At 35.9% G+C, this 230686-nt stretch carries 227 protein-coding genes, 13 tRNA genes and 5 pseudogenes (2 of these 245 only partly in view); 162 read left to right on the forward strand and 83 right to left on the reverse strand.

From position 1 onward, the window contains the following. A pseudogene (locus tag CCON33237_RS00275) lies at positions 1–386 on the forward strand (transposase) (it extends 171 nt beyond the left edge of the window). A 54-nt stretch (positions 387–440) separates the two neighbouring features. Here the strand turns inward: CCON33237_RS00275 and CCON33237_RS00280 are convergent. Beyond that, positions 441–1064: a tetratricopeptide repeat protein gene (locus tag CCON33237_RS00280; protein ID WP_054195890.1), complete on the reverse strand. Its 624-nt coding sequence runs from the start codon at positions 1062–1064 to the stop codon at positions 441–443. A gap of 650 nt (positions 1065–1714) precedes the next feature. On the opposite strand from CCON33237_RS00280, the gene CCON33237_RS09715 reads away from it, so the two are divergent. The 7 genes and pseudogenes from CCON33237_RS09715 (at position 1715) to CCON33237_RS00305 (ending at position 7401) form a co-directional block, all read left to right on the forward strand. Beyond that, positions 1715–1882, forward strand: a complete 168-nt coding sequence (locus CCON33237_RS09715; RefSeq protein WP_199906615.1) for a hypothetical protein — start codon at positions 1715–1717, stop codon at positions 1880–1882. Positions 1883–1893: 11 nt separating this feature from the next. Further along, entirely contained in the window at positions 1894–2544 is a 651-nt protein-coding gene (locus CCON33237_RS00285) for a DUF4391 domain-containing protein (RefSeq protein WP_054195891.1), read from the forward strand. Positions 2545–2682: 138 nt separating this feature from the next. Beyond that, positions 2683–2981: pseudogene (locus tag CCON33237_RS09785) on the forward strand (restriction endonuclease). Positions 2982–3620: 639 nt separating this feature from the next. Then, positions 3621–3923 carry a hypothetical protein gene (locus CCON33237_RS00290; protein ID WP_054195892.1) on the forward strand — a complete coding sequence of 101 codons (303 nt, stop codon included), beginning with the start codon at positions 3621–3623 and terminating at the stop codon, positions 3921–3923. Next, the gene (locus CCON33237_RS00295) at positions 3901–4446 is read left to right on the forward strand and encodes a hypothetical protein (protein ID WP_054195893.1); all 546 of its coding nucleotides are present in this window, start codon (positions 3901–3903) and stop codon (positions 4444–4446) included. Before CCON33237_RS00290 ends, CCON33237_RS00295 begins: the two co-directional genes overlap by 23 nt. Before the next feature lie 152 nt (positions 4447–4598). Further along, complete coding sequence (mobC, locus tag CCON33237_RS00300) at positions 4599–4961, forward strand: plasmid mobilization relaxosome protein MobC (protein WP_054195894.1); 363 nt, start codon at positions 4599–4601, stop codon at positions 4959–4961. Then, a complete protein-coding gene (locus CCON33237_RS00305) occupies positions 4951–7401 on the forward strand; it encodes a hypothetical protein (protein ID WP_054195895.1) in 2451 nt (816 codons plus the stop codon). The genes mobC and CCON33237_RS00305 overlap by 11 nt, the downstream gene beginning before the upstream one ends. A 42-nt stretch (positions 7402–7443) precedes the next feature. Here CCON33237_RS00305 and CCON33237_RS00310 read toward each other — a convergent pair whose 3' ends face one another. The 3 genes and pseudogenes from CCON33237_RS00310 to CCON33237_RS00315 form a co-directional block, all read right to left on the reverse strand. Continuing rightward, entirely contained in the window at positions 7444–8658 is a 1215-nt protein-coding gene (locus CCON33237_RS00310) for an ATP-binding protein (RefSeq protein WP_054195896.1), read from the reverse strand. A gap of 302 nt (positions 8659–8960) precedes the next feature. Continuing rightward, positions 8961–9259, reverse strand: a pseudogene (locus CCON33237_RS09725) (restriction endonuclease). Between the two features lie 138 nt (positions 9260–9397). Next, a complete protein-coding gene (locus CCON33237_RS00315) occupies positions 9398–9967 on the reverse strand; it encodes a DUF4391 domain-containing protein (protein ID WP_081004415.1) in 570 nt (189 codons plus the stop codon). A 298-nt stretch (positions 9968–10265) separates the two neighbouring features. Between CCON33237_RS00315 and CCON33237_RS00320 the strand changes: the two genes are divergently transcribed. Continuing rightward, positions 10266–10862 carry a hypothetical protein gene (locus CCON33237_RS00320; protein WP_054195898.1) on the forward strand — a complete coding sequence of 199 codons (597 nt, stop codon included), beginning with the start codon at positions 10266–10268 and terminating at the stop codon, positions 10860–10862. Positions 10863–10864: 2 nt separating this feature from the next. Here CCON33237_RS00320 and CCON33237_RS00325 read toward each other — a convergent pair whose 3' ends face one another. Further along, positions 10865–12013, reverse strand: a complete 1149-nt coding sequence (locus CCON33237_RS00325; RefSeq protein WP_054195899.1) for a hypothetical protein — start codon at positions 12011–12013, stop codon at positions 10865–10867. Between the two features lie 297 nt (positions 12014–12310). Here CCON33237_RS00325 and CCON33237_RS09605 point away from each other — a divergent pair, with 297 nt between their 5' ends. From CCON33237_RS09605 to CCON33237_RS00365, 9 genes are all read left to right on the forward strand, one after another. Then, entirely contained in the window at positions 12311–12478 is a 168-nt protein-coding gene (locus tag CCON33237_RS09605) for a hypothetical protein (RefSeq protein WP_169748866.1), read from the forward strand. 9 nt (positions 12479–12487) lie between these two features. Continuing rightward, on the forward strand, positions 12488–13198 hold the full coding sequence (locus CCON33237_RS00335; RefSeq protein ID WP_054195901.1) for a disulfide bond formation protein B: 711 nt from the start codon (positions 12488–12490) through the stop codon (positions 13196–13198). Positions 13199–13208: 10 nt separating this feature from the next. Beyond that, positions 13209–14102, forward strand: coding sequence for a hypothetical protein (locus CCON33237_RS00340; protein ID WP_054195902.1), 894 nt, complete (start codon positions 13209–13211; stop codon positions 14100–14102). 22 nt (positions 14103–14124) lie between these two features. Beyond that, complete coding sequence (locus tag CCON33237_RS09790; protein WP_236842012.1) at positions 14125–15333, forward strand: molybdopterin-dependent oxidoreductase; 1209 nt, start codon at positions 14125–14127, stop codon at positions 15331–15333. An 87-nt stretch (positions 15334–15420) separates the two neighbouring features. Next, positions 15421–16416 (forward strand): molybdopterin dinucleotide binding domain-containing protein, encoded by a 996-nt coding sequence (locus CCON33237_RS09795; RefSeq protein WP_257719893.1) that lies wholly within the window; start codon positions 15421–15423, stop codon positions 16414–16416. Positions 16417–16427: 11 nt separating this feature from the next. Further along, positions 16428–16979: a 4Fe-4S dicluster domain-containing protein gene (locus CCON33237_RS00350; RefSeq protein ID WP_012140509.1), complete on the forward strand. Its 552-nt coding sequence runs from the start codon at positions 16428–16430 to the stop codon at positions 16977–16979. 10 nt (positions 16980–16989) lie between these two features. Beyond that, positions 16990–17628, forward strand: a complete 639-nt coding sequence (locus CCON33237_RS00355) for a TorD/DmsD family molecular chaperone (protein WP_054195903.1) — start codon at positions 16990–16992, stop codon at positions 17626–17628. Positions 17629–17638: 10 nt separating this feature from the next. Next, the gene (gene nrfD / locus CCON33237_RS00360; RefSeq protein WP_054195904.1) at positions 17639–18526 is read left to right on the forward strand and encodes an NrfD/PsrC family molybdoenzyme membrane anchor subunit; all 888 of its coding nucleotides are present in this window, start codon (positions 17639–17641) and stop codon (positions 18524–18526) included. A 113-nt stretch (positions 18527–18639) separates the two neighbouring features. After that, positions 18640–21348, forward strand: coding sequence for an ATP-dependent DNA helicase (locus CCON33237_RS00365; protein ID WP_054195905.1), 2709 nt, complete (start codon positions 18640–18642; stop codon positions 21346–21348). A gap of 25 nt (positions 21349–21373) precedes the next feature. Here CCON33237_RS00365 and CCON33237_RS00370 read toward each other — a convergent pair whose 3' ends face one another. The 5 genes from CCON33237_RS00370 to CCON33237_RS00385 form a co-directional block, all read right to left on the reverse strand. Continuing rightward, positions 21374–22261: a hypothetical protein gene (locus CCON33237_RS00370; RefSeq protein WP_054195906.1), complete on the reverse strand. Its 888-nt coding sequence runs from the start codon at positions 22259–22261 to the stop codon at positions 21374–21376. Between the two features lie 8 nt (positions 22262–22269). Further along, positions 22270–23025: a disulfide bond formation protein B gene (locus CCON33237_RS00375; protein WP_054195907.1), complete on the reverse strand. Its 756-nt coding sequence runs from the start codon at positions 23023–23025 to the stop codon at positions 22270–22272. Between the two features lie 9 nt (positions 23026–23034). Further along, on the reverse strand, positions 23035–23202 hold the full coding sequence (locus tag CCON33237_RS09515; RefSeq protein ID WP_155463265.1) for a hypothetical protein: 168 nt from the start codon (positions 23200–23202) through the stop codon (positions 23035–23037). A gap of 346 nt (positions 23203–23548) precedes the next feature. Next, positions 23549–24745 carry an ATP-binding protein gene (locus CCON33237_RS00380; RefSeq protein WP_054195908.1) on the reverse strand — a complete coding sequence of 399 codons (1197 nt, stop codon included), beginning with the start codon at positions 24743–24745 and terminating at the stop codon, positions 23549–23551. Positions 24746–24987: 242 nt separating this feature from the next. Next, the gene (locus tag CCON33237_RS00385) at positions 24988–27024 is read right to left on the reverse strand and encodes a DUF6538 domain-containing protein (RefSeq protein ID WP_234402301.1); all 2037 of its coding nucleotides are present in this window, start codon (positions 27022–27024) and stop codon (positions 24988–24990) included. A 689-nt stretch (positions 27025–27713) separates the two neighbouring features. Here CCON33237_RS00385 and CCON33237_RS09520 point away from each other — a divergent pair. The 22 genes and pseudogenes from CCON33237_RS09520 to CCON33237_RS10045 all read left to right on the forward strand — a co-directional run. Then, positions 27714–27956, forward strand: a complete 243-nt coding sequence (locus tag CCON33237_RS09520; protein WP_141089910.1) for a hypothetical protein — start codon at positions 27714–27716, stop codon at positions 27954–27956. Then, a complete protein-coding gene (locus CCON33237_RS00395) occupies positions 27949–28437 on the forward strand; it encodes a hypothetical protein (protein ID WP_054195910.1) in 489 nt (162 codons plus the stop codon). Before CCON33237_RS09520 ends, CCON33237_RS00395 begins: the two co-directional genes overlap by 8 nt. Continuing rightward, positions 28427–28861, forward strand: a complete 435-nt coding sequence (locus CCON33237_RS00400; RefSeq protein WP_054195911.1) for a hypothetical protein — start codon at positions 28427–28429, stop codon at positions 28859–28861. Before CCON33237_RS00395 ends, CCON33237_RS00400 begins: the two co-directional genes overlap by 11 nt. 154 nt (positions 28862–29015) lie before the next feature. Next, a complete protein-coding gene (locus tag CCON33237_RS00405; RefSeq protein WP_054195912.1) occupies positions 29016–29225 on the forward strand; it encodes a hypothetical protein in 210 nt (69 codons plus the stop codon). Then, positions 29215–29499: a hypothetical protein gene (locus tag CCON33237_RS00410; protein WP_054195913.1), complete on the forward strand. Its 285-nt coding sequence runs from the start codon at positions 29215–29217 to the stop codon at positions 29497–29499. Before CCON33237_RS00405 ends, CCON33237_RS00410 begins: the two co-directional genes overlap by 11 nt. An 18-nt stretch (positions 29500–29517) precedes the next feature. Then, positions 29518–29640 carry a hypothetical protein gene (locus CCON33237_RS10000; protein ID WP_257719889.1) on the forward strand — a complete coding sequence of 41 codons (123 nt, stop codon included), beginning with the start codon at positions 29518–29520 and terminating at the stop codon, positions 29638–29640. 112 nt (positions 29641–29752) lie between these two features. Continuing rightward, positions 29753–30220 (forward strand): type VI secretion system lipoprotein TssJ, encoded by a 468-nt coding sequence (gene tssJ / locus CCON33237_RS00415; RefSeq protein WP_054195914.1) that lies wholly within the window; start codon positions 29753–29755, stop codon positions 30218–30220. A gap of 1 nt (position 30221) precedes the next feature. Continuing rightward, positions 30222–31616, forward strand: a complete 1395-nt coding sequence (tssK, locus tag CCON33237_RS00420) for a type VI secretion system baseplate subunit TssK (RefSeq protein ID WP_054195915.1) — start codon at positions 30222–30224, stop codon at positions 31614–31616. Between the two features lie 8 nt (positions 31617–31624). Continuing rightward, the gene (gene icmH, locus CCON33237_RS00425; RefSeq protein WP_054195916.1) at positions 31625–32389 is read left to right on the forward strand and encodes a type IVB secretion system protein IcmH/DotU; all 765 of its coding nucleotides are present in this window, start codon (positions 31625–31627) and stop codon (positions 32387–32389) included. Beyond that, positions 32390–33664 (forward strand): type VI secretion system domain-containing protein, encoded by a 1275-nt coding sequence (locus tag CCON33237_RS00430; RefSeq protein WP_054195917.1) that lies wholly within the window; start codon positions 32390–32392, stop codon positions 33662–33664. It abuts the gene before it with no gap. A 78-nt stretch (positions 33665–33742) separates the two neighbouring features. Continuing rightward, the gene (tssB, locus tag CCON33237_RS00435) at positions 33743–34228 is read left to right on the forward strand and encodes a type VI secretion system contractile sheath small subunit (protein WP_054195918.1); all 486 of its coding nucleotides are present in this window, start codon (positions 33743–33745) and stop codon (positions 34226–34228) included. A 2-nt stretch (positions 34229–34230) separates the two neighbouring features. After that, entirely contained in the window at positions 34231–35679 is a 1449-nt protein-coding gene (tssC, locus tag CCON33237_RS00440; RefSeq protein ID WP_054195919.1) for a type VI secretion system contractile sheath large subunit, read from the forward strand. A gap of 7 nt (positions 35680–35686) precedes the next feature. After that, positions 35687–36076: a GPW/gp25 family protein gene (locus tag CCON33237_RS00445; RefSeq protein ID WP_054195920.1), complete on the forward strand. Its 390-nt coding sequence runs from the start codon at positions 35687–35689 to the stop codon at positions 36074–36076. Continuing rightward, on the forward strand, positions 36076–37794 hold the full coding sequence (gene tssF / locus CCON33237_RS00450; protein WP_054195921.1) for a type VI secretion system baseplate subunit TssF: 1719 nt from the start codon (positions 36076–36078) through the stop codon (positions 37792–37794). Before CCON33237_RS00445 ends, tssF begins: the two co-directional genes overlap by 1 nt. Further along, complete coding sequence (locus CCON33237_RS00455) at positions 37791–38687, forward strand: type VI secretion system baseplate subunit TssG (RefSeq protein WP_054195922.1); 897 nt, start codon at positions 37791–37793, stop codon at positions 38685–38687. The genes tssF and CCON33237_RS00455 overlap by 4 nt, the downstream gene beginning before the upstream one ends. Positions 38688–38765: 78 nt before the next feature. Next, positions 38766–42254 carry a type VI secretion system membrane subunit TssM gene (tssM, locus tag CCON33237_RS00460; protein ID WP_054195923.1) on the forward strand — a complete coding sequence of 1163 codons (3489 nt, stop codon included), beginning with the start codon at positions 38766–38768 and terminating at the stop codon, positions 42252–42254. A gap of 9 nt (positions 42255–42263) precedes the next feature. Continuing rightward, the gene (locus CCON33237_RS00465) at positions 42264–43184 is read left to right on the forward strand and encodes a hypothetical protein (RefSeq protein ID WP_054195924.1); all 921 of its coding nucleotides are present in this window, start codon (positions 42264–42266) and stop codon (positions 43182–43184) included. 65 nt (positions 43185–43249) lie between these two features. Then, entirely contained in the window at positions 43250–43771 is a 522-nt protein-coding gene (locus CCON33237_RS00470; protein WP_054195925.1) for an Hcp family type VI secretion system effector, read from the forward strand. A gap of 182 nt (positions 43772–43953) precedes the next feature. After that, entirely contained in the window at positions 43954–44424 is a 471-nt protein-coding gene (locus tag CCON33237_RS00475) for a hypothetical protein (protein WP_054195926.1), read from the forward strand. Then, complete coding sequence (locus tag CCON33237_RS00480; protein WP_141090217.1) at positions 44424–44774, forward strand: hypothetical protein; 351 nt, start codon at positions 44424–44426, stop codon at positions 44772–44774. Before CCON33237_RS00475 ends, CCON33237_RS00480 begins: the two co-directional genes overlap by 1 nt. A 3-nt stretch (positions 44775–44777) precedes the next feature. Continuing rightward, positions 44778–47282 (forward strand): type VI secretion system Vgr family protein, encoded by a 2505-nt coding sequence (locus CCON33237_RS09395; protein ID WP_169748867.1) that lies wholly within the window; start codon positions 44778–44780, stop codon positions 47280–47282. 235 nt (positions 47283–47517) lie between these two features. Next, positions 47518–47805: pseudogene (locus CCON33237_RS10045) on the forward strand (hypothetical protein); the annotation flags it as partial. Here CCON33237_RS10045 and CCON33237_RS09800 read toward each other — a convergent pair. After that, positions 47748–48083 (reverse strand): hypothetical protein, encoded by a 336-nt coding sequence (locus CCON33237_RS09800; protein ID WP_236842014.1) that lies wholly within the window; start codon positions 48081–48083, stop codon positions 47748–47750. The pseudogene CCON33237_RS10045 and the gene CCON33237_RS09800 overlap by 58 nt on opposite strands. Before the next feature lie 274 nt (positions 48084–48357). On the opposite strand from CCON33237_RS09800, the gene CCON33237_RS00490 reads away from it, so the two are divergent. Together CCON33237_RS00490 and CCON33237_RS00495 are read left to right on the forward strand one after the other, a co-directional pair. Then, a complete protein-coding gene (locus tag CCON33237_RS00490; protein ID WP_103583865.1) occupies positions 48358–50163 on the forward strand; it encodes an autotransporter outer membrane beta-barrel domain-containing protein in 1806 nt (601 codons plus the stop codon). A 389-nt stretch (positions 50164–50552) separates the two neighbouring features. Next, positions 50553–54314 carry a beta strand repeat-containing protein gene (locus CCON33237_RS00495; protein WP_054195929.1) on the forward strand — a complete coding sequence of 1254 codons (3762 nt, stop codon included), beginning with the start codon at positions 50553–50555 and terminating at the stop codon, positions 54312–54314. Positions 54315–54659: 345 nt separating this feature from the next. On the opposite strand, the gene CCON33237_RS10030 is transcribed toward CCON33237_RS00495, so the two are convergent. The 3 genes from CCON33237_RS10030 to CCON33237_RS00505 all read right to left on the reverse strand — a co-directional run bounded on the left by CCON33237_RS10030 (position 54660) and on the right by CCON33237_RS00505 (position 57538). Beyond that, positions 54660–54896, reverse strand: coding sequence for an ABC transporter substrate-binding protein (locus CCON33237_RS10030; RefSeq protein ID WP_335337331.1), 237 nt, complete (start codon positions 54894–54896; stop codon positions 54660–54662). Between the two features lie 49 nt (positions 54897–54945). After that, positions 54946–55527: an ABC transporter substrate-binding protein gene (locus tag CCON33237_RS10035; protein ID WP_335337332.1), complete on the reverse strand. Its 582-nt coding sequence runs from the start codon at positions 55525–55527 to the stop codon at positions 54946–54948. 175 nt (positions 55528–55702) lie between these two features. Beyond that, the gene (locus CCON33237_RS00505; protein ID WP_054195930.1) at positions 55703–57538 is read right to left on the reverse strand and encodes an aryl-sulfate sulfotransferase; all 1836 of its coding nucleotides are present in this window, start codon (positions 57536–57538) and stop codon (positions 55703–55705) included. Between the two features lie 277 nt (positions 57539–57815). Between CCON33237_RS00505 and CCON33237_RS00510 the strand changes: the two genes are divergently transcribed. From CCON33237_RS00510 to CCON33237_RS00540, 7 genes are all read left to right on the forward strand, one after another. Continuing rightward, a complete protein-coding gene (locus tag CCON33237_RS00510; protein ID WP_054195931.1) occupies positions 57816–58562 on the forward strand; it encodes a carboxymuconolactone decarboxylase family protein in 747 nt (248 codons plus the stop codon). Positions 58563–58677: 115 nt separating this feature from the next. After that, entirely contained in the window at positions 58678–59334 is a 657-nt protein-coding gene (locus CCON33237_RS00515) for a thiol:disulfide interchange protein DsbA/DsbL (protein ID WP_054195932.1), read from the forward strand. An 8-nt stretch (positions 59335–59342) separates the two neighbouring features. Beyond that, positions 59343–59963 carry a protein-disulfide oxidoreductase DsbI gene (gene dsbI, locus CCON33237_RS00520; protein ID WP_054195933.1) on the forward strand — a complete coding sequence of 207 codons (621 nt, stop codon included), beginning with the start codon at positions 59343–59345 and terminating at the stop codon, positions 59961–59963. A 46-nt stretch (positions 59964–60009) separates the two neighbouring features. Continuing rightward, complete coding sequence (locus CCON33237_RS00525) at positions 60010–61659, forward strand: sensor histidine kinase (protein WP_054195934.1); 1650 nt, start codon at positions 60010–60012, stop codon at positions 61657–61659. A 1-nt stretch (position 61660) separates the two neighbouring features. Next, the gene (locus CCON33237_RS00530; RefSeq protein ID WP_021090255.1) at positions 61661–62341 is read left to right on the forward strand and encodes a response regulator transcription factor; all 681 of its coding nucleotides are present in this window, start codon (positions 61661–61663) and stop codon (positions 62339–62341) included. Positions 62342–62431: 90 nt separating this feature from the next. Beyond that, a complete protein-coding gene (locus tag CCON33237_RS00535) occupies positions 62432–63001 on the forward strand; it encodes a hypothetical protein (RefSeq protein WP_054195935.1) in 570 nt (189 codons plus the stop codon). 92 nt (positions 63002–63093) lie between these two features. Next, on the forward strand, positions 63094–63828 hold the full coding sequence (locus CCON33237_RS00540) for a hydroxymethylpyrimidine/phosphomethylpyrimidine kinase (protein ID WP_054195936.1): 735 nt from the start codon (positions 63094–63096) through the stop codon (positions 63826–63828). A gap of 3 nt (positions 63829–63831) precedes the next feature. Here the strand turns inward: CCON33237_RS00540 and CCON33237_RS00545 are convergent, their stop codons facing one another. From CCON33237_RS00545 to purM, 3 genes are read right to left on the reverse strand one after another with little or no spacing between them, the layout of a single operon-like run. Continuing rightward, on the reverse strand, positions 63832–64254 hold the full coding sequence (locus tag CCON33237_RS00545; RefSeq protein WP_054195937.1) for an RDD family protein: 423 nt from the start codon (positions 64252–64254) through the stop codon (positions 63832–63834). 1 nt (position 64255) lies between these two features. Beyond that, a complete protein-coding gene (locus tag CCON33237_RS00550; RefSeq protein ID WP_054195938.1) occupies positions 64256–64513 on the reverse strand; it encodes a hypothetical protein in 258 nt (85 codons plus the stop codon). Next, positions 64513–65496 carry a phosphoribosylformylglycinamidine cyclo-ligase gene (gene purM, locus CCON33237_RS00555; protein ID WP_054195939.1) on the reverse strand — a complete coding sequence of 328 codons (984 nt, stop codon included), beginning with the start codon at positions 65494–65496 and terminating at the stop codon, positions 64513–64515. The genes CCON33237_RS00550 and purM overlap by 1 nt, the downstream gene beginning before the upstream one ends. Before the next feature lie 80 nt (positions 65497–65576). Between purM and coaE the strand changes: the two genes are divergently transcribed. Together coaE and dapF are read left to right on the forward strand one after the other, a co-directional pair. Further along, positions 65577–66173: a dephospho-CoA kinase gene (gene coaE / locus CCON33237_RS00560; protein ID WP_054195940.1), complete on the forward strand. Its 597-nt coding sequence runs from the start codon at positions 65577–65579 to the stop codon at positions 66171–66173. Positions 66174–66220: 47 nt separating this feature from the next. Continuing rightward, a complete protein-coding gene (gene dapF, locus CCON33237_RS00565; protein ID WP_054195941.1) occupies positions 66221–66964 on the forward strand; it encodes a diaminopimelate epimerase in 744 nt (247 codons plus the stop codon). Between the two features lie 228 nt (positions 66965–67192). Here the strand turns inward: dapF and rplT are convergent, their stop codons facing one another. Together rplT and rpmI are read right to left on the reverse strand one after the other, a co-directional pair. Next, positions 67193–67549, reverse strand: coding sequence for a 50S ribosomal protein L20 (gene rplT, locus CCON33237_RS00570; protein ID WP_054195942.1), 357 nt, complete (start codon positions 67547–67549; stop codon positions 67193–67195). Between the two features lie 99 nt (positions 67550–67648). Next, on the reverse strand, positions 67649–67840 hold the full coding sequence (gene rpmI, locus CCON33237_RS00575; protein ID WP_054195943.1) for a 50S ribosomal protein L35: 192 nt from the start codon (positions 67838–67840) through the stop codon (positions 67649–67651). 202 nt (positions 67841–68042) lie between these two features. Here rpmI and CCON33237_RS00580 point away from each other — a divergent pair, with 202 nt between their 5' ends. The 25 genes from CCON33237_RS00580 (at position 68043) to CCON33237_RS00705 (ending at position 95207) form a co-directional block, all read left to right on the forward strand. Beyond that, the gene (locus CCON33237_RS00580) at positions 68043–69539 is read left to right on the forward strand and encodes a C69 family dipeptidase (protein WP_054195944.1); all 1497 of its coding nucleotides are present in this window, start codon (positions 68043–68045) and stop codon (positions 69537–69539) included. A gap of 536 nt (positions 69540–70075) precedes the next feature. After that, entirely contained in the window at positions 70076–72349 is a 2274-nt protein-coding gene (metE, locus tag CCON33237_RS00585) for a 5-methyltetrahydropteroyltriglutamate--homocysteine S-methyltransferase (protein ID WP_054195945.1), read from the forward strand. Between the two features lie 66 nt (positions 72350–72415). Continuing rightward, on the forward strand, positions 72416–73303 hold the full coding sequence (locus CCON33237_RS00590; protein WP_054195946.1) for a DNA-binding protein: 888 nt from the start codon (positions 72416–72418) through the stop codon (positions 73301–73303). A gap of 111 nt (positions 73304–73414) precedes the next feature. Then, positions 73415–74785, forward strand: a complete 1371-nt coding sequence (locus tag CCON33237_RS00595; RefSeq protein WP_054195947.1) for a mannose-1-phosphate guanylyltransferase/mannose-6-phosphate isomerase — start codon at positions 73415–73417, stop codon at positions 74783–74785. A gap of 3 nt (positions 74786–74788) precedes the next feature. Beyond that, positions 74789–75931, forward strand: coding sequence for a GDP-mannose 4,6-dehydratase (gene gmd, locus CCON33237_RS00600; protein WP_054195948.1), 1143 nt, complete (start codon positions 74789–74791; stop codon positions 75929–75931). A 3-nt stretch (positions 75932–75934) separates the two neighbouring features. Next, on the forward strand, positions 75935–76996 hold the full coding sequence (locus CCON33237_RS00605; RefSeq protein WP_054195949.1) for a GDP-L-fucose synthase family protein: 1062 nt from the start codon (positions 75935–75937) through the stop codon (positions 76994–76996). Further along, positions 76993–77763 carry a glucose-1-phosphate cytidylyltransferase gene (rfbF, locus tag CCON33237_RS00610; RefSeq protein WP_054197360.1) on the forward strand — a complete coding sequence of 257 codons (771 nt, stop codon included), beginning with the start codon at positions 76993–76995 and terminating at the stop codon, positions 77761–77763. Before CCON33237_RS00605 ends, rfbF begins: the two co-directional genes overlap by 4 nt. Further along, the gene (rfbG, locus tag CCON33237_RS00615) at positions 77745–78863 is read left to right on the forward strand and encodes a CDP-glucose 4,6-dehydratase (RefSeq protein WP_234402300.1); all 1119 of its coding nucleotides are present in this window, start codon (positions 77745–77747) and stop codon (positions 78861–78863) included. The genes rfbF and rfbG overlap by 19 nt, the downstream gene beginning before the upstream one ends. Beyond that, complete coding sequence (locus CCON33237_RS00620) at positions 78860–79729, forward strand: NAD-dependent epimerase/dehydratase (RefSeq protein WP_054195950.1); 870 nt, start codon at positions 78860–78862, stop codon at positions 79727–79729. The genes rfbG and CCON33237_RS00620 overlap by 4 nt, the downstream gene beginning before the upstream one ends. A 1-nt stretch (position 79730) precedes the next feature. Next, positions 79731–81074 (forward strand): lipopolysaccharide biosynthesis protein RfbH, encoded by a 1344-nt coding sequence (rfbH, locus tag CCON33237_RS00625; protein ID WP_054195951.1) that lies wholly within the window; start codon positions 79731–79733, stop codon positions 81072–81074. Continuing rightward, positions 81071–82087, forward strand: coding sequence for a GDP-mannose 4,6-dehydratase (locus CCON33237_RS00630; protein WP_054195952.1), 1017 nt, complete (start codon positions 81071–81073; stop codon positions 82085–82087). Before rfbH ends, CCON33237_RS00630 begins: the two co-directional genes overlap by 4 nt. Continuing rightward, positions 82087–83028: a glycosyltransferase family 2 protein gene (locus CCON33237_RS00635; RefSeq protein ID WP_159070948.1), complete on the forward strand. Its 942-nt coding sequence runs from the start codon at positions 82087–82089 to the stop codon at positions 83026–83028. Before CCON33237_RS00630 ends, CCON33237_RS00635 begins: the two co-directional genes overlap by 1 nt. Further along, positions 83028–84164: a glycosyltransferase family 2 protein gene (locus CCON33237_RS00640; RefSeq protein ID WP_054195954.1), complete on the forward strand. Its 1137-nt coding sequence runs from the start codon at positions 83028–83030 to the stop codon at positions 84162–84164. The genes CCON33237_RS00635 and CCON33237_RS00640 overlap by 1 nt, the downstream gene beginning before the upstream one ends. Positions 84165–84166: 2 nt before the next feature. Beyond that, on the forward strand, positions 84167–85420 hold the full coding sequence (locus CCON33237_RS00645) for an oligosaccharide flippase family protein (RefSeq protein ID WP_054195955.1): 1254 nt from the start codon (positions 84167–84169) through the stop codon (positions 85418–85420). After that, positions 85413–86699: a hypothetical protein gene (locus CCON33237_RS00650; RefSeq protein WP_054195956.1), complete on the forward strand. Its 1287-nt coding sequence runs from the start codon at positions 85413–85415 to the stop codon at positions 86697–86699. Before CCON33237_RS00645 ends, CCON33237_RS00650 begins: the two co-directional genes overlap by 8 nt. Next, the gene (locus CCON33237_RS00655) at positions 86696–87721 is read left to right on the forward strand and encodes a glycosyltransferase family 2 protein (RefSeq protein WP_081004417.1); all 1026 of its coding nucleotides are present in this window, start codon (positions 86696–86698) and stop codon (positions 87719–87721) included. The genes CCON33237_RS00650 and CCON33237_RS00655 overlap by 4 nt, the downstream gene beginning before the upstream one ends. Beyond that, on the forward strand, positions 87708–88619 hold the full coding sequence (locus CCON33237_RS00660; protein WP_054195958.1) for a glycosyltransferase: 912 nt from the start codon (positions 87708–87710) through the stop codon (positions 88617–88619). Before CCON33237_RS00655 ends, CCON33237_RS00660 begins: the two co-directional genes overlap by 14 nt. After that, the gene (locus tag CCON33237_RS00665) at positions 88616–89716 is read left to right on the forward strand and encodes a DegT/DnrJ/EryC1/StrS family aminotransferase (protein WP_054195959.1); all 1101 of its coding nucleotides are present in this window, start codon (positions 88616–88618) and stop codon (positions 89714–89716) included. The genes CCON33237_RS00660 and CCON33237_RS00665 overlap by 4 nt, the downstream gene beginning before the upstream one ends. 33 nt (positions 89717–89749) lie before the next feature. Beyond that, a complete protein-coding gene (locus CCON33237_RS00670) occupies positions 89750–90160 on the forward strand; it encodes a class I SAM-dependent methyltransferase (protein ID WP_054195960.1) in 411 nt (136 codons plus the stop codon). Positions 90161–90228: 68 nt separating this feature from the next. Beyond that, positions 90229–90495 carry a hypothetical protein gene (locus CCON33237_RS00675; protein WP_054195961.1) on the forward strand — a complete coding sequence of 89 codons (267 nt, stop codon included), beginning with the start codon at positions 90229–90231 and terminating at the stop codon, positions 90493–90495. Then, positions 90492–91634, forward strand: coding sequence for a glycosyltransferase family 4 protein (locus CCON33237_RS00680; protein WP_054195962.1), 1143 nt, complete (start codon positions 90492–90494; stop codon positions 91632–91634). Before CCON33237_RS00675 ends, CCON33237_RS00680 begins: the two co-directional genes overlap by 4 nt. Positions 91635–91663: 29 nt before the next feature. Continuing rightward, positions 91664–92416, forward strand: coding sequence for a glycosyltransferase (locus tag CCON33237_RS00685; RefSeq protein WP_054195963.1), 753 nt, complete (start codon positions 91664–91666; stop codon positions 92414–92416). 10 nt (positions 92417–92426) lie between these two features. Continuing rightward, the gene (locus tag CCON33237_RS00690) at positions 92427–93407 is read left to right on the forward strand and encodes a glycosyltransferase family 2 protein (protein ID WP_054195964.1); all 981 of its coding nucleotides are present in this window, start codon (positions 92427–92429) and stop codon (positions 93405–93407) included. A gap of 21 nt (positions 93408–93428) precedes the next feature. After that, complete coding sequence (locus CCON33237_RS00695) at positions 93429–94559, forward strand: glycosyltransferase family 4 protein (RefSeq protein WP_054195965.1); 1131 nt, start codon at positions 93429–93431, stop codon at positions 94557–94559. A gap of 572 nt (positions 94560–95131) precedes the next feature. Next, positions 95132–95207: transfer RNA gene (locus CCON33237_RS00705), tRNA-Val, on the forward strand. A gap of 75 nt (positions 95208–95282) precedes the next feature. On the opposite strand, the gene CCON33237_RS00710 is transcribed toward CCON33237_RS00705, so the two are convergent. The 3 genes from CCON33237_RS00710 to CCON33237_RS00720 all read right to left on the reverse strand — a co-directional run bounded on the left by CCON33237_RS00710 (position 95283) and on the right by CCON33237_RS00720 (position 99037). Further along, positions 95283–96701 (reverse strand): alanine/glycine:cation symporter family protein, encoded by a 1419-nt coding sequence (locus CCON33237_RS00710; protein WP_054195966.1) that lies wholly within the window; start codon positions 96699–96701, stop codon positions 95283–95285. Positions 96702–97314: 613 nt separating this feature from the next. Beyond that, positions 97315–98481 (reverse strand): replication-associated recombination protein A, encoded by a 1167-nt coding sequence (locus CCON33237_RS00715; protein WP_234402297.1) that lies wholly within the window; start codon positions 98479–98481, stop codon positions 97315–97317. Positions 98482–98509: 28 nt separating this feature from the next. Continuing rightward, positions 98510–99037, reverse strand: a complete 528-nt coding sequence (locus tag CCON33237_RS00720) for a pyridoxamine 5'-phosphate oxidase family protein (protein ID WP_054195968.1) — start codon at positions 99035–99037, stop codon at positions 98510–98512. Between the two features lie 80 nt (positions 99038–99117). Between CCON33237_RS00720 and CCON33237_RS00725 the strand changes: the two genes are divergently transcribed. After that, positions 99118–99411: a hypothetical protein gene (locus CCON33237_RS00725; RefSeq protein ID WP_054195969.1), complete on the forward strand. Its 294-nt coding sequence runs from the start codon at positions 99118–99120 to the stop codon at positions 99409–99411. Position 99412: 1 nt separating this feature from the next. Here the strand turns inward: CCON33237_RS00725 and ung are convergent, their stop codons facing one another. Then, positions 99413–100105 carry a uracil-DNA glycosylase gene (ung, locus tag CCON33237_RS00730; RefSeq protein ID WP_054195970.1) on the reverse strand — a complete coding sequence of 231 codons (693 nt, stop codon included), beginning with the start codon at positions 100103–100105 and terminating at the stop codon, positions 99413–99415. Between the two features lie 62 nt (positions 100106–100167). On the opposite strand from ung, the gene CCON33237_RS00735 reads away from it, so the two are divergent. From CCON33237_RS00735 to infC, 3 genes are all read left to right on the forward strand, one after another. Then, positions 100168–100734, forward strand: a complete 567-nt coding sequence (locus CCON33237_RS00735; protein WP_054195971.1) for a YbaK/EbsC family protein — start codon at positions 100168–100170, stop codon at positions 100732–100734. Positions 100735–101084: 350 nt separating this feature from the next. Next, entirely contained in the window at positions 101085–102905 is a 1821-nt protein-coding gene (thrS, locus tag CCON33237_RS00740) for a threonine--tRNA ligase (protein WP_054195972.1), read from the forward strand. Further along, positions 102902–103420, forward strand: a complete 519-nt coding sequence (gene infC, locus CCON33237_RS00745; RefSeq protein WP_054195973.1) for a translation initiation factor IF-3 — start codon at positions 102902–102904, stop codon at positions 103418–103420. The genes thrS and infC overlap by 4 nt, the downstream gene beginning before the upstream one ends. Positions 103421–104231: 811 nt before the next feature. Here the strand turns inward: infC and gdhA are convergent. Together gdhA and CCON33237_RS00755 are read right to left on the reverse strand one after the other, a co-directional pair. Continuing rightward, positions 104232–105590, reverse strand: a complete 1359-nt coding sequence (gene gdhA, locus CCON33237_RS00750) for an NADP-specific glutamate dehydrogenase (RefSeq protein ID WP_054195974.1) — start codon at positions 105588–105590, stop codon at positions 104232–104234. Positions 105591–105786: 196 nt separating this feature from the next. Beyond that, on the reverse strand, positions 105787–106371 hold the full coding sequence (locus CCON33237_RS00755) for an SMI1/KNR4 family protein (RefSeq protein WP_054195975.1): 585 nt from the start codon (positions 106369–106371) through the stop codon (positions 105787–105789). A gap of 270 nt (positions 106372–106641) precedes the next feature. On the opposite strand from CCON33237_RS00755, the gene CCON33237_RS10200 reads away from it, so the two are divergent. Next, entirely contained in the window at positions 106642–106896 is a 255-nt protein-coding gene (locus tag CCON33237_RS10200) for a hypothetical protein (RefSeq protein ID WP_439098279.1), read from the forward strand. Between the two features lie 269 nt (positions 106897–107165). Here CCON33237_RS10200 and CCON33237_RS00765 read toward each other — a convergent pair whose 3' ends face one another. The 6 genes from CCON33237_RS00765 to glmM form a co-directional block, all read right to left on the reverse strand. Further along, a complete protein-coding gene (locus CCON33237_RS00765; protein ID WP_054195976.1) occupies positions 107166–108605 on the reverse strand; it encodes an acetyl-CoA carboxylase subunit A in 1440 nt (479 codons plus the stop codon). Between the two features lie 116 nt (positions 108606–108721). Further along, positions 108722–109267, reverse strand: coding sequence for a hypothetical protein (locus CCON33237_RS00770; RefSeq protein WP_054195977.1), 546 nt, complete (start codon positions 109265–109267; stop codon positions 108722–108724). 9 nt (positions 109268–109276) lie between these two features. Next, a complete protein-coding gene (locus tag CCON33237_RS00775) occupies positions 109277–109711 on the reverse strand; it encodes a CopD family protein (protein ID WP_054195978.1) in 435 nt (144 codons plus the stop codon). A gap of 9 nt (positions 109712–109720) precedes the next feature. Further along, positions 109721–110083, reverse strand: coding sequence for an NINE protein (locus CCON33237_RS00780; protein ID WP_054195979.1), 363 nt, complete (start codon positions 110081–110083; stop codon positions 109721–109723). Then, on the reverse strand, positions 110073–110525 hold the full coding sequence (gene lspA / locus CCON33237_RS00785) for a signal peptidase II (RefSeq protein ID WP_054195980.1): 453 nt from the start codon (positions 110523–110525) through the stop codon (positions 110073–110075). The genes CCON33237_RS00780 and lspA overlap by 11 nt, the downstream gene beginning before the upstream one ends. Beyond that, positions 110518–111858: a phosphoglucosamine mutase gene (glmM, locus tag CCON33237_RS00790; protein ID WP_054195981.1), complete on the reverse strand. Its 1341-nt coding sequence runs from the start codon at positions 111856–111858 to the stop codon at positions 110518–110520. The genes lspA and glmM overlap by 8 nt, the downstream gene beginning before the upstream one ends. 157 nt (positions 111859–112015) lie before the next feature. On the opposite strand from glmM, the gene rpsT reads away from it, so the two are divergent. The 4 genes and pseudogenes from rpsT to CCON33237_RS09405 all read left to right on the forward strand — a co-directional run. Then, the gene (rpsT, locus tag CCON33237_RS00795) at positions 112016–112285 is read left to right on the forward strand and encodes a 30S ribosomal protein S20 (protein ID WP_004317319.1); all 270 of its coding nucleotides are present in this window, start codon (positions 112016–112018) and stop codon (positions 112283–112285) included. A gap of 14 nt (positions 112286–112299) precedes the next feature. Further along, positions 112300–113367 carry a peptide chain release factor 1 gene (prfA, locus tag CCON33237_RS00800; protein WP_054195982.1) on the forward strand — a complete coding sequence of 356 codons (1068 nt, stop codon included), beginning with the start codon at positions 112300–112302 and terminating at the stop codon, positions 113365–113367. Positions 113368–113710: 343 nt separating this feature from the next. Continuing rightward, positions 113711–114130 (forward strand): TOBE domain-containing protein, encoded by a 420-nt coding sequence (locus tag CCON33237_RS00805; protein ID WP_054195983.1) that lies wholly within the window; start codon positions 113711–113713, stop codon positions 114128–114130. Positions 114131–114312: 182 nt separating this feature from the next. Continuing rightward, positions 114313–114527 (forward strand): annotated as a pseudogene (locus tag CCON33237_RS09405) (FAD-binding protein); the annotation flags it as partial. 27 nt (positions 114528–114554) lie between these two features. On the opposite strand, the gene CCON33237_RS00810 reads toward CCON33237_RS09405, so the two are convergent. Together CCON33237_RS00810 and CCON33237_RS00815 are read right to left on the reverse strand one after the other, a co-directional pair. Beyond that, on the reverse strand, positions 114555–114782 hold the full coding sequence (locus CCON33237_RS00810) for a replication/maintenance protein RepL (protein WP_054195984.1): 228 nt from the start codon (positions 114780–114782) through the stop codon (positions 114555–114557). Between the two features lies 1 nt (position 114783). Next, positions 114784–115149: a diacylglycerol kinase gene (locus tag CCON33237_RS00815; protein ID WP_054195985.1), complete on the reverse strand. Its 366-nt coding sequence runs from the start codon at positions 115147–115149 to the stop codon at positions 114784–114786. A 53-nt stretch (positions 115150–115202) separates the two neighbouring features. Here CCON33237_RS00815 and CCON33237_RS00820 point away from each other — a divergent pair, with 53 nt between their 5' ends. Further along, on the forward strand, positions 115203–115961 hold the full coding sequence (locus CCON33237_RS00820; protein ID WP_054195986.1) for an exodeoxyribonuclease III: 759 nt from the start codon (positions 115203–115205) through the stop codon (positions 115959–115961). Positions 115962–115964: 3 nt separating this feature from the next. Here CCON33237_RS00820 and CCON33237_RS00825 read toward each other — a convergent pair whose 3' ends face one another. Both CCON33237_RS00825 and CCON33237_RS00830 read right to left on the reverse strand, forming a co-directional pair. Next, positions 115965–118385, reverse strand: coding sequence for a bifunctional diguanylate cyclase/phosphodiesterase (locus CCON33237_RS00825; protein WP_054195987.1), 2421 nt, complete (start codon positions 118383–118385; stop codon positions 115965–115967). Then, positions 118375–119247: a cytochrome-c peroxidase gene (locus CCON33237_RS00830; RefSeq protein ID WP_054195988.1), complete on the reverse strand. Its 873-nt coding sequence runs from the start codon at positions 119245–119247 to the stop codon at positions 118375–118377. The genes CCON33237_RS00825 and CCON33237_RS00830 overlap by 11 nt, the downstream gene beginning before the upstream one ends. 140 nt (positions 119248–119387) lie before the next feature. On the opposite strand from CCON33237_RS00830, the gene CCON33237_RS00835 reads away from it, so the two are divergent. Continuing rightward, complete coding sequence (locus tag CCON33237_RS00835) at positions 119388–119834, forward strand: type II secretion system protein (protein ID WP_054195989.1); 447 nt, start codon at positions 119388–119390, stop codon at positions 119832–119834. 248 nt (positions 119835–120082) lie between these two features. Continuing rightward, positions 120083–121414, forward strand: a complete 1332-nt coding sequence (locus CCON33237_RS00840) for an MATE family efflux transporter (RefSeq protein WP_054195990.1) — start codon at positions 120083–120085, stop codon at positions 121412–121414. Here the strand turns inward: CCON33237_RS00840 and CCON33237_RS00845 are convergent. The 4 genes from CCON33237_RS00845 to CCON33237_RS00860 are packed head-to-tail and all read right to left on the reverse strand — an operon-like array spanning position 121395 to position 125372. Next, a complete protein-coding gene (locus CCON33237_RS00845) occupies positions 121395–122201 on the reverse strand; it encodes a metal ABC transporter permease (protein ID WP_054195991.1) in 807 nt (268 codons plus the stop codon). The two genes, CCON33237_RS00840 and CCON33237_RS00845, sit on opposite strands and share 20 nt — an antisense overlap. 1 nt (position 122202) lies before the next feature. After that, on the reverse strand, positions 122203–122988 hold the full coding sequence (locus CCON33237_RS00850) for a metal ABC transporter ATP-binding protein (RefSeq protein WP_054195992.1): 786 nt from the start codon (positions 122986–122988) through the stop codon (positions 122203–122205). Then, on the reverse strand, positions 122985–124490 hold the full coding sequence (locus CCON33237_RS00855) for a nickel/cobalt transporter (RefSeq protein WP_054195993.1): 1506 nt from the start codon (positions 124488–124490) through the stop codon (positions 122985–122987). The genes CCON33237_RS00850 and CCON33237_RS00855 overlap by 4 nt, the downstream gene beginning before the upstream one ends. Positions 124491–124493: 3 nt before the next feature. After that, on the reverse strand, positions 124494–125372 hold the full coding sequence (locus tag CCON33237_RS00860; protein WP_054195994.1) for a metal ABC transporter solute-binding protein, Zn/Mn family: 879 nt from the start codon (positions 125370–125372) through the stop codon (positions 124494–124496). Positions 125373–125519: 147 nt separating this feature from the next. On the opposite strand from CCON33237_RS00860, the gene CCON33237_RS00865 reads away from it, so the two are divergent. Next, complete coding sequence (locus tag CCON33237_RS00865; RefSeq protein WP_054197362.1) at positions 125520–125879, forward strand: Fur family transcriptional regulator; 360 nt, start codon at positions 125520–125522, stop codon at positions 125877–125879. Here the strand turns inward: CCON33237_RS00865 and CCON33237_RS00870 are convergent. After that, positions 125870–126262, reverse strand: a complete 393-nt coding sequence (locus tag CCON33237_RS00870) for an acyl-CoA thioesterase (RefSeq protein WP_054195995.1) — start codon at positions 126260–126262, stop codon at positions 125870–125872. The two genes, CCON33237_RS00865 and CCON33237_RS00870, sit on opposite strands and share 10 nt — an antisense overlap. Before the next feature lie 46 nt (positions 126263–126308). Between CCON33237_RS00870 and CCON33237_RS00875 the strand changes: the two genes are divergently transcribed. After that, complete coding sequence (locus tag CCON33237_RS00875; protein WP_054195996.1) at positions 126309–127034, forward strand: class I SAM-dependent DNA methyltransferase; 726 nt, start codon at positions 126309–126311, stop codon at positions 127032–127034. Here the strand turns inward: CCON33237_RS00875 and CCON33237_RS00880 are convergent. Both CCON33237_RS00880 and CCON33237_RS00885 read right to left on the reverse strand, forming a co-directional pair. Continuing rightward, positions 127031–127912, reverse strand: a complete 882-nt coding sequence (locus CCON33237_RS00880; protein WP_054195997.1) for a DMT family transporter — start codon at positions 127910–127912, stop codon at positions 127031–127033. The genes CCON33237_RS00875 and CCON33237_RS00880 overlap by 4 nt on opposite strands. Continuing rightward, complete coding sequence (locus CCON33237_RS00885; RefSeq protein ID WP_054195998.1) at positions 127909–128658, reverse strand: DUF4197 domain-containing protein; 750 nt, start codon at positions 128656–128658, stop codon at positions 127909–127911. The genes CCON33237_RS00880 and CCON33237_RS00885 overlap by 4 nt, the downstream gene beginning before the upstream one ends. Before the next feature lie 109 nt (positions 128659–128767). On the opposite strand from CCON33237_RS00885, the gene CCON33237_RS00890 reads away from it, so the two are divergent. Further along, positions 128768–129328 (forward strand): manganese efflux pump MntP, encoded by a 561-nt coding sequence (locus tag CCON33237_RS00890; protein WP_054195999.1) that lies wholly within the window; start codon positions 128768–128770, stop codon positions 129326–129328. A gap of 83 nt (positions 129329–129411) precedes the next feature. Here the strand turns inward: CCON33237_RS00890 and CCON33237_RS00895 are convergent. Then, positions 129412–129486 (reverse strand) — tRNA-Glu (locus CCON33237_RS00895). Positions 129487–129554: 68 nt separating this feature from the next. Here CCON33237_RS00895 and CCON33237_RS00900 point away from each other — a divergent pair. The 5 genes from CCON33237_RS00900 to CCON33237_RS00920 are packed head-to-tail and all read left to right on the forward strand — an operon-like array spanning position 129555 to position 135521. Then, complete coding sequence (locus tag CCON33237_RS00900; RefSeq protein ID WP_054196000.1) at positions 129555–130025, forward strand: hypothetical protein; 471 nt, start codon at positions 129555–129557, stop codon at positions 130023–130025. Beyond that, on the forward strand, positions 130022–130873 hold the full coding sequence (gene nfo, locus CCON33237_RS00905; protein ID WP_054196001.1) for a deoxyribonuclease IV: 852 nt from the start codon (positions 130022–130024) through the stop codon (positions 130871–130873). Before CCON33237_RS00900 ends, nfo begins: the two co-directional genes overlap by 4 nt. After that, entirely contained in the window at positions 130870–132099 is a 1230-nt protein-coding gene (locus CCON33237_RS00910; RefSeq protein WP_054196002.1) for an OmpP1/FadL family transporter, read from the forward strand. The genes nfo and CCON33237_RS00910 overlap by 4 nt, the downstream gene beginning before the upstream one ends. A gap of 12 nt (positions 132100–132111) precedes the next feature. Further along, positions 132112–133788 carry a fatty acid--CoA ligase gene (locus tag CCON33237_RS00915; protein ID WP_054196003.1) on the forward strand — a complete coding sequence of 559 codons (1677 nt, stop codon included), beginning with the start codon at positions 132112–132114 and terminating at the stop codon, positions 133786–133788. Further along, positions 133788–135521: an ATP-binding protein gene (locus CCON33237_RS00920; RefSeq protein ID WP_054196004.1), complete on the forward strand. Its 1734-nt coding sequence runs from the start codon at positions 133788–133790 to the stop codon at positions 135519–135521. The genes CCON33237_RS00915 and CCON33237_RS00920 overlap by 1 nt, the downstream gene beginning before the upstream one ends. A gap of 317 nt (positions 135522–135838) precedes the next feature. Here CCON33237_RS00920 and CCON33237_RS09530 read toward each other — a convergent pair whose 3' ends face one another. The 3 genes from CCON33237_RS09530 to folE all read right to left on the reverse strand — a co-directional run bounded on the left by CCON33237_RS09530 (position 135839) and on the right by folE (position 138103). Beyond that, on the reverse strand, positions 135839–136006 hold the full coding sequence (locus CCON33237_RS09530) for a hypothetical protein (protein ID WP_155463271.1): 168 nt from the start codon (positions 136004–136006) through the stop codon (positions 135839–135841). Positions 136007–136226: 220 nt separating this feature from the next. Next, a complete protein-coding gene (gene fliI, locus CCON33237_RS00925) occupies positions 136227–137534 on the reverse strand; it encodes a flagellar protein export ATPase FliI (RefSeq protein ID WP_054196005.1) in 1308 nt (435 codons plus the stop codon). Then, on the reverse strand, positions 137531–138103 hold the full coding sequence (gene folE, locus CCON33237_RS00930) for a GTP cyclohydrolase I FolE (protein WP_054196006.1): 573 nt from the start codon (positions 138101–138103) through the stop codon (positions 137531–137533). Before folE ends, fliI begins: the two co-directional genes overlap by 4 nt. 137 nt (positions 138104–138240) lie before the next feature. Between folE and tig the strand changes: the two genes are divergently transcribed. From tig to CCON33237_RS01030, 20 genes are all read left to right on the forward strand, one after another. After that, positions 138241–139572, forward strand: a complete 1332-nt coding sequence (gene tig, locus CCON33237_RS00935; RefSeq protein ID WP_054196007.1) for a trigger factor — start codon at positions 138241–138243, stop codon at positions 139570–139572. Further along, the gene (clpP, locus tag CCON33237_RS00940) at positions 139572–140162 is read left to right on the forward strand and encodes an ATP-dependent Clp endopeptidase proteolytic subunit ClpP (protein ID WP_054196008.1); all 591 of its coding nucleotides are present in this window, start codon (positions 139572–139574) and stop codon (positions 140160–140162) included. The genes tig and clpP overlap by 1 nt, the downstream gene beginning before the upstream one ends. 8 nt (positions 140163–140170) lie before the next feature. Then, entirely contained in the window at positions 140171–141193 is a 1023-nt protein-coding gene (locus CCON33237_RS00945) for a GGDEF domain-containing protein (protein WP_054196009.1), read from the forward strand. A gap of 14 nt (positions 141194–141207) precedes the next feature. Then, the gene (gene def, locus CCON33237_RS00950; protein WP_054196010.1) at positions 141208–141726 is read left to right on the forward strand and encodes a peptide deformylase; all 519 of its coding nucleotides are present in this window, start codon (positions 141208–141210) and stop codon (positions 141724–141726) included. Next, positions 141723–143228 carry a YifB family Mg chelatase-like AAA ATPase gene (locus CCON33237_RS00955; RefSeq protein ID WP_054196011.1) on the forward strand — a complete coding sequence of 502 codons (1506 nt, stop codon included), beginning with the start codon at positions 141723–141725 and terminating at the stop codon, positions 143226–143228. The genes def and CCON33237_RS00955 overlap by 4 nt, the downstream gene beginning before the upstream one ends. Positions 143229–143230: 2 nt before the next feature. Continuing rightward, positions 143231–144634, forward strand: coding sequence for a bifunctional ADP-dependent NAD(P)H-hydrate dehydratase/NAD(P)H-hydrate epimerase (locus CCON33237_RS00960; RefSeq protein WP_054196012.1), 1404 nt, complete (start codon positions 143231–143233; stop codon positions 144632–144634). Next, the gene (gene purN / locus CCON33237_RS00965; protein ID WP_054196013.1) at positions 144616–145203 is read left to right on the forward strand and encodes a phosphoribosylglycinamide formyltransferase; all 588 of its coding nucleotides are present in this window, start codon (positions 144616–144618) and stop codon (positions 145201–145203) included. The genes CCON33237_RS00960 and purN overlap by 19 nt, the downstream gene beginning before the upstream one ends. After that, complete coding sequence (locus tag CCON33237_RS00970; RefSeq protein ID WP_054196014.1) at positions 145196–145924, forward strand: TerC family protein; 729 nt, start codon at positions 145196–145198, stop codon at positions 145922–145924. The genes purN and CCON33237_RS00970 overlap by 8 nt, the downstream gene beginning before the upstream one ends. Positions 145925–145939: 15 nt before the next feature. Then, positions 145940–146320 carry a VOC family protein gene (locus CCON33237_RS00975; RefSeq protein ID WP_054196015.1) on the forward strand — a complete coding sequence of 127 codons (381 nt, stop codon included), beginning with the start codon at positions 145940–145942 and terminating at the stop codon, positions 146318–146320. 161 nt (positions 146321–146481) lie between these two features. After that, positions 146482–146559 (forward strand) — tRNA-Pro (locus tag CCON33237_RS00980). A 9-nt stretch (positions 146560–146568) separates the two neighbouring features. Next, positions 146569–146645, forward strand: a tRNA-His gene (locus tag CCON33237_RS00985). A 6-nt stretch (positions 146646–146651) separates the two neighbouring features. Continuing rightward, positions 146652–146728, forward strand: a tRNA-Arg gene (locus CCON33237_RS00990). A gap of 15 nt (positions 146729–146743) precedes the next feature. Further along, a tRNA-Arg gene (locus CCON33237_RS00995) sits at positions 146744–146820 on the forward strand. 15 nt (positions 146821–146835) lie between these two features. Continuing rightward, positions 146836–146920: transfer RNA gene (locus CCON33237_RS01000), tRNA-Leu, on the forward strand. Positions 146921–147049: 129 nt separating this feature from the next. Continuing rightward, a tRNA-Lys gene (locus CCON33237_RS01005) sits at positions 147050–147125 on the forward strand. A gap of 13 nt (positions 147126–147138) precedes the next feature. Next, positions 147139–147214: transfer RNA gene (locus tag CCON33237_RS01010), tRNA-Glu, on the forward strand. A gap of 18 nt (positions 147215–147232) precedes the next feature. Beyond that, positions 147233–147308, forward strand: a tRNA-Val gene (locus CCON33237_RS01015). A gap of 8 nt (positions 147309–147316) precedes the next feature. After that, a tRNA-Asp gene (locus CCON33237_RS01020) sits at positions 147317–147393 on the forward strand. A gap of 114 nt (positions 147394–147507) precedes the next feature. Beyond that, positions 147508–147583: transfer RNA gene (locus tag CCON33237_RS01025), tRNA-Lys, on the forward strand. An 8-nt stretch (positions 147584–147591) separates the two neighbouring features. After that, positions 147592–147666 (forward strand) — tRNA-Glu (locus CCON33237_RS01030). A gap of 500 nt (positions 147667–148166) precedes the next feature. On the opposite strand, the gene CCON33237_RS01035 is transcribed toward CCON33237_RS01030, so the two are convergent. The 26 genes from CCON33237_RS01035 to rpsU form a co-directional block, all read right to left on the reverse strand. Beyond that, a complete protein-coding gene (locus CCON33237_RS01035; RefSeq protein ID WP_054197363.1) occupies positions 148167–150542 on the reverse strand; it encodes a tetratricopeptide repeat protein in 2376 nt (791 codons plus the stop codon). A gap of 22 nt (positions 150543–150564) precedes the next feature. Further along, a complete protein-coding gene (nuoN, locus tag CCON33237_RS01040; protein ID WP_054196016.1) occupies positions 150565–152055 on the reverse strand; it encodes an NADH-quinone oxidoreductase subunit NuoN in 1491 nt (496 codons plus the stop codon). After that, the gene (locus CCON33237_RS01045; protein ID WP_054196017.1) at positions 152052–153563 is read right to left on the reverse strand and encodes an NADH-quinone oxidoreductase subunit M; all 1512 of its coding nucleotides are present in this window, start codon (positions 153561–153563) and stop codon (positions 152052–152054) included. The genes nuoN and CCON33237_RS01045 overlap by 4 nt, the downstream gene beginning before the upstream one ends. Then, complete coding sequence (nuoL, locus tag CCON33237_RS01050; RefSeq protein WP_054196018.1) at positions 153563–155401, reverse strand: NADH-quinone oxidoreductase subunit L; 1839 nt, start codon at positions 155399–155401, stop codon at positions 153563–153565. Before nuoL ends, CCON33237_RS01045 begins: the two co-directional genes overlap by 1 nt. A 3-nt stretch (positions 155402–155404) precedes the next feature. Next, entirely contained in the window at positions 155405–155707 is a 303-nt protein-coding gene (gene nuoK / locus CCON33237_RS01055) for an NADH-quinone oxidoreductase subunit NuoK (protein WP_004317991.1), read from the reverse strand. Beyond that, positions 155704–156240: an NADH-quinone oxidoreductase subunit J gene (locus CCON33237_RS01060; protein WP_054196019.1), complete on the reverse strand. Its 537-nt coding sequence runs from the start codon at positions 156238–156240 to the stop codon at positions 155704–155706. The genes nuoK and CCON33237_RS01060 overlap by 4 nt, the downstream gene beginning before the upstream one ends. Next, a complete protein-coding gene (gene nuoI, locus CCON33237_RS01065) occupies positions 156233–156871 on the reverse strand; it encodes an NADH-quinone oxidoreductase subunit NuoI (protein WP_054196020.1) in 639 nt (212 codons plus the stop codon). Before nuoI ends, CCON33237_RS01060 begins: the two co-directional genes overlap by 8 nt. Positions 156872–156879: 8 nt before the next feature. Beyond that, positions 156880–157875 (reverse strand): NADH-quinone oxidoreductase subunit NuoH, encoded by a 996-nt coding sequence (gene nuoH / locus CCON33237_RS01070; protein ID WP_054196021.1) that lies wholly within the window; start codon positions 157873–157875, stop codon positions 156880–156882. Continuing rightward, positions 157868–160168 carry an NADH-quinone oxidoreductase subunit G gene (locus CCON33237_RS01075; protein WP_054196022.1) on the reverse strand — a complete coding sequence of 767 codons (2301 nt, stop codon included), beginning with the start codon at positions 160166–160168 and terminating at the stop codon, positions 157868–157870. Before CCON33237_RS01075 ends, nuoH begins: the two co-directional genes overlap by 8 nt. Continuing rightward, a complete protein-coding gene (locus CCON33237_RS01080) occupies positions 160165–160875 on the reverse strand; it encodes a hypothetical protein (protein WP_054196023.1) in 711 nt (236 codons plus the stop codon). The genes CCON33237_RS01075 and CCON33237_RS01080 overlap by 4 nt, the downstream gene beginning before the upstream one ends. Next, positions 160872–161102, reverse strand: a complete 231-nt coding sequence (locus tag CCON33237_RS01085) for an NADH-ubiquinone oxidoreductase subunit E family protein (RefSeq protein WP_054196024.1) — start codon at positions 161100–161102, stop codon at positions 160872–160874. Before CCON33237_RS01085 ends, CCON33237_RS01080 begins: the two co-directional genes overlap by 4 nt. Beyond that, a complete protein-coding gene (gene nuoD, locus CCON33237_RS01090) occupies positions 161099–162328 on the reverse strand; it encodes an NADH dehydrogenase (quinone) subunit D (protein ID WP_054196025.1) in 1230 nt (409 codons plus the stop codon). Before nuoD ends, CCON33237_RS01085 begins: the two co-directional genes overlap by 4 nt. Beyond that, positions 162325–163083: an NADH-quinone oxidoreductase subunit C gene (locus tag CCON33237_RS01095; protein WP_054196026.1), complete on the reverse strand. Its 759-nt coding sequence runs from the start codon at positions 163081–163083 to the stop codon at positions 162325–162327. Before CCON33237_RS01095 ends, nuoD begins: the two co-directional genes overlap by 4 nt. Next, positions 163080–163592, reverse strand: coding sequence for a NuoB/complex I 20 kDa subunit family protein (locus CCON33237_RS01100; RefSeq protein ID WP_012001120.1), 513 nt, complete (start codon positions 163590–163592; stop codon positions 163080–163082). Before CCON33237_RS01100 ends, CCON33237_RS01095 begins: the two co-directional genes overlap by 4 nt. Next, positions 163574–163963 carry an NAD(P)H-quinone oxidoreductase subunit 3 gene (locus CCON33237_RS01105; RefSeq protein ID WP_021090439.1) on the reverse strand — a complete coding sequence of 130 codons (390 nt, stop codon included), beginning with the start codon at positions 163961–163963 and terminating at the stop codon, positions 163574–163576. The genes CCON33237_RS01100 and CCON33237_RS01105 overlap by 19 nt, the downstream gene beginning before the upstream one ends. Positions 163964–164068: 105 nt before the next feature. Beyond that, the gene (locus tag CCON33237_RS01110; protein ID WP_054196027.1) at positions 164069–165703 is read right to left on the reverse strand and encodes a cyclic peptide export ABC transporter; all 1635 of its coding nucleotides are present in this window, start codon (positions 165701–165703) and stop codon (positions 164069–164071) included. Continuing rightward, on the reverse strand, positions 165703–167067 hold the full coding sequence (locus tag CCON33237_RS01115) for a coproporphyrinogen III oxidase family protein (RefSeq protein WP_054196028.1): 1365 nt from the start codon (positions 167065–167067) through the stop codon (positions 165703–165705). Before CCON33237_RS01115 ends, CCON33237_RS01110 begins: the two co-directional genes overlap by 1 nt. Positions 167068–167242: 175 nt before the next feature. Continuing rightward, complete coding sequence (locus CCON33237_RS01120; RefSeq protein WP_054196029.1) at positions 167243–168205, reverse strand: hypothetical protein; 963 nt, start codon at positions 168203–168205, stop codon at positions 167243–167245. Positions 168206–168258: 53 nt separating this feature from the next. Next, the gene (locus CCON33237_RS01125; RefSeq protein ID WP_054197364.1) at positions 168259–169050 is read right to left on the reverse strand and encodes a DUF2314 domain-containing protein; all 792 of its coding nucleotides are present in this window, start codon (positions 169048–169050) and stop codon (positions 168259–168261) included. A gap of 337 nt (positions 169051–169387) precedes the next feature. Beyond that, positions 169388–169885, reverse strand: coding sequence for a YajQ family cyclic di-GMP-binding protein (locus CCON33237_RS01130; RefSeq protein ID WP_054196030.1), 498 nt, complete (start codon positions 169883–169885; stop codon positions 169388–169390). 16 nt (positions 169886–169901) lie between these two features. Then, positions 169902–170660: a hypothetical protein gene (locus CCON33237_RS01135; protein ID WP_054196031.1), complete on the reverse strand. Its 759-nt coding sequence runs from the start codon at positions 170658–170660 to the stop codon at positions 169902–169904. After that, entirely contained in the window at positions 170660–171595 is a 936-nt protein-coding gene (locus tag CCON33237_RS01140; RefSeq protein WP_054196032.1) for a D-2-hydroxyacid dehydrogenase, read from the reverse strand. The genes CCON33237_RS01135 and CCON33237_RS01140 overlap by 1 nt, the downstream gene beginning before the upstream one ends. A gap of 2 nt (positions 171596–171597) precedes the next feature. After that, on the reverse strand, positions 171598–172779 hold the full coding sequence (locus tag CCON33237_RS01145; protein WP_054196033.1) for a glutathionylspermidine synthase family protein: 1182 nt from the start codon (positions 172777–172779) through the stop codon (positions 171598–171600). A 3-nt stretch (positions 172780–172782) separates the two neighbouring features. Further along, on the reverse strand, positions 172783–173400 hold the full coding sequence (locus CCON33237_RS01150) for a UPF0323 family lipoprotein (RefSeq protein ID WP_054196034.1): 618 nt from the start codon (positions 173398–173400) through the stop codon (positions 172783–172785). Continuing rightward, positions 173397–174029 (reverse strand): hypothetical protein, encoded by a 633-nt coding sequence (locus CCON33237_RS01155; protein WP_054196035.1) that lies wholly within the window; start codon positions 174027–174029, stop codon positions 173397–173399. Before CCON33237_RS01155 ends, CCON33237_RS01150 begins: the two co-directional genes overlap by 4 nt. Positions 174030–174132: 103 nt before the next feature. Continuing rightward, positions 174133–174345, reverse strand: a complete 213-nt coding sequence (gene rpsU, locus CCON33237_RS01160; protein ID WP_009294994.1) for a 30S ribosomal protein S21 — start codon at positions 174343–174345, stop codon at positions 174133–174135. A 138-nt stretch (positions 174346–174483) separates the two neighbouring features. Between rpsU and ccoG the strand changes: the two genes are divergently transcribed. The 16 genes from ccoG to CCON33237_RS01235 all read left to right on the forward strand — a co-directional run bounded on the left by ccoG (position 174484) and on the right by CCON33237_RS01235 (position 197522). Then, positions 174484–175809, forward strand: coding sequence for a cytochrome c oxidase accessory protein CcoG (ccoG, locus tag CCON33237_RS01165; RefSeq protein WP_054196036.1), 1326 nt, complete (start codon positions 174484–174486; stop codon positions 175807–175809). 133 nt (positions 175810–175942) lie between these two features. Next, the gene (locus CCON33237_RS01170; RefSeq protein WP_236842023.1) at positions 175943–176467 is read left to right on the forward strand and encodes a TetR/AcrR family transcriptional regulator C-terminal domain-containing protein; all 525 of its coding nucleotides are present in this window, start codon (positions 175943–175945) and stop codon (positions 176465–176467) included. A 108-nt stretch (positions 176468–176575) separates the two neighbouring features. Further along, complete coding sequence (locus tag CCON33237_RS01175; RefSeq protein WP_054196037.1) at positions 176576–177736, forward strand: efflux RND transporter periplasmic adaptor subunit; 1161 nt, start codon at positions 176576–176578, stop codon at positions 177734–177736. A gap of 10 nt (positions 177737–177746) precedes the next feature. Continuing rightward, a complete protein-coding gene (locus CCON33237_RS01180; protein WP_054196038.1) occupies positions 177747–180872 on the forward strand; it encodes an efflux RND transporter permease subunit in 3126 nt (1041 codons plus the stop codon). After that, positions 180862–182244 carry an efflux transporter outer membrane subunit gene (locus tag CCON33237_RS01185; protein WP_054196039.1) on the forward strand — a complete coding sequence of 461 codons (1383 nt, stop codon included), beginning with the start codon at positions 180862–180864 and terminating at the stop codon, positions 182242–182244. Before CCON33237_RS01180 ends, CCON33237_RS01185 begins: the two co-directional genes overlap by 11 nt. 17 nt (positions 182245–182261) lie before the next feature. Next, positions 182262–182489 (forward strand): hypothetical protein, encoded by a 228-nt coding sequence (locus tag CCON33237_RS01190; RefSeq protein ID WP_021090435.1) that lies wholly within the window; start codon positions 182262–182264, stop codon positions 182487–182489. A 27-nt stretch (positions 182490–182516) separates the two neighbouring features. Next, the gene (locus tag CCON33237_RS01195) at positions 182517–183212 is read left to right on the forward strand and encodes a tRNA 2-selenouridine synthase (protein WP_236842015.1); all 696 of its coding nucleotides are present in this window, start codon (positions 182517–182519) and stop codon (positions 183210–183212) included. Beyond that, positions 183213–183350 carry a diadenosine tetraphosphate hydrolase gene (locus CCON33237_RS09410; RefSeq protein ID WP_081004419.1) on the forward strand — a complete coding sequence of 46 codons (138 nt, stop codon included), beginning with the start codon at positions 183213–183215 and terminating at the stop codon, positions 183348–183350. Between the two features lie 147 nt (positions 183351–183497). Continuing rightward, positions 183498–184100: a hypothetical protein gene (locus tag CCON33237_RS09415; protein WP_054196041.1), complete on the forward strand. Its 603-nt coding sequence runs from the start codon at positions 183498–183500 to the stop codon at positions 184098–184100. Next, on the forward strand, positions 184101–187646 hold the full coding sequence (locus CCON33237_RS01205; RefSeq protein ID WP_054196042.1) for an Mbeg1-like protein: 3546 nt from the start codon (positions 184101–184103) through the stop codon (positions 187644–187646). It abuts the gene before it with no gap. Positions 187647–187670: 24 nt separating this feature from the next. After that, positions 187671–191342: a hypothetical protein gene (locus CCON33237_RS09610; protein WP_054196043.1), complete on the forward strand. Its 3672-nt coding sequence runs from the start codon at positions 187671–187673 to the stop codon at positions 191340–191342. A 3-nt stretch (positions 191343–191345) separates the two neighbouring features. Then, positions 191346–192704, forward strand: coding sequence for a hypothetical protein (locus CCON33237_RS01215; RefSeq protein WP_054196044.1), 1359 nt, complete (start codon positions 191346–191348; stop codon positions 192702–192704). 18 nt (positions 192705–192722) lie between these two features. Beyond that, complete coding sequence (locus tag CCON33237_RS01220) at positions 192723–193547, forward strand: hypothetical protein (RefSeq protein ID WP_054196045.1); 825 nt, start codon at positions 192723–192725, stop codon at positions 193545–193547. Between the two features lie 3 nt (positions 193548–193550). Beyond that, a complete protein-coding gene (locus CCON33237_RS01225; RefSeq protein WP_054196046.1) occupies positions 193551–194906 on the forward strand; it encodes a hypothetical protein in 1356 nt (451 codons plus the stop codon). A gap of 414 nt (positions 194907–195320) precedes the next feature. Continuing rightward, the gene (locus CCON33237_RS01230; protein ID WP_054196047.1) at positions 195321–196511 is read left to right on the forward strand and encodes a NifS family cysteine desulfurase; all 1191 of its coding nucleotides are present in this window, start codon (positions 195321–195323) and stop codon (positions 196509–196511) included. Positions 196512–196529: 18 nt separating this feature from the next. After that, a complete protein-coding gene (locus tag CCON33237_RS01235) occupies positions 196530–197522 on the forward strand; it encodes an iron-sulfur cluster assembly scaffold protein NifU (protein WP_054196048.1) in 993 nt (330 codons plus the stop codon). 30 nt (positions 197523–197552) lie between these two features. Here CCON33237_RS01235 and miaA read toward each other — a convergent pair whose 3' ends face one another. Then, positions 197553–198428 (reverse strand): tRNA (adenosine(37)-N6)-dimethylallyltransferase MiaA, encoded by an 876-nt coding sequence (miaA, locus tag CCON33237_RS01240; RefSeq protein ID WP_054196049.1) that lies wholly within the window; start codon positions 198426–198428, stop codon positions 197553–197555. A gap of 2 nt (positions 198429–198430) precedes the next feature. Further along, the gene (locus tag CCON33237_RS01245) at positions 198431–199645 is read right to left on the reverse strand and encodes an FAD-dependent oxidoreductase (RefSeq protein WP_054196050.1); all 1215 of its coding nucleotides are present in this window, start codon (positions 199643–199645) and stop codon (positions 198431–198433) included. 105 nt (positions 199646–199750) lie between these two features. On the opposite strand from CCON33237_RS01245, the gene mqnP reads away from it, so the two are divergent. The 24 genes from mqnP to CCON33237_RS01365 all read left to right on the forward strand — a co-directional run bounded on the left by mqnP (position 199751) and on the right by CCON33237_RS01365 (position 216775). After that, positions 199751–200611, forward strand: coding sequence for a menaquinone biosynthesis prenyltransferase MqnP (gene mqnP / locus CCON33237_RS01250; protein ID WP_081004459.1), 861 nt, complete (start codon positions 199751–199753; stop codon positions 200609–200611). Further along, positions 200608–201129, forward strand: coding sequence for a hypothetical protein (locus tag CCON33237_RS01255; RefSeq protein ID WP_054196052.1), 522 nt, complete (start codon positions 200608–200610; stop codon positions 201127–201129). Before mqnP ends, CCON33237_RS01255 begins: the two co-directional genes overlap by 4 nt. Positions 201130–201138: 9 nt before the next feature. Beyond that, the gene (locus CCON33237_RS01260) at positions 201139–201645 is read left to right on the forward strand and encodes a DUF6115 domain-containing protein (protein WP_021091068.1); all 507 of its coding nucleotides are present in this window, start codon (positions 201139–201141) and stop codon (positions 201643–201645) included. A gap of 138 nt (positions 201646–201783) precedes the next feature. Further along, entirely contained in the window at positions 201784–202752 is a 969-nt protein-coding gene (gene moaA / locus CCON33237_RS01265; RefSeq protein ID WP_054196053.1) for a GTP 3',8-cyclase MoaA, read from the forward strand. Further along, a complete protein-coding gene (locus CCON33237_RS01270) occupies positions 202752–203507 on the forward strand; it encodes a 7-carboxy-7-deazaguanine synthase QueE (protein WP_054196054.1) in 756 nt (251 codons plus the stop codon). The genes moaA and CCON33237_RS01270 overlap by 1 nt, the downstream gene beginning before the upstream one ends. Continuing rightward, positions 203507–204088, forward strand: a complete 582-nt coding sequence (locus CCON33237_RS01275; protein ID WP_054196055.1) for a 6-pyruvoyl trahydropterin synthase family protein — start codon at positions 203507–203509, stop codon at positions 204086–204088. Before CCON33237_RS01270 ends, CCON33237_RS01275 begins: the two co-directional genes overlap by 1 nt. Then, positions 204088–204291 carry a hypothetical protein gene (locus CCON33237_RS01280; protein WP_021090529.1) on the forward strand — a complete coding sequence of 68 codons (204 nt, stop codon included), beginning with the start codon at positions 204088–204090 and terminating at the stop codon, positions 204289–204291. Before CCON33237_RS01275 ends, CCON33237_RS01280 begins: the two co-directional genes overlap by 1 nt. Further along, a complete protein-coding gene (locus tag CCON33237_RS01285; RefSeq protein WP_054196056.1) occupies positions 204288–204689 on the forward strand; it encodes a hypothetical protein in 402 nt (133 codons plus the stop codon). The genes CCON33237_RS01280 and CCON33237_RS01285 overlap by 4 nt, the downstream gene beginning before the upstream one ends. Then, positions 204690–205346 carry a 16S rRNA (uracil(1498)-N(3))-methyltransferase gene (locus tag CCON33237_RS01290; protein ID WP_054196057.1) on the forward strand — a complete coding sequence of 219 codons (657 nt, stop codon included), beginning with the start codon at positions 204690–204692 and terminating at the stop codon, positions 205344–205346. An 83-nt stretch (positions 205347–205429) separates the two neighbouring features. Continuing rightward, positions 205430–205630, forward strand: a complete 201-nt coding sequence (gene rpmE, locus CCON33237_RS01295) for a 50S ribosomal protein L31 (RefSeq protein ID WP_002942443.1) — start codon at positions 205430–205432, stop codon at positions 205628–205630. A gap of 3 nt (positions 205631–205633) precedes the next feature. Continuing rightward, positions 205634–206449: a 16S rRNA (cytidine(1402)-2'-O)-methyltransferase gene (gene rsmI / locus CCON33237_RS01300; RefSeq protein ID WP_054196058.1), complete on the forward strand. Its 816-nt coding sequence runs from the start codon at positions 205634–205636 to the stop codon at positions 206447–206449. 110 nt (positions 206450–206559) lie between these two features. Next, positions 206560–207240 carry a 23S rRNA (guanosine(2251)-2'-O)-methyltransferase RlmB gene (gene rlmB, locus CCON33237_RS01305; RefSeq protein ID WP_054196059.1) on the forward strand — a complete coding sequence of 227 codons (681 nt, stop codon included), beginning with the start codon at positions 206560–206562 and terminating at the stop codon, positions 207238–207240. Then, on the forward strand, positions 207233–208174 hold the full coding sequence (locus tag CCON33237_RS01310; protein ID WP_054196060.1) for a phosphatidylglycerophosphate synthase: 942 nt from the start codon (positions 207233–207235) through the stop codon (positions 208172–208174). Before rlmB ends, CCON33237_RS01310 begins: the two co-directional genes overlap by 8 nt. Continuing rightward, positions 208168–208950: a hypothetical protein gene (locus tag CCON33237_RS01315; RefSeq protein ID WP_054196061.1), complete on the forward strand. Its 783-nt coding sequence runs from the start codon at positions 208168–208170 to the stop codon at positions 208948–208950. Before CCON33237_RS01310 ends, CCON33237_RS01315 begins: the two co-directional genes overlap by 7 nt. Positions 208951–208959: 9 nt before the next feature. Further along, positions 208960–210168 (forward strand): LL-diaminopimelate aminotransferase, encoded by a 1209-nt coding sequence (locus CCON33237_RS01320; RefSeq protein ID WP_054196062.1) that lies wholly within the window; start codon positions 208960–208962, stop codon positions 210166–210168. Then, positions 210165–211427, forward strand: a complete 1263-nt coding sequence (locus CCON33237_RS01325) for a homoserine dehydrogenase (protein WP_054196063.1) — start codon at positions 210165–210167, stop codon at positions 211425–211427. The genes CCON33237_RS01320 and CCON33237_RS01325 overlap by 4 nt, the downstream gene beginning before the upstream one ends. A 1-nt stretch (position 211428) precedes the next feature. Further along, positions 211429–211770 (forward strand): YraN family protein, encoded by a 342-nt coding sequence (locus CCON33237_RS01330; protein ID WP_054196064.1) that lies wholly within the window; start codon positions 211429–211431, stop codon positions 211768–211770. 72 nt (positions 211771–211842) lie between these two features. Further along, positions 211843–212157 (forward strand): thioredoxin, encoded by a 315-nt coding sequence (gene trxA, locus CCON33237_RS01335; RefSeq protein WP_054196065.1) that lies wholly within the window; start codon positions 211843–211845, stop codon positions 212155–212157. Then, a complete protein-coding gene (locus CCON33237_RS01340) occupies positions 212157–212603 on the forward strand; it encodes a hypothetical protein (RefSeq protein WP_054196066.1) in 447 nt (148 codons plus the stop codon). Before trxA ends, CCON33237_RS01340 begins: the two co-directional genes overlap by 1 nt. Before the next feature lie 9 nt (positions 212604–212612). Beyond that, positions 212613–213551, forward strand: a complete 939-nt coding sequence (locus tag CCON33237_RS01345) for an NAD(P)/FAD-dependent oxidoreductase (protein WP_054196067.1) — start codon at positions 212613–212615, stop codon at positions 213549–213551. A gap of 146 nt (positions 213552–213697) precedes the next feature. Next, positions 213698–214468, forward strand: a complete 771-nt coding sequence (dapB, locus tag CCON33237_RS01350; RefSeq protein ID WP_054196068.1) for a 4-hydroxy-tetrahydrodipicolinate reductase — start codon at positions 213698–213700, stop codon at positions 214466–214468. After that, positions 214461–214769: a DUF2314 domain-containing protein gene (locus CCON33237_RS01355; protein ID WP_054196069.1), complete on the forward strand. Its 309-nt coding sequence runs from the start codon at positions 214461–214463 to the stop codon at positions 214767–214769. The genes dapB and CCON33237_RS01355 overlap by 8 nt, the downstream gene beginning before the upstream one ends. A gap of 9 nt (positions 214770–214778) precedes the next feature. Then, positions 214779–216116: an amidophosphoribosyltransferase gene (gene purF / locus CCON33237_RS01360; protein WP_054196070.1), complete on the forward strand. Its 1338-nt coding sequence runs from the start codon at positions 214779–214781 to the stop codon at positions 216114–216116. Next, a complete protein-coding gene (locus tag CCON33237_RS01365) occupies positions 216113–216775 on the forward strand; it encodes a DUF8095 domain-containing protein (protein WP_054196071.1) in 663 nt (220 codons plus the stop codon). The genes purF and CCON33237_RS01365 overlap by 4 nt, the downstream gene beginning before the upstream one ends. 120 nt (positions 216776–216895) lie before the next feature. On the opposite strand, the gene CCON33237_RS01370 is transcribed toward CCON33237_RS01365, so the two are convergent. The 8 genes from CCON33237_RS01370 to CCON33237_RS01405 all read right to left on the reverse strand — a co-directional run bounded on the left by CCON33237_RS01370 (position 216896) and on the right by CCON33237_RS01405 (position 222207). Further along, on the reverse strand, positions 216896–217447 hold the full coding sequence (locus CCON33237_RS01370; RefSeq protein ID WP_054196072.1) for a DUF2393 family protein: 552 nt from the start codon (positions 217445–217447) through the stop codon (positions 216896–216898). After that, positions 217447–217977, reverse strand: a complete 531-nt coding sequence (locus CCON33237_RS01375) for a DUF2393 family protein (protein WP_054196073.1) — start codon at positions 217975–217977, stop codon at positions 217447–217449. Before CCON33237_RS01375 ends, CCON33237_RS01370 begins: the two co-directional genes overlap by 1 nt. Then, positions 217967–218701 carry a bifunctional phosphoribosyl-AMP cyclohydrolase/phosphoribosyl-ATP diphosphatase HisIE gene (gene hisIE, locus CCON33237_RS01380; RefSeq protein ID WP_054196074.1) on the reverse strand — a complete coding sequence of 245 codons (735 nt, stop codon included), beginning with the start codon at positions 218699–218701 and terminating at the stop codon, positions 217967–217969. Before hisIE ends, CCON33237_RS01375 begins: the two co-directional genes overlap by 11 nt. A 2-nt stretch (positions 218702–218703) precedes the next feature. After that, positions 218704–219822, reverse strand: coding sequence for a prohibitin family protein (locus CCON33237_RS01385; RefSeq protein ID WP_021090685.1), 1119 nt, complete (start codon positions 219820–219822; stop codon positions 218704–218706). Positions 219823–219839: 17 nt separating this feature from the next. Then, on the reverse strand, positions 219840–220754 hold the full coding sequence (locus CCON33237_RS01390; RefSeq protein ID WP_054196075.1) for a branched-chain amino acid transaminase: 915 nt from the start codon (positions 220752–220754) through the stop codon (positions 219840–219842). Positions 220755–220858: 104 nt separating this feature from the next. Further along, on the reverse strand, positions 220859–221500 hold the full coding sequence (locus CCON33237_RS01395; protein WP_054196076.1) for a thiol:disulfide interchange protein DsbA/DsbL: 642 nt from the start codon (positions 221498–221500) through the stop codon (positions 220859–220861). Between the two features lie 9 nt (positions 221501–221509). Beyond that, positions 221510–222007, reverse strand: a complete 498-nt coding sequence (bcp, locus tag CCON33237_RS01400; RefSeq protein WP_054196077.1) for a thioredoxin-dependent thiol peroxidase — start codon at positions 222005–222007, stop codon at positions 221510–221512. Then, entirely contained in the window at positions 222004–222207 is a 204-nt protein-coding gene (locus CCON33237_RS01405; protein ID WP_021090801.1) for a tautomerase family protein, read from the reverse strand. The genes bcp and CCON33237_RS01405 overlap by 4 nt, the downstream gene beginning before the upstream one ends. A 115-nt stretch (positions 222208–222322) precedes the next feature. Between CCON33237_RS01405 and CCON33237_RS01410 the strand changes: the two genes are divergently transcribed. Next, positions 222323–222727 carry a hypothetical protein gene (locus CCON33237_RS01410; protein ID WP_054196078.1) on the forward strand — a complete coding sequence of 135 codons (405 nt, stop codon included), beginning with the start codon at positions 222323–222325 and terminating at the stop codon, positions 222725–222727. Here the strand turns inward: CCON33237_RS01410 and CCON33237_RS01415 are convergent. Next, positions 222724–226044 (reverse strand): DUF748 domain-containing protein, encoded by a 3321-nt coding sequence (locus CCON33237_RS01415; protein WP_054197365.1) that lies wholly within the window; start codon positions 226042–226044, stop codon positions 222724–222726. The two genes, CCON33237_RS01410 and CCON33237_RS01415, sit on opposite strands and share 4 nt — an antisense overlap. A gap of 175 nt (positions 226045–226219) precedes the next feature. Here CCON33237_RS01415 and CCON33237_RS01420 point away from each other — a divergent pair, with 175 nt between their 5' ends. The 5 genes in view from CCON33237_RS01420 to CCON33237_RS01440 are tightly spaced (at most 27 nt apart) and all read left to right on the forward strand, a layout consistent with a single transcriptional unit that may run on beyond the window. After that, the gene (locus tag CCON33237_RS01420; RefSeq protein WP_054196079.1) at positions 226220–227752 is read left to right on the forward strand and encodes an ABC transporter substrate-binding protein; all 1533 of its coding nucleotides are present in this window, start codon (positions 226220–226222) and stop codon (positions 227750–227752) included. A gap of 27 nt (positions 227753–227779) precedes the next feature. After that, complete coding sequence (locus tag CCON33237_RS01425) at positions 227780–228703, forward strand: ABC transporter permease (RefSeq protein ID WP_234402268.1); 924 nt, start codon at positions 227780–227782, stop codon at positions 228701–228703. Further along, positions 228700–229500, forward strand: coding sequence for an ABC transporter permease (locus tag CCON33237_RS01430; protein WP_021084103.1), 801 nt, complete (start codon positions 228700–228702; stop codon positions 229498–229500). The genes CCON33237_RS01425 and CCON33237_RS01430 overlap by 4 nt, the downstream gene beginning before the upstream one ends. After that, complete coding sequence (locus CCON33237_RS01435; RefSeq protein ID WP_054196081.1) at positions 229497–230177, forward strand: ATP-binding cassette domain-containing protein; 681 nt, start codon at positions 229497–229499, stop codon at positions 230175–230177. The genes CCON33237_RS01430 and CCON33237_RS01435 overlap by 4 nt, the downstream gene beginning before the upstream one ends. Continuing rightward, positions 230174–230686 carry the 5' portion of an ATP-binding cassette domain-containing protein gene (locus CCON33237_RS01440; RefSeq protein WP_054196082.1) on the forward strand. Its footprint extends 237 nt past the window's final position, so only the first 513 of its 750 coding nucleotides appear in the window; the start codon lies at positions 230174–230176; the stop codon falls past the right edge of the window. Before CCON33237_RS01435 ends, CCON33237_RS01440 begins: the two co-directional genes overlap by 4 nt.

A 230686-nucleotide genomic window follows, 5' to 3' on the forward strand; every position in this document is an offset into this window, starting at 1 on the left:
AGGGTGCAAAAAATAAGTAAATTTAGCGGTGAGATTGAAATAGACGAAGGCTACTTCAGGACTAAAAGAGCAAGAGACAAGAGAGGTAGAGGAATGGCAAATAAAACACCAGTGTTTGGTATGCTTAAAAGAGATGGTAAGGTCTATTCTGGGATAGTTAAAAATTGCCCTACAAATGAACTAATGCCTATACTGTCGGAGTTCAGTGATCTTGATACTCTACTATATTATTCTGATTGTTGGAAGGCTTATGACGGATTAGTAAATTATGAAGCAAAGACTCGTTATTTAAAGGTATAAGTAAAGATAATTTTTTACTTCACCTTAAAAAAGCGAATTGTGAATTTAGATAGCATACTAAAACTACACAGGAAAACTTATATTAGAATCTATTGAAATTGATAAGAGAGAATCTACTTAACTTGTCTTGAGCCTAAATTTTAATAGCCTTTTTCATTTAGCCTTCTGTAATCATCACATCCCAACTGAAGTCCTAAATCACAAGCCTTCCCGTAATATTGTTTTGCAATGGAAAAATCTTGTTTTACGCCTCGACCGTTGTTGTATGAAACCCCTAAGTTATAGCAACCCTTAGCATTTCCACTATCACAATCTTTTTTAAACAGTTCAACAGCTTTTTGGTAATTTTGTTTTACACCTCGACCGTTTACATATGAAACCCCTAAGTTATAGCAACCCATAGCCTCTCCACTATCACAAGCTTTTTGATAAAGCTGGGCTGCTTTTTGGTAATCTTGTTTTACACCTTGACCGTTTTGGTATGAAACCCCTAAGTTAGAGCAACCCATAGCCTCTCCACTATCACAAGCTTTTTGATAAAGCTGGGCTGCTTTTTGGTAATCTTGATTTACACCTTGACCGTTTTCGTATAAAAACCCTAAGTTAGAGCAACCCCTAACCTCTCCACTATCACAAGCTTTTTTAAACAGTTCAACAGCTTTTTGGTAGTCGCCTTTCTCGTAAGCTTCTATTCCCGATTCAATAAGATCTTTGGAAAACCCAATAGAAAATAAAACTACAAGTAAAACTAAAATTCTTTTCATTTTTTACCTCTTTAATTTAACCTAATAGACGATATTCTGTCTTTTTTAAACTTAAATTATTATTAATTATCTATTTATTTTTTGTGATAAAATAGCATATATAGATTTACCTGCCATTTCCTATACTTTTTCTAAAAATAAACTCTGGTTTTAGTTCATATTTATTGCGTTTATTTATGAGAAGCGTGGCAAATTTTACTTATAAATCCATAATATTTTATTGCATTATCGTTGGTTAAAAAAGTAATAGTGTAACCTTTGCAAATTAAATCTCTTATGTTTTCTCAGCCGATGGTCTTATTTTTCTATATACGTCTATCAAGAATTAAAAAACAGTTAGACTTAGTAGATGAGTATCATTTTATTTTTACCTCTCCTAAATGACTACATGCCGTTGTTTCAGCCACAAATGAGCTACCCAAAGGCGTTATTTTTATACTTAAAAATGTAAACAACAGCGTTAATATCGACAATAGAAATAGAATTCACCCTTTTATATGGTATATATAGGAACCGATGGCAACATTACCTGCGATTATCTTGAGCCAAAAAACATATTAGACAACTTAAGGCTTCTTTGCAGAGGGAAGAAAGAGCCTATCTCGCCTTTATGTCAGAAATTTAACCACGAAACCAACGACGGAAAAGATATGAGTAAAATGTCAAAGCTATTAAGCGAAGCAATTAGCTCCATTATCAATAAAAAAGAAGAAAGCGATATCGATAGTTTGTTTTCAGCCGGCGGTACTTCTGCCTTGATGTCTGCTATATCAAAGTTAGATGATTTTGAACTAATCTGCTTTTTGGTTATAAAATGACGGAGCTATCCATGGCTATAGAGTTACCAAAAAGCACGGAATTTAACAAAAAAATAAAAATCCCAAAACAGAAATTTTATGAAAATTTAGAGATATCGCCTTCTTTGAAAAAAATATTTATAGAGCAAGTAGATAAAATTATTTGGAGCAATAAAATCGCGTCCTCAACTACCAACCTTGCAGGTGGTGATCTTGTAAAAGAGATCGAAGTGTTTGAGGTATCTTTAAAGAGCCCAAGCCTAGATGATGAGCTATTGCGCCATATAGATAGAGCGGTGCCGTATCATATAGTTTTTATCTTAGAGTACCAAGACAGATATAAAGTTTGCATTAGCTACAAAGAGACCGCTATATCTGGAAATATGGCTTTCAAAGTAAATTCGTACTACTATACCGACTGGCAGAACAAGCAAGATTTGCATTTAAAGCTAGAAAGCTTAAATCTTGACACAGCCTATGAAAATTTTATTCGTCAAATAGCTGGCGATAAATTACAAAATTTGATTTTAGGCGAAAGCCTTAAAGAGTCTGTAGCTAGGTTGGAGCAAAAGGAGCTTTTACAAAGGCAAATTTTAGCGTTAGAGTCTAAAATTCTCAAAGAAAAGCAGCTACTCTTAAGAATGATGAAAAGCGACGGCGATTATACAGCATATTACCTATAATGCGCTAGATGAAAAATACGATACTGCTGTTTTTACGGATCCTACGATAAAAGGTCAGCTTGACAAAAATGCGGTTAAAACAAAAAATATCTTTACGATCATGTCGTGTATGATTCTTCAAATGAGAAGAATTTTGCAATGGAACTAGATACAAGCAAGGACGTTGCCGTTTATGTTAAGCTTCCAAGTGGCTTTTATATAAGCACGCCTGTGAAAAATACAATCCCGACTGGGCGATCGCGTTTTATGAGGGTGATATCAAGCACATTTATTTTGTTGCGGAGACTAAAGGGTCTATGAACTCTATGCAGCTTCGCCAAGTCGAAGAGTCCAAAATTCACTGCGCAAAGGAGCATTTTAAGGCTATAAGCAATGATAGCGTAGTTTATGACGTAGTGGATAGCTATAAATCGCTACTGGATAAAGTTATGAAGTAATATTATCAAAGAGCTATACCATAATTTAAATTTAGAAGAGCTTTTTGCAACGCACCTAAACCGTTGCTGTCTTGCTCTTCTTTTTTTGCATTGAAATATTAACTATAATAGATAAGGTCAAAAAGTTATAGCAATATAAAAGTAATTTCTTTATAAAAATATCTTTGTGTGTGAATCAAATTTTTAACATGACCACTTCAACGCCTATAAAAATATATGCATTAAGCTATTTATAAGTATTTTTTTGATATGTAAGGTCACATAGTCAACTAATCAACAAACCACTTGGTATATCGTGCTTCTAAAACAAAAATCAACAATTATTGACCACTTAAACAATCTAGCCATCAAAATATCTTATAATATACACAAATTTAAAAATAAAATATTTTTAACCAAAGGAGGTTAAGATGATTAAAGCCAGTTAAAAGCAGAAGCTCTATTTTAAGTATTTAAAAGAGAGCTTCTGCGATAGGTTATTAGCATTCCTATTGTAATCGTTCTCTACTTTTAAACTACTTAAATAAAAACCTTATCAACAACTACCATATCAAAATAAAAGGCACACTATAGGTATGTCCATTTGGTGAGATGGCTATTACTGTCTCTTGATTTTTTAAATGGCAAAAAGGAGAAAAAATGCCAAATAAAAAAATAATTTTAAATGATTTAAAAATCATTAGAAGAAACAAGAAAAAAGAGGAGATTAAACAAGCTTGTATTGAAGTCTTGTTCGCAGAAAAAGCAACATTCAAAGAATGCAAGTTACTAATCGAAAATCATTATAGCGTAAAGCTATCAAATAAAGAGTTTTCCAAATGGAGGAAAGAGTATGAGGCAACAAATACCAATCAACCCTCTGATGCAGATCAAATTTCTGAGGTTAAAGAAGATAAAAAAGAAGATGAGGAGCTAAGCAATGGCACTAACAATCAAGAGTAGCGATACAGCAGTTGCGACAAATGCCGTAATTGCTCTACAAGAACATATTGAAATGGGCAATAAGGTTAGTGAAAATATTAGAAATAATATTGAGCTTTTTAATAAAACTGCGGATAGTTTTAATGGAGGTTTTAAAGAAAAAACAGATCTAATAGAGCAAGTAGGTGCTGAACTTATAAATGCAACAAAAGAGATTCAAGACAACTTTCAAAAAACTCTAAAAAGTGCAGATAAAACTATATCGAAGATCAACTCATCTTTTAGCTCTTTGATGAAGAATATAATATCTATATTAATTGCCTTTGTATTTATAGAAGTGATCTTCTTTTTTGGCTACTTGTTTTATGATAGCCATAAGACAAATGAAGCCAAATCTGCACTACAAAGCAAGCTAGATAAGGCACTTTATAACATATCTAATCTTCAAGGCTTTATTATCCATATCTACAACCAAGATGGTCAAAAAGCTAGTGAAGATTTTACTAAATGGCTAAACAAAAATGGTGACGGTAATGTTCAGTAGTAAGCAAATTTTTCTAATAGCAAGACACATACAATGTATGACACTTCGTTTTCATACCTTGTATAATCTTGCTCTGCCGAGGGCTACAATGCGAGATATAAGAAGCTTTAAAACGCTTTATCTCGCTATCACATTTTATGAAAGGATATCATATGTCAAAAAATGTCAAGGATAAGGTGCTCTCCGCAAGGATCACTTATCAACAATACGATAAGTTATCTAAAATAGCTCTAGAGTTAGATATGTCAAAATCAGAAATCATTTCCTATCTTATAGATAATGGCACTGTAAATTCTGAATCCATAAAAAAGAAAGAGTTATATCCAACAATCATTACATATTTTGCTAGACCTTTTAATAACATCAATCAAATAGCAAAGAAACTAAATATAGCTTATAAGACTAGTGGCAATATAGATTTAAAAACGATACTGCAGACACAAGAAGAGTTGTACAAAGTTCAATCAGTGCTAACTGAAATTTTAAGCCTAATAAAGAGTAGCTATGATAGTTAAGATCTCAAAGGGAGAAAAAGGCATAGCTGATTATCTAAAAACTGGCAAGAAAAGAGATTCGAAGCTAACTAGAGATGAAAAAGATGATAGATTGCCACTGGCTGGAAATTTAGATCTTATCGAGATGTCTGAAAAGCACCAGAGCAAGAAAAAGAATAAGAAACATAACTACTATCATATATCCTTGTCATTTACTTCAGAGGAGTGGAGCAGACTATATGAAAGTGGCAATATAGATGAGCTTATAATGGATTTTTTGAGGCTAACTTTCCCAAATCACGACATAGATGAGCTACTTTTTTATGCTGAAGCTCATCTGCCTATAATCAAAGAAGAGCCATATATTCCTCGCCCAGAAGGGGCACTAGAAAATAGAACATTAAACAAGAAACATAAAAATGGTGAACCACTAAAAAGAGAGCCTCATGTTCATCTAATAGTCTCTTTTGAAAATATGAAATTTACTCATAGTGTAAAAACCGGTGGAGTTATATATACAAAAGGTGTAGCCAAGCAACAAATAAAAGCTGTTATGGCTAAATCAGCAGAGAAATTTAAAAGAGTAGTTAATGACATCTTATCTAACAAGTATGGATTAAATAATATAGAGCCTTTAAGTATGGATGAAGACCAACTAAAAAAACAATATGAAAGCTTTAAAAGTGCAGCACAAAAGGTTAAGAAAGGCAAAGAAAAAGATACACAGATGAAGATAGAAACAAATGTAGTGATCGAGCCAAAAGCTAATACAAAAGAGCAGGATATAAGTGTTGAAGAGCTGCTAGCTGATGCTAGAAATTCTACAGCTGATTATCTATTAAGAATGATAGAAGAAGATGAGAGTTTCAAAAAAGACTATTATGATAGAGCAAAGAGGCTTAACGCAATGGATATAAGAGAATTTTTGCCTATGATCAATGCAAAATTTAACATTACCGCAAAACCTAAAATAGTAAATGACAAATATAAAGTAAGTGTAGATGAGTTTAAGGGAACTTATAATCTAACTGATCTAATGTGTAAGATAGTCTATAATGGCAGAAAAGGAGCATTATTTCACGTGGTTAATGAGCTAGAGCAAATGCTTATAGAGCTTCAATCCAATAAAAATGAGCCAAAGATAACATTAAGTGTAAGTAGTGACTTTGGCACGCCAAATAAAGACCCAAAAACTCAAGTGTTAAATAGCTGGGAAACGATACAAATAGAGCCATACAATCTAAAATCAATACTTAAAAACTATTCAGCTATATCAGTGGCAGGTTTTAAAGATAAAGGCAAAGAAGCTAGCAGTATTGACAGCATAACTCCTACGCTTATATATGATATAGATAGCTCTAAATTTACTGCAAATGATGCTCAAAATTTACTAAAAAGTAAAGGAATAAAAGGCTTCATATACCCAACCACCTATCAAGCGCCAGACACAAAAGTAGAGAAATTTAAACTCATTATACCCACAACAGATGCTCCAAGCTTAAATGAATATGATGAATACATAAAAGAGATAACAAGAGAGCTTGGGTTATATGACATAGTAAATAACTCCAGCTTGCATCCTAGTAAATTTCACTACACTCCAGTGCCAGGATCTGAAGTTATAAGCATTGGTGGAAAAACTTTTGATAATACAAGAGCCATTGAAGATGCCAGCCTAAAAACAGACATTAATAATATGGATATTAAAGCCATATATGAAGATTTACAAAATCTAAGAAAATATGAGCTTGGTCATGAGCCAAAAGATACCAACTCACATATTAAAAGAGCAAGCTATCAAGCTATATCATCAAAGATTCCAATAAAAGAGTTAATAGAATACTTTGACGAGAGCACTATGGTTAAAAAATATAAAGATCATCAAATACTTTCTGGCAATAGCGGTAGATATCTATACCTACCAGAAGAAAACACAGCCTACTCTTTTAACCAAAATAGACACTATACTCCATATATCTACATTAGAGATAAATTTGATGAAGCAGCTAGAAAGATAAAAACTGGGTTTTTAAATGATGACGTTATTAAAAAGATAGGGCTTAAACAAAATGAATATGAAGGCTTCGTAAAAGGCATCGATTACCATCTAGATATAAATAGATACTATTTAGCTTTTATAAATAGAACCGAAAACTTTAAAAAATATCTATCAGATATAGTTCGAATTAACTACCAAGGCCTAATTTATAATATAAAAACCTATATGAAAGATTGGCAAGATATGCAAGGTTTTAATAAGCTAAAGGAGCGTTATAAAACAGATAAGATATCTCTAGCAAATGATCATATATCATTTGGCTCACTAAAAATAATAAAGCAAGAGCTATATAATCAAGGACTTGATAAGGACTTTGGGGTGGAGCAATCAACACAACAATCAAATGAGATAGAGGGCAAAGAGCAAAATGTAAAGTCAGGATATGATGGTTTGAGAAGGTAGATTATCGTAAGCTGTTATAGAAGCCAAATTATTAGCCATCTCTCACCCCATAAATCCAAACGGCAATGCAAACATATCATCATCTAGCTTCATAGCCGTATCTCCAGTATAAAAAACTATGCCCTTATAAAATTTACTTTGTAAATTTTCTTTTAAGTGGTAGATATGCTTAAAGTCATCTTTGCTGATAGTTTTTGAGGATTTGACCTCTATGGCTATGAGCCTGCCTGATATCTCAAGGATAAAGTCTATCTCTTTTTGATCGCTCGTTCTATAGTAGTATATATTTGCTCTTTTTTTGCTACTTGTATTTGCCTTTAGTAGTTCATCAAATACAAATGTCTCATATATAGCACCTTTATATGGAGAATTCGCAAGCTCTTGCGCTGAAGAAATTTGAAGAAGATGTGCCAGCACCCCTGTGTCGGTGGCAAAAATTTTAGGAGTTTTTATAAGTCTTTTTAGGGCGTTGTTAAAATAGGGCTGAAGCTTTTGGATCTGGTATGTATGCTCAAGTACGCTAAAGTAGCCATCAAATGTCTTATTATCAAGCCCGGACTCTAGACATAGCTCATTTTTGTTAAAGATGTTACCACTTCTTAGCATACATAGGCGGTACATAGTGATAAATTTATCCAAGTTTCTGATGTTTCCTATCTCTTTGGCGTCTGATTCTATATATGTTCTTATATATGAGCTAAACCAGAGATATTTTGATTTCTCGGAGTTTATCTTTGTGATCTCTGGATAACCACCATTTATAATCTTTTCAGATAAGCCCTCATTATCATACTTCTTTAGCGAAAGATGGCTTATATCGCCACTTAAAATATCTATCAAATTTTCATCGCTATGACTTAGCTCTTTTTGAGAAAGTGGATATAGCTCTACTATGCCTATCCTACCAGCCAAAGAGTCCGAGATATCTTTAAAGCCCTTTAAATTTGCAGAACCGGTTAATACAAACTGCCCATTTGTTCTATCTTTATCTATAAATTCTTTTATGGCTAGAAGCAATATTGGCACTCTTTGTATCTCATCTATCACGATAGGCTTATTACAGTGCTCTATAAAGCCTTTGGGATCGTTTCTTGCGGATTCATATATGTTTATGTCGTCAAGCGTTATGTAGTTTGGTATATCTAAATTTAAAGCAAGGGTTGATTTGCCTACCTGCCTGGCTCCGCTTATCAAAAGCACTGGAAAGCTTTTCATATACTCTTTTATCTCATTGGCTATGGCTCGTTTGATATACATAGTATTTTATCCTTAAATATTTAGGAGTATAATACTATAATATATAAAATTTTACAAGGATGGTTTGGCTAAGATAATTGTATATTTAAATTTAATTCGTACTAAAACTAGTAAGATTAAATCAGCTACTGTAATTTTTTATTACACTGAGTATTTATTAGTAAAGCTTTAAGCAATATCACCTCAGATTTTCATATTGACAAATGGCAGTCAAATTTTTCCTCAAAAAGAGCAACGTAATAACCATTTTTGGCGTATTACACAGACTCTTTTATGCTGCGATCTAACTTCTCAATAAATTTTTACCTCATAACTTTATCCAATAGCGATTTATAGCTATCCACTACGTCATAAACTACGCTATCATTGCTTATAGCCTTAAAATGCTCCTTTGCGCAGTGAATTTTGGACTCTTCGACTTGGCGAAGCTGCATAGAGTTCATAGACCCTTTAGTCTCCGCAACAAAATAAATGTGCTTGATATCACCCTCATAAAACGCGATCGCCCAGTCGGGATTGTATTTTTCACAGGCGTGCTTATATAAAAGCCACTTGGAAGCTTAACATAAACGGCAACGTCCTTGCTTGTATCTAGTTCCATTGCAAAATTCTTCTCATTTGAAGAATCATACACGACATGATCGTAAAGATATTTTTTGTTTTAACCGCATTTTTGTCAAGCTGACCTTTTATCGTAGGATCCGTAAAAACAGCAGTATCGTATTTTTCATCTAGCGCATTATAGGTAATATGCTGTATAATCGCCGTCGCTTTTCATCATTCTTAAGAGTAGCTGCTTTTCTTTGAGAATTTTAGACTCTAACGCTAAAATTTGCCTTTGTAAAAGCTCCTTTTGCTCCAACCTAGCTACAGACTCTTTAAGGCTTTCGCCTAAAATCAAATTTTGTAATTTATCGCCAGCTATTTGACGAATAAAATTTTCATAGGCTGTGTCAAGATTTAAGCTTTCTAGCTTTAAATGCAAATCTTGCTTGTTCTGCCAGTCGGTATAGTAGTACGAATTTACTTTGAAAGCCATATTTCCAGATATAGCGGTCTCTTTGTAGCTAATGCAAACTTTATATCTGTCTTGGTACTCTAAGATAAAAACTATATGATACGGCACCGCTCTATCTATATGGCGCAATAGCTCATCATCTAGGCTTGGGCTCTTTAAAGATACCTCAAACACTTCGATCTCTTTTACAAGATCACCACCTGCAAGGTTGGTAGTTGAGGACGCGATTTTATTGCTCCAAATAATTTTATCTACTTGCTCTATAAATATTTTTTTCAAAGAAGGCGATATCTCTAAATTCTAAGTTCTATCTTACATGTTTTATAATCCATATTAGCAAGATTAATTTTAACTTTTTTATCCACAGTGAACAATTCTCTTATTAATTATAAGGTAACTAATAAATCGTGTGGTTTCTAATATACTAAAATAGACTCAAAGGTCGTTATAGCACTCAAAAAAGGATAAAGAATATAGAATAAGTTTTAGAAAATCTGATTAAAATTTTAAAGATCAATAAGATAAATTATCATAGAATAGTGAAATATCGTTTTGGATAAGTTCGAGATGATATTTAATAGGAAACAATATGAAATTTAAAGATTTTAAAGAAAAAAACAGTAGCAACTATGACTTTTTCACAGCTGATGAGATGAGCTATAAAGAATTTGTACAATTAAGCTTTAAAGAGTTTTTAACTAGCGATAGCGGCTCAAAGTGGCAGCTTGACATAGATGATAAAAGGTTTAACTCGTTTCCAAATTTCACCCAAAAACATCAAATTTGCATATCGAATTTAGACTATGAAGATAATGTTTTTCAGTTTAGAATTTGCTCTGAAAACAACGTATCAAGCCTTGGCTACCGCATGTTTACGAGCTTTGATAGCATACATAAAGACTTTGTCACAGACGATATCAAGTACTCTGATGAAGTTATGATGGACCTAAAGCTTGGCGAGCTTAAAGAGTTTCCTTGCATATCAAAATGCGGCTGGTGGATCAAAGATATCTGGCGAGATATGTATCCTATCTTAGACGAGACTAACAGCGAGGAATTTGTAGCTGGCATTATAAAAAACGAATTTACCAAAAAGATGACCGAGATAAATGAGTGCCTAAAAAACGCTCAAGATGGCGGAAAGCTTGACGAAATTATTGCTAAACTAAAAGATAAAATCAACTAAATTTAGAAATTTCCACCCACAGCACAAGAGCTAGCTGGATATGAAGTAAGTCCGTAGTCAGCCGACTCTACGTTATAAAAGTCCAAATTTGCACTTCGTGAGATGATATATTCAAAGCCTTTTTGATTTAGCTCGATCAAAATTTCAAGCTCCGTATCTCTTTTGCAGACTATGCTTTCAAAAAAGTGAGAGAAGAAAGAAATTTTGGTATTTTCCTTTTGCATTGAGTGATTTAGCATGAGCTCCATGTTGCTAAAAATTTTAAAGATAGTTTGATTTGTCTCAAATTTACCAAATCTAGCATAATAATTTTGCAAATTTGCGTCATTTAGTACGATGTTTTTGGTGCAGTTTTTAGTGATCTGCTCGTAAATAAGACCAAAAAGCTCAATAGAGGCATTTTGATTATCCATCACTCTATTTTCGTGATTTGTGACTACTACAAAGCCATCTTTTATCTCGTATTTTTCATTTTTATAATAAAAGCTAACATTTGCCACCTCTTGCTCAAAGCGCTTTTTATAAGCAAAAGAGAGATAGTTTAAAACGCCCATTTTATCGATAATAGCTGAGCTTCTTACGCCACCATCTAGCTCGTGCTGCATGAAGTATCTTATGAAGCTACCTTGCTCTATATCAAAGCTATTTAAATACTCGATCTTATCAAGATAGATGCAGCGGTAAAGCTTTACAAATTCTGGATTTAGCCTAACATTTATCTCATCTTGTAGCTCGCCATATTTGTCGGTTTGCTCTGCATCTATAAATTCGATTATATTCATCTGCTTTTCGATCTTGTCTTTAACAAAGATTGAAATTTTCACGTCCTGCATCTCATAAAAGCACTTTATCGTATCGGTGGCACTTTTTGTGATATCTGTTTTAAATTTCTTAGCAAGCTCTGCTTTTTTAAGGGTAAGTGAAAAGTTGCCATTTTTTAGTTTATTTTGTGAGTACAAAAGATAGAGTAGCTGCTCATAGACCATGAGATGTGAGTAGGTTAAAAATGTATTATCCACCACGATGACGTAGTAGCAACGTGTTATAGAGTACCTTTTATTATTTTGCAAAAATTCATCATAAATTTTTAATTTGCTTGGGGATTTACATACCTTAAAAACATCATATGATTCCAAAAATATATTTTCCATTACCGCCCCTTTTTACCTTATGCAAAAATATTACATAACTATTCTTTAAGCTAATTTGAATTTACAAACTAATTAATAAAAATAATTCTATAAAAATTAATATTAATTTAATTAAATATAGATTAATTATATAAAATATTTTTGTATAAATATATTTTTATTTACAAATTTTTATTTTATAAAGTAGAAATTAGCTATAAAAATATATTTTTTAAACTAAATTTAATAAATATAGTTATATTATTTTTCTCAGATAAGCATGCTTAGATTTTAAAATTTACAAATTGGGAGCTCAAAATGGAATTTCTAATTTTGACGCTATTTCTGATCAGTGGTCTTATCTTATATATAAAGCCGCAGATGAAAAAAATAGCAACGTCCTGCTTGGCTTTGGGGTGCGTAATACTGGTTGCACTAGAGTTTTACGTAAATTTATGGGTAGTCTTGCCAATAGGCAACTTTTAGGAGGGCAAGATGCAAACGAAACAAAATGAAATCCCAGCAAACGAACAAGGCTTTTTCAACCTTATGTCACTAGCCATCACCGCTCTTGTGGCACTTCCAGTTGGTATCGCCTGCTTGGTGCTTGGCTTTGGACTAGGTGATAACCCTTGCATAATGTGCTGGGCCGAGAGGATCACGATGATAGCTATCAGCCTAATAGCACTTTTCATCATCAGGTACGGACTAAAGCCTGGCTATCTGGCAGCACTTTTACTAATGGCTTGCTGGGGCATATTTAACGGCTTTATCCACTACAGCCTAGATGGAACATTTGGTGGCTATCTTGACATCAAACAAGGTTTTGGCCTTGAAATTTTAGGTGCCCACACTCAGTTTTGGGTTATGGTTGTTGATTTTTGTGTGATCATATTTTTGGCTCTTATATTTTTGTTTAGCAAAAACTTAGGCCTTATAATGCAAAAAAGCTCAAATGGCGAATACGGCGACTTTCTAAGCTGCTTGCCACTTGGCAAATTTGCAAATTTGGTCTTTATCGTGATCATACTTGCAAACTGCGTTCAAGCCTTTATAGCTTCTGGTCCACCACCATATCTAGGATCTAGCACACCACCTAGAATGAGCATCGATCCTTCAAAATGGTTCTGGGAAAAAGACCACTGGGATAGCTCACTTGACTTTAGATTTGACTGGAACCCTGAGCTTCCAGACCTAGTAAAGTAAGGAGTAAAAGATGAAAAAGATAATATTTTTTATCGCATTAGTAAGCCTTGCTTTTGGTTTTAGCTTTGACATGGATAGCAAAAATGGAGCTATCCAAAACATAAAAGAGCTAGGTCTTAAAGATACGCTCACTCTAAATTTGCAAAATGATAATGCAATAACTGGAGCTGACTACGATGAAGGCAAAAAGCAGTTCGCTCTTGTCTCAAACGACAATGAATTTTACATCGCAGATGAGAATTTAAAGCCTCTAAGTTATGCTAAGCACGACCGACATTTTATAATGGAGATGGAAGCAACAGTCGGAGCTACTTGGTACAAAAAAGAGCTTGGCATGATAAGTTACAACAAGACTTTTGTCTTCTATGAGCCAGCTAGTAACCTTAGTAAAGATGAGCAAAATAGCCAGTGGAGGCACCTATTGGCTGGATATGACGCGTGGAAGCTAAATGACCTTGGTAACAAGGGCAGATTTTCTACCATTAGATCAAAACAGCAGTACATCTTAGGCTGGGACTACCTAGAAAGTGAGAATAAATTTTTCACAGCTAGCGTGCCAAATGACGTTAGAGACTACTGGAGTGTCGCTATATTTGACGGCGACGATAAGATGATCTTAGAAGAATTTGTACCAAAAGCTGGAGCAAATTTACAGCTAAAAGAGGGTAGAAATTTAAACAATTACTACATTACTGGCATCGACGTAGAGCCCGATGCGCTCTATCTTTTAAGCAAAAATTTCTCAACTATTTTAAAGTTAAATTTGACCACCAAAGAGATAGACGAGGCATTTAGTTTTAGTGGGGTAAACAACCCAAGAGCATTAGCGATCAAAGATAATAAATTTTACATCTTCTCACGAGAAGACAAAGAGAATAAAGTTTTTATCTTTGAGATGAAATAGCCATCAAATTTAAGGAGAAAACATGCAAAGACGTTCTTTCCTAAAAGGCACCGGAGCAGCTCTAGCAGCAGCTGGAACAGCTCCTAGTCTATTTGGTATGGAGCAATTTGAGGTGGATTTTAACCCAAAATCCTATAAGAACGAGGAAAATGTAGAGTACCACTACCTAACCTGTCCCAGAAACTGCCGTGACGCCTGTTCGATGATCGCTGAGATCAAAGACGGCAAAATGGTAAGCATAAAGGGCGATCCAAAACACCCTCTAACGCAAGGCACAGTCTGCGTCAAGGGTCACACCTACGCCATGCACCTATATAACGCCGACCGTATCATGCACCCTATGAAAAGAGTCGGCAAAAAGGGCGAAGGAAAATGGGAAAAGATAAGCTGGGATCAAGCCCTAAAAGAGATAGCTGCAAAGCTAACTGAGATAAAAGAGAAATTTGGCGGCGAGGCTTTGACTGAGTTTGTCTACTCTGGCAACGAAGGACATATCTCGAAAACTATCGCACCGGGAAATTTCTTTGAAAAATATGGAGCCACAAGGCTTGTTAGAAACCCTTGTGACTGGCCAAGATACGCGGGTACTCCTAGCGTTATAGGTACTGACTTCTCAAAAGATGCACTTGAGATCGATGAGAGTGATATGTACATTAGCTGGGGATCAAACGAAGCTTACACAGCCGTACACTGGATAAGATTTGCTCACCGCGTTAAAAAAAGAGGCGGAAAGATCATCGTTATAAATACGATAAGAATTCCTCTTGCAAACCAAGCTGATATGTTTATCCAGCTAAAACCATCTAGTGACCCTGCATTTTGTCTAGCGGTCTGTAAATTTTTAATAGAAGAAGATCTATATGATCATGAATTTGTAGAAAAATACACAACAGGCTTTGAAGATCTAGTGCACGAGTGCTCACTCTATACCTATGGCGAGCTATCTGAGATGTGCGGAGCAAGTGTGGATCAGATAAAAGTCTTTGCTAGAGAGTACGCTCACGCAAAAGCACCAGCTATCATGCACGGCGACGGCGGACAAAGACACTTTAACGGAGCAAGACTTGTTCGTGCGGTTACATTTTTACCAGTTTTAACTGGCGCCTTGACAAAGCTTGGTGGCGGACTATTTTGGGCATATGTGCATGTAAAAGGCTGCTTTAATTTCGACAACTGTATGCCAGACCTATCTCCAAAAGATAAAGATGGCAAAAAGATAGAAAGACAGTAAGTAAGCTATATAGAATTTGGTAAAGGCATACAAAAAGAAAATCCAACATATCTTGACAAGCCTATAAACACGGTCATTAGAGCATGTATCAACTACAACTCAAATTTAATGGTAACAGCGCCAAATACAAATTTGATCAAAAAACGCATAATGGACGATGACTTCTTCTTAGTTGTCCTTGATCCATATGATATCGATACTTGCGACTATGCTGACTATGTGCTACCTGGTGTTACATTTATGGAGAGTGAGGATATCCAAAACGACCAAATTTCTGGATATGTTTGTTACAACGCTCAAAGTGTAAAACCTCTTGGCGAAGCTAAGACAAATTTAGAGTTCTTCAACGCTCTTGCAAAAGCGATGGGCTATACAGAAGAGTGCTTTAACTGGGATAGCGAAACAGTTTGCAGACGCTTTTTGGATACAGAATTTGCCAAAAAACAAAACATCACCTATGAAAAACTAAAATCAGTCGGCTGGATCAAGCCATTTAGAACGCCTGAAACGATGAAAGATCAGTTCCCGTACTACCCTTATACACCAAAAGACAAACTAATATTTGGTACAAAGAGTGGAAAATGCGAGCTTTACTCACAAACCTTTAAAGACGCAGGATATCATCCAGTAATAGACCTTGAAACTGACTGGGACTACTATGAAAAGAGCAATAAATTTGGAAAAGACTATCTCAAAAAATATCCGCTTTATTTCATGACGCCAGGTACTCAGCTCCAAGACAACTCAAACTGGGGCAATATGCCTTATATCCTAAAAAGGGTTATCGTTAAAGGCAATGCTGAGTTATTTATGACACGTGAAGATATGGAGGCTCGCGGTATCAAAAACGGAGACACAGTTGAGGCAACAAATGAAAAGGGAACAGCCGTCTTTACAGCAGTCGAGACAAATCAAATGAACCCAGGCATAGTCTATGCGTGGAACAACATCTGGGTAAAAGTGACTAAATCAAGAACTGGGGCAAATATACTTTGCTCTGATGGCGTTAGTGACCTAGGAAATGGCTCAACCTATACAGCTAGCTTTTGTGAAGTAAAAAAAGCAGCTAAACAAGAGATGTAAAGGGGTCTAAGATGAAAAGAAAACAAGGTTTTTTATTTGATTATAACTTTTGTATAGGCTGCAAGGCTTGTGAAATTTCATGTCAAGTCTATCACAACCAAGATCCAGATATCAACTGGAGACATGTTGATGGCCTTATGATACACGAAGATGGCATAGAAAAAGAGATCTTTATAACTCACTCTTGCCATCACTGCGATGAGCCAGCCTGTATGGATGTCTGCCCAGTTGGAGCATATATCAAGCTAGAAAATGGTGTCGTACAGCCACTTCATGATAAGTGCATAGGCTGTGGATACTGCTTGATGGCTTGCCCTTATGGCTCTATCACAAAAGGCAAGGACGGTAAAGCTCAAAAGTGCAATCTCTGCGCTGAAAAACTTGAGCGTGGCGAAGAGCCAGCTTGTGTAGCAGGCTGTCCGTGTGGAGTACTAAAACTGGTTGATAGCAACGTCAGCGACAGCGCTGGTATGCAAAAAGAGATGCCAGGCTTTAAGCACTTCTTTACCAAGCCAAACATCCGCTTTTATCCAAGAATGAAGCGAAACGAATTCATACACTAAAGAGTAAAAGATGGGTAAGATCAAAGAAAAGCTTAGCGTTAGCCTTAGTGTTGAAGACTTTTTAAGGCGATTTTTCTTAGTAGAGCTTAGAGAGCAAAATTTAGATGAGCTCATAAGCCTAAGCCTTAATTTTAGTGATAAATTTAAAAATCACAACTTCATACTTTGGCTAAATAAGTGCAAAGATGATCTAAATTTGCTAGACGAGCTAAGATATGAATTTAACAGGCTTTTTGTAGGGCCAAGACACCCAAAAGCTGAGCCATATGAGTCGGTTTATTTTGATTATAAAACGATGTTTGGCGAGAAGACTATGCAGGTGCGAAGCTTTTATGAAAGCTCTGGACTAAAGCTTAGTAAAGAGCAGTTTGATAAATTTCCAGATGACTTCATCGGATACGAGCTGCAATACCTTTACTTTCTAAGTTTCAATGCCTTACAAGCAGACGAAAAAGAGAAAATGGATGAAATTTTACATAAAAAATATGACTTCATCCGCACTCATCCGTTTGAGTGGTTTTATAAATTTAGCTCTCGCTGTAAGGAAGCTACAAATTTAGAAGCTTATGTGAGCTTTGCTGATTTTTTAAATTTATATCTTGAAAACGAGATAGAGCAATCAAGAGCTCTTCTAACTTTTAAGAGTTAAAGGATAGATAATGGAACAAACAACTTGGGGATGGCTCATAGTCATCTATCTATTTTTGGGCGGTTTAGGCGCCGGGGCATTTTTGTGCTCGGCTTTGGCTTATAAGGGCTTTTTGGGCTCGTTAAACGAGAGATTTTATAAATTCGGCTTTCTGCTAGCACCCGTTGCGGTAATAATAGGAACTGCGCTTTTGCTATTTGACTTGGCACCGAGCGCTGCTATAAATCCTATTAAAATTTTACAGCTCTATACGCGCCCGGTTTCGATGATGAGCATAGGTACGTATCTACTTACGTTTTTCATCATAGTCAGCGTTTTGGTGCTTTTGCAGATCAAAAAGAGCGGTAAAATTTGCGACATGATGCTCACGCTCGGAGCCATTCTGGCGCTTGGAGTGATGGGATATACGGGGCTACTACTTTACGTCGTAAAGGCGATTCCGCTTTGGGCTAGCGTGTGGCTGCCGATTTTATTTACGATCTCTGCGATTTCTACGGGGCTTAGTGCAAATGCCGCCGCTACGCTAAATGCGGGGTACGGGCTAAGCCACTGCGCGCATAAATTTCACGTCGTTTTAGTCGCACTTGAGATTGTTGCGGTGCTAGCGCTATTTGCTAGCGTGAGAAGCGAGGCTGCGGGCATGGCTAGCGTGACTAAGATAGTTAGCGGCCCGCTTGCGCCGATGTTTTGGATAGGCTTTGTCGTATTTGGGCTTGCTTTGCCGCTGCTAGGCGGAAGCAAATTTATGCTTCGCAGCTGCAGCGTGAATGCAGACGGCAGCGTCTGCGCGCACGGCAGCGAGGAGGTAAAAAGCTGCGTTTATAACGAATATGGCGTACTTGTGGGCGGCTTCTGCCTAAGGGCGTTTATCGTGCTCGGCGCGGTATATATATTTTAGTTTCTCCCTTTTTCTGATACTTGGGTCGGATGAAAGTCCGACCTATTAAAATATCTTAAAAATATTTTTAAAAGATTCGATAAAATACGTAAATACTTTATTTAGGAATAAACATGGATTTTGAGGACCAAATATTAAGAACTTGTGAAAATATAGATAAAAATCTTGCGAACAACAAATTGTGTGACGAGCGAGGATTTGTTAGCCAAGCTATCTTATCTCAGCTTAGAAATTTAGTAGAGTATATTTTTCAAAAAATTCACTCTAGTGAAGAAAAAATAGATACCAATGAGTATCAGCAGACAATTAATGAAAATGCTATTAAATATATCAAATCAAAGGGCGGAAATTTTACTTTTTTAATTCGTTTCCATAATTTTTTAGATAAATCTGTCTCGCATTACACACTTAGTGAAAATTCATCCGAACGTTTAATGCTTAAGTATTTTATGTATTTGGTCGAGTGTAAAAATTTTTTAAGAGAGCGATACAATATTGAAGTACTTAGAAATCTTGACAAATTCCCGCTTAATTTAGATAAGAAATTTATGGAATACTATGAAAAAATTGTAGAAAAGATAGAAAATAAAAATGTTTTAAGTAATTCCGGCAAAGAAAGCAATGCTTACTATGTGACAAAGGTAAAGCCCTTTATAGTAAAAGAACAAATTTATTATGAGGTAACATTTGTTAATGCTGTTGATACTTTTAGCAAATTTGATAAACTAATTGCATTTTGTAAATTTAGAATTTTTGATAATTATACTGTCAATTTATGGATTCGTAATGAAAATATAGAAATTCTAAACAAATCACTACAGGTAAAAATCATTGACAGTTGGGAAGTTTCTATTAGACCAGCTGAACTGCAAAATTTTGGTAAGATTTTTGAATGTAGTCAAAAAATAAATAGAACAAGCGAATATAAAGAATTAATGCAATTTTTGACACGTAAGAAAATTAGCCTAGTCGATTTGATTGATAGTTATGATTACCAAGATATAAAAAGAAACATTATTTCTAAAGGACAAGTTTCGCATATTTTTGATATTTTAGATAAGGCAAAGGCAGTTACCAAAGATGGTAGAAATACAATTAGGTATTTACTGCACAACTTACGTAATCAAGTAATAAAAAAGCAACTTCCAAATAATGAAGATAGATGCCTATCAGATTTAAAGCTAAATTCAAAATGCCTTCCATTTGAGGAAATGCCGTTTGCTACATCTTTAATAAATCACAATCCTAGCTTTTATGATTTGTTAGAATGTATGGATACAAGCAGAAGAGAGCATGAATTATTTGCTAGGGCAGTAAAAAGTAGGATTGAAAATAGCGGAAGCTTATTTGTTGATAAAAAGGAATTTAATTTTAACAATATAGATAATCTAAGATCTCAATTTAACTCAAAATTATGGCCAGGAAATAAAAACAATCCCAAAGGGCATACCGGTAGGAGAATTGAGGAATTTCAAAGTCACTTTTATATCAAAGAGTATGTCGAAAAATCTATCGAAATTATTGATGGGCTTGACAAATTGACACAGAGCGGTATTCAAAACTACTCAAATTCTGTAAAAGAGTGGATAAAGAACAATTTGACGCTAATTGATGATAAAGAAAAAGAAAATATTGTTATTAATCTATTTGAGAAATCAAAAGTCGCCTTGATTTATGGCGCAGCCGGTACTGGTAAAACGACTTTAATTGATTACGTATCACAATTTTTTAAAGAAAATAGTAAAATATTTTTAGCCAATACAAATACTGCTGTAGATAATTTAAAAAGACGTATTGCTGCGAGCTCAAAAAGTGAATTTAAAACAGTTGCTAAATTAATAGCTGGTACAGACACAAAATGCGATGTTTTAATTATCGATGAATGTAGTACAATAAGTAATGATGATATGCAAAAAGTACTTAATAAAGTAAAATTTGAGCTCATTCTCTTAGTAGGAGACATATATCAGATAGAAGCGATATCATTTGGCAATTGGTTTAAAATCGCTCAGAGCTTTCTTGATAAAGCAACTTTTACATTAGAAAAAACATATAGAACAAAAGATAAAAAACTTTTAAAACTTTGGGATGAAGTAAGAAGTTTTGGTGATTGTATTAGTGAAATTCTACAAAGAGAAAGCTATTCGCAAAAATTAGAAGATTTAAGTTTTGAAGCTAGTGATGATGAGATTGTTTTATGTCTTAATTACGATGGATTATATGGTATTAATAACCTAAATACTATTTTGCAAGAAAACAATAAAGCAAAAGCTGTAGAATGGGGTCTTCATAGATATAAGATCGGCGATCCTATTTTGTTTAATGAGGTAGAAAGATTTAAACCACTTATTTACAATAATATGAAAGGAAAAATTGTTAATATTGAGCTTGAAGAAAAACGAATTTGGTTTAGCATCGAACTTGAAAAATCAATAACTGGACTAGATGCACAAAAGTATGATTTTGAGTTATTGGAGAATAGCGATAAATCGGTGATAAAATTTTATGTTAATCAATACGGAACGGCTGATGAGGAGGGGAATCCTGAAAATAATGATGAAGAAACTGTTGTGCCGTTCCATGTGGCATACGCCATTTCAATTCATAAAGCACAAGGTTTGGAGTACAAAACTGTAAAAGTAGTAATAAGTAGCGAAGTTGATGAAATGATAACGCATAATATTTTTTATACAGCAATAACCAGAGCGAAGGAAAATCTACAAATATATTGGTCACCGGAAGTCGAAAAGAAAATTCTAGAAAGCTTCAAAAAAAGAAACAGCAATAAAGATATTGATTTTTTGCAGAAATTAAAGAAATAAAAGCCGCCCAAAGACGGCTTAAATTTTATCTCTCGAAAATAAAAATTTTATTCACACCGTCCTCTCTGGACGCGACGTAGAATTTACTTTCTTTGATAGCGAGCGCATGGGCATCGCTCGTACCTTCAAAGCTATAAACCTCCACGATCTTTCTGCTGCGCGGATCGAGCTTTAGGATGCTTGAGTATTGCTTTGAGAGAAGATAAACAAACTCGCCTTGCGCATCCATACCCGTGATATAGTAGTCGTTTATATCCCTGCCGTCCTTTACGCCGAGAGCCTCATCGAAGCTCGGCACGAACTCGGTCGAGAGCATGTTGTCGGCATCGCTAAAGCTCGCTATGCTCCAGCTTTGCTTTATGTTATCCGGCACGCTAGCGATGAAAAACTCGCCGTAGAAATCCGAGTGATCCCACGAAAGGATGAACTGCTGTTTGGCGCGCACAGTGGAGTAGCGGTCCTTGAAATCGAGCGTGAAATTTTCGTATCCGTCGTGCAGATAGCGCCACGCTTTGTTCGCTTCCTCTTTACTTTGATTCGGTGCAGGCTTGAAAAACTCATAGGTTTTATTATAGCTCATGAGCCCTACCGAGCCTTTAAAAAAACTCGCTGCGACGGTCTCCTCCATTTGGATTATCCAATCGGGTGTGCTTCGTAGATAGTTTTTTACGGTTTTTAGCTCGCCATCCATTTCGTAGAGCTCGAATTTTAGCGTACCGAGCAAGAAGTTTCCGCTTGCCGCGTCGTAGTCAAGCCCTGTGACGGGATTATTGTTGTTTAAATTTGGCGTTATCTCGCCGATTTTGCGTAGCGGCGTTAAATTTACCACTGCGCCATCCGCAGGATTTAGATTAAACTCACCGCCCAGCGCCAGTGCAGCGCACAAAAGGGTTAAATTTAGAAATCTTTTCATCTTCAGCCTCACTTCGGTAAATTCGGTAGTTTTGGATTCCAGCTTTCGCGAAAATCAATTTCGGTTTCTTCCCAGTGATCAAGCTCCCAAAACCACTTTGACGGATCGATGCTCATGCGCGAAGGCGTCGCGGAGGCTAGATAGGGCGGAGGGCCTGCCGTGATGAAAGCCTGGATGCAGTTAAAAGCCATGATGATAGCAAAGGCCACCACGGCTATCTTGCCTAGCGCAAATTTGGGTAAAACCGCGCCGTATGCGCCCTCTTCGCTTTTTTGCATTATTTTACCTACGTTTTTGCCTAGCAGCAAAATCACACCCAAAAATATAATGACGCAAAAATGTACCACTACGACCCAAAACTGCGTGTGTGCGCCTAAAATTTCAAGCCCGAAGCCTTGCTTGATGTCGAGGTAGCCGCCGCCCGTGCCGTCAAGGCTATAGTGTAAAAAGCCGTCGTAAAGCCCAAGGCACGCTAAAAAGAGGATTGCAGCGAGGTATTTGACCTTAAAGCCGTATCTAACGATAACTAGCGCCATAAACGAGATCGCTACCATGCAAAATCTCTCATGCCAACACATAATACAGGGACTATCGCCCATACCAAAGCCCAAAACAAGGCATGCGATACCTACTGGCAAAGCGATGAGAGCGAGCGCCGCGAGGGCAAAAAGGTTGAAAAATAGCTTCTCATCATCGCCCCAGCCCGCAGAAATTTCGGTGCTGCGGGTGAAGCTTTGAGACATTTTATCTTGCATACTTTCCATCGCTCGCTCCTAGAAATTTCCCATAGGCACGACGGCAAATTTATTTACCCATGCCATCATGATGACGAGTATCGCGACACCTGCAATACCAAAGCCCATAACCGCGCGCTTTTTCTCAGGCTTGAGCCACAGCAAAAGAGCTGCGACGAAAAACATAAGAACCATTAAAAATTCCATGTTTTCTCCTTTCTTGCTGAAATTTAATATCATAAAATATTAGGCTTTTATTTATTAAATATACATTAAAAAATATATTTTTACAAGTATAAATATATTTTTTTGTTATATTTTTATGCTATTAAAATATATATTACTAATAATTTTTTTATATTAAAGCTTATTTTAAACTTATTTCAGGCGTGTTAATTTGATTTTGCTCTTGTAGGTTTGTGCAATTGAAATTAATAAGAGATTTAACAAGCAGTAAGACGAAGTCATAACTAAACGCTTAATTTGTCTTGAGTCAAGGTGATTTTTCCACAATTGCTTTTTATACTAGCAATAGTTTATTGCCAAAGTAGTGCTAGTATAAAAACCCAAACAGCCAAAGTGGAATTTTATTTCCAACCCCTACTTCAATATCATCTGCCACTATAAATGAATTTGGCATATCCTTAATCTGCTCAAAGCTCTTTTTGGCTCCGCCTATTTCAAAGACAAATTCGCCTACTATAAAATCTCCGGCTTTGCCTGAGTAAATTTCAGTAATATTTCCAAGCTGATTGGCAAAGAATGTTTCTCTCACATTTCCTATTTCTGGGCTATTTATATACATTAAATTTGTATTTTCAAGGTAAATTTTGTCTGCCTTATCCATATTTTTTATAGCAAGCTCGTTTTTCATTAAAAGCCTTATAAGTCCAGCACTATCAAGCATAGCAAGATACTCTTTTAGCGTCCTATCATCCCTTATATCAACAAGCGATTTTAGGCTTGAGTAGTTTGGTTGATATGGGACGTTTGTGCTTATAGCATGAGTTAAGATCTTTAGCTTTCTTGCTGTGTTGCCGTTTAAATTTGGATATATGCTTAAAAGATCGCTATCTATCGTAGCCTCTATACTTTGTTTTAGAGTCCGATAAAAGGCAGTATCATTTGGCATATCGTTATAATATGGGTAGTAGCCTACCTTTAGATACTCTCTGAAAAGCTTAATGACTGCTAGCTCTTTTTGTTTTAAAGTATTAATAATATCAACAGCTATCTCCTGATGGCTTGCGAGCAAATTTGTAAGCTCAACCGCTTCTAAATTTATGTCGTATCTTAGCCCTGCATACTCCCTAAAACTCATTCCAATCATCTTATATACGATCGCTCTTCTACTTAAATCATGAGAGTTTTTTAACACTTCAAGAGCAGATGAGCCAGTAGCTACTATGTTTAACTCTTTAAAATTATCATAGGCAAATTTTAATACAGCCGATATGTCTTTACTCTTATGAATTTCATCTAGGTATAGATGCTTTCCACCATTTAATACAAACTCTCTTATAATCGAGGTTATATCGTTTGATATCTCTATGTCATCTAGACTTAAGTAAAGACTATCTTTGTTTTTACTGGCAAGCTGAGCCAAAGTAGTTGTTTTACCTATACCTCTTTGCCCAAGGATAACAATAAGCCTATGAGATAAATCCTTGGAATCTATAAAATATCTTTTGAATTTATGATTATTTAACCTTATAAGGTCATTGCTCTTTAAAAAAAGTTGATCTAGCAAGATTTACCCTTTAAATATGTAATGCAATACAATTATATCATAAAAAGATATGTGATAAGATACAAATAAGATTGTTATTTAAATACAAGTATATTTTTATTGTAAATGACTATATACATTTACAATTAAAAAGCACTCACCCTTCCCCTCCTTGATAAAAATTTACCTCTTCAACTAGATCCTTTAGAATTTTCGGAGTTACTGGTTCGCCATAAGTATTCATAGTGATCTTGTATTGTTGTTCATGCCCTACAAGGGCAAGCTATATGCTCGACCCTCTGGCCGCTTTGGATGAGCTTGTTTATGAAAGTGTGTCTAAATGAGTGAAATGTCCTTGTTTTATCACTATCTTTTACAACTTTAGTATTGATCTTCTTTCTAAAATATTCAGAGAAGTCTTTATTATCACAGCTAAATAACCTAACTGCTTTGTCACATTTCCTAGCTAGCTTCTTTTTACTCTCTATAAATTCAAACAGCCCAATGCTACTTAACTTAGAGTGGATAGGAACTATCCTTACAGAGTTTCTAGTCTTTAAAGTCTTACTCTTGCCTGTTTTTACATCTATTTTTGTATTTAAACTAAAGCATACTATGTTATATTTTTCAACTATATCATCTGTGTTTAGCTGTATTATCTCATTTAGTCTCATGCCAGAATAAGCTGCTATATGAGTAACGAAAAATAGCTCATCTTTGCTAATTCTTTGACTTTTGGTATCGCCACTTGATCTAATCTTACTCACAATATCCAAAAGTGCGTTTACGTCACTATCTTCATAAGGATTTTTATTTGTAACGTCATCCTGGTTTAAATTTATTTGTAGATCCACAGCTGGGTTCTTATCTATATAGTCGCTATCGTAGCAATATTTAAAAAACTCACTAACTCTAACAATATACTTCTTAATGGTTGATTTAGAAATTTTTGGTCTATCTTTTGCTAAAGCTATGATCTCATTTAAGCTCTTATCTTTATAGAGACTATTTTGAGAGAGCTTGGTTGGTAGTTGTAGTAAGATATTTCTGAAATTTAGCAAGTCATCTCTTTTTATCTTTTTAATATCTAGCTCATAACCAAATTTCATAGACATTAGCTTTCCTACATGTCTAACAAGACCAAATGTGCTATCACTCCAGTTGTTTGAAATACTCGTGTTTGATACATAGTTTTTAAATGCGCTATTTAGCGTGATCAAGTTAGCTTTACTCTCATTTTTAGTAGAAGAGTCTAGTTTGTATCTAAGACTTTTAGCTCTATTTGAGAAGAGCTTTTGAAAGAAATTTATAGCTTCATTGAAAGTCATGCCACTAGCATCACTTGTGTCATCTATCGCAAGATCTTTGGTTCCAATGTCACTTAAAACTATGCCTTTATCTTTATATTTATCTGCCTTATATAGCTTTACCTGACCACCAAAGGTAGGATCATTTAAATTTCCATATCCAAATTTTAGATCATCGCTTAGCTCGTTGTCTCCATCTGGTGATAACTCACAACCAAATATTCTTAAGATATCGTTTTGTGTGAGTGCTCCCTTTTGCCTAGCTAGCTCATTTATGGCATCTCTTAGCTCACTAACAGAGTGTTTTAAGGACTTTTTAGTGAAAGGCAGCACCAAATTCTGCCTTTTTAAAGTCTCTATGTCGTCTTGATAGCTATCTATGTTAGCCTCTTTAACGCCTTTTGCTATCTCGTCTTTAGTACTATCATCTAAATTTGCACTCTTGTGCTTTTTACCAAGTGGTACAAATGTCTGTTGCTTATCATTTAGTAGCTTTTGGTTTTTGCACATCTTATATGATATGTGATTTATGTTATCTATCGTTGCCTCAAGCACTCTTTTGCCAAGAAGCTTTTTGGTGTGAGAGTCAGTGCAAGATAGCTTTTTGCAGATATCATCAACCTCTTTTGATATGACGCTGAGCAAGCCATCTTCTTTTAAACTCTGTTTTAAAAACAAATTTAGTGATAGTAGCCCATCTAAATTTATATATCTGCCAAGCATATCATGCTCTTTGATACTTTTGGCCTCCTTGGCTTTTAAAAGCATAAGCACCAAGTGCTCTATAAGTTCGCTGCTCAAATTCATCTTCCATGCCTTTTTGATCGCGTTAAAAATTATAGAGTAGATCTTAGCACGATTTTTTGCTGTATCAAAGCGTTTTGTGAGGAAGGAGGTTATATATTCGGTTTTATTACCAAAATAAGGCCTCAGATATAGTGGGATAGCTACTCTAAAGTAGTATATGCCATTTCGTTTGACTAGATATTGCATCTTTGTTACCTATGCAATATAACTTTGTAGCAAAATGTAGCAGATACTTAGTGTGAAACTGGCTGTGTGTCGTCTTTTTGGTGCTTACACAAGGTTTATTTTTAAACCCTCATAAGCCGGAGGTCGGGAGTTCAAGTCTCCCCCGTGACACCATAACATCCTATTTTAGGCACTAGCAGTGATGCTTTTGTTCTTTCCCTTTCTTTAAAATTTCCTTTAAGAGTGGAACACTTAGTTACTAAAGTGGGACAGCCTCTTAAAAATTCCAATGATTATAAAGTCATCACCTTTTTAATACCATAAAATAAATTTGTTTTAAATTTTTGCTTCTAGCTTTTATTTTAGGTCACCTTTAAAATACCCCAAGGAATATCCAGCTACTGCCATTAAGCTTCAGTAAGCTTGATGGTAAAGATGAAGAGCTTCATAGTAGAGCCTTTGTAAATAATTTTCTTAAAGGCTTTCAAGAAAGCTTTGAGAAAGACTATACCGCATAGCCTTACGTACAAAAAATGAAAGAGGATATAATGACGAAGAAATAAAAGGTTATACGAGTTTGCAAACCGGTGCTAGTTATATAAATTTCAAAAACATAACCGATATGAAAGATCTAGTAAAGACCATAACTCATGAAAACCAAAGATCGATGGATATACAAGATCATAGGGATATAAATAAAAATAGAGACGATGATACCAAATACGCATCAAATTTCTCAAATTTTGCGAGAAGTAAAGCATCCAATTGGGGCAATATCAAAACAATGGAGAGATTTCTTAAATACAAAATCAATAAATAGGAAAGATAAATTATTAAATAATATGATAGAAAATGGTGGAAATATTTTTAGACATACAATTTTTCAAGGAGCAAATTATGATCTTCGCAATATAATAAAAGACAATACTATCGGCGGTAGTGGTAATGAATGATTTTTTTAATGCTTTCTGGCGAGAATTTCAATATAAAATCGTAGATTTAATCGTATATTTAGCCAATCATCACCCATTAGTTGCTTGGATTATTTTATATTTTTTGGGTTTGCTTGTACTATATTTTTGTTTTAAGTTTATTCGCCATTGTTATATAATCTATAATAAATCTAAAAATATAAAAATTTTAAAAATAGGTATATCATTTTTTATTCCTATTGTTATTGTTTTTTACTTTCTCGTTAAATTCACAATCTACAAATCAAATGGATATTTAGTTTATTTTTGCATCTTTTCGTGGATTTCTACTATTGGCGTGATTTTTGGGGCTTTTCGACCTGAAAAATTTATACCAGATAAACCACAGAATAGAAACCCTAAAAAACAAAAGAAGCAAAAAGCTAAATTTGAAAAAAGTAAGAATTCGTTTAATTTTACAAATGTAAAATTAAAAAATAAACAAAACAGCGGTGATAAATAGAAATTTTAAAAATATCTTTAAAATAGGAATGACTGAAAGAATAAACGAAAAACTATTAGCCAATACACCAAAAGGCGGAAAATTAGGTAGTGATGGTATATTAAGACATAACGGTAAAGAGTATGTAGCTCATAGTATGGATATAACGGGAAATAAAGTGATATATCAACAATTAGGTAAAAATAATAAACCGGTAGAGGTTTATAAAATTACTAACGATAAAGGTTATTTAGTGACAGCCTCTAAACCAAAGCTCTCTGCTTCGGAAAGCAGTCCTAGTACTTTAATAAAAGACGTAACAAAAGATATTAAATTTTATGATAGCTCAAAAACACCGGGTATAGTAGCAGGCGCCACCATAGGCGTAGGTATAGATATTGGATCGCAGTATATAAATAACGGCAATAGTTTTAAAAAATATTAACCATACAGAAGTAGTAATAAATGCATTAGGCGGTGCATATGGTGGAGCTGCTAGTGGTTTATTCTCAGCAGTAGGCAGAGGTGCTTTTGTTAACTCATCTACCGAGCTATACTCTCAGCTTAAAGATACATCAAAAGATCTAGATGTAGAGAGAGTGGTCGGAAAAGGTTTTGTTGGTGGAACTTTTGGTGCATTCGGCAATATAGCAGGAAATTTTGGTAAAAATATAAAAGTTGGCGATAGAGATTTACATACCGCAGCCGAAGTAGGAACAAATTTTATTACTACAGCCGGACAAGCTATTGTAGATAGCGTAGAAAGTAAAAAAGATAAAACAAAAAAGCAGATAAGTAATGAAGAATAATTGGATTGTATTTTTTGGGTCAATAGCATTTTTTATAGTAGGCGCTATTTGTATAATAATTCTAAAACTTCTTTTCGGAGAATATTATGTTGATGCCGTAGTCGCATTAATCATACTTACAAATGTATATTTTATGATAAAAAACGGCATAAAAAAGAGTGACTTTCAGAAAAAGAATTTGAAAGAAATGGACGTCACGATAGGCGGCGTCTCTTTGGTACAGGCTATATTTGTATTTATAATGTGGATTGGCTACAACGCCACAAGAGGGTAAATATAAAAAGTCGGCGATGTGGATTTACAGACTGAGGCTGAAACTGGAGCAAGTATATTTTACCGGAATAACACACAGGTGGCTGTAGATAGTATGAGCAGCAAAGATAATAAAAATAATAAAGACGATAAAAAAGAATGAGAACAGATATAAAAGTTTTGTTTAAGAACATTAATTTTAAAATGAGCATCATCTAAATTTTTTAGATATAATTACGCAAAAGTTATATTATTAAAATCAGGTAAAGGAACTCATGAAAAAAATATTTAAATTTCTATCTTTTTTAGTATTTATGCTATTTCTTACAGGATGTGCAAAAGATCTTATTATAAGCAATATGCCAAATTCAAATTTAAACTATCATGGCGATAATGTTCCTATAACTATCATAGCTTATAAATTAAGAGATGTGGCTAAATTTAAAGAAGCTAGCATTATCGATCTAGCCGAGAGAAATGGTGAAATACTAGGCTATGACAAGATTGACTCTATAAAAACACAAATTCAGCCAAATACAAATAGATATGCTTTTACAAATGTATATCCTGACGAGGTTCCGTATGTTGGTATTTTGGTACTTTATGCTGATCAGAGCAAGACAAATATCAAGGCTTACAAAGCCACAAAAGAGATAAAAGAAAAAAATATAGTTTTTGAAATAACAAAAAATGGCGTAAATGTTTTAGACGCTAGTAGCTCTAAAATACAAGCAAGCAAATAAAATGTCTGAAAAGCTAAAAGTCGTTTGGTATAACGGAATGAACGTTGATAAGGTTCATTTCGAGCAACAAGAAAGATATTTTGAGAGAAATTTAAACCTAAAAACCATCTATTCTTTTTCAAATTTATATGGCGTTTTAGATTTAGAAATTTCAAGCGATCTTTTGCTTCAAGGCAAAATAGGGCTAACTAAAATTTCTTGTATCTCTCAAGATGGTACGATTTTCAACGCGCCAGATCAAGATGAATTACCAGAGCCGCTTGAGATAAGCCCAAGTGAGCTAAACTCAGCCATTATAGTGCTAAAACTACCTATTAGCTCAGGTTTGGTCGATATTAGCTTGCAAAATAATTTACCAAACCTAAAATTTACAGCCAAGCAAGCACTTATTAGCTCAAGAGTGCATGATGAAGCTAGCAACGATATACTAAGTGAGTTAGACGATAAAGATGATTTTGAGCTATCTTCGGCCTTTACGCAAGATAAAGAAAATATAATCCTAGCGAGCCAAAGATCGTCTCTTGGAGTATTTGGCTCAAAGATGCCTTACGAGCTTAGCATACCAATTTGTAAAATAAAAAATATAGACCTAAACAAACAAATAACACTTGACGAAAAATTTATTCCAACTTGTATTGACATCAGTAAAAACACCTTTATAACAAATTTTATAGAGGAGCTTAGCTTTGCTACAAAGCAACATCAAGAGAGTTATTTTGGGTTGCTAGGAGGTATTAATCAAGCTAAAAATAGACTTGATTTTTCAACGTATTTAACACTAAATATGCTAAAAAAATGGCATTTAATATTCTCTTATTTGTCAAAGAAAGATAAATTTCACCCAGAGTATTTGTATGAAAAATTAGTTGATTTTCAGGCTGATCTGTTGGCACTTAGTCATGATAATAGTTTTAGTGAATTTATAGCCTACGATCACAATAACCTAACTCAAACTTTTGTACCTTTAATAAATAATCTAAGACTTTTGTTCTCACATATCTTATCTCCAAAATATATAATGGCACAGATTGTTAAAAATAATCACGGCTTTTATGACTGTATTTTTGATAATCCAAGTATTATTGAAAACTCAGAAATTTATTTTGCTATTCACAGTGATACGAAAAATGAGTATCTTCTTAAAAATTTCAAAGAGCAGTGCAAAATCCATACTCAATCAAATATAAAAGGCATAGTTTCTTCACAGCTAAGAGGTATAAACGTAGAGCAAATTTCTGTTGTTCCTAGTACTTTACCGAAGTTAAACGATTATATCTACTATAAGATAGACAAAAAAGATGAAATTTTTAAAAGCTTTGCAAATCAAAATGTGATTAGCGTTTATATAACGGCAAATTTACCAAATGCTGACATTAAAATGTGGGCTTTATTATAAGGATAAAAATGAACGAAAATCAAAATGAAACCTCAGTTTTAAGTCAAACAAATCTTTTGGGTCTTGGCACAAATCTTGCACTAGATCATGTGTTACCATTGCTTCTTTTGGCAAATAGGGTTTCAAAATTACAAAATTTTTCACAAAGTGAAATGGCAAATTTACGTGAAAAATTGATAAACGATATCTTAAGCACTACTTCAAAGATATCAAATCTAGGCATTTACGAGGAAGACGATATTATTAGACTTAGATATTGTCTTTGTGTTTTTATAGATGAGAGCTTGCTAAAAAATGAAATTTTTATGAACAGCTTTTGGGCCAATAATACTCTGACAACAAGATTTTTTAATGAAAATCTAGGTGGAAATAAATTCTTTGGCATTATGGATAAGTGGTTTGAAAATGTTGGTAAAAATAAAGATTTCTTAGAATTTATATATGCTTGTTTGGTGCTTGGCTATAAAGGAAAATATGAAACACAAGAAGATTGCAATGAAAAAATTTCTTATCTTTGTGAAAATATAGCTGCAGCCGTTTCTCCGCTCATAAAGGCCGATGAAAACGTATTTGAAAAGAGTTACTTAAAACAGACAAAGAAAAGTTTTCTTGAGGTATTTTCGTTAAAGCGTTTAAAATTTTATTTTATTTTGCTAGCTATTGCTATGATCGCAGCTGCATTTTTATATAGTACATATTCTATGGATCAAAACAATATTAGAAACAATAGTGTTCTAAATAATAAGATAGAGAATTTTATGGATAGCAAGTAAGTGCAAGATAATTTTTGTAATAAATTTAATGAAGATTTTTTAGAGAATGAGCTTTATATTAGTTTAACTGATGAAATGTCAAAGTATAAAACTTTGATGCATGATAGCATAAAGTGGGATTACGTATTTAGCTCATCTTTAAAGGCATTAAGTGAATTTAGTATTGATGCCAAGCTTTTAAATTTTTTAGCGATTTCTGCTATAAATTTAAATGACAAAGAGGCTTTTAAGACACTTATAAAAGCCTTTGCTTTTTTTCTATCTATTTTGAAAAAAGAGCCAAATTTACTCGCAAAAAATGAAAAACAACTACCTGCTAAAAAAAAGATAATAGCTCAAACAATAGAGCTTTTTACGCAAGCTAATGATAAAGCTTTGGATCAATCTGACGCAAAAGCGTTTAATGACCTTGTGCCTGAGCTTTCGCAAGAGCTTGGTACACATTTTGATACGCTTTATATAGAAGAAAAAAAAGAAGAAATTTTAAAAGCTAAAGAGCCAAAAGTAATTACTAAAACTGAGCCAACTTACCATCAAAGCGTTTCATTTAGTGGCAATGACATTAGTACATTTAATGATAGAGAATTTAGAGAATATTTTATAAATTTATCACTAATGCTTTTAAAGAGTGATATTAAAAATTTTACCGCTTATGCTTTAATTTTTGAAGCAATGTGGGGCAGAATAAAGGCACTTCCATCAAGTAGCGACCAAATAACACAGATACGTTATCCTGATGAAAATCTGATTATGCTTTTTAAAAAAAGTAAGGAACTAAATCTTGATAATTTAGAAAAATTTATAAGAAATTTAGCGCTTAATCCATTTTGGATAGAAGGCATTAAGATATTTTGCGAGTTTTTAAATAGTGCTGGACTTGCAAGGCAAAGTGATCTTATTTGTGATATGGTTTTAAATTTTATTGATAAATTCCCAGATATAAAAAAGCTCAAATTCCAAAGTGGAGAATCTTTTTTTAGTGAAGAGATAAATAAATTTTTTATTAAAAGCAACTCTTTGGAATTTACTTCCAGCAGTGATAGTAAAAAAGATATGAGTTTTGAAGATCTAATAAAAGAACTAGATAAAAGTAAGCATGCTTCAAGTGCTCAAAGTGAGCTTAATTTTATGCTTGAATTATCAAAAATTTTTACTACTCAAGGTATGAATAATAATGCAAAAGCTACCTATGCACAAATAGTTAATTTCATAGAAAATACCGAGCTTAAAGATTATTTATCAGACATATATATAAAGGCAAAAACATTTGTGTGATAAAATATGTTTTTTTAAATCACCTTTAATTTTATTTAAATATAATTCTTAAATCATTTATGAAAAAAGGATGTTACTATGGCAGATAATCTAATCCCACCAAAAGAACGCATAAATATAGTTTATAAAACTAAGACAAATGACCAAGAGGCTGATGTAGAGCTTCCATTAAAACTTATGGTAGTTGCAAATTTAACTGGTGAAAACCAAACTCCACTTGAAGATCGTGAAGTGATTTCTATCAATAAAATAAATTTTGATCAGGTTATGAAAAGCTTAGATATTCATACAAATTTCTCTGTAAAAAATAAGCTAAATTCTAACAATGAAGATTTAAATATTGACCTTGATTTTGAAAGCATTCATGATTTTAATCCAGATAATATTATAAATCAAATTCCTGAGCTAAAAAAACTTTTACAGCTTAGAAAAGCTTTAGTTGCATTAAAAGGTCCTATGGGCAATATGCCTGATTTTAGAAAAGCGGTTTTAGAAGCTATAAAAGATGAAGATAGTAGAAAACAACTTCTTTTAGAGATTAAAGACGAACAAGATAAGGAATAAAAATGTCTGAAACTAAAGTTAAAACTCCTATCATTGAAAGCATAATGCAAAGGAGTAAATATTCAAAAGATGACGAGAGTTATAGTGTTGTAAAGCAAGGAGTTGCTGAGTTTATTTCAAATATAATCACAACAAATAATGCTGAAGATAAAATAAATAAGCTCGCACTTGATGAAATGATAGCTCACATTGATACCCTTTTATCTGCTCAAATGGATGAAATTTTACATAATAAATCTTTTCAAGAGCTAGAATCAACTTGGCGTGGAATTAGATTTTTGGTCGAGAGAACAAATTTTAATGAAAATGTAAAAATTGATCTTTTAGATGCCACAAAAGAAGAAATTTTAGATGATTTTGAAAATAATCTAGATATAACTCAAAGTACACTTTATAAACAAATTTATTCAGCTGAATATGGACAATTTGGTGGTGAGCCAGTTGGTGCGATAGTGGCTGATTATGAGCTAGATAAATCAAATCAAGATATGACTTTTTTAAATAAAATGTCATCAATTGCTGCAATGAGCCATTCACCACTTCTTACATCTCTTTCTGCTAAATTTTTCGGACTTGATAATTTTGGTGAGCTTGAAAATATAAAAGATCTAAAAAGCATGCTAGAAGGCCCACAATATACAAGATGGAGAACTTTTAGGGAAAATGAAGATGCAAAATACACAGGATGTATGGTAAATAGATTTCTTACAAGATCTCCTTATGTGCCGGAGGATAACCCTATAAAGAGCTTTAATTATAGAGAAACTGTAAATAATCACGATGATATGCTTTGGGGCAATGGAGCTTATGCGTTTGCTACAAGGCTTACAGATAGTTTTGCTGATTATAGATGGTGCGGCAATATCATTGGGCCAAAAGGTGGCGGTGCCGTAAAAGATCTTCCAACTTATACTTATGAAAACTATGGAAGCGTCCAAACAAAAATTCCAACCGAAGTTTTGATCACGGATAGAAGAGAATTTGAACTTTCAGAAAATGGATTTATCGCTCTTACTTTAAGAAGAGATAGCAATAACGCTGCATTTTTCTCTGCTAACTCTGCATTAAAGCCTAAAATTTTTCCAAATACTCCAGAAGGTAAAGCTGCTGAGACAAATTTTAGGCTCGGAACTCAACTGCCTTATGTATTCTTAATCTCTCGTTTGGCTCATTATCTAAAAGTGCTTCAAAGAGAAGAGATAGGTACATGGAAAGAGCGTAGTGATGTTGAGCGCGGCTTAAATGAATGGCTAAGACAATACATCTCAGATCAGGAAAATCCACCAGCAGATGTTAGAAGTAGAAGACCATTTAGAAGTGCAAAAGTAATCGTCAGTGATATAGCTGGCGAGCCTGGATGGTATAAAATAGAGCTTTTGGCTAGACCTCACTTTAAATTTATGGGAGCAAATTTCGAGCTTTCTTTGGTCGGAAAACTAGACAAAGAGTAAGCTTACTATGTCGCTGATAGATAAAATTTTATATGAATTTAGTGATGAATCAAAACTACGTCCATATTTTAAAGATCTAGACAGCGACATAAAAGATCACATTGATACTATTTTAAACTCTAGACTTGGTAACTACGGCCGATTAAACGATAGTATTATCGATCTTTGGTCAATGGGTGTTGAGATAAATGAGCTTGGTCATAAACTTGGTATGGCAATATATGAACTAATCAGCTCAAATGAGAATAGAATAGAAGTAACATCTATCGGATACGATGACTCACTAAAGCCTTGGCGTATCATATTTAATATAAACTACAAGCATAAAAACGATAATTTTAAAGAGTATTTGCTAAAAGTTATTTTTAAAAACAATAGATATTGTGAGATTTTATAATGGATTATAATGAAAATAATCTAGCTTATTTTCAAAAAGAGATGGCATATCTTGATGAAACAAGAGCCCTTTTTATTAAAAATTTTCCAAAAGTAGCACCCTTTTTAGATACTAAAAGCAAAGATCCTGATGTTGAGAGCATAATAGAAAATATGGCTATTTTAACATCGAGGATTAGGCAAGAACTAGATGAAAATATCCCACTAATCGCTGAGTCTTTAGTAAATATATTAATGCCAAGCTATACAAATCCTTTTCCATCAGTTTGTATGCAAGAATTTGCCTTAAGAGATGACTTCTCTGGGGTAAAAGAATTTATACCAAAAGGAAGTATAGTTGAGTCAAAGCAGATCAATGGCATAACGTGCAAATTTCAAACAATCTTTGACATAAATTTGCTTCCCTTAAAGATAACAAAAGCTTTTATGTCAAACAATAAGAGTGATTATCTTCTAAATTTAAATATAAGCGTTACAAAGGACGAGCTTAGCACTAAAGAACTTGATATAGATTTTTTAAATTTATATCTTGGAGATAATGTTTACTTCTCTTCTACACTCTTAATGTGGCTAAAAAATTACTTGAAATTTATTACAATAAGTTTTGAAGATAGCGATCAAGAGATAAAGTTAAGCCCTGATAAACTTAGTTTAGATGAGTTTGATGAGCGTTTGATAAAGAGTGATGAGTTTGGATTTGAAGCATTTGAGCTTTTAAAAGAGCTATCATTTTTTCCTTCAAAGTTAAATTTTGTGCGATTAAACAGTCTTAGTTTTCTTAAAAATTTTTCTACAAAAAGCTTTAATATTAAATTCATATTTTCAAAAGATATGCCAAGTGGATATGTGCCAAGGCTAGAATATTTTTCTCTTTTTGTTACGCCTGCAATAAATTTATTTGCAATGAGTGCCGAGCCTATTTTAAATAACAATAGGCGAAGCGAATATAGAATTTTTCTAGATCGCTCAAATATCGATGCTTATAAAATCGTTTCAATTAATAAGGTGGTCGCTCATAGTAGTAATAATGAAAAAAGGATATTAAAAAACTATAAAAGTTTTGAGAGATTTGAATTTTTAAATGATGAGCGAGCAAAAGATTATTATTTTGTCAGCAATAAAACAGATATAAAACTAAACTCTTATAAAGAAATTTCTTTTTTTAAAAGTGACTCTAAAGATCAAACCATTAGCATAGATGCACTTTGCTGCAATGGTGATTTACCTTGCAAACTAAGACTTGGTGAGATAGATAGAGTGTTATCCCATCAAGGAGTAACAACTAAAAATTTAACAATTCCAACTAGCGTAAAGCGAGTAAAAATAGATGGAAATCTTCTTTGGAAACTAGTTAGCATATTATCTTTTAGCTATCAAAGTATACTAGAGAAGGGCTCTTTTTTAGCACTTCTTAATACCTTTAGCGTGCCAGATGATGAGTTTTTTAAAAAAATTGCCAACTCGCTTTATGATATAAAAACAAAGCAAATTTATAGAGTTGATCAAGGCTTTGCAAAAAGAGGGTTGCTCTGCATATTCTATATAGATGAAAGCGAATTTGAGAGTATCGGAAATGTCTATGCTTTAGGTATAAATTTGGCTAAATTTTTATCAAAATTTGCATCAATCAATTCATTTTGTGAACTTAAAATAAAGTGTATAAAGAGTAAAATTTTGCTTAATTATGACTTCTTGGGTGGTACAAAAAAATTAATATGAACAAAGAACTAAATCAAGCTTCTTTTTTTAAATTAGTAAAGAACTGCCTAAAGCATCACGATAGAAGGGATATTTTTTTAAAAAATAGCCCAAGTTTTGCTTATCCAATTAATGAGCTTGAGAGCTTAAATAAAGAGGATGCAATAAAAATCGTCGTAAATTTTATGGGTCTTTTGGGAAGTGGCTCGCATCTTACGAGCTATATTTTAGAAAAGATCTCAAAGAGTAGCGATAATAATTTTGAAAAATTTTTTGACTTTTTTGACAATTACTTGCTTTGGCTTTTCTTTGATAGCATTAGTTTAAAAAATTATGCAAGATCCTTTGAAAAAGAGCTTGATGATAAAATTTCAAAGATTTTATTGGATGTATTAAACATAAGCAATAAAAAATTAGCAAAAAAATTCTTACCATTTTCTCCGCTTATTATTAGCCAAAGAAGGCCTAAAAGAGAGATCGAGTTTGCCTTGCAGCGTCATTTTAATTTAAAAAATAAACTATTTTTACTAGAAAATTTACCAAATCAAATTTTCATAGCGCCTTCAAATTTAAATTTGCTTGGTATCAAAAATAGGACTTTGGGCAGAAATTTTATACTTGGTAAAAAGCTTTTTGAGAAACAAACTAAAATAGCAGTTTATATAAATGGCATAGATTATGAAGAAGCTATTGATTTTTTCCCAAAAAGAAGAAAATTTAAAGAGCTTCAAGATACTCTTATCTTTTTTACAAACAATGAATTTGTTGCCGATTTATACATAAAAATAAACTATTCTCCAAAGATGCAATTAAAGCTTGGGATAGATGAAAGTTATAGTAAAATAGGCCTTGGTGCAAGGCTTAAAAGTAATAAAAATATGTCAAATTTTATAAAATTTAGGCTTTGCTCTTAAATTTTTAGATATAAAATCTAAAATATTTGTTATTATTACATTAAAGAAATATATTTATTTGTAAAAGGATGTGCATCAATGGCATTTATCGATTACCTAAGAAGATTTTTTGTCTTTTTTAGATTCAAACACAGTACAATTTTGGTAGCTTCTATTGCATTAAGTATCTTATTTTGGCTTTATGCTCCACTTATAGCTTTTAATGATGTATATAGCTTTGCTAGCATAAGTTCAAGAGTCACTATATTAATTGCATTTTGGGCAGTTATTTTGTTTTTTGTTTTAATCAAACCATTAATGCACTATTTAGCATCTCAAAAAGATGAAAAAAATAATAAGCTAAAAGAGATAAAAAAAGAGTCTATGGATAGTTTTGGTAAGGCAAAAAGAAATTTTATGCTTTCTTTGAAAGATGCCAAAGCAACATGGAAAAAAGATATAAATTTTAAAAAATTACCTTTAATAATGATAATGGGTAATGAAGGTGCTGGAAAGAGCGCATTTATAAACTACTCAAATATAGAATTTCCACTATCTGATAGTTTGGATACTTATAAAAAAATACACAAAAGTACAACAAACTTTAATCTTTACATTTCAAAATTTGGCGCACTTTTAGATACTGAGGGTATACATTTTGCACAAGAGAGCTTGTACCAGCCAACAGCTACTGAAGAGCTTCCTGAAGATGATGTGGATAAAAATAGGGATTACTTGCTTAAAAAAAGCATCTGGAGTGAATTTTTGCACTTTTTAAAACGAAATGATTTTAACGCTAGATTAAGTGGCGCGGCTTTAATCATAGATACTAAAAAATTCCTTGAAGGCACGCAAGAATATTTTGATGAATTAATTAGATATATGATAAAAAGGGTTAATGACTGTGAGAAACATCTAAACATTAAATTCCCTATTTATATTGTTTTTAGCAAACTTGACTTAATAGATGGCATGGGAGATTATTTCAGGCTTTTCAATGAAGATGTGGCAAATAAAGCTCTAGGAATAAACTTAGATCCAAATTTCTCAAAACAATCACTAGAAACTGAACTAAAAAACCTAAGCGAGTCATTATTTAAACATCTCATGAGTAAGAATTCGATTTCGCATTTATTGGAAGATAAAAAACGTTCATATCTCTTTTTAAAACAACTTGATAATTTTTTTGCTTTAGTAAAAGATTTTGTAGCAAAGCTAAGCTCTCAAAATGCACTTAAAAATAGCTCAACCATAAATGGAATTTATTTCGTTAGTGCTTATCAAGAAAATATACCTATAAACTACCTTACAAATACTATTTGCGATAGATATAACATCAAAAAACCACTTTTAAGAGCAGTAAATAACTATAGCAAACAAAGCTATTTTGTAAAATCATTTTTAAAAGAGATAGCTTTTAAAGCCAACTTAAATAAATTTAGTGCTCAAAATAGATTTACAAAATTTGCAAATTTTATTTTAGTAGCCATACTTTGTGCTGGAGTATATTTGGGTTCTAGTTTTATTCTAGATACCAAAAATATAAAAGAGCAAAATGCTATAAATAATGCAAATAAAATTTCTTCATACCTTGATGGTAAAAAATACAAGGATCTCTCTCCAACACAAAAGATTGAGCTTCTAAATTTACTAAAACAAAGTCTAAATGACTATCCAAGAATCTTTAGCGGCGATACTAAATTTGAGTATATAACACTAGATACTTCGTATAAAGGCTTTACTCCAGTTAAAGCGCTTTACTATGATTTAAATGCTGATTTTTTCAAAAATACAGTTTTAACTGAAATGGAAAATATACTAAAAAATGAAAGCGATCCAGATAAGCTAATAAAAGCATTTTATATGTATGATTCGCTCTTTGATAAAGATTACACAAATGTGGATTTATTTAAAATTTGGATTAGCACAAACTGGGATAAATTTGAAAAATATGGCGTTGCAAAAGATGAATTTTTATCTCATATTGAGGCTATTTTAAAGGCAGAAAATTTAAACATAACTGCAGATACAGTTGCTCAAAGTATAGCAAATACGAGACTATCACCTGTCCAAAGAGCACAAAGACTCTACTACATACTTGAGTTCATATCATTTAAGGATGATAAATCTTTTTACGATATTAAAAAAGATGTTGAAAATTTATACACAGTAGTCCAAGAAAAAGAAGCATTTAAGCCATTTAATAAAATTTATACAAAAGAAAATTTAAGAGATTTCTTGTCAAAGCTTAGCTCAAACATAGATCAAACAGCTGGAATAGAGTCTTGGCTAATGGAGACAAATTCTTCTTTAAAAGATATTAGCTCAAATGATAAGAAAGAGTTAAGTATTGCTGTAATAGAGCTTTATTTGCAAAACTATGCTGATAAGTGGAGCCAAATTTTAAGAGAAATAGAACCAAATGAATTTACTACAAAAAAAGAGGTCATAGAAGAGCTCGACATCTTGTCAAAGAGAGAAAATCCTTTAAATTCTTTAATAAAATTAACTAATCAAAATACAAATTTAAATGATGAGAATTTACTAAAATATATCTATTCTCTAGGATTTGCTTCAAGTGAGATAAAACGTGTTTTCAGCGATTTTAGTGCTAAATTTACTAACTATCATGCGTTAAATTCTAATGACTTGCTAGATATTATAAGTAATGACGTAACAAGCGTTTATAAAAAAGTTAGTGACTATAACTTCGAAATGCTTCAAAGCAACGATGATAAAATAGTTTATGCAATAAATGGTATAAAAAATGAAAACGACCCATTTGTTGTCTTAAATAATGATGCCAAGAAGCTTCCAGATGAGCTAAATGAATATTATCAAAAGTTATCGACACTTGCGTGGAAACAAGTAGAAAATGGCGCTTCAGCGCTTTTATCAACAGCATATAGAGATGATGTTTTTGATGATTTTGAAAGTCTTATCAAGCCATTTTATCCATTTAACGAACAATCTCCAAAGGCTGTCAGTATAGAAGAATTTAAAAGATTCTTTGGCAAAAATGGAACTTGGAATAGCTTTTATGATAGATATCTAAAACAAATCTTAAGTAAAACCGCTGATGGTTACAAAATAAGACCAAAATACGTAAAAGAGCTAAGATTTAATAGGGATTTCCTTAAAAATATCGCCTATATAGACAGAATTTCAAATTTAATGCTTGATTCAAATGATGAGCTAAAATTAAATTATAATTTAAAAGCTGTCGACTTATCGGCAAATTTTAGTCATATAAATATTAGTTATTCTAATAACTCTTTGACTTATGATCATACAATTGCCTCAAATTTGATAGTTTCAAGCAAAAATTTTGATATATCAACGCAGTTTAAATTCAATGCAGTTTCAAGTGCTGGAAGTGAAAGAAAAGAGTTAAGCTTTGATGGAGAGTGGGGCTGGTATAAGATATTAAAGGCTTCAAACTTTAGTAGCGTTGGCGTTAGTACGCTTAATTTTGATGGTAGAAGAGATTCGTATTTTGGCTTTGAAGTAACACCAAATGGAGGAGAGCTTTTAGAGCTTATGGATATCATACCAACGATAAATTTACCAAAGAAGATGCTTTATTAAGGATAAAATATGCAACAAATAGCAGCAGTTATACAAAATTACGATAAAGCGTCAAGCTTTTCAGCTCAATTTATCATTTTTGATGAAAATGGCGGTGATATAGGCTCACTAGACACTACAAAATTTTCTTGTAATGATATGAGCGATTCAATCGCACCAAAACACGCTCATGTTGGATTTGAAGAGGGGGTTTTCACAATTTGTGGCTATAAAGATTGTGAAATTTTTTATAGTGATTCATATTCAAAGCTTCCGGATGACTATGAGAGCGTCATAAATTTGGGTGATGTCTTTAGGATAGGGGAGTTAAAATTTATATTTATAGACTCTTCTAGGATTGATGAATATATAGGAAAAGCCCATAAGATAATAGAAAATACGAAAAATTTTGACAAGCTTGATGATAAACGTTTTGAACCAGTTGGTAAAATTTCAAATGTTGATTTTAAAGAAGAGCCAAAGATAAACTCATTAATAAATGAGAAAAAAGATATCACTTTAAATGAAAATGGGTACGATGCAGTTTTAAATTTAAATGAGATAGCTCAAAATTTTGATGAAGAAGAAAATACAAATAATCAAAATATGCTTACTGCAAAAAGCATGGATGAGCTTTTGACAAAGATAGTTGAGAGTATAAAATTGCAACCAAATATGAGCCCTATAAGTGAGCAGACTAGGACTTTAAATACAAAAGATATGGAAACAATCATGAAAACTCTTCCTCTTAGTGACTCAACAGAATTAATAAATGCGGTTTTGGTTAAGCTTATCTGCAAAGAGCTATATAGCCAAATGTATGATATAGTCGAGAATAACTCATTTTTTAAATATCTTTCAGGAGCCGTACTAAAAAGCACTAAGGAAGATAAGGAAGCGTTTAATTATCTATTACATAAAGCTATTCAAAGCTATATGTTAAAAAAGTAATGTTTTTAATAAAACAGAAAGTAAATAAAAGATAGAATAATCCAAACTTTTTAATAGGAGTAAATATGTCACAACCAGTGTATATTAAAGTGAAAGGTTCTACACAAGGACTTATTTCAAGTGGTGCTTCAACAGAAGCTAGTATAGGTAATCGCTATCAGTCAGGTCACGAAGATGAGATCATGGCTCAAGAGGTTTCTCATATAGTAACAGTTCCAACTGATCCACAAAGTGGCCAACCATCAGGTCAAAGAGTTCATAAGCCATTTAGTTTTACTACATCACTAAATAAAGCTGTTCCACTTCTTTACAATGCTTTAACACAAGGTGAAAGACTTCCAGAGGTTGAGATATATTGGTATAGAACATCAACTAGTGGTGGTGCGGAGCATTTCTTTACTACAAAACTAGAAGATGCAACTATAACAGATATTACTCTAGTAAGTCCAAATGCTCAAGATAAGCTAAACAGCGACAAAACAGAGCTTTTCAAAGTTTCAATGAACTATAGAAAGATAGTTTGGGAACACGTAGCTGCAGGTACAAGCGGAAGCGATGACTGGAGAGAAGCTACTAAAAAAGCTTAAAACTAACCTAGGGTTTACCCCTAGGGTTAATAAAATCATCTTCTAGCTAGAAGGACACAGATGAGCCCTTTTTATCTTTATCTTTTAAATTAACATGATATGTGAAATGCGATATGAAACACCTAGTCATAATCATATTTCTCATAGCATCTTTATATTCATACGAAGTAAATTGTTTAAATATGTTTGCTGTGATCTTTGATAAAAATACGACCGATGATAATACTGCTAAATGTATAGAATATTACATAGATGAGCTTGGGTGTGATGCTAATATAGTCCCAAGTTTCACTAATGATGGCTCCAATTTACTAGATGCTGCTTATGAAAATAATAAGACTAAAACGTTTGACTTACTTTTGAATAAAGATATTACGCCAGATAAATGGCTAACTGCAATTATAGCAACAGAATTCCTAGTCTTTTTTAGAGAAAATAGCGATGGCATAAAAGACAAAAAAGCAAGCCCTGAGCTATTAGAATTTATAAAAACACCAAAATATAAAGAATTTAAAGAGGAAAAATTTAAATTAATCAAAAAACTATTAGATCATGGGCAAGATCCTTATTATTATGGTTATTTGAGAGTTATATTAAAGATAGTAGGAGATGAAAAAGATTTAGATAAGCTTTTGGAAAGTGAGAAAAGATGATGGATTTTTTTAACACTAGCAAAAAGAAACTTGATATAAAACATGATAATACAGAATTAAAAAATTTTAATGAAGAAAATAATAAATTTACTAACTCACAAAATGCTATTGATACCTTTACTTATCCTTTCTCAAAAATACCAATTATTGGAGAGGTTTTTAAAGGAAATGCAGATGCCGCCAAAAATTATATAGATAAAGATGCCAATCTTAAAGAAAAAATAAATAAAGAAGCTGAACGTGGTGGAATAGAAGAAGAAGTTAATAGATTTTATAATATCAAAGAACCAGAAAAGAAATACTTTAAAAAACTTAGAGAAGAAGAAAACGAAAAAAGATTGAAAGAGTAACAAATGGACAAAAATTTAACATCACCAACATCATCACTAACTAAGCCTGTCATGCTAGCATCCGGTAACTCAGTGGCAACAGACGGCTTTGTGGACTACGGCGTATCTAGCGATACTTTCTCGACTCTTCAGATAGCAAACGAGTCAAACGATAAATTTATCGTTACACGTGCAGATATTTATGAAAATTTAGAAAGTATATTTAGCATAGAGTGCTTTGCTTATATAAATTTGGTGAAAAACCCACTTTATGAAAATTTAGACACCATCTACAATAACGATAAAAGTTACTCAAGCATATATAAATATCTTGATAAAAGTATAAAGCTAAGCATAAAAAGGCCGTCTTCAACAAATAAAAATATCGTTCCAGATGGTAGCTCAAACGATATGCACTTTAGCGGAATAGTAAGCGATGTAGAGTATCTTGGCGTAGACGATGAGACTAGTACAAATATAGATAAAAAATACTTCTTTAAATTCAAGCTAACTTCGCCACTATATAGACTAAGCATAAATAGAGCAAATAGAATTTATACAGACCAGAGCATTTTAGAAGTAGTAAAAGATATTTTAGCTTTTAATAAACAAAGACTAACCAAAGAGCTAGACTTCTCAAATATCAAAAATAACTACAACAAAAGAGAATTTATAGCCCAGTACAATGAAAGCGACCTAGCCTTTATAACAAGACTTTGCCATGATAGTGGTATATATTTTTATGAAGATAATGAAAAAATTTATTTTCATGATACATTTATACTAGCTTATAGCAATCAAAATGAAAATTTTACTTCAAGCGATACAAGCAGTGGCAAGGAAGCTAGAAAAGTAAGCTTTAATGTAAATTTGAATAATAATCTAGCAACCGAACACATAAATAAAATAACAAAGAGCGAGACGCTAAAAGCAAATAGCTTTACGCACTCTTTTCAAAATACAGCTTATCCAAATGTGTTGGAGAGTAAAAATGAAAAGATATTTGACGAGCAGGTAAATATCTATGATAAGCATATAAATTTGGACGAGTATTCATTTAGTGATACTAGCTTGCTTGAAGTTAGCACCTACCTTAAGAAACTAAGAAGCGATATGCTTTTAAAAGAATTTACCGCTAGCTCAAATGTATTTGCATTAAGTTTAAATGACAATATCTCGGTAGCTATTGATGCTAGCAAGGGCGAATATGAGTTTAAAATAATAGCTTTAAAGCATACTTATATTGATGAGAGCGTTTTAGAAAATACTTTAAATTTAGGCGATAATGTCCCATTTAAAGATAAAAAATTTATAAGCTCATACACAAATGAGATAAGCATCATTCCAAGTAGTGTGAAATTTGTCCCAAGCTACAAACAAAAACCAAAAGCACCAGACATCACGCTAGGTCTTGTAGTCGGTCAAGATGGGCTAAACAGCCAAAATAACACGATCCATACTGATAGCTATGGTAGGGTAAAGGTGAGGTTAAATGCTTTTAGCACACAAGAGATAATCGATAAAGACGACGCTATCAACGCAAGCTATCACAAGAGTGCTTATCTAAGAGTGATAACGCCTATTGCTAGCAATAGCTCAGGCTTTTTTGCCATACCAAGGATCGGCGATGAGGTTATCATCTCGTTTTTACAAAATGACATAGATAACCCAGTAGTAAGCGGTAGCCTATATAATGCCTCAAATACGCCACTTGTAAATGTGGATAGCAACTATCACCAAACATCTCTTAGCTCAAAGACAATTGGCGCAAATGAGACCGGTATAAACGAGATTACTTTATCAAATTTAAAAAATAAAGAACAAATTTATGTAAAAGCAGAAAAGGACTATGACGAGCTTGTAAATAACGACTTTTCTCAAACAATACTAAATGATAAAAGCTCACAGGTGCATGGAAGTTATACTGAGCGAGTAAAAAAAGCCCACATTCAGACGATAGATCTAGCAAAAAATGTAAATGTGGGAGCTGAATATCTAACAACAGTCGGACTTTCAAAAGATACAGTAGTGGGCGTCTCAAATACGCTAAATGTAGCTGTTGATAACAATACAAGAGTAGGTCAAGATAGTCATGAATTTGTAGGACATGATAAATTTGTAGAAGTAAAATCAAATCTTAATACGACTATACATAATGATGAGATGAAAGAGGTAAAAGGCACAAAAGAGCAAAATATAGATGGTGGTTATAAGCTAAATTCACAAAAAGGCATAAATGAATTTAGTAACGAGCATATTGTGCTTCAGGCAAATAGCTACATTGATATAAATGCTAAGTCAAATTTCACAACAAAAACAGCTGCCCAGCACACAGAGATTGCTGATTCAAAATTTAGCAATATAGAGACGACTTATGAGGTAAATGCCAAAGATAAGATAATCCATCAAGTAGGTAGCACAAAAGTAACGATAGAAGGATCAAGCGTCGTGATAGAAGTAGCTGGCGTAAAGGCGATATTTGATAGTAGAGGGCTAAGAGTTATTGGTGGAGATATAAAGGCTTTATAAGATCATATTTAAAGACTTACTTTCCATTTTAGTAGGTCTTTAAATTTTTAAATAAAATCAATCTCTACTAAAACTAATGCTAAGAATTTTAAAAGCAAAGGCTAAATTTTAGGGCTACGATAAAAGATAGTCACACAAATTTTTCAACTCTGTACCCCAGTACAATAGACAAGCCTTTCTAAAATTTATATAATTCATTCAAAATTTCAAATAATATAACAATAAGGAGAATATGATGGCTAAAGAAGCCGGAGTAGTTAAAAGCGTAAACGGAGGAATAGCAAGAGCACTTAATGACTTAACAGGAGAGGTAAGACAATTAAGTGTAGGAGATATTGTATACCAAGGTGAAAAGATAGTTACAGATAGTTCTAACTCTAAAGTAACAATAACTCAAACTGATGGTAAAGAAATAACTCTAATAGGTAAAGATACTATAACTCTAGATCAAGATACTAATAGTAATCAAACAGTAGCTGATATCTCAGCTCTACAAAAAGCAATCTTAAATGGAACAGACTTAAATGCTCTAGAAGAAACTGCTGCAGGTGGTCCACAAGCAGGTGGTAATGGTGGAGATGGCGTAAGCTTATCTTCTACTAGCTTTGCAGAAGGAGGCCACATTAGTAACATCAATGCTAATGTAGGAAGCATAGATGCTTTATCTCTAGCAGCAGGTGGAGATAATAGCTTTGGTGTAAGTGGTGGAAGTGCTGTTGGAGCTGGGGCTGAAGCAACAGGACCTGCTTTACCAGCAGGAAGTATAAAAATTCCTTTATCAGCATATGTAGGAGAAAGCACATCTTCTGCGCTCTTAGACTCATTTGCCTCTTCTATACCTAATGGATATCACGTATATAGACATACCGACGGTAGAGATTATCTAGCTCCTAACGATCCTACCGCTCCTAGTGCATTTGATTATAAAGAAGGCTGGTATGTAAGTAAAGACGGTAACCTTGCTATTGGTCAAGATAATGCTAAAGACCTAGCGGTAACTAGCACAGCAAAAGCTTCAAACTATCCGGATGACGGATCGGTAGCTAAGATAGTAGGTCCTAATCCAAGTTTAAAAGTGTTTGGATCGGATAACATAGATAAAATAACAGTAGACAATGCAAAAATAGAATCTGTATATGGAGGAGTTGGAAACGATAATGTCAATCTTCAAAACGGTGCAGAGACAGTAGAAATTTTTGGTGGTTCTGGAAATGATGGTATAACCGTAAATAATTCTACGGTAAGTGGACGAGCTATCAAGAATGATGAAGGAAGGATAATTAGATACGAAGCTATCAAAGGCGGTGATGGCGTAGATACAATCTCTATACAAAATGAATCCAAGGTAAGAGGTAATATATATGGCAATGCCGGACAAGATAATATATCCTTAGAAGGCGGAGCGAAAGTATATGGAGCAATATATGGCGACACCAAAACTATGAACGATATATACGAAAAGCAGGTAAATCCGGCTTTAGATATAGTAGATAGCGGTGCCGATATCGATACTATAACTTTAAGCGGTGCGGGAACCAGTGCGAAGCATATATTTGCCGGAGACGGCGATGATAAGATCGTGGTAAAAGATGGCGCAAAAGTAACAGGAGAAGTAAGGGGCGACGAAGGCGATGATAAAATAACCGTATCTGACAACCAAACATACGTTAGCGCCATAAATGGTAGAGGTGGCGACGATACTATCCTAGTAGAAAATGGCGCAAACGTAGACGGTATAGTCGGAAGATGGGGTAATGATAGTATAACTGTAACCGGAAAGGGTACTACGGTAAAAGAATATATTCACGGCGACGACGGTAACGATACGATTAAAGTTTTGGACGGTGCCGTCGTTAAGGGTGATATTGAAGGTAATGCTGGTAACGATATTATAGAAATCGACGGAGGAGCTAATAAAGAAGGTTTTGTCGGTGGTAAAATTATTAGTGGAGATGGCGACGATACTGTTACAATAAGAAATATGAATCTAAACAAAGTCGACAATGACTACAATAAAAACGTCAAGGTCGATACTGGAACTGGCAACGATACCGTAAATTTATATAACGTTACTGTAAACGATACTAATATCTGGACGAAAGAGGGTAACGATACTGTAAATGCTACCGATACTACATTTAAAACGACAAGCGCAATACAAGGAACCGGAATAGGAACCGGAAGCGGTAATGATGTTGTAAATATAAATTCAGGGTCTAATTTCGAAAGCGGTACGCATATAAGTGCAGGCGAAGGTAATGATATTATCAATATAAATTCTGGAGCCAATTTAAACGGCGGTCACGTTTATGGATATGCAGGAAACGATACTATAAATATAAATTCTGGAGCTACTTTGACGAACTCTTCGGTTCGAGGCAATGAGGGCAATGATACTATAAGCATAAGTGGTGGAGCTACTATAAATAATTCAGGTAGCATAGCTATAAACGGAGATGAGGGCAATAATACTTTAGTTTTGAAGAACGGAGCTTCTGCTGGATTTAATAACTTAAATTTTGAAAACAAAGTATCTATAACTCATACAGATGGAGACGTAAATATAACCAATATGGAAGGCGATCAAACTGTGGATCTATCCCAGTTATCTGCTATAACGGATAAAAATGTAAAATCGGTAGATATGACGAGTATAAACGGCGCAAAACTAAATATTACTGCACAAGATGTGCTAGATATCAATAAAACTACCGGCGATACTCTTACCATAAGAGGCGGTAGCGATGATACTATCCATAAGACCGATGAGTCTATATGGCAAAATAAAGGCGATAGAACGTATTCTACAACAGTTACAAACAACGAAACGACACATACTGTAACGATCAAAATAGAAGATAGCATTACGCACGATTTATAACCTATTAATAAAACCCAAGAATTTCTTGGGTTTTACTCCAAATAAAATTACCACAGTTTTTAATCTTGTATTATTCTGGCAACTGTTCTAATTTTTGGCTTTAACAACTAGTTAACGTAGCAATAAAACAAGTTAGATAGTGTAGAGAGTAGCAAAAATAAGTAACCAATGTGGAATATGTAACGATATTATCGACTTCAATAATGTTAAAAATTTTTGAGGGATTAAGTTGAGTGATCATGTTAATATAAACGAAAACGCAGTCAATAATAATGTTGAGCTTAATTTATAGGTTAGTCTCTATCGTACCATAGTACAATAGACAAGCCTTTCTAAAATTTATATAATTCATTCAAAATTTCAAATAATATAACAATAAGGAGAATATGATGGCTAAAGAAGCCGGAGTAGTTAAAAGCGTAAACGGAGGAATAGCAAGAGCACTTAATGACTTAACAGGAGAGGTAAGACAATTAAGTGTAGGAGATATTGTATACCAAGGTGAAAAGATAGTTACAGATAGTTCTAACTCTAAAGTAACAATAACTCAAACTGATGGTAAAGAAATAACTCTAATAGGTAAAGATACTATAACTCTAGATCAAGATACTAATAGTAATCAAACAGTAGCTGATATCTCAGCTCTACAAAAAGCAATCTTAAATGGAACAGACTTAAATGCTCTAGAAGAAACTGCTGCAGGTGGTCCACAAGCAGGTGGTAATGGTGGAGATGGCGTAAGCTTATCTTCTACTAGCTTTGCAGAAGGAGGCCACATTAGTAACATCAATGCTAATGTAGGAAGCATAGATGCTTTATCTCTAGCAGCAGGTGGAGATAATAGCTTTGGTGTAAGTGGTGGAAGTGCTGTTGGAGCTGGGGCTGGAGCAACTACACCTAAAATTGGTATAAACATAAGCTCTGCTGGCTCTATCGAAGGCGGAGTTATGACTTATGACTTATCTTTACCTACTGCATTGACAGCTAGACCTACTACGTTAAATTTAAATTTTAGCGGCGGAGTAGCTGGAAAAGATTATGATGCAAACTCTATAGAGTATTCTACTGATGGCGGTAGCACTTGGACACACGGTACTATAGTAAATCTTGCCGATGCAAATCAAATAAATAACGTTAAAGTAAAAGTAAAAACAATAGACAACTATGGACTTAAGGATGTTGATCTAGCTCATAATCCTACCGCAATGGGTGTCAATCAAAACCAAGGCGAACAAGACGGAAGCAAGTATTCTAATCTAAACGGAGTAGAGTACGGCATATATAAAAGAAATTTAACTCTAAACGTAACTACCGATAACGATGAGATCGCTAACTCTCAAGCTAACGGCAAAATTACCGATAACGACGATTATGTAAATATCAACCAAGGACTTAATGGTGCTAACATTGCTACTGAAGATGGCGAAGATACACTAAATATGAATACTGGTGCATATGCAAATTCTGATATTAATTTAGGAGTAGGCGATGATGCGCTAAATATCAAAGGCGGAACATTTAGTAAGGTAGATATCGATTTGGGTAGCGGTAATAATAATGTAACTATAGAAAACTCATTTGGTGATGTAGATGATAATTCATACAATAAAACTCGTATAATGAACTGGCAGAGTGGAAACGATACCGTAACTATAAAATCAGGCGCTACCGTTAAAAATGCTGAGATAGGAGTTCATAATGGAGAGGACGTTATAACTCTAGAAAAAGATGCAACACTTGAACACTCTAGAGTCATTATGGGAGATGGCAACGATAAGTTAAATATAAATGGTACCGTTACTAGAGAGTCTCATATAAATTTAGACAACGGCGAGGATACTTTAAATGTAGGCGAGGGCGCTAAAATATCTGATTCTGATATTCAGACGGACGATAGCGGTAACGGATATAAGGATACAGTAAAAATTGCAAATAAAGTTACGCTTGAAAACTGGGCTGATATACAAGCTGGCGGTGGTAACGACGAGATTACGGCTGGCGATAATCTAACCCTTAGCAATCACTCAGGTATACACGGCGACTGGGGAAATAACGGAAGCGCTGGAACCGGTAGCGACGACGGCGATGATATAATTAAAATAGGTAAAAATTTAACTATGAGCGGTGGCTCTGTAATAAGCGGTGGCGGCGGAAACGATGAAATTACCATCGGCGATAAAGCTAACATCAGTAACTCGACTATCGACAGTGGAGCCGGTAAAGATGAAATTTATATGACTAACGGAACTAAAGTTACTAATAGCAAAATACTTATGGGCGACGGCATTAATACTTTAAATATCACTAGAAAAGAAATAGACCCTGACGACGATGATCAGTCATATGATGGTAGTATAAATTTAGATTCCGTAAAAATTCAAGGCGGTGCTGATAAAGACATCGTAAATATCTCTGATACTACGGGAGGATCGGTAGCTGACCCTAAAGTAAAATTAGAAAATGATACTTCTATAAATTTAGGCGATGGAGATAACGAAGTAACAGTGTACGGAAGCGTACTACTAGGAAAAATAGAAAATGGTACGCCTACTAAAAAGATCATAACGACCGGAAGTGGTAAAGATAATATCACTCTACAAAACGGAGCTGGTATCGAAGAAAGAGTGATAGAAACTGGAGAGGGCGCAGATCAAGTCAACGTATACGACGGAGCATCTTTAAATTTCGCAAAAATAGAAACCGGCAAAGGTAACGACGTAGTAAGATTTGAGCATTTAACTAGAAACCCGCTTCAAGGTGCTTATGACTATTCTGCAGCAACCGAAACTGATATAAATATGGGCGACGGTAAGGATAGCTTATTTCTAACTGGTATCGGTAATAACGGCAATGCAGGCAGAAGATCAGACTTCCAACAAGTAAATATAAATATGGGTGACGGAGATACCAAGCATGTGCAGATAAACAGAGGAAAAGTAGAAACTACTAATATAACTACCGGTAGCAAAGGCGATTTGGTACAGATACAAGGTGACTCTTTAATGGAAGGTAGAAATAGTATATATACTGGTGCTGGTAAAGACGACGTAGAAATTAGGGGTTCTAAACTTAATGGTACCGCTACCGCAAAAACATTTATAAATACCGGTGCCGACAAAGATCACGTGGTGATTAACAATTCTGCTTTAACGCATGCGGTAGTCGATACGGATAAAGGCGACGATGATGTTGATATCGAAGAAGGAACAACATTTAACTATAACATTATAAATACTTCAGAAGGCAACGATACTATAACTATTAACCGCGACCCTGGCGATGCTCGCATAACCTTTCAAAGTTCTGCTTTAAATACAGGCGATGGCAACGATACGGTAAAAGTTACAAATACTACGTTCTTAAAACTTGCCGATGGTAACCCATCTGCTATAGATACTGGTAATGGCGACGACACAATCACTATAAAAGACGGCACTATATTCCAAGACTTCTCTTATATAGCTGCTGGAAATGGTGTAGATACTATAACTCTAGAAAGTGGAGCTAAATTTAATCAAGCTAATGTATATGCAGATGCTGGCGACGATATAATAAATGTTAACGGAGCAGAATTTAAAGGCGAAAATGCATATAACCATAATGCTGGCGTACATGGTGGAGCAGGAGATGATAAAATTTTCGTTAACTCTGGAAAATTTGATAATGCTAAAGTAGAGGGTGATGCTGGTAATGACACAATCCATATCAAATCTGGAGCTAGATTTGAAAATGCTTCTATATATGGTGATAGCATAGATGGTCTAACGACCGGTAACGATACTATCATAGTTGAAAAAGGCGCAACGCTAATTAATACGACTATCAACGGTGGGGCTGGATATGATACATTAAAGATTGCTGATGATAGTGTAAACCTTACTAAAGTTACAAACATAGAGAAACTAGATTTAACTGAGGGCGATCACAATATGACTCTAACAGCTAAAGACGTTTTAGATATGACTGATAGCAACAATAAGCTAAGAATAGGTGGTGATGGCAATGATAATCTTGATCTTGCGAGTAAGGGTTGGGTTTCTTCAGGTACTACGACTACTGATGAAAAAGGTATTAACTACAATGTTTATACTAACACAGAGGGTGGAAAAACTGTAACTCTAGAAGTTCAAGACCAAGTACACGTACTTTAATATCTATACTTTTAATCCCAAAGGAAATTCCTTTGGGATATTCTTTCTTATCATTAAATTTTTATAATTTTTTATCTTTTTAATTAGTGTCAAATTCACAAATTTTTAGTTATTTAAGTGGTTGGTATATATAAATTAGTAAGTCTGGATGATAAACAAAGGCTGAAAATGGATTAAAATTTGGCGGTAAATGTAGATAAAATTACCACCGTAAGGACAAATTATTTTCCAGTTGGGTCTAAGTCATTTAAGATATAATTTACTTCATCATCGCTTAGCTCGTAGTGTAAAAATTCTTTATAAAATTTCTTCGTTTCGGCTGCTATATCTATATCTTTAAAAATTTCAGGATTGTAATATCTTAGCCGCCCATAAAATTTGCAAAGCTCCCTCAGCTCCGTATCTATCCAAGCTAAAAACACCTGCTGGATTTACAAAAACTTTTTTGTTTTTAACAGCATTTGTGCCAGCATAGACTTTGTTTTCATATATCTTTTCTATAGCGTCTGGCGATTTGGCTCTACCTATGATGATCACATCTGGATTTATATTTGGTATCTCTTCTGCGTTTAGTTCAAGCATATTTCCGGCTTTTTACACTGCATTTATGCCACCTGCGACAGTGATCCACTCATCGATTATGGTATTTAAGCCATCTACTTTGAATAAATTTTTTACCCTCTGCTATGTGAAGCACTTTTGGCCTCTCATTTTGAGTTATCTTACTAGTTTTGCTTAGTACTTTTTGGAGATTTTGATCAAAATAGTCATTAAATTTTTGAGCTATCTTTGGTGCGTTGCCACCTATGAGTTCAGCCATTATGGATACACTCTTTTTCATATCTGCATGATTTGTAAATGACGGATAAAGTACATTAAAGCCATTTTTTGTTAGCTCCTCTTTGTTCTTTTTATCGGTGGCTATCACGATATCAGGACTTAGCTTGACGAGCTCTTCTACTTGCAAGCTCTTGCCATTTACACCATTTGGGATAGATGAAATTCTAGGATATATATGCACAAACCATTTGTTGTTTTTTATGAGATCGGTTGTTGCGACTATTTTGTCAGCACCACCTAGCATCAAGACGATTTGGTTATTTGCATACCAAAGTGTAGCGATCTTTTCTACGTTTACAGGGATTTTGACGATGTCGCCAGATGTGTCTTTCATCTCTCTAAACTCGGCCGCATTTGTACTAAAAGCAGCCATCAACGCCATTAAGGCAGTAAAAATTTTTCTCTTTTTCTTCCTTTTTATAAAATATATATTTTTATAATTTAAGAACTTTATTGGATGTAATAATGGTTTAAATTTGTAAAATTTATAAGAAAAATTTCCCTATCCATACAAAATGGAAGGGAAATTTATGTAAGAGTTAAATTGCTTATTTCTCAAAAGCTTTTTGTAAGCTAAATGGAAATGCCTGATAGCCCATCGCATTTGTCATTTTTATCTCGATGCTAGGCTCTTTTGCACCCCACTCAAACTCATCTATATGTGGACTTGGAAGTCCTACTGGGCGACCTTTGGCGATGTCAAACTGCATACCAGCAACGGCTGAGTAGACCATGATACTATCAAGGTCATCTTGATACTGTGTAAGGCTGGTGACCGAGCTATACCACTCTTTACCACGCTCTTTGCCGTACTCCCAGACTTGCTCGACTGTCTTTTTGTTTTCATCTATTTTATAAACAACGGCACGAGAGTATTTCATTCCTGCCATTGCGGGTTGCTCCATTCCTCTTGTATCGCCGTTGTCAAAGACAGTGAGATAGACAAGACCTTTTTTAGATTTGCTATCTATCCTAAATGCCGTATGTTGTGTCCACTGCCAGTCAAAGCCGCCTGTTTCGCTCTCGTATCCTGGGCATTTTGAGTACTCATCTTCGCAGACTATTTTGTTACCTTTGGTGTCGACTGGTTGAAGAAGTTTATCTTTAAATTTATCGCTCCAGCCTTTATGAGCACCCATTATCCATTTTACTTGTTTATCACGGCCGATTTTGATGACTGCATCTTGGTGGCGGCTTGAGATTATGATGCTATCGTCGCTTGGGTCATAATCCACGCTATTTACGTGAGCCCAGTTACGTCCAGGGCCTGCGCCGACGATGTCACCCCACTTATCGTGAGTATCCATCGACTGAAGCTCATCAGAGCTTGCAGTGTGGCCTGCTTTTTTAGCGTCGATATTTAAGCAAACTGCGCCTTGATCAAGTGTTTTTAGCACGATATCGCGGTAAGGATCGAGAATTTCATAAAGCCTAAAGTCATCAACTACGTTGCCATCTCGGTCAAGCTCAACGATCACGTCGCGCACCGTTCTTACGTTTTTGCCGTCAGCCCTTTTGTAGTCAGCATTTGCAACGCGCAAGAAGTAGTGTCCATTTTGTGCTACGTCCATCGAGTGAGAGAAGTCGTTGTAGCTAGCTGGTAGCTCGCGGTTAAAAATTTCTCTACCCATGATGTCGTATTTTGCGTATCTTTGGCCATATCCCCAAGTCATAGCACCGTCGTCATTTTGCTTAAAGCCCATCATTACGCCAGCGTTAAATGGCTGTTTTAGGTCGTAAATTTTACTTGGCTCAAGATACCATCTAACCTCGCCTTTTGTATCAAGGATAAAATTATTTGGGCTGTAGTTCCACTCGATCGCACCGCCAGCTGGGTTGTTCCAAACGACTTTTGTACCCTTGCCTGTTTTATTGACAAAGTTATTTACATAGTAAAGCCTGTTTGCAAATTTAGTACTCGCAGGCTTAGTAACCTCGATCTTGTCAAATAGCGCGCCCTTTTGATTTGGCGTGCCAGCGCTCTCTAGGTAGATAGCTGGAGCGTAAATTTTATAGCTCTCTTTTATATGCTCGGTCTTGCCCTTGTAGCTCTTGTCGTACTCGACTTCAACGGTGTTTTGATAGTCTGGATACATACCAAAAACTGGGATACCGCCATGTGTGCGAAGATGCTTGTCGGCCACTTTGTAGCTTATTACCTGACCGCCTTGTTTTGGCACGATAGTGACCTTAGCGTTGCTTAGTGTGTAGCCGCCATTTTTGATGACTGCAGTAAGAGGCGCTGTGTCGTAAGGATTTACCACTACTTCGCCGATAGCTCCTGTTATAGCGTAGTCAAGTTTAGCTCCGCTTGGACCGCCTATCGCAAAAGCGCTCGTACAAAGTGCAGAAGCAAGCGCAACAGAATACAAAGTCTTTTTCATAACATCTCCTTTAGATAAATTTTATAAACTCTACTCATAAAGCTTATAAAATTTAGAAAAAGCCTTGGAATGTCCAAGGCTTAAAATAGGTAAAAGGAGTAATAAAAAATATTGCGTCCTTCGTAATTGTAATAAAACCTTATAACATAAAAATCACGATAAACTTTATAATGGCTTAAAACCTAAATTTATATTAAAAATTTTTGTCTTTTCGGATCTTAAGCTAGCATTTACGCTTTAGCACTTATAATCAGCCCCAAACAATGGAGCAAAACTTATGACACTAACTTACAATGCAAAGAAAATTTATGAAAATTGGTTTGACTCAAAAAGTGAGCTTGAAGAGAGCAATGCTAGCTTTTTAGAGGATTATTTAAATTTTTTAGGCGATATTAGTGAAGTGATAAATATTGATGAAAAAACAAGACTTTCGGTTATCATCGCCTCTCTTTGTGTGAGTAAAAGTGCAAAAAGCTCATTTAAAAGCTTCGTTAGGGCTGCTTTAAATGTGGGCATATCAGTAAAAGAGATAAGAGAAATTTTATATCAAGCAGTGCCTTATGCTGGGCTTGGCAAGGTAGAAGATTATATATTTTTAGCTGATGAAATTTTTAATGAGCGCTATATAGAGCCTGAAAATATGCCTAAAAAATCAAGAGAAGGCAGAGGTGAACGAGGCCTTGAGATACAAAGAAAACTCTTCCCAGCGGTTGATAAATTTATCGCATCAATGCCAAATGATCAAAAACATATAATGGATTTTTTATCACAAAACTGCTTTGGTGATTTTTATGCAAGAGATGGGCTTAGTTTAGAGCTTAGGGAGCTTTTGACATTTGTCTATATCACGACTCTTGGCTTTGCAAAGCCACAACTTTTAGGACACATTGCTGCAAATTTTGGCATCGGCAACGATAGAGCTAAACTAATAAGCGTTGTTACAACTCTTATACCATTTATAGGCTATCCAAGTGCTTTAAACGCATTATCAGCAATAAATGAGATAAGTTCTAGTAAAAATTAAATTTTTAATCAATGCGATATCTTATAAATTTCAGCAAAAATTTATTCTAGCGTTAAATTTGCGGTTGAGCTTGGTTGTAGAATAACTCAAAATAAATCATCTAAAGGAGATTATCATGAGTTTTCTATCTAAATTTAGTAAGGCTATCTTTGCTGTTGCGGTGGCTGGTGCGATTAGTGCTAGTGCATTTAGTGAGGGTGAGGACTACGTCAAGCTTGAAAAGCCGCTAAGCGCGGGACAAAATACGCTAGTTAAAATTTTTAGCTACGCTTGCCCATTTTGCTACAAGTATGATAAGAGCGTCACTCCAAAGGTAGTTGAGAAAATCCATGGGCTAAAATACGAACCATTTCATCTAAAGACAAAGGGCGATTACGGTGAGGTTGCGAGTAAGGTTTTTGCCGTGCTTATCGTTATGGACGAGGCAAAAGGTGTCGGCTTATTTGATGAAAATTCGCTATTTAAAAAGGCTAAATTTGCCTACTACAAGGCTTATCACGACAAAAAAGAGCGCTGGAGTGATGGCAAAGACGCTGAGGGTTTTTTAAAGACTGGACTTGAGGCTGCTGGCGTTAGTAAAGCAGACTACGAAAAAGAGCTAGCTAATCCAAAAGTGACTGAGCTACTTAAAAAGTGGGATGAGAGCTATGACGTGGCCAAAATTCAAGGCGTGCCAGCATTTGTCGTAAATGGCAAATACCTCATCATGACAAAATCAATCAGCTCGCTTGACGGCATGGCAGCACTCATCGAAGAGCTTCTTAAAAAATAAGGCGTCACATGAGCTTTTTTAAAAAAATGGCTAAATTTCAAGACTCACGCATCTCTTGGGCGATCCTAGTCTTTGTGAGCGTTGGGCTTGTCGTTATCGCGCACTCACTCTTTCAAAACTACGCTTATATGCCTCCTTGCGAGCAGTGCGTCTATATACGTTTTGCATTTTTATGTATGGCACTTGGCGGCGTGATCGCTATGATAAATCCTAAAAATTTACTATTTGCTCTAATTGGCTACGTCTTTGCCTTTTGGGGAGCGGTGCAGGGCATAATGTATAGCGTAAAGCTAGCTAAAATCCACGATGCGGTGCATGGCGATGATCCTTTTGGTGTGCAGGGCTGCTCTACTGAGCCACAATATCCATTTGGCTTGCCGCTTGAGAAGTGGGCGCCTGACTGGTTTATGCCAACAGGCGACTGTGGATATGACAGCCCTATGGTGCCTGATGGCGCGGTACTAAGTGATTTACAAAAGAGCATAGTTGATCTTTATGCGGACGGCTGGTATCTTGTGCCTTCATCTAAATTTATGTCGATGGCTGATTGTACGCTACTTGGGTTTAGTGTTTGTTTTGTAGTGCTTGCACTTATGCTCGTTTCAAAGCTTTTATCCTTTTTAAAATGAAATTTAGTTAGCCCAAATTTGGGCTAACTTAGGATATACTGCACGCATGGGTATTAATTTAAAATCACAAAATATTAAAATCTACGCCATCATCTTGCTTGCTAGCCTTTTTGTAATACTTCTTGGGCTAAATATTTACAGCAACGCCAAAGAGAAAATCATAGAACTATCTGATAAAAACAATATAGCAGTTAGCAAAAATATCGTAAATAACTTTCAAATTTGGCTTGATGAGCGTATAAATTCACTCATTCGTGCGTCAAAATTTATACAAAATGCAGACATCGTAGATGACGATGAAAAGATAGCTGGCTTTATAAAGCTCTTTAAACAAAACGCAAAAGAATTTGATCTAATGCAGCTTTTAAGGGATGATGGAGAAATTTTTGTAGATGGAGAGAAAATTTTAGAAGAAGTTATGCCAAAGAGCGAAAGAGCAGGGCTTATCTGGTATGTTGAGACAAAAAATACAAATGCCCCAAGTGTAAATTTTATGCAAAAACATAAAATTTTAAAAGGCTCAACTCTAAATTTATGCGTTCCAGTCACAAAACAAGCGAAATTTAAAGCAGCACTTTGTGGCGTCGTGCGTATAGAAAATATCTTTAATAGCATTAAAAATTTTAGCCTTGCGCCAAATTCTTACTCATTTTTAGTGACTCATAGCGGTGAAATTTTAACATCGATACCTGATCTTGCTTTAAAAAAAGAGATCGAGGAGAAATTTAAAGAGTTGTTTTTAAAAGATGAAGACATTACAAGCTTAAAAATAGGACAAAATTTAATCCAAGTAGCTGAGATACCAACGATAAATTGGTTCATAGGAGCTGGCACAAATAACGAAGAGGAAATTTCAGCTTTAACAAAAGAAGCTTTAAAAAATGCTCTAAGCTTGCTCTTTGCCTTCGTTGCGCTCACGTTTTTGGCAAATATTCTTCATAATTTTATGTATAACAAGATAAAAAAGATACAAGATGAGTATGAAACATTGCTAACTCATAGAGCCAAAATGAGTGAGGCTGGCGAGCTAATAAGTGGTATCAATCATCAATTCATTCAGCCTGTAAATTCGCTAAAACTAATGCTAAGCTCTTGCATAATGTTAAAAAAGGAAGGTAAATTAAGCAATGAGGAGCTAATAAATTTGCTTGAAAAAGGACAAAGCTCGGTCAAACTTCTTTCAAGTACTATTAAAATTTTTAGAAATTTTTATAAAAGCGCTGAAAATGTGAGCGAATTTGAGGTGCAAACAAGCGTTAAAAATCTAATAACCCTCATGCACACAGAGCTTAGCCGTGCAAATGTTAGTGTAAAATTTAGTGGCTTTAACGAACAAAAAGTTCGTCAGATAGAAAATATAATCCAACAAATTTTACTAATCCTAATACACAACGCAAAAGACTCACTTGTCGAAAGCTACAAAGATGAGCCACTAAAACGTATCATCGAGATAAAATTTAGAAGCTTTGAAGATAAATGCTATATTGGAGTTTATGACAATGGGAATGGCGTAAGCGAGCAAATGAGTGAGAAAATTTTTACTTGGCTAAATACCACCAAAAAGCAAGGAAATGGTATAGGACTTTATTTTGCTAAAAAGCTAGCGCAAGAAAAACTAAATGGTGATGTAAGGCTCGTAAATAACGCAAAGCCAACGGTGTTTGAGTTAAGTTTTGATATAAATTTAAAGGACTAAAATGCAAGAAGTCTTAGAAATTTTAAAAAAGACGTCCGTCTTGGTAGTCGAAGATGATGATATGGCAAGAGAGCTTATTATTAGCGGGCTTAAACCTTATTGCGAACAGGTAATTGGTGCTTGCAATGGACAAGATGGCGTGGAAAAATTTAAAAAGCAAGGCTTTGATATTGTGATGAGCGATATTCACATGCCAGTGCTTAACGGCTTTGAGATGATGAATGAGATGAAACGTACAAAGCCGCACCAAAAATTTATCGTCTTTACCTCTTATGATAGCGATGAAAATTTGATAAAAAGCATGGAGGAAGGGGCGATGCTCTTTTTAAAAAAGCCTATTGATATGAAGGATCTTAGAGCAATGCTTATTAGTTTAAGTTTTGAACGAGATGAAAAGCTAGTTTATTTAAGCGATGAGGTGAGTATAAATTTAAAAAGAGAGAAAATTTATAAAAACGGCATTGAAATTTATCTTAGTTTTTTGCAAAATAAGATATTTTGGCTCTTTGCTTATAATCTAAATAAGCTAGTTACTTATGAGATGATAGAAGAATTTGTCTATGAGAGCGATGTTAGCAAGGCGGCTATCCAAAATGTGATACTTCGCCTAAAACGCGAGCTTGGCGTGAAATTTAAAAATATTAGTGAGAGTGGATATATTTTAATCACAAAATCTGAATGATTTGGAATTATCGCCACCTTGTACCATAGTACAATATACAAAAGTAATTAAATATACTAAAATACCGACAAATAAAAATAAGGAATAAAGATGGCAGCAGTAGCTGGTATAGTTAAAAGCGTTTCATCTGATGTTATAGCGATAGACCAAAATGATCATGTAAGAGTTTTAGATGTAAATGATAAAGTATATATCGGAGAGGCTATAAAGGGCGAGAGCGAAAGTGCAAGCATTACAATCACTGCAAATGATGGACAAGATATATCAATAAACGGATACGATACTCTTTGGCTAGATAGTAGCGTAGTAAGCGATGATATTGGTGAGTCTAGCATAGATACTGACGCATTGTTTAAAGTGCTTCTTGGCAATGATTATGTATCGATTTTAGATCATATAAATGAAAAAGTAGATGATATCCTTAGCGCAACCAATTTAGAGCAAGAAGAGCCAAATGATGAGGCTAGTGTAAATATTAGTTTTAATGAAATAGATCCAAATTTAATAAATGAGCATGGATTAAGAGAAGATGATCTTTTAGCTAAAATGAATGAACATAAAGAGAGCGACAAACAAGTAGATCCTAGTTTTGAGCATACAAATCTTAACGCAACTACGATATATATAGATATCGATAACGACTTAAATAAACTTTCATAAATTTGAGCTTTTTGCTCAAATTTCTTCTGCTTTAAAAAACTCAAATTTATCTAATATCCTCTATAATAAGCCAAAAATTTCAAAGGAAAACGATGAAAAAAATTCTAATCATCGCAGGCTCTTGCAATAGTGGCACAGCTGGACTTCAAGCAGATATAAAAACATGTGCTAGGCTTAATTGTTATAGTGCAACAGCGGTAACTTCTTTGGTCGCTGAGACTACGGATGCTGTAAAGAGTGTAGTTTGCTTAGAGCCTAGTTTTGTCAAAGATCAGCTAAATACGCTTGCGGAAGAATTTAGCTTTGATGCGATTAAGATAGGCATGTTATTTAGTGAAGAGATCATGGAGGTGGTGCGTGAGTTTTTACTAACTCAAAATACCAAAGTAGTGCTTGATCCAGTTTGCGTCTCAAAAAGCGGACACAAGCTTATAAAAGATAGTGCGGTGACAAAGCTAAAAGATCTAATGAGCTTAGCTACGGTAACTACTCCAAATTTAGATGAGGCAAATGTGCTTTTTGGTGATGATTATAAAGATTTGCCTTGTGACGTCATCGTAAAAAAACATATCAGCGAAGATAGTAGCATAGACACACTTTATAAAAAAGATGGTTCGCTAAGAAATTTTAAAACCCCACTTGTTAATCCGCTTGTAATGAGTGGAACTGGTTGTAGCTTCTCAACTGCACTTGCTTGCTTTTTAGCAAAGGGCAAGAGCTTAGAGGAGTCTATACAACTTTCAAAAGAGTATATTTGCTCTATCATAAAAGAGAGCATAGATACAAAACTTGGTAAAAATCGCCTACTTTGGCATGGAGCGAAGTAAAATTTATCCCTCTGATCTTTGCACGGCAGCTGAGTGAGTGATGATGTCGTGCAGATTTAGTTTATCTTTTCTAAAGAAACAAAGGCAAAGTCCAAGTATGCTAAAGCCAGCAAAGGCAAAGCAAATTTGGCGCAAGATGGTGTGAAAAAAGCCTAGTTTTCTACCGGTTTTTAGGTTTATTAGATAAATTTCTTGTGCTTTGTAACCCGGAGTTTGTGCTTTTATGCTAAAAAAAAGGCACATTATAAGCGAGATCAGGCTATTTGCACCAAAAATAGCAATTTGGTTATGCAAAAATGCCTCTTTACCATCAAGCACAAGATATGTTGTCGCATAAAATATCGGCATACCGATGATAAAAAGATCGATGATAAAGGCCTTCGCTCTAGCCCAAACAGATGCGATTTTTGCCTTTTGTTTTGCCAATTTAATTTCCTGTATTTATGTAGATACGGCTAAATTTCTCCCAGTCATATAGATAGACTAGGTTGTCGCTCTCGCCGCTATCATGTGTGACGCAAAGCATAGTAGAGGCGCGTGAGACCTTGCACCAGTGATTATAGAGATCAAGTTTTTTGATATCACTTTCTAGTACACCAAAACAGCCTATATACTCATAAATGCTAAGATCAAAAAAGCTCTTATTTTCGGTCCTTAGCAAGCGTTTTTTGCTATTTTCTTGCATTAAACTAGCTCTACGCCTTTACCATTTACTACTTCACCGATCACGTAGCCATCGCTACTAGCTAGGACAGTATCAACGTTGTCTTTAGGCACAACTAATATCATGCCAACGCCCATGTTAAAAGTCCTCATCATCTCGCTTTCTTCTACTTTTTGAGCGATGATTTTAAAAATTTCAGGCGTTTTTATAACGCTTTTTTGTACTTTTGCACCAAGTCCAACAGGGAAGACGCGAGGTAGGTTTTCAACTATGCCACCACCTGTTATATGCGCCATTGCTGTGATCTTGTCTTTTAAACTTAAAAAGTCGCTCACATAAATTCTTGTTGGCTCAAGAAGCACGTCGATGAGCTTTTTATCGCCTACTTTTTCATCAAATTTTAGTCCAAGCTCGCTAACTACTTTTCTTGCAAGAGAGAAGCCATTTGAGTGCAGACCGCTACTTGGAAGCGCGACTAAAACATCACCAGCTTTTACAAATTTGCTTCTGTCGATATCGTCAGCCTCAGCGATACCCACGGCAAATCCAGCAAGATCAAAGTCGCCCTTTTCATACATCGACGGCATCTCGGCTGTCTCACCGCCTATCAGCGCGCATTGCGCCTTTTTGCAGCCATTTGCGATGCTTTTTACCACCTCTTTGGCACTCTCTATCTCAAGCTTTGCAGTCGCGTAGTAATCAAGGAAAAAGAGCGGTGTAGCGAAGTTGCAGATGAGATCATTTACGCACATTGCGACTAAATCCTCGCCAACGCCGTCAAATTTCTTGGTGTCGATAGCTAGGCGAAGCTTTGTGCCAACGCCATCAGTCGCTCCTAAAATGGCTGGATTTTTATATCCACTTGGTAGTCTGACCGCTCCTGAAAATGACCCAATACCACCTATAACGTTTGGTGTTTGTGTAGATTTTACGAAAGGCTTTATCGCCTCAACAAAGCTATTTCCAGCATCTATATCCACTCCAGCATCTTTATAGCTTATCATCTTTGCCCTTTTTTGTAATTTTCTAAAACTTTAGCCAAAAGTTGCTAAAATTGTCATCAATTTTCAAAAATGGAGCGAGTTTGCAGAAATTTCCAAACGCTTATGTCATTACAGGCTCTATTGCTAGCGGTAAAAGCACAGCTATAAATTTGCTAAAAGAACGAGGCTTTAGTGTGATTGATGCGGACGTGATCGCTCATGAGCAGCTTGAAATTTGTAAATGTGAGATAGTGGAATTTTTTGGAGAGCAAATTTTAGACGAAGCTGGCAAGATCGATCGACAAAAACTTGGTGTCATTGTTTTTAAAGACCCAAAAAAATTAAAAATTTTAGAGCAAATTTTGCATCCAAAGATAAAGGAAGAAATTTTATCTCGTGCTGCGAAGCTTGAGTGCTTGGGGCAGGTTTATTTTGTCGATATCCCTTTATTTTTTGAAAAAGAGGATCGCTACGCTGAGTTTAAAAATGTAGCTGTAATCTACGCACCAAAAGAGCTTTTGCTAAGCCGCTTAATGAATCGAAACGGTCTAAATTTAGAGGATGCAAAAGCTAGAGTAGAGCTTCAGATGGATATTGAGCAAAAGCGAAAAAAGACAAATTTTATCATAGATAACAGTGGCGATAAAGAAAATTTAGAGCAAGAACTAGAGAAATTTCTAAGGCAAATTTGCGGCTGAGTTTATATAAATTTGGCAAAAAATAGAGCAATTTTAAAGGAAAAATAATGCAAGTTTCAAAGTACAACGCTAGTGGCAACGATTTTGTAATATTTCATACATTTTTGAGCAAAGATAGAGGCGAGCTAGCAAGGCAAATTTGCAGCCGAACGAACAGCGTTGGAGCTGATGGGCTCATCGTACTTTTGCCTTACGAAAAGGGCGTGAAATGGGAGTTTTACAACAGCGATGGAAGTTACGCTGCGATGTGTGGCAATGGCTCGCGCGCGGCTGCTAGATATGCCTATCTAAACGGCCTTGTAAGTTCAAACGAATTTGCCTTGCTAACCGGCAGCGGCGAGGTGATGGCAAGCGTGAAAGATGAGTGCGTCGAGGTCGTGCTAACAAGTCCAAAAATTTTAAGCGAGCCACTAAATGAAGGCGGCAAAACTTGGTATTTTTATGATACTGGCGTGCCTCACCTTGTAAATTTCACACAAAATTTAGAGGAATTTGACGTCAAAGAGTGCAGGGCGCTTCGTCAAAAATACAATGCAAATGTAAATTTAGCCAAATTTGAGGGTGGAGTTTTAAAGGTTAGAACCTACGAAAGGGGTGTGGAGGACGAGACGCTAGCTTGTGGCACTGGCATGGCGGCTTGCTTTTACGGCGCTACTTTAAATTTAAACGCACCACAGAGCCTAAAAGTCTATCCAAAAAGTGGCGAGGAGCTTGGGCTTAGGCTTGAAAACGGCAAAATTTTATTTAGCGGAGCGGTGAAACACTGCTTTGATACGAGTGTTGAAATTTAGCTTTTAGGGTGAGTTTTGGAGCCTACTCTTAGCTAGTTATGGTAAATAAATTTTTAAATTTATATTACTAAATTTGTGCCTAGCTGATGAAGTAAAATTTTTATAGTGGCTTTAATTTGAAATTTGAATACAAAATAACTAAGTTAAAAACTCGAAAAATAAATTTTAATAAAAATTTGAATAGAAATTTAAAAAAAAGAAGATCTCCGCCGAAGCGGAGAAAAGGTGTTATTTCAAAGCATCTTTTGCTTGTTTTGCAAGTGCCGCAAATGTCTTCGCGTCATTCATAGCTAGATCAGCTAAAATTTTTCTATCAAGTTCGATCTTAGCTTTGTTTAAGCCGTTGATAAATCTTGAATAGCTAATATCGTTTAGTCTGCAAGCTGCGTTGATACGAACGATCCATAAACGTCTGAAATCACGTTTTTTCTGGCGTCTGTCGCGGTATGCGTAAACTAAACTTCTCTCTAGTTGCTCTTTAGCTTTTCTAAAATGTTTGTGTCTAGCACTGAAAAAGCCACGTGCTAACTTTAAAACTTTCTTATGGCGTCTTCTTCTAACTACGCCTGTTTTTACTCTTGCCATATTTATCCTTTTACAAATTGGCGCTCACAAAGTGAGTCTTGCCCCTAAATTTGGGGGAGTTTGAATGACTTTTTTGTCAAAAACTTAAATCTAAGCTGCTTATACGCCGAGCATTTTGCGAACGGCTGAGACGTTTGTGCTATCCACGTAGTGTGGTCCACGAAGGTCTCTCATACGCTTACTAGGTTTTTTTGTTAAGATATGGCTTCTAAAAGCAGAGCCTCTTTTTATCTTATTTTTACCTACTTTAAAGCGCTTAGCAGCACCGCGAACGGTTTTCATCTTTGGCATGCTAATCCTTTTTGAAATTTTATACGCAAGTGCGTAAGTTTTGGATTATAGCGAAAATACCTTTAGAAAATTTAAATTTCACTTAGACAAAATTTGCAATAAATTTACATTAAACTTAAAAGAATTTTAAAATTTATAATTAAATTATTAAAATTTACATATAATCACAAAAAGAAATTTTATTTCACTAAAGGAGTAAATAATGAAAGGCAAAATTCTTGCATCAATCGTTGCTATGAGTGCGATTTTAGGCACAAGTAGCTTGGCATGCACTACCATTTTAGTAGGAGATAAAGCTTCAAATGATGGCTCCATGCTGGTCGCTAGGAGCGCAGATAGCAAGGCTATAAAAGCTCAAGTCTTTTTGATACATCCAGCTACGAAAAATCAAACTGGCATGCACAGCTCAAAGGCGCATGACGGCGCAAATGACTTTACATATCCGCTCCCAAAAGATGGCATGAGATACACAACCATCGCAAATTCTCACACAAAACTTCACGGAGCTGTCGGCTACAATGAAGCTGGCGTTGGACTAAGTGGCACCGAGACCATATACGCAAAAGATGAGCTTTTAAAGATCGATCCATATAATGAAGAGACCGGTATCACCGAAGATGACATCCCAGACGTGCTTTTGCCACGTATGAAGAGTGCAAAAGATGGCGTTAAGCTTCTTGGTGAGATAGTTGAGACAAAGGGCGCCGGAGAAGGCTTTGGCGTAGTATTTATTGACGCAAACGAGCTTTGGTACTTTGAAACAGGTACAGGTCACAAGTGGATCGCTACAAAGATCGCTCCAGATGAGTATTTCGTCACTGCAAACCAAGGCAGACTTCACGCCTATAAAGAGAATGATCCAAATTTCATGGGCGCAAAAGACGTCATTAAATTTGCGATTGATAACAAGACTTATGACCCTGCAAAAGATGGCGAATTTAACTTCACAAAGGCTTATACAAGGGATGATGAAAGAGATGTGACTTACAACTACCCACGCGTTTGCTGGGTACAAAGCATGTTTAACCCAAGTCTAAAACAAGACTTCGCCGATGGTCAGAAATTTCCAGTATTTTTAAAACCAGAGAAAAAATTAGGCGTTGAAGATCTAAAAGCTGCAATGAGAGCCCACTACAACGGCACTGCGTTTGATAACTACGCTAGCAAAGACGAAGATAAGAAAAATGTCTACCGCGCCATAAGCGTCTTTAGAACATACGAGTCTCACGTCATGCAGGTGCGCCCATGGCTACCAAAAGAGATCGGCCGTGTGACTTACGTAGCTCTTGGCATGGCTGATCTTAGCGTTTATTTGCCGTATTACGAGGGGCTTGATGGCTTTATAAAAGGCTACTCAGACGGCTCATACGACGCTGATGACACTTCGATATACTGGGTTTATAGAAAGCTTCAAACCCTTGTGATGACTGACTATGAGAAGTATTCGCCAGTGGTAAAAGAGGCATACGCTAAATTTGAAAAAGAGTTGGCGGTAAAACAGGCTAAATTTGAAGATGAGTACGTCAAACTTTATAAAAAAGATAAGAAAAAAGCGGACAAACTCTTAAATGAATTTAGCCAAAAGACAATGCAAGAGGCTAAGGATCTAACTCAGGAGCTTACAAATAAGGTCTTTACTATGCTTACAGCTGATATGGATGCTAAGCTAAAATCCCTAAATAAAGGCAAAAAAGACTAAACATTCTGGGCGCGAAATTTAGTAGCGCCCAAACTTTAAACAAAAATTTGGCAAAGAGCGTTTATAATGCGACAAAAATTCACTACAAAGGAAAAACGCTGATGCCTTGTCCCATGCATAAAGCTCATTAATCTCGGCAAAAAACATATCAGCGATTTTCAAAAAACACGCAAATTTTTAAATGATTTTACATTTTTTCACATTGAAATAAATCCATTTTTGCTAGCAGGTCCGCTGCATTGTAACTGCATTTTTAATAGCAAAGCTAAGCAGTGTTTAAAATTTGGCAAGGATCTTTTTAGTAGAGCTTTTTATAAATTTTACTTTAGTTTAAGAAGAAGCGGGTGTCATCCGCCGTGTTTTGGGTGACCCAGACTTGTGCGTAGCACAACAACATTGAACATGCTGGGGGTTTGGGTCGCAGAGATAAGGGGGCGGTTTCGTAATTCTAGCCCCCTTGTACCTGCATAAAAATATTCAAGGTTGCTGTGTTTTGCACAGATTTAATTTAAAATAGAAATTTAAAAAGGATAGAAATGATAAAAAGTTATGTTTTAGGTTTTCCAAGAATCGGTGAAAAAAGAGAGTTAAAGCGCGCATTAGAGGGCTTTTGGGCTGGTAAAGAGGGCTTTAGCGAAGATAATTTGCAAGAGACTGCAAAGACGCTTCGCCAAAGACACTGGAAATATCAACAAGACGCTGGCATTTCGGCTATTAGCGTTAATGATTTTTCATTTTATGACCTAATGCTTGATAACATCATCGCTTTTGGCGCTACGCCTCCAAGATTTGCAAATTTAAGCGGCTTGGAGCAGTATTTTGCTTGCTCAAGAGGCAATAAAAATGGCGTTGCGATGGAGATGACAAAGTGGTTTAACACAAACTACCACTACATCGTGCCAGAGCTTAGCAGCGAGAGTAAATTTAGCCTAAAAGCAGACAAAATTTTAAATGAATACAAAGAGGCGAAGGCTAACGGCGTAAAAGGCAAGGTAAATTTGATCGGCCCTATCACATTTTTGGCCCTTTCAAAGACGACTGACGGCAGCTGCCCATTTAAGCATCTTGACGCGCTTGTAAGCGAGTACAAAAAGTTACTTGAGCAAATTTCTAAGCTTGATGATGAAATTTTAGTGCAGTTTGACGAGCCGATCTTTGTAACAGACAAAAACGAAAGCGATCTTTTGCCACTTATCACAAAGGTCTATAACGAGCTAACAAGCGTAGCTAGCAACGTTAAGATCGTATTTGCGACATATTTTGAGCATGCGATTAAAGCAGTTAGCGAAGTGGCTAAAACTAAAATTTACGGCATCGCACTTGACTTCATCCACGGTAAGAGAAATTTCGAAGCACTTGAGACTATCAAAAACAGCCATTTGACGCTATTTGCTGGCGTGATCGACGGCAGAAATATCTGGAAGAGCAACATCGATGAAAAAGTAAAACTTGTAGGTGAAATTTCAGAAAAAATAGGCGGAAAAGACCTTTACATCGGCACTTCATGCTCGCTTCTTCACGTGCCATACACTCTAAAATATGAAGAGAATTTAAACCCAGAGATCAAAAGCTGGCTAAGCTTTGCGGTTGAGAAGCTTGACGAGATCAAGATCATCACAAAACTAGCAAACGGAGAGAAGCTTGATGAGAGCGAAACAAAAATTTACGAAGAGAACAAAAATGCTGTTAAAACTCGTGCTACTTCAAAGCTCATCCACTCTTATAGCGTTCAAAACCGCATCAAAAATTTAAGCAAATTTGAGCGTGATGAGAAATTTGAAGATCGCATAAAAATTCAGCGCGAAACACTAAAATACGGCATCTTGCCTACAACGACAATAGGCAGCTTCCCTCAAACGGTTGATCTTCGTGTACTTCGCCAAAATTTCAAAAAAGGCGAGATCGACGCGGCTGCTTATGAAGCTGGCATCAAAAAATATATCGATCACTGCGTGAAATTTCAAGAGGATATCGGCCTAGACGTGCTAGTACACGGCGAGCCAGAGAGAAACGACATGGTCGAGTACTTTGGCGAGCAGATCAGCGGGTATGCATTTAGCCAAAATGGCTGGGTACAAAGCTACGGCAGCCGCTGCGTCAAACCACCACTCCTCTTTGGTGACGTAAGCCGCCCAGAGCCGATGACTGTTAAGTGGATGAAATACGCTCAAAGTATCACAAAACACGTAATGAAGGGCATGCTAACAGGTCCTGTGACTATGCTAAACTGGAGCTTTGTGCGTGACGATCTGCCAAGAAGTGAGGTGGCAAAACAGCTCGCGCTTTGTATCTATGACGAGATCGCAGACCTTCAAAATGCAGGCATCAGAGTGATCCAAGTCGATGAGGCAGCATTTAAAGAGGGCTATCCGCTAAGAGCTGAAAATATCCCAGCTTATGAGAAATTTGCGGTTGATTGCTTTAAGCTTTCAGTAAGCTCAGCTGAAGCAAAAACTCAGATCCATACGCATATGTGCTACTCTGAATTTAACGATATTATTAAGACTATCGAGGCTATGGATGCTGATGTTATCAGTATCGAGACTGCAAGAAGTGGCAACGAGCTACTTAAAATTTTCAAAGCCGTTGGCTACAAACAAGAGGTTGGACCTGGCGTTTACGACATCCACAGCCCACGTGTGCCAAGTGTCGAGGAGATCGTCGCTCAGATCAAAGCTCTGCTTGAAGTCTTACCAAAAGAGCAACTCTGGATCAACCCAGATTGTGGCCTAAAAACCAGAAAATGGGAAGAGGTCGAGCCAAGCCTTAAAAACATGGTAGAAGCTGTCAAGATCGTAAGAGGTCTATAGTCCAAATTTTAGCGTCTAGTAAGCCTAGGCGCTAAACTCCATTTAAATTTCAAAAAAAGTTAGAAAATGTTAAAAGATAAGATCATAAACAATAAAAGTGGCATAGTTCTTTACGGTCTAACACCTCCAAAGGCCGAATTTGACGAGGTGAAGCTTAAAGAGATCGCTGCAAAATGGGACAAGAGGATCACATATGTGCAGGCTGATGGCTTGGTGCTTTACGAGATCCAAGATGAAAGTAGCCGTATAAAAAGCGAGCGAACCTTTGAATTTAGTGATACATTAAGCCCTGAAATTTATTACTCAAAGTATCTAAATTTAAAGACACCAAGCATCTTTTATAGAGTCGCGAACAAATATAATGAGAGCGAATTTAGAGCAAATTTAGCCAAAAGTAGTAGTGACATAAATGTCTTTGTCGGTATTGCTTCTGGCAAAGTAGAGCCTAAAATGAGCTTAGAGCGTGCTTATGAGATCGCTAGAGACGAGTTTAAAGAGCTTGTAGTGGGTGGTGTTTGCATAGCTGAGAGGCATGCTAAAAAGGGCGATGAAGAGCAAAGGATGAGCCAAAAGGCCAAAATGGGAGCAAAATTTTTCATCTCGCAGGCGGTTTTTGATGTAAATTTGGCTAAAAATTTACTAACAAGTGTGGCAAAAAGTGGGTTAAATTTGCCTATAATTTTGACTTTTACGACTTGCGGCACGCCAAAAACGCTAGAGTTTATCAAGTGGCTTGGTATAAGTGTTGATGAAAAAAGCGAGAAAAGGATGCTTGAGAGTGATGATTTTTTAGCCACGGCATCACAAATTTGCCTTGAAAATTTCGCAGAGCTTTATGAATTTGCCAAAAAGCTTGGTATAAACGTCGGCGTCAATGTTGAAAGTGTAATGGCAAAAAGAGCCGAGATAGAAGCGAGCCTAGAGCTAACACATAAGATGAGAGAGGTGTTTTGATAGTTTAAAAGCTATCAAAACTTATATTTTAGATAGTTTTAGTAAGTTCTTAGCCTTTTTTAGCTTTAATTATATAAGATTTTTAAGCTCATTTTAAAGTAGATAAAATTTATGACAAATATATTATTATGTGGTGGTTCTGGTACGAGGTTGTGGCCTATTAGCAGGACTTTGATGCCAAAACAATTTATTAAATTATTTGATGACAGGTCACTTTTTCAGCTAACTGCACTACGAAATAGTGAAATTTGTGACAATACATTTGTGATTACAAATATTGATCATTACTACTTGGTGATAGATCAGATAGAAAATTTAAGTATCACAAATTTTAAATATCTGCTCGAGCCAGTTGGTAGAAATACTGCACCAGCGATCACACTAGCTTGCCTTGCACTTGATCCAAATGAGATTGTTTTAGTAACGCCATCGGATCATTTGATAAAGGACATTAAAGCATACCACACAAGCGTAAAAGCTGCAAAGGAGCTGGCAGAGCAAAATTTCTTAGTTACTTTTGGTATAAAGCCAAAGTCGCCTGAGACAGGATTTGGATATATAGAGAGCTATAATGGTGATGTAAAGGCTTTTTATGAAAAGCCAGACCATGAAAGGGCAGTAAAATTTCTAAAAGATCAAAATTTCTACTGGAATTCTGGTATGTTTGTTTTTAAAGCAGGCATTTTTTTGGATCAGATGAAAATTTTTGCTCCTGAGATATTTGAAGCGTGTAAACTTGCTTTTGATAATGCAAAAAAAGACGAATTTGATATCAAAATAGACGTTATCGACATGCAAAATATTCCCCAAAATAGCATAGATTATGCTGTGATGGAAAAATCAGATATCGTAAAAATGGTATCCTTGGATGCTTCTTGGAGTGATCTTGGAAGTTTTGATAGTTTGGATGAGCAGCTACAAAAAGATATCAATGGAAACACAATAAATAGCGATCTTGTGCAGATAAATTCTCACAATAATCTAGTCCTATCTAGCGGCAAAAAAATAGCCTTGATAGATGTTGATGATCTAGCCGTAGTTGACACCAAAGATGCTCTTTTGATCTCTAAAAAATCCTCTAGCCAAAAAGTAAAAAATGTTGTGGAAATTTTAAAAGAGGAGAGCTCTGAGCTTTGCAATACTCATGTTACGACAAATAGGCCATGGGGAAACTACACGGTTCTTGAAAATCAAGATGGATATAAGATAAAAATCATAGAAGTAAAACCTGGCAAGAGGCTATCTTTACAAAAGCACTTTCATAGAAATGAGCACTGGATAGTTTTGTCTGGTAGTGCCACAGTTACGATCGGCGAGACAACTAGACTTGTTTGTCCTAATGAGTCTATCTATATAAAAATGGGCGAAGTTCATAGACTATCTAATGAAGGAAAAATCCCTGTGGTTTTAATAGAAGCTCAGGTTGGCGAATATACAGGTGAAGATGATATAATTCGCCTAGACGATGATTTTAAAAGGTGATTTATGGATAAAAAAGTAGCGTTAATAACTGGTATAACAGGTCAAGACGGGTCGTATCTGGCAGAATTTTTACTAAAAAAAGGCTATATAGTACATGGTATAAAAAGACGAACGAGTCTTTTTAATACAGATAGGATAGATCATCTCTATCAAGATCCACATGTTGATAATAGAAATTTTTTCTTGCACTATGGCGACATGACAGACTCTATGAACCTAACAAGGATCATCCAAGAGGTGCAGCCAGATGAAATTTACAACCTAGCTGCCATGAGCCACGTACAAGTAAGCTTTGAAACTCCAGAATATGTCGCAAATGCTGATGGCACAGGCACTCTTAGGTTGCTTGAGGCTATAAGGATATTAGGACTTGAAAAAAAGACTAAAATTTATCAAGCTTCTACCTCTGAGCTCTACGGAAAAGTACAAGAGACACCGCAAAGTGAGACTACACCATTTTATCCAAGAAGCCCTTATGCAGTCGCAAAGATGTATGCGTACTGGATAACGGTTAATTATAGAGAGGCTTATGGTATTTTTGCTTGTAACGGTATATTGTTTAACCATGAATCACCAGTTAGAGGCGAAACATTTGTAACTAGAAAGATCACAAGGGCAGCTAGTAAGATAGCGCTCGGGCTTCAAGACAAGCTTTATCTTGGAAATTTAGACGCCAAAAGAGACTGGGGCCATGCAAAAGACTATGTGAAGATGATGTGGATGATACTGCAAGCCCCACAGCCAGAAGACTGGGTGATAGCGACTGGACAAACGACAGCGGTTAGAGATTTTGTAAAATTTGCATTTGCCTATACTGGTATAAATTTGAGATTTGAAGGGGCTGGCGTAGATGAGGTAGGGGTCGTAGACTCACTAAATTTTGAAAAGGTAAAAGAGTTAAAATTAGACATATCACATTTAAGCATTGGTCAAATAGTGGTTTGTGTAGATCCAAGATACTTTAGACCAACGGAGGTTGATTTGCTGCTTGGAGACCCTAGCAAGGCGGAGAAAAAACTAGGCTGGAAGAGAGAATTTAACCTTCAGGACCTAGTAAATGATATGATGAAGTCGGACTTAAAGCTCATGGCAAAAGATCTCTATCTAAAAGATGGCGGATATGAGATAATGAGCTATTTCGAGTAAAAAATGGATAAAAATAGCAAAATTTATTTAGCAGGACATAAGGGATTGGTAGGCTCTGCTATAGTGAGAAATTTAAAATCAAAAGGCTATGAAAATATAATCACAAGAACTCATAGCGAGCTTGATCTTATGGATCAAAAAGCAGTTTGTGAGTTTTTTGAAAAAGAAAAGCCCGAGTATGTAGTGCTAGCTGCTGCAAAGGTCGGTGGAATAGTGGCTAATAGCACTTATAGGGCTGATTTTATATATGAAAATTTACAAATTCAAAATAATGTGATCCATCAAAGCTATCTGCATAAGGTAAAAAAACTATTATTTCTGGGGAGTACTTGCATATATCCTAAAAATGCTCCACAGCCAATGAGCGAGGATGTGCTTTTGACATCTCCGCTTGAATACACAAATGAGCCATATGCGATAGCCAAAATAGCTGGCATGAAGATGTGTGAGAGCTATAATTTGCAGTACGGCACAAATTTCATATCTGTAATGCCTACAAATTTGTATGGTCCAAATGATAACTTTGATCTAGAAACTTCGCATGTATTGCCAGCACTTATAAGAAAGATACACCTAGCAAAGCTTTTAAGTGAAGAAAAATTTGGCGAAGTGGTAAAAGATCTAAAAGTAAGAGATATAAATGAAGCTATGGTTTATCTTGATAAATTTGGTATTTCAAAAGATAGAGTAGAAATTTGGGGCACAGGAGAGCCTAGACGAGAGTTTCTACACTCAGAAGATATGGCCGATGCCTGCGTGTTTTTACTGGAAAATAGAGACTTTAAAGATATTTATGATAAAAATAGCAAAGAGATAAGAAATACGCATATAAATATAGGTACAGGCAAAGATATCTCGATAAATGAGCTAGCAAATTTTGTTAAAAATATAATTGGCTTTAAAGGCGAGCTATATTTTAATGATAACAAGCCTGATGGAACGATGCTAAAACTAACGGACCCGTCTAAGCTCCACTCTCTTGGCTGGAAACATAAAGTAGAGCTTGAATATGGGATAAAGACACTTTATGAGTGGTATTTAAAAAATATGGAGAAAATAAAATGAAAGTATTACTGTTAGCAGGTGGGTATGGAACAAGACTTAGTGAGGAAACTGATATAAGACCAAAGCCAATGGTTGAGATAGGTGGAAAGCCAATATTGTGGCATATTATGAAAATTTATTCTAGCTACGGGTTTAATGATTTTATTCTTCTTCTTGGCTATAAGGGCTACTATATTAAAGAGTATTTTGCTAATTATTTTTTACATCAGAGTAATTTTACTATTGATATGGCAACTGGAAAAACCGAGATATTAAATAATTCTAGTGAACCTTGGAAAGTAACTCTTTTAGATACTGGATTAGATAGTATGACAGGTGGAAGAATTAAAAGAGCAAAAGAATTTATAAAAAATGAAACCTTTATGCTCACGTATGGCGATGGTGTAAGCGATGTAAATATTAAAAAACTTGTTGAATTTCATAAACAAAATAAAGTTAAAGCAACTATGACAGCCATCCAGCCAGCAGGAAGATTTGGAGCACTAGATATAAGTGCAAATTTAATAAATAAATTTGTCGAAAAACCCGCCGGTGATGGAAATTGGATAAACGGCGGTTTTATGGTATGTGAACCAGAAGTCTTGGATTTAATAGAATCGGATGAAACTATTTTCGAGCAATACCCACTGCAGATTCTAGCAAAAAATAGCCAACTCGGCGCTTATAGGCATAGCGGTTTTTGGCAGTGTATGGATACTTTAAGAGATAAAGTGTATTTAAATGAACTTTGGAATAAAGGAAAGGCACCATGGAAAATTTGGAAATGAAAAACCTTTTCTGTGGGATTTATGAAAATAAAACAGTTCTGGTAACAGGGCATACAGGATTTAAAGGATCTTGGCTTGTTTATTGGCTTAGTCAAATGGGTGCAAAAGTTATAGGTTACGCACTAGAAGCTCCTACAAGCCCAAACCATATAGGACTTTTAAACCCAGATATCATTTCTGTGACTGGTGATATTAGGGATTTAGATGGATTAAATCAGATATTTAGTAAATATAAGCCAGATATTGTATTTCATTTAGCAGCACAACCTATTGTAAGAATATCTTATGAAAAACCGATAGAAACTTATGAAACAAATGTTATAGGAACACTAAAAGTTTTTGAAGCTTGTCGCAAAAATAATGCAAAAGCAATAGTAAATATCACAAGTGATAAAGCTTATGAAAATAAAGAGTGGGTCTGGGGCTATAGGGAAAATGATCCAATGGGAGGATACGATCCTTATAGTTCAAGCAAGGGGTGTGCAGATTTATTGACTTCTTCCTATAGAAATTCATACTTTAATACAAAAGATTATAAAAAAACACATAATACTTTATTAGTAACTTGTAGAGCAGGAAATGTAATAGGTGGTGGGGACTGGGCTAAAGATAGGCTTATAACGGACGTGATGGTATCAGCATCACAAGGCAAAAAAATAAGTATTAGAAACCCAAATGCCACAAGACCATGGCAGCATGTACTAGAGTGTATTAGCGGGTATCTTCATATAGGACAAAAACTTTTAGAAGAACGAGTTGAGTATTCTGGGGCATGGAACTTTGGCCCAAGCAATGATAGAAGTATTTGTGTAGAAGAAGTTATAAAAAATATAAAAAAGCATTGGAATAAAATAGATTATGAGATAAGTCAGGATCTAGGTCAACCTCATGAAGCAAATTTACTAAAGTTGGATTGCTCAAAGGCTTATGCTTTATTGAAGTGGAAAGATGTTTGGGGTAGTGAGACTACATTCGAAAAAACTGCAAAATGGTACAAAGCTTACTATGAAAATAATAGAGAGATATTGACGCAAAGCGATTTAGAAAATTATATTAGAGATGCAAATAGTAAGAAAATAGAATGGTCTGTAAGTAAATGAAAATACTATTGGCTGGAAGTACAGGTTTTTTAGGAAGGTGTCTATTGGAGTCTTTTATAAAAAATGGACATGAAGTTATTGCCTTAAAAAGAAGTACATCAAATACAAATATTATTGATAAAAATTTAAATGACATTAAGTTTTATAATGTTGACGAGGTGGCATTGCGAGATATTTTTAAAAATAATAAAGTAGATATAGTGGTTAATACTGTTACTAATTATGGGAAAAATAACAATAGTGTATCTGAAATAGTAATGACAAATTTAATGTTTGGACTAGAGCTTTTAGAAAATTCTATCAATAATACTAAAGCATTTATAAATACTGATACATTATTATATAGAAACATAAATGCGTACGCTTTTTCAAAAGCACAATTAGTAGATTGGATGATTTATTTATCAAATAAAAATACAAAAATTATAAATGTAAGATTAGAACATATGTATGGCCCTTTTGGCGGGCATAATAATTTTATTTGTTGGCTAGTAGGACAACTAAGACAAAATGTACAAAAAGTTAAGTTAACGTCGGGTCTTCAAAAAAGAGATTTTATTTATATTGATGATGTTGTAAGTGCATATGAAGTGATTATTAAAAATATAAGTAAATTTCAAGATTATGAAGAATTTGAGCTGGGTACTGGAAATTCAATTGAAGTTAAAGTTTTTATAGAAAAAGTATATAAAGAGATATTAAAACAACAAAATATAAATACCAAGCTTCTTTTCGGGGCCATTGCTTATAGAGAAAATGAAAATATGGACATGAAAGCAAATATTCAAAAGCTGGTTAGTTTTGGATGGAAACCAGAAGTTTCTATAGAAAGTGGAATTAAAAAAATATTAAATAGTAAGGATTGATATGACCAAACAAAACATACTAAAACAAGAAATATTGAAAAAGACAAAAGAATATTACGAGTTGGTTCATAAGCCAATTCACGAAAGAAAATTTATAGAGGGTGAAACAAGGGTAAATTATGCAGGTCGAGTATTTGATGCTAAAGAAATGCAATATTTGGTGGATAGTGCATTGGACTTTTGGCTCACATATGGCGATTACAGTAAACATTTTGAAAAAGAACTGGCTAAATATTTAGGTATTAAATATGCATTATTAGTAAATTCTGGAAGTAGCGCAAACCTACTTGCTTTTTTTGCACTTACATCACCTCTTTTAAAGGACAAACAGATAAAAAGAGGTGATGAGGTAATAACTGTAGCCGCAGGATTTCCAACTACTGTAGCACCAATAGTTCAATATGGAGCAATCCCTGTATTTGTAGATATGGATTTAAAATATGCAAATATAGATGTAACTCAATTAGAATTAGCTATTAGCAAAAAAACAAAAGCAATTATGATAGCCCATACGCTTGGCAATCCATTTAATTTAAAGGTTGTAAAAGATTTTTGCGACAAGAACAATTTGTGGTTAATAGAAGATAATTGTGATGCATTGGGTTCAACATATGAGAAAAAATATACTGGTACTTGGGGTGATATAGGCACTAGCTCGTTTTACCCACCACACCATATGACAATGGGAGAGGGTGGAGCCGTCTATACTAACAATTCGCTACTTAAAAAAATAATTTTATCAATGAGAGATTGGGGGAGAGATTGTTGGTGTGAAAGCGGTGTTGATAATACTTGCGGATGTAGATTTTCTAAAAGTTTTGGAACACTTCCAAAGGGATATGACCATAAATATGTTTATTCTCACTTTGGTTTTAATTTAAAGGTTTCGGATATGCAAGCTGCGATTGGCTGTGCACAACTTGAGAAATTCCCTAGCTTTGTAGAAAAAAGAAAACTAAATAGAAAAAGGCTGTACGATGGATTAAAAGACTTGGATCAGTTGATTCTAGTGGAAACTCAGCCAAACTCTGATCCAAGCTGGTTTGGTTTTATGATAACGCTAAGCGATAGTGCTAATTTTACTAGAAATGAGTTAGTAAAATATTTAGAAACAAATAAGATACAAACCAGAAATCTCTTTGCTGGTAATATAACAAGACATCCAATGTTTGATAATATGGTTTTAAATAAAGATTATAGGGTGATTGGGGACTTAAAAGTGACAGATAAAATAATGAATGATAGCTTTTGGATAGGACTTTATCCTGGTATGGGTGATATGGCGATTGATTATATGATTAAAAATATAAAAAATTTTATTAAATTAAGAAAAGGGAATAAATGAGATATTTAATAACGGGCGGATGTGGCTTTTTGGGAACAAATATAGCAAGTAGGATTTTAGAACAAGGAGACGAGCTTATAATATTTGATTCTTTGTATAGATATGGAAGTTATCAAAATAAGGAATGGCTAGGAACTAAAGGTAAATTTGTTTTTGTTTATGGGGATATAAGAAATATAAATGACATAGAACAAACAATAAAAATATATAAACCCGATGTGATTTTTCATTTAGCTGGACAAGTAGCAATGACAACATCTATAGAGAATCCAAGAATGGACTTTGAGATAAATGCTGTAGGAAGTTTTAACCTTATAAATGCGGTAAGGCTATATAGTCCTGATAGCACTGTTATTTACTCATCTACAAATAAAGTTTATGGTAATTTAAATCAATATAAGTATAAAGAAACTGATACAAGATATGAATGTATTGATAGGCCAAATGGTTTTAATGAAGAAGTAGCTTTAGATTTTCACTCTCCATACGGTGTGTCAAAAGGTAGTGCAGATCAATATATGTTGGATTTTACAAGAATATATGGAGTAAAAACCGCGGTTTTTAGGCACTCTTCCATGTTTGGTGGAAGGCAGTTTGCTACTTATGATCAAGGCTGGATTGGATGGTTTGTTCAAAAGGCAGTAGAAATAAAAATAAATACCCTAAAGGAACCATTTACAATATCTGGAAACGGAAAACAAGTAAGAGATTTGCTTTATGCTAGTGATTGCGTAGATTTGTATCTGATGGCTTCTCACAAAATAGATGAAATAAAAGGACAGGTTTTTAATATAGGCGGCGGAATACAAAATTCATATTCGCTTTTAGAACTTTTTTCTTTTTTGGAGCAGGAACTTAATATTAAAATGAAATATAAGCAGTTGCCACCTAGAGAGTCTGATCAAAAGATATTCGTGGCAGATATAAATAAAGTAAAAAAACTTATTGGTTGGGAACCAAAAATTTCAAAAGAAGAGGGCGTAAAAAAAATGATCGAATGGGTTTTAAAATAATGCTGCTTGATATTTTGATACCCACATTTAACAGAATTGAACCTTTAAAGAAGAATTTGGAGTTGCTAATAGATTATGTCTCTAGGTTGGATTGTAAAGATAAAATTAGAATCATAATTTCTGATAATTTTTCAAGTGATTCTACTTTTGATGTTTTAAGTATATTAAAATCTAATACCGATATAAAAATTATAATTTATAGACAAGAAGAAAATATAGGACTTGAAAGAAATGCTGTTTTTGTCTTGTCAAAGTCAAGTGCTAAATATGTTATGTTTTTGGGCGATGATGATTTTTTGCATTTTGATTATCTAAAAAAAATAGTGGAACATCTGGAAACGGATAACTTGGCATGTATAATTCCATCATTCCTTGCTAAAAGAGTTGATGGTGCCATTGTAGGATATAGGAGTCTTGGTGAAAATAAAAAATATGCAAAAGGCTTTTTGTCTGCGCTTACTCTTTCTATTTTGGGGCATCAATTAAGCGGGATAGTGTTTTTGCGTGAAGGTATATTGGAAAAATATCTTAGCAGTGAAGAATTTAGAAATATTTATCTTTTTATAGCTTTTGTAGGTTTAAATTGTTTAAGGGGTGGCGTTTGGCATTTTACAGAGTATCCAGTGTATGTAACTGTAGGCGAAGAAAAAGATTGGAATTATGGAGACGATGCGCTTTTTAGTGAAAAAATAAAAAATATACCTATTATTTCAGAAAATTTTTTACAGAGATTTAGATTAGAGAATAAGTTTTTTATAGATAATATATACTCTATTTTTATGGTGTATAGTAGTTTAAGCAAAAGAGTAAAAGCTCTTTATCTTGCGTCAACATCTCAAAATCTATCTCTTGTATTTAAAGCATATATTCCTTTTTTGTTGTTTTTATTTGCAATAAACAAAACAACCAACAAGATATTTAAAAAAATTGGGATTAGATAATGAATAATATGTATTTGCTTTCATTGGTAATGCCAACCTATAATAGAAAAAATGAGATATGTATTAGTATAAAAACTATTTTATCAACACTTTTAGAAAATATACACAATAATGATATAGAGTTATTAATTTTAGATAATGCTTCAGATTATGATATAGAACAAATTTTACAACATGTCTTACAACTAGCAAAAGATAAGTTAACAATAAAAATAATAAAAAATGATATGAATATTGGTAATGACTCAAATTTTTTAAAAGGATTATGTGAGGCAAAGGGAAAGTATATATTACAGTGTAGTGATAGATATTATTATAATATTAATTTTTGTGAATTGTTGCGTTGTTTAAAAGAACAAAATCCTCATTGCATAATTTGGAGTGATAGGTTTAGAAAATATACACAAACAGAAATAACGCTAGTAAATAGTTATAAAGACGAATGGTTAAAAGATGAATTTGCAATCATAGATGATAACGATGTTTTTTTTAAAATAAAAAAAAATGATTTATTAAATTCAAAATATGTTCAATGTGGTTTAATCAATGCTTTTTCAGATTCAGTGTTTCTAAATAGAGGATCAGAATATTTTAAAATAAAATTTAATAAATTTGAAAAATCACATATGTTGGGGGTTGCCGCACAGATAGATGCTATTGATATGGCTAAAAGTATACATATTTTTAGAGTAGGTTTTAACAGTATTATTCATCAAAATATCGGAAGTGGTAATTTGTATAATAGACATAATTATAATGAAGTTCTATATGGAAATATTTTACTTCAAAAAAAATATCCGTTTATTGGTTCTGCTAACGACATAAAGCTATCACAGGTTATAGGCTTAATGAATTTATCTTTAAATGATAAGGCTGGATTGTATTTTGCATTTATAAAACCTGATAAAAACCTAATAAATAAAATAATTAATGATAGTAAATTGCATCTTAAATGGCATCAAAAATTAGATCTTTTTTTCATAAATTATTCTTTTCCTGTATTTGTAATAAGGATATATTTGCTTTTAAAAAATATTTATTTGATTATAAAAACGAATTTTTTAAGGTTCAGAGCCGATTCTGATACTGTTGATAAAATACAAAAAGACTTTAAAAATAATCAATGTAAGATGTAGCTGTGCTTATTGTTAGTAATAAAAGTCTTATTAAAAACCTTGTATCTATAATATCAATTGATGTTCTTGCAAAATCTAGTAGTTTACTTCTTTTACCCATTTATTTAAAACTTATGACTCAGGAGGAATTTGGCATATATTCATATGCTATAGGATTGTCTGCATTTTTTACATCAATTGGATCAATGGGGTTGTATGGTGCCATTAATAGATATTTTTATGATAGAAGATATTCGCAGAATGAAGTAGTTAGTACATTATTCTTGATATTAGTTATATCAATAGTATCTTTTGTTTTTGCTTTGATATCAACAATTCATATATGGAGAGACCTGGTATTTGGTAATTTAAAGAATAATGTTGTTGTTTTGGTTATTTTATCTATATTTCATGGAGCAATAATTCAATTTTTTATGAGTTTTTTTTATATTGATAAAAAATATAAAGAAATTAGAAATTTTAATTTGGCGAGATTGGTATTGGTTAATAGTATATCTTTGGGGGTTATGTATCTCTTTTCACAAAATTCTGTAGTAGAAAGATTAAGTGCGCTAATAATATCAGAGCTTTTAGTGTGTATACTATTTTTTAAATATATTTTGCAATATTTTTCTTGCAGAAAGTTTAATAAAAATTTAGCTAAAGATAGTGTTATATTTGGCTATCCGCTTGTTCTTAATGCTGTATTGGGATTTATTTACTCTTTTGTTGATAAATACTTCATACAAAATCTTTTTGATTTTAATTTAGTGGGTGAATATTCTTTTATTTTTGCATTTTCATCTATGTTTGCTATTCTATTTTCAAGTATACACAATTTTTGGTTGCCATTTTTTTTTAATCCAGCAAATAAGCATTTATTATCTATTAAAATTATCCAGCTAATTAGCTTATTATTTGTTTTGGCTATTGTTTATTATTTTGTGGTTCTATTTTTACTAAAATTTCTATTTGTTTTTGGGGTTTTTAATTCGGCGTATAGGGCTGGTATTCCGTATTTGTGGGTGCTAGTGTTTTCACAGTTTATTTTGTCGGTTTCCAGTCTTTTAAATAATTACTTTTCCTTATATAACAAAACCATATATGGCCTATATATATCATTGATTATGTCGTTCGTTTCGATATTCATTATGTACTTTTTTATTAGTGCATATCAGGTATATGGTGCGGCTATTGCTGTTTTGATAAACTCTGTAATTGGCCTGATGCTCACTCTCGTATTTGTGAGATATTTGAAGGTGAGGAATAATGAATAATTTATTAAAATTAGATACATATAGTTTTGATGAAAAATGTGTATATTGCGGCAATAAGCTGGTGTTGGAGAAGTATTTTTTTTATGGGTGGAGATACTTATATGAGTGTAGATGTACAAAATGTCAGGCAAATTTTTTAGTAGACATGCCAATATTTTCTGGCATACCATACCCCGCTATTTATGATAAAGATAAGAAAAAAGTAGTAAATAGTGTTGCCGATTGGTGGAAAGATCCGTTAGAAAACATTAACCTAAATATGGTAAATGATAATATAATATCTTATTTAAGTATCAGTATAAAAAGAAAAAAAATAATAGTTTTTAATTTGCTAGACTTTGTTTTTGGTCATTGTTTTATGCGTTTAGAAAGATTAACATACTATATTGACAATGAAAAGTATAATGAATATGATTTTTTAGTGATTATTCCTTCGCAGCTTAGATTTTTGATTAAAAATTTTGAAAATAAAATCTCATTAATTGAAACAAATACTTCTTTTTCAAAGTACAAATATTTTTATACTTGCATAGATAGGAAAATAAAAAATAGTATTCAAAGCTATTGTGATGTTTATTGTGAAATGCTCAAATATCCGCAGCAAGAGTTTTTGGGGTTGACGAAATTAAATCTTCCTATAAGAAAATGGGTGAATGAGATAGATAAAATAGTTATTGTCTATAGGAAGGATAGAACAGTTGGAGTTACTAGTAGGTCCCAGTATATATTTTACAAAAAGTTAATACTAATGTTAGGATCGCTAGACATAAAAGTTATTTTAATAGGAGATAAGGATAAGTATTGCTTTTCCAATGTTTGTGATTTGAGAGTGGAAAAAATGGAACAAAATACAGATGATATATGGAATGAAGCTTGTAGCGGAAGTATAACCATTGGCGTTCATGGCTCAAATATGCTGATTCCCAGTATTTGCTCATCCTACAATATTGAATTTGTTAATACCGATAAATTATATAATTTTGGTCAAGCTACAGCGTTTTTAGAAAATTTAAATCATCAAGAAACCATTCAAAAATATAGATATGTTTACGGAAATAAATATCTTAGCAACATAGATCCGAAAATGGTTTATGCACTAGTTAAATCTATTGTGGTTAAGATGAATTATGTTTTTAATGCTGTAAGACATGAAAAATTTGAAGATATAGACACAATAAGAAAGTTGTATCAAATGGCAAATAATTGTAAATTAACCTATTCTTTTTATGATAAAATTAACTCGGCAATATATAAAATAAGAAAATTTATAAATATATGAATAATATACTAGTATCGGTTTGCATCCCTGTGTTTAATCGTGAAAAAATAATTTCACATACTATTGATAGTGTGATTAATCAAAGCTATAAGAATATTGAAATTATAGTCTCAGATAATTGCAGTACTGATAATACTTTTAATATATTGGAGAGCTACGCTAAAAAGGATCGTAGAATAAAATTATTTAAAATGGAAATAAACAAAGGTCCAGTTGAAAATTGGAGAAATTGTTTTGTAAACTCTTCTGGGCAGATTATAAAATTTCTATGGTCGGATGATTATATTGATTTAGATTTTATAAAAAGGACGTTGAAAGAGCTAAAATTTAATGTTGGTTTTGTTTATACGCCAGTGAAGTGGTATGATGTAAAAAGTATGAAAATTTGCCAAGATATTGGTTTTAAAATAGTTAATAAGTCTTTATTGACATTGGATTTTTTTGTAGAATCATTGATACTTCAAGGCAGTGTTCCTGTTTCTGGAACATGTGCTATATTTAGGAGAAATATTATCGGAGACCTATTTAGTAGTAATATTAGCAATTGTTTAAATTTAAACTATAATATTAATGGAGCTGGGTTTGATTCATTAATGTTTTTATATGCAAAAAAAAACTATAATTATTTTGCTTACACAGACGATGTTTTTGCCTATTATGGTGTTGATAAGGATAGTATTAGTGTACAAGATGGAGAAAAATTGACTCCATATTATTTTTCCTTTTTCTTTGGCTTTCTTAAAGAGTTTAAATATGGTACAAAACTGATCGCTAAATTTAAAAGTAGGATTTTATTTTATAAATTTTTTTATATAAGAGATGAGCATACGAAAGATTTGCTAGACAAATTATTATTTATTATAAATAATAAGCTTGATTATTTATTTCTTATAAAGCTTATAGTCAAAAATTATTTTATGGATAAATTAAAAGCATTCCAAAAAAGAATTCTTAATAAATTAAAAAATGTTTACAGCTCTACATTATTTGATTTAAAGGTTAAACAAAATGATACAGAATAATAATTTATATGTTTATGCGCCTATAGTATTATTTGTATATAATCGCCCAAATCATACCAAGAAAGTATTAGAAGCTTTATTGGCAAACGAGTTGGCCCATCAAAGTGAAATTTTTATATATTCAGATGCGCCTAAAAGTCAAAATGATGAAATTAATGTCGTAGAAGTAAGAAAATATATAAAAAAAATAAGCGGATTTAAAAATATTACTATAATAGAACGAGAAAAAAATTTTGGTTTGGCTAATAGCATAATAGATGGCGTTGGTAAAGTTATAAATGAATATGGTAAAACAATAGTTCTTGAAGACGATATCATTACTAGTCCGAATTTTTTACAATTTATGAACAATGCTCTTGATTTTTACTCAGATAATAAAAGTATTATGTCGATTAGCGGTTATATGTATCCGTGTGAAATTCCATATTCTTATAAAAAAGATATATTGCTATTTAATAGATTTAGCTCTTGGGGCTGGGGAATGTGGAGCAATAGATGGAATCTAATAAATTTTGATATAACCGAAAATGATAAGATATTTCATGATAAGAATCTGCAAAAGCAGTTTAATGTCGGGGGAGAAGATCTATATAATATGCTTTTACTTCAACTTCAAGGAAAAATAAATTCATGGGCAATAAGGACTGCTTTAGCAAGCGCGCTACATAACAAGGTAACGGTTTATCCTATAAAGAGTTTAGTTAAAAATATTGGATTTGATAATTCTGGTGTTCATTGTGGAGAAACACATGTCTATGATATTGTTTTGGATAGTATGTTTTTACCAGAGGTATCCAACGTAAGCATAGATGATAATATTGTAAAAATAATAAGAAAGAAATTCAGCCCTACTAAATTACAAAAAATAAAATCTTTTATAAGGAAAATAATAAAATGAACTTTATACCTATATCACAACCATCTATTACACAACTTGAAATAGACTATGTAAATGATGCTGTAATATCTGGATGGGTATCTTCACTAGGTGAATATATTACTAAATTTGAGAATGAATTTGCATCTTTTTGTGGGACAAAATATGCGCTCTCTGTTTCAAACGCTACTGTTGGATTGCATTTAAGTTTAGTTGCGCTGGGTATTGGTAAAGACGACGAAGTGATTATCCCAGATCTAACTTTTGTTGCAACTGGAAATGTCATAAAATATGTGAACGCTAAGCCCGTAATTGTTGATATTGATCCAGATACCCTTTGCATGGATGTTAATTGCATTAACAAAGCTATTACTAAAAATACAAGAGCAATTATCCCAGTCCACCTTTATGGACATCCAGCTGATATGAATAAAATAAATGAAATAGCTAAAGAAAATAATCTTTTAGTTATAGAAGATGCAGCCGAAGCTCATGGTGCAGAGATAGATGGAAGACGTGTTGGTGGTTTTGGTGATGTTGGTGTTTTTAGTTTCTATGGTAATAAAATTATAACTTCTGGTGAAGGTGGTATGATCACGACTAACAACAAGAATCTTTATGAAAGATTAAAATTTTTAAGAGATCATGCAATGAGTTCGGAAAAACGATACTGGCATACCGAAGTGGGATTTAATTATCGTATGACAAATCTCCAGGCAGCACTTGGACTAGCCCAATTAAGAAGAATAAAAGACTTAATACAAAAGAGGATTGAGATATTTGAATGGTATAAAGAAGGGTTGTCTGGTATTGAAAACATTTCATTAAATAGAACTCAGGCAGGCATAAAAAATGTTTATTGGATGATATGCCTAGAAATATTGGGCTATACAGAAAAACAAAGGGATGAATTTTTGGTAAAGCTAAAAGAAAAAGGTATTGATGGAAGACCATATTTTTATCCATTGTCAGACATGCCTATTTTTGATAGTGCGAATACTTATAATGCTCATAATATTTATAAGACAGGACTTAATTTGCCAAGTTTTTTTGATATCACAGAAGAGCAAGTTTTATCTATATGTAAAACTATAAAAGAAATTTTATACGAAAAATAATATTTTATAACAATTATATAAAAAGGATATTTTTTGGCTGTATTTGAGAGTTACTATAATGATTTTTACAAGGAGTTATCTAAAATAGATATGCAAAATAATTCTTTTTCCAAGATAGAAGATATGTTGCCAAAACTTTATGGCAATGAAGAATTCTTGGATATAGGCTGCGGATATGGTAGTGTTAGTTATGAGCTTATTAAGAAAGGTTTTAGTGTATCTGGGGTTGAGATCAACAATGAAGCATTAAAAGTTCTTTTGGATAGAGGATTTAAGATTTATAAAAAAGATATTTCAGAGTCCTTAAATATAAACGAACGTTTTAATATTGTATTATTAGATGTATTAGAGCATGTATTTGATCCAATGAGATTGCTTGAAGAGTCAGTGAAGTTAATCAATCGAGACAATAATGATATAAATGCTGGGGGGGGTATATCATAATTAGTGTTCCTCTTTATTTTGATCTTCTGGATAGATTAAAAATTTTATTTACAGGGAGTGTTATTAGTTTGGATAATTTATGCTATGGAATTGATAATTATAAGAAGTTTAGAAGTTATAATTATGATCACATACGTTTTTTTAGACCGAAAGATGTTCTTGAAATGGGCGAAAAACTAGGGTTAATAGTTGATAAAGTAAGCTATGGTGCAACCGGTTATATAGGTAATAAAATATTAAAATTTATTGTGAGACTAATCTCAAATAAATATACAGTTAATTTAGTTCCTAATTTACTGGCACATTCTATGAGAATTAGATGGAAAGTGAAATGAAAAAAATTGGTATTCTTGCTTTTGCGGATCCAAAAAGTGGTGGCGTTTATCAGTATACGCATTCTATTATAGATGCTTTTTCAAGAGATAAGAGTAATACATATATTATATTTACCAATACCAATAACAGAAGTTTTGATGAGTATAAATTGGAGGTAAGAAAAATAAAAAGTCCAAATATTTTTTTTTATAAGCTAATAAGAGCATTGCAGACTCTTTTGCTTATTAGGAAACCATTCTTTTTTACCAATTATGAAAAGGATATCTTTTCTGATATAGATAAATTCATTTCTCCTACTATATCTTTATATCCGCATTTTTATTTAAATAAACCTTTTATTTTTACATTGCATGATATGCAAGAAAGATATTATCCGCATTTTTTTACAACAAAGGATAAAATCCTTAGATGGCTAAATAATAGGTCTTTATCAAAAACAGCAGATAAAATTTTATGTGAATCTCAATTTGTAAAAAGTGATATTATAAAATTTTTGGGAGCTGATCCAGATAAGGTGCATGTAGTCCAATCACCACCTCCAAAGTGCTTTAATAGTAGCACCATAGATAAAAATTTGTATAAAACTATAAAAGCAAAATATAACCTTCCTGAAGAATATATCTTCTATCCAGCTCAGTTTTGGCCACATAAAAACCATATAAAATTATTAGAAGCTTTTAGCATTGTTAAAAAGGAATTCAAGGATTTAAGATTGGTTTTTACTGGTTCAAAGCAAAATAACTTTCAAAACGTAGATCATAAAATAAAAGAATTACAATTGCAAAATAGTGTTATCTATCTTGGCTATATAGATTATTCTGATCTTCCATTTTTATACAAGATGTCTAAATTTTTAGTTATGCCCACGCTTTTTGAGAGCATTAGCATCCCGATATATGAAGCATTTTCATTAAAAGTTGCAGTTTGTTGTTCTAATGTTGTAGCATTGCCCGAACAAGTTGGAGAAGCTGGTTTGTTGTTTGATCCAAATAATGAGAATGATATAGCTGAAAAAATGATTATGTATTTAAACGATAGTGCATTACTGGAAGAAAAAGCTTCATTGGGATACTTAAAAATAAATAGTTTTGATTACGAAGCATATAAAAATAATATTATAGAAATAATAGGATCATGAGTTAATGTCTTATTTTTACAGGATTTTTTATGACCCAAAAGCTATACTATAAAAACTACAATGAAAAACCAACTAAACTTAGCGTAATTACCGCAACTTATAATGCGGATAAATTCTTGCCTAGATTGATAAAAAGTCTAAAAGAGCAAGTCGATAAAGATTTTGAGTGGATCATTTCTGATGGAGCGTCTAGCGATAAGACTTTAGAAATTTTAAAAAATATTGGTGGGATAAATATAAAAGTAATTTCGGGCGAAGACTTTGGGATTTATGATGCTTTAAATAGAGGCATAAAAGCTTGCAATGGAGAATTCTATCTTGTTATCGGTGCTGATGATGAGCTTTATCAAAATGCTATTAAAGATTATAAGAAAGCTATGGAAGATGGTGTAGACATAATAACAGCTTGTATTGATACTGATAATGGCAAAATTGAGCCAAATGGCGGACCAAGATGGCTAAAGGCACAAGCTCACTACATCTCTGGACATGCTGTAGGCTCAATATACCGCACAAGTCTTCATCAAAAACTTGGTTACTATTCAAGAAAATTTCCAATAGCGGCAGATCAGCTATTTGTATTGACTGCTGCAAATTATGGAGCAAAGATAAAAGTTGTAAAAAGTATTGTCGGTAAATTTTCAAATGATGGAGTTAGTAGTATTGATATGTTAGGAACTCTTTGTGAATTTTACAGAGTTCAGGTGGTGATGGGCGAAAATAAATTTTTACAAACCGTCCTATTTATTTTAAGACTTATTAAAAATTTTAGAAAATTATAAAGATGTATAAATGAAAGACTACGATGTTTCTATAATAGTTCCCATATATAATGTGGAGAAATATATAGAAAAGTGTGCAACTACGCTTTTAGAGCAAGACTATAACAATATAGAGTATATTTTTGTAAATGATTGCACTCCAGATAGTTCTATGAAAATTTTGAAGGATATTATTGAAAGATACCCAAATAGAAAAAACCATGTAAAAATTATTAATAAAATAAAAAATGAGGGCTTACCGCAAGCTAGAAAAAGTGGGTTGAAAATATCAAGTGGCAAATACATTTTACATGTAGATAGTGACGACTGGGTCGATAAAGATATGGTAAGTTCTTTGATTAATGAAGCTAGAAAAAGTTATGCAGACATAGTTTGTTTTGACTATATTAAAGAATTTAATAAAAAAAGCGTTGTAAAAAGTTTTTTTTATACAAAAAATCATCCAAAGTCTAATTTGAACTTCGTAAAAGCTATTTTATCTCATGAAATTTCTGTTTCCATGTGTGATAAATTGGTTAAAAGAGAGCTTTATGAAAATGTTGAATTTCCACATTTTTCGCACTGTGAAGATAGTTTTGTAAATTTACAACTTTTTTATGAAGCAAAAAAAATTACTCATATTACAAAACCATTTTATCACTACAGGACAAATCCTAATTCGCTTTCTAGTAGTTTTTCAAATAATAAAAAAGCCCTTGGTGATTTTGCTGATTTTAGCATAGCTGTAAAGAAATTTTTGATACAAAAAGATCTTTTTGATGAATATTTTAAATTTCACATTCCTACTATTTTAAAATTTACTTTGGATTATTCTGAAAGCGATTTTAAAAAACAAATAATTGCTATATGCCCGGAAGCAAATAATATAAAATACGTTTTTCAAATCAATAGAAATATAATCTATAAAATTTTATATAGCACAGTCTTTATAGGGTTCCCGCAAATTTTTGTTTTTGCAAAAAAAGTATTTATTAAGCTTAGAAATTTTTAGATTCATATGATCGGAGTTGCTATGAAAATTTTTATAATCGGTAATGTCTCGTCTATGATGATAAATTTTAGAGAAGAACTCATAAAACTACTTGTATCAAAAGGGCATGATGTCTACTGTTTAGTTAGTGACTACAATGAAAAAAGTAGAAAAAAAATAATCTCATTGGGTGCAAAACCGCTTGACCATACTTTAAATACAAAAGGGCTAAATCCATTTAAAGATCTTATTGCGACATATGATTTGGTTAAACTATTTAGGCAATATAGGCCAGATGCGGTTTTTTCTTTTTTTGTTAAACCAGTTATTTTTGCAACTATAGCCGCAAAAATAGCAAGAGTACCACGAATAGTAGGCATGATAGAAGGGCTTGGCGGAGCTTTTACAGTTCATAAAAATGGGCAAACAAAAAAGGCGAAAATTATCAAAACTATACAAGTTCTTTTGTATAAAATTTCACTACCATTTCTTGACGAGCTTATATTTTTAAATAATGACGATAAAAAGGACTTGATTGATAAATACAATATAAAAGCAAAGTCCATAAATATATTAGGTGGTATAGGTGTTGATCTTGATAAATTCTCATATACTAAAGCACCTACTGATCCTATAAGTTTTATTTTTATAGCAAGGCTTCTTGCAGAAAAAGGAATATTTGAGTATTTAGAGGCAGCTAAAATCGTAAAAGAAAAATATAAAGATGTAAAGTTTTATATATTTGGTGGTTTTGATGAGCACAATCCATTTGGATTAACGCAAGAAGAGCTAAAACCTTATCTTGATAGTGGCGTAGTTATATATCCTGGCTTCGTAAATGATATAAAAGAACGGATAGTGAATAGTTCCATTTTTGTCTTGCCTTCGTATTACAGAGAAGGTGTGCCAAGAAGTACGCAGGAAGCCATGGCAATAGGAAGGGTAGTAATAACCACAAATAGCGTAGGATGTAGAGAAACTGTTGAAGATAGTGTAAATGGGTTTTTGGTACCACCATTTGATAGTAAAATTTTGGCACAAAAGATGATTTATTTTGTACAAAATCCAGAAATGATAGTCCAAATGGGTATAGAAAGCAGAAAAATAGCTGAAGTAAAATTTAATATAAATGAAAAGAATGAAAGACTTGCAAAGATTATTATTGGGAAATAACACATTGCTATTTTTTGCTTTTTTAATTTATAGTATTAAAGATTTTAATTTAAAAATTTAGGCTTATCTTTAGCGGGCTTATCATGATTTAAATAATAAAACCAAGACAAGCTTGCTAGTTTTCTAAGCTAGACTTCTACCTTGTTAGTCCACTAACTGGTTTTGTATTATTCTTATCAGCCTTTTGTTTTAAAAATTCCTCTTCCTCTTTTGTAGGTTTATACTCATCTTTGAAAAATTTTTTTAGCATTAATTTTTTGCTCTAGCATCTTCTTCTCATGAATTTTTATATATCGGCTTTTAGTATTCAAGGCAATTTCTAAAGCTAGCCCTGTGTTCTGCATCATAGTGGTAGCTTACACATTTTAGCTCTTTATCGCTATCAAGGAGTTTTTATGACGACGTGTGAGTCGCCGCTATTGACCGGGTAGTTTTTCATCTTTGCCGATAATTGCGAAGTAAGTGTTAGCTAATTCTAATTTTATCCATTGCATTTACTGCTTATAAATAAATTTAATTACCAAGGAATTAAGCTAAATAAAATAGAAAATAAAATATAATCCCAAATCTTTGGTCCCGTAGCTCAGTTGGTAGAGCACTACCTTGACATGGTAGTGGTCGATGGTTCGAGTCCATTCGGGGCCACCACTTCTAATAAAACATCCTAAAATAAAAGATTTAAAAATTAATTATTAGTAAATTTTCTAAAGATGCGGTAAAGATTTATTTCAAATAATCTTTCACATCATACTCTTTGCCAGCATCGTGATCTTTTAAAAGTTTTGCCACGATAGGGCTTAAAATGATGATGGCAATTAAATTTGGCACGACCATCAAACCATTAAACATATCTGCTAGACTCCATACAAAATCAACCTTTTGCAAGCTTCCCAAAAATACAAAAACGACTACTAAAATTTGAAAAGCTCTGACCGCTTTTGCCCCAAGAAGGTATCTTACGTTGATTTCAGCAAAATAGTACCATCCAAGAATCGTTGTAAATGCAAAGAAAAATAGGCAAACAGCTACGAAACTATATCCGCCAACCTTACCAAAGATATGCGATGAGAAAGCCTCTTGTACCAAGGTTATGCCTGTAAAGACTGCTTTGCCATTTTCAAAGCTAATAACATTTGCAGTAAGCACTACAAAAACGGTGATATTTAAAACGATAAAAGTATCTACAAATACGCTCATTATGCCAAGTACTGCTTGATCGACCGGGTGTTTGACATTAGCTGCGGCGTGTGCGTGCGGAGTTGAGCCCATGCCAGCTTCATTACTAAAAAGACCCCTTGCTATGCCGTATCTCATCGCAGCTGCTATACTAGCTCCAGTTGCTCCACCCCACGCAGCTGAAGGATCAAATGCTGCTTTGTAGATAAGCAAAACTGCATCTGGAATTTCGTGAAAATTTAAAGCGATAATGATTAGTCCAACACCTACATAAAGTAAAGCCATCAAGGGCACGATCTTTTCAGCCACTCTTGCGATCGCCTTTACGCCACCTATAAAGATGACTGCGCAGACGATTGCTAAAAAAGCTCCAGTTATCCACTGAGGTATACCAAAGGCTCCTTTAAAGCCGTCTGAGATCGAGTTTGCTTGCACCATATTGCCGATAAAGCCAAGTGCGATAATGATAGCGATAGCGAAAAAGCCAGCTAAAATTTTTGCCCATTTTCCCTTTAATCCACGACTTATATAAAATGCCGGACCGCCTATCGTGTGCCCGCTATCATCTTTTGTACGGTAAATTTGAGCTAGGCAAATTTCAGCAAAATTTGTAGCCATGCCTAAAAACGCAGCGCACCACATCCAAAAGATCGCTCCAGGACCGCCCATGATAAGAGCCGTTGTCGCACCTACTAGATTGCCAGTGCCAACTTGTGCGGCGATCGCAGTTGCGACCGCTTGAAACTGGCTCATACCGGCCTTGCCAGCAGCTTCACCGTGAAGTGAGAAATTCCCAAAAAGCTCTTTTAGGCCCATTTTAAACTTAAAAATTTGAACAAACCCAAGCCTAATAGTAAAAAATAGTCCGGTGCCACAAAGTAGGGCAATAAGAAAGTATGGACCCCAAAGAAATGAATTTATACTCTCAACGCAATTATTTAAAATTTCAGCAAAATTTGTAGGCATTTTCTTGACTTTCATTGGTGTAGTTTAGAGAGCGAGTATATTTAAAAAAATATAAAATTAGAATAAATAAGAAAAATTTTTTAGCTTGGCTTAAAATTTCGTGCTAGTTTTCGGCTTACTCGCGGTGAATTCGTTTTTTACTAGCAAGATTTTGCGACCAATATTTTTACGCTCTAAGGCGTTTTTTGATTGATAATTTCTAAAATTATGTTTTTGCATGTTTTAGGCAACTTTTTTGAGAAATTCGCAATCTTTCTTGCGTAGATATAACTTGGCAAAACGTATGGCTATTAGTTTTGCTAAAAATTTTATCAAAAGCGTTTAAAGGCTTTGGTATTAAATTTTGCTTCATTGTTATTTGCTGGATTTGCCATATTTTGTCCGCTATTTAACTTGCTGGTAGCCAAACTTTGCGTCAAATTTTCTCGCCGATCGCCGCCCAAAGCTGTTTAAAAATTTTCTGGAAATCCGCTTGCTTTGCCATAAGCTGTCGTTAATCTACTCCAAGGCACGTATCCTATCTTTAAATTTGCGATGTATGCTAAATTTTGCTCGTTCATCTACATTTCTTTTAAAATTTACTCCATAAATCTGACAGAGTAAAGCCCAAAATTTAGCCCTTGGATTTTATTTTATCTAGCCACTCATTTAGCGTCTTCTCAAAGCCTATGCCCTTGCTTTTGTAAAAAACGAGCGGTTTTTCTAGGTATTTTTGCTCGACCCAGCCGCCAAAATCATGCGGATAAAGGTAGTCTTTGCTCTCTTTTGTGTGATTTTTTAGATATGGTGGGATCTTTAAAATTTCTTCGCTTTGCACGTATCTTAGGGCGGCATTTATCGCGTTGTAGCTCGAGTTTGACTTTGGCGAGCTGGCTAGATAGACGGCGCACTGAGCCAGTATAATCCTAGCCTCTGGAAAGCCTATCTCTTTTACCGCGCTTAGCGTGCTGGCGGCTAAATTTAGCGCATTTGGGTTTGCGTTGCCGATGTCTTCGCTGGCAAATATCGCCATCCTTCTAGCGATGAAGTCCGCGCTCTCGCCTGAGTCTATAAGCCTTGCTAGGTAGTAGATGACGGCATTTTCGTCGCTTCCACGCAGGCTTTTTATAAAAGCACTTGCTAGCTCGTAGTGCGTGTCGTCCTCTTTTGCCCCCTCTTTTAGGGAGTTTTGGCGAAGTATTTTTAAATTTTCTAAGCTCACATTTTCATCAAGCGTGACGGCAAATTCTAGTAAATTTAGCATAGCTCTTGCGTCGCCGCCGCTACTTTTAAAGAGATACTCTTTTGCCTCTTCGTCAATGCTAAATGAAATTTGCTCTTTTATCTTGCCAAGAAGCTCCTCAAAATCGCCACTGCTAAGCGGCCTAAACTCAAAGAGCATCGAGCGACTTCTGATGCCTGAGCTTAGCGTGAAAAAGGGATTTTCTGTGCTTGCACCGATGACTAGGGCTTTATAATTCTCCATTGGTATTAGCAAGGCTTCTTGCTGGGTCTTGCTAAGCCTGTGGATCTCGTCTATGAAAAAGAGTGGCTTATTTAGGGCGTTTTCGTAGTTTTTTAAAATTTTACGAAAGTCATCTATCTTTAAATTTCCGCCGTCAAACTCGTAAAAGTCGTAGTTTGCCCCACTTGCCACAGCCCTTGCAAAGCTCGTCTTGCCACAGCCTGCTGGACCGTAAAATATGGAGTGCGGGATCTTTTGTGTAGCTATAAATTTTAAAAAAGCCGCTTTGACTGCCTTTTGGCCACAAATTTCATCCAAATTTTTTGGTCTAAACATCAGTGCAAGTGAGCTCAAATTTGTTCCTTTAATTTGCTGGTTTTGGTAAAATTTTAGCCTTAGCACTAAGGCTCTCTATCTTTAGCTCGTAAATTTTCATGATACCAAGTCCGTAATTCGCAGCCACGTCAAATGTGCTCATCGCATATGCTGTGTATTTTTGGCTAAGAATTTTTAAAATTTCATATCTTTTGGCCTCGTCCTCGACCTCGTAGGCTCTTGTTTTTGCGATCGCACTTTTATATTCAGTCGTAAAAACCTTGCCTCCAAGTGCCTTGCCATCGTCTTTTATCGCATCTAGCTCGCTATCATTTAGATACGGGACTTTGTTAAAACCAACGCAGACAAACTCTACTTTTCGTCCATCTTGAAGTAGTTTTGCCTTACAGCCAGCGGTAGCTCCGTGTATAAAAATGCTTTCACCAACTCTAACAGGCGAGATCGGTACGCTAAAAATTTCTCCTTCATCATCCACGCATGAAATTACCGCATATTCGCATTCATCTATGATTTTTAAGCCATCTTCACGGCTTAGCTCTCTATCTTTTCGTCTCATTTTTTATCCTTTTTTTGAAAGAGTATTTTAAAATTTAAGTGCTTAAAGGCTAGTATAACGCAAAAATTTCAAGGAAAAACATGAAAAAAATAGCTATTTTTGCCATTTTGCTTGGCGTAAATTTAGTCCATGCAAACGATGTTTGCAATGAATATATCAAACAAAGTAGGCTCTATCTTGACGAGTTTTATGCCAAAGAGAGCAAGCGACTTGCAAATGATGAAAAGGCGTTAAGGCTTTTTGAGCTTAAATTTGATGAGCTTAAACAAAGACAAAGCGGTCAAGAAGCCATAATTTTGCAAAACAAAGATGAGAAATTTTGCAAAAGAAAGCTTGAAGAGACAAACAAGCTTTTAAATGATCTAAAAAAATAGATCAAATTTTTACGTTTAGATCCCAGTCTATTGGCGTTTTGCCGTGGTTTGCTAGGTAGATATTTGCTTTTGAGAAGTGACGGCAGCCAAAAAATGCTCCACGAGCCAGTGGGCTTGGATGTGCTGCCTCTAAGATGAGGTGCTTGCTGGCGTCAATGAGCGGTGCTTTGGCTCTGGCTGGATTGCCCCAAAGCATAAAAACTACGTTGTGTAAATTTTCGCTTATCTTTTTTATGACGGCGTCTGTAAAGCCCTGCCAGCCAAAGCTTGCGTGAGAATTTGCCACTCCAGCACTAACGCTTAAAGTTGAGTTTAGAAGCAGCACGCCTTGCTTTGCCCATTTTGTTAGATCGCCGCTATTTGGCTCTTTTATGCCAAGATCAGCGTAAATCTCTTTATAGATATTTATAAGACTTGGTGGGACTTTTACGCCATTTGGTACTGAAAAGCTTAAACCCATGGCTTGATTTGCGCCGTGATATGGATCTTGTCCTAGGATGACTACTTTGACGTCGTGAAATGGCGTTAGGTTAAATGCATTAAATATAAGCCCACTTGGCGGATAGACGACTCCAGCGCTCTTTGCTTTTAAGAAATTTTCTTTGATGCGAGCGAAATTTTCACTCAAAAGCTCATCTTTTAGCACCTCTTTCCAGCTTGGTTCGATCTTTACGTCATCTAAATTTATCTGCATTTTCCTGCCTTTTTTGGTTTTAGCTGTATAATTTTAACTAAATTTATCCAAAGGAAAGAGCGGTGTCTGAGCAAATTTTTAATAAAATCCATGACCTTCTTACTAAAAACGAGGCTAAATTTAGGGTGATAGAGCATGAGAGTGCTAGGACTTCAGAGGAGGTTGCTAAGATAAGAGGTACGAAGATGAGCCAGGGCGCAAAGGCGCTGGTATGCTCTATAAAGGGCGTAGATGAGGAGAAATTTAGGCAAATTTTTAAAGATGAAAATGTGCTAAATGATTATTTGCTAAGCGATGAAAAGCCAGCGATGAAGGCTGGTAAAATTTATATTTTGGCTGTATTGCCAGCCGATATGCAGGCAAATCTTGATAGCTTGACACAAAAATTTGACGGCAAAAGGGCAAGCCTAGCTAGTCCAGATGAGGTTTTGGAATTGGCAGATTGTGTTTTTGGTTCGGTGCCACCATTTAGTTTTCATAAAAATTTACACATTGTAGTTGATGAAAGGTTACTACAAAGAAACGATGAGATCGCGTTTAATGCGGGGCTACTTGATAGATCGATCATTTTAAATACAAAAGATTATACGAAGATAGTGCAACCAACGCTAATAAATTTTGCAGAATAAAAAAGTGCCAGGCTAACCACTTCCTAGCACTAAATATTGTCGGGAGAAAAATGAATTTAAATAATGCAAAGACGAGAAATTGCTAAATTCATTTCAAGAACAAATATTATCAGGCATAATCTTAAAATATAATAAATTATATAAATAAAAATCTTTAAATTTAGGGATTTAGACATTTAAATATAAATATATATATTTTATAAATAAATTTATAGATCAAAGCTTGTGGATTTAAAAAGAATTTATAAAAATTTGCTTAGTAAATATTAAGTTTAGCTTAAAGCCCATTTAGATAAAATCCTTAATCGTTCTTTTATCGTAAAAAAGACAATTTGATATAAGGAAAAACAATGAGCGATATCATCGCATACAAACTAAATGGCGAAATAGTCGATACACAAAGTATCGCAGGGCGCGAAAGTGGTGCCGAGCCTATCTATTTTGACAACTCAAAAGAAGCACTACACGTTATTAGACACTCCTGTGCGCACCTCATGGCACAAGCTATCAAATCACTCTATCCAAAGGCGAAATTCTTTGTCGGACCAAACGTAGAAGATGGATTTTATTATGATTTTAGAGTTGATGATGAGGGCACGAAACTAGGCGAGAGCGATCTAGCAGCGATCGAAGATAAGATGAAAGAGCTTGCTGAGAAGAAATTTGACATCGTTAAAACCTGCTCAACTAAAGCTAATATGAGCGATAAATTTAAAGATGACGACCTAAAACAAGAGGTCTTAAAAAGAATCCCAGATGGTGAAGTTAGTAGCTACGCGCAAGGCGATTTTGAAGATCTTTGCCGCGGACCACATGTGCCAAATACTAAATTTTTAAAATTTTTCAAGCTTACACGCGTGGCTGGGGCTTATCTTGGCGGTGATGAGAACCGTGAGATGCTAACTAGAATTTACGGCACAGCCTATGCAGATAAAGAGAGTTTAAAAGAGCACATCCACATCATTGAAGAGGCTAAAAAGCGTGATCACAGAAAGCTTGGCACCGAGATGAAATTATTTACTTTTGATGAAGAAGTGGGTGGCGGCTTGCCGATATGGTTACCAAATGGCGGACGCTTGCGCTCTAAGTTAGAGCAAATTTTATACAAAGCTCATCGCGACCGTGGCTATGAGCCAGTGCGTGGGCCAGAGCTTTTAAAGGCTGATGTGTGGAGAAGAAGCGGTCACTACGCAAACTATAAAGAAAATATGTACTTTACGACGATTGACGATGCGGAGTATGGCATAAAGCCGATGAACTGCGTTGGTCACATCAAAGTTTATCAAAGTGATATCAGGTCTTACCGCGATCTACCGCTTAAATTTTTCGAATACGGCGTAGTGCATCGCCATGAAAAAAGTGGCGTTTTACACGGACTTTTCAGAGTGCGCGAATTTGCCCAGGATGACTCGCACATCTTTTGTATGCCAAGTCAAATCAAAGAAAATATCCTAGAAATTTTAAAATTTGCTGGCAAGATAATGGAGAATTTCGGCTTTCACTATGAGATGGAAATTTCAACCAAGCCGGCAAAAGCGATCGGTGGGGACGAAATTTGGGAAACGGCGACCAAAGCACTAAAAGAAGCGCTTGACGAAAACGGCTTTAAATACGGTATCGACGAGGGCGGTGGCGCATTCTACGGTCCAAAAATCGACATCAAAATCACCGACGCGCTAAAACGAAAATGGCAGTGTGGCACGATCCAGGTCGATTTTAACCTACCTGAGCGCTTTGATCTAGGCTACATTGACGCAAATAACGAACGCCAGCGCCCTGTAATGCTTCACAGAGCCTTGCTTGGTAGTTTTGAGAGATTTATAGGAATTTTACTTGAGCACACTGCTGGTGAGTTGCCATTTTTCATCGCTCCAACGCAGGTCGTCATCGTGCCTATTAGCGACGCGCATTTAGACTACGCAAAAGAAATTTCACGCGAACTAAGAAAGATTAACGTCGATAGCGAGATCGCAAGTAAAAATGAGAGTTTAAATAAGAGAATAAGAACGGCTGAAAAACAAAGGGTGCCTATGATAGTCGTGCTAGGTGACAACGAAGTAGCGAACAAGAGCGTTGCGCTACGCGACAGACAGGCTAGGACGCAGAGCGATATGAGCTTGGCGGAATTTATAAATTTAACGAAGGAGAAACTTAGTGAGGTACATTTTTGAGTAAGGAAAATGAAGTATTGCTCAATGAGGACATAAGGGCGAGAGAGGTAAGATGTGTAGGGGATGATGGCACGGCATACGGTGTCATCTCAAGAGAAGAGGCTTTAGAGATCTCAAATAAGCTTGGGCTTGATCTAGTGCTTATAGCGCCAGACGCAAAGCCACCAGTTTGCAAGATAATGGACTATGGTAAATTCCGCTATCAGCAAGAGAAAAAGCAAAAAGAGGCCAAGAAAAAGCAAAAGACCATCGAGATAAAAGAGATAAAACTCTCTGTCAAGATCGCCCAAAACGATATAAATTATAAGGTTAAACACGCAAGCGAGTTTTTGCAAGATGGCAAACACGTTAAATTTCGTGTATTTTTAAAGGGGCGTGAGATGAGTACCCCAGAAGCTGGCGTAGCTATGCTTGAGAAGGTCTGGGAAATGATAAAAAATGAAGCTGATCGCGATAAAGAACCTATGATAGAAGGTCGTTATGTAAATATGCTTGTAACTCCAAAAAAGGGTTAAATTCTAACAAAGGGCAGGCTAGGGCTTGCTCTTTATTACATTAAATTTTTAATACAAAAACTCATAAATAACTATTTTCAAAGATCCTATCATTTTTATATGTGTTAAATTTACGCAAAGGCGTTTTCAGGGTTGATATATCTTATGGTTAAATTTGATAGGCAAAATTTGGATGTGGTTTAAATTTAGTAAATTTTGGTCTTTACTTGCTGGAATTTACCCGCTTTGTTATCGCTCGCATGGGCGTTGTGCTGAAAATAATCTAGGAAAATCGACTTTCTTGTGAGCTTACAAAATTTTAGTGCTTGCGTGAGTATTTTTAAGCTAAATTTTGCCTAATATCTAGCTAAATTTGGCAATGGGATATCGCTTTAATAATGCTTTTTACAAAAAGCTTTGACTACTCTTGGTTTTATGTGACGACCAAATTTGATGAGAAATTTGCTTGTTCATGGATTAAATGTAGCAAATTTTAATTTTTGCTTACTAGAATTTGCTCCATCCTCTTTCTGCCAACCATTACATAGACACTTTGCTGAAATTCGACTAGGCAAGAGCTCGCTTAAAAGAGTAAATTTGATAACTTTTTTCGAGTTGTAAATTAATGGTGCCTGTGCGAGAGTTATAAGCTAAATTTCGCCTAGCAGCTGTATAAATTTGCTAAAAAATTTGCTTGTTTATAGCTTAAATTTATAAATTTTTTTAATTATCCCTTGCCAAAAGAAAACTCGCTTCTAGCTAAAAAACCAAAGTGATTTACGTCCAAATTTAACTTGGACGTAAATTTATAGAGCCAAGAGCAAAATCAGTCCTACACATACCCCTGATCTATCATCGCATCGGCTACCTTGCGAAAGCCCGCGATATTTGAGCCGAGCACCAGATTTCCCTCGTCGCCAAACTCCTTGCTAGTTTCATAGCTTAGCTCAAAGATGTGATTCATGATGCCGTGCAACCTGCGATCAACCTCGTCAAAGCTCCACGAGCTCATGCCGGCGTTTTGCATCATCTCTAGGCCCGACGTGCCTACGCCGCCGGCGTTTGCCGCCTTTGCAGGAGCGAAGTAAAAATCCTTTTGCGCTAGCATAAAATTTATCGCATCAAGCGTGCTTGGCATATTTGCCCCCTCGGCTACGAAGCGACAGCCGTTAGTGTAGAGCGTCTTGATATCGGCTAGGTGAAGCTCGTTTTGCGTCGCGCACGGAAACGCTCCGTCGCATGGAACGTCCCAGACGCCGTTTCTGCCCTCTTTGTACTCGCTCACGCTTACGTATTTTGCGTTCGGTCTAAATTTAACGTATTCGCTAAGGCGCGCGCGTTTTACTTCTTTTAGCTCTTTAAGTACCGCTAGATCTATGCCCTCTGCGTCGTAAACGTATCCGTTTGAATCAGAAACCGTTATAGGCAGCGCGCCTACTTGATAGAGCTTTTCTACCGTGTAGATGGCGACGTTTCCGCTACCGCTTATGCTGCACTTTTTACCTTCTAGCCCAAGCCCAGCTTTTTGTAGCATATTTTGCGTAAAATAGACCAGCCCGTATCCGGTCGCCTCCGTGCGCGCTAGGCTACCGCCCCAGTTTAGGCCTTTGCCCGTTAGTATACCGTCAAATCTGCCCGTGAGCTTTTTATACTGCCCAAACATATAGCCTATCTCGCGCGCGCCCACGCCGATGTCGCCTGCCGGTACGTCTACAGTGTTGCCGATGTGGCGGTATAGCTCGCTCATAAACGCTTGGCAAAAGCGCATTATCTCGCCCTCGCTCTTGCCTTTTGGATCAAAGGTGCTGCCGCCTTTTGCGCCGCCGATATTTACGCCCGTGAGCGAGTTTTTAAAAATTTGCTCAAATCCTAGAAATTTTAGCACGCCAAGATCCACGCTAGGATGCAGTCTGATGCCACCTTTATAGGGGCCGACGGCTGAGTTAAACTGCACGCGGTAGCCGTTATTTACCTGCGGTCTGCCGTCGTCGCCCGTGTATGTGACGCGAAATATCACCGTGCGCTCAGGTATCACGATACGCTCTAAGATCGCGTGTTTTTGGTACTTGCTCTCTCTTTTTATAAGCGGCTCGAGGCTGTTTAAAACCTCGGTCGCAGCCTGGACAAAGACGCCTTGACCCGGATTGGTCTTTTTTATCCACTCCATCGTTTTTTCGATATACTCGCTCATTTTTGCTCCTTTTCCCTTTTTTTGTAGTTAAATATTAGCTCGGCTAGAAAAAATTTTTATTTAAAGATATTTTAATATTTTTATTTTGGGCAATGAGTGTTACATATTGAAACTAAATTTATAGAAAGTGGTTTTTGTTTCGATCGCTGGGATAAATTTATAAAAGAGAATTTAGGCTGAGTGGAGCCTAAATTTACTAAATTTGCGCCATCTCTTGCCAAAAATCAAGTGCTGTGTCGTCTGCTTGGACAAATTTTAGGATTTGCTCGGTTGATGGCAGTGTTTCTTCATTTAGCCTTGCTATATCGATGCTAGCAAGTGCTATGAAAAATTTCTCAAAGTCGTTTGCGACGCACCTGCTGCAAAGCTCCTCATCTCCAAAGAGCCATGCATAGACCGCGCCACTCGTGCAATCAAGCAAAAATATCCACGGATCACCCACGGCAAAGACTATTAAATTTAAAGGGCGAGCTTCACCTTGCCACCATTTGCCACCAAACTCATCTACGCTATTTAGTCGTACTATCTCGCTTGCATAGTCGCCTCTAGAGCCAAATTTGACATTGCAAATTTCAAAATTTCTAAGGTCAAATTTGCTTAAAAGCTTTATAAATTTAGCTGGGAAATTTACGCCAAGAGCTTCTTGTGCGTTTTTAAGTGCTTGTGTGGTAGCTTTAACATCATTTTGAAGCAAGAGCCTCATGCCAGTCATACCCTCTTGCTCTAGTGGCAAAAAAATTTGATCTAACTTTTGAGCGATTTCATCTAGCTTTAAAAACATATCAGTCCTTTAATTTGCTAAATTTTGGCAAATTTTATCAAATTTATTTCAGCGTGCTTTTAATTTTGGCTCATTTGTTACCAAATTTAGACCATGATCTTCATAAATTTAAGAAGCTGGCAGAGATAACTAAGAAAACTAGCAATCACTAAATGTGAGATGTTACAAAGGGTTAATGATGAGGTAAATTGGCTTGGTAAAGTCGCGTAGCCCATAAAAGAGATTTATGACGATGCTAAAACATACGAATTTGAGGGCTTTTGCGTGTGCATGAGCTCGCCATTTATGATGGAGTGCAAAGAAATTTTGGGTGGTGCAGCGATCAATAATGAAGCAAAAGATGAAAATTTAAACGCGAGTGTGCCGCCTAAAGAGCATAGTACAAGAATAGGCAAAACTATCTGGTGGCTAAAGCTTGGCACATATCTCTACACGCCAGTTTACCTGCGTAAGGGGTGCTTTACTTTGGCACCGCTGCCAATAACGGACATCTCTATGCTGTTGAGGCAAAAAGTGGCGAAGTGATATTTAAATTTAAAACAAGTGGTGCGGAGCATTTTCCTTAAGTCGATGGTTAAATTCTACTCGCAAACCGCAAAAATAAGCCAGTTTTGATAAGCGCCAAAGATGGCTTGCTTTTAAAAGAGATAGAGTTTGAGAAATTTAGACTTAGCGCGGATCAGATCATGCCAGTAGACTCTACGCTATGGTAAATGATAAAGCCAAGACGCATACAGTTTGCGTGGAAATTTAGCCTTGACGAAATTTATCGCCAAAGCCGCAATGAGACAAATTCACCTCTTCTTCTTATATCTTTTTATAGCCTCTACGATGACCTCTTCTAGGTCGTCGTTTGGCTCTTTATTCATATCGTCATAGGTGTTTTCAAGGATAGTTTTTAAGTTTTTCTCAACGTAGCTAGTATCGAAAAATCCTCTTCTAAACTCTTTACTTTTGCTAATCGTTAGCAAAAATGGGATGATCGTTCGCACGCCTTCGATGGTAAATTCTTCAAGAGCTCTTTCAAGCTTATTTACCGCCAGATCGTAGTCGGTCGCCTTTACGATCAGCTTTGCGATTAGCGAGTCATAAAATGGCGGTATGGTGTAGTCCTTATAGACGTGGCTATCGACGCGTACAGATGGGCCAAGAGCTGGGTAGTAGCCCTCGATCGTGCCTGGTGCTGGGATGAAATTCTCCCAGACATTTTCAGCCGTGATCCTTGCTTCTATCGCGTAGCCGCGCGGTTTGATGTCGCTTTGCTCGATCTCTAAAATTTCACCAGCTGCGATCCTTATCTGCCTAACGACTAGGTCGTGGCCTGTGATCTCTTCGGTGATGCCGTGCTCCACTTGGATACGGGTATTCATCTCCATGAAGTAAAAGTTGTTGTAGTCATCTAGCAAAAACTCGATCGTTCCTACGTTTGAGTAGCCCACAGCCTTTGCAGCAGCCACCGCAGTCACGCCCATGATCTTTCTTAAATTTTCACTGATCGATGGGCAAGGTGCGATCTCAATAATCTTTTGGTGGCGCCTTTGGATAGAGCAGTCACGCTCGCAAAGGTGGATGATATTGCCGTAGTTATCGCCTAAAATTTGAAACTCGATGTGACGAGGATTTACGACAAGCTTCTCCATAAAAACTTCATCGTTGTTAAAGTAGGTCTTTGCCTCTCTGGTGCACGATTCAAAGGCATCTTGCATATCTTCTTCTTGCCAAACTTCTCTGATGCCACGGCCACCACCACCACCGCTTGCTTTTAAGATGACTGGATAGCCGATGCGTCTAGCGTGCTCTTTTATGGCATCCATGCTCTCGTCATTTAGCTTTTCTGTGCCTGGAACGATTGGTATGCCGTTTCTCTTCATCAGGTATCTTGCGATATTTTTATCACCCATTTTTCTGATCACTTCAGCCTTTGGACCGATAAAGATAAGCCCAGCATCCTCGACCGCCTTTGCAAATTCGTAGTTTTCGCTTAAAAAGCCGTATCCTGGGTGTATCGCGTCAGCTCCGCACTCTTTAGCAAGCTTTACGATAGCTTTGGCGTCAAGATAGCCCTTAATCGGATCTTCGCCCACTTGATAGGCCTCATCAGCGATCCTTACATGCAAGCACTCGCTATCTGGCGCTGTGTAAATTCCTACGCTTTGAATGTGTAAATCCCTACAAGCTCTGACTATCCTAACTGCGATCTCACCACGATTTGCGATAAGAATTTTATGTATCATAGGCTATCCTTTTTGAGTTTTGCTTATCATATAACTATTCGTTTTATTTTTAGATAAATTTATTAAGTCTGGTTTTAAAATTTGAGTGCAAAGGCTAAATTTACACTCAAATTTTTCTATCTATTGATGATTTGTGGAAAAGGTGTGGCTAGGGCTTTTTTGCTAAAATCTTGCGACTCGATCGTGAAATTTGCAGCAAATCTTTGAATGCCCTCTTTTTTATAAGCACGCCTTTGGATGGTAAAAAGGACTAAATTTCTACTTTGCTTGGTGTAGCGATATATCGAGTGCTCAGCTGTTGGCACGCCATTTAGGTTTGAAAATATTGTGATATCAAGATAAATTTCATTTACTAGCGAACCCTTTTTATAAGCTACTTTTAGTCCTTTTGCTTTTAGCTCTTTTAGATCATTTATCTTTTGCTCGACTGCTTGCTCTGGCGTAGCGTCAAATTTAAGCGTATTTAGCGAGAGCATGTAGCTAAAACTCTCTAGCTTTTCGCCAGGGAGCAAATACTCCTGTGTGAATAAATTTGGCACAGGCTTGGCTGAATATGCCAATGAGTAGAGTCTGTTGTCAAATTTTATCTGCACCGGCTCAAAGTACTGAGTCGCTGCAAGTAAGAGCGCTGGTAAAGCGATAAATGCTAAAAATTTCTTCATCAAATTCCCTTAAAATGGATTTACTATCATGACCCAGATAATGATAAGCATCGCGATAGTTGGCACTTCATTGTAGGCTCTAAAGAAGATGCCGCTTTTGTTACAGCGTTTCTCTTTGAGCTGCTTCATATAGCGTCCAAGGTCTAGGTGATAGATAGCCATTAAGATGACAACTAAAATTTTGACATGGATGTGACCAGTTTTTATAAGATCAGGCATTGCAATAAGTATCAAAATGCCAGTGAAAAATGAGCCAATGAGCGCGACCCAACCGATGTAGTGATACATCTTATACTCCATCACTTCGACCACTTTTACAAAGTCTGGCTTGTCCATGTTTTCTACGTGATAAACGTAGAGCCTTGGCTGATAAAACAGCACTGCCATCCACGAGATGAAAAACAAATAGTGGAGGTATTTTAAGTAAAGATAATATTCTGCCATAACGTCTCCTTATCTAAAAAGTATCTCTTTTCTAGCTTCAAATTCAGCCTTGCTGATCGCACCACTCTCAAAAAGCTCATAAAGCCTTTTTAAGTCCTCTTCTTTATCTTTTAGTTTTAGTCTCTCTTTTAGCTCGACTTTTTGTAAATTTTTCTCGACATAAGCACCAACCAAAAATGCATCGATGATCCACCAAATGCCCCAAATAGCTAAGAATAAATAACCAACGAGGATGATTTGTAAAGAGTAACCGATAAAAAATAGTCCCATCATCAAAAAGCCAGTGATAAATTTACCAAGGTAAATTCTATGCGCTCCAAGCCAGCCAGTAAATAGCCAAAGCGCGTATGCGACGTAGATATTATTTCCCACTCTCTCTCCTTTTTCTAAAACTTTGCCAAAGTATCATCACGACGCAAAGATCGATCATCGCGTCAGCGAAGTTAAAGACCGCAAAGTTAAACCACTTGTGCCAAAAGACGTAATCCACGACGCCGCCATGGATAAATCTATCTGTGATATTTGAGCTGCCAGCTCCTAGCAAAGCTCCAAGCCAAATGGCATGCGAGCAAAGCAGTTTTTTCTCAACAACTAGATAGACAAAAACGCCTAAAATGAGGGCGATCTGGATAAATTTCAGCCACTCATCTAAAAAGGCTAACATCGAAAATGCAACGCCCTTATTATATGTAAGAACTAGCGAAAAAAACTCTCCGTCCCACGAAAAGCCATCTATAAATATCATTTTTATCGCTTGATCAACGATAAAAATGACGAAAAACGCGATGAAAAATTTGACTAAGTTTTTACGCATTTAAGGCTTTTATGAAAAATTTCTCAACTTCATCCATGCGTTTTTCAACTAAAGTTTGATTTTTACCCTCAAGCAAAAGTCTGATCAAATTTTCAGTGCCAGAGTATCTAAAGAGCGATCTTATGCCTTCTTTTGCAAGGCTAGCCTCAAGCTCTTTTAGCCCCTCTATCTTATCAAGCGGCTTTTTCTCTGTGATCTTTAAATTTAGCAAAATTTGCGGATACGGCTTTAGCTCGCCAAAAATTTCACTAGCTTTTTTGCCTTTTTTAAGCATCATCGCAACAACTTGCATTGAGGTAACAAGGCCGTCGCCAGTTTTGGCATAGTCGTTAAATATCACGTGACCGCTTTGCTCACCGCCAAAATTTATACCATTTTCTTTCATCATTTCAAGCACATATTTATCGCCTACATTTGAGCGAAGCAGCTTGATCTTGCGAGCTTTTAGATAGTCATCAAGTGCGGCGTTACTCATTACCGTAGCTACGACAGCTCCACCTTTTAGCGCCTTTTGCTCGTTTAAAAATGCAGCTAGTGAGCCAAGTATCGCATCGCCATGCACAACTTCGCCGTTTTCGTCAACTACTACAAGCCTATCAGCATCGCCGTCAAATGCAAAGCCGATGTCGGCACGAAGCCTTTTTACCTCGCTTGCTAGGTCCTCTGGATGAAGTGCGCCACAGTTTTGGTTGATATTGCTACCATTTGGTTCGTCGTTTATGACGATGACATCGGCTCCAAGCTCGCTAAATACAGTTGGTGCGACCTTGTAAGCAGCGCCATTTGCTACGTCTAAAACTACTCGTAAATTTTTTAAATTTAACTCTTTTGGGAATGAATTTTTTATCTGCACGATATATCTGCCAATAACATCGTCGATCCTCTTGTTTGCACCGATCTCTGTCATCGTCTTTTGGGCGTTTGCGATGAGCTCATCGTCGTAGAAGATTTTTTCTATCTCAGCCTCTATTGTCTCATCAAGCTTGTTGCCAAAGCTATCAAAAAATTTGATGCCGTTGTCGTAGTATGGGTTGTGTGAGGCGCTTATCATGATGCCAGCGTCACAGCGCATATTTTCTGTTAAAAATGCGATCGCAGGTGTTGGCATAGGGCCTATTTGAAGGACGTTGTAGCCAACTGCGGTTAGTCCTGCAACGATGGCTGTTTCTATCATATAGCCGCTTTTTCTAGTATCTTTTCCAACCAAAATCACATTTGTCGCTGAGGTCTTTCTAAAGTAAATTCCAGCAGCCATTGCAAGGCGCATAGATGTTTGAGCTGAAAGCTTTTCGCCAGCCTTGCCACGAACTCCGTCTGTTCCAAAAAGTTTCATAAATTTATCCTTTTTATTATAAAATGGTGCTATTTTATCAGAAATTATCAAATTTAAAATCTAAAATTTTATTTGTTTTAAAGCAGACTTAAATTCAGTTACAATTAAATATATTTTTCATATAATCACGGACTAAAATTATCAAAAAAGGTATATTATGGCAAACCATAAATCTGCTGAAAAAAGAGCTAGACAAACTATAAAAAGAACAGAAAGAAACAGATTTTATCGCACTAGACTTAAAAACATCACAAAAGCAGTGCGTGTAGCTGTAGAAGCTAAAGATCTAAATGCCGCAAATGAAGCTTTAAAAGTTGCTAACAAAAGCATCCACAGCTTCGTAAGTAGAGGCTTTTTGAAGAAACAAACTGCTGCTCGTCGCGTTAGTCGCCTTGCTCAATTAGTAAATACTCTAAAAGCTGCTTAATCTATTAAAATTTAATGTTTGCTGATAAACTTCATCCATTTTTGGATCGCTATGATGAAATTTCTACGCTTCTAAGCGATCCAAATATAGCAAACGATATCGAAAAGATGACAAAGCTCTCAAAAGAGCAATCATCTATCGAACCAGTCGCAACTGCTGCAAAAAAATATCTACAAATTCTAAATGACATTGAAGAGAATAAAGCCCTGCTTGAGGACTCTGAGCTTGGCGAGCTTGCAAAAGATGAGCTTAAAAATTTAGAAATTTCAAGAGAGAAGCTTGAAGAAGAGATCAAAATTTTGCTTCTCCCAAAAGATCCAAACGATGATAAAAATATATTTTTAGAAATTCGTGCAGGTACTGGTGGCGATGAGGCTGCACTATTTGTTGGAGATCTTTTTAATGCTTACATTAGATATGCAGAGCTTCGTGGATATAAATTTGAGATCGTTAGCCAAAGTGAAGGTAATACTGGTGGTTTTAAAGAGATCATCGTACTCATAAAAGGTAAAGGCGCTTACTCAAGACTAAAATTTGAAGGTGGCACGCATAGAGTTCAGCGTGTACCAGAGACTGAGAGCCAGGGCAGGGTGCACACTTCGGCTGTGACTGTGGCTATCATGCCAGAAGTCGAAGATAGTGAGATTGAGATTAATCCAAACGATATAAGAGTCGATGTTATGAGAAGCTCAGGCCACGGTGGCCAGTCGGTAAATACAACCGATAGTGCCGTTAGGATCACACATATACCAACAGGTCTTGTTGTCACAAACCAAGATGGCAAGAGCCAACACAAAAACAAAGAAGCTGCGATGAAGGTGTTAAAGGCTAGACTTTATGAGCTTCAAGAGCAAGAGAGGTTTGCAAAAGAGACTAGTGAGCGAAAGAGCCAAGTTGGCACCGGAGATCGTTCTGGTAGGATAAGGACATACAACTATCCGCAAAACCGTATAAGCGATCACCGTATAAATTTAACACTTTACCGCCTTGATGTGATTATGGCTGCGGGACTATTTGATGAGATCATCGAGCCGCTTATCACGCACTATCAAGCAGAAGCTATGCTAGAAGCTGGTATTTAAATTTTCAAATTTTTACTTCAAATTTTATAATTTATTTCTTTACTTAAAAATATTATTTTAGTTTAAAATACTTTTAAATTTACCAAACTTTAAAGCCAAATTTACAAGAATTTTATAAAAATAGATATTTAGAAGTAGTAGTTAGTAATATTTTTTCTCATTTTTTTCAAAATAATATAAATTAAATTTTTAGATTTTATTTCTCAAATAGCGATTTTTAGGATATTTAAAAGTATAAAATTTTTATTTTTGATATTATAATTTTGTATAAATGGTTTTAAGTTTTGCTTAATAATTCTACCTTACAATTTCACCATAATTTAATTCAAAAGAAGGAGACAAAATGTCAATAAGTGCAAGAAATCAACTAAATGTTGAGATCACAGAGGTAAGAACAGGTGCGGTAAATTCGCTAATATCTGCTAAGCTTGCAGGCGGTGAGGTGCTAAAAGCAACTGTTACGGTTGATAGTGAAAAAGGTCTTGATCTTAAAGTTGGCAAAAAAGCTATCTTTTTATTCAAAGCTTCAAGCGTTATCGTTTCAAAAGATGACAGCATCAAACTTAGCGCTACAAACCAAATCAAAGGTGTTGTTAGCGAGATAAAAGACGGAGCTGTAAATGCTGAAGTTATTATCGATGTAAATGGCAGCAAAATTTCTGCTATCATCACAAGAGAGTCAGTTAGTAGTCTAGCTTTAAAAGCAGGAGATAAAGTAACTGCAATTATCAAAGCAACTCAAATCATAGTTGGTGTTAAATAATTTACGGAGCAATTTTGCTCCGTTCTCCTAACTAAATCCCATTCTTAAACTAAGATCTAAAATACTATAAAATTTATCAACGAAATTATAAATTTAAATAAGTCGTAGTGAATATTTTTTAGAAAATTTATAACTAAAATTTATATTATTTTTTTACTTTTATAGCCTATCTGCCATTTTAAGCAGAGCATGGCACGCCAAAAGTTCACCACACAATGGGCGGGTTAAATATCAACACAAAAGCCCAAGTCATAAGCTCTCAAACGGCTATGCCTATACCAAATTTATATGCATCTGGCGAGAATGTAGGTGGCGTTCATGAGCCATTCGTCTAGGCCCAGTCGTGATAACTGACCGCTTGACATTTAGCATGATCACTACTGAGAGTATCAGTTAAAAAGATGTGGCAGGCGTTTGCTCGCCACTATAAATTTTTAAATCTATAAACTCCATTTTTCACTCTCTCAAAAATTTTCTTCTCTTCAAGCAGCTTAAAGGTATTTATTACGGTTGGTTTGCTCACATCTAGCTTTTCACAAATTTCTGAAATTTTTACTACAATAAAGCCATTTTTATCGCAGCTTTTAACTAGCAAATTTATAATTTCTACCTTTTTCTCGCCAATGATTGCCTTATAAATTTCTTCATTCATGCTAGCTCCAAATTTTATATCCTATCGCCACGCACCAAAGCGCGCCACATAAGAAATTTGCGATCATCACAGCCGCACTTCCTGCATCTTTTGCTGCCTTTGCTAGGGCGTGATAGTCTGGGCTTGCAAGATCAGTTACTCGCTCTAAACCTGAGTTTAGGCACTCGCAAACTAGCACAAATGCCATGCTAAAAATCAAAAATAGATTAAAAACAAGGTCAAAATTCCAAAAAAATAGCGATAGTGCTGCTAATAAAAATATGCAAATTTCTATACGAAAGCTCTTTTCATTTTTAAAAATTTCAGCCAAACCCTCTCTTGCATAGCCAAAATTTTTAAAAAATTTATACTCTGGCTGGTTTCTCATAATTTTCCTTTTTGTGATTTTTGGCATAATTATAATTAAAAAAAGGATGAAATTTGAAACTTATTAGCTGGAATGTAAATGGCCTTAGAGCACTTGTAACAAAGGATGGTTTCGCGTGGCTTACGGAGCAAAAGCCTGATTTTTTAGCGCTTCAAGAGATTAAAGTCAAAGAAAGTGACGTGCCAAAGGAAATTTATAACCTTGGCTTTAAAGATATCAGTGTAAACTCGGGTGAGAGGGCTGGATACTCTGGCGTGATGAGCCTAGCAAATTTTGACATTTCTACACAAAAGGCAGCTTTTTTTGACGATACGGAGGGGCGTGTTTTGGAACATAGATTTAATGATATCGTGCTTTTTAATATCTATTTTCCAAACGGTCAAAAGGATGACGAAAGGTTAGCCTATAAAATGGACTTTTACGAGAAATTTCTAGCTTACTGCAAAGAGCTTATAAAAAGCGGCAAAGAGGTAATATTTTGCGGCGATGTAAATACCGCTCACCGTGAGATCGACCTTAAAAATCCAAAGGCAAATGCCAAAACTTCAGGCTTTTTGCCTATTGAGCGAGCGTGGATAGATGAGGTGCTAAAAAGTGGCTTTATAGATACTTTTAGAGCTATAAATGGCGACGTAGCGGACGCTTACTCGTGGTGGAGCTACCGCTTTAATGCAAGGGCTAAAAATGTCGGCTGGAGAATTGATTATTTCTTTATTTCACAAGGATTAAAAGATAGGCTAAAAGACGCATTTATCTTGCCAGAGATCACAGGTAGCGATCACTGCCCAGTTGGGATAGATATAGAAATTTAGCCACTATTCCATTCTACGAGGCTTGCCCAGTAAGAAACCTTGTGCATAAGGTATTCCAAAATTTTTGATTTGATTTAAAATTTCTTCTGAGCTTGCGAACTCGGCTACTATTTTGTAGCCTTGTTTTTTTGCAAAGCTTACGATGGTTTCTACTAGAACTCTAGCATTTTCATCAAATGGAAGCTTTTTGATTATCGAGCCGTCTATTTTTATGGTGTCTATATCAAGCTCCAAAATTCGGTAATAGTTTGAATATCCTGAGCCAAAGTCATCAATAGAAATTTTACATCCATAGCCCTTGACGCGTTTTATGAAAGAATTTACCGCAACATAGTCGCTAAGCTCTTCGCTCTCTAGCATTTCAAAGCAAATTTTATTAGGATCTTTACACTCGTTTAGCTTGCTCTCTATAAGCTCTCTCATACTAGCATCAGCAATATCGGTAATTGATAAATTTATTGAGAACATATAATCTGGATATCTTTTGGCTAGATCAAACGCAAGACTTATCACCTTTTTGGTTATTTGCGGATATAGTTGCGTTTTCATGGCAATATCTAAAAATTCGCCCGGATAGTGTATCTTACCATTTTGATCGATTATACGAACCAAAACTTCATAATACTTTGCTTCGGTCTCATTTTCTTCTAAGTTAAAGATGCCTTGTGCTTCTACGATGACTCTATCGTTTTCTAACGCATCTTCAATTAGCTGAACTGCCAGCTGGTTTTTGTGATATTTCATCTCAATGGCGTCATTTTCTAGGTAGTAGTAAATATTGCTACCATTTTCTATTGCGAGCTGATTTGCAAGGACTGATTGCATTAGGCGGTTAGTTTGTGGGGTATCGTTTGGCAATGAAACACCAAATACTATCTTTATGCCTGGTAAATTTTCAAATTTTTCATCAATAGCTACATTTATTCTATTTGAGCCAAAATATTCTCTAATATATTCAATATCTCTTACGATATTATCGCCTTCATACCACATATAAAATGCGTCATCTTGAAATCTAAATAGCTTTGCTTTTATCTCAGAAGTATCTATGCAAAGCTTTAGTGTATCAGCTACTGCTTTTAGCATTGCATCGATAATCTTAGTTTGATAAAAGAATCTTAAAATTTTAAAATTCTTAATGCTTAAGCAAATGAGCACTCCATCTTTTTGTGCGTCTAAAATTTCAGTTAAAGCAAAGTAGTTGCCAAAGCCTGTTAGCTTATCGATTGAAGATTGTATTTTTATTTGTTCATTTTTTTGGGTTAGCTCGTTTAATATCAGTGTCTCTTTAGTCCTATCAAGTTTTACCGCTATATAGCCCTCAAATTTATTCTTAAAGAAAAATGGTGAAAATTTTACCTTTTCATATAAAAAATCACCGCTTTTTGTTCTACTTATAAGCTCATCGCTCTCCCAAGGTAGAGATTTTTGCACAGCCTCTTTTATGGATTCATAAAAGCTTTGCGGGTGCATATATGATTTTAGTATTCTAGGGTTTTTGCCTATTAATTCTTTTAGCTTGTAGCCAGTTTTTTCTTCAAAGGTTTTATTTACATATGAAATTCTATTGTCTTTGTCACAATAGATAATAGAACTATGATCGTTTTCAATTGTAGAACTTAGGAGTTTTATCTGTCTTAAGCGTCCTGAGGCTATTTTAATTTGAAAGAGGCCAAATGTACAAAATATTATAAATGTAAGCAAGCAAATTGTCTGAGCTATTTTTGTGTTACCAACTGCGTCAGAGTGAATTTCTAGAACTTTATTTCTAAAATTTTCTATTAGAATATCAAGATGTAGTTCTTTTGCACTATTTGAGATTGTATGTAAAGTTTTTGTAGCTTGAGTCGCATAAAGTATTTTGTCTAATACGCTTTGGGCTTTTTTGTTATCTTTATACTCGTTTTTATACATTTTTATTTGCTTTGAAATTTCATCTATTACTTCAGGACTAAGCATCAAAGCACCTTTTATCGCATAAAATATAGGCTCAAGCTTATTTAGAAGTGCGAGATTTTGTATCTCATATTGACTTATTTGGATATAAGAATCTATAGATGAGTTTACATAAGCTGATCTTTGTGTAAAAAATACTTTTTTAATAAATACATCTCTTATACTTTGTAGATCTTTTGTTATTTCATTTTGATAAAACAACATCATCTCATCACTAAGCATTGAAAGGTTACTCAAATTTGTATCAAAAGAATTTATGTCAGCATTGAGTTTGTCGTAGTTTGAGACATCATAAATATTATTTAAAGAAAAAGTTATCTCATTGTCTATAAATTTTAGATTTAAAATCCCGTCATCAAATTTATGAGCCGTATCAATGGCTATATTTGCTTTATATATAAAAAAAGCACTAATGAAAAATATAGCTACTAAGACGCTAAGTATGGTTCTTATTCGTTTAGTACTCATTTAGTATCCTAGGCTTTTTACCATTTAATGTAAGAAAAAATGAGTATAAAGCATCAATTTCATCTTTGCTAAGCTCATATCCTAGCTGATAGTTACCAATAAAGCTTATAGCCTCTTTTAGATCATTTATCTCTCCATGAGATAAATATGGGGCAGTTTTTGTAATATTTCTTAGTGATGGTACTCTTCTTAATCTTTTGCTTGTATCTAAGGCAGAAATTCTTTCTCGGCCAATATCTTGTGTCAAATTTCCTCCTAAATTTCTACCATTATGACAAGCGGCACAGCCTATATTATTAAATATCTCAAATCCTTTCTTTGCACTATCATCTATGGCATTGTTATCACCTGATATAAAACGATCAAATGGCGAATCAACACTCAAGACAGCCTTCTCAAACTCAGCTATTGCATCTGCAATATTATCAAAATTAATGCCGTCATTATAAATTTTTTTAAATAAAATTTTGTACTCAGAGATATTATTTACAGAATCCACTATCTTGTCGTTATCCGAGTTTAGTTCTATTCTAGAAGTTATGGACTCTTTTACTTGATCTTTTAAATTGCTAATCTTTGCATCGCTATAAAATAGATAGTTTGCTGCAGCATTTAATATGGTTGGAGGATTTAAAGTGCCTTTTTCCATGCTATCTTGGTTGCTTCCGCTTAAATTCCAATACAAGTTATGACAAGTTTGGCAAGAGTAGTTTTCATTTGGGCTTAGTCTTTTGTCAAAAAAGAGTTTTTTACCAAGCAGAGCCTTTTCTTCATTATATTTTACTACCGTGAGAGGTTTATAGGATTCATATTTACAAAATGAAATCGTGATGATAAATAGACAAAGTATAACGCCCTTCATAACGCCCCTAATTTTTAATTTTCTTTTTTATATCGGCAAATTTTTGATTTTTTATATAGTACATTATTTTATTGTTTTTTGAAATTTATGATACAATTCGCTCGATTTAGAAAATATTTATATTTCAGGGAGGAGAAGTCATGAAAAAAGGCTTTACGATGATTGAGTTGATCTTCGTGATCGTTATATTGGGTATATTAGCCGCGGTTGCTATACCAAAACTAGCTGCAACAAGGGATGATGCAGAGATAGCAAAAACTGCTACAAATATACAAACACTTATTGCTGATTTGGGTTCTTACTACACTTCACAAGGCGAATTTGCTAGTAATTCGGATATTAAAGAAGCTGTCAAAAAAATGTCAAATGTAAAAATACCAGTAAAAGCAAAAAATGATGAGTGTTTAGAGGTACGTCCTGGAAATAACACTAGTGGTGAAATAGGCATTACTATAAAAACAGGTGGTCTTTGTGAACAAGTTTGGGGATTGCCAGGACTAGTAGATGTTAAAGCTCTAATCGAAAGTAGCGACAATAAGACAGCTAATACGCTTAAATTTGGCGGCATGGGCATAAAATATAAATAAAATTTTTAGCAAGGTATTTCCTTGCTTTTTATGATATTTAGCTTACTAAATTTTTAATATAACAAAGACTGATAGAAATACGAATTTTTACACAAATAATTTATATACATAAAAATAAGCTTTCTAAGTTTTAATGCGTTGCCAAAAGATATCAAATCTTAACTATGCTAATGAGTAATGGCTTTTTATTAAATTTAGTTGATTTTCTTCTTTGCAAATTTTAAAGATAAAAAACGTAAAATCAAAGCATGGATTTACTAAAAGACCCGTTAAATAAGCTCATCATCTCGCTTTCGCTTCCGGCTGGCACCGCAATGATGTTTAATACTCTTTATAACGTCACTGGCACATTTTTTGCAGCAAAAATTTCTACCCTTGCCGTAGCTGGTATGGCTATGAGCTTTTTACTTTATCTAAGTATTGTGGGCATTGGGCTTGGTTTTGGCTCAGCACTAACTGCGCTAATAGGCAATAGCCTTGGAGCAGGAAAGATAAAAATGGCTAAATTTTATGCGGCAAATGGAGTTACTTTTGTGCTGGTATTTGCTATTTTTATGGGGTTTTGTGGCTATTTTTTAGCACCAAATTTACTCACTTTTTTAGGAGCTGATCATCACTATTTAAAAGAGGCGCTTGATTACGCGGGTGTTATCTTTCTTGCTGCACCATTTTTCTTGATTATCAAATCTCTAAACGGCGTGCTTGTGTCACTTGGAGATACAAAAAGTTACCGCGATTGGCTATTTTATGGCCTTTTTATCAATGCATTTTTTTGCTACTTTTTTGCATTTATTTTGGATCTTGGTGTAAAAGGGCTTGCTCTAGCAACAGCGAGTGTTCAGCTTTTGGGCATGATCTACCTTTTTGTAAAAGTTAAAAAGGCTAAGATGATCGAGCCAAGAAATTTAAGCTATTTTGTGCCAAATTTTAGCATTTGGGCAAAGATTACAAAGCAAGCTCTACCAGCTTGCTTAAACTATCTATCGATGTCGCTTGGCTCACTTGTACTTTTAAAATTTATAAGCTACTATGGCGTAAATACCGTAGCGGGATATGGTATAGCTTTAAGGATAGAGCAAATTTTGGTATTGCCGACCATTGGTATGGCCGCAGCAGTTTTAAGTATCGTTTCAAGAAACTATGGCGCTAAAAATTTTAAAAGAGCTAAGCAATGCTATAAAATTTCGCTTCTTTTTTTACTTATTTATTGTGCATTTGCTTGCGTTTTTATTAGATTTTTTGGTGAAGATATGATAAGAATTTTTGATGATACGCCGGCAGTTTTGGAGATAGCAGGGCTTTATCTTGGTATAAATTCTCTTGCTTACGTAGCTTATGGCACGATAAATGTCTCAGGCAGCACTCTTCAGGCCATAAAACGCCCAGTGGCCATCTTTTTGCTAAATGGATTTAGGCAATTTGTGCTTCAAGGATCACTTTTTTACGTGGTAGTCTTCTATTTTGGTCTTGAGATAAAATTTATATGGTTGGCCCTATTTTTTAGTGTTTATCTCACAGCCATTTGTTTTGTCTTTTGGACACTTTATCAGTTAAGAAGGGCTACTGACGTAAGCTTTTAAATTTAAAACAAAAAGCAAAAAAGCAAAGTGAAGCAACTAAGATTATGCTAGCTCCGCCTGTTAGGTTAAAATAAAAGCTAATAAATAGACCGCTAAAGCAAAAAACGACTGAAAAGATAGTGGAGATTAGCATCATCAGTCCCAGTCTTTTGGCAAAAATTTGTGCTAAATATGGCGGTATAGTAAGAAGAGCGATGACTAGAATCAGCCCAACAACACGGATCGTAGCCACCACACAAAGTGCCATCATACATACTAATAAATAGTGAAAAAATGTTGTATTTACGCCGCGCAGCTTTGCAAATTCTGCATCAAAACTAATAGCTACAAATTGACGATAAAAAAGGGCAATGAGTGCTAAAAATAAGATATCTAAAATACTCATAAATGTTATATCTTGCCCACTCACTGCTAAGATAGAGCCAAAAAGATAACTCATAAGATCGGCATTGTATCCCGGAGTTAAATCGATAAAAATGATACCAATAGCCATGCCAAATGCCCAAATAGCACCGATAACTGAGTCGATGTTGGTTTTATCTTTTAACGTGATAGTGGCGATTATAAGGGCTAAAAAGAGTGAAAATATGCTAGCTCCAAGAAGTGGTTCGAGCGAGAAGAAAAAGGCAAGTCCGATGCCGCCATACGCTCCGTGCGCGATGCCGCCAGCGATAAAAGTCATTTTATTTATAACAACGAGCGAGCCTATGAGCCCACAAATGATACTAACTAAAATGCCAGCAATAAAGGCATTTTGCATAAAATTTAACTCTAAAATTTCACTCATTTCATCTCTTTAGCTTAAAAACATTACTTTTGATTTTGCACTCACATTCGCCAAGTGCGATCTCGACATCGCAAAAATGGCTATGAGATTTTGCTAAATGCTCTATAAATTCTCTTTTTGCGGTATCTTCATGAGTTTTATGGATATGTAAATTTTTACTCACATAGGCGATTTTCGTAGCATAATTTAGCACGATATTTAGATCGTGACTTACCAAAACTACGCCAACACCACTTGTATTTATATTTTTTAAAATTTCATAAATTTCAGCCTGACCCTTTGTGTCGATACTGGCTGTTGGCTCGTCTAAAACGAGAACCTTTGCATTTGCACAAAGCGCTCTTGCGATATATACTCGCTGTCTTTGGCCACCGCTTAGCTCACCAATTCTAGCGCTTGCAAATTCTTTCATGCCAACTTTCTCAAGGGCACCAAGAGCCATTTGTTTCTCAGCTTGCGAGTAAAAACCAAAAATTTTTTTATCGATTAGCCCCATTAAAACTACTTCTAAAACCATCATCGGAAAGCTTTGATTTGAGAGAAAATTTTGAGGCACATAACCTATAAATTTACTAACTTCGCTTGGCTCTTTTCCAAAGAGCTTTATCTCGCCACTTTGAGGCTTAAGCAGCCCTAAAATAAGCTTTAAAAGCGTACTTTTACCACCACCATTTGGACCGATGATAGCTAAGAACTCATCGCTACTATAATCTAAATTGATACCTTCTAAAACCACTTGCTTATCGTAGCTAAAGTTTAAATTTCTAATTTTTATAATTTCTTTCAAAACAGACTCTTTTGCGTAAATGTCGTAGTAAAAATAAAAAGTCCAAGCCAAAGCATAACGCTAAGAGCCATAAATTCGGCATAGATTTTAAACTTTTTTAACTTAATGTTTGTGCTCTCATTTATCTTGGCTCCAAAAACAGCCGCTAAAAATATCACTGCGCTCATGCCAAGCGCCATAAATAGGCCGCTTATAACGCCTGCAAAGTAGCTGCCTAGCTCATTTGCTAGCACAAAGACAAGTATCGTGCCAGGACAAGGAATAAGTGCCGCAGCAGCCGCAACCAGCCATTCTTCTTTGTTTTTTGGTTTTTTTGTAGTACAGATATTACAGCCACAGTCGCTAGTAAATTTTGTATTTTTACTCAAATTTTGGCTTAAACTTGAGCTAAAAATATAAAATTTACTTAACTCTTTTTTGCTTGAAAGATAAATTTTGACCTTTTTATAAAGCATAAAAATCGCTACAAAAAAGATAATAACGCCAGAAAATGCTGTCGTAACGCTTGCTGTATCTTTTGTCAGATCGCTACTGATCTCACGTAATATCATAAAACTAGCAAGCACAAAAATAAACGCACCCACAACATGTAAAAATCCGATCTTTAAAGAGAAGAAAAAGGCTTTGGCGTAGCTTCCACCAGTTGCGGCGAAATATGAGCTTGTAAGCACCTTACCATGTCCCGCAGATGCAGCGTGTAAAAAGCCATAACCAAATGATATGAGCGCTAAAAATAGCAGAGTTAGCGGACTTTTTTGATCAAAATTTCTTAGAATTTGCTTTAATCTATCAAGCATGCTTAGACTTGTTTTTGAAACAAGATCAAACTTAGCTTCATCGATCTTATCGATCTGGCTTAAATTTTCATCTTCAAAATTTACTGAGTTTGGCTCCTTTAGAAGCTCTTTTAACGCAGGCTTTTCGTTATGAGCTTTGGCCGCAGCCTTACTTGAAAATGTAAAAAATATTAAATTTGCATTTGGATTTGGTATCGTCCAAAACTGATCTGACACTAAAAATGCGTTATTTTGTGTAAATTTAAAATTAAAATATCCCTCTTTATCGTCCATTTCAACAGATACCACAAAGCCATCTTTGATAAGCAAATTTGTTTTAAAACTAACATCAAATTTTAATCTGCCCTCATCAAAATAGAGTTTATACTTTTTTAAATTTAGCTCAAGCTTTGTAGCATTTTCATCTTTGTAAAAGTGCTCAATATTCGTTAAATAGTGCCTTGGCACAAGATAATCAAGTAAATTTAAGCGGATCTTTTTGATCTCGCTTTCATCTATCTTTTCATCCTGATTTAGGTCAAAATTTTGCCTCATAAGCTCTGAGAAATTTTGCGAAAATGTCCATGAAAAAGCAATTGTAGTGATATTGTTTTCGTTTGAGTCAAATTTTACGCTCACGTGAGCGGTCGGGCTATAAAGCGAGCAAAGGGCACACCCGAAGGCATTTATAGCAAAGAAGCAAATGACAATCAGGCGTGCTAACATTTTTTATAGACTCTTAGCAAAAATTTCTGCTGTTTTTTTCATCTCATCTAGCCAATTTTCTGGGAGCTGATCGATGCTTATGACCTTTGAGTCAGTCTCTTTTGCTACTAAATTCGCAGCCTTTGTTGGAAACTGTGGAGCTACAAAAATGACCTTTACGCCGTGCTCTTTAGCTTCTTCTATGAGCTCTTTTAGCTCAGCTGGCTTTGGCTCTTTGCCCTCTATCTCGATGGCGATTTGCTCTAAGTTATAGCGTTTTGCAAAATATCCCCAAGATGGGTGATATACGATAAATTCGCGAGTTTTAACATCTTTTAGAGTATTTTTGATAAAACTATCAAGCTCGTCAAGATTAGCTTTAAATTTAGCTAAATTTTCCTCATAGAGCTTTGCATTTTGCGGGAATTTCTCTATTAATGCCTTAGCAATATTATCAGCTTGAGTTTTTACTAAAACTGGATCAAGCCAAATGTGCGGATCAAGGCCATCATGATGATGGTGATGATGTTCGCCAGCTTCGTGGTCATGGCTATGATGCTCGTGATGCTCATGTTCATCGCTCATAGCGATCTTTTCGATACCTTCTTGTGTTTTTACAATGTGTAAATTTTTAAAAGATTTTGAAAAACGCTCTAGCCAAGTATCTTCAAACTCAATACCAATAGCAAAGTAAAGCTCGCTCTTTTCAAGCTCCTTCATCTGTTTTGGCTTTGGCTCATAAGTGTGCGGATCAGCACCTTTGCCAACCATTGTATTTACGCTTAGTGTATCACCAGCAATCTGCTCAACAAAAAATTTTGTAGGCAATATACTAGTCGTAACAACTGGCTTTGCAAAAAGCGACAAAGCGCAAACTGCTAAAAAAACAAAAATCTTTCTCACCATCTCTCCTTTGTTTGAAAAAATATTGCGGAAGTTTAGCAGATTGCAACTTGGTTGCAACTTAAAGAACAAAAGCCTAAATATAGTGCTTTTTAAATGAAATTTAAAACTTTTAGCGTTAATATACAAAAAATAAAAAGGGCAAGGATGAATGCAAGAAATTTCTTAGAAGAGCATAGTATCAAAGCAACTGCTTTTCGCATAAAGCTTGTTGAAATTTTGCAAAATGCCAAAACTCCATTAAGTTATGATGAAATTTTAGAAAGCCTTAATGCAAATAAAACTACTTTTTATAGAAGCATAGAAATTTTTGAAAAAAAGGGCCTTGTCATAAAAACTGAAAATAATCATAAAAGCTACTACGAACTAGCAAATGAGGCAAAAGCGTACTTTATCTGCGATGTCTGTCATAAAGTCACAAACATTGATATGCCTCATCTAAATGTCGCTAAAAATATAAAAAGCGCCGTGATAAAAGGCGTTTGTGATGAGTGTGATCACGAATAAAGAGCGATTATCTCAGCCGGAATGGCTTTTGGGCGATTTGTTTTTAGATCGATATAGACAAACTCGGTCTTGCCGGTTGCTATTAGCTCGTCATCCTTTTTAAACTCAAAGTATCTACAAGAAGTCGCCTTGCCTTCAGCTTGTGTGTAAGTATGAATTTCTATCTCATCCATCAATTTTACGCTTTTTATATATTTGGCTTCATTTTTTCTAATGAGCCAGATCTCGCCTCTTTTATACTGCGCCTCAACCGTGTCGCCAACCGCTGCAGAGTGTGCAAATGCAGCCTCTTGCATAAGAGTAAAATAATAGACATTATTCATGTGTCCGTGCATATCAATGGCTTGTGGTGGGATTATTGCTTTGTAGATAAAATCTTTCATTTCTGACCTTTTTTGCTAGAATTATAACCAAAAATAAGGAGCTAAAATGCAAAATTTATGGGATAAAAAGGCGTCAAATTATCAAAGGTTTGATGGCAAAGTAAGTGCTATTCAGCAACAAATTTTTGCTAAAGCCTTAGCTTGGGGAGTTGATTTTAGCGGTAAAGAAATTCTTGATATAGGCTGTGGTACCGGTGTTTGGACGATATTTTTATCAAAAACTGCAAAAGATATAACAGGTATCGATAGCTCAAAAAATATGATAGAAATTTTAAATGAAGATGCTAAAAGATTTGGCGTGACAAATTTAACCAGCGAGGTTTGCTCTTGGAGAGAATTTAAGCCCACAAAGCGCTTTGATATCGCGATTTGCACGATGAGTCCAGCGATTGCTAGAGATGAAGATTTTGTTAAATTTCATAGTATCGCAAAGCAAAAACTCTACCTTGGCTGGGATAAGCCTAGAAGCTCTGATTTGATTGAGCCATTTTTTGAAAAATTTGGCCGCACTCTCTCGCAGAAAAATGTTGTAAATAGACTTGAAGCATGGCTAAATGAGCAAGGCATAGCTTATAAGAGTGAAATTTTAAATGAGACAAGGATCGCAAGACGAAGCATGCAAGAAGCTGCTGAGAATATCTGCTGGCACCTTGAGATAAACGGAGCTAAAAACTACGATGAAAAAGCGGTTTTAGCGATGTTAAAAGAGAAATTTGACGGCGAGTTTATAGATGAAAAGATAGAGTCGCAGATGAAGCTTTTTATCTTTTAAGCTAGTTTTGACCTAGAGAAAAATTTTTTACCAAATTCGCTAAAAATAACTCCAAAGATTATTAAGATCGCGCCAAAAATTTGTATGAGTGTTAGCATTTCGTCAGCAAAAAAATAGCCGATAAAGCCAGCAGAAACTGGCTCTAGGCAGAAAAATAAAGCTGCTTTGCTGGCTGTTGTATATCTTTGAGCGATGGTTTGTACAAAGTAGCAAAAAATGGTGCCAATAAATGCAGTGATGAAAATTGCTATAAAAAATTCCCTATCGTAATTTGGCACCACACTACCTTCAATAAATGCAAAGACAAATGAGAGTAAAGAGACGGTGAGAAATACCACAAATACGAGTAGATAAAGCTCACATTTTCTTACAAAGTGGCCATTTAAGCTCGTGTAAAGTGCGTAAAATATGGCACAAAGTAGGGCAAGTGCCTCGCCAGCTCCTAAAGCAAGAGTGGCTCCACTTAAAAGCCATAGTCCAAAAATAGCAATAAATGCACCAAAAATAGCAAAAATGGTTATTTTATTTTTAAAAATAAGTGCTGTCATAAAAGGCACAATCACACACTCAAGCCCTGTGATAAAGGCAACACTTGAGCTAAAAGTAAGCTTTAGAGCATAAGTTTGAGCAACAAATGAGCCAAAGAGAACTACGCCAAGAATAGTGCCATAAACCACACTTTTTTTATCAAAAATTTTAGAAAATTTAAATGCTATAAGTCCCATAAAAATAGCGGAAATAAAAAATCTACAAAAGAGCATGACAAAGACACTATTTGTTCTTAGTGCATTTGCCATAGGTAAAAACGTAGCGCCCCAAACGATGGCAACTACGATAAGAGCGATGTCAGCTTTGTTTTGAGCGGTCAAATTTCTCATTTAAATATCGAGTCTAGCACCTTTTTGCCGCTATCTAGGCTAAAGCCACTTCTTAGCCCCTTTTCCTTCTCGCTCATAACGTTAAATAGCCCATCTAGCGTCTTTCTCGTGATATATGCGTTTAGGTCTTCGCCATCATCTGGCACATATTCGCTTTCGCCTAAATTTTTAGCTAGGCTCTTTACTGATTTTATCGTTTCGTTGTTTTTTACTGAGTTGCCGATGAAAGAATTTAGCCCATTATAGGCAGTCGCAAAGCTATTATCGCTCATCATTTTCTCAATGATCGGAGTAAATGCTGCCTTTAGCTTTTGGCTGGAGCTTTGCTGCAAATACTTTGTAACGCTGTCACTACCGCCGTTAAAGAGCTTTTTGACATCTGCTTCGCTCATATTTTTTATGCTCTCGCTAAAAATTTCAGCAGCCTTTGGTACAGCCGTGGTCGCGGCATTGTTTATCGACTTGCTAAGATCCTGCGCCCACTTCTCTCCGCCCACTTTTTTGGCTAAATTTGACGCCATTTCAAGGCTTTTTGGAAGTGGGATTTTAGCTGTGGCGTTGTTTATAAAGCCCTCTTTTGAAAGCTCGCTCACAGCAGCATTTAGCGCCTCGCTAACTAGGCTTTTGTAATCTCCACTTGATGCATGAGTGGCGATTTTGACGCCTTTGTTTATCATATCATCCATATTTGTGGCTTGTAAATTTAAAGCAAGTGCGCCACAAAGAATAACAAGAGATCTTTTCATCTTCTCTCCTTTTTAAAATTTAGAGCAAAATCATACAAGAAATATCTAAACACTTAAAATAAATTTAATCTTTTTGCACTAGAATTCACCCTTTTTCTAAAGGAAGATTATGCAACTTTTACTTCTTAGCTTCGCTCTTAGTATGGATAGTGCGGCACTAAATATGGCAAATGGTGCAAGGTATAAAAATTTAGCTCTTAATAAAATTTTATTTATTGCTTTTATACTTGGCTTTTTTCAGTTTCTTATGCCGCTTCTTGGTTATCTTTTAGGTGTTAGTTTTGCAAAATTTATAAGCTCGGTTGATCATTTTATTGCATTTTTTATACTTTGCTTTCTTGGTTTTAGAATGTTTAAAGAGGCCTGTAACAAAGAGGAGTGTGAGTATCTTAAGATAGGATTTAAGACCATTTTGTATGGGGCATTTGCTACTAGTGTGGATGCTCTTGCCGTTGGCGTCACACTTAGCTTTGAAGAGATAAACATCTTTCAAAGCTCGCTCATCATCGGTGTAGTCTGCTTTGCATTAAGTTTGATTGCTTTTTATATAGGTAAATTTATGGGTGAAATTTTAGAGAAAAAGGCGCTCTTTTTGGGAGGAGCGATATTAATTTTTCTAGGTTTTAAAATTTTAATAACACATTTAATTGAAAGTGGCGCAGTTCAATAAAAATTTAAAATAACAATTAAAAATAATATTTAAGATTAACTATATTTTAAAGCTTATATGGATAAGATTTTGGTTTTTAGAAGTGGTGACCCATACGAGACTCGAACTCGTGTTACCGCCGTGAAAGGGCGATGTCCTAACCGCTAGACGAATGGGCCACATGTCGGTTATGAAGTTGGGATTATATTTCTTTTATACTTAATTTTAGATTAATAAGGAAAAATTTTTGAAAAATTTTTTATTTACTTTGTTGTCTGTTTTTATTTTTACAGGTTGCGTGGCTACTAAAACGCCGCAAAATTCACAAGCTTTTCAAGTTACTTTATTTTCTCCGATGATAAAGATAAATGATGTTGGATTTTTCCATAAATATAAAAATGAGCTAAATTTACAAATTTATAGCTCTGGCGTAAACACCGCAAATATAAACATAAGAGATAAAATTTGCATAAATAATGCTTGCTTTAACAAGACTGAGTTTAATGAGAAATTTTTTCTAGCCCCGCATTATGAGAGCCTTTTTGAAGAAATTTTGCAAAAAGAAAAGATTTATGATGGCAAAGGCTTGTTGAATACGGAGTGTGGTTTTAGTCAAGATCTAAGTTCATATTTTATAAAATACGAGGTTTGCGACAACTACGTCAAATTTATAGATAGCAAAAATAAAATAAGAGTGATAATAAAAGAGTTAAAATGAGATACATCGGAGCTCACGTAAGTGCGGCTGTAGGCGTGTTTAATGCACCTTTAAATGCTGCAAAAATAGGAGCAAATGCTTTTGCACTTTTTACAAAAAATCAACGCCAGTGGAATGCAAAAGAGCTAAGTGCTAGTGAAATAGAGCAGTTTAAAGAAAACCTAAAAATTTCTGGCATAAGCACAAAGCATGTTTTGCCACACAGCAGTTACTTGATAAATTTAGGCCATCCAGATGAGGAGGCAAGAGCAAAGTCGCTTGAGGCTTTTGTGGATGAGATAGATCGTGCCAGTAAGCTTGGGCTAGAGCTTTTAAATTTTCACCCAGGCTCACATCTAAAACAAATAAGCGAAAAAGAGTGTTTAGATAATATCGCAAGCTGCATGAACGTGGCGCTTAAACGCACAAGTGGCGTAAAGCTAGTCATCGAAAATACAGCTGCTCAAGGATCAAATTTAGGCTTTAGTTTTAAGCAGATTGCTTATTTGATAGAGCGAGTAGACGATGAGAGTAGGGTTGGTGTTTGCTTTGATACCTGTCACGCATTTGCTGCTGGATATGATCTAAGAAGTAAAGAGGCCTACGCCAAGACGATGGGGGAATTTGATGCGATCATTGGCTATAAATTTTTATCTGGCATGCATTTAAATGATGCAAAATTTGGACTTGGCTCAAAAAAAGATAGACACGAGAGCCTTGGCAAGGGTGAGCTTGGATTTAGTGCTTTTAAAAATATAATAAATGATGATAAAATAGGCGAAATTCCTTTAATATTAGAGACGATTGACGAGAGTATTTGGGAAGATGAGATAAAAATTCTAAGAAATTTTGAAAAGGAAAAACTATGAAAAAAGTGCTATTAAGCATTATTATGGCATCTACTTTGCTAAATGCTGGAGGTTATAAGGTTCCTGAGCAAAGTGCTGATTCTTTAGGTCTTGCTGCTAGTAACGTGGCCTTTAGTTTTGGAGCTGATGCGGCGTATTTTAACCCTGCAAATATGATGTTTTTAGATGGACGCCATCACATAGAAAGTACCCTTGGCTGGTTTCATATAAATAAGCTCGAGTTTAAAAGTGATAGTGGCAAAAGCTATAGGTCAGAAAAATTTGACTCGCTAGCTGGTACATTTAGTTTTGTAACGCCAGAAATTTATGAAAACTGGAAATTTGGTTTAGCTCTTGCCGTTCCTGCTGCTGTTGGTGTATCATGGGAAGATCCAGCTACTGCATTTACCGCTAAAAGGTTTAAGCTACAAGTTGTTGAGCTAAATCCAACCGTGGCTTACCGCATAAATGATAAGCTTGCCGTTGCTCTTGGTGCTAGAGGCGTTTACACCAAAGGTAAGATAGCAAGTGACTTTGGACGAATAGGCTACAGAGAGATAAAAGGCGATGGTATGGGCTATGGCTATAATGTTGCGCTTACTTATAGGCCTATTGAGGATTTAAGCTTTGCTGTTACTTACCGCTCAAATGTAAATTTAGAGCTTAAAGGCCATACAGATGCTGATTTTAACGGAGCGCTATCTCCCATAAGCTATCATGGCAAAACAAAAGTCGAGATCCCACTTCCTGCTCAGCTTGTGCTTGCTGCTGGATATAAATTTAGCGACTTTACTCTTTTACTAGCTTTTGAGAGGACTTATTGGTCTAAATTTAAAGGCTATGACTTTGAATACATGGATAAAGGTCCAGCTCACTCGCATCCAGCTTTTGCAAGATTCATGGATGATCCAGTCATAAAAAATGCAAAAGATACAAATACATATAGGCTAGGTCTTGCCTACGACGTAAATGAAAAATTTAGACTAATGGCTGGCTTTGCCTATGATGAAGATATTACAAGCAGCAAGCATACTGGCTTAGAGCTTCCAAATACCACATCTAAGGTATATTCTTTTGGAGTAAATTATAAATTTACACCAAATCTTGAAATGGCAGTTGGATATGTTTATCAACATCGTGACAAAAAGCGCGCAACAGGTATTTCAACAGCTGCTGGAAAAATATCAGGCGAGTTTGAAACTGGCAAGATCCAGATCCTTGGTACGACTTTTAAATATACATTTTAGTTAGGGTCAAGAATGCGATACTCTTATAATAATTTTTATGAAATTTTAACCAAAGTAGCAAAGGAAAATCCAAATCAAGTAGTTCTTTTTGAAGAAAAAGAGAAACTAAAATATCGCGAATTAAAGCAAAATGTCGATAAAGTGGCAGCTTATCTGCAACTTGCTGGAGTGAAATTTGGTGATAAAGTAGCTATGGCGGTTACAAACTCGAAAGAATTTATCATCTCATACCTTGCCATCACGGCTATCGGTGCGGTTGCGGTGCCGATGAATACCTTTTTAAAAACAAATGAGTTTGAGTATATCTTAAATGACTGCGGTGCAAAGGTGCTTTTTGCGTCTAGCTCGCTTGCAAAAGAGTTAATCGCATTAAATGAGCTTGAAATTTTAAGAAAGATAATCTGGATCGGAGCAATACCAAAGAAACTTCAAAGTGCCTCAAAGGATGAATATATAGACACTGATGAAGAGTATGGCGAGAGCGCGTATCTTACTTCAACACCTCAAATTTCAAAAGAGGATATGAGCAAGGGTTATGAAAATAATGGCCTTGTTAAAAATGTAAATTTTACAGAAACTCTAAATCACAAATACGCCCTTAGTATCACAAAGTATCCGGCAATAGATGATTTAATGCATATAATTTACACTTCAGGCACTACTGGCAAGCCAAAAGGTGCGATGATAAGCTATAAAAATATCTTTTCAAATTTAATTGGAGCTCATGATCGTTTTATAGTGAAAAAAAGCGATCGTTTCATAGTCTTTTTACCGATGTTTCATAGTTTTACGCTAACTGCAATGGTGTTGCTTCCGATATTTGCGAGTGCATCTATGGTTCTTGTAAAATCAGTATTTCCATTTTCAAATGTGTTAAAGCAAACTTTGCTAAAGCGTGTAACTGTATTTTTAGGAATTCCAGCCATCTATACAGCTATTGGTAAGGCAAAAATTCCTTGGTATTTTAGATGGTTTAACCGCATTAGATTATTTGTAAGCGGTGCAGCTCCGCTTGCAAAGCAGACGATAGATGACTTTAGAGTGAAATTTCCACGTGCAACACTTGTCGAGGGATATGGCCTTAGTGAATGCTCACCTGTCGTAGCTGCAAATTTATATGATAAACAAAAGCTTTTAAGTGTAGGGCCTGTGCTTGATGGCTATGAGGTAAAGATCGTAAATGATGAGATGATGGAGCTTCCAGTTGGCCAGATCGGCGAGATCATTGTAAAGGGCGACTGCGTCATGCAAGGCTACTATGGTATGCCAAGCATCACTGATGAGACCATAATAAACGGCTGGTTAAAGACCGGAGATCTTGGAAAAGTCGATGAAGAGGGCTTTATCTACATCGTTGATCGCAAAAAAGACCTCATCATATCAAAGGGCATTAACATCTATCCGCGCGAGATCGAAGAGGTTATTTACAAACTTGAAGCAGTCGAAGCAACAGCGGTAATTGGTGTAAAAGACGTACACGCCGATGAAGAGGTTGTCGCTTTCATACAAGTAAAAGAGGGTATGGATCTTGATGAAAAAACAGTAAGAGAGCATTTGAAGAAAAATTTAGCAAATTTCAAGATACCAAAAAGTATCTATTTTGCCGAAGAGTTGCCTAGAAATGCCACTGGCAAGGTGTTAAAACGTGTATTAAAAGAGCAAATAGAGCAGATGAAGGATAAATTTTAGTGAAATACTTGCTTGATTTTTTAAACCAGGACCTCAAAAAAAGCAAAATTTACGAGCTGATAAAGTGCGGCGACGAAGAGGGAGAAATTTTAAAATATCTAAGTAAAGCTTATGTGCAAGGAACGGCTAATATGAGCGTTTTTGAGCTACTTGGAGCAGTCTTTGGCACACAAAATGATAAGCAGCTTTTGTATCTAAAATTTATAAAAAATTTGCTTGATAGCGGTTGGATTGTACAAAATTATAGTCTTTTTAAAATACCTGAGAGCACGCAAAGGGCTTCAGCTCAAGGGCTTCTTTCGTTGCTTCATTCTGAAATTTCTCTATCAGCCACATTTTTAAAAATTCTTGAAGATGGCAACGCTGATATAAATTTACCAGAGCTTACGCCATATGAGGATCATTTGGAGTATTTAAAAGATCAGTTTTTAAAGGTGGAGCTTTACTCAAAGGCTGCTATTTTTGGCGATGGCTCAAGTGATGCCAAAAAGCGCATAAATGAGCAAATTTCTGAGCTTACAAAGCGAATCAATGAGCGAGTAAAACTAAGCAAGATCAGCCTAAAGATAGAGCAAATTTTTAAAGAAAACTCACTTGACGAAAAAGAGCAGATTATATTTTTAGCCCTTTTAAAAGAGGAGTACGCGGGCGATTTTGAAAACGGACGAGATCTAAACACGCTAGTTGGGCTAATAAGCAAAGACGAGCTTGAACGCATCAAAAATCGTACTCTTTTAGAGGATGGCTCAAGGCTCATAGAGGGCGCACTCATTGACTACGACGAGGTTTTAAACGCTTATGGCAACGTTAGCAAGAGCTTTTTTATAAATGAAGAAATTTTGCAAAGCATAATGCACCCAAAAAATGACAAAAATAGCAAGAAAATCAAGATCGAAAGCCTAGTAAAAGAGCAAGAAATTTTTGAGCTAATAGAGCCGGTAACTAGCCTAGAAGACGTCGTGCTAAATGAAAAGACAAAGCAGCTTTTAAGTACGATACTAAAGCAAGTCGATAAAAAAGTGCTTGCTAGACTTAGTAGCTGGGGCATAAAAACTAGGAAAAACATAGACGCTAAGATCATCTTTTATGGCGAGCCTGGCACTGGTAAGACGATGAGCGCAGTTGGACTTGCAAAGAGCCTAAAAAAGCAGATTCTAAGCTTTGACTGCTCAAAAATTTTAAGCAAATATGTCGGCGAGAGCGAGCAAAACGTAAGGAAAATTTTTGACACTTACAAAGAAATTTGCAAAAAAAGTGGCAGTGAGCCAGTACTTTTACTAAATGAGGCCGATCAGTTTTTAAGCACGAGAGTGGAGAGCTCAAGCGGCGCTGAGAAGATGCATAATCAAATGCAAAACATCTTTTTAGAGCAGATTGAGCGCTTTGAGGGCGTGCTGATCGCTACGACAAATTTCTTGCAAAGCCTTGATGTGGCGTTTTCAAGGAGATTTGACTACAAAATCGAGTTTAAAAAACCAGACTTCAAAGGCAGGCTAGCCATTTGGCGTAAAATTTTGCCTGAAAATGCGAGCTTTGAAGATGGCTTTAGTGTAGAAAGGCTGGCTGAGTTTAATCTAAGTGGCGCACAGATCGTCCTTGCGCTAAAAAATACCGCTTTAAAGGTGGCTATAAAAGATGATGGGATTTTTACCTTTGAGGACTTCAAAACGACGATAGAGCGCGAGCTAAACTCAAGCTTTGGCGAGGATAAAAAGATGGGATTTGGCTCTTAGGCCTTCTCTCTTGATTTTATTGTTTGTATAAATTTAAATAAATATAAATAAGCAAGAGTCACTGACATTGGCGAGGAATCTGCTTTTATCTAGTTAGAATTCGCACGTTTGTCACCGCCAAAGCTAGGGAAAGTGTGAGCTAAACTCAAGCTTTGATGAGAAAAAATAGGTCTTGGCTCTTAAGCTCTTCTAAAATTTACATCTTATATGGCATATACTTTTTGTTGCTAGGCGAAGTTTAAAGTGCCAGAGATTACTGATCTAAATGCAAAATTTTGCTTTCATAGTTAAATTTACGCCATGATTGCTACCAAAATTTACAGCAAGACAGATATCAGCGCATAATCACTTAGTATAAATTTAGCTTGCTCACTTGCCTTAAATTCACTACCACAGCCTTTGCAGATAAGTAGTTTTTTATCAAAAAAGTCCCAAAAATTTGAAATTTCATTGCTAAAAAATATTGAGTAGACTATGTCTATCATAAGCTACAAAAGAGGCATATGTCTTGCTTGCTACCTTAAAAAGGTTTACCGCTTAAAATTTGTTTCCGTATTTTTTACAGCAGTGCTTTTTTGACCAAAAAAGAGATGAGAAAAGGTAGGATTATTGATTTTTTGACTGAAATTTTGACATCCTAGCCAAAGCTATTATAAAGATTTAGTAGTCAAAAAATTGATAAAAAGGCTTGCAAATTTTAGAAATTTATTGATTGATCTTATCAAGCAGCTCTTCGACCTCTTCGAGTGCAAAGGCTTCTTCCGAGCTTTGTTTTAAGAAGCTCTCCATAAATTCTTTCTTTGATATCGCAAGGTCGAGCTCCTTGTCGCTGCCCTTTTGATATGCGCCGATACGAAGCAAGACCTCATTTTCTTTTAAAAGCGAGTAAAGGCGCTTAAATTTCATCGCATTTAGCTTATGCTCTTTGCTTATCACATCTCCCATGACACGCGAGGCTGAGTTTTGGATATTGATAGGTGGATATATGCCAAAGTCCGTTAGCTCCCGGCTTAGCACGATGTGTCCGTCTAGGATAGAGCGGCTTTGGTCAGCTATCGGATCGCTCATGTCATCGCCTTCGACGAGCACTGTGAAAAATGCCGTGATGCTGCCCTTGCCCTCCTCTTTACCAGCGCGCTCCATTAGCTGAGGTAAAAGTGTGAGTGAGCTTGGCGGATAGCCTTTTGATGTAGGCGGCTCGCCAAGTGCGAGGCCGATCTCACGCTGCGCCATCGCAAAACGTGTGACGCTATCCATGATGAAAAGCACGTCGTTTCCTTGTTGTTTGAAGTACTCAGCCACGCTCATCGCGCAAAATGCGCCGTACTTTCGCATGAGCGAGCTATCATCGCTGGTCGCTACGATTATGACCGTACCCTCCAGGTCACCGCCTAGGTTTTTTTCTATAAATTCAGGTACCTCACGGCCACGCTCTCCTATTAGTGCGACTATTTTTATGGGAGCAAGAGTGTTTTTTACGATCATGCCCATGAGGGTTGATTTGCCTACGCCTGAACCTGCAAAAATTCCCAGCTTTTGTCCTTTACCACAAGTAAGCAGTCCATCTATCGTCTTTATACCAACGCTAAAAGGCTCATTTATAAGACCCCTTTTCATGGCATCAATCGGCGCTCTCATGATCGGCATGTACTCGGTTGTATCGATCGCCCCTTTACCGTCTATTGGCTTCATAAATGGATCAACCACGCGCCCAAGCAAATTTGGACCAACTGGTATATTCATGCCTTGATCACTCTCGTAGACAAAGTCGCCTATCCTAAAGCCCTCGACAAATCCAAACGGGCTGATATATGCACCATCTGTTTTTATCTGTGTGACCATGCCAAGACCATTTTTGCTCTTATCTTTTGCAACTATACGCACGATGTCGCCGATGCTTGGACGAAGTCCAGTGATCTCGATAGTGGTAGCTGTAATCTTAGTTATAATGCCAAAGGTGTTTGAGAGTTTCACGCCCTCTTTAAGCTTTAAATTTATATGTTCTAAGCTCAAAAATGCGTTTCCCTAGGAGAATTTATAAGCGAGAAAAATTCTCGTCTAGTATCCGCGTTTTTGATAAAGCAGCCCCTAAGAGCCGAGGTCGTAGTGGTTGAGTTTATTTTTTGCACACCTCTCATCTCAACGCACATATGTCTAGCCTCAACTACGACACCAACGCCTTTTGGAGCGATCACGTCCTCAAGTGCCTTTGCTATCTGCTCAGTCATCTGCTCTTGAATTTGCAAGCGTCTAGCGTAGATATTTACCATGCGTGGAATTTTGCTAAGTCCCACGACCTTGCCATTTGGGATATATGCGACATGTACGCGTCCGATGATTGGGAGCAAGTGATGCTCACAAAGGCTGTAAAACTCGATGTTTCGCATGAGAACCATTTCGTTATTTGAGCTAGTAAAAAGTGCGTCACCAAGCACTTCTTTTGGATCTTCATCATATCCGCTAGTTAGAAATTTAAATGCTTTAAAGACACGCTCAGGAGTTTTTAAAAGCCCCTCTCTGTTTGGATCCTCGCCTATAATCGTTAGCATGTTTTTAACCGAATTTTCAAAACTCTCTTGCATAAATTTTCTCCATAATTTTATTGCTAGATTCTACGTTAAAACGCCTTTTATATCTATAAAAATTTACAAATTTACAATGAAATAAGGAAAATTCTGCTATATTTTGGGCTAAAAATTTGTATTCATAAAGGAATTAGATGGAAATCAAAACAAAAGCTCTAGATAGCGTAAATACCTTAGCAAGCACGACTATAAGTGCAGATGCTATAAAATCTAGCGTAGAGAAACTAGCAAAAAAGGCAGCAAAAACTATGAAAGTAGATGGCTTTAGACAAGGCCATGTGCCAGTTGCTATTGTGCTAAAACGCTACGAGAAAGAGCTAACAAACGATGCTGAACAAGATGTCTTAAGAGATGTTGTTGATGAGGCTATAAAGCAAGCAGGCAAGAAAAACGATGACCTTATCGGCGAGCCTATCGTTTCAAAATTTGATAGAAAAGATGGTAAGATCGATGTTGAGCTAACAGTTTCATTTAAACCAAGCGTCGATGTCAGTGGCTATGAGAGTTTGATACCTGAGTTTTCAAACCCACGTGTTTTGAAAAAAGATATCGATGAGAAAAAAACTGAACTTCTAAAAATGATAGCTCCACTTGAAAAAATTGATGGCAAAAGAGGTCTAAAAGTTGGCGATTTTGCTAAATTTGACTTTGAAGGCTTTGTTGATGGCGTTGCATTTGATGGTGGCAAGGCTGAAAACTATGTGCTTGAGATCGGCTCAAATCAATTTATCCCAGGCTTTGAAGATGGTATGGTAGGCATAAAAGCTGGTGGCGAAAAAGATATCGAGGTTAAATTCCCAGAAAACTATGGCGCTGCACATTTAGCTGGCAAAGACGCTATCTTTAAAATAAAACTTCATGAAATTCAAGAGAGAAAAATTCCTGAAAAACTAGATGAAGAGATGTTAAAAACTCTACTTCCAAACGAAGAAAAACCAACTGAAGAGATACTTGAAGAGCGCATAAAAGAGCAAATTCGCCAAGAGAAAATTTATAAACTTATAAACGAAGAGCTAAAACCAAAATTTGCTGAAGCTGCGGTTGAGAAATTTAAATTTGATGTGCCAAAAAATATCGTCGAGCAAGAGATCGATATGCAGTTTAGAAACGCATGGAGCTCATTTACTCCAGATGATATGAAAAAATTTAGAGAGGACAAAGATGCTCTTTCTAAAAAACGTGACGAGTTTAGAAAAGACGCTGAAAATAGCGTTCGTTTAACTTTCATCATCGATGAACTAGCTCGTGTAAGAGGCGTAAAAGTAAGCGATCAAGAGGTCGTTCAAGCGATCTATTTTGAGGCGTATAGAAGCGGTCAAGATCCAAAAGCACACCTTGAGATGTACCGCAACCAAGGCATGCTTCCAGCCATAAAGATGTCGATGATCGAAGAGAAGCTATTTAGCGAGCTTTTCAATAAAGAAAAAGACGAGAAAAAAGCAAGCAAAAAAGAGAAGGCTGAGTAATGAGCTATTACGTTCCTGTCGTAGTTGAAAGAACTAGTAGAGGTGAGCGAAGCTATGATATATATTCCCGTCTTTTAAAAGACAGGATCGTTATGCTAAGTGGCGAGATAGAGGACGGCATGGCCGCTTCTATAGTCGCCCAGCTTCTATTTTTAGAGGCTGAGGATCCAGATAAAGATATCTATCTATATATAAACTCACCAGGTGGCGTTATAACAAGTGGCTTTAGTATCTATGACACGATGAACTACATAAAGCCAGATGTTTGCACGATCTGTATCGGCCAAGCTGCTAGTATGGGTGCATTTTTATTAAGCTGTGGTGCACCAGGTAAAAGATATGCACTACCAAATTCTCGCATCATGATACACCAACCACTTGGCGGTGCTAGAGGACAAGCGACTGATATCGAGATACAAGCTCGTGAAATTTTGCGTATGAAAGAGATTTTAAATGGAATTTTGGCCAAAAATACAGGTCAGAAGCTAAGTAAGATCGTAAAAGATACTGAACGTGACTTCTTTATGAGTTCGGCTGAAGCCAAAGAGTACGGACTTGTTGATAAAATTTTGGAGAAAAGTTTTAAATAAGGCCCAAAGTGATAAAGATAGATAATGCACCAGACCCTAAGAAAAAAGCGGTTGAGACAAAACATGTTCTAGAAAAGGAAAAGGTAGATATCTACAGATTTTCAGAAAATGTTTTGCATGAATTAAGCGACGATAATGTTCCATCTACGCCAAACAATTACTCTATTTATTTTGAGAAAATGCTTGATAGACAGCCTGATGAATTTAGAAAAGAGATCGGTGATATTATAGTCGCAAATTCTGAAATTTTAGTGCCTACAAATGGCAATATTTCTATTGAAAAAGAGATAAAACAAGGTTTTATTCAAATAAAAAGTATGCTCCAAGCTGTGGTGCTAATCTATAAAAATTTAGGCATCATGAGAGGCCTAGTGCAAAAGCGCATGGATGCACTCAAAAATAATACAAATATCCTAGCTCTTCAAAATATTTTAAGCGCATTTAACCATGACCTAATAAAATTAAACAGTCTTATGGATAAGCATCTTGATGTCATTAAAGTAAGTTATGACGAAGTAGCTAAGATGCTTAAATCTATTGAAGAGCAGTCGATTTACGATACGACATATGACGTCTATAATAAAAAATTTCTAGTAGCCACAGTGCAAAGTGAAGTAGAAGCTGTTAAGAGATACGGCTATAACGCATCGTTTTTACTAGTAAGAGCAAAAGATAGATTTACAAATCGTGTTAAAAATTTAAAAGAGCGAAACAATATGTATAAAGCTATATCACAGCTTATTTTAAGAACTTCTAGAAGAAGCGATATAGTAGCTCATTACGGTGATGGCTGTTTTGCTATGGTTATGAAATATACTGATGAAAATGGCACAAAACAAGCCGGTAGCAGAATTTTAAATATGCTTTCATCTATACCTTGGAAGATAGATGGTGAAGAGTGCAAGCTTGACATCCAAGTGGTTTCAAGTATGATAACAAAAACAAGAAGTGCTGAAGAATTAATCTCTTACTCGTTAGATCAACTAATACTAACACAAGATGATGAGCAGCCTATATTTTTGGGTGAATAAGTAGGAGTTTGAGCTTGATCTTAGAGGTTTTATCTTATCCAAATAAAAAACTTTATGAAGTCTCAAAAGAGGTTAAAATTTTTGATGATGAACTTCACAAACTACTTGATGATATGTATGATACGATGATTGCAAAAGAAGGCATCGGCCTTGCAGCTATTCAGATAGGTGTCGCAAAAAGAATTTTTATTATAAATCTAGCCAATGACGAGGGCGTACAAGATAAAGAAAATTTAATTGAGATCATAAATCCAAGGTTTGAACTACGCGAAGGAGAATGCATATATCAAGAGGGTTGCCTTAGTGTGCCTGGATATTATGAAGATGTAAAAAGAAATGAAGTTGTGGCTATCAAATATCAAGATCGCTTTGGCAAAGAGCAAAGTTTAAGAGCTGATGGGCTTTTAGCTATTGCTATCCAGCATGAAAACGATCATTTAGATGGACATCTTTTTATAGAAAAAATCGGATTTAATAAACGCAAAAAATTTGACAAGGAATACAAAAAGCAAAAAAAAGAAAAAGCTTCATGAAGTCTTTAAGATGTGCTACTTACGGCGATGGGCTAAAGATAATTGACGTTGAGTCTATCTTCTCTCGCGGGCTTCCTGGTTTTAGCATCGTTGGGCTTGCAAGCACAAGCATAAAAGAGAGCACAGAGCGCGTAAAAGCAGCACTTCTAGCACTTGATTTTTCCTTCCCTGCACAAAAGATAACCATAAATTTATCCCCTTCAGATCTGCCAAAAAGTGGCTCACATTTTGACCTGGCTATCGCTCTTCTTATAGCTCTTCAAAAGGCAAAAAGCTTAGAGAAAATTTTTGTCTTTGGTGAGCTTGGGCTTGATGGAAGCATAAAAAGCACAGCAAATTTATTTTCTATTTTACTTTTTTTAAGCACGCAGGTAAAAAACGTAAAAGTCTTAGTACCAAAAGAGATAGCGCAAAAAGCTTCTATGATCCTAAATTTAGAGATTTATGCGGTTAGTACTCTAGAGGAAGCGATTAGATTTTTTAATGACGCAGAATTTGCAAAAAGTATACGTTTTAACGCTACTCATGAACTATTTTCAAATGTGATAGAAATTTCTGGTAAAAGATACGTTCCAAATTTAAACTTCGAGCTTGATTTTAAGGATGTTCTGGGTCAGGATCGCGCAAAAAGAGCCTGCGTTATTGCAGCCGTTGGTATGCACAATATTTTATTTGAAGGCAGTCCAGGTAGCGGCAAGAGCATGTGTGCAAAACGCCTAGTTTACATCATGGCGCCACAAAGCTTAGAAGAGGTGCTAAAGTCCGCCGCCTACCGCTCTTTAAACCTTCAAGATAGCGAATTTACAAGTATTAGAGCCTTTCGCTCGCCCCATCATACTTCAACCAAAAGCTCGATCTTTGGCGGAGGCTCAAATGTCGCAAAGATCGGTGAAATCGCACTTGCAAATGGCGGAGTACTTTTTTTTGACGAGTTTCCTCACTTTTCAAAGCAGGTGATTGAAAGCCTAAGAGAGCCACTAGAGGACAATCAAATCCACATTGCAAGAGTAAATTCAAAAGTGACTTATGAGACTAAATTTATCTTCGTAGCAGCTCAAAATCCATGTCCTTGCGGAAATTTATTCTCTCGCAACCTAAACTGCAAATGCAGCGAAAATGAGATAAAAAACTATAAATCAAGAATTTCAGCTCCAGTGCTTGACCGCATTGATTTAAAAGTTGCTATGGACGAGAGCTCACCAAATGATAGGTCAAGCTTGAGCTCACAGCAAATGAGTGATATGGTTTTAAAGGCCTTTATATTTCAAAAAAAGCGCGATCAAGATGAGCTAAACGGCAAGCTAAATGACGCACAAGTAGAAAAATTTTGTCTATTAGATAATGAAGCAAGAGAAATTTTACAAAAGGCAGCCTCGAAGTACAATCTTTCCCAAAGGGGCATAAAAAGGACACTTAGAGTGGCTAGAAGCATCGCTGATCTTGATGAGAGCGAGCAAATTTTAAAGCCCCACATCTTAGAGGCGCTTAGTTTTAGGGCATAAAGATGAAAAATTTATATTTAGACACGAGAATTTTGGACGAGAGGGCGAGAGAGAAATTTGGCCTTAGTGAAGAAATTTTAATGGAAAACGCCGCCGCTGGCATAGCAAATTTCATATGTAAAAAATTTAAAAAAGGCATGAAAGTACTAGGCGTTTGCGGAAGTGGTAACAACGGTGCTGACGTGCTTTGTGCGTTAAGAATGCTTGAGGGTGAGTTTGAATGTGAATTTATCCTAGCTAGTCAAAATTTTAAGCCACTTGTGAGCAAGCAGCTTGAGCGAGCTAAATCTGCTGGCGTGCGTGAGTGTAAAGATGTAGAAAGTAGCTTAAATGGTGCAAACTGTGTCATAGATGGACTTTTTGGCTCTGGTTTAAATAGAAATTTAGACAAAAAGCACATAGAGCTCATTTCAAAGATAAACAAAAGCTCTGCCTACACCATCGCTTGCGATATACCAAGTGGACTAAATAGCGAGGGCAAGGTGCTAGGTGCTTGCGTAAAAGCAGATATTACGATCACGATGGGAGCTAGAAAGCTTGGGCTTTATAGCGATGCTGCAAAAGACTTTGTTGGCAAGATAAAGGTCACTGATCTTGGCATAAGCGCGCAAAACTACGAATGCGAGAGTGACTATTACTTGCTTGAAAAATGCGATCTTGTGCTTCCAAATAGAAAAAATCAGTGCGTAAATAAGGGCGACTTTGGCCACGCATTTATCATATCTGGCGAGCACATAGGAGCTAGCAAACTTTGCGCAAAAGCGGCATTTGCCTTTGGGGCTGGGCTAGTTAGCGTGATAGGCGAGCAGAGCTTAAATTTACCAACGCATATCATGCAAGCTAGCAAGATAAGCGATAAAATGAATGCTGGAGCCGTTGGCATGGGGCTTGGCAAAAAGGGTATAGAAGAGCTTGATGCACAAATTTTCAAGGGCAAAAGGCTTGTTCTTGACGCTGATATCTTTTACAGTCCAAAAGTGCTTGATCTACTAGATGGGAACTGCGTCTTGACACCTCATCCAAAGGAGTTTTGCTCGCTTTTAAAAATTTGCAAAATAGCCGATATAGATGTGCAAACTTTGCAAGAAAATAGATTTACTTATGCTAAGTCTTGGAGTGAGAAATTTAAGGCAGTACTTGTGCTAAAAGGCGCAAATACAATAATTGCTAAAGATGGAAAAATCTATATCATGCCTTATGGTAAAAATATACTTGCAAAAGGTGGCAGTGGTGACGTACTAAGCGGACTTGTACTTGCTCTTTTAGCTCAAGGCTACGAGCCACTGGATGCTGCCATCTCGGCTACACTAGCTCATGCGCTTAGCCTTAGAAATTTTGGCAAAAACAGCTACGCGCTCGAGCCAACAGATATTATAAAAGGAGTAAAATGCTTACGAAAAAAATAGCCGTACTTTTTAGCGGTAGTGGCTCAAATTTAGAAGCGATACTTAAAAAAATTCATAATCAAATTTTTAATGGTATAAAAATCGAAGTTTGCCTTTGTATCTGCAACAAGCTAGGCGCATATGGCATCGAGCGTGCTAAGAAATTTGGGCTTGATACGACGATAATAGAGAGTGCCAAATTTGCAAACAGAGAAGAATTTGACGCTGCGGTTGTGGAGCAAATTTTAAAAAGCGGCGCTGAACTAACAGTGCTTGCTGGATTTATGAGGATATTAACTCCTGTTTTTACATCAAAGATAAAAGCCATAAATTTACATCCTTCCATATTGCCACTTTTTAAAGGCGCTCATGCGATAAAAGAGAGCTTTGAGAGCGATATGATGATAGGTGGTGTCAGCGTGCACTACGTGAGCGAGGAGCTTGACGGAGGTAAACTCATTGCACAAAGAGCGTTTGAAAGAGAAGATGGTATGAGCTTAGAGGATTGGGAGAGCAAAATCCATGCGATAGAGCATGAAATTTTGCCTGATAGCATAATAAAAATTTTAACAAAGGAAGCAAATGTTTGAATGGTTTAGTTCGCCAGAAGCGTGGATATCACTACTTACGTTAACTGGCTTAGAGATAGTTTTAGGCATAGATAACATTATATTTATTGCTATTTTGGTAGGTAAACTACCTCCGCAGCAGCGCGGTAGTGGTAGGATTGTCGGCCTAGGGCTAGCTATGGTGACTAGAATTTTACTTTTACTTTCATTGTTTTGGATCATGAAGCTAACAAAGCCACTCTTTACTATCGCAGAATTTAGTATAAGCGGCCGAGATTTGGTGCTTATACTGGGCGGTCTATTTTTACTTGTAAAATCAACCCTTGAAATACATTCTAGTGTTTCTGGTGAAGGTGAAGAGCATAAAAATAGCAAAAAATCACATGCAAATTTTTTGGTTATTGTAAGCGAGATAGCTGTTTTGGATATTGTTTTTTCTCTTGATAGTGTTATCACAGCTGTTGGAATGGCTGAGCATATAGAGATAATGATCATAGCTGTTATTTTAGCAGTTGGCGTGATGATGCTAGCGTCAAAAGGTATTTCTAATTTTGTGGACAATAATCCAACAATAAAAATTTTAGCACTTGCATTTTTGGTGCTTGTGGGCATGACATTGGTTGCAGAAGGATTAGGTTTTCATATTCCAAAGGGATATATCTATTTTGCGATGACATTTTCATTGGCAGTGGAAAGTATAAATATATATGCCAAAAAGAAAAAAGATGGTTTGTTGCACTAATAGAAATTTAACAAAATGCAGATAAAAAATATTGATCATATTGTTCTTGTAGTAAGCGATATAGAAAAAGCGATTAAATTTTACTGCGAAATTTTAGGGATACAGCTTTGCAAAAATAGTGGTCGCATCTCCTTAAAATTTGGCTCGCAAAAGATAAATTTACATAAATTTGAAAGCGAGTTTTTACCATCTGCAAAATATCCCAAAAAAGGCAGTACTGATATTTGTTTTATAGTGGATGATCTTATAGAAAATGTACATGCAGAGCTACTTAAAAAGGGTGTAAAATTTGAGCTTGGTATTGTAGAGCGAAATGGGGCACTTGGCGCTATGAAGAGCTTGTACTTATACGACTTTGATGGAAATTTGATAGAACTTAGCTCATATAAAAAATAATTTTTCTAGTAAACGTCTATTTGCAATTTAAATAAGTCTCTTTTTTGCACTAAGAAAAAAAATATTAGTTTAAGTATTTTTTAATTGACATTAAAAAAAAATCTAGTTAAAATACGACTTTTTAATGAGGTAGTGGCATAAACTTACAAACACGACTCAGGCGGGGTGTAGCGCAGTCTGGTTAGCGCATCTGGTTTGGGACCAGAGGGCCGAAGGTTCGAATCCTTTCACCCCGACCATGTTAAATGGTGAGTGTAGCTCAGTCGGTTAGAGCATCAGATTGTGGTCCTGAGGGTCGTGGGTTCGATTCCCATCACTCACCCCATTTTGGGCGCTCGTAGCTCAATTGGATAGAGCGACAGACTTCGGATCTGTAGGTTATGGGTTCGACTCCTATCGGGCGCGCCACTTAAAATACTTTATGCGCTCATAGCTCAGCTGGATAGAGCAACGGCCTTCTAAGCCGTAGGCCTCAGGTTCGAATCCTGATGGGCGTACCACTTTATTATTGTTGTGCGGATGTGGTGAAATTGGCAGACACGCCAGACTTAGGATCTGGTGCCCCACGGCGTGAAGGTTCAAGTCCTTTCATCCGCACCATTCTTTTTTTATAATTTGAGATAAACTTATATTATTAAAAATTAATATTGTAAAGCACTGGATACTTTTTCTTGTTTCTTGACATGTAATAATGTTTTTTGTATAATCTCAATTCTTTTTTAAGTAAATGTCTTGCTAGCTCAGTCGGTAGAGCATCTCACTTTTAATGAGGGGGCCGTTGGTTCGAATCCAACGCAGGACACCATTTTTGGGTTTATGACCCTTTCGTCTAGTGGCTCAGGACTCTACTTTCTCTGTGTAGAAACAGAGGTTCAAATCCTCTAAGGGTCGCCAGATATTTTTTAAATTTTAGGTCGCTTAGCTCAGTTGGTAGAGCGCCACCCTTACAAGGTGGATGTCATAAGTTCGAGTCTTATAGCGACCACCATTTTAGGTGCAGCGGTAGTTCAGTTGGTTAGAATGCCGCCCTGTCACGGCGGAGGTCGCGGGTTCGAGCCCCGTCCGCTGCGCCATCTCTAAACCTTAGTTTAAGGTTATTATAAATTTTCTTATTATTGAGTGATAAAATTTAGATTTTAAGATTATTAGTTCTAAAATTAGGCTTTATAGTTTGTATTATGTTTTTTGCCTCGTTAGCTCAGTTGGTAGAGCATATCACTCTTAATGATGGGGTCGTAGGTTCGAGGCCTACACGGGGCACCATCCATTCTGGCCCATTCGTCTAGCGGTTAGGACACCAGCCTCTCACGTTGGTAACACGAGTTCGAGTCTCGTATGGGTCACCATTTTTATAATCCTTGTTACTTTTCAATTTGTTACATAGAAATTTTTATAGAAAATTTATTAAAAATGTATACTTTTTTGCTTAGTAAATTGCTACTAAAAACGTAAAAATTAATTTTTATATTGTTGTTTAATTAGCGTGTAGTATATGATAAATTTTAGAAGTTAATTTACAATAAGCTAAAAATTTCTATAAATACAATAAAACACATCATATAAATATAATTAAAAGCGTTACAAGTTGTTTTTGCTTTGATCTATTGGAAAAAAACTTATTAAGCATTTTTAATTTTTAAACTTATAAATCGTAAAACAGCCTATATTTGTTATTAAAGAAAGGTGCTTAAAATTTTTAAGATCATACCAGATCTCGTGCGTTAAAAATCATTAAGGCTTACGATAAAATATAGTTCTTTTTATAATATAAAGAGCATTTGATGGCAATATAAAAAATTAAATACATAATTAAAGAAAGCTTAACTTACAAGCTATTTCTTTTTATTTAGTTTTTGCCTATCATATCAAGCTTAGCTTTGCAAGCATCTTTATACGGGCTTATAAAATTTGAGTCAGAGCACTCATTTAAATAAGGCCTAGCCAACTTAAACTGCTTTTGCCTTATATAAATTTCGCTTATCAAATTTAAAGCGTGTAAGCGATCTTCTGGCTCAAGCTTCATATTTAGTATAAATTTCGCCTCGTCAAGTGCCTCACCTAGGTTATCTGTCTTTAGCGAAGCTTCTGAGTAGTTAAAATTTATCTTTGGTGAAAATGTATTTATCTTGGCTTTTGTTTGTAGCTCAAGAGCTTTTTTGGCATATGTTGTAGCGATGGCGTAGTCATTACTTTTCATCGCATAGTCGCTTATAGCTGTATATGCTTCGATAATCTTAAAGTCTTGGCCTCTTAGCTGCTCAATAGCGCTAATGGTTGAGATCGCCTCCGTAAAGCGTTTTAATGCAAGCAATGAGTAAAACCTGTCAAAAAGAGATGGTGTTGGATCTGAGTATTCGACTGATGAGCCAAGTGAAAGCGCATCATTTGCAGCAATGATCGCATGCTCATAGTCTTTGTTTTTATATAAAATTTTGCTCAAATTTACCAGCCACTCAACTCTGTCTTCTAAATTTTCATCTTTTGCATGAGCTTTTGCTAACTCAAGTGCATCGTTGTAGCGAGCTGTTCTAAAGTAGCAGTTAAAAAGTTTAAACTGTGGTAATGAGATTTTATTTATATCGTAGTTTTCAAGCAAATTTATAACAGCCGTGCAATCATCTTTTATAAAATACTCTTTTGTAAGCTCTAGCGCAGCCTCATTTATCAGCTCCATTGCCTTACTCAAATTTCCATCTTTTGCCATGGTTTTGTAAGATAGTGCATCGGAGAATTTACGCTCTTTAATATCCAGCTCAAGCTCGCTTATTAAAGCCTTCTGGCTAATATTTGTTCCAGCATATTTTTCGATGAGTTCTTTATATCTAGCATGAAGTGCAGTAGCATTTTCATCCTTTTCTTCAAAAAATAACCCATCTTTTGCTTTAGTCACCTCATCGATATAATCACCATATTTAAACTCTGTCTCATATCTATTTAAGTATTCGTATGCTTTTTTCTCATCTTTTGTTTTGGCTAGATTTAGTGCTAAATTTTTTAAAGCAACTTCATAAAAATCTTTCGTTCTATCGCTATTGTTTATCAAGATTTCATAAATTTTAGCAGCCACATCAGGCATATCTTTACTTGCAAATGTAGTTGCAAGATTCATCGACTTCGTTGGGTTATTCATAAAAAATTTTTCATTCGCATTTGCGATTTTTAGTATAAATTTCTTTGCTTCATCAAATTTTTCTTTATCGATATTTGCATCAGCTAGGCTTAGTGCTGCTCTACTTGCAAGGTCGATGTCGTTTGTAGAGTAAAGCACTTTTTCATAGTCTTTTAGCGCCTCTTTTTGTTTGCCTATTTTGTAGAGATAATCAGCATAATCAAGTGCTGCAAGTTTCGTAAATTTTGAGTTTGCGTGCTCTTCGTTTAAGATATCAAGCATATATTTTGCATCACTTGCGATGCTATCTTTTAGGTAGGCTCTAGCGATTAGATATAGCACTTCTGGATAGTTTTCATCAGATGGAAATTTTCTAATCCAAGCCCTACCTTCACTTACGATATCTTTTGGCTCAATCTCTTCAAACTCATTTTTTGTCTCAAAAATTTTATCAAGAGCCCTTAGACGAAATAGTAAAAATTCACTTGAAAAAAGGCTATTTGGGTGCCTTTTTATCGCTGTTTGAGTATCTTTTACTACATTTTCATAAGCGCCTTTTTCATAAGCTCTTTTTATGCTTATGTAGATATCAATGTCATTACTATCAAGCCCAGCAATAGGAGCTTTGTTAAGATCAAGCGCTCCGATGCTTGGACTTAGCATATCTTTAAAATCAGGTTTAAAATTTAGCCCAGATACTCTTTTGTTGTTTTCGCTTAGTGAAGTGTCGATGATGATGCTAAAGTGCTTTGAGATGGTCGTCTTTGGCGTATCTTGCACGCTTGGGCTGCTGTAAAGCTCGGTTTGAATATTTAGAAGTTTTGAAGGCGCTTTTGGCATGATGACGATAAAGAGCTTGCCATCTTGTTTTTTATATTTTATATCCATTAAAGGCAACGTCGTATCTTCGATCTTTGGCAAGATCCCATCATCAAGCATACAAACGTAGCGCTTCGTGTCGTAGGCTAAAATTTGCTCCACACATTCAAATTCTTTCTCATCACTTAGCTGAAGGACGCTATAAGGCTTATTTGCATTTGCGCCGCTGTTTAGGCTAAGGCTAAAGGCGGATAGATAAAGCGGTAAAAATAAGATGATTAAGAGCTTTTTCATACCGCCATTATAGTTAAATTTTCTAAAATCCTGAAGCAAAGACAAAATGCTCGATAAATTCCAAAATCGCCCCAGAAAATAAAAATGCAAAGACCGTGCCAGCAACGGCAACTCCAACGATCACCTTTAGCGCCATCGAGACATTTGCGGTGTAGAGGTTTTTATCTGTCACGATAGGCTCTTTTAAAAACATAAAGACGATGAGCCTTAGGTAGTAATAAATCGCAATGGCAGAATTTATCATGATTATAACGCCAAGCACGACGTAATCAGATTTTATGAGCGATGAGATAAGTACCATCTTACCCCAAAAGACGCTAAAAGGCGGAATGCCAGCAAGGGCTATCATGAAAATTCCCATTATCACGGCGTAGCTTGGCAAAATTTTAATAAGCCCTGAAAATTTCTCATACGGGTGTTTAAAGCGCTTGTCCCAGCAGACGACATCGTCACACCTTGCCACCCAGAGCATAGAAAATGCACCCAAATTTGCAAACAAAAACATTATCCAGTAGAAAAACAAGGCGACATTTGCCTCGTGAGAGTTTGCCACTAACGCGCAAAGAACCACGCCAGCATGGGCTATCGAGCTAAAGGCGAGCATTCTTTTTACGTCTTTTTGCACTAGTGCCATGATATTTGCAAGGCTCATCGTAAGCACGGCGATGATGTAGAGCATATCTTTTATCCATGAAATTCCAGAGCCCTCAAGCATCGTAAAGATCCTTAATGCGACGATAAAGCCCGCTACCTTTGGCACGATCGACATATAGCCTGCAAGCGGGGCATTTGAGCCCTCATAAACGTCTGGTATCCAGGTGTGAAATGGTATGAGTGAGAGCTTAAAGCCAATGGCTGAGGCGATGAAAACGCAGCCAAGAAGGATGATTAAATTTTGATTTAGGCTAAGATCTTTTATCGCTACACCTATACGAGCGATGTCTATTGAGTTTGTTGCCAGATAAAACATAGCTATCGCCATCGCAAAAAAGCCAGCCGAGAGCGAGCCCATCGCAAAGTATTTGATGGCAGCCTCGACGCTTTTTGCCTTGTTGTGAAGGGCAATGAGAGTGTAGAGGCAAAGTGAGCTGATCTCAAGACCCAAAAATATGATGAGCAGGTTGCTTGAGCTCACCATAAATAAAAATCCTGCGATCATAAACAAAAATAGCGCATAATACTCGTAAATTTTATACTCAAAATACTCTTTCGTGCTCAGTGCGAGCGGTATGAAAAGGGCTGAAGCGATGAGGATGATGACTTGTGAGATGATAGAAATTCCATCTACCAAAAGCATATCCCAAAAGCTAAGACTAAGACCATTAAAATCTAATATAAGACCCAAATTTACAAATATAGCGATGATGCAAAATACGCAGTAGAAATTCCTCGAAAGATCCTTTTTTATCGCTCCAACTATGAGGATAAAAAGTGCAAAAACCATCATGCTTAGCATCGGCGAGAGTGATTGTAGCGAGATCTCGTTTAGGTCTAAAAAGGCTATTTCGTTCATAGTTTGCTCCCGCCATTTAAAGATAAAATTTTATCCTTTGTGCCGCTATTTACAGCTCTAGTTTGCATTTTACTTATGATATTTTGCACGCTTGGTTCAAGTGGTTTTAGTATCAAATTTGGTGCAATACCAAGAATGATTATGAGCAAGCAAAGTGGCACAAGAGCGGCTAACTCTTTAAAATTTAGATCTTTTAGGCTTAAATTTTTCTCTTTGCACTCGCCAAAAAAGACACTTTTATAAAGTACTAGCATATAAACAGCGCCCACGATGATACTAAAGCCACCAAGTAGCGCAAAGAGCTTGTTTAGCTTAAAGACGCCAATTAGGCTCAAAAACTCACCCACAAAGCCAATCGTTAGCGGCAAACCGATGCTTGCAAGAGTTGCTATAAAAAACACAAGCGCGTACTTTGGCATCACCTTAGCAAGGCCGCCAAATTCGCAAATTTCTTTGGTATGAGCCCTCTCGTAGATGACGCCAACTAGCAAAAATAGTGTGCCGCTTACGATACCGTGGCTTATCATTAAAAATATTGAGCCGCTAAGCCCTATCAAATTTAGTGAAAATATGCCTAGCATGATGACACCCATGTGTGAAATGGAGCTATAAGCGATCACTTGCTTCATGTCGCTTTGTGCATAGGCAACAAGGGCTGCGTAGATGATCATGATGATGGCTATGACACATACAAAGCCACTTAAAAGCAGGCTCGCATCTGGAAAAAGTGGAAGTGAAAATCTCACAAAGCCGTAAGTGCCCATCTTTAAAAGCACGCTAGCAAGCAGCACCGAGCCGATAGTCGGAGCCTGTCCGTGCGCATAAGGAAGCCACGTGTGAAATGGAAACAGCGGAGTTTTCACGCCAAAAGCGAAGAAAAATGCTAAAAATAGCCAAATTTGAGCATTTTCTCCGATACCAAGCTTATACCAATCAAGCAGATTAAAGCTAAATACGCCGCTTTTTTGATAGCACAAATAGCCGATAAAGATGATCGCCACTAGCATAAAGACAGAGCCTAAAAATGTGTAGATAAAAAATTTAATCGCAGCGTAAATTCTATTTTTACTGCCAAATGCGCCGATGATGTAAAGTAGCGGTATAAGGCTAAGCTCCCAAAAGCTGTAAAACAAGATCATATCAAGCGCGCTAAAGACGCCCATCATCGTGCTCTCTAAAAATAGCACGCTAATAACCAGGTGCTTTAAATTTCCATCATCACTAAGTGCGGCGATAGAGATAAAGCTCATAAATGCGCTAAGGACTATAAGCACAAGTGAGATGGTGTCAATGCCGACAAAGTAGCTGATATTTAGGCTTGGTATGAGTGAGACTTGATGCGTTAAAACAAAGTCATAACCCTGAAAATCGACATTTACGCAGATAAAAATGGCTAGCAAAAGCTCGATTAAAGCGATGCTTGCTCCATAAAATTTGATGCTTTTATTTTCTATCAAAAAGCCAAGTATTGCGCTTATTGCTGGGAAAAATATGATGACACTTAGCATTATTTGGCTCCGTTTAATAAAAATATAAAGCTTAAAAGCAAGGCAAATCCTGCGACCATAAACCTAAGCATGACGCTTAGATCGCCACTTTGCATTTTATTTGCAAGATATGCAAATTTAGTAACCACAAATGCGACAAAATCGACACTTTTATCAACTATCATCTCATCAAATTTCTTGCAAATTTTAGAGATAAAAGCGTAGCCATTTATAAAAAATTTCTCATAAAATTTTGGGATAAAGTAGGCATTTTGCAAAATTTTGTAAATTTTACTCTCGCAAATGCTCTCTTTAAAAATTTCTTTTTTATAAGCAAAGACTGCAAAGCCAGCACTTGCAAGCACTAAAGTAAGTGTTAAAACGAGTAAGAAAATTTCACTGCTGTGAGATAAATTTAGCTTAAAATCCCCAAGGCTATTACTTAAAAACTCACTAAAGTTGCTCCAAAAAAAGCCACTAATGACTGAGGGAACGCCAAGCACACTCATGCCAACAAGCATGTAGTTTTTGGCCTCATGTGCATGAGTGTCGCTCTTTGGCTTTGCAAAAAAGACTAGCATGACAAGCCTAAAGCTATAAAATGCCGTAAGCACCGCGCCAAATAGCAAGACGGCCCACAAAATTTGATTTTCACTAAAGGCGACTTCTAAAATTTTATCTTTAGAAAAAAAGCCAGCAAATGGATAAAAGCCAGCCAGCGCGCAGCTTGCGATGATAGAAAGAAGTGCAGTTGGCTTCATAAATTTATAAAGTCCGCCCATTTTTTTGATATTTAGCTCGTCATTCATCGCGTGCATGACGTTTCCAGCGCATAAAAAGAGAAGTGACTTGAAAAATGCGTGCGTGACAAGGTGAAAAAGTGCGATCTTGTAAGCGCCAAGACCAGCGGCTACAAACATATATCCAAGCTGCGAAAGCGTCGAGTAAGCGACTATCTTTTTAAGGTCGTTATGCACTAGCGCGATACTTGCGGCAAATATCGCTACAAATGCGCCAAGGCAGGCTATAAAGTGCGATACTTCAGGCACATTTGCAAAGATGAAATTTGCGCGTATGGCTAGATAGACGCCAGCTGTTACCATGGTCGCAGCGTGGATGAGTGCAGAAACCGGCGTTGGGCCCTCCATGGCGTTTGCAAGCCAAGTGTGAAATGGAAACTGCGCACTTTTACCCATGGCGCCTATAAAAAGAAGTGTGGCGATGATGCCTAAATTTAGCCCAGAAAGGTCGCTTCTAGCATTAAAAACCTCGCTAAATTTAAGTGAGCCAAAGCTATAAAATATATAAAAAATGCCAACAAGCATGGCCAAATCAGCCACTCTGTTCATCACAAAGGCTTCGTTTGCAGCGACGTTTGCGCTAGGTCTTTTATACCAAAAGCCAATGAGTAGCCACGAGCAAAGTCCAACGCTCTCCCAGCCGATAAAGAGCCCTATTAAGTTATCACTTGAAACAAGGACGTTCATGCAAAAGACAAAGAGCCCCAAGTAGCTAAAAAAGCGGTTAAAACTCGCGTCATCTCTCATGTAGCCAATGGAGTAGATATGCACGATGCTAGCGACCACGCCCACGGTGCTAAGCATCACAAGGCTGATCGCATCAAGGTAGAAGCTAAAACTAAGATCAAGCGAGCCTAAGTTTATAAACTCTTTTAGGGTTAAATTTAGTGGCTCATCTACGCTAAGGCTAGCCGTTAGCATAAGCGAAGCTGTGGCGCTAACGATCATGAGAAGCGAGCAAAAAAGACCGATAAATAAATTTTTACTACTATGCGAAAAGATGCCAGCTACAATGAAGCTAAGAAGCGGGAAAAATAGCGAAATACAAAATAAAATCATCTCTTAGCCTTTCATATTTGTCATCGAATCTAAACTGATGCTGCCAGTCTTTTTGTACCAAAGCACGAGCAGACCTAGTCCCACGGCGACCTCGCTAGCGGCGATGGCTACTATAAAAAAAGCGATAATCTGCCCAGTTAGGTCAAAGTAGTATTTCGAGATGGCTGCAAGTGCGATGTTTGCTGAGTTTAGTAAAATTTCGCTTGAGAAAAATAGCATTATCAAATTTCTTCTTCTCATTATGCCAACAAGACCTATGACAAAGACTAGGCTTGCTAGGATGAGATAGTGAGTAAGGCCTATCATAGCATCTCCTCAAATTTGCTTTGCGCGTCTAGGTCTTTGTGTATCAAGATGATGCCAGCCACCATCGCCACAAGTAGCATGATAGCGCACATCTCAAAGGCAAGCAGATACTTGCTAAAGAGCAAAATTCCAACCGCTTCGATGTTGCCAAGGTTAGCGAGAGTAGAATTTACCACCTCTTGCTTAGCGCTATAGATCGGCGCTAAAAAGATAAATATCAAAAGAAGCGCTATGAAGCTGCTTAAAAGATAGACGATGATCTTTGCTTTTTTGCCACTTTTTGGCTCGCACTCCTTGCTGGTGTCAAAAAACATCATCGCAAATGCGTATAAAACGACCACCGCGCCTGTATAGACGACGATTTGTACCACACCTAAAAACTCAGCCCCAAGCAAGAAAAATATAGCTGATATAAAAACCATGCCAGCAGCTAGCGCAGAGACCGCATTTAGGGCGTTTTTGCAAAGCACGCTAAAAGAAAAACTAACTAATATAAGGGCACTAAAAAGATAAAATGCAAAGCTCTCATACATCGCTTGACCCTTTTAAATTTATATCCATCACTTCTGCCTTATCTTCATTTGTAAGCGCATTTGGCGTCTTTTTCACTAGGCTACTAGCATTTTTAGGTAGCGCGCCATAGCCCTCAAACTCGGTTTGATCTTTTAAAAATTTATCATCCGTTAAAAACTCATTTTTTGTACCAAAGAGGATTTTATTTTCACTTGCGACCTCGTACTCTTGCCCGCAAACTATGGCAAGCTCAGGGCAGACATCAGCGCAAAAACCGCAATACACACATCTGCTTAAATTTATCGTGTAGCTTGCGACCTTTTTGCGGCCATCTTCGCCAAGCGAAGTCTTCATCGAGATGCAGTTGCTAACGCAAATTTTCTCGCATAACCCACAGCCTATGCAGCGCTCATTTTCGCTTTCAACAAATTTTAAAAGCCTATGAATTCCCCTATATCTGGCGTTTAGCTCCATCTTTTGCATAGGGTATTTTAAAGTATGTGACTTGCTAAAGAGCATCTGCTTTATAGTGACTTTTAGTCCGATCAAAAGATCAGGCTTAAATGTGATAGCGATGAAGTGCTTAAATTTATCAAATGCGCTCTTTGGCTTTAACTTTTCATCTATTAAAATATATTTTTTCTCACTCATTTTTCGCCTTAGATTAGTAGCATAAAGCCAGTGATTACGATATTTAAAATTCCAAGCGGAAGTAAAATTTTCCAGCAAAATGCACTTAACTGATCAACTCTTAAATGTGCCCATGAAGCCCTCACCCAAAGAAAAAAGAAAAAGACAATGCTTGATTTTAAGATGATCATCAAAGCACCTGGGATAAATAAAAATTCGTTAAATCCACCTAAAAATAAAATCGTAATGATGATACTAGCAGCGATCATATTTGTATATTCGCCGATGAAAAACATCGCCCATCTCATGCCGCTATACTCGGTGCCATAGCCTGCTACTATTTCTGTTTCGTTTTCTGTTAAGCAAAATGGTGTTCTATTGCACTCCACAAAGCTTGCTATTAAAAAGAGCAAAAAGGCAAGTGGCTGCTTAAATATAAGCCAGCCAAAAATTCCTTTTTGATAGTTGTTTATATCCACAAGTGAGAGTGAGCTAGTTACCATTACGACGCTTAAAAGAGCCATGCCAGCGACTATTTCGAAACTAAGAAGTGAGACTACTGCGCGAGCTGCACTAATTAGAGCAAATTTATTATAGCTTGCAAGACCTGCTGCAAGTGGAGAGAAGACGCAAACCGAAGCAACACCAGCGATGTATAAAATACCAACATTTATATCTGAGAGAATCGGACGTAATGTATGTCCAAAAATTTCAAACTCAGGCAAAAATGGCACAGGTGCAAGCGCTGCAAATGCCGCGATAGCAGATATTAGAGGTGCTATCAGAAAGATAAATTTATTTGCATTTGCTGGTACAATGTCCTCTTTTGTAAAGAGTTTTATCATGTCAGCTACGATCTGAAGCACGCCAGCAGGTCCCACCATATCAGGCCCCACGCGGCGTTGCATATAGGCTAGCACTTTTCTCTCAGCATAGGTCGCAAGCCCTGCAAGACTCGCCATAACAGCTAAAATTACGACAGCTTTAATGATAGTGGTTAGAATAAAAAATAATATATCACTCATCGCTCACCTTTAAAATTTTCACTGCAACGTAGTTTTTACCATTAAAAATAAGACTAAGATCAAGCTTGTCGTCATAGTCACCCAAGTATGCTGCTAAGCCATCAAGCTCATCATCAATATCCATGCAAATGGCAAGCTTATGCTCGTTTTTTTCTAAAATAACCGCTTCATTTTGTGAAATTTCAAATTTAGCTATAAACTCGCTACTTGCATAAAGCTTTGCTCTTTTGGCTGTTTGTGTGGCATAGTTTGCAAAAAATGATGGCAAATTTATGGGATTTGCAAGACTTATAAGTGCCTCGTCGTCTTTTAAATTTACACTCTCACTATCTTTTAAAAGTGGCTCTATATCATTGTTTGGTATGAAATTTAAAATTTCTAGCTTATAGCCACGCTTGCTTGTGCCGTCACTTGCGTAAAAATTTTCTAAATCATCAAATTTAATGCCTCTATATCCTTTTTCTTTTGGCAAAAGTGGTGTGTAATCTATTGTATTTTCAGCTATTAGTCCAAGTGCGTTTGCGATGTCGTTTAAAAAATATCCTTTGTGTGGTATCGCCACATTTGTAGGCACTACGTCGTTGTTTATGTTTGTAAATGTGCCTTCTTGCTGATTTAGTGCTGCTGTGTCAAGATCTCCTTCAAAAATGCTAAATTTATAATCACCATTTTCGTTATAGCCTAGTGTCTTGCCAGGCTTTTTCTCGCTTGATAGAGTACAAATTTTAGCCACCCCAAGCGAGTTTGTGCGAGGAGGTATGAGCATCACACGAAACGGCGTGGATGTTGCTATTATTCCAGCAAGTGCGGCTAGTAAATTTGCATTTTCGTCCGTGTAAAAATCGCTTCCTAATATAAGCGTAAATTTGCTCTTTCCTTCGCTTAAAGCAGATATGTCTAAGCCAAAATTTTCATCAAAATTTGCTAGCCTTTCACTAAGCTTTTTTGGTAAATTTTCACCCCAATTTTTCAAGACAAAAAGTAAAATTTGCTCTAATTTGCCAGGTTTGTACGTTACACAGACGAAATTTTTAGAGTATTTTTTAACTACTTTATCCTCAATGTGATGAAAGTAAATTCCAGCCGCCTTGTTCATTTTTAAAGCATTATTTAACTTAAAGCTTGTTACTGGGCTTTCGTGTCTTAAGAAACTACCAGCAGTGATGATAAAATCGCTTTTTTTAATATCTTCATAGTCTGCATTATATGAGCTAAGCCCGCTAAATTCGCTAAATTTATTTAAAAATTTTTGATAATTTAGCGCCTCATTATTTATTAAATTTAGATCAAATTTCTCTCTTAAACGCTCTAAAATAAGGGCCTCTTCGTTCGTGATGAAGCTATTAAATTTTATATTTTTGATCGCGCCATTTTTAATATTTAAAACAATCTCTTCAAATTTCTCTTCATTTTTACAGGCAAGCTCGTTGTGAAAGTCATAACCAAACCTAGCTGCCCCACTTACCTCACCAAATGTAAAATCATTGCTGACGCGGTAAATTTGCTTACTTCTATCGCTAGTGCTCTTTTCTTTTATGTCATAGTAAATTAGCTCGCAGTCGCTTTGGTGCGGATTTGCCGCTGGGATAGGGTTTAGCTCCCAGATATTTGTACTATATTGAAAATGCGAACTAATAAGCGCTCCAGTAGGGCAAACGCTGATACACTCGCCGCAAAATGAGCAGTCTAGACTCTCGCCCACGCTTGGACCTATTAAGCTTTTTTGCATCTTACTAAAAACTGCATAGGCATCTTTTGGCATACTCTCTTTTAGCTCTTTTGGCACTTCAATGCCTCTTGGTACGGTCTTTAGCGCACTCTCACCGATCCTGTCCTTACAAACAGTGACACATCTTTCGCAGACTATGCAAAGAGCTGGATCGTAGTTGATTAGCCCCCATTCTTTATGTGGTTTGTGCGTGTCAGAGATGGCAAATTTTTGTTCATTTACCTTTAGATGTGTGGTTAAATTTTGTAGTTCGCATTCGCCGCTTTTGTCACAAACGCCACATTGAATCGGATGATTTACGCAATAAGTCTGCATGATCGCATTTCGCTCGGCAGCGATTTCTGGCGTGTTTGTATAAATTTGCATATCCTCTTTTGCTTTGGCATTGCAGCTATAAACTACTTTGCCGTTTGCCTCGACCATGCAAAGCCTACAAGCAAGAGTTGGTGAGCAGCCGCTAAGATAGCAAAGAGCTGGGATATAAATTCCATTTGCTCTTGCGATATTTAGGATGCTCTCGCCTTCATCTGCTTCTAAAATTTGATCATTTATGCTTATTTTCATTTACTAACTACTACTTGCTTAAATGCGTATCCATCAAACTCTTTTGCGCCAAATATCGCAACTGTGCCTTTTAGCGAATGATCTAGTTTAAATTTTGCCTTCACGCTAAAATCTTTTGCCTTTAAATTTAAAATTTCGCCATCCTTTGCCTTTGCTACGATACCAAACTGTACACCACCTACGATCTCATCGCTTGCGTTTTTGTTTAGATAAACGACCGCTCCGTCAAAATTTTCAAGCTCTTTTAGCTCGTCTATTTTGTGATAATCATTAAATTCTTTCTTGCAACCACCAGCCAAAACGACATTTTTGCCTAAAATTTCAAGTAGCCAAAAGATCGCATCTTTATCTGGATGAGTAAAAAATGAATCATCAATAACGATGTTTTTAACGTCCTTTATCCACTTGCCTAGCTCTTCAAATTCCTCTTCGCCCACGTTGCACTCGCCGCTTATGAGCCCATCATCAAGCTCGTCGAAAAACTCATTTTGCACCAAATTTGCATACTTGCAAAGAAGCGCTAAGACGTAGCTTATAGATCCTATCTCGCAGCGGATCAAATTTTTACTGCCAAGCTCGTTATCTTCAAAGCATGAGATGTATTTAAACTCGTGCTCTTTTATCTTTTTTGCTAAATTTTTGTCGCTCAAACTTAGTAAATTCGCGATACTTAGGCTCTTGCCTGCTATTAGATCATTAAATTTCATATCTTGCCCTTTTTTATCGTTAATGCCCAATCAACTTGGTTAAATTTAAGCGAGTTCATCACTTCGCAGTTTAGATTATAAGCTAAATTTACAGCCTTCGCTACACCGCTAAAATCACCTATCTCAAATAAAAATATAATCACTTCGCCAGGCTCGCTAGCCTTTATCTGCTGCCCAAGAGTGCTCAAAAACTCGCCCTTTAGATGCCTAAGATCGACCCTTCTCATCTATCAACCTCGCCTAAGATGATATTTGTGCTACCAATTATCGTAGCTACGTCAGCAACGTACTGGCCTACCAATAAATCTTCATAAATAGCGCAGTGCCAAAAGCTTGGCGTGCGAATTTTTAGGCGATACGGGCTTGCGCTGCCGTCTGAGTTTATATAAATTCCAAGCTCGCCTTTTGGTGACTCACTAGCAAAGTAAATTTCGCCCTTTGGTGGCTTTAGCCCCTGAGTTATCAGCACAAAATGCTGCATTAATGAGTAGTTTTGACTCATTATCTGCTCTTTTGAAGCGCTCACATACTCTGGCGCGTCGGCGATGATAGCGGGGCTACTTGTCTGATATTTGCTAACGCACTGCTTTAAAATTTTCACGCACTCGCACATCTCTTTCATATAAAGTAGGTATCTTGCGTAGCAGTCGCCCTTGGTAGAGTAAGGCACGTCAAATTCTAGCTCGTCGTAGATGAGATATGGCTCTTCTTTTCTGATGTCGCGCGCGATGCCGCTAGCTCTTAGCATGACGCCAGAACAGCCGCTACTAAGGGCTAGCTCTTTGCTGACTACGCCCACGTCAATAAGCCTTGCTTGCCAAATTCTATTTTCACTTAGCAGATCTTCATAAAGCGTGATGTCGCTTGGAAATTTCTCGCAAAATTTAAGCAGCTCCTCGCACCAGCCATCAGGCAGATCAAGCGGCACGCCACCGATCCTTATTGAACTATGAGTTAGCCTTGCGCCGCAGTATTTTTCTATGAGATCAAGGACGTATTCGCGCTCTCTAAATGCGTACAAAAAGACGCTCATTGCCCCCACATCAAGGGCGTGCGTAGCCAAAAATAAAAGGTGTGAGCTGATGCGGTTTAGCTCTAAAAGCATCACTCTAATGATCTGCGCACGACGAGGCACTTCTATAGCGCAAAGCTTCTCCACAGCCGCGCAAAATGCGTAGTTATTGGCACTTGATGCGATGTAATCCACCCTGTCAGTCACTGGGATAAATTCCTGATAGGTCATATTTTCAGCCATCTTTTCAACGCCTCGGTGCATAAAGCCAACCTCTGGCATCGCACGCACGACCTTTTCTCCGTCAAGCTCAAGCACGAGTTTTAGCTGGCCATGAGCACTTGGATGTTGTGGGCCAAAATTTAGTATCATCTTGCCGTCATTTTGCTCAAATTCTAAATTTTCAAAAAATGGTTTTAAGCGGTTTGGTGACTGGCTCAAGGTCTTTCCTTTACTATCTGGCTCTGGTTAAATTTAGCCTTTTTGACAAATTTTACGCCGCCATCTTCTTGATACTCGTACTCCTCGCTAAATACTCTTGAGAATCCAAAGGTATCTTTCTCTTCAATATAAGCTGGATCGCGGTTCTCTTCGCCAATTTGCTCTCTAAACTCACGCCCAAAAATTTTATTCACCTCGTACCATTTGGCAGCCTCGTCGCCAGTTAGCGGATAGCTCTTTAAGAGCGGGTGTGAGTGCCAGTCATCAGGCATGATGAGACGCTTTAAATTTGGATGATCTTTGATCAAAACACCGCTTAGATCATACATCTCGCGCTCAGCCCAGTTTGCGCTTTTGTAAAGCTCACAAACGCTTTTTAGCATTTCATCATTTTTTACAAAGCATTTTACACGGACGCGTCTATTTTTACTGATACTAAGAAGCTGATAAAAGACTTCGTATCCACCTTTTTGATTTATGAAATCAAGTGCTGCAAGCTCACTAAGCTGTTCGTAACCAAAGCTTTTTAGTGTCTCAAGCGCTTTAAAATTTTCACTAGAATTTATATAAATTACAAGCTGATCAAACTCCACGTAGCTAGATAAAATTTCCACTCCGCTTTGCTCTAAAACAGCGAGCTCTTCGTCAAATTTAGAGCCATTTGCTGCTTCTTTTGGCGTCTGCTTTTCTATATAAAATTTCTCTTTGTAATACTGCTTTTTCTGTAGATCATTCTTTGGCTTATACTCTCTCATATCTCAAGCTTTCTTGGCTTTTGTGCTCTAAATGCACTTTGCTTTCTTATCTTTTTTTGAAGCATCATAAGTGCGTATTGAAGCGTCTCTGGACGTGGGGCACAGCCTGGGATATAGATATCAACTGGTATTATTCTATCGACACCTTGAACGGTTGAATAGGTGTTAAACATGCCGCCAGTGTTTGCACAGCTACCCATTGAGATAACCCACTTTGGCTCAGGCATCTGGTCGTAAAGACGCCTTGTAAACTCAGCGTGTTTTTTAGTTAGCGTGCCAGCTATGATCATCACCTCTGAGTGTCTTGGACTAGCCCTAAAAATGGTGCCAAATCTATCAAAGTCATATCTACTAGCGCCACTTGCCATCATCTCGATCGCACAGCAAGCAAGCCCGTAGCTAAGCGCCCAAAGCGAATTACTTCTGCCCCACTGAACGAGCTTATCAACAGTTGTTAAAACGACTGGCAAGCCGCCATTTGCAGCGTAATTTATCTGATGCTTTGCCATTTAAAGACTCCTTTTTGCCAAGCATAAGCAAAGCCGATAAGTAAAATCGCCACAAAAAGCAACATTTCGATTAGTCCAAAAATTCCAAGTAGCCTAAAATCAACCGCCCACGGATACATAAAAATGACTTCAACATCAAACAAAATAAATAAAATTCCATAAAAAAAGTAGTGGATATTTATCTTATTTGGCTGTTTTACAGTGGTTGGACCACACTCATAAAAGCCAAGTTTTAGACGCTGGGTATTGCGGTTGGCTAATTTTTTACTTATTTTTGAAGATAAGAATGTTATTAAACAAAATGAACAAGTCGCTAGTAAAAGTATGATAAATGCACCAAAATAGGTGCTTTCAAGCTCTGAATGTGACATACTTTGCCTTTTTTAATTTTTAAGATTCTACTAAATTTAAATTTATTTGAGCTTGAAACGGCTTAAGAGTAGGGTGAGTATTGTGCTTTTGTGTAAAAATTACTCCTATTTTATCTTCTCAACTGCATCTTTTGCAGCACTTATTCGCTCGCTCTCGTCTAGCTCACGCACAAAGCCATCTTTTACCAAGATGATCCTAGTTGCTACATCAAAATAGCTATCATCGTGGCTAACAGCGATTATGCTTATGCCCTTACTTTGTAAAAACGGTAAAATTTCTTTATAAAATTTTCGCTTAAAGAGCGGATCTTGATCGGCCGCCCATTCATCTAGGATAAGGATAGAGCGGTGCTCTAATATGGCTATTAGTAGGCTTAGACGCTTTCGCTGACCGGTTGAGAGTTGCGTGGTACTAAGCTTATTATCTATGACACTTACTTTTTTGTCGATCTCAAGTAAGGCTAAAAGCTCGTCTATTTCGCTTTGGCTAGCAAAGCCATTATGAGAGAGCGTTTGCGAAAATAGATAAAAATCAGCAAAAATAGCGCTAATCTTTGCCTGGTAGCTTTGTAAATTTCTTTCATCTATCTTTGTGCTATCAAGGTAAATTTCGCCACTACTTGGGCGCATAAGGCCACAAAGTAAATTTATAAGCGTACTTTTGCCACTGCCATTTTTACCGATAATAAATGTTATCTCACTGCGTTTGATCTCTAAATTTACATCTTTTAGGCTAAATCTGCCGTGAGTGTAGTTGAAATTTATATCTTTTAGCTTTATGTTTTGCCAATTATCGCTTAGGCTATCGTCAAATTTAAAGCCTTCCTTAAATTTATTTAGATTTAAACTCACGATCTTTTCTAAACTTACTTTTGCGCTAAGTGCGGCTGGTATGGAGCCAACCATACTCATAAATGAGCCTCTTAAAAATAGTATCGTTAAGCTAATGCTTAGTGCCGTTTGCAGGCTCGCCCAGTCAAATGCCACGCACAAAAATACACAAAGTCCAACTGAGCCAAGCAGCATAATGTTTGTAAAATTATCGCTTAATGCGTGATAAATATCGGCCTTTACCATATTTTGACGTTTTTTATCGCCTGTAAAATTTAACTCATCAAAGCAGACACTTGCCCTTGCTCTATTTAAACTAAGCTCTCTATGCCCCTCTACGATATCGTCGTAGTGCTTTTGTAATGCGTCATCTTGAACTCTAGAATGCTTAAAATAAAGATGAATTTTTTTCATAAAAAGTGTATTTATAAAAAGAGTCGCACCGATCCAAATGGATAAAAAGATAAAAATTTTTGGAGCGATTACACAAAGATAGATGCTCGCACAGATGATGAAAACTAGGCTTTGTATAAAACCAGTAGCACTCATAAAAGCAAATGTGATCGTTTTTATGTCATTGTTTAGACTAGCTATGATCTTTGCCTTACCGATCTCATTTACCACGCTATTTGGCGTATCTAAAATTTGCTTTACACTTTGATATCTTAGCTCGTAGATAAATTTATGCCCAAAATTTGTAAGCGATATATTTGCGGCGATGGCGCTTATAAAAAATAAAAGTAAGACTGCTATAAATTTAATTGCAAGAATCGGGTCAAATTCCTTTAAGCTTACAAGCTCATTATTTATAAATGAAAGAGTCCAGACGCCAAACCCGCTAAATACGAGTGCTAATAACACTATTTTAGAAATTTGATAGATATTTTTTTTAATTAAATTTGCAAGCATTACATCGCAGCTCGCGGCTGAATGATATTTGGCTCATACTTTTGTTCAGTATTTTCGCTCATTATGTGAAGCACCTTGCTTCTTTTTATCTTAGCGTCATCTTTAAATATCGCACGCACTTTGTCCATGCCAGCATAAAAATCACGCATAAGCACGATGCAGATATATTTGCCAAAAAATGTCGGCTTAATAATGCCATTTTCTTCATATACCGCATTTACAAGCTTAAGCAAGCTAAGCTCCATAAATAAGGCTTTGTTAATGTTTGTGTTATTTTCATCGTTATATCTTTTAATATCAACTCCGCCATCAAAAAGCCTTGTTAAAAACGTGTATTTAAGTCGCTCTTTCTTGCTAAAGCCACATTTTGCAATGACTGGACTTTGCCTATTTTTTATCCTTTTGCCGTATTCAAGTAGATTAAACGCGTTTATTACAAGCTCACCGTTAAGAAAGCTAAATGCTCCGCTACCAACGCCAAGATACTCTAAATTTGAGCCAACATATTCGTCGCGAAGGTCAGCACTTTTTTCGTTTGAAAATGCCCAGGCGTTGCTCTGCTTGTATCCGCTCTTAGCAAATTCGCTCACGATGATCTCATAAAATTCACGCTCATTATCTACGTTTGAAACACCAAGTGAGCGAGCTATATTCTCTCTTGTTAGCTCTGATTTCATAAGTGGATAGAAGGTGATTTGTTGTGGAGAGATGGATTTTGCAGTATTTATGTCGTTTATGAGCTGCTCTTTTGTTTGATTTGGCAGGTTAAAGATGAGATCCAGGCTAATGACTGGGATCTTCCCAAGAGCGAGCTCAAGCTTTCTTTTTATCTCCTTGGCTGAGCCAAATTTTTCGTATCTGCCAACTCTTTTTAACGTTTCATCATCAAAGCTTTGTACGCCAACGCTTAGTCGATCAATTAATCCATCAAATCTAGATAAACTCTCGGGTGAGATGTGATTTGGATCGCTTTCTGCTGAAATTTCATCTATACTAAAAAGCTCTTTTGCAAGCTTAAGTGTCTTCTCAAGCTCTGGCTCATTTATAAGCGTCGTGCCACCACCAACATAAAGTGAATCAAAGTCAAATCCAGCCTCTTTAACCTGCCTCATCTCCTCACGTAAATTTTCAAAGTAAATTTTTGCAAGTTCTTGCTCATAGTGGTACTTATGAAACGAGCAATATGGGCAGAATGTGTGACAAAATGGTACATGTGCGTAGAGCATATACTTTTTGTCTTTTTTGGGAGTTTTGGTGTAGGTTGTAGTTAAAATGTCTATATTAAATTCATTATATAGTGATCTTTGAATAGAATTATGAGCGTAATTTACGGCAAAATTCTCGACAAAATTTTTAAAGATCATAACTAATCACCTTAAATAAGTTTGGTTTTAAATTGATGTGTTAGGATAGCTAACTTTTAATAAATTTAGCCTTGTGTTAAAGAAATTTTTAGCTTAGCCAGATAAATTTGGCCTATAAATTTTAATTTTTTGAATCCGCAAATTTCACGTATTGATCAAATTTTAATCCCAAAGCTTAAGGAAGTTGCTCCTTGGCCCTTGAGATAATTTTGCTTGCATCAAGCTCAAATCTTATTTCCTGATCTTTTCCATAGCCAATTGTTTCCAAATAATAAAATTTACCAAGCGTTGATAGGGCTTTGATGTTATAAAGCTTTATAGTGCCACTTATCTTATTTTCGTCATAATAAGTTTTGTGGCTACCGATGTTTGTGCTATTTTTGGAAATCTCGTCCGGAAAAGTACCTAGTGCGCTTTTTTCAACTACTATGTATTTGTAATTAATATTACCTATTTCAAGCCAGCCTGCTATCGAATTCGCAAATAATAGAAAAGAATATATTGGTACACATATTATCATGCTAACAAACAACCATTTATACCCTTTGTTGTTATAAATATCTTTTGCTATATATAAAGATATAGGTAGTGCTAAAATACACCCCATTATTAAAAATGCAAAAAGAACTAGTTTGGTGAATTCAATAGTGGTAGTATTATAATAGACAACACACGAAAGCAAAAGAGTAACTATTAATAACAAAACAAATACTATCATTTCTTTTTTATTACGTTTATCAAAAAAGACTATACAATCTATATATGAAACACAAGCAATAAAGGAAACAACCAATGAAATTACATAATCTTTACCAATAAACAATAGTGACAACATGAAAACTAGCACTAAAAGAATAAAGACAGATACTATAAATGGCATGCAGAATTTGTCATTATGATAGCCAGGAAAAAAAATAGTAGGCATTATAAACAACAAAGAAATAAGAAACGATACGAAGAATATTAATCCACCGAAATAAAATATATCGGAACCACTTATCGCCGGAAAATATCCAACATTATAAAAATATATAAAATAACAAATTATACTAACGGCAGATAGTGCCATAGGATAAAATTTTAAAATAATATCTATGTTTATATTATCTACTAATTCTTGTTTGTTTTTTTGTTCCATAAAGTGTCCTAAAAATTCAGATATCTAAATAACTCAAACTTTACCAAATTTAACTATCCAAGCACCTTCGCGATTTCGCTCCAGCCCAAATTCTCAGCAAAATCAGCCGCTGTTTTGCCACTTTTTGTGCGGGCGTTTTTATCAGCGCCGTTTTCTAGCAAAAAATTTACAAGATTTAAATTTCCAGCGATCGCCTCGTTGTGAAGTTGCGTATAGCCAAACTCATCAGCGTCTGTGACCATATTTGGGTGCTCTTTTATATATTGCTTTACTTGCTCATACGTATTTTTGCTCATTGGATGCTCTATCAAATTTTCAGGGTGCTCTTTTTGCTCGTAAACTACCAAAATATCGTTAAAATCGCCAAAATCAAGCCCCCACTCTTTATCGTGCTCTTTTAGCTCTTTCTTTTGCATGCGTGAGCGCATCGCCTGCACGCTAAATCCGCCGTATGCGCGTCCATCTATCGAAAAGAGCCAGTCACTCATCTCGTCTATCTTTGCGCTTATTTGGTCGCCTAATTTCACGTTTTGCACGCTATCAGGCTCATTTATGAGCGTACCATATATCGTTTCGCCGTCAAATTCCACATCGTCTATCCACATGTGCTCGCCAACTTCTTCGCCATTTACGACATCTAAAAAGCAAATTTTTACCATCGCATAGTCAAGTGCTGGTACGATCCTGCGGCGCTCCCAGTAGACCTCACGCCAAAAATATCTAAAGCTCTCTCTGGCCTGCTCAAACGCACGCTGCATATAGTCTTCGTCGCTACTTACAAAATAGATCGGCATTTGCTTGCCAAGATCGATTTGTTTACCGAGAATTTTCTTAAAAAAGCTCATTTTTTTGTCCTTTTTTAATTTTAGATAGATCAAATTTGAATACAAAATGATAAGGTAAATTTCACTCATAAATTCGACAAATTTTAAATACAAAAATCATGCGAAATTTCTCAAATTTAGCCCAAAATCCTACAAAATTTTAAATATAAAAGTCACGCAACCATTTCGCAAAATTAGGCGAGGCGATTTCAAAAATTTAGCCTACCAATTTCAAATTTAAACAAAAATGTCGTGAGATGGATTTAAATGTTGCGACGAAAAAATAAGCGTGCGCTAGGCATACAGCCTGCGGAGTGAAAATTTTTCTAGCTCATTTAAAGGCACTCACGAGAGGCCGTTATTTTAGGTTTTTAAAGCTTATTGGAAGTTCTAAATTTAGCCCCCTCACCAGCTTTATACACTCCTGCAGATCGTCTATGCTTTTGCTTGTTACTCTGATCTCTTCGCCCCTGATCTGCGCGCTCACCTTGATCTTTGAGTCTTTGATTGCTTTAGTAATCTTTTTTGAGTTTTCAGCGTCAAGTGTGTCGTTTAGTTTTAGCGTCGCTTTTAAATTTCCACCGCTTGCTGGCTCTCTTTTTGTCTCTGTGATCGCCACTGGTGGGATGTTGCGCTTGATGAGCTTTGAGATCACGATGTCTTCTAGCGCGTCTATCTTGTTGTCGCTTGAGCTAAGAAGCGTGATAAATTTCTCCTTTTCATTTAGCTCGACCTCGGCCGCAAGTCCTTTAAAGTCATACCTCGCAGCAATCTCTTTTTTCGCCGTCTCAAGAGCGTTTTTAACCTCCATCATATCGACCTCAGCACTTATATCAAAACTATGCTCAGTTGCCATTTTTATCCTTTCAAATTTATTTAAATAGCCCTTTGATCTTCTCAAAAAGCGACTTTTTGCCAGTCTCTTCTTGATTTATGGCCTCGTCAATCTGCTGCACTGCGGTCTGTGCGTAGATGATAGCGCCCTTTGGATCGCAGTTAAAGAGGTTTGAATATGAGCTTGATTTGTTTAGATCAAGTGGATTTGGCTCCACGACCTCTGTGGCCTCAAGCAAGCCTGTTTCTAGCTCGCATGCGTAGTTTAGAGCATCTAAAAATGTAGGTAAATTTTGCGCGTAAAAGCCATCAATCGCCCCTTTTATCTCGCCATCTGCCTCATAGTCAGCCTTTAGTTTAGCTACGTTTTTAGCGCTCACATAAGCGCCACAACAGTAGTTTTCGGTGATCTCATTATAAATTTCGCCACTAAATTTATCCAAAAACTTACTTGGTAAAATTTCTCGCCAGTTACTAATGTAGTTTTTAAATTTCTCATTTTGCTGTGCCAAAGAGCTTAGCGCTGTGCCCCGAGTGTAGAAATACTTTCTAAAAAATCCTTGTGTGACGGCGATACAAAAGCCGTGAGTTTTGTTAAAAATTTCATCGTCTTTATACTGCAACGCAGCGCTTAGTGTATCTTTGTACTTTTGTGTGTAAAATTCCTCTACGCCAGCTTTGCTAGCAAGCGCTAAAACCTCGTCAAATTTACCAGCCCTTACAAGCTCAAGTGCCTCAAAATACCACTTTGAAATTTCATCTTCGCTAATGGCGTGATAGCTTATATCATAGCCCATTACTTGCTCTCATTGATGAAATTTTCAATGTTTGCGACGATCTTTGTGATGAGTGTCTTTCTAGCCTCCAAGCTGCCCCATGCTACGTGCGGAGTGATGAGTAGATTTTCTTTATTCTTTACATTTAAAAATAGGCTATTTTCGCTCATTGGCTCGCTTTCTAAAACGTCCGTACCAAAGCGTAAATTTCTCTCATCTATCGCCCTTGCCATCGCCGCTTCATCCACTATGCCGCCACGTCCTAAATTTAGCACTATCGCCTCATCTTTTAGCAAATTTATCTCGTTTGCGCCTAGTAAATTTCTAGTCTTTTCATTTAGCGGTGCGTGTATGCTGATGATGTTACTGCTCCTTAGTAGCTCGTCTAAGCTTTTTTGCTTAAATTCGCTATTTTTATTTGCTCCGCTTGTTGAGTAGTAGCTCACGTTTGCACCAAATGCACGCGCCACTGCCGCCACGCTGTGCCCTATCTCGCCAAGTCCGATGATGCCAAATTCTTTGCCAGCGATCTCGCTGATATCTGCACCAAGATAGGTAAAAATTTCACTCTTCACCCACTCGCCACTTTTTACGTATTCATCATAAAATTTGATGCGATTTGTTAGCTCAAAAAGTAAGGCAAATGTGTGCTGCACTACGCTTGCGGTTGAGTAGCCAGCAACGTTTTTAACAGCTATATTTTTAACTTTTGCATGCTCTAGATCGACATTATTCATCCCAGTTGCGCTTATGCAGATAAGCTTTAAATTTGTCGCGTCCATTACGGCTTTGTTGATGACGACCTTGTTTGTGATGACGACATCAACGCCCTTTAGACGGGGCACGACCTCATCGCTTTTGGTTTTTTGGTAGCTGATAAACTCGCCAAATTTCTTAAAAACACTAAGATCTACGTTTTCTCCCAGCGTGGCCGCGTCTAAACAAACGATCTTCATCTTTAGTCCTTAATGAAATGTCCTACAAATTTAGAGTAGTTATCTAAAATTTTACCGCCCTTTCTATATCCAAGTGCGCACGCTTCATAAGCGTAAAATACGCCAGCTTGGTAGCTCTCGCCTCTCTCATCTTGATTAAACTCGTAAAATTCTTGATAGATGGCTTTGTTTGAGTCGTATTCGCCGTCATTACTTGCTATTTGTGCGCCGTTTTCATCGTGTATTGAGACGTTTGCGCCTTCTCTGCCAAATACCGGCTTTTTCACATATTTTTTGCCTTTTAGCGGCTCATTTGAGGTTTCAAGCAAGAGCGGATGATTAGGATATAGATCCCAAAGGATTTTTAAAATCCCCTTGCTTTGGAAAAGCAGCGTGTAGGCTGGATTTATGATGATAGCTTTTTGGTTTTTGATGATGTTTGAGAGTATGAGAGCCAGCTCGCCCTCATCGATCGCTATGCTCTCCCAAGGGACAAGCTTAAACCAGTACTCGAAATTTTCATCGCCTTTAAAAATGCCCTCGTCATCATTGAAAACGACCTCGTCAACGTAGGCAAAGTCTGTTTCAAAGCCAGCCTCTTTTGCGATGTATTGTAGTAATTTTACGGTTTGCTCATCCTCGATACTACCAGCGATAGAGCTAAAGAGTATCCCCCAACCCTCGTAAACATCCTCAAAATTTACATTATCGTCGCCAAGAGTGATAAGGCGTTTAAAATTTTGCTTTAGAGCTTCGTAAAGGTTATTAAATTGCTCTGCTTCGTCCATGTGATTTAGCTTTAGCATCGCCCACTGAATGATCGCCGTCTCAAAGACTGCCGTTGGCGTATCGGCGTTAAATTCAATCAGTTTTATCGGCTTGCCATCAAGTCCGCCTGCTAGATCAAATCTGCCGTAAAGGTGCCAGTGAACGTCATTTTCCCAGCTATTTTTGATGATATCTACTAGGTTAAATGGTATGCCTATTTCGTGAAAAAGGTTGTTGTCAATGACGTACTGAGCGGCATTTACATACATATCGTATAGCTCATTTGCTGCTTCACAATAAGCATCTGCCTCGCTTGCTTTTACCTGCACGATCTCATCTGCGATATATGAGCTGTTATCGTTATCTGTATGCCATGCAAAGCCGATTTTCTCCATAAATTCGTTATTTAATGGCGTGATTTTTTTTAAATTTATCATTTTTCAGCCTCCAAAGCTTGATGAGCTAGAGCTTGATTTTGATCCACCACCGAAAAATCCACTCTTGCCACCACTACTTCTTGCGGCAGAATTTGCCGCTTTTTGCTTATTAAAGCTATCAACGCTTCTTGTGTATGCGCTTGGATTTTTGTAAGAATTTTGACGAGTAGCTTGGAAATTTTGATTTCCAAAAAGCTTGCTACCTATCCAGCTACCAAGTATCGCTCCAGCAGCAGAGGCAAGTATCGTCTCACCAAGGCTTAGACCGCCGCTACTTAGCTGTGCGTCGCTCGTTTTTGTTAAATTTGAAGTGCCATTGTCAATATTTGCATTTGCTTGAGCTAGGAGCTTATCGATCTCGTCTTTGCTTAGCACACGCTCAGTACCGTTTATGTCTTTTAGTACAACTCTAGTTTCAGTACTTGGATACTCTTCTAAAATTTTATAAACTCCAGGCGCGCTCTCTTCGATGATGACAAAGGCACCATTTTTTTGTGCAACCTCATTTAGTGCGTTTTCATCACCGCCATTGTCACTGCCGCAACCAGCAAGACCTGCCATAACGATCGCACCAAATCCGCCCACCGCAGCATAAGTAGCTATTTTTTTAATGTGTTTCATATCTCTCCTATCAACTCTTTTAAATTTTTATGTTTTCTAACAAGTATCACGCCTCTTTTAAATTTTATAAATTTGGAGTGGTGTATGTTTTTTATTATCTTTTCACTGACCTTTTTTGTAGCTTTTGGCTTTAAATTTAGCTCCTTTAAGTACTCGCTTAAATTTATCCATTTTGATTCATTTTCTATTTCGGCCTCTATCGCTTCATTATTTGGTATATCGTCGTTTTTTTGTGCTAAAAGTGGCCTTTGCATAGCATTTAGAAACTGCATGAGCTTTTCATCTCTATCTTTATAAATTTGCAAAATTTCATTTTTTCGCTCGATTAGCATCTGCTCCTTTTCTTTAAAAAGCCTATCTTTATCAGCCTGTAAGTTTAAATTTAAGCTCTTTAACTCGCTTAACTCATTTAGCAAATAATTTACAAACTCATCATTTTGGGATTTGGTTTTTATGCTTTTTGGAGTAGATTTTGTGGCCTTTTCGCTACTTGGTTTCTCATCAAGGATGACAAATTTTGTACCATTTTCAATGACTGTATTTATCGAACCACGGCGGATTCTATTATAGACTGCCTCTTTTGTTATGCCTAAAATTTCTGCAGCTTCATTTATAGCTAGCTTTTGCATCGAATTTCCGTTTAAAATAAAATAAAAAATTTGCTTTGATTATAAAAAAATAAGGCTAAAAGAAGAGTTAAACAAAGAGAGCAAAGCCCTCTTTGTCTTGGTTTTAGAGTCTTGACTCGTAGCGTCTAAGCATATAAAGACGTTTAAGCATTTTCTTGCGAGCAGCAATTTTTTGTTTCTTGCGGATCTCAGTTTTAGGCTCAAAGAAGCGTCTAGCTCTTGCTTCAGTTACTACTAAGTTACGGTCAGTTTGTTTTTTAAACTTTCTGTAACCCTCGTCAAATGACTCGTTAGGATGTACCTTAATACCAGGCAACGTCCTCACCACCTTTCAGATTAAAATAAGCCGTGAGTATAGTTTAATTTTCATAAATTTAAGCTTTTAACTATTTTTTTTTAAAACTCTTTTAATGCCATAAGCTTTATAATCATAAAATTTCAAAAAAGGCTTATTATGTCAAAGGATTTTCATCTTAGCTATGCCAAGAGGCGTTACATTTTTTTTGCCTGTATTACGCTATTTGTCTTTGTTTTGCCATTTATCAGAGTAAATGATGCGCAGTTATTTTTGCTAAGTTTTGATAAAAGTAGAGTTGATCTCTTTTTTACAAAATTTGATATGCAAGAGCTTTATTTGTTGCCATTTTTATTTATTATTTTGTTCTTAAGCATATTTTTTCTAACGACACTTGCAGGGCGCGTTTGGTGCGGTTGGAGCTGTCCGCAAACTATTTTTAGAACGATATTTCGTGATCTTTTGCAAACTAAAATTTTAAAGATCAGAAAAAATATCCAAAATAAGCAAAATGAGCCAAAAGGACAAATTTTAAAGCGTGCTTTAGCAGTTGGAATTTGGTGTATTTTAGCTCTTATTATTTCGGCAAATTTTTTATGGTATTTTGTGCCACCGCTTGATTTTTTTGCTTATTTAAAAGAGCCAAGCGAACATGGAGTTTTGCTTGCATTTTGGCTTGTTATCGCTATTTGGTTAGTTTATGATGTCATCATTTTAAAAGAAAATTTTTGCATTTATGTCTGTCCTTACGCTAGGGTGCAATCAGTGATGTTTGATAACGATACGATCCAAGTTATTTACAATCAAAAAAGAGGCGGCGTAATCTATAACGGAAAAGAGAAATTTAAAAAGCCAAAAGAAGAGGGCGCGCTGTGTACTGGCTGCGAGGCGTGCGTAAGAGTATGTCCAACGCACATTGATATAAGAAAAGGTATGCAGCTTGAATGTATAAATTGTCTAGAGTGTAGCGATGCTTGCGCTAAAGTGATGAAGCATTTTGATGAAAGTTCACTTATTGAGTGGAGAAGTATAAACTCTATAAAAGAGCAAAAAAGAGTCAAAATTTTACGCTTTAGAACGGTTGCTTATCTTGTCATTTTGGGCATTGTTTTGACAGCTGGAGTATTGATGAGTGGCAAAAAAGAAAGTATGCTTTTAAACATAAATAGAACAAGTGAGCTTTATAAAATTTTAGGCGAAAATGAAGTTGAAAATTCTTACGTATTTTTGGTGCAGAACACACAAAATAAAGAGCACGCATTTTACTTTGAAGTAGATGATAAGAATATAGAAATTTCTCGTCCAAATAAGCCATTTATATTAAAAGCTGGCGCAAAACAACGAGTCATTGTCACGCTAAAATCAAAAAATGAAAATTTAAGCGATAAAGATCTTTTAAAACATATAAATATAAAAGCCTATGCTACCGATGAGCCAGCTATCAGCGTGCAAAGGCAAAGTACTTTTATCTATCCTAAAAGATGATAAAATGGCAAAAATTTAACAGGAAGCAAGATGGCAATCTCAGAAAAGGGTAAAAAAAGATACGAACTTATCGTAAAAAACAGCACTTGAGCTATTTTTAGAAAAAGGATACGAAAAGACAAGCTTAAGCGACATTGTAGCGATAAGTGGCGGATCGCTTTCTAGCATTTATACATTTTTTGAGAACAAAGAGGGGCTTTTTGAGGCGATCGTTGAGCAAGAGATAGATAGCCTTATAAAAGAGATCGATGAGAAAATAGATCTTAAAATTTCCCACAGCTTGGAGGAATTTTTAACCAAATTTGCAACCATAATATTTTCTATTACTTGCAGTAAAAGGCATATCTCTCTTGGTAGGATAATGATGAGCGAGGGTTCTAAAAATGGTGGCAAACTTGGTAAGACGTTTTTGGATCAAATCTTAAAAAAGATCGATCTTGTGCTTATAAATTTCTTTGAAAGAGACGAAGTAAAAGCCAAGCTTGACTCAAAATTTTCAGCCAAATTTGCTACAAAGTACTTTATACAAAGTGTGATAGGAGCTTATTACTACGATTCGCTTTTGATAAATGAAGAACCAAAGCTTAGTGAAAAAGAGCGTAAAAAGCATGTTGGCTTGTGTGTTGAGTTGTTTTTAAATGGAATTAGTAAAAAATAAAATTGACTTTTTATTTGTTTTCTAATAGAATCGAGAACTTTAAATTTTTGTAACAATTATTACAAAAACTAAATATGATATTAAAATTTAAAATTAAGAGGGGTTTTTATGTTGAAATTTAAAAGTTTTCTTGTGCTTTCAGCTGCCGTTTTTTTATTTTCTGGGTGCTTTGAGAGTGGCGATAAAAAGGCTGCTGCAGGTCGCCAGATGCCACTATCTCACGTGGATATTTTTACCGCACAAAAAACAGACATGCCTATTAGTTTTGATTACACCGCAACGGTTACAAGTAGTCAAGATGTTATTATCTATCCAAAAGTTGGCGGAACTATCATAAAGCAGTTTTTCAAGCCAGGAAGTAAAGTAAAAGCGGGCGATAAGTTATTTTTGATAGATCCAGAAAAATATCAAGCTAGCTTTGACTCACTTGATGCCTCTGTTGGAGTAGCAAATGCAAATTTAAAAAATGCCGAGACCGAGTTTAAAAGAATTTCTGCCCTTTATAAGAAAAATGCAGTTTCTCAAAAAGACTATGACGCAGCAGTTGCAGCCTATGATATTGCAAATGCGAATTTAGTAAGCGCAAAAGCAAATTTAAAAAATGCGAAAATCGATCTAGGATACACGACTATTACAGCGCCATTTGACGGCGTAGTGGGTGATAACCAAGTAGATGTTGGCTCGCTTGTCGTAGCAAACCAAACAAAACTTGTAAGGCTTACAAAAATAAATCCTATTGAAGCAGAATTTTATATCGCTGATGTGGATAATCTAACTAGAAAGACAAATTTGGATAACGGCTCATGGCAGCAGCTAAATAGTGACGCTGTGTTAAGTGTCAATGGCGAAAATTTTAATGGTAAAGTAAATTTTATAGATAACGTCGTAAATACTGCAACTGGTAGCGTTTTGGCAAAGGCTAGTTTTGATAATAGTGAAGGTAAAATTTTACCAGGTGCGTTTGGTCATATAAAGATGAGCGGCTTTGTTCAAAAAAATGCCTTTAACATCCCGCAAGTTGCCCTTCAGCAAAGCACTACAAACACTTATGTTTTAGTCGTAAAAGATGGCCAAGTAAGCCAAAAAAATGTAAAAACAGGATATCAAACAAAAAATATGGTAGCAGTCACTGAAGGCCTTGAAGATGGTGATAAGATAATCGTTAATAATTTCCTTAAAATTGGAGTTGGTGCACCAGTTGAAACTGATAAAGACCTAAGTACGGAATTTATAAACGGCAAAGATGCAAACGCTACAAGTAGCAAGTAAAGGCAGATAGATGTTTTCAAGATTTTTCATAAACCGCCCGATATTTGCGACTGTTATATCTATCATTATAGTTATAGCAGGTTTTATGGGTATCAAGGGACTTCCAATAGAGGAGTATCCAAGTCTTACTCCACCTACTGTCTCTGTAAGTGCGACATATAGCGGTGCTGATGCGCAGACTATCGCTGACTCAGTCGCAAGTGCAATCGAAGATCAGATAAATGGCGTTGAGAATATGCTTTATATGCAAAGCACCTCAAGCTCAGCAGGTACGATGAATATAAGCGTATATTTTAAGATCGGCTCATCGTCAAAACAAGCTACGATCGATGTAAATAACCGCGTGCAAGCTGCCCTTTCAAGACTGCCCCAAGAAGTGCAAAATATGGGCGTAACAGTGCGCGAAAGAAGCGGCTCAATCCTTCAGGTTGTTGGCTTTACAAATCCAAATATGGATTTGATCGAACTATATAACTATGTAAATTTAAATATTGCTGATGAGATAAAAAGGGTTAGTGGTATAGGTGATACAGTATTGATAGGTACTAAAGAGTATTCTATGAGAATTTGGCTAAAGCCAGATAGACTAGCTCATTTTAAACTAACTCCAAGTGACGTCATTTCTCAAGTAAAAATTCAAAACTCACAATACGCTGCTGGCAAGATAGGCGAACAGCCATCGGATGGTGGTAATCCTTATGTTTATTCTGTTCGTACCGATGGACGTCTTAAAAATGCAGCCCAGTTTGGCGATATAATAATTAAAAGTTCTGATGGATCAGTATTGAAGCTAAAAGATGTAGCTACCATAGAGCTTGGGGCAGCTAGCTATGCTAATGACGCGATGTTAAACGGCAAACCAGCTATTCCTCTTTTGCTATTTTTACAAAACGATGCGAATGCTCTTGCTACCGCAAATGCTGTAAAAGAAAAGCTTAACGAGCTAAAGAAAACTTATCCTGTTGGACTAGAGCACACCATAGCTTACAATCCAACAGAATTTATAGATGTTTCAATTGATGAGGTTATAAAAACTTTTATTGAAGCGATGGTACTCGTCTTAATCGTAATGTACTTTTTCTTAAAAAATTTTCGTGCGACTATCATTCCGATGCTTGCTGTGCCAGTTTCTATCATAGGCACATTTGGCGGACTTTATGTGATGGGCTTTAGTATAAATTTGATCACGCTTTTTGCCTTAGTTCTTGCCATCGGTATCGTCGTAGATGACGCTATTATCGTCATAGAAAATGTCGAGAGAATTTTACATGAAAATAAAGAAATAAGCGTAAAAGATGCGACATTTAAGGCGATGGAGGAGGTGCAAACTCCGGTTATCTCTATCGTACTCGTACTTTGCGCAGTTTTCGTGCCAGTTTCATTTATGGAGGGTTTTGTTGGCGTTATACAAAAGCAGTTTGCTCTAACACTTGTCGTTTCTGTTTGTATCTCAGGCTTTGTCGCTCTTACTCTTACGCCAGCGCTTTGTGCGGTTATGCTTAAGAAGCAAGAGAGCAAGCCATTTTGGATAGTTCAGAAATTTAACGACTTCTTTGACTTTAGCACTAGACTCTTTACGGCCGGAGTGGCTAAAATTTTAAGGCATATTATTATTAGCTTTATTGTAATTGGTATTTTAGGATTTGCCACTTATAAGCTATTTGATGCTGTGCCAAAAGGACTTGTGCCTTCAGAAGACAAGGGTGCTTTAATGGTTATCACCTCACTTCCGCCTTCAACAAATATGCTAAAGACAAAAGAAGAAGTAGTCTCGATTAGCAACGCCATTTTAAGCAATCCAAATGTTGAGTTCACTATGGCTTTTGCAGGTTATGACATACTAGCTAGCTCGCTTAGAGAAAACTCAGCCGTTAGCTTTATAAAGCTAAAAGATTGGAGTGAGAGAAAAGGTGCTAACAATGGAGCTGATACATTAGCTGGCCAGTTTAATGGTATGCTTTGGAGCTCAAAAAACTCAATGACATTTGTTGTAAATTTACCACCTATCATGGGTCTATCAATGACTGGTGGCTTTGAGATGTATCTGCAAAATAAAAGCGGCAAGAGCTACAATGAGATAGAAGCAGACGCTAGAAAAGTATCAGCAATAGCCAATGCAAGGCCTGAACTAACAAATGTCAGAACCACGCTTGAGACAAATTATCGTCAGTTCAAGATAACAGTTGATAAAGAAAAAGCTAAATTATTTGGTGTAAGCGAGAGTGAAATTTTTAGCACGATAGGCGCTACTTTTGGCTCTTACTATATAAATGACTTCAATCTTGCTGGTAAATCTTACCGAGTATATGCAAGAGCTGAGGAAAGTTTTAGAAATAATCCTGAGGATCTAAGAAAAATTTTCGTCCGCTCATATGATGGCGGTATGGTGCCACTAAATTCAGTAGCAACACTTACAAGAACGATTGGACCTGATATCGTTGATAGATTTAACCTCTTTCCATCAGCTAAGATCATGGGTGATCCAAAACCTGGCTACACGTCAGGCGATGCGATCAGAGCGATCCAAGAGGTCGTAAATGACACGCTAAGTAGCGAAGACTACGCTATAAGCTGGGCGGGAACGGCGTATCAAGAGGTAAATTCTCAAGGAACGGGTACGGTTGCCTTTATCTTTGGTATGATCTTTGTCTTTTTGATCCTTGCAGCTCAGTACGAAAGATGGCTCATCCCGCTTGCAGTCATCACAGCCGTACCATTTGCGGTATTTGGCTCATTGCTAGCAGTCTGGATAAGAGGGCTAACAAATGATATCTACTTTGAGATCGGACTCTTGTTGCTTATTGGTCTAGCGGCTAAAAATGCCATTTTGATCGTAGAGTTTGCAATGCAAGAGCGTGATAGTGGTAAGAGTATATTTGACTCAGCGATAAATGCAGCTAGACTTCGCTTTAGACCAATTGTAATGACATCAATCGCATTTACTCTAGGCGTCTTCCCGATGGTTATAAGCACAGGCGCAGGCGCTGCATCTCGCCACTCATTAGGAACTGGCGTGGTTGGTGGTATGATCGCTTCTACGACGATAGCTATATTTTTTGTGCCAATGTTTTACTATTTGCTTGAAAATTTAAATGAGAAATACTGGAAAAAGGGAGCAAAAAAAGATGAAAAATAAGGCGTTTATACTTATAACGGCGGCGTTTTTAGCTGGTTGCTCATTTCGTCCAGATATGCCAAATGTAGATACAAATTTCACATCTACTTACACTTATGAGACAAGCGATATAAGGGATCTTTGGTGGAGAGAATTTAACGATGAAAATTTAAATTCTCTAGTAGAAAATGCACTTGAGAAAAATACAAATTTACGTGTTGCTTATTTAAATTTAGAGAAAGCAAAAGCAAGCCTTGGCGTAGCTGAGGCAGATTTACTTCCTGGTATAAATTTAAATGTAGGCTACGAAAAAGCAAAAAGTAGCGGTGAAACGTATACTAAACAACCACAAACTCGTTATAGAAGATCAGATATAAATTTAGGGCTAAACTACGAGATAGACCTTTGGGGTAAGGTAAGAAATAATTTAGCAGCAGCTGAAGAAAGCCTAAATGCAACCAAATTTGACTACGATAGCGCGAGGTTAAGTATCAGCTCAAGTGTTGCAAAAAGCTACTTTGCGTTAGTTTCATTAAATATGCAAGAAGCTGTGCTAAGAGAGACTTTAAAAACTTATGAAGACACGCTAGCGCTTCGCAAAACACAGCTTGATCTTGGAAGCATAAACGAGATGACCTATTTGCAAAGCAAGGCAGCAGTAGAAAGCGCTAAGACCAATCTTACTTCTATATTAAATGCAAAGTCAAAGGCTATTACCTCACTAACTATCTTGACTGGTAAAAGTAATAATGAAATTTTAAATGGAGCTGTTACTAGCTCACAAAATTTACCAACTTCTCCCGAGATAAGTGCTGGCATTAGCTCTGAAATTTTGCTAAGAAGAAGCGACGTGGCAAAGGCACTGGCTGATTTAAAAGCTACAAATGCTCTTGTTGGTGTTGCAAGGGCTGAGTATTTTCCAAGCATTTCACTGACTGGACTTTTTGGCTTTTCAAGTATTGATTTTGAAAATATCTTTGTTGGAAATGCTAATACATGGAGTATAGGAGGCTCTTTAGCACAGAAAATTTTTGATTTTGGTAGGACAAAAAATAATGTAGCAGTGGCTAAAACAAATGAACAAATTGCCGCTGTTAATTATGAAGCAGCGGTAAAATCGGCTCTTGGCGAAGTAAGAGATGCGCTTGTTTCAAGGCAAAATGCAAAAATTTCTTTGGAACAAGTGAAAAATTTGCTAAAATCCCAACAAAGAATTTACTCGCTTGCTAAAGAGCAATATGACGCTGGCTACATTGGACATTTAGAGCTTCTTGATGCGGAGAGGAATTTGCTTCAAGCAAAATTACAAGATGTCTCAGCTAAGCTTGATGAGGTCGATAGTGCAGTCGAAGTTTATAGAGCTTTTGGTGGCGGTTTTAAGTTAGAAAAATAATTAAAAAAGGAGAGAAATTGGGAACTAAGATATTAAATTTCTTGTTTTCTTGGGGATTTTTTGTTTTTGCTATCGCTCTTGGCGTAGCATTATGGTTTGCGATAAATTACGTGGATACATTTAGGCTTGAGTCAAGCTTTTATGATATCGGCGAGATATTTATGATGGCAGCTGTTTTTTGTATTGCCTTTTATGTGATCGCAGCAATATTCGTTATTCCTATTAGAGCGATCAAAAAATCTTAATCTTTCATCTAAGGACAAAATCCTTAGATGAACTTCTTGACTTCATTATGTGAAATTCTTAGATTTTTAATTAATTATTTTAAAATTTTATTTATGAAATTTACCGCATTTATATTACTACTTCTAACAAGTATATTTTTAATAGCTTGCTCAGCTAATCAAGCAAACAAAAAGATAAGTAACTCTGAACTAGAAAACTTAGCTAAACAATATGGTGGAGTATATATATTTAATCAAAAATTTGTTGATGAGATAGAGAGAAGAGAAGCTGAAAGAAAAGAGCTAAGAAAAAATACAAAAGGTAGAGATTTAGGTGGCGGTCTTTATGCTGTAAATACAAAGTTGGTAGATGAAAAATTCCCTCAAACCCTTTCAAATGGTAAAAAATACTACACTCGTTGGGTAGATTATGAAAACCAAACTGGTAAAAAAGCTAAAACTTCTGAGGTCTATATAAATAAAATAATTGAGTTTATAGGCTTAGAAAATTTTAACAAAGAAAAACCATATTTAGATTTAGGAAAATTATATGTAGATGATAATGGAGAAATAGTTCCTATAAGCATAGATGTTTATTATGAAACATATAGCACTAAATATGGCTTATTTGGAGATGAAGGAATGGGAATAAGCTTTAGTAAAAAAAGTATAGTTCCAGTAAGTGGTGGAAACAAATTCATTCTAATAAACAATAAATTTATAAAAGCAAACAAGGACAAGTAAGTGCTAACTAAAAAATCAAATAAAGAGCTAATAAATTGCTTTAAAGACTATATTGATATAGCTGATGCAAGTTATGCAATGCTTCATAATGTATTTGAGAATGAAAGAAATGGACTTGATGAGCTTTATGATAAATAAAGTAAGTTATAAAAATACCCGAAATAAACTTTTATCTGCATAATAAATTTTAATAAACCCCAAACAGCACATAATAAATTAATAATATTATAAATACAATAACAATAAAATATCCAAACTAAAATTTCAAACATAAAAGGATAACCAATGAAATTTCTAGCTATAACACTCTTACTTCTAACAAGTATATTTTTAATAGCTTGCTCAGCTAATCAAGCAAACAAAAAGATAAGTAACTCTGAACTAGAAAACTTAGCTAAACAATATGGTGGAGTATATATATTTAATCAAAAATTTGTTAATGAGATAGATAGAAGAGAAAAAGAAAGAAGCGATTATATGGATGATTTCTTTAAAAATAACAAAAGAAATTTTAAAAGAGCTGACCTAGAAATCATGGATCAAAAACTCCCTCAAATCCTCTCAAATGGTAAACCATATTTTCTAGGTGGAACATCCAGTAAAATTTCACAAAGTTGTTATGAAAAAATTTATAGTTTCATAGGTCATGAGAATTTAAAGAAATATGAACCTTGGATATTTTCAAATTTATATTACAAAGATAAAGAGGGCAATATAGTTCAAATTTCATGTACTGTAGTTTATGAAAGAGTAAAAACACAGTATGGACTATTTGGAGATGAAGGTAGAGGATTTAGTTTTAAGAAAAATAGCTTTGAAAGTCTTGGTGGCGGAAACAAATTCATTCTAACAAACAACAAATTTATAAAAGCAAACAAGGACAAGTAAGTGCAAACTAAAAAATCAAATAAAGAGCTAATAAATTGCTTTAAAGACTATATTGATATAGCTGATGCAAGTTATGCAATGCTTCATAATGTATTTGAGAATGAAAGAAACGGACTTGATGAGCTTTATGATAAATTTGGTAAAGATAATGTCCCTGAAAATATTGTAAATTCTTATAGAGAAGATGAAATAAAAAAGCCTGTTTGGAGATATGCAGATGATGTTATCAAGGGTGACACAATAGAGGAGCTTTCCGAGAAAGCAAAAAATAATGGTAGGAATTTTGGTGATCCTACCGCTTATGCTCTTTGCATAGAAGCTAGATTTATGGCTGACAAAGTAGTTAAGAAGCCAGTTGGTAAAAATGGAGAGATAAAAGATATAAAAATAGATAACGATGTTAAAAATTTTATCTACTATGACAAAGATACAAAAGAGCAAAGATTACTTGTTGGAAAAGATGAAATTTATAAACTCTCTCCTCGCACAAAACTCTTTGTCAATCGCTATGAGTTAGTAAAGCACATACCTAATCAAAAATCGGGTTTTAGCTCAACTATATTTTATGATACGCTTAAGTCAAACTATATAATAGGCTTTAGAGGAACAGAGATGAAAATAAATGATCTCTTAGATGATGCCTTTATGGCTATCACATCAAGAGCACTTATGCAAATATCTGCCTTAAAATCACTTCAATCCTCTATGCAAGAAGCAATAAATTCTCATAGTCAAAACTTAAGTGGTTTAGATAACACCGCCAAAGACATCATCCTGTCAGGTCACTCATTAGGAGGTCATCTAGCTCAAATATATGCAGTAACTTTCAAAGATAGCGGAGTAAAAGAACTTTATACTTATAACGCTCCAGGAATTTATGGTGGCATATTAGCTTCAGCTTTTACTTGGAGCTTAAGGCTTCTTAGCTTTGTGGCTAAAGCCATAGCAAAAGGTGCAAGATGGATAGCAAGAGTCATAGACAAAGATGGCTTTATAGGAAAGATGGTAGGCTCAGTCTTTAACAAGATAAAAGGTATGTTTGGCTTTAAAGATGATAAGAGCAGCGTAGATGAATACGTAGATGTAGTTAAAAATAATGAACAAGCTCAAAAGACTCTTGCAGATAAAAAGGTGAGCTCTAATATCAATAAAGCTAGCAAAGAAAAAGATATAGACATAGAGATACATCACATAGAGAGCGTTAAACAAAGTATCAATAGAGATGAAGATAGCTTTTCGAAAGATGTGGCTGTTTTGATAGAACCTACCTTTTCAGTAATATCTGATCTAGGCTATAAGCTAGGCATAGATACAACTGGCGAAGTAAAGTATGAAAATACTGAGAATAGACACTTGGTGAATATATTAATTAGATCTCACTTTTTAAAAGAGAGCGTTTTGGTTTTATATATGTTGTGCTATCTTTTAGAAAACAAAGAAAATGAAGCAAAAATAGAAGGCAAAGATATAGCTGAAGCACTTGATTATCTAAATGAATATATCCAGTCGCTTAAATTTAAACTAAAATGCATAAGATCGAAGTTAAATTTAGATGTAAATATAGATGATATAAGTGATGCTTCTATGCTAGATACACCTTTATATATCTTTTATGCTTATTTAAATCTCTTTTACGAATATGGCAAATTTGGTGATGAAAATTTTAAGCAAGATATGGTCGGGTATATAATAGAAAATTTAGGCAGCATCATAAATAAAAATAGCAACAAAGATGCACATCTAGTAAAGATACTAGATATAGATGATCTAGATAAACTAGATGCGACAAAGATAGTAAGTGACGCTCGAGCTGGCGATATAGATATGCTAGTGGCTATTTGTGCTTTGAATTTATTTGTATTTGAAAAAAAGATAGATGTAAATGAACTTGGTAAATACTTCTCTTATAGCAAAAACATCTATAAAAATATAACGATACTACGAGACAATAGAGTGGATATAGCGGAGGCTAGCATCTTCGTAAAAGATAGAATAGATATGCTAAAGAGCATAATAAATCTAAAATATGCGGATCTAGCAAAGCTAAAAGAAAATGAAAATTTCTTGGCTAGCATAGACTCTAAGGATATAAGCTCTAGCGATGAAGCCATAGTAATAGCTAATAATAAATCCGCTCAAAATAATGATGATGTAGCTTACAATAATAAAGTGGCAACCGATGATATAAAAGCTCTTATGAATGAGAGCGTGGGGAGTATCTTTTATAAAAACAACGATACCCTTAGTGTAAGTGCAGTGGATAAAAGTATAGTCGATGTTGAGGTATTAAAGGAGATATTTAAGCTAGATAGTAAAAATATGAATCAAAGAATATATCTAAACTCTGCTCTTTTGTCTAAAGCCAATGAAGAGGAGGATTATCCACTTTATTTTAAAGACGAAAAATATAATAGTGACGAGAATATACCTCTAAATTTTACTCATCAGCCAAGAGATGAGGATAAAGATATAGGAAGGCTAAATGTTGCTTATAGAAATTCTCAAGCAAATATATTAAATTATTCACTACTAAATAAGAGTCTAAATATCAATCTAAAACCAATGAGCAAAAAGACCAAAGAGGCTCTTTTAAATTTAAATCAAAAGCAAAATTTACAAAAAGATAATCAATCTAAAGAAATTTCATCCACTGCGACTTCATGCCCTGTCATAGAAGACGACACTATCATTTGCCCACATGGTGGTCATGTGATCTTAAAAAGTAGGGCAGGTAGAAGCATAAGATCAGACGATCAAGGCGTGATACTTGATGTTGATTTTATAAACTCGCCAATAGTAGGCTGCTCAGCTAGGACTCCATGCGTCATAGTAGCTTATGTACCAAGATCGGCACTTAGTCTAAAAAGTATGAACGATCACTACGCTGTAATGCAAGATCTAGTGCCAAACTGCCTAAGCAACACCGGTTCTTCGCTAAGGTGCATAAAAAAAGAGAATAAACTAAAACTAGAGCATAGTTTAAGTAACCCTATGTTTGAGAATAATAACCTTGCCGTACAAAATCCAAATTTAAATAAGCCATTGATCAGACTTCATATAAAAGCTTTTGCTTCCCAAATAGATAATCTTTTGGTAACTACCTATTATCTATTTGATAAAAAATTTGAAGATAAAAATGGCTTTGGCAAGATCAAACTCAATTTAGATGAGGGAAGAGACGTAGAGGATAAGAATTTAAAGACTCTTTTAGCGGATAATTATGACGATAAGCGTTACGACATCAAAGAATTTAAACTAAGATATGGAGTGGATAAACTGAATTTGATATTTGTAGTTCCAAAGAATTTTAGCTCTCTTGATAAAGAGAACTACAAAAAGGCAAATAGCCCGGAAATCGGGGTAGGCTTTTTTGCCAGTTTAGATGAATTTAATAGTTCTAATATAGAAAAGAATAGACGTACTTACACTTATGTTTTTATGTCTCCAACTGGAGCTAAAAGCATAGAGCTTGAGATAGCTAAAGGGCTAGATAGTGGCTATACAAATGACATAAATACAACTAGCTTTGTAATGCTTGTTAGTTGATAAATTTAAAGAGAGGGATCGTTCTTGAGATTAGATAATACAAAAATTATTAGAAGCATAGAAGACTTGCTTGACGCATTTGATGTTTTTGCTGATAAATATCAAAACATAACATTTTATTGTCGCGATTTAAACCATTTTCATGATACCAATATATTAAATGGAGATGCTTTATATAACAAGACAATCGCGAGGCTATACAATCACAAGAAAGCCAATAAAAATGTGCTTATAAAAACATATAAGTATTTAGAAAAGTCAAATTTATTTAAAAGTGAAAAAGCTGTTAACACAACCAATAAGATAGCAATCAAAGATATTGATATAGATGTAGAGGTTCTTAGTAAAGAACAAGATGTAATAGCAGAATTCGTAAAAGAGCTAATAGAACTTGCAAATAATGGTAGAAGCAAAGACAATAAGATTAAAAATTTTGACGATGCATCTAGCCAGTTGGTATCTAACTATAAAAATATAGAGACAAATTTTGAGGCTATATTAGATAAGCTAAAAAATTCGCTAATCAACAAAACCAATACAATACTAAGTCGTGAAAATTTTGATAAAAGAGATGAAACCGTAAAGGCCATAGAAGAGAGCTTTAAAAATATAAAAGAAAATCTCAAAAAAGCTTCAGATGATGGCAATAAATATATTTTAAAAGAGATCACAAAATTTCTAATCAATCTTGTCGACATAAGCGATATAAAAGGATCGTTTAAGCCGCTAGCTTTATTGCTGGCAGCTCCAGAGGCGATAACTACTACTACAAATATAATTGACTTTTTAAACAAAAGGGGCTTTTACGCGTTTTCTGGTCCAGCCGCTAGCTTGCTAGCTACTAAATTTGGCTTTATACTAGGTCTATTAAATACAGTGTCGTTTAATAATATATTGGTTTTTACAAATAACGATCAAAAAAGTGGAAAATTTATAGATTTTTCATGCTTTGATATAACAGCCACTAAAGCCAAGAGCAATTATGATGAGTATATTGGTATTTGTTCTGATTTTATTTTAGAGGGCGATGAGCAAAGCTTATTTGACGCTAGAGTAAGCAAAAATGAAAATGTAGACAAGTCTAAAAATATATCTATATGTAAAAACGACAAGAACAATAGCGAAGAGAGCTTACTTAAAAGGATAGAAGAGTGCGTGATCGCAAATAGAGCAAATTTTGTCTATATGCAATATCCATTTTTTAACTCTTTCAAATTTGCAAATCTCCTAAAAGACAAATCCCTAACAACAAAAGACGATACTCACAATACAAATAATAGTAGCGGCATCTCTAAAAACTATCTTGTCGTCTCAAACGCCCCCATGAAACTAAACGCAAAGCTAAACGAGCACCTTATACAAAACATCTTAAGCTATAAGATAGAAGATAGTATAAACAGAGTTAGCGGTAAAAAGATAGTTGATCCCAAAAATGTAGGCAATGTAAAAGACTATAGTCAGTACTCTATACAAATAGGTGCCAAAAACGATGAAGACCTTTATCTTTTAAGCTTAAGTCCTTTTACGAGAGTTATTAACTCTAGGCTTGCAAAATTTGAAAAGGATATAGAGGAGTATAACTCATATATGAAAGGTGTCAAAAATTTTCATGGAGGTGACGCAAAATCAGTAGAGGTTTTAAACACCACTTTTAACGCAAAATACAAAAAATTTAATGAGGCAAATTTATATCTAGGTCGCATAAATAGACACTTTAAAAACGCCAAAGATATGGAAGAGATAGTTAATAATGAAGAGGAATTTTTAAAAGCCAATATAAAGGAATTTGAAATTTTCTTTTCAGGCTTAAATTCAAACTTGAAACATGATAAAGTGGCTTATTTTTTAAACCAATACTTTAAAATGCCTAATGAAGGGATGGAGAGTTTTGAAGCAATAGCTGATGAATCTTACAATCAAGTTTCTATAAGGACACATTATTACTACCCTGCTACAAAAATATTTCTTCTAGTGATGGGCTATTATGTCATAAGGCAGATATTTGATAGCTCTATTATTGAGCAAAAAGGATTAAAATTTTCATATCTTTCATCAAACTATGAGACACTAGAGATATTTGGTGAAAAACTTAATGTTCTTTACGAAAACACATATTATATACAAGAAAATAATGCTATTGTGCCTATTTACTTCTTCAAGCAAACAAAAGAAGCAAAAAAAGAACAAGATGCTATCTGCATAGAAGAGATAGTAGAAAAAATAGAGCAAAGCCATGTAAGAAATGGTGAAAATATACTAGACGATGACTCCTATAATGAGCTAAAAGAGCTTCTTAAAAATTCTACCGGCATAGACGGAGAAAGCATAGATGATAAGAATTTTGAAAAGTATATTAAACAGATAGATGATGATGAGTATAAATATACTATAGATATATCTTTAACATCAACATTAGATGATGCCCTATATGATATATTTCCATTTTATGGCTTTTTCATAGACAAGTCTGACGATATAATGAAAAAAGTAATTGACGCTGTGTTCTCAGGTGGTAAAGGCAATATCTTTAAGAATATTTTTATGGAGCTAATAGGAGAACTAAAAGTATTTAGTATGCTAGGCGAAGCGCCAGTTGCAAAACTAGTTCACGAAAACAATAAAAAAGCCTTGAAAAAAATCAAACAAACAGCATTTGCTGGAGTGGTCAAAGTAAAAGGCAACCAACTTCTCTATATATATGTAGATAACAAAAAAAAATCCAAACACAGCATAAAAAAAACAAAACAATGGATAGATGAATTTGAAGTAGGCATAAATGTAAAAAGACAAATAGCTATAAGTGCTGGTAAAAATTTTTTAAAAAATAGCTTAAAAACTTATGCAGAAACTTTAATACAAGCTGGATTTGGCTTTTTAGTAGATAGTTTTTTCATCAACAACTACGAACAACAAAAAAGATCTTATGAACTAATACTTCATAAGTATTTCACAAATAAATTTAATGATACCTATGCTGTTAAGAATATATCTTATGAACCTTATTCAAATAAAACAAGTGAATATACCTACTATCCTATAGAGATATACTCATCTTTTATAAATATAGATCTAAAAAGAACTATCATAGGAGGAAGACTATCTAGTGGAGGACTAGACTATCATAACTTCTTCTACTATGATATAAATACCACTACAAACAAGCTAGACTCTAATCTATCTAAAGATATAAGCCTAGATACTATGATATCTTATCTATGTCTAGATGAGCTAAGAACAGATAATAAAACTGATGAAGAGTTCTTTAATAACCTTAATAAAAGAAATAAAAAACTAGCATATTCACCAAAAGAGCTTATGCTACAAGGAGTTAAAACATTGCTAACAATAAGTCCATCAAACTCAATAGATATAAAACAAAGAGATGAAATTTATGAGATGTATAAAGCAAATAAAAGCACCTCAAAACAAGCCCTGCCAATAGACAAATACAACGAAGCTATGGAGATACTAGAAGACTTTAAAAATGGAAATTTAAATACCAATGTATGTGAAGTAGATAATAAATCAAGAAGACTACTAAAGGCATTAGATGTGATAGGCAATAATAATGTAAAGGGTATGTATGTGGGGTGTAAGATAGAACATGGCAAAAAAAGTGTTAGAGAAATCCCACCTCGTCTAATCGGCCGCCTAGCCACCACCATAGTTATGGAAGATGGTCTTTACATAGGATAAAAGATGAAAAAGATTATATTTACAGCTTTAGCTATCTTAGTAATAGCTATATCACTAATAGCAATAAATAAAAGAATGAATAAAGGAAATTTAATGGATAACAATAATACGTATATAGTTATAGCTCCGAATGGGGAAGAGGTGTTATTTAATAAAGAGACAAATTTAATCGTTTCTAAAACAAAAGATGACAATACAACAAAGTATTTTAAAGAAAAATCCCAAATGCTCCTTGAAGCTCGCTCCATCCTAGACTCATCTCCATATAAAAACTATAAACCACTATACTATAACCCTAAACCAAACTCTTTAGGTCAAACAGACTATCTATCATTTAAGCCATGGCTAGATATTAGCTATAAACCAAGCTCAACTAAACTATCACCTTGGACTAAATCAGAAAAAGCTTACTATGAAAGTCTAAAAGATAAAAGAGATAGATATATCTATCTAGTAAAAAGAAGTAATCTAAAATGTACTATGATAGATATCCCTGAAGATGCAATAGCTAGAGTAGATAGTAAAGGCAAACTAACTAAACTTGAATACGCTGAAATTTATGATGAAGTAGATAGAAATAAAAATACACTTAAATCAGAACTCTTTATAGGAGAGTGGGGAATTTGTGCTGGAGTATTAGGAGATAGTGAATCACTAGGCAATGGAAATGAAGGTGGATTTAAAGCAAGAGAATTTCAAGCAGTATTTCTAGCAGCTCAACTAGGAGAAGTTGAAGCACTACATGTACTAGCAGATTGCTTTAAATATTATACATACACAGTTGGAGTAAATAAAAATTTAGATACCTACACGAAAATTCTTAAACTATATAAAACCCCTCCACTAGATGAATATGGCATGATGCCTTATCTTGATGAAATAGTAGGTAATTACTTTGTGATGGATTTTAATAGAGGCGGGATAGTGATTAATCCTACAGGATCAATGCATAGAGTTTTAAGAGAACTAGTAGAAGACAAGGGCGAGCTACTAGACCCTAGAGACTTTGATGCAAACGAGACTACAAGGGAAGAATTTGTCTCTTATGTTAAAAAAGAACTGCCAGAATATGCAGAAATTTTTTCTGAAAAAGGCTATCCTGCTAATTATGAAGATAGAGACATAGATCTCTACATCGACTCCACCCTTCTAGAATCTAAAATAATGTCTCTAACCCCACCAGATGGATATCCTAATGCACCATACTATAACACACCAGAAGAGCTAACAAGACTATATGAGGCTGGTAAATTAGATAAAAAGCTAAACCCTCTAACACCAGTAATGTATAGAGATAGCTTCCCTGAAGATCTTAGGCAAAAGATACTAAGTTATGCAAAAGAGCATAATATAAAGGATTAAAGAATAAATTTAATATCTATGGCTCCAAACGGGGCCACCTACGAACAACAAAAAAGATCTTATGAACTAATACTTCATAAGTATTTCACAAATAAATTTAATGATACCTATGCTGTTAAGAATATATCTTATGAACCTTATTCAAATAAAACAAGTGAATATACCTACTATCCTATAGAGATATACTCATCTTTTATAAATATAGATCTAAAAAGAACTATCATAGGAGGAAGACTATCTAGTGGAGGACTAGACTATCATAACTTCTTCTACTATGATATAAATACCACTACAAACAAGCTAGACTCTAATCTATCTAAAGATATAAGCCTAGATACTATGATATCTTATCTATGTCTAGATGAGCTAAGAACAGACAATAAAACTGATGAAGAGTTCTTTAATAACCTAAACAAAAGAAACAAGAAACTAGCATATACACCAAAAGAGCTTATGCTGCAAGGGGTTAAAAGAGAACTAGATATAAGCCCATCAAACTCAATAGATATAAAACAAAGAGAGGAACTTTATGATATGTATAAGACAAGTAAAAGCACTTCAAAACAAGCCTTGCCAATAGACAAATACAACGAAGCTATGGAGATACTAGAAGACTTTAAAAATGGAAATTTAAACACTAATGGATCAGAAGTAGATAATAAATCAAGAAGACTACTAAAAGCACTAGATGTAATAGGCAACAACAATGTAAAGGGTATGTATGTGGGGTGTAGGGAAAGTTGGAAAGAAAATGAAAATTTAGAGGAAAAAACTATCCCCCCTCGCCTAATCGGTCGTGTAGCCACCACCATAGTTATGGAAGATGGTCTTTACATAGGATAAAAGATGAAAAAGATTGTATTTACAGCTTTAGCTATCTTAGTAATAGCCATATCACTAATAGCAATAAATAAAAGAATGAATAAAGGAAATTTAATGGATAACAATAATACATATATAGTCATAGCTCCGAATGGAATGGAAATACCATTTGATAAAAATACGAATTTGATAGTTGCTGAAAAAAATCCTAATATGCAGTTAGCCCCAGATCTTGCAGCCAAACTAGTCCTTGACTCCCGCTCCATCCTAGACTCATCTCCATATAAAAACTATAAACCACTATACTATAACCCTAAACCAAACTCTTTAGGTCAAACAGACTATCTATCATTTAAGCCATGGCTAGATATTAGCTATAAACCAAGCTCAACTAAACTATCACCTTGGACTAAATCAGAAAAAGCTTACTATGAAAGTCTAAAAGATAAAAGAGATAGATATATCTATCTAGTAAAAAGAAGTAATCTAAAATGTACTATGATAGATATCCCTGAAGATGCAATAGCTAGAGTAGATAGTAAAGGCAAACTAACTAAACTTGAATACGCTGAAATTTATGATGAAGTAGATAGAAATAAAAATACACTTAAATCAGAACTCTTTATAGGAGAGTGGGGAATTTGTGCTGGAGTATTAGGAGATAGTGAATCACTAGGCAATGGAAATGAAGGTGGATTTAAAGCAAGAGAATTTCAAGCAGTATTTCTAGCAGCTCAACTAGGAGAAGTTGAAGCACTACATGTACTAGCAGATTGCTTTAAATATTATACATACACAGTTGGAGTAAATAAAAATTTAGATACCTACACGAAAATTCTTAAACTATATAAAACCCCTCCACTAGATGAATATGGCATGATGCCTTATCTTGATGAAATAGTAGGTAATTACTTTGTGATGGATTTTAATAGAGATGGACTCATTAACAATGCTGACGGCTCTCTTCATAAACGCTTAAGAAGATTAGTAGAAGATAAAGGTGAACTATTAGATCCTAGAGACTTTGATGCAAACGAGACTACGAGGGAGGAATTTGTAAATTATATTAAAAGCCACATGATCGAATTTCAAGAAGAGTATGGCAAAGGTGCTTTTCCTAATAGATGGAGTGAAAAAGATCTTTCTCTTTATATTGATTCTGCTCTCCTAGAATCCAAAATAATGTCCCTAACTCCACCTGAGGGTTATCCAAATGCTCCATACTATAACACTCCAGAAGAGCTAACAAGACTATATGAGGCTGGTAAATTAGATAAAAAGCTAAATCCACTAACACCAGTAATGTATAGAGATAGCTTCCCTGAAGATCTTAGAGCTAAGATCCTAAGCTATGCAAAAGAGCATAATATAAAGGATTAAATAATAAATTTAATATCTATGGCTCCAAACGGGGCCAAATATAAATATATTAAGCCACTACAATCAAAGACATAGGCATCTATATGGTAACCGACCTAATAGAACTTTATAAAACCTCATATGAAAAACTAGAAGAAAACTATAAAAAGGTAATGCACGCAGGCAATATATTTATCACACTATTAACTTAAAAAAATAAATTAATTTTAAGAGATAATTAGACTTTTTTATAAGAAAAATCGCAAATAGCGATCTATACAAATTCTGATAAAGAATTTCAATATATTTTAATATCAAAATGAGCTAAATTTTGAAAAAATTAAAGCGTATTTTTAAACTTGCTTTTAACTTTTTTGTTATAATATCCCATCAAAAATAAAAAGGATATTTTTTATCCTAATTAAGGTTTTAAATTTGAGAGTATATTTAGACAATAACGCTACAACAATGGTTGATCCTGAAGCTTTTGAGCTTATGAAGCCATATTTTTGTGAAAAATACGGCAATCCAAATTCGCTTCATAAATTTGGCTCTGAAACACATCCAGCTTTAAGAACAGCGCTAGATCAACTCTACACCGGACTAAACGCAAAAGATAGCGATGATATCGTTGTTACTTCATGCGCGACTGAGAGCAACAACTGGGTAGTAAAAGGTATCTACTTTGACAAAATAGCAACTGGCGAGAAAAAGCGTATCATAACAACCGCAGTTGAGCATCCAGCTATTTTGGCGACTTGTAAATTTTTAGAAAAATATGGCGTAGAGCTTACTGTTTTAGATGTAAATAACGATGGCATAGTCACTCCAGAACAGTTAAGAGCTGTAATGGATGAGAATGTAGCACTTGTTTCTATAATGAGTGCAAATAACGAAACTGGCATGATCTTTCCTATAAAAGAGCTTGCTAGTATTGCTCATGAATATGGAGCTTTATTCCACACGGATGCGGTTCAAGCAGTTGGTAAGATAAAGATAAATGTTCAAGACCTTAATGTTGATTTTTTAAGCTTTTCTGCGCATAAATTTCACGGACCAAAGGGTGTTGGAGCACTATTTATAAAAAATAGCATGCCACTAAGTAGCTTACTTCATGGTGGTGAGCACATGGGTGGACGCAGAAGTGGCACGCTCGATGTTCCTGGTATCATCGGCATGGGTAAAGCACTTGAACTGGCAAATAAATTTATGGATTATGAGCACTCTCATGTTCGCCGTTTGCGTGATAAGCTTGAAGATGCAATTTTACAAATTCCTGACGTTAGCGTTGTAGGAAAAAAAGAACAACGTGTGCCAAATACCATTTTGGCTTCTATAAAAGGCGTTGAAGGCGAAGCGATGCTTTGGGATCTAAACAAAGCTGGCATCGCAGCTTCAACTGGCTCAGCATGTGCAAGTGAAACATTAGAGAGTAACCCAATAATGGAGGCCATAGGGGCAGATAAAGAGCTGGCTCACACCGCACTTAGACTATCTCTTTCTAGATTTAATACAGAAGAAGAGATTGACTATGCGATCGAGCACATAACAAAAGCAGTAAATAGACTAAGAGGTATCTCTAGTACATTTGCCTACGCCCCAGAATGGCATAAGAGTGGATTATAAAATTTAAAGGAAATAAACATGGCAAAGAATAATTTGATCGGAGGCTCTATCTGGGATGAGTACTCTAAGGTAGTGCAAGACAGGATGAATAACCCTAAATTTATGGGAGAGATAACCGAAGAAGATGCTAAAAAGGCAAATGCAAAGCTTATTGTGGCTGACTTTGGTGCAGAAAGCTGCGGTGATGCGGTTAGGCTATACTGGCTTGTTGATGAAAAGACAGACAAAATAATAGATGCTAAATTTAAAAGCTTTGGCTGTGGCACAGCGATAGCTAGCTCTGATACGATGGCTGAGCTTTGTATCGGCAAAACAGTCGATGAAGCAGTCAAGATCACAAACCTTGATGTAGAAAAGGCTATGCGCGACAATCCAGAAACGCCAGCAGTTCCACCTCAAAAGATGCACTGCTCAGTTATGGCGTATGATGTTATAAAAGCAGCAGCTGCAAGCTATAAAGGCATAGACCCAGAGCATTTTGAAGACGAGATCATCGTTTGCGAGTGCGCTAGGGTAAGCCTTGGTACGATTAAAGAAGTGATAAGGCTAAATGACCTTCACACAGTTGAGGAAATCACGCAATACACCAAAGCTGGTGCATTTTGCAAGTCTTGTGTAAAGCCTGGTGGCCATGAAAAAAGAGAATATTATTTGGTGGATATTTTGCGTGATACTAGGGCTGAAATGGAGCGTGAGAAGATCGAAGCTCAGGCAAATGCCCAAGCAAATCATACTTTAGGCGACATTAGCTTTGAAAATATGACGATGGTAGGGCAGTTAAAAGCAGTAGAGTCTGTCATAGATAAAGAAATTCGCCCAATGCTCGAGATGGATGGTGGAAATTTAGAAATTTTAGATATCAGAAATGATAACGGAGAAAATACTGATATTTATATCCGCTATCTTGGTGCTTGCTCGGGCTGTGCAAGTGGCTCAACTGGCACTCTTTATGCGATTGAAAATGTCTTGCAAGAGAGTCTAAGTCCAAAAATTAGGGTAATGCCTATTTGATTTTATTAACTAGCCCTTGTGGGCTAGTTTTTATTCTCTTAAAAATTTTAAAATTTCACTTCTAATTTGATCCAAATCACCCACGAATTTTTTTTCAAACTGCGAGCGATTAAAGGTTCGCTGGCGTTTTGCTAACTGAGCCGTGTGCGTAGCTATGAGCTCTTCAAGCTCGTTTTGAGAAATTTCTTTATCTAAAAATTGCTTGCACTCTTTTAAACCTATTGATTTTAGTGGTTTTGGCTCACTTTTGTATTTATTAAACAAAAATTTCGCCTCATCTACGAGCCCGGCTTCAAGCATGCCTTTTGTTCTCTTTTTGATACGTTCTCTAAGCTCATCTTTATCCCATAAAATTTCAAATATAGCTAGCTCTTTTATGATGCTCTCTTTGGTGTTTTCTCTTAGCCAAATGCTTGGGATTTGGTTACTAAATTTATAAATTTGATACCACTTTTCGAGGCGATAAGAGTCGTTTTGGCTAAATTTGCTTGCAAACTCTGGATCGATTTTTACAGCTAACTCGTAAATTTCTTCATTGCTTAAATTTAGCTCACATTTTGGCACATCTGGTGCAAGTCCGCTAAGCATTGATTTTAGATAAAATCCGCTACCTCCTGTGATGATGAGTGGGCAGTCTTGTGAGCGTGCAAAACCCTTTGCATTTTTATAAATTTCAAAAAATGCCCCAACGCTAAATTCTTCATCAGGATAAATTTCATCTACACCAAAGTGCTTTATGGCTTCAAGCTGCTCTTTATTTGGCTTTGCGCTGGCGATATCTATCTCTTTATAAAGTGCAAGCGAATCAAGGCTTAAGATGACGCCATTAAGCTCCTTTGCAAGCTCAAATGCAAGATCGCTCTTGCCACTTGCTGTGGTGCCAATTATTGCAAATTCTTTAAACAAGTCTAGCCCTCGTAAAACGAGCTAAAGAGTAAAATTTCATCATTTTCCTCGTTATTTTTGCTATCTTTTATAAGACTAGCCAAAACACTGGCAAAATACGGAGCAAAACTAAGTTCATTTAGTCCATAAGCTTGGTTATAGATCAAGTTACTATATATGTTATCGCGTCCAAGAGCTGGCTTATCGTTTGAGCTAAGAAGTACGTAGTTTGCCCTAAAGCTAGGCTCTTTTAGCTCGCTTATACCAAGATGTATCTTTAGTTCATTTAAAAATGCATTAATCTTTTCAGTTTTAACAAGCGTATCGATAGCGCCGACTTGTAAATTTGTAATAATCATAACGCCATTTTTAGTTGGATAAATTTTGGCAAATAGATCATTTAAAATGATTGGTTTTTTAGGGATTTGCCCTTCATTTAGGCTAAGATCAATAGTATAAAATTTAGCCAAAATCGCATTTAAGCTCGTGCCTAGTTTATTTGAAAGCTCTAAATTTTTTGAGGCAATCACAAAGTTATCGGCCTCATATTCGGCGTTATTGCCGGTAGCTTTTTGCACTATTTGCCCCTGCGTTTTTAGCTCATAAATTTCATCATTTATAAATTTTGCTCCGAGAGAATTTAGCTCATTTATCAAAGCTTTTTTGAGCTCATTTGTGTCAATACTTGCGTTTTTGGCTAAATTTATAGCGCCTTTTATGTTTTTATTTATTAGCCCAAAATTTGCAAGCTCTTTATCTACGCTTAAAATTTCTTGCTCGCTATGCGCAACCTTTATCTCATCAAGCCTTTTTTTAAAGCTTTCATCATTGCTAAAAAGTAGATAAACACCGCTCTCACCGAAATTTATCTGCGGATATTTTTCGTTTAGCTCTCTTAAAATTTCAAAGTTTTTTTTGCCAAATTTTGAAAACAAAATTTGCATCTTTTTATCATGAGCTTTGGTTGATTTAAGTGTAAAATTTGCCATCCAAGCTCTAAAGGTTTCATTTAAGCAAATACTTATATCAAGCTCGCTTTTTTTGCTAACTAGCCCCATAAACGAGCTAGATATCGATCCATCTTTTGCAAGAGCGTGTATGCCAAAAGGCGCTAAAATTCCATTTGTAAAATCATCTTTTTGGCTGCTAATAATTAAAATTTCTTCACCCTTTTTAGCTAATTCGTAAGCCGTAAATAACGCACTAAAACTATCTCCAATAATCGCTACTTTGCCCATAATAACCCTTTGTTTTAAATTAATCTTGTAATGATAATATAAATTCAAATTTAAAGCAAAATGGTGTAAAATCAACCACTTTTAAAGAAAATGGAAATTTATCAAATGATAGAAAAATTAAAAATTATCGCTGAACTTATCGTTTTTAAGCATTCTGTTTTTGCTTTGCCTTTTATTTTTGTTGCGATGATAGTTGCTAACAAGATAGAAAGTGGCTCGGCTTGGTTTGGTTTTAAGCTGCTTATCTTAGGTACTTTTTGCGCTGTTAGTGCTAGAAATTTTGCTATGGCTTTTAATAGATATAAAGATGAAGATATCGATAAGCTAAATCCGCGAACTGCGAGCCGTCCAAGTGTTGATGGTCGTATCGGTAGGAGCAATATGCAGCTTTTTATCGTGGCAAATGCGTTTGTTTTTATCACATGCGCTTATTTTATAAATTCGCTCGCATTTTGGCTAAGTTTTCCTATTTTAGCTGTTCTTGGCGGATATTCGCTATTTAAACGCTTTAGCGAGCTAGCACACCTAGTGCTTGGCCTTAGCCTAGGTCTTGCTCCAATCGCTGGCGTGGTCGCAGTGAGCGCTGCTATACCGCTTTGGAGCGTATTACTTTGTCTTGGTGTGACATTTTGGGTAGCTGGATTTGACTTGCTTTACTCACTTCAAGATATGAAATTTGATAAAGAAAACAAGCTTTTTAGTATACCAGCTATTTACGGCGACAAGGCTACACTTTTTTTATCAGCCATTTTTCACGCTTTAGCTTTTATATTTTGGCTACTTTTTGCTTGGGCGGCTGGACTTGGAGCGATGGCATTTTTTGGAATTTTAGTAAGTGGCGTTATTTTATTTTTTGAGCATAGGATCGTAAGACGCGACTTTAGCAAGATAGATAGAGCATTTTTTACATTAAATGGCTATTTGGGAATTTTATTTTTTATCTTTGTTTGGATTAGTGTATTATGAGTGAGATTAAGCTGTTTAAAGCGCCTCTTGATATGGAATTTGAGTCTGATAAAGATGGGAGCGAGAGATTTAAAAGAGAGTTTGACTCCATCTTGCCGGGCGAAGAGGACGCGCTTGGGGCTTGGCTAAAACGAGCTAAATCACGTGGCGAAACCAAAGAGAGCGATCAAGTTTTATTAACTTTGCTGATTGAGCTTCATAGAAAAGTCGATGCTCTGAGTGATTATATTAAAAACGAACATAAGCAATATTTGCCACTAAAAGAGAGGACGAGTATCGAAGAAATAGGCTTTACACACATCAAAATAAGTGAAGAGAAATTTATAAAAGATGAAATTTACTACGCAAGGATTGCTATGCCTATCTTTCCAAAGAGAAATTTGAGCCTTTATTTAAGGGCTGTTAGTGAAAATTTAGCAAAGATAGAAAATATGCACGAAGAGGATGAGGCCGACTGGAACGCTTACGTAACAGCTAGAGAGCGTGTAATGATAAGAGAAATGAGAGCGAATTCGTAAAGGAAAAATATGGAAATTTATATTTTTTTAGGCTTTGGTATCGTCTTGGCGATAATAGTAGCTTTAATGTTGATAAAAGATAGTGAGACAAATAAAAAATTTGCGAGATTTGAGCGAGCGATAGAAAGTGTTATGCAAGAAAATTTCAATCTAAAAAAGCAAATTTCAATGCTTGAGGGCGAGGCGTTTAAAAATAGTGAACAATATGAGCCACTTAAAAAACAGATAAAAGAAAATATTGATTTGCAAATAAATGAAAAGATTGTACCAATAATTCGTGCGATTAAGAGCATCGAGCGAGTAATTGATGATTTTGCAACAGAGCAAAAAGATAGGATAGTCAGTCTTGAAGAGCGAACAAGAGATATTAATAAAATCGCACCAAGCGTCATCAATGAAGAAGAGCAAATTTTAAAAATGTTTAAAGACGGAAAAAGTGCAGCGATGATCGCAAAGGACCTTCATGTTGGAATGGGGCGAGTCGAGTTTGTGCTTAAATTTCATAAATTAGCCTAAATTTACAGGCTAATTTTAAAAAGACTAATCTACTCTTAAACTACAAAAATTGGCTTAAATTTTTATTTTGATTTAAATCTTTTAACATATAATTGAAAAAATTATAAAAAGCTCTAACCAAGCTTAAGAAGGTGCTTTATGCTAATCGATAAATATGGTCGGGTTGTTGATTATTTAAGGATTTCTGTAACTCAGCGTTGCAACTTTAGGTGTAGGTATTGTATGCCTACAACACCATTTAGCTGGACGCCAAGAGAGAATTTATTAACCTTTGAAGAGCTATTTTTATTTGTAAAAGTGGCTATCGATGAAGGTATAAAAAAGATAAGAATCACTGGTGGTGAACCGCTTGTACGTAAGGATTTAGACGTTTTTATAAAGATGATAAGTGATTATAATCCAGACATCGATCTAGCGCTTACTACAAATGGCTATATGCTTTCACACTTTGCCAAAAGGCTAAAAGACGCCGGACTAAAGCGCATAAATATGTCGCTTGATACGCTAAATGAACAAAAGGCTAAATTTATCGCACAAAAAAGTGTCTTGCACGAAGTTTTAGCTGGCTTTGAAGCAGCTCATGATGCTGGATTAAAAGTAAAAATCAACACTGTCGCACTAAAAGGTGTAAATGATGATGAGCTTATAAATTTGCTTGAGTTTGCTAAATTTAGAGATTCTCAGATCAGATTTATTGAGTATATGGAAAATTCACATGCTAAAGATGATCTAAAAGGGTTAAGTAGCGATGAAATTTTAAAAATCATCTCACAAAAATATAATGTTACAAAAGATGGAAAACTATCAAATGCGCCTGCGTCTATTTATAGACTTGATGATGGTTATAAATTTGGCATCATTGATCCACACAAGCACGACTTCTGCGAGAGTTGCAACCGCATCAGACTAAGTGCCGAGGGGCTTTTGATACCTTGCCTTTACTTTGAAGAGGCTCTTAGTATCAAAAAAGCGGTTGAAAAAGGTGATATCGTAGCTGCAAGTGAAATTTTAAGGCAAGTACTAGCAAACAAGCCAAAAGAGAACAAATGGGCGATAGGTGCTAACAATGAAACCTCTTCGCGTGCCTTTTATCAAACTGGTGGTTGATGAGCAAAGAGCTAGAGCTAGTTGAGGCGTTTTTAAGTATCCAAGGCGAGGGGGCTCACCAAGGCAGACTCGCTATATTTTTACGATTTTTAGGCTGCAACTTAAACTGCTCTGGCTTTGGCGTGCAAACAAAGTCTTTAAAAACCGGCGAAAGCTTACTAGGATGCGATAGTATAAGGGCTGTTTTTAAAGGGCATTTTAATTATAAAATTTACAGTGTAGATGAAATTTTAGGCCTAGTTGATAACCTATGCAAAGGCTTAATGCAAAAGCCTATTATTGTTTTAACCGGTGGCGAGCCGCTCATCTGGCATGAAAATGAAAATTTTATAAATTTGGTAAAGAAATTGCTTGAAGATTATGAAGTGCATTTTGAGACGAACGGCACTATCTTAATTAATTTTGCTAAATATGAAATTTATAAAAAATGCCATTTTGCACTTGGAGTAAAGCTAGCAAATAGCGGAGTTAATGAACAAAAACGCATAAATTTAGACGCTATTTTGGCTATTAAAAATAATGCAAGAAGTAGCTTTTTAAAATTTGTCCTCTCGCACTTTGATAAAAGCGAGTTGGACGAGATTATAAATATAAAAAGTCAAGTTGATTTGCCAGTTTGGTGTATGGCAATAGGGGCGAATAAAGCTGAGCTAAACGAAAATGCTTTAAAAACAGCAGAATTTGCCATAAAGCATGGATTTAACTACTCAGAGCGTATCCACATCAGGCTTTGGAGCGATAAAGAAGGTGTTTGATGATTATTAGAAAGCTTTTTAGATTTGAAAATGCACATATTGTGAGATTTTGCAGCTCAAAGCGTTGTAGGACTAGCATCCACGGGCATAGCTATGTGGCAGAAATTTTACTTAGCTCAAATTTTCTTGATAATGCTGGCATGGTCTATGATTTTGGCTTAATGAAGCAAAACATAAAAACGATCATTGATAGTTTTGATCACGCTACAACAATATTTTCAGGCGATAATGATGAGTATAAAAACGATCTAAAAAAGCACTCGGCAAGATGGATTGAGATCCCGCTAAATCCAAGTGCAGAACAGTTTTGCCGTATATTTTTTGTTATGATAGAGCGGCTGCTTGAGCTTAGCGTAATGAACAACGGTGAGCGTGAAGTGAAGCTTCATAGCATTATCGTGCATGAGACTGATACTGGCTATGCACAGTGCTTTAAAGAGGACGCCGTAAATGCGCAAATGGGCGAGGTAAGGCTAGATGACATCAAATTTTCAGATGCTATCATAGAAGAGTGGGAAGATAAAAATTTATTCAAGAATATGAAAAATAGGTTAAAAATAGAAATTCCAAAGGACGTTTGATGAAAAAAATTATAACTTCTTTTTTATTTATAGCTGGTCTATTTGTGGGTTGTGGAGATAAAGATGAGGCTAAAAATGATATTAGCGAGCCTGTACCTAGTGATGTGACCATAGCTCAACCAGACGCAAATGTCACAATCGATGAACAACTCCCGCCTGAGCCAGTCGTTGAAGAGAACGAGCCCTCTAAAGATAAGAAATGAACGAACATCTCTCCTCACTTTTTGCATACACCTTGCCTTTTCATGTGATATTTTTTTATGCACTAGTTGCCTGTAATGTGCTTTATTTAATAATTACTCAGTTTAGCAGCAATGGTAAAAACTATGTGCTTCGTATAAGATATTTTTTGCCGATTTATCATATGCTACTTAGTTTTCTTGTGCTAACCGGACTTATTTTATGGGCGTATTACGGATATGAGTTTAAATTTAATGCCATAAAAATGTTAATTGTCTTAATAATTTTAATCGCGCTTAGTGCCATAGGGTTTAAAAGGCTAAAAATTTATGCAGCTAATGGTAACCTAGAGAAATTTAAAAAATTTGCCCTTATTAAGGGTTTTTGTGATCTTGGTTTAGTCGTAATTGCAGGGATTTAGATGAAATTTTTATATGATAAAAATGCAGGTAATGAAAGCTTAAAGATAGTAAATGAAGCTTTTTTGCACCTAAAAGCTAGAAGAATGCAAGCTGGTGAGCGAATAAGCGTTAGAAATTTACGAGATTTTAAAGAGTATATTTATGAAATTGATGAGATTGATAGGCGAAGTGCGAGCTTAAGTCTTGTCTTTGCCAGCTCAAATGGAGAGCAAAAATTCGACTTTACGATCGCTTGGGCTATCGTCGATCCAAAGACGATCGAAAAGACATTACCATTTTTAAACGAACTTGGTGTTGGTAAAATAGCTTTTGTCTATACTAAATTTTCTCAAGCAAATTTTAAGATAGATATTGAAAGGCTAAACTACATAAATGCTCTCTCTTGCGAGCAGTGCGGACGAACTTCATTAATGGAGTTTGAAATTTATAAAAATTTAGACGAACTAATGAGCATTTATAAAAATGTCTCAGCTATAAATTTTGGTGGTAAAGGCTTAAATGAGAAAAAAGATGATGAGCTTTTAATAATTGGTCCAGAGGGTGGATTTAGCGAGGATGAGACGGCTAAATTTAAAAATAGCTACTGCCTAAATACTAAAAATATTTTAAGATCACAGACTGCGGTTATCTCAGTAGTGGCAAAATTCCTAGCTTAATTTATTTGATTTTTAGATTTCTTTTTATATAATCAGCAACTTTTAATGTAGATAATTAGCCCAAAAATAATAAAGGAAAAATGATGAAAAAAGATATCCATCCAGAATACGTAGATTGCACTGTAACTTGTGCTTGCGGAAACACTTTTAAAACAAAGTCAAACAAAAGCGAGATCAGAATTGATATTTGCGACAAGTGCCACCCATTTTTCACAGGCAGCGAAAAGATAGTTGACAGTGCTGGCCGTGTTGAGAAATTTAAGAAAAAATACGCTCAAAAATAAGCCTTGCTCTACTTTATTCCTACTCCAATAGGAAATTTAGAAGATATCTCGCTTCGTGCGATCAAAATTTTGCGTGAATGCGAGATAGCTATTTGCGAAGATACAAGAGTCTGCAAAAGTCTTATAAACCTGCTAAATGAGCGTTTTGACGCAAGTATAAATATCTCAAAATTTATTCCACTTCACACCCATAACGAAGATGACTTTTTCACAAATTTAAGTGATGATTTTTTTAGCAGAAATGTAGCCTACATGAGCGATGCTGGTATGCCAGGTATCAGTGATCCAGGCGTTAGCCTAGTAAGATACGCTCAAAAAAATGATATCAAATACGAAATTTTAAGCGGAGCAAACGCCGCACTTCTAAGCGTGGTCGCAAGCGGGCTTTGTGATAAGGAATTTGTCTTTTTAGGCTTTTTGCCAAATACTGGCAGAGATAGGTCTTTGGCTATACAAAATGCTTTAAATTTAGCCTATCCAGCCGTGATCTATGAAAGCCCAAAACGTATATTAAGCTTGGTGCAAAGCATCGCAAATTTAGAACCTGAGAGAGAAATTTTTGCTATAAAAGAGGCCACCAAAAAATTTGAGACTAAATTTAAGGATAGAGCCAAAAATTTAGTCCAAATTTTAGAAAAAGCAAATTTAAGTGGAGAGTGGGCAGTCGTCATCTCAAAAAGTGACAAAACAGCCACTCAAAATATCACAAAAGATGAGATACTTTCGCTTGATCTTGCTCCAAAAGTAAAAGCAAAATTGCTTAATAAAATAACTGGAGAAGATGTAAAAAAGATATATGATGAGCTTACGAAAGCTTAAATTATAGGCTACAAAACTACTAGTGACACTAAAACGAAAGTGCAAAATTTACTCTAGTTGCATACAAAAATAAGTTAAATTTTAATTGACTTTAGCTACCATAAGTTACCATGATAATATACGGAAAACAACTATTTTTACATATTTTGAACAAGCGACCGCAGATATTAGAAGAGATATATCTCTCAAAAGAGTGTGACAAAAAACTATTCTCTAAAATTTGCGGTACAGGCAAAAAAATTATTCGAGTGGATAATCAAAAAGCACAGTCTTTAGCTCGCGGTGGAAACCATCAAGGTTTTTTAGCGAATGTTAGTGAGTTTGAATTTTCAGACATTGCTGAGCTTAAAAAGCTAAATTTTATCGCCATTCTTTACGGCATAAGCGATGTTGGCAATATCGGTGCTATCGCTAGAAGTGCTTATGCTCTAGGCTGCGAAGGTCTTGTAATAGTGGCAAAAAGCATAAATATGCAAGGCGTTTTAAGATCAAGTAGTGGCGCTGCTTATGAGATACCAATAGCGATTTTTGAAGACGGGCTTAGTTTGCTAAATGAACTAAAGCAATTTGGTTTTAAAATTTATGCAACGGCAAGTAATGGCAAAAACGTAAAAGAGATGAAGTTTGCCGGTAAGAGAGCTTTGGTGATGGGCTCAGAGGGCGAAGGCATACCGCAAAAGGCTCTAGCGAAGTGTGATGAGTGTATTGGTATAAAGTTAAAAGAGGGCTGGGACTCCTTAAATGTAAGTGCAGCTTTTGCAATAATTTGTGACAGGATGATAGATGAATGAATTAGAGAATTTAAAAGAGATAGGCATAAAGGAAATTTCACGTAAAACGCATATTGAGCCTACATTTTTACAATATATTTTTGATAAAAATTTTGAAAAATTATCACGTTTAAACATTAGAGGTTATGCCAAAATTTTACAACGTGAATATGATGTTGATTTGAGCGAATTGCTCGCTGAATACGATGCCTTTATGCAAGAAAACACCCCTGATGAGAGTCACAAAACTAAAGTTACTCCAAAAATTTCTTCTTATACTCCAAAAGATATTACCATACAAAAACAAAGCGGTAGTGGCGGCATTGGATTTTTATTTTGGCTCATCATTTTAGCTATTATCGCTGGTGGGGCATATCATTTTGATGCTTACAAATATATCGAGAATTTTTTATCGTTTTTAAATGATGAGAATAAAAGCGTGAGCTATTCTCAGTCAAGCATAGTAAATGAGGTGAAGAAAAATATCATCGATACAAATATCACCATCTCTCAAAATAGCCCTAAAATAGAAGCAAACATATCAAGCGTAAAAATTTTAGCTCCAGTTGAGCAAAATGTGACAACAAGTCCTGCGAACATGGAACAAAATGCTGCGAAGCCAAGCATGGCAGCTCAGCCAGCTCCTAAGATAGAGCAAAACATTACAAAGCCACTAAATGAGGCGGTCATTACACCAAAACAACGTGTCTGGATAGGGATAATTAATCTTGAAAATGGTCAAAAAGTATCAAACGACACAAGTAAAAGCATAAATATAAATTTAGACCAAAGACAGCTTGTGGTTTGTGGAAATGGCAACATTGAGCTAAAGATCGGCGATAAGGTGACAAAATATAATCCAAGCCGTCCAGCTAGATTTTTAGTAGAAAATGGAGAGATGAAATTTGTGAGCTATGATGAGTTTGTAGAACTTAACAAGGGTAAATCTTGGTAAAAAAAATAGCGATTTTCACCGCTTTTAGTGTATTTGCCTATGCTTTTAGCTTACAAACTAGTGCAAGTGCTTTAAGTAATGTTGAAAATGTGCAAATCTCTTTAGAAAATTTAGACCAAAATGGCTCACTCAATGTCAATGAGCTAGTATCAAGATTAAAACAAAACTCAAGTTACGATAGTATTTCATTTGGTTCAAATAGTTTGAATTTAAAATTTATAAGCGAGCAAAAAGTTCCTCCTACATTATTTGTAAAATCAATAAATTCAACTCTAGATGATGCCAACATAAGTATTTCAAGGATAAATTCCCTAAAAAATGGAGATCAAATTTCTTATGGAATTTCAGCCATAAAAAATGGTGGAATAGATCCAAACTTATTAAGCTTAGTGCTTAGTCAAAGCGGTTTTAAAATTTTAGGATTTGATAGGGTTGATGGGAATTTAGAGATATTTTTAGATGCTCAGAATATGATTCTTAGGGCTGCAAAGGTAAATTTTGACGAAGAGACGCCACTTTTAAAAAGCGGTGGTACTTATTTTGTTGATGTTGAGGGTGCAAGTAGTCTGGATATCGCGTCAAAAGAGTCAAATAGATGGATGCCACTTGTTAGAATTTATGATAAAAATTTAAATCAGATTGACTCTATAAAAGAGGAGCAAGCAAAAACCGCCGTTTCTATAAATTTAGCAATAGGCGCAAAATACGCATTAATTAGCGATAATGTTGATATAAATAATATAAAAAATGAGATAATTATCAAGCTTATAAAATAGGAGCAAACAGTGTTTGATGAGATAAGATTTAATACAATTGAGCGTTTGCCAAACTACGTTTTTGCCGAAGTAAATGCTATAAAAATGGCAGCACGCAGAGCTGGCGAGGACATCATCGACTTTTCTATGGGCAACCCAGAGGGCAGAACACCGCAACATATCGTCGATAAACTATGCGAAAGCGCGCAAAAAGACAAGACTCACGGCTACTCAGCCAGCGCTGGAATTTACAAGCTCCGCCTTGCCATTTGCAACTGGTATAAGCGCAAATACGGCGTAAATTTAGACCCAGAAACTGAAGCAGTTGCCACCATGGGTAGCAAAGAAGGTTTTGTGCATCTTGCTCAAGCCATAATAAACCCAGGCGACGTGGCTATCGTGCCTGATCCTGCATATTCGATACACACGCAGGCCTTTTTATTTGCTGGCGGAAGTGTCGCAAAGATGCCACTTCACTACAACGATAAATTTGAGCTAGATGAGAATAAATTTTTTGAAAATTTGATCCAGACGATACATGCAAGCTCGCCAAAGCCAAAATATGTGGTTGTAAATTTCCCTCACAATCCAACGACCGTGACCGTGCAAAAGAGCTTTTACGAGCGCCTTGTAAGCGTTGCAAAGCAAGAGAGATTTTACATCATCTCAGATATCGCCTACGCAGATCTTACATTTGATGGCTACAAAACGCCAAGCATTTTTGAAGTAGAAGGCGCAAAAGACGTCGCAGTCGAGTGCTACACCCTTTCAAAAAGCTATAACATGGCAGGCTGGAGAGTTGGCTTTATGTGCGGAAACAAGAGACTTTGCGCCGCACTTAAAAAGATAAAATCATGGGTTGACTACGGCATGTTTACGCCGATACAAGTCTCTGCCACAGTCGCGCTTGACGGCGATCAAAGCTGCGTTGAAGAGATACGCCAAATTTATGAAAAAAGAAGAGATGTGATGATAGAGGCCTTTGCTCAGGCTGGTTGGGAGCTTAAAAAGCCAAATGCTAGCATGTTTATCTGGGCGAAACTTCCACCAAAGGTTAGCCACTTAGGCAGCCTTGAGTTTTCAAAGCAGCTTCTTACAAAAGCCTCTGTCGCCGTTAGTCCGGGCATTGGTTTTGGCGAGGGCGGAAACGACTATGTGCGCTTAGCTCTTATCGAAAACGAAAATAGGATAAGGCAAGCAGCAAGAAATATAAAAAAATATTTGAAAGAATTTGAATGAATGTAGCGATATTAGGCGTTGGAACCGTTGGCGAGGCAGTTGCTAGAATTTTACTAAAAAACAAAAAGCTAATCGCAGCAAGAAGTGGCGAGGAGATAGTGCCAGTCATCGGAGTGGTCAGAAATTTAAATAAAAAAAGAGATGCTGGCATCCCTTTGACTGACGATATAAATAGCGTTATAAATCGCGATGATATCGACGTTTTTGTCGAACTTATGGGTGGTGTGGAAGAGCCTTTTAGGGTTGTGAGTGAAATTTTAAAGCGAAAAAAAGCAGTCGTGACCGCAAACAAAGCACTTCTGGCCTATCACAGATATGCTTTGCAAAATTTAGCCAAAAACACGCCATTTGGTTTTGAAGCAAGCGTGGCTGGTGGCGTACCGATCATTAGAGCCTTAAGGGAAGGCTTAAGCGCAAACCATATCGTTAGTATAAATGGCATACTAAACGGAACTAGTAACTTTATCCTAACCTCAATGATGGACGAGGGTTCAAATTTTAAAGACGCACTTAAAAAGGCGCAAGAGCTTGGGTATGCCGAGGCTGATCCAACATTTGATGTGGGTGGCTTTGATACGGCTCATAAGCTTCTTATACTGGCAAGCATCGCATACGGTGTACATGGCGATCCAGAGGATATCTTGATCGAAGGGATACAAGGTATTACACCAGAAGATATTTTTTTCGCAAAAGATTTCGAATACTCAATAAAACTTCTGGCCATCGCCAAAAAAAGCGAGGGTAAAATCGAACTACGCGTACATCCAGCGCTTGTGCCACAAAATAAAATGATAGCAAAGGCAAGTGGCGTAACAAATGCGATCAGTGTCGTTGGCGAGGTCGTTGGCGAGACGATGTACTATGGACCTGGAGCTGGTGGCGATGCAACGGCAAGCGCGGTGATCAGCGATCTTATCGACATCGCAAGAGATAGCAAATCGCCAATGCTAGGATATAAAGCACCTTTTGAATTAAATACGCTTGAGCTACTTGACCGCGATAGGATAAAGACAAAGTATTACTTTAGATTAAAAGTCGAAGATAAAATGGGTGTGCTAGCAAAGATCACAAATTTAATGAGCGAAAATAACTTATCGATCGATAGCATACTTCAAAAACCAAAAGATGAGAGCGAATTTGCGGTATTGTTCTTTACGACACATACGAGTCTTGAGGCTGATGTAAGAAGGACAATTGAAATTTTAAAAGAGCAAGAGTATATAAAAGAAGAGCCATTTATGATGAGGATCGAGGAGTAGCTTGGGGTTAAAAGAGTATCTCTTTGGCAAAAGCTCGGAAGATAGGGCGTGTAAATTTTTACAAAAGCTTGGTTTTGTCATTTTAGAGAGAAATTTTCACTCTAAATTTGGTGAGATAGACATCATTGCTCTAAGCAGTGATAAAATTTTACACTTTATAGAGGTAAAAGCGACTAGTAAAGAGTATGAGGCGGAGTATAGGCTAAATCAAGCAAAATACATGAAAATTTTAAAAACTATAAATTTTTATATGATGAAAAATGAGCCAAACAGAGATTTTCAGCTTGATCTGCTAGTTATAAAAAATAAAAATTTCGAGTTTATAGAAAATATTAGTTTATAATAAAATTTATTATTTAGATAAAATTTAAATTTAATTTTGTATAATTGCCACATCTTAAAATAAGGAGAAAAAATGGGAAAATACATCGAACTTACAAAAGAGAATTTTGATGTTACAAAAGAAGGCGTTGCTTTAGTAGACTTTTGGGCTCCATGGTGCGGACCTTGCCGTATGCTAGCTCCAGTGATCGAAGAGCTTGCTGAAGACTTTGATGGCAAAGCAAAAATTTGCAAGGTAAATACTGACGAAGTGCAAGATCTTGCAGTTGAGTTTGGCATCAGATCGATCCCAACATTGCTATTTTTCAAAAATGGCGAGCTAGTTGAGCAAATGGTCGGTGCACAGTCAAAACAAGCCTTAGCTGACAAACTAAATTCGCTTCTTTAATGAGCGAAAAAAGAAGAGGAAGTCTACTTCCTCTTACATATATATTTGGTTCATTTTTTGGTGCAGCTATGATAGCAGCTGCATTTGCGTATAGCAACTATCGTTTTTCACAATATAAATTTGTTGATTTTGCGAAGCTAGTTTTCTACGAAAAAAGCGAAATTTTTACTCCAAAAGAGCCAAAATACACGCTTTTAATCTTCAGCTCAAATCAATCAAAATTAGACGAAATTTTACCAATCAAAAATGAAACAGTTGTGGCAATTGATATCTTTCAAAAAAGATATGAGTCAAACTCAACACTAAAATATATAAGCTCAGATATTAATACGGTCTTGGAGCTGATGCGAAATTTGAGCATTACAAAGCTTCCAAGTAGTGTTGAGATAGTTCATCAAAGGGGTGAAATTTATAAACAAAATTCACCCATAAATGTTTTAGAATAAAGGAAAATTATGCTTGATTTAGCGATCATCGGAGGCGGTCCAGCAGGACTAAGCGCCGGACTTTACGCCACTAGAGGTGGACTAAAAAATGTTGTAATGTTTGAAAAAGGCGAGCCTGGCGGTCAGATCACCTCTAGCTCAGAGATAGAAAACTACCCAGGCCAAAAAGCCCCTGGCGAGAGCGGTTTTGACTTTATGAGCACTTGGTGGAAGCAGTGTAGTGCATTTGGACTAGTTCATAAGTGGGCAAACGTCGTTGGTGTTAGAAAAAACAGCGACGGTAGCTTTGAAATTTTACTTGAGGGCGGTAAGAGCGAGCAGGCAAAGGCTGTCATCGTAGCAACTGGCTCAACTCCAAGACGTGCTGGCTTTAAGGGCGAGGATGAGTTCTTTGGCAAAGGTGTTAGCACATGCGCAACATGCGATGGATTTTTTTACAAAAATAAAGAGGTAGCTGTTCTTGGCGGTGGCGACACAGCCGTTGAAGAGGCACTTTACCTAGCGAATATCTGCTCAAAAGTCTATCTAATCCATAGACGTGAAGAGTTTAGAGCGGCACCAACTACGGTTGAAAAAGCTAGAAAAAATGAAAAGATCGAGTTCATAACAAGTGCGACGATAAAAGAGGCACTTGGCGATAAAATGGGCCTAACAAAGATAGTGCTTGATACCAAAAATGGAGAGCGCGTGCTTGATGTGCCAGGAATTTTTACCTTTGTCGGACTAAATGTAAATAACGAAATTTTAAAAGATGAAAATGGCAAATTTATCTGCGATATGGCTGATGGCGGACAGGTTAAGACAAATCTTAAGATGCAAACTAGTCTAAATGGACTCTTTGTAGCAGGTGACATTAGAGAGGATGCTCCAAAGCAAGTCATCGTAGCCGCAGGTGATGGCGCGGTAGCTGCACTAAGCGCTATGAGCTACATAGAAAGCTTGCATTAATACTCAAATTTAGCCAATTTTTTGGCTAAATTTTTCTTCTTTTTTTCTATCAAATTTTTGATTTTATACGTATTTTTAAAGCCTATTTGTAATCTATCTATAATAAATTTTATGTTAAATTTCAACCAAAAATCAAAGGATAAATTTTGGTAGAAATAGGCCTTTATGGTGCTAGTGGAAAGATGGCTCAAAGTATCATTTCTTGTTTAAAAGATGAAAAAGATGCCACTTTAAGCATCGCTTTTAGCCAAAAAAATCAGGTTGAAAATTTAAGTAACGAACTTTTGACAAATGACTTTGCTAAATTTTTTGAAGCATGCGATGTGATAATCGACTTTAGCCAAAAAGAGGCTACAGTAGCATTGCTAAACTACGCTAGAACCAATCCAAAACCACTAGTTATCGGTACGACGGGACTAAATGACGAAGATAAAAATTTACTCCACCTAGCATCTGGAACTATGCCTATTCTTTACGCAACAAATATGAGTTTGGGCGTAGCTGTACTAAACCGCCTTGCAAGGATCGCTTCAAAAACATTAAGAGAATTTGACATAGAGATAGTAGAGCAACACCATAGGCACAAAAAGGACGCTCCAAGCGGCACTGCGATGACCTTGGCTGGCTGCGTGGCTGAGGCTAGGGATCTAAATTTAAAAGATGTTTTAGTCACTGGTAGAGCTGGCATGGTGGGCGAAAGAAGCAAGGACGAGATCGCAGTTATGGCACTTCGTGGTGGAGATGTGGTCGGTCGCCACACGGTTGGCTTTTATAATGACGGCGAGTTTATCGAGCTAAATCACACTGCAACGAGTAGGGCAACCTTTTCAAAAGGTGCGATCAGGGCTGCCATTTGGTTAAAAGATCAAAATAGTGGCCTTTACTCGATAGACGATAGTTTAGGGCTTAATGATTAAATTTGAGCTTGATGATGTAGAGAGCTATAAGCTAGAATTTGGTGATAAATTCTATCTGCCTGAGCGTGAAAAGCGTCAAAATTTAAGAACTGGCGATATAGTAAAGCTTATATTTAGATTTGAAGATGATGAGTTTGCTCAGGTTGAGCGTATGTGGGTGGTCGTTAGCGAGACAAATAACGGCAAATTTACCGGCATTTTAGACAATGAGCCATTTACAAAAGGCTGTTTAAATGCTGGCGATGAGATCAAGTTTAACTACAAAAATGTTCTTGAAATTTACAAAGATGATGAAAACTAAAGGAAAAAAATGTGTGCAATAGTTGGTATTATAAATTCTAAAGATGCAGCAAAAACTGCGTATTATGCGTTATTTTCTATGCAGCATCGTGGCCAAGAGGCAAGCGGCATTAGCATTTGTGATGATGGAGAAATTTCTACTCACAAGGGTAATGGCCTAGTTACAGAGGTCTTTAATGAAGAAATTTTAAGATCGCTAAAAGGTGATATGGCTATTGGTCACAACCGATATGCAACTGCTGGTAAAAACTCGGGTCGTGATGCTCAGCCAATAGCCGCTAATTACTCTTTGGGACAAATTTCAATCGTCCATAATGGAAATTTGGTAAATAAAGATGAGGTTAGAGATGAGCTTATTAAGGATGGTGCGATATTTCAGACAAATATGGATACTGAAAACATCATCCATCTAATCGCAAGAAACCATAGCGAACACTTGCAGGACCGTATTATTGCAGCACTTGACAAGATAAAAGGTGCTTATTGTCTACTCATCCAGTCACGCCATAAAACCTTTGCCATAAGAGATCGCTGGGGTGTTAGGCCACTAAGTCTTGGCAAGCTAAAAGATGGTGGATATATCGTAGCTAGCGAGACTTGCGCTTTTGATCTTGTGGGGGCTAGCTTTATAAGAGATATCAGGCCTGGCGAGATGATAGTTTTTGAACATGGAAAAAGTGAGTTTCAAAGCATTCAAATTTATGAGCCAGATCCTAGAATTTGTGCATTTGAATATATCTATTTCGCACGCCCAGATAGCGTGATAGAAGGTAAAAGTGTTTATGAAGTTAGAAAAAAAATGGGTGAAGTACTAGCTAAAAAGAGCAAAATTAAAGCAGATTTCGTCGTACCTGTACCAGATAGTGGAGTGCCAGCAGCACTTGGGTATGCAAATGAGAGCAAGATCCCATTTGAGCTAGCTATCACTAGAAACCACTATGTGGGTAGAACCTTTATCGAGCCAAGCCAAGAGATGAGGAATTTAAAAGTCAAGCTAAAACTTAACCCGATGTCATCGGTTCTAAAAGGTAAAAGTATCGTTGTTATCGATGATAGTATCGTTCGCGGTACCACTTCAAAAAAGGTGGTTGATCTTTTAAGACATGCGGGCGCTAAAGAGATTCATTTTAGAGTTGCATGCCCTGAGCTTAAATACCCAGAGCGATACGGTATCGATACGCCAAGCTTTGAAGAGTTAATAAGCTCTAAAAAAAATGCAGAGGAAGTAAGAGAATATATCGGTGCAGATAGCTTAGAATTTTTAAGCATAGATGAACTTAAAGAAAGTATCGGCAATGAGCGAAGATATTCGCTTGTAAGCTTTGATGGTGACTATTTCATAAAGTGAAAAATTTAGCTATTTTTTTACTTGTTGCACTATTTTTTAGTGGTTGCTCACAAAAGAATCCAAGCAAAAAAGATGAAATTTCTATTTACGTAAACTACTATGAGATAAATGGCACAAAACAGCAGCTACAAATAAAAACTGCTCAAAATTTTATAGAACAAAATGCTAGTGTGCCATTTTTTGGTGTGGTCAATTTTTTAGCAGAAGATAAAATTTTAAATGCTTATTCGCTTGCAAAAGGTATTATAAACGTACTTGAAGTAAATAATAGCTCTATAAATTTAAATAAATCAAGTGATATATTAGCTTTAAAAAAAGCTAATGATATAAAATTTTATGAGATAAGGCCTGATGTGATTGAGAGTGTTAAATTTAGCTCACAAAATAGTGTTTGTGGCGATTTTTTGTTACAAAAGCCAGTACATGTAAATGTAGCAACAAACTACTATTTAAGAGATGATAGTTTTTTTGCAAGCTTAATAGAGGCAAATTTCTTTTATAAAAAAGGTGCAAAGATCCTAAAAAAAGAGTTTGTTTATAATATAGCTGAGGCTAAAACCCTAAAAGAAGCAAAAGAATTTACGCAAAAGACAAAGCAACTTTTCTTAAATGACCTACAAAAATTGGGAAGACTACTTGATATACTTTGTACTTTTTAAATCTTTAATTTAAAAATTTGTGTTTATTGCAGATACTAAAAATATAAAATTTACTCTAAAAGCAAACTAAGACTTAGCGTTTTATCCTATGAAATTTGTAAAAATTTGCTTTAAATTTGATTAGTAGCAATTTAGTTTTGTGATATTCATGCCATTTTTAAAGTAAGGCGGATATGGCATATATACGGTAAATGGTATGCTTTTTTGCTTTGGTAAATTTTTGGCTACATCAAATTTATATTCAACTGTATTTGGCCTCTCGTCCTTATCTGTGCCAAGAATCCATGAGAAAAATGAAAGCCCGCTTGGCTTAAAAAATGCTTCACCGCCAAGGTCATTTTTATTTAGTGGTTGATTGATTAGTTTGACTGTCAGCGTGCAGCTGCTAATTGTAAATTTACCAATATTTCTCACTTGCCCCTTAAAAACGATACTCTCGTTTCGCAAAATTCGCTCACTTTTTACATTTTCGAGCATACCTTTTTTTGTATATTTATCAAGCACTAGCATCAAAAAAACAGCAAGTGTGGTTGAGACTAGAATGTTTGTAAAAAATAGTGATAAAAATAACTTTCGCTCAGCTCTAAGCGACAACACAAGAAACAAAATAGAAAGCAGAGTAATCGCAAAAAGAACGATAATATGAACGATCGTAAAATATGCTGAGCTCATCAAAAACACTCCACTTTTTTAGAGATATTGTAGTCTATAAATGCGAAATCATTGACAAATTCTTTAACTTCAATGCTTTGTTTTGGTAAAAATTCCTCGTTTAAGATGATTCTTTTTCTAGCAAATGGATTAAGTGAGTTAAAAAAATCTTTCGTATTTTGTCTTGAGCTTAGATAGAAGTCAAGTTCGATTTTACAGATACTAAGTGCATTATTTGAATTATTTGTAATATTAAAATCAACCATTAATGCATCGACATATTGAAGCTGTTTGGTGGTTATTTTGCTTATGCTAACTGGCCTTAAATTTTCATTTATATATTTGTTTGCGTAGTAATTACCTACAAAAAGTCCGAAAAAAGCAGCTAGAATAAATAAAAATCCTATCTGCCACCACGACTTTATCACGATAAAAATTCCTAAAAGCACAATTAGTATAAATGCTAAAAATATCCAGCCATAGGTTAGAAAATCAATGAGCTTTGCATTTTGCAATACAAAAAGCAAGTTGTGCTTAATGCTATTTAACATCTCGCGATCTTTTCTCTTCAATGCCGCTCATGCCAAAACGCCTTGCAAGTTCGTTTTTTACAGCATCTGGATGGATATTATGGGCTGAAAGTGCTACAAGTGCATGAAAGCAAAGATCGGCTGCTTCATAGATCAGATCATCTTTTGCTTTTTGCTCATTTTGCTTTGAGTTTTCTGCGAAACTAAGATCCTTTGCGGCCATTATAAATTCGCCAGCCTCTTCGCCAACTTTCTTTAAAATTTGATTTTCGCCTTTTTTAAAAAGACTTGCCACATATGAAGTCTCAGGGTTAGCATTTAGCTTTCTATCTTCTATCACATGGTAAAGCTCGTCAAGTACACCATAATTTATTTTTTTGACTTCAGTTTTTGTATCTAAAATTTTGCCGTCATGCAAATTTATCTCATTAAAAAAGCATGACCTTGCTCCAGTGTGACAAGCAGCGCCTCCGTTTTGAATCACCTTTAAAAGCAAAGTATCGTTATCGCAGTCTAAAAAAGCAGCCTTTATCTCCTGAGTGTTGCCACTTTCTTCGCCTTTTTTCCAAATTCTATTTTTAGTACGTGAAAAGTAGTGAGCGTAACGGCTAGATAGACTTAAATTTAATGCTTCTTCGTTCATGTAAGCAAGCATTAAAACTTCGTTTGTGGCATGATCGCAAACCACTACTGGGAGCAATCCGCCAACTTTTTGCCAGTCTATACTTTTTGTTACGCTATTCATTTTTATCTCTCGCTTACTGAGCTAGCTCTTGCTTTATCTTTTGCATCTAGCCAGATGTTTGGCACAGCCCCACCAGGTGTCAAGAAAATTTTAGCATCTTTGTTTTCTTTTAGAGCCTCGTTAAATTTGTTTTGCGTCTCGATCTGCTTTAAATTTAGTAGATTTTGATCGACACTTTTTGCAACCTCTTTATTTGCATACGCAGTTGCGTCAGCCTCGATTTTAATGGCATCAGCCTTACCTTTTGCCTCGATGATAGCAGCTTTAGCGGTACCTTCTGCAAGTGCAGCTTGTTTTAAGGCTTCTTGATTTGCTCTTTCTACTTCGTATTTTGTTCTTTCAGCTTCTTGTTTAGCGATTTGGACGCGCTCGATCTGCTCTTTTACCTTTGAAGGCAAGATAATCTCACGAAGCTGTACTGTTAAAAGCTCAACTGGCTTATTTGGCTGAGAGTCGATGTCTTTTCTTATGCCATCATCGATTTGTCTTGCTAGATCGTTTCTCTTTGTAGGAAGCTCTTCTGCTGTATATTTACCAGCGATACTTCGAACTACGTCACGAACGACAGGATCAACTATCTTGCTCTCCCAGCTAAGACCCCAAGAGGCAATAGTTTGAGGGGCGTTTTCTGGATTTAAACGGTATTGTACAGTAATATCAATGCTAACTGGTAAATTTCTAGCATCAAGTACTGAAATAGAATTTTTACGTAAAATTCCAGCACCAACGCCTTGATATGATTTTTGCATTGATTCGCCCATATCCTCACCAGAAGTATAGTTTATGATCCTAACTCTGGTGTCCACGATGATGATGTCTTGGATAAAAGGTAAAAAGAAGTGAAAGCCTGGTTGCAAAGGATTTGGCTCGTATTTACCTGCTGTAGACTTGATGCCAACTTCACCTGAGTGAATCACTTTAAATGGCTGAGTGATAGCAAAAATAGCAATAATTGCAATTACAATGTAGGCAAGTGCTCCAAATTTACCAAAACCACTTGGTAGATTTGGCATTTTAAAGTCCTTTTTGAAAGGCGGCTCTTTGTCGCTATTTTGACTAGAGCCTCTGTTATCATTACCTGGCTTTTTTTTATTGAAATAATCGTTTAAATCAGCGGGCATTTCGTTCCTTTAAATTTTTAAATATATGTTAAAAATGATTCATATTTTTTGTTTAGACCATAAACCACGTCAAAATAAGCTTTTTGTAGTCTCTTTGTCACTTCGCCTCTAGCTCCGTTGCCGATAATGCGGTTATCTATGCTATTTATCGGTGTTACTTCAGCTGCAGTACCAGTGAAAAATGCCTCGTCAGCTGTGTAAGCCTGATCTCTTGTGATGCGCTCTCTTCTTACTTCGATGTCAAGATCATGAGCAAGTCTTATGACCGTATCTTGAGTGATGCTAAGTAGGCTGTTGTCGTTTGGCGGAGTGATTAAAACGCCATTTTCAACGATAAAGAAGCACTCGCCTGGGCCTTCAGCTACAAAGCCCTCGCTATCAAGAAGTAGTGCCTCGTCGTATCCAGCTTCTTTTGCCTCGTAGTTTGCCATTTGTGAGCTTAGGTAGTTTGAGCTAGCTTTTGCTCTGTTCATTTGAGCAGCAGGTGCGAGTTTGGCAAAGCTTGAAATTTTAACTCTAATGCCTTTTTCTAGGCCTTCATCGCCAAGATATGCACCCCATTCCCATGAAGCGATAGCGGTTTGCACTGGCGCTTTTGTGTGAGCTACGCCCATTACGCCGTATCCTAAAAATATAAGTGGGCGGATGTAGACGTTGCCGTTATATTTGTTTGCACGAAGTAGCTCGATCTGTGCTTTTTCAAGCTCTTCCTCAGTGTAAGGTACATTTAAAACAGTCATTTTTGCTGATCTTAAAAGCCTTTTTGTGTGATCTTGGAGTCTAAAAATAGCTAGACCTTTTTTTGTTTTATAAGCTCTTGTGCCTTCAAATACGGCATTAGCGTAGTGCAAAGAGTGAGTTAGAACGTGTACTTTTGCATCGTCCCATTTAACTAATTTTCCATCCATCCAGATAAATTCTGAAGCATTCATTGTTAAACCTTTCTTTTTTCTTAGAAATTTTGGTCTGAGTTTATCTAAAATTGCTTTAAATTTACATTTCTAAGACCAAAATTTGCAGATATTACCCGCCAAAACTACTTATCTAAAAGCTCTTGTATGATCTTTGCCATCTCATCGATTGATGAAGCTGCGCTTAAATTTATTAAGTATTTGCCGCTTACTACAAAAGCTGGCACACCGCTAATGCTAGCAACATCATAAGAGGCGAACCATGCGTCTAAAAGCTCTTTTGCTCGGTCGCTATTTAGTGCTTTTTCGTAGTTGTCCTTGCTCACGTGAGCTGCTTTAAGGGCTAAATTTATAAATCTCTCTTTGTCTTTGCCATCATTAAAATCATCTTTTTCATCATGTCTTGCTTTATAGATCGCAAATTTTGCTTGCTTAAATTTTGACTCATCGCTTAGTAGATCAATCCCATTTGTTTCATCTATAAAGATAAGAGCAGCAAAAATTTTGCTTGCGGTCTCACCAAGCTTGCCTTTTGTACTTAGGTGATATGGGATAAATTTTACATCTTCAAGCTTTGACATCAGCTTTCTTGTGATAGTTCGGTCAAATTTATAGCAGTGTGTGCAGTCGTAGCTAAAGACCTTGACGACCGAGTTTTTAGGCACATCAAGTGGTTTTGCTAGAGTTTGATACTCTACACCTTCAGTGAGAGCTGATAAATTTAGCGCAAAAAACGTACTTAAAATTAGCATTTTTATAAATTTCATTCTTGCTCCCTATTTTACTAGATCGGCTAGCACTTTTGCGGCATGATCTTTGGCTTTTACGCTTTTGTAAATTTTTGCTATTTTGCCGTCTTTGCCGATCACAAATGTACTTCTAACAATGCCAAGATACTCTTTGCCGTAATTTTTCTTGACCTGCCAAACACCATAGAGTTTAGAAATTTCCTTATCCTCGTCGCTTAAGAGGATGTGCTTTAAATTTTGCTTTGTGATAAATCCCGCATGCGACTTCACGCTATCTGGGCTAACGCCGATGATAACTGTGTCGTTTTTGATAAACTGATCGTAGTTCGCGCTAAATTCGCAAGCCTCAGTCGTGCAGCCCGGAGTGTTGTCCTTTGGGTAGAAGTAAAGCACTACATTTTTGCCTATAAAGTCCTTTAGTACGACCTTTACACCGTCTTGATTTAGCGCTTCAAACTCTGGCGCCTTGTCACCAACTTCAAGTGTTATTTTTCGTTCAATATCTGCTTTACTAAATTCGCTCATTTTATCCCCTTTCTCTTATCTTCTACGCTTTCGCCACCTACGCCGATGTTGCTAGCGTCGTGAGTTTCTATGAAAATCATTACCGCCTCTTTTTTCTTGCCAAGCACTCTTACAAGCGTCTCAGTCACCTCTTTAAAAACTTGATCTTTTTGCTCTTTTGTCGGCTCTGGGCCTGCTATTTTGATATTAACATAAGGCATTGTTGCTCCTTTTTAAGATGTGAAATATTAGCTAATTTGAGTGAAATTTCAGATTAAAGCCTTTATTTAAGAATTTGGCATTAAAATACAAAAATTTGTTACATAGGAGCGAAAAATGGACTACAACAAACATAACAAAGGCTTTGTTTGCTTTATGTATAGCTTTGGACGAAGCAGGGCAGTTTATGCTGTTTTGATGTTTTTAGTCATATTTTTGCTTGGTTTTTTGACATTTGGCTCAAGTGCTCAAACTAACATTTTAAATTTACAAATAGCCCTTGGTGTCATGCTTTGCGGGCTTTTACTCATCCTTGTAAATCCAAAAATTTTTATCATTAAGCTAATTGGCTATTTAATTTCACTTGCTGGCGTTATGATCGCTCTTCACAATGCAAATTTACTAGGTGAAGGCTTTAGCTTATATTTTTACGCAAGCCTAGTTTTTGGCGCATTTATGATGCTCATGTTTCTTAGCTGGTTTGTTTACAACGCAAGAAGCAGTGAGATAAATGAAATTTAGTTCGCCACTCCCATAAGCACACTTGCGTAGGTGTTTTGCTTAGGCTCTGAGCTTGTTGCATCATTTACATTTATGCGGCCAGTCTCAAGCCCAGCCTTTATGAGTGCTTCTTTTACTGCATTTGCACGCTCATTTGCTAGCTCAACTAGTTTTTCCTTATCCACTTCGATGGTTTTTATTGCCTCTTCTCTTAAGGCCTTATCACTTTTATCTTTAGCGTTTGGAACGAGAGAATTTAGCACGGTAATATAATCTTTGCCACTTGAGGCGATTATTTGATTTATCTTTTGATCAAGCTTTTTTTCTTTAAAGTAGAGCACATCTATTTCAGAGTAAGTAGGCGTGATGCTAAGTTTCATCATAGGCTTTGCAGTGGTTAATTTTATAAAATCAGCTATTTTTGGTGCTTCTGAGCTTATTAGCTCGCTGCTTCCAGCAAGAAAATCAATAGAGCTAAGATCCTTGCTGCCAAGTCCTAGAGCATTACCTAAAAATCTAAACGGAGCTAACGTAATGTCTGCAAAGAGTTTTTTAACAGCAGCCCAAATGACACCGCCATATTTAAAGTCAGGATCGACTAAATTTCCTTCAACTGGCAGGTCGATATTTATTTGATTATTTTGATCGCTTAATATCGATATAGCAAGCGAGAGTGGCAAATTTACAGCATCTTTTGAATCAACCTTTTCTCCAAGTGTGAGTGTGTCAAAATTTATAAGATTTGAGCCGTTTAGTTTTGAATCAACAACGCTATAATTTAGATTTAAATTTAACTTGCCTTTTTTTATTTTATAACCCAAAAATTGCCCGCTGTATGGTGTTATGTCGATTAGATCGATGTCTTTAAAATCAAGTTTAATATCGGTATTTTGCTTTAGCTCAAAAGGAAATAGTTTTGCTGTAATCTGAGAAAAGCCATTTTTACCAACTGTGCCTTTAAACTCGCCCGAACTTGGACGTTTTTTATCGATATCAGTTAGCTTGCCATTTAGATTTGAAATTTTCGTAGCAAATGGCATAAATAGTGACGCATCTGAAAAATCAACCTCACCGTTGTTAAGTGAGAAATTTTTGATACTAAAATTTAGCTCGTCATCTTTTTTAATAGCTACCTTTTTGCTCTCAGTTTTTTGCTCACTTTGGGCTTTTCTTTTATCTTCTTTTACGATTTTGCTTAGATTAAATTCACGCTCTTTGCTTAGATGAGCCTTGATAAATGGCGAATTTAAGCTCACTCCGCTTATAGTAAGGTCGTTTTTGGCAAATGAAATTTTTTCAAGTTCTAAGCTTTTAAAGGCGATTAGTTTTTCAGTTTTTTTGCCATTTAATCTTATATCTTTGATGCTAACTTTTGCGTCTGCTTTGATATCTTTTGCGTAGCTTATCTCAGCGCTACTCTCAAGCTGTCCGCTAGCTAGATCGGCCTCTAAAAAGGGCTTTGCGTAGGCAAAATACTTTGGTAAATTTGTATCATTTAGCTTGATTTTTGCGCTCACATCAAGTGGCTCGATCTTTATCTTGGACTCAACATCCAAATTTAGCTTTTGCGAGCTCTTCATCGCCACTTTTGCGTCAAATGGCTTGCTAAAATCGCTACTTAAATTTGCTACTTTTACAAAAAGATTATCAAATTTATGAGCGATCTTCTCGCCTTCAAAAAGATTTGTCAAAGCGATGTCTGCGTTATTTACACTTATATTTTTTACATCAAATTTAAACTCATTTTCTTTGCTTTTTGAAGCGCCTTTATTTTCAGCCTTTTTCTCTACCTTTTTAGTGTGTTTTGCCGCTTTTGTAGCTTTTGTGCTCTGCTCGCCAAATCCTAGCTCATTTACAGCGCTTAGACCATTGTTGTTTAGTTCTGAAGTAAATTTAGGCTTATTAACATCGACACTAGCGATATTTAGAGCCATTTTTAAAAGATCAAAGCTTATGCTCTTTATCGCCACGTCAGCGACGCTTGCTATATCTTTATTTTTTGCTTTAAGCCCTATGCTTTTTATGTTTAGCTCATCAAGGCTCGCAAGGCTCTTGTTGCCATCCATTGTAAAGCTTGTATTTGTCACGCCAGCGCTTGCTACATTTGCACTTGCACTTTTGCTAAGTGGCGCGTTGATGCCGTTTAGTGCTATTTTTTCAAGCGTTAGAGCGGTTTTGTTATTTACTAAATTTAGATTTAAATTTGAAGCATTTATATCTTTTAAATTTGCTAAATTTCTATCTGCTTCATCTATTTTTAAAGCGTTTGCACCCATATTTTTTAGCTTAGCTGTGGCGTTTAGCTCGCTTTTTTCATTTAAATTTGCAAGCAGCGAGATCTCATTTAAATTTAGTGATTTTACGCTCGCAGCGATAGCACTTTTAAAAGAGATGTCGTTTAAATTTACAGCGCTTAAATTTAGCGCAGCCTCCGTTTTATCCGCTATCTTACTATCAAGATCAAATTTTGGAAGCTCTAGCTCGCCAAGGCTAAGCTCGTTTGCGCCTTCATCAAGGCTTAGTCCTTTTACATTTAAAAAGCCATCTTTTAAATTTATCTTAGTTGCGTTCTCATCGGCTTTTAAAGCGTAGTTTATTTTTAAGTTTATAATGGCATTTTTTAGATTTAACGTGTCATTGTCGATAAAGCTTATCGCAACTGGCTTTATGCTAAAGTCTTTTATGCTGACGTTGCCCTCTATTTTTAGTGGATTTAGCTTGATGTCGCCTTTTAGATCGATCTTGTGCGCCAGGCTTGAGTTTGAGTCAAATATGTGACTACCTGCGCTATTTTTCTTCGTATTTAGCGAGCTAAGCTCGTAGTTTATATCATCAAAACTTACATTAAATGGCTTTGTGAGATTTTGGTCGCTATACGAAAATGAGCCTTTGATGATTTTTGCATTATTTAGCGCGAAATTTATCGAGCTAGTGCTGTTATCTTCGCTAGTTGCGTTATTATCGCTTATAAAATTGCTAAAGTTAAAATTTGCCTTTTTATCTCTTGCGATCTTTACTTTTGGCTCATCTAGCCTAAAAATGTCTATCTCAACTAGCTTTTTAAAGATAGAAAATGGTTTTAGCTTAAGGTCGATCTGCTTCGTGCTAAAAAGCGGCGAAGTGGTGTTTAGCTCGGCATTTGTAGCGTTTAGCTCGAAGGTAAATGGATTAAATTTAGCATCACTTACAAAAAGTGTTGCGTTGTAGTCTTTTAGGTACTTTGGCGCGATATTTTTGATAGCATAAGGCAGACCAAAAAAGCCAAGAAGCGTGTAGATAAGCAAAAGTGAAACTACGCAGATGCCAGTGATCAGGGCTATTTTTTTCTTTTTATCCATTGTGAAATTTACCTTTTTGTCAGCTAAAATGAGCCCTGATTTTACTTTAAAAAAGGTTAAAAGATAGTTAGAAATTTCAAATTTTTTATACATTGAATTTACATTTATCTTAATAACACTTTTATGCATTTCGTATTACCATTCGTCAAATATTTTTTAAACAAAGGAGCGAGTGATGAAGAGGTTTTTGGCTTTATTGTTTTTGTTATTTTCTGCCTTTGCTTATGCAAATGAAAATGCCGTTGTAGTCGCTATCGAGGAACAAACACCTCGCATAAATCCACTCTACGACGAGGATCACGATCCTACGCTTTCGCTGGTTTTCTCTGGCCTTACTAGCCATGATGAAAATAGCCATGTAGTGCCAGAGCTTGCCAAGTCTTGGCAGGTGAGTGATGATGGCTTGGAGTATATTTTTGAGCTAAGAGATGATGCTTTTTGGCATGACGGGGTAAAATTTAGCGCAAAGGACGTTAAATTTACCATCGAAGCGGCTCAAGATAAGAAGCTAAATGCACCTGCTATCTCAAACTACGAGGTGGTAAAAAGCGTTGAAATTTTGGGTGATTATAAAGTTAAGATCACGCTTAGTGAGCCATTTCCGCCATTTCTTGACGCACTTAGTTTTGGCGTTTTGCCTGAGCACATTTTAAAGGGCAAAGATATCGCAACTGATAAATTTAATGACGCCCCTATCGGCACTGGCGCATACAAGCTTGTAAAATGGAAAAAAGATGGGAGCTTGGAATTTGCGGCAAATGAGAAATTTTACAAGGGCGAACCAAAGATAAAAAAGGTATTTTTTAAGATCGTTGGTGATGAAAATTTAAGACTAGTTGGGCTAAAAAGTGGCGAGATCGACGTTGCGCTCATCTCTCCAACAGGGGTAAATTTCATAAAAGATGATAAAAAACTTAGCTTGCTTAAATTTAAAAGCGCAGACTATAGAGCTTTGATGTTTAACCTTGAAGATCCTATCTTTCAAGATAAAAATGTAAGGATCGCCCTAAACTACGCGGTTAATAAAGATGAGATAGTTAAAAAACTATTTCACGGATATGCAAGCGTAGCGAACAACCCGATAGAAAAAAGCTTTGCAAACGACAGCGAGTTTAAATTTAGCTACGATCCGCAAAAGGCTAGGGAGCTACTTGAAAAGAGCGGCTTTAAGAAAAATAAGGCTGGCTTTTTTGAGAAGGACGGCAAGGAGCTTGGCTTTGATATCTACGCCTTTAATAACGACATCTTAAGGGTCAATCTAGCCAAAATTTTAAGCAGCGAGTTTGAGAAATTTGGCGTAAGAGCCAAAGCCTATGCAAAGCCAAAAACAGCCTTTAGCATAAGTAAGGTTGATAGCTTTGTGATCGGCTGGGGAAGCCCATTTGATCCAGACTTTCATACATATAGAATTTTTGGCGGATTTGCCGACATCGATGTCAATGAAAATGGCTGGAATTTTAGCCACTACAAGGACGCAGACGCCGATCTTGCCCTAAAAAACGCGAGATATACAAAGGACATGGAGCTTAGGAAAAAATACTACAAAGAATTTCTAAAAGCGCTTTTTGAAAATCCACCTTACATTTTTATAGCCTATCTTGACTATCCGCTCGTTTTTAACAACAAAATTTCAGGCATAAAGATGCAAATTTTAGGCCACCATGGGGCTGGATTTTTATGGAACATAAGAGAGTGGCAAGTAAAATAGTGGATAAAAACTTTGTTTAGAGCCATTTTGAAAACAGCGATCTCAAGCCTTGGGTTGCTGTTTTTTATCTCATTTTTTCTATTTTTGCTCATATATTTTTTGCCAGGAAACGTCACTGATGCGATGTTTTTGCGAAGTGAGGCGGTGAGCGTGGCTATAAAGGAGCAAATTTTAGAAAATTTGGGGCTAAAAGATGGCTTTTTTGTGCAGTATTTTAGATTGCTGGCTCACTTTGTCACTGGGGACTTTGGCACTAGTTTTGTAAGTGGAGCAAGCGTTTTTTTGCTCATTAAAGAGAGACTTTTAAACTCTCTTATTTTGTTTTTTGCTTCGTTTTTTCTGATAGTTTTTTTGTCATTTTTCTTGGGGCTTTTAAGCGCCATTTATAAAAATAAATTTGCCGATATCTTTATAAATTTTAGCTCCTTTTTGCTGGCATCATTGCCACATTTTTACGTAGCACTCGTGCTAATAGCGATCTTTAGCGTCTATCTAAACGTGCTGCCAAGCTCTGGGGCAAACGAGCTAGGATCTAGCGGGGTGGGAGCTAAATTTATCATCTTGCCAACGCTTGCTATCATCTTGCCACACCTTGGCGCAAACGTGAAATTTGTAAGAGACAGGCTAAATCAAAGCCTAAATGCCGACTTTATCCAGACGGCTCATGCTAGAGGTTTGGGGCGGGGTAAAATTTATCACTTTGCCATAAAGCACGCAAGCACCGATATAGTCTATTATTTCGCAACCCTTGTAGCTGGCGTTTTTGCTGGCTCATACGTCATTGAGAGCATTTTTTCATTTCCGGGCATAGGCAAGCTTAGCCTTGATGCAGTCATCGCCAAAGACTATCCAGTCGCACTTGCGACTATTTTGCTAATGGCTGTTTTTGTCGTTTTTGCAAATTTGCTGGCTAAAATTTTTGCCATCTTGGCAGATAAGAGAAATTTATGAGAAAAGTCATATTTTTCTTAGCCTGTTTTGTCTTTTTGGCACTTGTCACATTTGCCTTTGTGACGCCATTTTTTTCTAAATTTGAGCCAAATTTCACTGACTTTATGGCGGTAAATTTAGCCCCAAGTAGCGAGCATATCTTTGGCACTGACATCCTAGGCAGGGACAATCTCATAAGAGTGGCCTACGCGCTTAAAAACTCGCTTCTTGTCTTGCTGCTAGCTGGCTTTTTAACGACGCTTTTCTCGCTCATCTATGCATATTTTGGCACGAGTAAGAGCAGAGTTTGTGAGAGCCTTTTTGATAAGGGGCTTGATGCCTTTTTAAGCATACCAAACATCGTTTTTATCATGCTTTTTAGCTCATTTAGTAGCGGAGATCTGCTTATCACCTCTTTTATCATCGCCATTTGCTCGTTTATGCAGGGCGCAAAAGTCTTTATGCAAAATTTAAGACTTAGTAAAAAGTGCGACTACGCCGAGCAGGCTGTGATAAACGGGGCTAGCAAATTTAGCCTTATCTGCTTTGAAATTTTGCCAAATTTAAAGCATTTAATAGTTAGCATCTTTGGCATAAACGCGATAAACGCTGTCGTCATGGAGGCCACACTTGGCTTTTTTGGAGTGGGTAGCGACGCAAATAAAATAAGCCTTGGCATCATGTTAAATGAGAGCAAAGAGGCGCTTTTTCTGGGCTCTTGGTGGATGGTGCTTTTCCCTGGCGTGACGCTCTTTTTGCTCATCCTTGCAACCTCGATCATCACATCAAATTCAAAAAATGGCAATATAAAAATATGATAGAGATTAAAAATTTAAACGTTTCTTATAAGGATAAGAAGCTTTTGCGTGAGCTTGATTTTAGCATGAGCGAGGGTAAATTTATAGGTATCACGGGTGCAAGTGGCAGTGGCAAATCGCTCTTTGCAAAGAGCTTAATAAGGCTTTTTGATGATGATTTTAGAGTGAGGGCGGATAAATTTAGCATTTATAAAAAAGATATCTTAAAACTTAGTCAAAATGAGCTAAAAGAGCACCGAAAAAAGGTCGCTGCGCTCATCTTTCAAAACTCAGTTGCCAGCCTTCATCCGCTCTTAAACGTGGGCGATCACTTTAATGCCTATCTTGGTGGCGATAATAAATCAAATAAAGAGCTTGCATTTGCTTATTTTAGGGAGTTTGGGCTGGGTAATGCAAATCTCATCTGGCACAAATACTCATACGAACTAAGTGGTGGCGAGGCGAGCCGTGTGCAGATCGCTCTGGCGCTATGCTTGAAGCCAAAAATTTTAATCTGCGACGAGATAACAAGCGGGCTTGATAGCATTAGCGGTAGCCACGTGGCTGGCATCTTAGAGAGTTTAAAGGGCAAGATGAGCGTCATCTTTATCTCGCACGATGAGGCGCTGACAAGCTATCTTAGTGATGAAATTTGGCAGATGAGAGATGGGCGGCTAAATTTAAAGGAAAATGCGTGAAAATCAGGCTTGAAAACGTATCAAAAAGTTTAAGTTTTAAGGAGCATTTTAACGCTAGAGCTGAAGTGCTGCATCTTTTAGAGGGGATAAGTTGCGAGCTTGACGATGGCGAAAATTTAGCCATTTTGGGTCAAAGTGGCAGTGGCAAAAGCACGCTTGCAAATCTCATATCATTTAGCGAGCCAAAAAGTGGGGGTAAAATTTATATAAACGATGAGGAGATCACGGACAAAAATGAGCTCAAAAAAGATATCAGATATATCTTGCAAAACCAAAAACAAGCCCTAAATCCAGCGCTAAAAGTAAAAACCGCGATCGCTCACGTGAGGTCATATCTTAAGCTTAGCTTTAGCCAAAATGAGCTCAAAGAGTTTCTAGCGAATTTAAATTTAAAAGATGAAATTTTAGAAAAATATCCATCACAGCTAAGCGGCGGCGAGGCGACAAGGGTCGGGATACTGCTAGCGCTTCTTTCAAAGCCAAAAGTCCTAATCTGCGACGAGATAACA

Origin of the sequence: Campylobacter concisus, assembly GCF_001298465.1 — a bacterium.
GTDB classification, from domain to species: domain Bacteria; phylum Campylobacterota; class Campylobacteria; order Campylobacterales; family Campylobacteraceae; genus Campylobacter_A; species Campylobacter_A concisus.

What these genes read in the sequence shown, in the direction of transcription:
- CCON33237_RS00280 (WP_054195890.1), bottom strand. Translation starts at nt 1,064, where the DNA reads ATGAAAAGAATTTTAGTTTTACTTGTAGTTTTATTTTCTATTGGGTTT.
- CCON33237_RS09715 (WP_199906615.1), top strand. Translation starts at nt 1,715, where the DNA reads ATGAGTAAAATGTCAAAGCTATTAAGCGAAGCAATTAGCTCCATTATC.
- CCON33237_RS00285 (WP_054195891.1), top strand. Translation starts at nt 1,894, where the DNA reads ATGGCTATAGAGTTACCAAAAAGCACGGAATTTAACAAAAAAATAAAA.
- CCON33237_RS00290 (WP_054195892.1), top strand. Translation starts at nt 3,621, where the DNA reads ATGCCAAATAAAAAAATAATTTTAAATGATTTAAAAATCATTAGAAGA.
- CCON33237_RS00295 (WP_054195893.1), top strand. Translation starts at nt 3,901, where the DNA reads ATGGCACTAACAATCAAGAGTAGCGATACAGCAGTTGCGACAAATGCC.
- mobC (WP_054195894.1), top strand. Translation starts at nt 4,599, where the DNA reads ATGTCAAAAAATGTCAAGGATAAGGTGCTCTCCGCAAGGATCACTTAT.
- CCON33237_RS00305 (WP_054195895.1), top strand. Translation starts at nt 4,951, where the DNA reads ATGATAGTTAAGATCTCAAAGGGAGAAAAAGGCATAGCTGATTATCTA.
- CCON33237_RS00310 (WP_054195896.1), bottom strand. Translation starts at nt 8,658, where the DNA reads ATGTATATCAAACGAGCCATAGCCAATGAGATAAAAGAGTATATGAAA.
- CCON33237_RS00320 (WP_054195898.1), top strand. Translation starts at nt 10,266, where the DNA reads ATGAAATTTAAAGATTTTAAAGAAAAAAACAGTAGCAACTATGACTTT.
- CCON33237_RS00325 (WP_054195899.1), bottom strand. Translation starts at nt 12,013, where the DNA reads ATGGAAAATATATTTTTGGAATCATATGATGTTTTTAAGGTATGTAAA.
- CCON33237_RS09605 (WP_169748866.1), top strand. Translation starts at nt 12,311, where the DNA reads ATGGAATTTCTAATTTTGACGCTATTTCTGATCAGTGGTCTTATCTTA.
- CCON33237_RS00335 (WP_054195901.1), top strand. Translation starts at nt 12,488, where the DNA reads ATGCAAACGAAACAAAATGAAATCCCAGCAAACGAACAAGGCTTTTTC.
- CCON33237_RS00340 (WP_054195902.1), top strand. Translation starts at nt 13,209, where the DNA reads ATGAAAAAGATAATATTTTTTATCGCATTAGTAAGCCTTGCTTTTGGT.
- CCON33237_RS09790 (WP_236842012.1), top strand. Translation starts at nt 14,125, where the DNA reads ATGCAAAGACGTTCTTTCCTAAAAGGCACCGGAGCAGCTCTAGCAGCA.
- CCON33237_RS00350 (WP_012140509.1), top strand. Translation starts at nt 16,428, where the DNA reads ATGAAAAGAAAACAAGGTTTTTTATTTGATTATAACTTTTGTATAGGC.
- CCON33237_RS00355 (WP_054195903.1), top strand. Translation starts at nt 16,990, where the DNA reads ATGGGTAAGATCAAAGAAAAGCTTAGCGTTAGCCTTAGTGTTGAAGAC.
- nrfD (WP_054195904.1), top strand. Translation starts at nt 17,639, where the DNA reads ATGGAACAAACAACTTGGGGATGGCTCATAGTCATCTATCTATTTTTG.
- CCON33237_RS00365 (WP_054195905.1), top strand. Translation starts at nt 18,640, where the DNA reads ATGGATTTTGAGGACCAAATATTAAGAACTTGTGAAAATATAGATAAA.
- CCON33237_RS00370 (WP_054195906.1), bottom strand. Translation starts at nt 22,261, where the DNA reads ATGAAAAGATTTCTAAATTTAACCCTTTTGTGCGCTGCACTGGCGCTG.
- CCON33237_RS00375 (WP_054195907.1), bottom strand. Translation starts at nt 23,025, where the DNA reads ATGGAAAGTATGCAAGATAAAATGTCTCAAAGCTTCACCCGCAGCACC.
- CCON33237_RS09515 (WP_155463265.1), bottom strand. Translation starts at nt 23,202, where the DNA reads ATGGAATTTTTAATGGTTCTTATGTTTTTCGTCGCAGCTCTTTTGCTG.
- CCON33237_RS00385 (WP_234402301.1), bottom strand. Translation starts at nt 27,024, where the DNA reads ATGCAATATCTAGTCAAACGAAATGGCATATACTACTTTAGAGTAGCT.
- CCON33237_RS09520 (WP_141089910.1), top strand. Translation starts at nt 27,714, where the DNA reads ATGATACCAAATACGCATCAAATTTCTCAAATTTTGCGAGAAGTAAAG.
- CCON33237_RS00395 (WP_054195910.1), top strand. Translation starts at nt 27,949, where the DNA reads ATGAATGATTTTTTTAATGCTTTCTGGCGAGAATTTCAATATAAAATC.
- CCON33237_RS00410 (WP_054195913.1), top strand. Translation starts at nt 29,215, where the DNA reads ATGAAGAATAATTGGATTGTATTTTTTGGGTCAATAGCATTTTTTATA.
- tssJ (WP_054195914.1), top strand. Translation starts at nt 29,753, where the DNA reads ATGAAAAAAATATTTAAATTTCTATCTTTTTTAGTATTTATGCTATTT.
- tssK (WP_054195915.1), top strand. Translation starts at nt 30,222, where the DNA reads ATGTCTGAAAAGCTAAAAGTCGTTTGGTATAACGGAATGAACGTTGAT.
- icmH (WP_054195916.1), top strand. Translation starts at nt 31,625, where the DNA reads ATGAACGAAAATCAAAATGAAACCTCAGTTTTAAGTCAAACAAATCTT.
- tssB (WP_054195918.1), top strand. Translation starts at nt 33,743, where the DNA reads ATGGCAGATAATCTAATCCCACCAAAAGAACGCATAAATATAGTTTAT.
- tssC (WP_054195919.1), top strand. Translation starts at nt 34,231, where the DNA reads ATGTCTGAAACTAAAGTTAAAACTCCTATCATTGAAAGCATAATGCAA.
- CCON33237_RS00445 (WP_054195920.1), top strand. Translation starts at nt 35,687, where the DNA reads ATGTCGCTGATAGATAAAATTTTATATGAATTTAGTGATGAATCAAAA.
- tssF (WP_054195921.1), top strand. Translation starts at nt 36,076, where the DNA reads ATGGATTATAATGAAAATAATCTAGCTTATTTTCAAAAAGAGATGGCA.
- CCON33237_RS00455 (WP_054195922.1), top strand. Translation starts at nt 37,791, where the DNA reads ATGAACAAAGAACTAAATCAAGCTTCTTTTTTTAAATTAGTAAAGAAC.
- tssM (WP_054195923.1), top strand. Translation starts at nt 38,766, where the DNA reads ATGGCATTTATCGATTACCTAAGAAGATTTTTTGTCTTTTTTAGATTC.
- CCON33237_RS00465 (WP_054195924.1), top strand. Translation starts at nt 42,264, where the DNA reads ATGCAACAAATAGCAGCAGTTATACAAAATTACGATAAAGCGTCAAGC.
- CCON33237_RS00470 (WP_054195925.1), top strand. Translation starts at nt 43,250, where the DNA reads ATGTCACAACCAGTGTATATTAAAGTGAAAGGTTCTACACAAGGACTT.
- CCON33237_RS00475 (WP_054195926.1), top strand. Translation starts at nt 43,954, where the DNA reads ATGTTTGCTGTGATCTTTGATAAAAATACGACCGATGATAATACTGCT.
- CCON33237_RS00480 (WP_141090217.1), top strand. Translation starts at nt 44,424, where the DNA reads ATGGATTTTTTTAACACTAGCAAAAAGAAACTTGATATAAAACATGAT.
- CCON33237_RS09395 (WP_169748867.1), top strand. Translation starts at nt 44,778, where the DNA reads ATGGACAAAAATTTAACATCACCAACATCATCACTAACTAAGCCTGTC.
- CCON33237_RS00495 (WP_054195929.1), top strand. Translation starts at nt 50,553, where the DNA reads ATGGCTAAAGAAGCCGGAGTAGTTAAAAGCGTAAACGGAGGAATAGCA.
- CCON33237_RS10030 (WP_335337331.1), bottom strand. Translation starts at nt 54,896, where the DNA reads ATGCTTGAACTAAACGCAGAAGAGATACCAAATATAAATCCAGATGTG.
- CCON33237_RS10035 (WP_335337332.1), bottom strand. Translation starts at nt 55,527, where the DNA reads ATGGCTGCTTTTAGTACAAATGCGGCCGAGTTTAGAGAGATGAAAGAC.
- CCON33237_RS00505 (WP_054195930.1), bottom strand. Translation starts at nt 57,538, where the DNA reads ATGAAAAAGACTTTGTATTCTGTTGCGCTTGCTTCTGCACTTTGTACG.
- CCON33237_RS00510 (WP_054195931.1), top strand. Translation starts at nt 57,816, where the DNA reads ATGACACTAACTTACAATGCAAAGAAAATTTATGAAAATTGGTTTGAC.
- CCON33237_RS00515 (WP_054195932.1), top strand. Translation starts at nt 58,678, where the DNA reads ATGAGTTTTCTATCTAAATTTAGTAAGGCTATCTTTGCTGTTGCGGTG.
- dsbI (WP_054195933.1), top strand. Translation starts at nt 59,343, where the DNA reads ATGAGCTTTTTTAAAAAAATGGCTAAATTTCAAGACTCACGCATCTCT.
- CCON33237_RS00525 (WP_054195934.1), top strand. Translation starts at nt 60,010, where the DNA reads ATGGGTATTAATTTAAAATCACAAAATATTAAAATCTACGCCATCATC.
- CCON33237_RS00530 (WP_021090255.1), top strand. Translation starts at nt 61,661, where the DNA reads ATGCAAGAAGTCTTAGAAATTTTAAAAAAGACGTCCGTCTTGGTAGTC.
- CCON33237_RS00535 (WP_054195935.1), top strand. Translation starts at nt 62,432, where the DNA reads ATGGCAGCAGTAGCTGGTATAGTTAAAAGCGTTTCATCTGATGTTATA.
- CCON33237_RS00540 (WP_054195936.1), top strand. Translation starts at nt 63,094, where the DNA reads ATGAAAAAAATTCTAATCATCGCAGGCTCTTGCAATAGTGGCACAGCT.
- CCON33237_RS00550 (WP_054195938.1), bottom strand. Translation starts at nt 64,513, where the DNA reads ATGCAAGAAAATAGCAAAAAACGCTTGCTAAGGACCGAAAATAAGAGC.
- purM (WP_054195939.1), bottom strand. Translation starts at nt 65,496, where the DNA reads ATGATAAGCTATAAAGATGCTGGAGTGGATATAGATGCTGGAAATAGC.
- dapF (WP_054195941.1), top strand. Translation starts at nt 66,221, where the DNA reads ATGCAAGTTTCAAAGTACAACGCTAGTGGCAACGATTTTGTAATATTT.
- rplT (WP_054195942.1), bottom strand. Translation starts at nt 67,549, where the DNA reads ATGGCAAGAGTAAAAACAGGCGTAGTTAGAAGAAGACGCCATAAGAAA.
- rpmI (WP_054195943.1), bottom strand. Translation starts at nt 67,840, where the DNA reads ATGCCAAAGATGAAAACCGTTCGCGGTGCTGCTAAGCGCTTTAAAGTA.
- CCON33237_RS00580 (WP_054195944.1), top strand. Translation starts at nt 68,043, where the DNA reads ATGAAAGGCAAAATTCTTGCATCAATCGTTGCTATGAGTGCGATTTTA.
- metE (WP_054195945.1), top strand. Translation starts at nt 70,076, where the DNA reads ATGATAAAAAGTTATGTTTTAGGTTTTCCAAGAATCGGTGAAAAAAGA.
- CCON33237_RS00590 (WP_054195946.1), top strand. Translation starts at nt 72,416, where the DNA reads ATGTTAAAAGATAAGATCATAAACAATAAAAGTGGCATAGTTCTTTAC.
- CCON33237_RS00595 (WP_054195947.1), top strand. Translation starts at nt 73,415, where the DNA reads ATGACAAATATATTATTATGTGGTGGTTCTGGTACGAGGTTGTGGCCT.
- gmd (WP_054195948.1), top strand. Translation starts at nt 74,789, where the DNA reads ATGGATAAAAAAGTAGCGTTAATAACTGGTATAACAGGTCAAGACGGG.
- CCON33237_RS00605 (WP_054195949.1), top strand. Translation starts at nt 75,935, where the DNA reads ATGGATAAAAATAGCAAAATTTATTTAGCAGGACATAAGGGATTGGTA.
- rfbF (WP_054197360.1), top strand. Translation starts at nt 76,993, where the DNA reads ATGAAAGTATTACTGTTAGCAGGTGGGTATGGAACAAGACTTAGTGAG.
- rfbG (WP_234402300.1), top strand. Translation starts at nt 77,745, where the DNA reads ATGGAAAATTTGGAAATGAAAAACCTTTTCTGTGGGATTTATGAAAAT.
- CCON33237_RS00620 (WP_054195950.1), top strand. Translation starts at nt 78,860, where the DNA reads ATGAAAATACTATTGGCTGGAAGTACAGGTTTTTTAGGAAGGTGTCTA.
- rfbH (WP_054195951.1), top strand. Translation starts at nt 79,731, where the DNA reads ATGACCAAACAAAACATACTAAAACAAGAAATATTGAAAAAGACAAAA.
- CCON33237_RS00630 (WP_054195952.1), top strand. Translation starts at nt 81,071, where the DNA reads ATGAGATATTTAATAACGGGCGGATGTGGCTTTTTGGGAACAAATATA.
- CCON33237_RS00635 (WP_159070948.1), top strand. Translation starts at nt 82,087, where the DNA reads ATGCTGCTTGATATTTTGATACCCACATTTAACAGAATTGAACCTTTA.
- CCON33237_RS00640 (WP_054195954.1), top strand. Translation starts at nt 83,028, where the DNA reads ATGAATAATATGTATTTGCTTTCATTGGTAATGCCAACCTATAATAGA.
- CCON33237_RS00650 (WP_054195956.1), top strand. Translation starts at nt 85,413, where the DNA reads ATGAATAATTTATTAAAATTAGATACATATAGTTTTGATGAAAAATGT.
- CCON33237_RS00655 (WP_081004417.1), top strand. Translation starts at nt 86,696, where the DNA reads ATGAATAATATACTAGTATCGGTTTGCATCCCTGTGTTTAATCGTGAA.
- CCON33237_RS00660 (WP_054195958.1), top strand. Translation starts at nt 87,708, where the DNA reads ATGATACAGAATAATAATTTATATGTTTATGCGCCTATAGTATTATTT.
- CCON33237_RS00665 (WP_054195959.1), top strand. Translation starts at nt 88,616, where the DNA reads ATGAACTTTATACCTATATCACAACCATCTATTACACAACTTGAAATA.
- CCON33237_RS00680 (WP_054195962.1), top strand. Translation starts at nt 90,492, where the DNA reads ATGAAAAAAATTGGTATTCTTGCTTTTGCGGATCCAAAAAGTGGTGGC.
- CCON33237_RS00685 (WP_054195963.1), top strand. Translation starts at nt 91,664, where the DNA reads ATGACCCAAAAGCTATACTATAAAAACTACAATGAAAAACCAACTAAA.
- CCON33237_RS00690 (WP_054195964.1), top strand. Translation starts at nt 92,427, where the DNA reads ATGAAAGACTACGATGTTTCTATAATAGTTCCCATATATAATGTGGAG.
- CCON33237_RS00695 (WP_054195965.1), top strand. Translation starts at nt 93,429, where the DNA reads ATGAAAATTTTTATAATCGGTAATGTCTCGTCTATGATGATAAATTTT.
- CCON33237_RS00710 (WP_054195966.1), bottom strand. Translation starts at nt 96,701, where the DNA reads ATGCCTACAAATTTTGCTGAAATTTTAAATAATTGCGTTGAGAGTATA.
- CCON33237_RS00715 (WP_234402297.1), bottom strand. Translation starts at nt 98,481, where the DNA reads ATGTTTAGACCAAAAAATTTGGATGAAATTTGTGGCCAAAAGGCAGTC.
- CCON33237_RS00720 (WP_054195968.1), bottom strand. Translation starts at nt 99,037, where the DNA reads ATGAGACGAAAAGATAGAGAGCTAAGCCGTGAAGATGGCTTAAAAATC.
- CCON33237_RS00725 (WP_054195969.1), top strand. Translation starts at nt 99,118, where the DNA reads ATGAAAAAAATAGCTATTTTTGCCATTTTGCTTGGCGTAAATTTAGTC.
- ung (WP_054195970.1), bottom strand. Translation starts at nt 100,105, where the DNA reads ATGCAGATAAATTTAGATGACGTAAAGATCGAACCAAGCTGGAAAGAG.
- thrS (WP_054195972.1), top strand. Translation starts at nt 101,085, where the DNA reads ATGAGCGATATCATCGCATACAAACTAAATGGCGAAATAGTCGATACA.
- gdhA (WP_054195974.1), bottom strand. Translation starts at nt 105,590, where the DNA reads ATGAGCGAGTATATCGAAAAAACGATGGAGTGGATAAAAAAGACCAAT.
- CCON33237_RS00755 (WP_054195975.1), bottom strand. Translation starts at nt 106,371, where the DNA reads ATGTTTTTAAAGCTAGATGAAATCGCTCAAAAGTTAGATCAAATTTTT.
- CCON33237_RS10200 (WP_439098279.1), top strand. Translation starts at nt 106,642, where the DNA reads ATGAGCTCGCCATTTATGATGGAGTGCAAAGAAATTTTGGGTGGTGCA.
- CCON33237_RS00765 (WP_054195976.1), bottom strand. Translation starts at nt 108,605, where the DNA reads ATGATACATAAAATTCTTATCGCAAATCGTGGTGAGATCGCAGTTAGG.
- CCON33237_RS00770 (WP_054195977.1), bottom strand. Translation starts at nt 109,267, where the DNA reads ATGAAGAAATTTTTAGCATTTATCGCTTTACCAGCGCTCTTACTTGCA.
- CCON33237_RS00775 (WP_054195978.1), bottom strand. Translation starts at nt 109,711, where the DNA reads ATGGCAGAATATTATCTTTACTTAAAATACCTCCACTATTTGTTTTTC.
- lspA (WP_054195980.1), bottom strand. Translation starts at nt 110,525, where the DNA reads ATGCGTAAAAACTTAGTCAAATTTTTCATCGCGTTTTTCGTCATTTTT.
- glmM (WP_054195981.1), bottom strand. Translation starts at nt 111,858, where the DNA reads ATGAAACTTTTTGGAACAGACGGAGTTCGTGGCAAGGCTGGCGAAAAG.
- rpsT (WP_004317319.1), top strand. Translation starts at nt 112,016, where the DNA reads ATGGCAAACCATAAATCTGCTGAAAAAAGAGCTAGACAAACTATAAAA.
- prfA (WP_054195982.1), top strand. Translation starts at nt 112,300, where the DNA reads ATGTTTGCTGATAAACTTCATCCATTTTTGGATCGCTATGATGAAATT.
- CCON33237_RS00805 (WP_054195983.1), top strand. Translation starts at nt 113,711, where the DNA reads ATGTCAATAAGTGCAAGAAATCAACTAAATGTTGAGATCACAGAGGTA.
- CCON33237_RS00810 (WP_054195984.1), bottom strand. Translation starts at nt 114,782, where the DNA reads ATGAATGAAGAAATTTATAAGGCAATCATTGGCGAGAAAAAGGTAGAA.
- CCON33237_RS00815 (WP_054195985.1), bottom strand. Translation starts at nt 115,149, where the DNA reads ATGAGAAACCAGCCAGAGTATAAATTTTTTAAAAATTTTGGCTATGCA.
- CCON33237_RS00825 (WP_054195987.1), bottom strand. Translation starts at nt 118,385, where the DNA reads ATGAGTACTAAACGAATAAGAACCATACTTAGCGTCTTAGTAGCTATA.
- CCON33237_RS00830 (WP_054195988.1), bottom strand. Translation starts at nt 119,247, where the DNA reads ATGAAGGGCGTTATACTTTGTCTATTTATCATCACGATTTCATTTTGT.
- CCON33237_RS00835 (WP_054195989.1), top strand. Translation starts at nt 119,388, where the DNA reads ATGAAAAAAGGCTTTACGATGATTGAGTTGATCTTCGTGATCGTTATA.
- CCON33237_RS00840 (WP_054195990.1), top strand. Translation starts at nt 120,083, where the DNA reads ATGGATTTACTAAAAGACCCGTTAAATAAGCTCATCATCTCGCTTTCG.
- CCON33237_RS00845 (WP_054195991.1), bottom strand. Translation starts at nt 122,201, where the DNA reads ATGAGTGAAATTTTAGAGTTAAATTTTATGCAAAATGCCTTTATTGCT.
- CCON33237_RS00855 (WP_054195993.1), bottom strand. Translation starts at nt 124,490, where the DNA reads ATGTTAGCACGCCTGATTGTCATTTGCTTCTTTGCTATAAATGCCTTC.
- CCON33237_RS00865 (WP_054197362.1), top strand. Translation starts at nt 125,520, where the DNA reads ATGAATGCAAGAAATTTCTTAGAAGAGCATAGTATCAAAGCAACTGCT.
- CCON33237_RS00870 (WP_054195995.1), bottom strand. Translation starts at nt 126,262, where the DNA reads ATGAAAGATTTTATCTACAAAGCAATAATCCCACCACAAGCCATTGAT.
- CCON33237_RS00875 (WP_054195996.1), top strand. Translation starts at nt 126,309, where the DNA reads ATGCAAAATTTATGGGATAAAAAGGCGTCAAATTATCAAAGGTTTGAT.
- CCON33237_RS00880 (WP_054195997.1), bottom strand. Translation starts at nt 127,912, where the DNA reads ATGAGAAATTTGACCGCTCAAAACAAAGCTGACATCGCTCTTATCGTA.
- CCON33237_RS00885 (WP_054195998.1), bottom strand. Translation starts at nt 128,658, where the DNA reads ATGAAAAGATCTCTTGTTATTCTTTGTGGCGCACTTGCTTTAAATTTA.
- CCON33237_RS00890 (WP_054195999.1), top strand. Translation starts at nt 128,768, where the DNA reads ATGCAACTTTTACTTCTTAGCTTCGCTCTTAGTATGGATAGTGCGGCA.
- nfo (WP_054196001.1), top strand. Translation starts at nt 130,022, where the DNA reads ATGAGATACATCGGAGCTCACGTAAGTGCGGCTGTAGGCGTGTTTAAT.
- CCON33237_RS00910 (WP_054196002.1), top strand. Translation starts at nt 130,870, where the DNA reads ATGAAAAAAGTGCTATTAAGCATTATTATGGCATCTACTTTGCTAAAT.
- CCON33237_RS00915 (WP_054196003.1), top strand. Translation starts at nt 132,112, where the DNA reads ATGCGATACTCTTATAATAATTTTTATGAAATTTTAACCAAAGTAGCA.
- CCON33237_RS09530 (WP_155463271.1), bottom strand. Translation starts at nt 136,006, where the DNA reads ATGATAGACATAGTCTACTCAATATTTTTTAGCAATGAAATTTCAAAT.
- folE (WP_054196006.1), bottom strand. Translation starts at nt 138,103, where the DNA reads ATGCAAGAGAGTTTTGAAAATTCGGTTAAAAACATGCTAACGATTATA.
- tig (WP_054196007.1), top strand. Translation starts at nt 138,241, where the DNA reads ATGGAAATCAAAACAAAAGCTCTAGATAGCGTAAATACCTTAGCAAGC.
- clpP (WP_054196008.1), top strand. Translation starts at nt 139,572, where the DNA reads ATGAGCTATTACGTTCCTGTCGTAGTTGAAAGAACTAGTAGAGGTGAG.
- CCON33237_RS00955 (WP_054196011.1), top strand. Translation starts at nt 141,723, where the DNA reads ATGAAGTCTTTAAGATGTGCTACTTACGGCGATGGGCTAAAGATAATT.
- CCON33237_RS00960 (WP_054196012.1), top strand. Translation starts at nt 143,231, where the DNA reads ATGAAAAATTTATATTTAGACACGAGAATTTTGGACGAGAGGGCGAGA.
- purN (WP_054196013.1), top strand. Translation starts at nt 144,616, where the DNA reads ATGCTTACGAAAAAAATAGCCGTACTTTTTAGCGGTAGTGGCTCAAAT.
- CCON33237_RS00970 (WP_054196014.1), top strand. Translation starts at nt 145,196, where the DNA reads ATGTTTGAATGGTTTAGTTCGCCAGAAGCGTGGATATCACTACTTACG.
- CCON33237_RS00975 (WP_054196015.1), top strand. Translation starts at nt 145,940, where the DNA reads ATGCAGATAAAAAATATTGATCATATTGTTCTTGTAGTAAGCGATATA.
- CCON33237_RS01035 (WP_054197363.1), bottom strand. Translation starts at nt 150,542, where the DNA reads ATGAAAAAGCTCTTAATCATCTTATTTTTACCGCTTTATCTATCCGCC.
- nuoN (WP_054196016.1), bottom strand. Translation starts at nt 152,055, where the DNA reads ATGAACGAAATAGCCTTTTTAGACCTAAACGAGATCTCGCTACAATCA.
- CCON33237_RS01045 (WP_054196017.1), bottom strand. Translation starts at nt 153,563, where the DNA reads ATGCTAAGTGTCATCATATTTTTCCCAGCAATAAGCGCAATACTTGGC.
- nuoL (WP_054196018.1), bottom strand. Translation starts at nt 155,401, where the DNA reads ATGATTTTATTTTGTATTTCGCTATTTTTCCCGCTTCTTAGCTTCATT.
- nuoK (WP_004317991.1), bottom strand. Translation starts at nt 155,707, where the DNA reads ATGATAGGCCTTACTCACTATCTCATCCTAGCAAGCCTAGTCTTTGTC.
- CCON33237_RS01060 (WP_054196019.1), bottom strand. Translation starts at nt 156,240, where the DNA reads ATGTATGAGAGCTTTGCATTTTATCTTTTTAGTGCCCTTATATTAGTT.
- nuoI (WP_054196020.1), bottom strand. Translation starts at nt 156,871, where the DNA reads ATGAGTGAGAAAAAATATATTTTAATAGATGAAAAGTTAAAGCCAAAG.
- nuoH (WP_054196021.1), bottom strand. Translation starts at nt 157,875, where the DNA reads ATGAGTGATATATTATTTTTTATTCTAACCACTATCATTAAAGCTGTC.
- CCON33237_RS01075 (WP_054196022.1), bottom strand. Translation starts at nt 160,168, where the DNA reads ATGAAAATAAGCATAAATGATCAAATTTTAGAAGCAGATGAAGGCGAG.
- CCON33237_RS01080 (WP_054196023.1), bottom strand. Translation starts at nt 160,875, where the DNA reads ATGAAATTTAATGATCTAATAGCAGGCAAGAGCCTAAGTATCGCGAAT.
- CCON33237_RS01085 (WP_054196024.1), bottom strand. Translation starts at nt 161,102, where the DNA reads ATGAGAAGGGTCGATCTTAGGCATCTAAAGGGCGAGTTTTTGAGCACT.
- CCON33237_RS01095 (WP_054196026.1), bottom strand. Translation starts at nt 163,083, where the DNA reads ATGAGAGAGTATAAGCCAAAGAATGATCTACAGAAAAAGCAGTATTAC.
- CCON33237_RS01100 (WP_012001120.1), bottom strand. Translation starts at nt 163,592, where the DNA reads ATGGCAAAGCATCAGATAAATTACGCTGCAAATGGCGGCTTGCCAGTC.
- CCON33237_RS01105 (WP_021090439.1), bottom strand. Translation starts at nt 163,963, where the DNA reads ATGTCACATTCAGAGCTTGAAAGCACCTATTTTGGTGCATTTATCATA.
- CCON33237_RS01110 (WP_054196027.1), bottom strand. Translation starts at nt 165,703, where the DNA reads ATGCTTGCAAATTTAATTAAAAAAAATATCTATCAAATTTCTAAAATA.
- CCON33237_RS01115 (WP_054196028.1), bottom strand. Translation starts at nt 167,067, where the DNA reads ATGATCTTTAAAAATTTTGTCGAGAATTTTGCCGTAAATTACGCTCAT.
- CCON33237_RS01120 (WP_054196029.1), bottom strand. Translation starts at nt 168,205, where the DNA reads ATGGAACAAAAAAACAAACAAGAATTAGTAGATAATATAAACATAGAT.
- CCON33237_RS01125 (WP_054197364.1), bottom strand. Translation starts at nt 169,050, where the DNA reads ATGAGCTTTTTTAAGAAAATTCTCGGTAAACAAATCGATCTTGGCAAG.
- CCON33237_RS01130 (WP_054196030.1), bottom strand. Translation starts at nt 169,885, where the DNA reads ATGGCAACTGAGCATAGTTTTGATATAAGTGCTGAGGTCGATATGATG.
- CCON33237_RS01135 (WP_054196031.1), bottom strand. Translation starts at nt 170,660, where the DNA reads ATGGGCTATGATATAAGCTATCACGCCATTAGCGAAGATGAAATTTCA.
- CCON33237_RS01140 (WP_054196032.1), bottom strand. Translation starts at nt 171,595, where the DNA reads ATGAAGATCGTTTGTTTAGACGCGGCCACGCTGGGAGAAAACGTAGAT.
- CCON33237_RS01145 (WP_054196033.1), bottom strand. Translation starts at nt 172,779, where the DNA reads ATGATAAATTTAAAAAAAATCACGCCATTAAATAACGAATTTATGGAG.
- CCON33237_RS01150 (WP_054196034.1), bottom strand. Translation starts at nt 173,400, where the DNA reads ATGAAACACATTAAAAAAATAGCTACTTATGCTGCGGTGGGCGGATTT.
- CCON33237_RS01155 (WP_054196035.1), bottom strand. Translation starts at nt 174,029, where the DNA reads ATGCAAAAGCTAGCTATAAATGAAGCTGCAGAAATTTTAGGCATAACA.
- ccoG (WP_054196036.1), top strand. Translation starts at nt 174,484, where the DNA reads ATGTCAAAGGATTTTCATCTTAGCTATGCCAAGAGGCGTTACATTTTT.
- CCON33237_RS01175 (WP_054196037.1), top strand. Translation starts at nt 176,576, where the DNA reads ATGTTGAAATTTAAAAGTTTTCTTGTGCTTTCAGCTGCCGTTTTTTTA.
- CCON33237_RS01180 (WP_054196038.1), top strand. Translation starts at nt 177,747, where the DNA reads ATGTTTTCAAGATTTTTCATAAACCGCCCGATATTTGCGACTGTTATA.
- CCON33237_RS01185 (WP_054196039.1), top strand. Translation starts at nt 180,862, where the DNA reads ATGAAAAATAAGGCGTTTATACTTATAACGGCGGCGTTTTTAGCTGGT.
- CCON33237_RS01195 (WP_236842015.1), top strand. Translation starts at nt 182,517, where the DNA reads ATGAACTTCTTGACTTCATTATGTGAAATTCTTAGATTTTTAATTAAT.
- CCON33237_RS09415 (WP_054196041.1), top strand. Translation starts at nt 183,498, where the DNA reads ATGAAATTTCTAGCTATAACACTCTTACTTCTAACAAGTATATTTTTA.
- CCON33237_RS01215 (WP_054196044.1), top strand. Translation starts at nt 191,346, where the DNA reads ATGAAAAAGATTATATTTACAGCTTTAGCTATCTTAGTAATAGCTATA.
- CCON33237_RS01220 (WP_054196045.1), top strand. Translation starts at nt 192,723, where the DNA reads ATGGCTCCAAACGGGGCCACCTACGAACAACAAAAAAGATCTTATGAA.
- CCON33237_RS01225 (WP_054196046.1), top strand. Translation starts at nt 193,551, where the DNA reads ATGAAAAAGATTGTATTTACAGCTTTAGCTATCTTAGTAATAGCCATA.
- CCON33237_RS01235 (WP_054196048.1), top strand. Translation starts at nt 196,530, where the DNA reads ATGGCAAAGAATAATTTGATCGGAGGCTCTATCTGGGATGAGTACTCT.
- CCON33237_RS01245 (WP_054196050.1), bottom strand. Translation starts at nt 199,645, where the DNA reads ATGGGCAAAGTAGCGATTATTGGAGATAGTTTTAGTGCGTTATTTACG.
- mqnP (WP_081004459.1), top strand. Translation starts at nt 199,751, where the DNA reads ATGATAGAAAAATTAAAAATTATCGCTGAACTTATCGTTTTTAAGCAT.
- CCON33237_RS01255 (WP_054196052.1), top strand. Translation starts at nt 200,608, where the DNA reads ATGAGTGAGATTAAGCTGTTTAAAGCGCCTCTTGATATGGAATTTGAG.
- CCON33237_RS01260 (WP_021091068.1), top strand. Translation starts at nt 201,139, where the DNA reads ATGGAAATTTATATTTTTTTAGGCTTTGGTATCGTCTTGGCGATAATA.
- moaA (WP_054196053.1), top strand. Translation starts at nt 201,784, where the DNA reads ATGCTAATCGATAAATATGGTCGGGTTGTTGATTATTTAAGGATTTCT.
- CCON33237_RS01270 (WP_054196054.1), top strand. Translation starts at nt 202,752, where the DNA reads ATGAGCAAAGAGCTAGAGCTAGTTGAGGCGTTTTTAAGTATCCAAGGC.
- CCON33237_RS01275 (WP_054196055.1), top strand. Translation starts at nt 203,507, where the DNA reads ATGATTATTAGAAAGCTTTTTAGATTTGAAAATGCACATATTGTGAGA.
- CCON33237_RS01280 (WP_021090529.1), top strand. Translation starts at nt 204,088, where the DNA reads ATGAAAAAAATTATAACTTCTTTTTTATTTATAGCTGGTCTATTTGTG.
- CCON33237_RS01285 (WP_054196056.1), top strand. Translation starts at nt 204,288, where the DNA reads ATGAACGAACATCTCTCCTCACTTTTTGCATACACCTTGCCTTTTCAT.
- CCON33237_RS01290 (WP_054196057.1), top strand. Translation starts at nt 204,690, where the DNA reads ATGAAATTTTTATATGATAAAAATGCAGGTAATGAAAGCTTAAAGATA.
- rpmE (WP_002942443.1), top strand. Translation starts at nt 205,430, where the DNA reads ATGAAAAAAGATATCCATCCAGAATACGTAGATTGCACTGTAACTTGT.
- rlmB (WP_054196059.1), top strand. Translation starts at nt 206,560, where the DNA reads ATGATAATATACGGAAAACAACTATTTTTACATATTTTGAACAAGCGA.
- CCON33237_RS01310 (WP_054196060.1), top strand. Translation starts at nt 207,233, where the DNA reads ATGAATGAATTAGAGAATTTAAAAGAGATAGGCATAAAGGAAATTTCA.
- CCON33237_RS01325 (WP_054196063.1), top strand. Translation starts at nt 210,165, where the DNA reads ATGAATGTAGCGATATTAGGCGTTGGAACCGTTGGCGAGGCAGTTGCT.
- trxA (WP_054196065.1), top strand. Translation starts at nt 211,843, where the DNA reads ATGGGAAAATACATCGAACTTACAAAAGAGAATTTTGATGTTACAAAA.
- CCON33237_RS01340 (WP_054196066.1), top strand. Translation starts at nt 212,157, where the DNA reads ATGAGCGAAAAAAGAAGAGGAAGTCTACTTCCTCTTACATATATATTT.
- CCON33237_RS01345 (WP_054196067.1), top strand. Translation starts at nt 212,613, where the DNA reads ATGCTTGATTTAGCGATCATCGGAGGCGGTCCAGCAGGACTAAGCGCC.
- CCON33237_RS01355 (WP_054196069.1), top strand. Translation starts at nt 214,461, where the DNA reads ATGATTAAATTTGAGCTTGATGATGTAGAGAGCTATAAGCTAGAATTT.
- purF (WP_054196070.1), top strand. Translation starts at nt 214,779, where the DNA reads ATGTGTGCAATAGTTGGTATTATAAATTCTAAAGATGCAGCAAAAACT.
- CCON33237_RS01370 (WP_054196072.1), bottom strand. Translation starts at nt 217,447, where the DNA reads ATGAGCTCAGCATATTTTACGATCGTTCATATTATCGTTCTTTTTGCG.
- CCON33237_RS01375 (WP_054196073.1), bottom strand. Translation starts at nt 217,977, where the DNA reads ATGTTAAATAGCATTAAGCACAACTTGCTTTTTGTATTGCAAAATGCA.
- hisIE (WP_054196074.1), bottom strand. Translation starts at nt 218,701, where the DNA reads ATGAATAGCGTAACAAAAAGTATAGACTGGCAAAAAGTTGGCGGATTG.
- CCON33237_RS01385 (WP_021090685.1), bottom strand. Translation starts at nt 219,822, where the DNA reads ATGCCCGCTGATTTAAACGATTATTTCAATAAAAAAAAGCCAGGTAAT.
- CCON33237_RS01390 (WP_054196075.1), bottom strand. Translation starts at nt 220,754, where the DNA reads ATGAATGCTTCAGAATTTATCTGGATGGATGGAAAATTAGTTAAATGG.
- CCON33237_RS01395 (WP_054196076.1), bottom strand. Translation starts at nt 221,500, where the DNA reads ATGAAATTTATAAAAATGCTAATTTTAAGTACGTTTTTTGCGCTAAAT.
- bcp (WP_054196077.1), bottom strand. Translation starts at nt 222,007, where the DNA reads ATGAGCGAATTTAGTAAAGCAGATATTGAACGAAAAATAACACTTGAA.
- CCON33237_RS01405 (WP_021090801.1), bottom strand. Translation starts at nt 222,207, where the DNA reads ATGCCTTATGTTAATATCAAAATAGCAGGCCCAGAGCCGACAAAAGAG.
- CCON33237_RS01410 (WP_054196078.1), top strand. Translation starts at nt 222,323, where the DNA reads ATGGACTACAACAAACATAACAAAGGCTTTGTTTGCTTTATGTATAGC.
- CCON33237_RS01415 (WP_054197365.1), bottom strand. Translation starts at nt 226,044, where the DNA reads ATGGATAAAAAGAAAAAAATAGCCCTGATCACTGGCATCTGCGTAGTT.
- CCON33237_RS01420 (WP_054196079.1), top strand. Translation starts at nt 226,220, where the DNA reads ATGAAGAGGTTTTTGGCTTTATTGTTTTTGTTATTTTCTGCCTTTGCT.
- CCON33237_RS01430 (WP_021084103.1), top strand. Translation starts at nt 228,700, where the DNA reads ATGAGAAAAGTCATATTTTTCTTAGCCTGTTTTGTCTTTTTGGCACTT.
- CCON33237_RS01435 (WP_054196081.1), top strand. Translation starts at nt 229,497, where the DNA reads ATGATAGAGATTAAAAATTTAAACGTTTCTTATAAGGATAAGAAGCTT.